The 213,615-nt window shown below is 63.0% G+C and carries 205 protein-coding genes, 3 pseudogenes and 2 riboswitches (1 of these 210 running past the window's edge); of the genes and pseudogenes, 108 read left to right on the top strand and 100 right to left on the bottom strand.

All coding sequences use genetic code 11. From position 1 onward, the window contains the following. Positions 1–145 precede the first annotated feature (145 nt). Positions 146–1,045: a LysR family transcriptional regulator gene (locus tag NKH95_RS03755; RefSeq protein ID WP_127290810.1), complete on the bottom strand. Its 900-nt coding sequence runs from the start codon at positions 1,043–1,045 to the stop codon at positions 146–148. 128 nt (positions 1,046–1,173) lie between these two features. Between NKH95_RS03755 and NKH95_RS03750 the strand changes: the two genes are divergently transcribed. The 6 genes from NKH95_RS03750 to NKH95_RS03725 all read left to right on the top strand — a co-directional run bounded on the left by NKH95_RS03750 (position 1,174) and on the right by NKH95_RS03725 (position 6,242). Further along, positions 1,174–2,811 carry an ABC transporter substrate-binding protein gene (locus NKH95_RS03750; protein WP_352795244.1) on the top strand — a complete coding sequence of 546 codons (1,638 nt, stop codon included), beginning with the start codon at positions 1,174–1,176 and terminating at the stop codon, positions 2,809–2,811. 665 nt (positions 2,812–3,476) lie between these two features. Beyond that, positions 3,477–4,679 carry a polysialyltransferase family glycosyltransferase gene (locus tag NKH95_RS03745; RefSeq protein ID WP_280940275.1) on the top strand — a complete coding sequence of 401 codons (1,203 nt, stop codon included), beginning with the start codon at positions 3,477–3,479 and terminating at the stop codon, positions 4,677–4,679. 310 nt (positions 4,680–4,989) lie between these two features. After that, positions 4,990–5,205, top strand: coding sequence for a hypothetical protein (locus tag NKH95_RS03740; protein WP_196815283.1), 216 nt, complete (start codon positions 4,990–4,992; stop codon positions 5,203–5,205). A 90-nt stretch (positions 5,206–5,295) separates the two neighbouring features. Further along, positions 5,296–5,664: a VanZ family protein gene (locus NKH95_RS03735; protein WP_023808577.1), complete on the top strand. Its 369-nt coding sequence runs from the start codon at positions 5,296–5,298 to the stop codon at positions 5,662–5,664. Between the two features lie 182 nt (positions 5,665–5,846). After that, the gene (locus NKH95_RS03730; RefSeq protein WP_081734726.1) at positions 5,847–6,062 is read left to right on the top strand and encodes a hypothetical protein; all 216 of its coding nucleotides are present in this window, start codon (positions 5,847–5,849) and stop codon (positions 6,060–6,062) included. A 12-nt stretch (positions 6,063–6,074) separates the two neighbouring features. Beyond that, positions 6,075–6,242, top strand: coding sequence for a hypothetical protein (locus NKH95_RS03725; protein WP_196815284.1), 168 nt, complete (start codon positions 6,075–6,077; stop codon positions 6,240–6,242). Between the two features lie 73 nt (positions 6,243–6,315). Here NKH95_RS03725 and smc read toward each other — a convergent pair whose 3' ends face one another. The 3 genes from smc to NKH95_RS03710 all read right to left on the bottom strand — a co-directional run bounded on the left by smc (position 6,316) and on the right by NKH95_RS03710 (position 11,290). Then, positions 6,316–9,777 carry a chromosome segregation protein SMC gene (smc, locus tag NKH95_RS03720; RefSeq protein WP_352721745.1) on the bottom strand — a complete coding sequence of 1,154 codons (3,462 nt, stop codon included), beginning with the start codon at positions 9,775–9,777 and terminating at the stop codon, positions 6,316–6,318. A 105-nt stretch (positions 9,778–9,882) separates the two neighbouring features. Next, the gene (locus tag NKH95_RS03715) at positions 9,883–10,626 is read right to left on the bottom strand and encodes a DsbA family protein (RefSeq protein WP_352442782.1); all 744 of its coding nucleotides are present in this window, start codon (positions 10,624–10,626) and stop codon (positions 9,883–9,885) included. A gap of 163 nt (positions 10,627–10,789) precedes the next feature. Next, positions 10,790–11,290, bottom strand: coding sequence for a DUF721 domain-containing protein (locus tag NKH95_RS03710; protein WP_127290824.1), 501 nt, complete (start codon positions 11,288–11,290; stop codon positions 10,790–10,792). 53 nt (positions 11,291–11,343) lie between these two features. Between NKH95_RS03710 and mutY the strand changes: the two genes are divergently transcribed. From mutY to NKH95_RS03695, 3 genes are read left to right on the top strand one after another with little or no spacing between them, the layout of a single operon-like run. Next, positions 11,344–12,525, top strand: a complete 1,182-nt coding sequence (gene mutY, locus NKH95_RS03705) for an A/G-specific adenine glycosylase (protein ID WP_352628650.1) — start codon at positions 11,344–11,346, stop codon at positions 12,523–12,525. Further along, positions 12,518–13,129 carry an HAD family hydrolase gene (locus NKH95_RS03700; RefSeq protein WP_023808583.1) on the top strand — a complete coding sequence of 204 codons (612 nt, stop codon included), beginning with the start codon at positions 12,518–12,520 and terminating at the stop codon, positions 13,127–13,129. The genes mutY and NKH95_RS03700 overlap by 8 nt, the downstream gene beginning before the upstream one ends. Before the next feature lie 12 nt (positions 13,130–13,141). Further along, on the top strand, positions 13,142–13,525 hold the full coding sequence (locus tag NKH95_RS03695) for a WapI family immunity protein (RefSeq protein WP_023808584.1): 384 nt from the start codon (positions 13,142–13,144) through the stop codon (positions 13,523–13,525). Positions 13,526–13,533: 8 nt separating this feature from the next. Here the strand turns inward: NKH95_RS03695 and NKH95_RS03690 are convergent, their stop codons facing one another. Further along, complete coding sequence (locus NKH95_RS03690) at positions 13,534–14,667, bottom strand: site-specific DNA-methyltransferase (RefSeq protein WP_023808585.1); 1,134 nt, start codon at positions 14,665–14,667, stop codon at positions 13,534–13,536. A 176-nt stretch (positions 14,668–14,843) separates the two neighbouring features. Here NKH95_RS03690 and NKH95_RS03685 point away from each other — a divergent pair, with 176 nt between their 5' ends. The 3 genes from NKH95_RS03685 (at position 14,844) to NKH95_RS03675 (ending at position 16,203) form a co-directional block, all read left to right on the top strand. Next, positions 14,844–15,530, top strand: coding sequence for an HAD family hydrolase (locus NKH95_RS03685; RefSeq protein ID WP_352891096.1), 687 nt, complete (start codon positions 14,844–14,846; stop codon positions 15,528–15,530). Between the two features lie 146 nt (positions 15,531–15,676). Further along, entirely contained in the window at positions 15,677–15,913 is a 237-nt protein-coding gene (locus NKH95_RS03680) for a transcriptional regulator (protein ID WP_023808587.1), read from the top strand. After that, complete coding sequence (locus NKH95_RS03675) at positions 15,913–16,203, top strand: type II toxin-antitoxin system RelE/ParE family toxin (RefSeq protein ID WP_023808588.1); 291 nt, start codon at positions 15,913–15,915, stop codon at positions 16,201–16,203. The genes NKH95_RS03680 and NKH95_RS03675 overlap by 1 nt, the downstream gene beginning before the upstream one ends. A 25-nt stretch (positions 16,204–16,228) precedes the next feature. Here NKH95_RS03675 and NKH95_RS03670 read toward each other — a convergent pair whose 3' ends face one another. Further along, positions 16,229–16,960 (bottom strand): hypothetical protein, encoded by a 732-nt coding sequence (locus NKH95_RS03670; RefSeq protein WP_352891095.1) that lies wholly within the window; start codon positions 16,958–16,960, stop codon positions 16,229–16,231. A 128-nt stretch (positions 16,961–17,088) separates the two neighbouring features. On the opposite strand from NKH95_RS03670, the gene thrC reads away from it, so the two are divergent. Genes thrC through NKH95_RS03650 form a run of 4 tightly spaced genes read left to right on the top strand, consistent with a single transcriptional unit; the run spans position 17,089 to position 23,297 of the window. After that, positions 17,089–18,486, top strand: coding sequence for a threonine synthase (gene thrC / locus NKH95_RS03665; protein ID WP_023808590.1), 1,398 nt, complete (start codon positions 17,089–17,091; stop codon positions 18,484–18,486). 14 nt (positions 18,487–18,500) lie between these two features. Continuing rightward, positions 18,501–19,793, top strand: a complete 1,293-nt coding sequence (locus NKH95_RS03660) for a M16 family metallopeptidase (protein ID WP_352891094.1) — start codon at positions 18,501–18,503, stop codon at positions 19,791–19,793. Positions 19,794–19,808: 15 nt separating this feature from the next. Beyond that, on the top strand, positions 19,809–20,405 hold the full coding sequence (locus NKH95_RS03655) for a GNAT family N-acetyltransferase (protein ID WP_352891093.1): 597 nt from the start codon (positions 19,809–19,811) through the stop codon (positions 20,403–20,405). 3 nt (positions 20,406–20,408) lie between these two features. Then, the gene (locus NKH95_RS03650) at positions 20,409–23,297 is read left to right on the top strand and encodes an EAL domain-containing protein (RefSeq protein WP_352795246.1); all 2,889 of its coding nucleotides are present in this window, start codon (positions 20,409–20,411) and stop codon (positions 23,295–23,297) included. A gap of 298 nt (positions 23,298–23,595) precedes the next feature. Here NKH95_RS03650 and NKH95_RS03645 read toward each other — a convergent pair whose 3' ends face one another. Then, the gene (locus NKH95_RS03645; protein ID WP_023808594.1) at positions 23,596–24,204 is read right to left on the bottom strand and encodes a YqgE/AlgH family protein; all 609 of its coding nucleotides are present in this window, start codon (positions 24,202–24,204) and stop codon (positions 23,596–23,598) included. Positions 24,205–24,374: 170 nt separating this feature from the next. On the opposite strand from NKH95_RS03645, the gene NKH95_RS03640 reads away from it, so the two are divergent. The 3 genes from NKH95_RS03640 (at position 24,375) to NKH95_RS03630 (ending at position 26,311) form a co-directional block, all read left to right on the top strand. Then, positions 24,375–25,181 carry a protein-disulfide reductase DsbD domain-containing protein gene (locus tag NKH95_RS03640; protein WP_352891092.1) on the top strand — a complete coding sequence of 269 codons (807 nt, stop codon included), beginning with the start codon at positions 24,375–24,377 and terminating at the stop codon, positions 25,179–25,181. A gap of 85 nt (positions 25,182–25,266) precedes the next feature. Then, positions 25,267–25,743: a peroxiredoxin gene (locus NKH95_RS03635; RefSeq protein WP_352891091.1), complete on the top strand. Its 477-nt coding sequence runs from the start codon at positions 25,267–25,269 to the stop codon at positions 25,741–25,743. Positions 25,744–25,834: 91 nt separating this feature from the next. Beyond that, positions 25,835–26,311 carry a DUF2938 domain-containing protein gene (locus NKH95_RS03630; protein WP_128302496.1) on the top strand — a complete coding sequence of 159 codons (477 nt, stop codon included), beginning with the start codon at positions 25,835–25,837 and terminating at the stop codon, positions 26,309–26,311. Positions 26,312–26,319: 8 nt separating this feature from the next. Here the strand turns inward: NKH95_RS03630 and NKH95_RS03625 are convergent, their stop codons facing one another. From NKH95_RS03625 to coxB, 14 genes are all read right to left on the bottom strand, one after another. Next, the gene (locus NKH95_RS03625) at positions 26,320–26,631 is read right to left on the bottom strand and encodes a type II toxin-antitoxin system RelE/ParE family toxin (protein ID WP_352891090.1); all 312 of its coding nucleotides are present in this window, start codon (positions 26,629–26,631) and stop codon (positions 26,320–26,322) included. Further along, positions 26,621–26,902, bottom strand: coding sequence for a ribbon-helix-helix domain-containing protein (locus tag NKH95_RS03620; protein ID WP_127290846.1), 282 nt, complete (start codon positions 26,900–26,902; stop codon positions 26,621–26,623). The genes NKH95_RS03625 and NKH95_RS03620 overlap by 11 nt, the downstream gene beginning before the upstream one ends. Before the next feature lie 176 nt (positions 26,903–27,078). Beyond that, the gene (rnhA, locus tag NKH95_RS03615) at positions 27,079–27,609 is read right to left on the bottom strand and encodes a ribonuclease HI (RefSeq protein WP_128302494.1); all 531 of its coding nucleotides are present in this window, start codon (positions 27,607–27,609) and stop codon (positions 27,079–27,081) included. A 10-nt stretch (positions 27,610–27,619) separates the two neighbouring features. Further along, positions 27,620–28,582 carry a homoserine kinase gene (locus NKH95_RS03610; RefSeq protein WP_023808603.1) on the bottom strand — a complete coding sequence of 321 codons (963 nt, stop codon included), beginning with the start codon at positions 28,580–28,582 and terminating at the stop codon, positions 27,620–27,622. Between the two features lie 5 nt (positions 28,583–28,587). Beyond that, the gene (gene ispH / locus NKH95_RS03605; RefSeq protein ID WP_023808604.1) at positions 28,588–29,598 is read right to left on the bottom strand and encodes a 4-hydroxy-3-methylbut-2-enyl diphosphate reductase; all 1,011 of its coding nucleotides are present in this window, start codon (positions 29,596–29,598) and stop codon (positions 28,588–28,590) included. A 71-nt stretch (positions 29,599–29,669) separates the two neighbouring features. After that, a complete protein-coding gene (locus tag NKH95_RS03600) occupies positions 29,670–30,425 on the bottom strand; it encodes an SURF1 family protein (protein ID WP_023808605.1) in 756 nt (251 codons plus the stop codon). Next, positions 30,422–30,808: a DUF983 domain-containing protein gene (locus NKH95_RS03595; RefSeq protein ID WP_352609452.1), complete on the bottom strand. Its 387-nt coding sequence runs from the start codon at positions 30,806–30,808 to the stop codon at positions 30,422–30,424. Before NKH95_RS03595 ends, NKH95_RS03600 begins: the two co-directional genes overlap by 4 nt. A gap of 21 nt (positions 30,809–30,829) precedes the next feature. Then, complete coding sequence (locus tag NKH95_RS03590) at positions 30,830–31,321, bottom strand: L,D-transpeptidase family protein (protein WP_352609450.1); 492 nt, start codon at positions 31,319–31,321, stop codon at positions 30,830–30,832. A gap of 92 nt (positions 31,322–31,413) precedes the next feature. Continuing rightward, a complete protein-coding gene (locus NKH95_RS03585; protein WP_023808608.1) occupies positions 31,414–32,295 on the bottom strand; it encodes a cytochrome c oxidase subunit 3 in 882 nt (293 codons plus the stop codon). A gap of 1 nt (position 32,296) precedes the next feature. After that, positions 32,297–32,929, bottom strand: a complete 633-nt coding sequence (locus tag NKH95_RS03580) for a cytochrome c oxidase assembly protein (protein WP_023808609.1) — start codon at positions 32,927–32,929, stop codon at positions 32,297–32,299. Continuing rightward, a complete protein-coding gene (locus NKH95_RS03575; RefSeq protein ID WP_024503613.1) occupies positions 32,929–33,093 on the bottom strand; it encodes a cytochrome c oxidase system small membrane protein in 165 nt (54 codons plus the stop codon). The genes NKH95_RS03580 and NKH95_RS03575 overlap by 1 nt, the downstream gene beginning before the upstream one ends. Beyond that, positions 33,090–34,034, bottom strand: a complete 945-nt coding sequence (locus tag NKH95_RS03570; RefSeq protein WP_023808610.1) for a heme o synthase — start codon at positions 34,032–34,034, stop codon at positions 33,090–33,092. The genes NKH95_RS03575 and NKH95_RS03570 overlap by 4 nt, the downstream gene beginning before the upstream one ends. 75 nt (positions 34,035–34,109) lie before the next feature. Then, complete coding sequence (gene ctaD, locus NKH95_RS03565; RefSeq protein ID WP_023808611.1) at positions 34,110–35,762, bottom strand: cytochrome c oxidase subunit I; 1,653 nt, start codon at positions 35,760–35,762, stop codon at positions 34,110–34,112. Between the two features lie 38 nt (positions 35,763–35,800). Next, entirely contained in the window at positions 35,801–36,700 is a 900-nt protein-coding gene (gene coxB / locus NKH95_RS03560; protein ID WP_128302491.1) for a cytochrome c oxidase subunit II, read from the bottom strand. 376 nt (positions 36,701–37,076) lie between these two features. Between coxB and NKH95_RS03555 the strand changes: the two genes are divergently transcribed. Together NKH95_RS03555 and tldD are read left to right on the top strand one after the other, a co-directional pair. Then, positions 37,077–37,631, top strand: a complete 555-nt coding sequence (locus NKH95_RS03555) for an invasion associated locus B family protein (protein WP_023808613.1) — start codon at positions 37,077–37,079, stop codon at positions 37,629–37,631. A 157-nt stretch (positions 37,632–37,788) separates the two neighbouring features. Further along, positions 37,789–39,201 (top strand): metalloprotease TldD, encoded by a 1,413-nt coding sequence (gene tldD, locus NKH95_RS03550; protein WP_127811002.1) that lies wholly within the window; start codon positions 37,789–37,791, stop codon positions 39,199–39,201. Positions 39,202–39,398: 197 nt separating this feature from the next. On the opposite strand, the gene NKH95_RS03545 is transcribed toward tldD, so the two are convergent. Then, a complete protein-coding gene (locus NKH95_RS03545; protein WP_352609448.1) occupies positions 39,399–40,640 on the bottom strand; it encodes a class I SAM-dependent RNA methyltransferase in 1,242 nt (413 codons plus the stop codon). Then, entirely contained in the window at positions 40,637–41,401 is a 765-nt protein-coding gene (locus NKH95_RS03540; protein WP_352439982.1) for a TlyA family RNA methyltransferase, read from the bottom strand. The genes NKH95_RS03545 and NKH95_RS03540 overlap by 4 nt, the downstream gene beginning before the upstream one ends. A gap of 326 nt (positions 41,402–41,727) precedes the next feature. Between NKH95_RS03540 and NKH95_RS03535 the strand changes: the two genes are divergently transcribed. Both NKH95_RS03535 and NKH95_RS03530 read left to right on the top strand, forming a co-directional pair. Continuing rightward, on the top strand, positions 41,728–42,723 hold the full coding sequence (locus tag NKH95_RS03535; protein ID WP_352868411.1) for a sterol desaturase family protein: 996 nt from the start codon (positions 41,728–41,730) through the stop codon (positions 42,721–42,723). After that, positions 42,720–43,871 carry a GNAT family N-acetyltransferase gene (locus NKH95_RS03530; protein ID WP_352891089.1) on the top strand — a complete coding sequence of 384 codons (1,152 nt, stop codon included), beginning with the start codon at positions 42,720–42,722 and terminating at the stop codon, positions 43,869–43,871. Before NKH95_RS03535 ends, NKH95_RS03530 begins: the two co-directional genes overlap by 4 nt. Before the next feature lie 89 nt (positions 43,872–43,960). Here NKH95_RS03530 and NKH95_RS03525 read toward each other — a convergent pair whose 3' ends face one another. From NKH95_RS03525 to NKH95_RS03500, 6 genes are all read right to left on the bottom strand, one after another. Continuing rightward, on the bottom strand, positions 43,961–44,254 hold the full coding sequence (locus tag NKH95_RS03525) for a hypothetical protein (RefSeq protein ID WP_352891088.1): 294 nt from the start codon (positions 44,252–44,254) through the stop codon (positions 43,961–43,963). Between the two features lie 148 nt (positions 44,255–44,402). Beyond that, entirely contained in the window at positions 44,403–46,316 is a 1,914-nt protein-coding gene (gene dxs, locus NKH95_RS03520; protein WP_352891087.1) for a 1-deoxy-D-xylulose-5-phosphate synthase, read from the bottom strand. A 130-nt stretch (positions 46,317–46,446) separates the two neighbouring features. Then, a complete protein-coding gene (locus NKH95_RS03515; protein WP_352550848.1) occupies positions 46,447–47,367 on the bottom strand; it encodes a pirin family protein in 921 nt (306 codons plus the stop codon). 39 nt (positions 47,368–47,406) lie between these two features. Continuing rightward, positions 47,407–47,673 (bottom strand): DUF2277 domain-containing protein, encoded by a 267-nt coding sequence (locus NKH95_RS03510; RefSeq protein ID WP_027035955.1) that lies wholly within the window; start codon positions 47,671–47,673, stop codon positions 47,407–47,409. Between the two features lie 111 nt (positions 47,674–47,784). Continuing rightward, entirely contained in the window at positions 47,785–48,036 is a 252-nt protein-coding gene (locus NKH95_RS03505) for an exodeoxyribonuclease VII small subunit (protein WP_023808624.1), read from the bottom strand. Between the two features lie 3 nt (positions 48,037–48,039). Further along, positions 48,040–48,966: a histone deacetylase family protein gene (locus NKH95_RS03500; protein WP_127290880.1), complete on the bottom strand. Its 927-nt coding sequence runs from the start codon at positions 48,964–48,966 to the stop codon at positions 48,040–48,042. Between the two features lie 121 nt (positions 48,967–49,087). After that, positions 49,088–49,267: riboswitch (cobalamin riboswitch) on the top strand. A gap of 15 nt (positions 49,268–49,282) precedes the next feature. Between NKH95_RS03500 and bluB the strand changes: the two are divergent. After that, positions 49,283–49,996 (top strand): annotated as a pseudogene (gene bluB, locus NKH95_RS03495) (5,6-dimethylbenzimidazole synthase); the annotation flags it as partial. Positions 49,997–50,118: 122 nt separating this feature from the next. Here bluB and NKH95_RS03490 read toward each other — a convergent pair. Both NKH95_RS03490 and NKH95_RS03485 read right to left on the bottom strand, forming a co-directional pair. After that, positions 50,119–51,102: a hypothetical protein gene (locus NKH95_RS03490; protein ID WP_352891086.1), complete on the bottom strand. Its 984-nt coding sequence runs from the start codon at positions 51,100–51,102 to the stop codon at positions 50,119–50,121. A gap of 285 nt (positions 51,103–51,387) precedes the next feature. Then, entirely contained in the window at positions 51,388–51,996 is a 609-nt protein-coding gene (locus NKH95_RS03485; protein ID WP_023808628.1) for a TetR/AcrR family transcriptional regulator, read from the bottom strand. 200 nt (positions 51,997–52,196) lie between these two features. On the opposite strand from NKH95_RS03485, the pseudogene NKH95_RS03480 reads away from it, so the two are divergent. Next, positions 52,197–52,601: pseudogene (locus NKH95_RS03480) on the top strand (MFS transporter); the annotation flags it as partial. Between the two features lie 37 nt (positions 52,602–52,638). Here NKH95_RS03480 and ribB read toward each other — a convergent pair. After that, complete coding sequence (gene ribB, locus NKH95_RS03475) at positions 52,639–53,739, bottom strand: 3,4-dihydroxy-2-butanone-4-phosphate synthase (protein ID WP_023808630.1); 1,101 nt, start codon at positions 53,737–53,739, stop codon at positions 52,639–52,641. Positions 53,740–53,842: 103 nt separating this feature from the next. Further along, positions 53,843–54,952 (bottom strand): chorismate synthase, encoded by a 1,110-nt coding sequence (gene aroC, locus NKH95_RS03470; RefSeq protein ID WP_023808631.1) that lies wholly within the window; start codon positions 54,950–54,952, stop codon positions 53,843–53,845. Positions 54,953–55,135: 183 nt separating this feature from the next. On the opposite strand from aroC, the gene NKH95_RS03465 reads away from it, so the two are divergent. Continuing rightward, positions 55,136–55,396 (top strand): DUF1344 domain-containing protein, encoded by a 261-nt coding sequence (locus NKH95_RS03465; RefSeq protein WP_023808632.1) that lies wholly within the window; start codon positions 55,136–55,138, stop codon positions 55,394–55,396. A 45-nt stretch (positions 55,397–55,441) separates the two neighbouring features. On the opposite strand, the gene NKH95_RS03460 is transcribed toward NKH95_RS03465, so the two are convergent. The 4 genes from NKH95_RS03460 to NKH95_RS03445 form a co-directional block, all read right to left on the bottom strand. Continuing rightward, positions 55,442–56,029 carry a histidine phosphatase family protein gene (locus NKH95_RS03460; RefSeq protein ID WP_352891085.1) on the bottom strand — a complete coding sequence of 196 codons (588 nt, stop codon included), beginning with the start codon at positions 56,027–56,029 and terminating at the stop codon, positions 55,442–55,444. A gap of 46 nt (positions 56,030–56,075) precedes the next feature. After that, positions 56,076–56,894 carry an enoyl-ACP reductase FabI gene (fabI, locus tag NKH95_RS03455; protein WP_023808634.1) on the bottom strand — a complete coding sequence of 273 codons (819 nt, stop codon included), beginning with the start codon at positions 56,892–56,894 and terminating at the stop codon, positions 56,076–56,078. A 105-nt stretch (positions 56,895–56,999) separates the two neighbouring features. Next, positions 57,000–57,929, bottom strand: coding sequence for a DnaJ C-terminal domain-containing protein (locus tag NKH95_RS03450; protein ID WP_352439987.1), 930 nt, complete (start codon positions 57,927–57,929; stop codon positions 57,000–57,002). A 132-nt stretch (positions 57,930–58,061) separates the two neighbouring features. Further along, complete coding sequence (locus NKH95_RS03445; protein ID WP_352439988.1) at positions 58,062–58,523, bottom strand: RT0821/Lpp0805 family surface protein; 462 nt, start codon at positions 58,521–58,523, stop codon at positions 58,062–58,064. Between the two features lie 77 nt (positions 58,524–58,600). On the opposite strand from NKH95_RS03445, the gene pdxH reads away from it, so the two are divergent. After that, entirely contained in the window at positions 58,601–59,218 is a 618-nt protein-coding gene (gene pdxH / locus NKH95_RS03440; RefSeq protein ID WP_352439989.1) for a pyridoxamine 5'-phosphate oxidase, read from the top strand. Between the two features lie 9 nt (positions 59,219–59,227). Here pdxH and NKH95_RS03435 read toward each other — a convergent pair whose 3' ends face one another. Both NKH95_RS03435 and NKH95_RS03430 read right to left on the bottom strand, forming a co-directional pair. Then, positions 59,228–59,980: a crotonase/enoyl-CoA hydratase family protein gene (locus NKH95_RS03435; protein WP_352439990.1), complete on the bottom strand. Its 753-nt coding sequence runs from the start codon at positions 59,978–59,980 to the stop codon at positions 59,228–59,230. A 20-nt stretch (positions 59,981–60,000) separates the two neighbouring features. Then, a complete protein-coding gene (locus NKH95_RS03430; RefSeq protein ID WP_352891084.1) occupies positions 60,001–61,770 on the bottom strand; it encodes an acyl-CoA dehydrogenase family protein in 1,770 nt (589 codons plus the stop codon). A gap of 206 nt (positions 61,771–61,976) precedes the next feature. On the opposite strand from NKH95_RS03430, the gene NKH95_RS03425 reads away from it, so the two are divergent. From NKH95_RS03425 to NKH95_RS03415, 3 genes are all read left to right on the top strand, one after another. Beyond that, complete coding sequence (locus NKH95_RS03425) at positions 61,977–62,195, top strand: hypothetical protein (RefSeq protein ID WP_013532811.1); 219 nt, start codon at positions 61,977–61,979, stop codon at positions 62,193–62,195. A gap of 41 nt (positions 62,196–62,236) precedes the next feature. Next, positions 62,237–62,428 carry a type II toxin -antitoxin system TacA 1-like antitoxin gene (locus NKH95_RS03420; protein ID WP_352628619.1) on the top strand — a complete coding sequence of 64 codons (192 nt, stop codon included), beginning with the start codon at positions 62,237–62,239 and terminating at the stop codon, positions 62,426–62,428. Between the two features lie 171 nt (positions 62,429–62,599). After that, the gene (locus tag NKH95_RS03415; RefSeq protein ID WP_352628760.1) at positions 62,600–63,709 is read left to right on the top strand and encodes a glycoside hydrolase family 25 protein; all 1,110 of its coding nucleotides are present in this window, start codon (positions 62,600–62,602) and stop codon (positions 63,707–63,709) included. 14 nt (positions 63,710–63,723) lie between these two features. Here the strand turns inward: NKH95_RS03415 and purD are convergent, their stop codons facing one another. Then, positions 63,724–65,001, bottom strand: a complete 1,278-nt coding sequence (gene purD, locus NKH95_RS03410; RefSeq protein ID WP_352891083.1) for a phosphoribosylamine--glycine ligase — start codon at positions 64,999–65,001, stop codon at positions 63,724–63,726. Between the two features lie 281 nt (positions 65,002–65,282). Next, positions 65,283–66,098 (bottom strand): phytanoyl-CoA dioxygenase family protein, encoded by an 816-nt coding sequence (locus NKH95_RS03405; protein WP_352891082.1) that lies wholly within the window; start codon positions 66,096–66,098, stop codon positions 65,283–65,285. A gap of 89 nt (positions 66,099–66,187) precedes the next feature. Here NKH95_RS03405 and NKH95_RS03400 point away from each other — a divergent pair, with 89 nt between their 5' ends. Together NKH95_RS03400 and ubiA are read left to right on the top strand one after the other, a co-directional pair. Then, positions 66,188–67,099: a LysR family transcriptional regulator gene (locus tag NKH95_RS03400; protein ID WP_352891081.1), complete on the top strand. Its 912-nt coding sequence runs from the start codon at positions 66,188–66,190 to the stop codon at positions 67,097–67,099. Positions 67,100–67,167: 68 nt separating this feature from the next. After that, positions 67,168–68,151 (top strand): 4-hydroxybenzoate octaprenyltransferase, encoded by a 984-nt coding sequence (ubiA, locus tag NKH95_RS03395; protein WP_023808647.1) that lies wholly within the window; start codon positions 67,168–67,170, stop codon positions 68,149–68,151. A gap of 36 nt (positions 68,152–68,187) precedes the next feature. Here ubiA and NKH95_RS03390 read toward each other — a convergent pair whose 3' ends face one another. The 3 genes from NKH95_RS03390 to NKH95_RS03380 all read right to left on the bottom strand — a co-directional run bounded on the left by NKH95_RS03390 (position 68,188) and on the right by NKH95_RS03380 (position 71,354). Then, a complete protein-coding gene (locus NKH95_RS03390; RefSeq protein ID WP_023808648.1) occupies positions 68,188–68,754 on the bottom strand; it encodes a DUF6101 family protein in 567 nt (188 codons plus the stop codon). A gap of 186 nt (positions 68,755–68,940) precedes the next feature. Beyond that, positions 68,941–70,371, bottom strand: coding sequence for an FAD-binding oxidoreductase (locus NKH95_RS03385; RefSeq protein ID WP_352891080.1), 1,431 nt, complete (start codon positions 70,369–70,371; stop codon positions 68,941–68,943). A gap of 23 nt (positions 70,372–70,394) precedes the next feature. After that, the gene (locus tag NKH95_RS03380; RefSeq protein ID WP_352891079.1) at positions 70,395–71,354 is read right to left on the bottom strand and encodes an L-threonylcarbamoyladenylate synthase; all 960 of its coding nucleotides are present in this window, start codon (positions 71,352–71,354) and stop codon (positions 70,395–70,397) included. Between the two features lie 192 nt (positions 71,355–71,546). Between NKH95_RS03380 and NKH95_RS03375 the strand changes: the two genes are divergently transcribed. Further along, positions 71,547–72,029, top strand: a complete 483-nt coding sequence (locus NKH95_RS03375; protein ID WP_352891078.1) for a hypothetical protein — start codon at positions 71,547–71,549, stop codon at positions 72,027–72,029. Between the two features lie 179 nt (positions 72,030–72,208). Then, on the top strand, positions 72,209–72,598 hold the full coding sequence (locus NKH95_RS03370; RefSeq protein WP_023808652.1) for a hypothetical protein: 390 nt from the start codon (positions 72,209–72,211) through the stop codon (positions 72,596–72,598). Positions 72,599–72,705: 107 nt separating this feature from the next. On the opposite strand, the gene NKH95_RS03365 is transcribed toward NKH95_RS03370, so the two are convergent. Next, positions 72,706–73,005 carry an ATPase gene (locus NKH95_RS03365; protein ID WP_352891077.1) on the bottom strand — a complete coding sequence of 100 codons (300 nt, stop codon included), beginning with the start codon at positions 73,003–73,005 and terminating at the stop codon, positions 72,706–72,708. Between the two features lie 109 nt (positions 73,006–73,114). Next, positions 73,115–75,490: a glycine--tRNA ligase subunit beta gene (gene glyS / locus NKH95_RS03360; RefSeq protein WP_352891076.1), complete on the bottom strand. Its 2,376-nt coding sequence runs from the start codon at positions 75,488–75,490 to the stop codon at positions 73,115–73,117. 195 nt (positions 75,491–75,685) lie between these two features. Here glyS and NKH95_RS03355 point away from each other — a divergent pair, with 195 nt between their 5' ends. Further along, complete coding sequence (locus tag NKH95_RS03355) at positions 75,686–75,862, top strand: hypothetical protein (RefSeq protein ID WP_164781615.1); 177 nt, start codon at positions 75,686–75,688, stop codon at positions 75,860–75,862. Positions 75,863–75,865: 3 nt separating this feature from the next. Here NKH95_RS03355 and NKH95_RS03350 read toward each other — a convergent pair whose 3' ends face one another. Beyond that, on the bottom strand, positions 75,866–76,786 hold the full coding sequence (locus NKH95_RS03350) for a glycine--tRNA ligase subunit alpha (protein WP_206637984.1): 921 nt from the start codon (positions 76,784–76,786) through the stop codon (positions 75,866–75,868). A 218-nt stretch (positions 76,787–77,004) separates the two neighbouring features. On the opposite strand from NKH95_RS03350, the gene NKH95_RS03345 reads away from it, so the two are divergent. After that, a complete protein-coding gene (locus NKH95_RS03345) occupies positions 77,005–77,466 on the top strand; it encodes a GNAT family N-acetyltransferase (RefSeq protein WP_023808656.1) in 462 nt (153 codons plus the stop codon). A 78-nt stretch (positions 77,467–77,544) separates the two neighbouring features. Here NKH95_RS03345 and NKH95_RS03340 read toward each other — a convergent pair whose 3' ends face one another. The 5 genes from NKH95_RS03340 to NKH95_RS03320 all read right to left on the bottom strand — a co-directional run bounded on the left by NKH95_RS03340 (position 77,545) and on the right by NKH95_RS03320 (position 82,067). After that, positions 77,545–79,320: a tetratricopeptide repeat protein gene (locus NKH95_RS03340; RefSeq protein WP_023808657.1), complete on the bottom strand. Its 1,776-nt coding sequence runs from the start codon at positions 79,318–79,320 to the stop codon at positions 77,545–77,547. A 257-nt stretch (positions 79,321–79,577) separates the two neighbouring features. Further along, a complete protein-coding gene (locus tag NKH95_RS03335; RefSeq protein ID WP_352891075.1) occupies positions 79,578–80,021 on the bottom strand; it encodes a DUF1284 domain-containing protein in 444 nt (147 codons plus the stop codon). After that, positions 80,018–80,611: a biotin transporter BioY gene (locus tag NKH95_RS03330; protein WP_352761236.1), complete on the bottom strand. Its 594-nt coding sequence runs from the start codon at positions 80,609–80,611 to the stop codon at positions 80,018–80,020. The genes NKH95_RS03335 and NKH95_RS03330 overlap by 4 nt, the downstream gene beginning before the upstream one ends. Positions 80,612–80,718: 107 nt before the next feature. Continuing rightward, complete coding sequence (locus tag NKH95_RS03325) at positions 80,719–81,387, bottom strand: GntR family transcriptional regulator (protein WP_352891074.1); 669 nt, start codon at positions 81,385–81,387, stop codon at positions 80,719–80,721. Positions 81,388–81,464: 77 nt separating this feature from the next. Continuing rightward, complete coding sequence (locus NKH95_RS03320; protein WP_352891073.1) at positions 81,465–82,067, bottom strand: TetR/AcrR family transcriptional regulator; 603 nt, start codon at positions 82,065–82,067, stop codon at positions 81,465–81,467. A gap of 100 nt (positions 82,068–82,167) precedes the next feature. Between NKH95_RS03320 and NKH95_RS03315 the strand changes: the two genes are divergently transcribed. After that, on the top strand, positions 82,168–83,604 hold the full coding sequence (locus tag NKH95_RS03315) for an MFS transporter (RefSeq protein WP_352891072.1): 1,437 nt from the start codon (positions 82,168–82,170) through the stop codon (positions 83,602–83,604). A gap of 21 nt (positions 83,605–83,625) precedes the next feature. Here the strand turns inward: NKH95_RS03315 and NKH95_RS03310 are convergent, their stop codons facing one another. Beyond that, positions 83,626–84,642, bottom strand: a complete 1,017-nt coding sequence (locus NKH95_RS03310) for a polyprenyl synthetase family protein (protein WP_023808663.1) — start codon at positions 84,640–84,642, stop codon at positions 83,626–83,628. A gap of 221 nt (positions 84,643–84,863) precedes the next feature. On the opposite strand from NKH95_RS03310, the gene NKH95_RS03305 reads away from it, so the two are divergent. The 7 genes from NKH95_RS03305 (at position 84,864) to NKH95_RS03275 (ending at position 89,166) form a co-directional block, all read left to right on the top strand. Continuing rightward, positions 84,864–85,088, top strand: a complete 225-nt coding sequence (locus NKH95_RS03305) for a putative signal transducing protein (RefSeq protein WP_063167652.1) — start codon at positions 84,864–84,866, stop codon at positions 85,086–85,088. Then, the gene (locus tag NKH95_RS03300; RefSeq protein ID WP_352772275.1) at positions 85,088–85,888 is read left to right on the top strand and encodes a tRNA1(Val) (adenine(37)-N6)-methyltransferase; all 801 of its coding nucleotides are present in this window, start codon (positions 85,088–85,090) and stop codon (positions 85,886–85,888) included. Before NKH95_RS03305 ends, NKH95_RS03300 begins: the two co-directional genes overlap by 1 nt. A gap of 79 nt (positions 85,889–85,967) precedes the next feature. Beyond that, positions 85,968–86,831: a S49 family peptidase gene (locus NKH95_RS03295; RefSeq protein WP_352891071.1), complete on the top strand. Its 864-nt coding sequence runs from the start codon at positions 85,968–85,970 to the stop codon at positions 86,829–86,831. Positions 86,832–86,959: 128 nt separating this feature from the next. Then, on the top strand, positions 86,960–87,145 hold the full coding sequence (locus NKH95_RS03290) for a membrane protein (RefSeq protein ID WP_023808667.1): 186 nt from the start codon (positions 86,960–86,962) through the stop codon (positions 87,143–87,145). A gap of 20 nt (positions 87,146–87,165) precedes the next feature. Further along, positions 87,166–88,065: a 4-(cytidine 5'-diphospho)-2-C-methyl-D-erythritol kinase gene (locus NKH95_RS03285; protein ID WP_352891070.1), complete on the top strand. Its 900-nt coding sequence runs from the start codon at positions 87,166–87,168 to the stop codon at positions 88,063–88,065. After that, positions 88,052–88,606 (top strand): molybdenum cofactor biosynthesis protein B, encoded by a 555-nt coding sequence (gene moaB, locus NKH95_RS03280; RefSeq protein ID WP_352440004.1) that lies wholly within the window; start codon positions 88,052–88,054, stop codon positions 88,604–88,606. Before NKH95_RS03285 ends, moaB begins: the two co-directional genes overlap by 14 nt. 137 nt (positions 88,607–88,743) lie before the next feature. Further along, a complete protein-coding gene (locus NKH95_RS03275) occupies positions 88,744–89,166 on the top strand; it encodes a GFA family protein (RefSeq protein WP_023808670.1) in 423 nt (140 codons plus the stop codon). 7 nt (positions 89,167–89,173) lie between these two features. Here the strand turns inward: NKH95_RS03275 and NKH95_RS03270 are convergent, their stop codons facing one another. After that, entirely contained in the window at positions 89,174–90,148 is a 975-nt protein-coding gene (locus tag NKH95_RS03270) for a hypothetical protein (RefSeq protein WP_023808671.1), read from the bottom strand. A gap of 143 nt (positions 90,149–90,291) precedes the next feature. Next, a complete protein-coding gene (locus NKH95_RS03265; protein WP_352891069.1) occupies positions 90,292–90,816 on the bottom strand; it encodes a glycosyltransferase in 525 nt (174 codons plus the stop codon). Between the two features lie 149 nt (positions 90,817–90,965). Between NKH95_RS03265 and NKH95_RS03260 the strand changes: the two genes are divergently transcribed. Further along, a complete protein-coding gene (locus tag NKH95_RS03260; RefSeq protein WP_023808673.1) occupies positions 90,966–92,120 on the top strand; it encodes a PA0069 family radical SAM protein in 1,155 nt (384 codons plus the stop codon). A 151-nt stretch (positions 92,121–92,271) separates the two neighbouring features. Then, positions 92,272–92,967 carry a ribonuclease HII gene (gene rnhB, locus NKH95_RS03255; protein WP_127290952.1) on the top strand — a complete coding sequence of 232 codons (696 nt, stop codon included), beginning with the start codon at positions 92,272–92,274 and terminating at the stop codon, positions 92,965–92,967. 131 nt (positions 92,968–93,098) lie between these two features. On the opposite strand, the gene NKH95_RS03250 is transcribed toward rnhB, so the two are convergent. From NKH95_RS03250 to NKH95_RS03220, 7 genes are all read right to left on the bottom strand, one after another. Then, complete coding sequence (locus NKH95_RS03250; RefSeq protein WP_023808675.1) at positions 93,099–93,590, bottom strand: F0F1 ATP synthase subunit B; 492 nt, start codon at positions 93,588–93,590, stop codon at positions 93,099–93,101. Positions 93,591–93,600: 10 nt separating this feature from the next. Further along, on the bottom strand, positions 93,601–94,200 hold the full coding sequence (locus tag NKH95_RS03245) for a F0F1 ATP synthase subunit B (RefSeq protein ID WP_352891068.1): 600 nt from the start codon (positions 94,198–94,200) through the stop codon (positions 93,601–93,603). Positions 94,201–94,263: 63 nt separating this feature from the next. Continuing rightward, the gene (locus NKH95_RS03240) at positions 94,264–94,488 is read right to left on the bottom strand and encodes a F0F1 ATP synthase subunit C (RefSeq protein WP_006206606.1); all 225 of its coding nucleotides are present in this window, start codon (positions 94,486–94,488) and stop codon (positions 94,264–94,266) included. Between the two features lie 85 nt (positions 94,489–94,573). Beyond that, a complete protein-coding gene (locus tag NKH95_RS03235) occupies positions 94,574–95,332 on the bottom strand; it encodes a F0F1 ATP synthase subunit A (protein ID WP_023808677.1) in 759 nt (252 codons plus the stop codon). A gap of 59 nt (positions 95,333–95,391) precedes the next feature. Further along, on the bottom strand, positions 95,392–95,799 hold the full coding sequence (locus NKH95_RS03230) for an AtpZ/AtpI family protein (RefSeq protein ID WP_352761234.1): 408 nt from the start codon (positions 95,797–95,799) through the stop codon (positions 95,392–95,394). Between the two features lie 254 nt (positions 95,800–96,053). Then, entirely contained in the window at positions 96,054–97,238 is a 1,185-nt protein-coding gene (locus NKH95_RS03225) for a cell wall hydrolase (protein WP_352891067.1), read from the bottom strand. 142 nt (positions 97,239–97,380) lie between these two features. After that, positions 97,381–98,673, bottom strand: coding sequence for an MFS transporter (locus NKH95_RS03220; protein WP_352891065.1), 1,293 nt, complete (start codon positions 98,671–98,673; stop codon positions 97,381–97,383). A gap of 120 nt (positions 98,674–98,793) precedes the next feature. On the opposite strand from NKH95_RS03220, the gene NKH95_RS03215 reads away from it, so the two are divergent. Then, positions 98,794–99,714, top strand: coding sequence for a LysR substrate-binding domain-containing protein (locus NKH95_RS03215; protein ID WP_352891063.1), 921 nt, complete (start codon positions 98,794–98,796; stop codon positions 99,712–99,714). A 237-nt stretch (positions 99,715–99,951) separates the two neighbouring features. Here the strand turns inward: NKH95_RS03215 and der are convergent, their stop codons facing one another. Together der and NKH95_RS03205 are read right to left on the bottom strand one after the other, a co-directional pair. After that, a complete protein-coding gene (gene der, locus NKH95_RS03210; protein ID WP_352891061.1) occupies positions 99,952–101,385 on the bottom strand; it encodes a ribosome biogenesis GTPase Der in 1,434 nt (477 codons plus the stop codon). Further along, the gene (locus tag NKH95_RS03205) at positions 101,382–102,047 is read right to left on the bottom strand and encodes a tetratricopeptide repeat protein (RefSeq protein WP_352891059.1); all 666 of its coding nucleotides are present in this window, start codon (positions 102,045–102,047) and stop codon (positions 101,382–101,384) included. Before NKH95_RS03205 ends, der begins: the two co-directional genes overlap by 4 nt. 214 nt (positions 102,048–102,261) lie before the next feature. Between NKH95_RS03205 and NKH95_RS03200 the strand changes: the two genes are divergently transcribed. Then, the gene (locus NKH95_RS03200; RefSeq protein ID WP_352891101.1) at positions 102,262–103,269 is read left to right on the top strand and encodes a polysaccharide deacetylase family protein; all 1,008 of its coding nucleotides are present in this window, start codon (positions 102,262–102,264) and stop codon (positions 103,267–103,269) included. A gap of 36 nt (positions 103,270–103,305) precedes the next feature. Here the strand turns inward: NKH95_RS03200 and sbmA are convergent, their stop codons facing one another. From sbmA to NKH95_RS03185, 3 genes are all read right to left on the bottom strand, one after another. Continuing rightward, the gene (gene sbmA, locus NKH95_RS03195; protein ID WP_352891057.1) at positions 103,306–104,565 is read right to left on the bottom strand and encodes a peptide antibiotic transporter SbmA; all 1,260 of its coding nucleotides are present in this window, start codon (positions 104,563–104,565) and stop codon (positions 103,306–103,308) included. A gap of 113 nt (positions 104,566–104,678) precedes the next feature. Beyond that, positions 104,679–105,839 carry a YbfB/YjiJ family MFS transporter gene (locus NKH95_RS03190; RefSeq protein ID WP_352891055.1) on the bottom strand — a complete coding sequence of 387 codons (1,161 nt, stop codon included), beginning with the start codon at positions 105,837–105,839 and terminating at the stop codon, positions 104,679–104,681. A 115-nt stretch (positions 105,840–105,954) separates the two neighbouring features. Then, positions 105,955–106,179, bottom strand: coding sequence for a hypothetical protein (locus tag NKH95_RS03185; RefSeq protein WP_183444615.1), 225 nt, complete (start codon positions 106,177–106,179; stop codon positions 105,955–105,957). A gap of 95 nt (positions 106,180–106,274) precedes the next feature. Between NKH95_RS03185 and NKH95_RS03180 the strand changes: the two genes are divergently transcribed. From NKH95_RS03180 to NKH95_RS03170, 3 genes are read left to right on the top strand one after another with little or no spacing between them, the layout of a single operon-like run. Then, positions 106,275–107,267, top strand: a complete 993-nt coding sequence (locus tag NKH95_RS03180; RefSeq protein ID WP_352891052.1) for a LysR substrate-binding domain-containing protein — start codon at positions 106,275–106,277, stop codon at positions 107,265–107,267. Beyond that, complete coding sequence (locus tag NKH95_RS03175) at positions 107,264–108,520, top strand: aminopeptidase (protein WP_352891050.1); 1,257 nt, start codon at positions 107,264–107,266, stop codon at positions 108,518–108,520. The genes NKH95_RS03180 and NKH95_RS03175 overlap by 4 nt, the downstream gene beginning before the upstream one ends. A 19-nt stretch (positions 108,521–108,539) precedes the next feature. Then, positions 108,540–108,941, top strand: a complete 402-nt coding sequence (locus tag NKH95_RS03170) for a DUF488 domain-containing protein (protein ID WP_352891048.1) — start codon at positions 108,540–108,542, stop codon at positions 108,939–108,941. Between the two features lie 200 nt (positions 108,942–109,141). On the opposite strand, the gene NKH95_RS03165 is transcribed toward NKH95_RS03170, so the two are convergent. Next, complete coding sequence (locus tag NKH95_RS03165) at positions 109,142–109,489, bottom strand: ArsC family reductase (protein WP_352891046.1); 348 nt, start codon at positions 109,487–109,489, stop codon at positions 109,142–109,144. A gap of 159 nt (positions 109,490–109,648) precedes the next feature. On the opposite strand from NKH95_RS03165, the gene NKH95_RS03160 reads away from it, so the two are divergent. Both NKH95_RS03160 and NKH95_RS03155 read left to right on the top strand, forming a co-directional pair. After that, the gene (locus NKH95_RS03160; RefSeq protein WP_352891044.1) at positions 109,649–110,005 is read left to right on the top strand and encodes an ArsR/SmtB family transcription factor; all 357 of its coding nucleotides are present in this window, start codon (positions 109,649–109,651) and stop codon (positions 110,003–110,005) included. Continuing rightward, positions 110,002–110,481 carry an SRPBCC family protein gene (locus NKH95_RS03155; RefSeq protein ID WP_352891042.1) on the top strand — a complete coding sequence of 160 codons (480 nt, stop codon included), beginning with the start codon at positions 110,002–110,004 and terminating at the stop codon, positions 110,479–110,481. Before NKH95_RS03160 ends, NKH95_RS03155 begins: the two co-directional genes overlap by 4 nt. 94 nt (positions 110,482–110,575) lie before the next feature. On the opposite strand, the gene NKH95_RS03150 is transcribed toward NKH95_RS03155, so the two are convergent. From NKH95_RS03150 to NKH95_RS03115, 8 genes are all read right to left on the bottom strand, one after another. Next, complete coding sequence (locus tag NKH95_RS03150) at positions 110,576–110,929, bottom strand: SnoaL-like domain-containing protein (RefSeq protein ID WP_352891040.1); 354 nt, start codon at positions 110,927–110,929, stop codon at positions 110,576–110,578. 134 nt (positions 110,930–111,063) lie between these two features. Continuing rightward, positions 111,064–111,669, bottom strand: a complete 606-nt coding sequence (locus tag NKH95_RS03145; RefSeq protein WP_352891038.1) for a 2'-5' RNA ligase family protein — start codon at positions 111,667–111,669, stop codon at positions 111,064–111,066. A 227-nt stretch (positions 111,670–111,896) separates the two neighbouring features. Beyond that, complete coding sequence (locus NKH95_RS03140) at positions 111,897–112,982, bottom strand: ABC transporter ATP-binding protein (protein WP_352891036.1); 1,086 nt, start codon at positions 112,980–112,982, stop codon at positions 111,897–111,899. Next, complete coding sequence (locus NKH95_RS03135; RefSeq protein WP_128302457.1) at positions 112,972–113,580, bottom strand: cupin domain-containing protein; 609 nt, start codon at positions 113,578–113,580, stop codon at positions 112,972–112,974. The genes NKH95_RS03140 and NKH95_RS03135 overlap by 11 nt, the downstream gene beginning before the upstream one ends. A gap of 69 nt (positions 113,581–113,649) precedes the next feature. Beyond that, positions 113,650–114,720, bottom strand: coding sequence for an ABC transporter substrate-binding protein (locus NKH95_RS03130; protein ID WP_023808698.1), 1,071 nt, complete (start codon positions 114,718–114,720; stop codon positions 113,650–113,652). Next, positions 114,705–115,574, bottom strand: a complete 870-nt coding sequence (locus NKH95_RS03125) for an ABC transporter permease (protein WP_023808699.1) — start codon at positions 115,572–115,574, stop codon at positions 114,705–114,707. The genes NKH95_RS03130 and NKH95_RS03125 overlap by 16 nt, the downstream gene beginning before the upstream one ends. Then, positions 115,571–116,455 (bottom strand): ABC transporter permease, encoded by an 885-nt coding sequence (locus NKH95_RS03120; RefSeq protein WP_023808700.1) that lies wholly within the window; start codon positions 116,453–116,455, stop codon positions 115,571–115,573. Before NKH95_RS03120 ends, NKH95_RS03125 begins: the two co-directional genes overlap by 4 nt. 102 nt (positions 116,456–116,557) lie before the next feature. Next, positions 116,558–117,838, bottom strand: a complete 1,281-nt coding sequence (locus NKH95_RS03115; protein ID WP_023808701.1) for an NAD(P)/FAD-dependent oxidoreductase — start codon at positions 117,836–117,838, stop codon at positions 116,558–116,560. Positions 117,839–118,074: 236 nt separating this feature from the next. Here NKH95_RS03115 and NKH95_RS03110 point away from each other — a divergent pair, with 236 nt between their 5' ends. The 5 genes from NKH95_RS03110 (at position 118,075) to NKH95_RS03090 (ending at position 123,604) form a co-directional block, all read left to right on the top strand. Continuing rightward, positions 118,075–119,232: a fumarylacetoacetate hydrolase family protein gene (locus NKH95_RS03110; protein WP_352891034.1), complete on the top strand. Its 1,158-nt coding sequence runs from the start codon at positions 118,075–118,077 to the stop codon at positions 119,230–119,232. 328 nt (positions 119,233–119,560) lie between these two features. Next, complete coding sequence (locus NKH95_RS03105) at positions 119,561–120,496, top strand: substrate-binding domain-containing protein (protein ID WP_023808703.1); 936 nt, start codon at positions 119,561–119,563, stop codon at positions 120,494–120,496. Between the two features lie 114 nt (positions 120,497–120,610). Further along, positions 120,611–121,597: an ABC transporter permease gene (locus tag NKH95_RS03100; protein ID WP_128302453.1), complete on the top strand. Its 987-nt coding sequence runs from the start codon at positions 120,611–120,613 to the stop codon at positions 121,595–121,597. Between the two features lie 3 nt (positions 121,598–121,600). After that, a complete protein-coding gene (locus NKH95_RS03095; RefSeq protein WP_023808705.1) occupies positions 121,601–122,392 on the top strand; it encodes an ATP-binding cassette domain-containing protein in 792 nt (263 codons plus the stop codon). Between the two features lie 189 nt (positions 122,393–122,581). Beyond that, positions 122,582–123,604, top strand: a complete 1,023-nt coding sequence (locus tag NKH95_RS03090) for a LacI family DNA-binding transcriptional regulator (protein ID WP_128302452.1) — start codon at positions 122,582–122,584, stop codon at positions 123,602–123,604. A 329-nt stretch (positions 123,605–123,933) separates the two neighbouring features. On the opposite strand, the gene NKH95_RS03085 is transcribed toward NKH95_RS03090, so the two are convergent. Next, the gene (locus tag NKH95_RS03085) at positions 123,934–124,524 is read right to left on the bottom strand and encodes a TetR/AcrR family transcriptional regulator (protein ID WP_023808707.1); all 591 of its coding nucleotides are present in this window, start codon (positions 124,522–124,524) and stop codon (positions 123,934–123,936) included. A gap of 243 nt (positions 124,525–124,767) precedes the next feature. On the opposite strand from NKH95_RS03085, the gene NKH95_RS03080 reads away from it, so the two are divergent. Genes NKH95_RS03080 through NKH95_RS03070 form a run of 3 tightly spaced genes read left to right on the top strand, consistent with a single transcriptional unit; the run spans position 124,768 to position 129,359 of the window. Then, positions 124,768–125,022 (top strand): hypothetical protein, encoded by a 255-nt coding sequence (locus NKH95_RS03080; protein WP_023808708.1) that lies wholly within the window; start codon positions 124,768–124,770, stop codon positions 125,020–125,022. Then, entirely contained in the window at positions 125,016–128,192 is a 3,177-nt protein-coding gene (locus tag NKH95_RS03075) for an efflux RND transporter permease subunit (RefSeq protein WP_352440017.1), read from the top strand. Before NKH95_RS03080 ends, NKH95_RS03075 begins: the two co-directional genes overlap by 7 nt. 15 nt (positions 128,193–128,207) lie before the next feature. After that, complete coding sequence (locus NKH95_RS03070) at positions 128,208–129,359, top strand: efflux RND transporter periplasmic adaptor subunit (RefSeq protein ID WP_352550921.1); 1,152 nt, start codon at positions 128,208–128,210, stop codon at positions 129,357–129,359. A 22-nt stretch (positions 129,360–129,381) separates the two neighbouring features. On the opposite strand, the gene NKH95_RS03065 is transcribed toward NKH95_RS03070, so the two are convergent. Further along, positions 129,382–130,314 carry a LysR substrate-binding domain-containing protein gene (locus NKH95_RS03065; protein ID WP_352891031.1) on the bottom strand — a complete coding sequence of 311 codons (933 nt, stop codon included), beginning with the start codon at positions 130,312–130,314 and terminating at the stop codon, positions 129,382–129,384. Positions 130,315–130,416: 102 nt separating this feature from the next. Here NKH95_RS03065 and NKH95_RS03060 point away from each other — a divergent pair, with 102 nt between their 5' ends. The 8 genes from NKH95_RS03060 to NKH95_RS03025 all read left to right on the top strand — a co-directional run bounded on the left by NKH95_RS03060 (position 130,417) and on the right by NKH95_RS03025 (position 140,169). After that, entirely contained in the window at positions 130,417–131,205 is a 789-nt protein-coding gene (locus NKH95_RS03060) for a HalD/BesD family halogenase (protein ID WP_023808712.1), read from the top strand. A gap of 106 nt (positions 131,206–131,311) precedes the next feature. After that, a complete protein-coding gene (locus NKH95_RS03055) occupies positions 131,312–132,004 on the top strand; it encodes a GntR family transcriptional regulator (protein WP_023808713.1) in 693 nt (230 codons plus the stop codon). A 35-nt stretch (positions 132,005–132,039) separates the two neighbouring features. After that, entirely contained in the window at positions 132,040–133,146 is a 1,107-nt protein-coding gene (locus NKH95_RS03050; RefSeq protein WP_352891029.1) for a mandelate racemase/muconate lactonizing enzyme family protein, read from the top strand. 1 nt (position 133,147) lies between these two features. After that, positions 133,148–134,332: a mandelate racemase/muconate lactonizing enzyme family protein gene (locus NKH95_RS03045; protein ID WP_352891027.1), complete on the top strand. Its 1,185-nt coding sequence runs from the start codon at positions 133,148–133,150 to the stop codon at positions 134,330–134,332. Between the two features lie 237 nt (positions 134,333–134,569). Further along, a complete protein-coding gene (locus NKH95_RS03040) occupies positions 134,570–136,234 on the top strand; it encodes an ABC transporter substrate-binding protein (protein ID WP_352440022.1) in 1,665 nt (554 codons plus the stop codon). A 71-nt stretch (positions 136,235–136,305) separates the two neighbouring features. After that, on the top strand, positions 136,306–137,259 hold the full coding sequence (locus NKH95_RS03035; protein ID WP_352440115.1) for an ABC transporter permease: 954 nt from the start codon (positions 136,306–136,308) through the stop codon (positions 137,257–137,259). Then, complete coding sequence (locus NKH95_RS03030) at positions 137,256–138,134, top strand: ABC transporter permease (protein ID WP_352440023.1); 879 nt, start codon at positions 137,256–137,258, stop codon at positions 138,132–138,134. Before NKH95_RS03035 ends, NKH95_RS03030 begins: the two co-directional genes overlap by 4 nt. Then, positions 138,127–140,169, top strand: a complete 2,043-nt coding sequence (locus NKH95_RS03025) for a dipeptide ABC transporter ATP-binding protein (protein ID WP_352440024.1) — start codon at positions 138,127–138,129, stop codon at positions 140,167–140,169. The genes NKH95_RS03030 and NKH95_RS03025 overlap by 8 nt, the downstream gene beginning before the upstream one ends. Before the next feature lie 26 nt (positions 140,170–140,195). Here NKH95_RS03025 and NKH95_RS03020 read toward each other — a convergent pair whose 3' ends face one another. Further along, on the bottom strand, positions 140,196–141,098 hold the full coding sequence (locus NKH95_RS03020; RefSeq protein WP_023808720.1) for a LysR family transcriptional regulator: 903 nt from the start codon (positions 141,096–141,098) through the stop codon (positions 140,196–140,198). Between the two features lie 113 nt (positions 141,099–141,211). Here NKH95_RS03020 and NKH95_RS03015 point away from each other — a divergent pair, with 113 nt between their 5' ends. From NKH95_RS03015 to NKH95_RS02980, 8 genes are all read left to right on the top strand, one after another. Next, entirely contained in the window at positions 141,212–142,867 is a 1,656-nt protein-coding gene (locus tag NKH95_RS03015; RefSeq protein ID WP_352891025.1) for an ABC transporter substrate-binding protein, read from the top strand. 89 nt (positions 142,868–142,956) lie between these two features. Further along, a complete protein-coding gene (locus tag NKH95_RS03010) occupies positions 142,957–143,754 on the top strand; it encodes a DUF427 domain-containing protein (RefSeq protein ID WP_502895157.1) in 798 nt (265 codons plus the stop codon). Positions 143,755–143,833: 79 nt separating this feature from the next. Continuing rightward, the gene (locus tag NKH95_RS03005; RefSeq protein WP_127291028.1) at positions 143,834–144,598 is read left to right on the top strand and encodes an SDR family oxidoreductase; all 765 of its coding nucleotides are present in this window, start codon (positions 143,834–143,836) and stop codon (positions 144,596–144,598) included. Positions 144,599–145,018: 420 nt separating this feature from the next. Beyond that, entirely contained in the window at positions 145,019–145,993 is a 975-nt protein-coding gene (locus NKH95_RS03000) for an ABC transporter substrate-binding protein (RefSeq protein WP_352891023.1), read from the top strand. A 78-nt stretch (positions 145,994–146,071) separates the two neighbouring features. Beyond that, positions 146,072–147,157, top strand: coding sequence for a quaternary amine ABC transporter ATP-binding protein (locus tag NKH95_RS02995; protein WP_352550932.1), 1,086 nt, complete (start codon positions 146,072–146,074; stop codon positions 147,155–147,157). Beyond that, entirely contained in the window at positions 147,154–149,136 is a 1,983-nt protein-coding gene (locus NKH95_RS02990) for an ABC transporter permease (protein WP_352891021.1), read from the top strand. Before NKH95_RS02995 ends, NKH95_RS02990 begins: the two co-directional genes overlap by 4 nt. A 7-nt stretch (positions 149,137–149,143) precedes the next feature. Then, a complete protein-coding gene (locus NKH95_RS02985) occupies positions 149,144–149,944 on the top strand; it encodes a hypothetical protein (protein ID WP_352440027.1) in 801 nt (266 codons plus the stop codon). Between the two features lie 38 nt (positions 149,945–149,982). Next, positions 149,983–150,360, top strand: a complete 378-nt coding sequence (locus NKH95_RS02980; RefSeq protein WP_352772238.1) for a GFA family protein — start codon at positions 149,983–149,985, stop codon at positions 150,358–150,360. Positions 150,361–150,375: 15 nt separating this feature from the next. On the opposite strand, the gene NKH95_RS02975 is transcribed toward NKH95_RS02980, so the two are convergent. After that, entirely contained in the window at positions 150,376–151,734 is a 1,359-nt protein-coding gene (locus NKH95_RS02975; RefSeq protein ID WP_352440028.1) for a trimethylamine monooxygenase, read from the bottom strand. 254 nt (positions 151,735–151,988) lie between these two features. Between NKH95_RS02975 and NKH95_RS02970 the strand changes: the two genes are divergently transcribed. Then, entirely contained in the window at positions 151,989–152,705 is a 717-nt protein-coding gene (locus NKH95_RS02970; protein ID WP_127270283.1) for a helix-turn-helix domain-containing protein, read from the top strand. Between the two features lie 312 nt (positions 152,706–153,017). Here the strand turns inward: NKH95_RS02970 and NKH95_RS02965 are convergent, their stop codons facing one another. Genes NKH95_RS02965 through NKH95_RS02950 form a run of 4 tightly spaced genes read right to left on the bottom strand, consistent with a single transcriptional unit; the run spans position 153,018 to position 156,801 of the window. After that, positions 153,018–154,058, bottom strand: coding sequence for a heme-dependent oxidative N-demethylase family protein (locus tag NKH95_RS02965; RefSeq protein ID WP_023808729.1), 1,041 nt, complete (start codon positions 154,056–154,058; stop codon positions 153,018–153,020). A gap of 9 nt (positions 154,059–154,067) precedes the next feature. Next, a complete protein-coding gene (locus NKH95_RS02960; RefSeq protein WP_023808730.1) occupies positions 154,068–155,033 on the bottom strand; it encodes a PDR/VanB family oxidoreductase in 966 nt (321 codons plus the stop codon). Beyond that, a complete protein-coding gene (locus tag NKH95_RS02955; protein WP_023808731.1) occupies positions 155,030–155,626 on the bottom strand; it encodes a dimethylamine monooxygenase subunit DmmA family protein in 597 nt (198 codons plus the stop codon). The genes NKH95_RS02960 and NKH95_RS02955 overlap by 4 nt, the downstream gene beginning before the upstream one ends. Positions 155,627–155,667: 41 nt before the next feature. Next, complete coding sequence (locus tag NKH95_RS02950) at positions 155,668–156,801, bottom strand: aminomethyl transferase family protein (RefSeq protein WP_023808732.1); 1,134 nt, start codon at positions 156,799–156,801, stop codon at positions 155,668–155,670. Between the two features lie 286 nt (positions 156,802–157,087). On the opposite strand from NKH95_RS02950, the gene NKH95_RS02945 reads away from it, so the two are divergent. From NKH95_RS02945 to NKH95_RS02870, 16 genes are all read left to right on the top strand, one after another. Further along, the gene (locus NKH95_RS02945; protein ID WP_023808733.1) at positions 157,088–157,375 is read left to right on the top strand and encodes a hypothetical protein; all 288 of its coding nucleotides are present in this window, start codon (positions 157,088–157,090) and stop codon (positions 157,373–157,375) included. Positions 157,376–157,387: 12 nt separating this feature from the next. Then, entirely contained in the window at positions 157,388–157,765 is a 378-nt protein-coding gene (locus NKH95_RS02940) for a hypothetical protein (protein WP_023808734.1), read from the top strand. A 36-nt stretch (positions 157,766–157,801) separates the two neighbouring features. Then, positions 157,802–157,963: a hypothetical protein gene (locus NKH95_RS02935; protein WP_013532900.1), complete on the top strand. Its 162-nt coding sequence runs from the start codon at positions 157,802–157,804 to the stop codon at positions 157,961–157,963. Positions 157,964–157,977: 14 nt separating this feature from the next. Then, positions 157,978–159,381 (top strand): APC family permease, encoded by a 1,404-nt coding sequence (locus tag NKH95_RS02930; protein ID WP_023808735.1) that lies wholly within the window; start codon positions 157,978–157,980, stop codon positions 159,379–159,381. 45 nt (positions 159,382–159,426) lie between these two features. Then, the gene (locus tag NKH95_RS02925) at positions 159,427–160,116 is read left to right on the top strand and encodes a hypothetical protein (RefSeq protein ID WP_023808736.1); all 690 of its coding nucleotides are present in this window, start codon (positions 159,427–159,429) and stop codon (positions 160,114–160,116) included. Then, positions 160,113–160,436 (top strand): hypothetical protein, encoded by a 324-nt coding sequence (locus tag NKH95_RS02920; protein ID WP_352891017.1) that lies wholly within the window; start codon positions 160,113–160,115, stop codon positions 160,434–160,436. The genes NKH95_RS02925 and NKH95_RS02920 overlap by 4 nt, the downstream gene beginning before the upstream one ends. Positions 160,437–160,539: 103 nt before the next feature. Then, positions 160,540–161,436 (top strand): class II glutamine amidotransferase, encoded by an 897-nt coding sequence (locus tag NKH95_RS02915; protein WP_023808738.1) that lies wholly within the window; start codon positions 160,540–160,542, stop codon positions 161,434–161,436. 4 nt (positions 161,437–161,440) lie between these two features. Beyond that, on the top strand, positions 161,441–162,166 hold the full coding sequence (locus NKH95_RS02910) for a GltB/FmdC/FwdC-like GXGXG domain-containing protein (RefSeq protein WP_023808739.1): 726 nt from the start codon (positions 161,441–161,443) through the stop codon (positions 162,164–162,166). A gap of 6 nt (positions 162,167–162,172) precedes the next feature. Then, positions 162,173–163,501, top strand: coding sequence for an FMN-binding glutamate synthase family protein (locus NKH95_RS02905; RefSeq protein ID WP_023808740.1), 1,329 nt, complete (start codon positions 162,173–162,175; stop codon positions 163,499–163,501). A gap of 62 nt (positions 163,502–163,563) precedes the next feature. Next, a complete protein-coding gene (gene glnT, locus NKH95_RS02900; RefSeq protein ID WP_352440034.1) occupies positions 163,564–164,871 on the top strand; it encodes a type III glutamate--ammonia ligase in 1,308 nt (435 codons plus the stop codon). 36 nt (positions 164,872–164,907) lie between these two features. Then, complete coding sequence (locus NKH95_RS02895) at positions 164,908–166,161, top strand: sarcosine oxidase subunit beta family protein (protein ID WP_352891014.1); 1,254 nt, start codon at positions 164,908–164,910, stop codon at positions 166,159–166,161. Positions 166,162–166,178: 17 nt separating this feature from the next. After that, on the top strand, positions 166,179–166,454 hold the full coding sequence (locus tag NKH95_RS02890) for a sarcosine oxidase subunit delta (protein WP_128302428.1): 276 nt from the start codon (positions 166,179–166,181) through the stop codon (positions 166,452–166,454). Further along, positions 166,454–169,435, top strand: a complete 2,982-nt coding sequence (locus tag NKH95_RS02885) for a sarcosine oxidase subunit alpha (RefSeq protein WP_352891012.1) — start codon at positions 166,454–166,456, stop codon at positions 169,433–169,435. The genes NKH95_RS02890 and NKH95_RS02885 overlap by 1 nt, the downstream gene beginning before the upstream one ends. Beyond that, positions 169,428–170,057: a sarcosine oxidase subunit gamma gene (locus NKH95_RS02880; RefSeq protein ID WP_352891010.1), complete on the top strand. Its 630-nt coding sequence runs from the start codon at positions 169,428–169,430 to the stop codon at positions 170,055–170,057. The genes NKH95_RS02885 and NKH95_RS02880 overlap by 8 nt, the downstream gene beginning before the upstream one ends. A 143-nt stretch (positions 170,058–170,200) precedes the next feature. Beyond that, positions 170,201–172,570, top strand: coding sequence for a trimethylamine N-oxide demethylase (locus NKH95_RS02875; protein ID WP_352891008.1), 2,370 nt, complete (start codon positions 170,201–170,203; stop codon positions 172,568–172,570). Between the two features lie 388 nt (positions 172,571–172,958). Beyond that, positions 172,959–174,668: a trimethylamine N-oxide permease gene (locus NKH95_RS02870; protein ID WP_023808746.1), complete on the top strand. Its 1,710-nt coding sequence runs from the start codon at positions 172,959–172,961 to the stop codon at positions 174,666–174,668. A gap of 67 nt (positions 174,669–174,735) precedes the next feature. On the opposite strand, the gene NKH95_RS02865 is transcribed toward NKH95_RS02870, so the two are convergent. From NKH95_RS02865 to NKH95_RS02850, 4 genes are all read right to left on the bottom strand, one after another. Next, complete coding sequence (locus NKH95_RS02865) at positions 174,736–177,882, bottom strand: efflux RND transporter permease subunit (RefSeq protein ID WP_352891006.1); 3,147 nt, start codon at positions 177,880–177,882, stop codon at positions 174,736–174,738. Between the two features lie 199 nt (positions 177,883–178,081). Then, positions 178,082–179,233, bottom strand: coding sequence for an efflux RND transporter periplasmic adaptor subunit (locus NKH95_RS02860; RefSeq protein ID WP_352891004.1), 1,152 nt, complete (start codon positions 179,231–179,233; stop codon positions 178,082–178,084). Positions 179,234–179,288: 55 nt separating this feature from the next. Next, positions 179,289–179,894, bottom strand: coding sequence for a TetR/AcrR family transcriptional regulator (locus NKH95_RS02855; RefSeq protein WP_023808749.1), 606 nt, complete (start codon positions 179,892–179,894; stop codon positions 179,289–179,291). A gap of 365 nt (positions 179,895–180,259) precedes the next feature. Then, entirely contained in the window at positions 180,260–181,912 is a 1,653-nt protein-coding gene (locus NKH95_RS02850) for an acyl-CoA synthetase (RefSeq protein WP_352891002.1), read from the bottom strand. A gap of 191 nt (positions 181,913–182,103) precedes the next feature. On the opposite strand from NKH95_RS02850, the gene NKH95_RS02845 reads away from it, so the two are divergent. The 4 genes and pseudogenes from NKH95_RS02845 to NKH95_RS02830 all read left to right on the top strand — a co-directional run. Beyond that, positions 182,104–183,069: a sugar-binding transcriptional regulator gene (locus tag NKH95_RS02845; protein WP_023808751.1), complete on the top strand. Its 966-nt coding sequence runs from the start codon at positions 182,104–182,106 to the stop codon at positions 183,067–183,069. 89 nt (positions 183,070–183,158) lie between these two features. After that, complete coding sequence (locus tag NKH95_RS02840; RefSeq protein WP_352440040.1) at positions 183,159–185,213, top strand: bifunctional aldolase/short-chain dehydrogenase; 2,055 nt, start codon at positions 183,159–183,161, stop codon at positions 185,211–185,213. Positions 185,214–185,334: 121 nt separating this feature from the next. After that, entirely contained in the window at positions 185,335–185,595 is a 261-nt protein-coding gene (locus tag NKH95_RS02835) for a type II toxin-antitoxin system ParD family antitoxin (protein ID WP_023808753.1), read from the top strand. Between the two features lie 13 nt (positions 185,596–185,608). Beyond that, positions 185,609–185,875: pseudogene (locus tag NKH95_RS02830) on the top strand (type II toxin-antitoxin system RelE/ParE family toxin); the annotation flags it as partial. Between the two features lie 70 nt (positions 185,876–185,945). On the opposite strand, the gene NKH95_RS02825 reads toward NKH95_RS02830, so the two are convergent. From NKH95_RS02825 to NKH95_RS02815, 3 genes are all read right to left on the bottom strand, one after another. Beyond that, positions 185,946–186,998, bottom strand: a complete 1,053-nt coding sequence (locus NKH95_RS02825) for a substrate-binding domain-containing protein (RefSeq protein WP_023808755.1) — start codon at positions 186,996–186,998, stop codon at positions 185,946–185,948. 51 nt (positions 186,999–187,049) lie between these two features. Beyond that, a complete protein-coding gene (locus NKH95_RS02820; RefSeq protein ID WP_127291078.1) occupies positions 187,050–188,045 on the bottom strand; it encodes an ABC transporter permease in 996 nt (331 codons plus the stop codon). A gap of 79 nt (positions 188,046–188,124) precedes the next feature. Next, positions 188,125–189,636, bottom strand: a complete 1,512-nt coding sequence (locus tag NKH95_RS02815; protein WP_352440043.1) for a sugar ABC transporter ATP-binding protein — start codon at positions 189,634–189,636, stop codon at positions 188,125–188,127. Between the two features lie 135 nt (positions 189,637–189,771). Between NKH95_RS02815 and mtnK the strand changes: the two genes are divergently transcribed. Both mtnK and mtnA read left to right on the top strand, forming a co-directional pair. Then, positions 189,772–191,046 (top strand): S-methyl-5-thioribose kinase, encoded by a 1,275-nt coding sequence (gene mtnK / locus NKH95_RS02810; protein WP_023808758.1) that lies wholly within the window; start codon positions 189,772–189,774, stop codon positions 191,044–191,046. Next, complete coding sequence (gene mtnA, locus NKH95_RS02805) at positions 191,043–192,137, top strand: S-methyl-5-thioribose-1-phosphate isomerase (RefSeq protein WP_352440044.1); 1,095 nt, start codon at positions 191,043–191,045, stop codon at positions 192,135–192,137. Before mtnK ends, mtnA begins: the two co-directional genes overlap by 4 nt. 8 nt (positions 192,138–192,145) lie before the next feature. On the opposite strand, the gene NKH95_RS02800 is transcribed toward mtnA, so the two are convergent. Further along, entirely contained in the window at positions 192,146–192,685 is a 540-nt protein-coding gene (locus tag NKH95_RS02800; protein WP_352890998.1) for an Lrp/AsnC family transcriptional regulator, read from the bottom strand. Between the two features lie 49 nt (positions 192,686–192,734). On the opposite strand from NKH95_RS02800, the gene NKH95_RS02795 reads away from it, so the two are divergent. The 3 genes from NKH95_RS02795 (at position 192,735) to fba (ending at position 195,892) form a co-directional block, all read left to right on the top strand. Further along, positions 192,735–193,904, top strand: a complete 1,170-nt coding sequence (locus NKH95_RS02795; protein WP_352440046.1) for an MFS transporter — start codon at positions 192,735–192,737, stop codon at positions 193,902–193,904. A 65-nt stretch (positions 193,905–193,969) separates the two neighbouring features. Further along, positions 193,970–194,114, top strand: a riboswitch (FMN riboswitch). Between the two features lie 77 nt (positions 194,115–194,191). Continuing rightward, positions 194,192–194,665, top strand: coding sequence for a 6,7-dimethyl-8-ribityllumazine synthase (locus tag NKH95_RS02790; protein ID WP_352609359.1), 474 nt, complete (start codon positions 194,192–194,194; stop codon positions 194,663–194,665). Between the two features lie 162 nt (positions 194,666–194,827). Further along, positions 194,828–195,892 (top strand): class II fructose-bisphosphate aldolase, encoded by a 1,065-nt coding sequence (gene fba / locus NKH95_RS02785; RefSeq protein ID WP_013532928.1) that lies wholly within the window; start codon positions 194,828–194,830, stop codon positions 195,890–195,892. A 60-nt stretch (positions 195,893–195,952) separates the two neighbouring features. On the opposite strand, the gene NKH95_RS02780 is transcribed toward fba, so the two are convergent. The 6 genes from NKH95_RS02780 to ftsZ form a co-directional block, all read right to left on the bottom strand. Continuing rightward, positions 195,953–197,179: a VWA domain-containing protein gene (locus NKH95_RS02780; protein WP_352628542.1), complete on the bottom strand. Its 1,227-nt coding sequence runs from the start codon at positions 197,177–197,179 to the stop codon at positions 195,953–195,955. Continuing rightward, entirely contained in the window at positions 197,172–199,421 is a 2,250-nt protein-coding gene (locus tag NKH95_RS02775; protein ID WP_352890995.1) for a DUF5682 family protein, read from the bottom strand. Before NKH95_RS02775 ends, NKH95_RS02780 begins: the two co-directional genes overlap by 8 nt. A 4-nt stretch (positions 199,422–199,425) precedes the next feature. Then, the gene (locus tag NKH95_RS02770) at positions 199,426–200,505 is read right to left on the bottom strand and encodes an ATP-binding protein (protein ID WP_027036087.1); all 1,080 of its coding nucleotides are present in this window, start codon (positions 200,503–200,505) and stop codon (positions 199,426–199,428) included. A 30-nt stretch (positions 200,506–200,535) separates the two neighbouring features. Further along, positions 200,536–201,963, bottom strand: coding sequence for a DUF5691 domain-containing protein (locus NKH95_RS02765; RefSeq protein WP_352890993.1), 1,428 nt, complete (start codon positions 201,961–201,963; stop codon positions 200,536–200,538). After that, the gene (locus tag NKH95_RS02760; RefSeq protein ID WP_352890990.1) at positions 201,960–203,345 is read right to left on the bottom strand and encodes an SWIM zinc finger family protein; all 1,386 of its coding nucleotides are present in this window, start codon (positions 203,343–203,345) and stop codon (positions 201,960–201,962) included. Before NKH95_RS02760 ends, NKH95_RS02765 begins: the two co-directional genes overlap by 4 nt. Positions 203,346–203,564: 219 nt before the next feature. After that, positions 203,565–204,599: a cell division protein FtsZ gene (gene ftsZ / locus NKH95_RS02755; RefSeq protein WP_023808769.1), complete on the bottom strand. Its 1,035-nt coding sequence runs from the start codon at positions 204,597–204,599 to the stop codon at positions 203,565–203,567. Between the two features lie 481 nt (positions 204,600–205,080). On the opposite strand from ftsZ, the gene NKH95_RS02750 reads away from it, so the two are divergent. From NKH95_RS02750 to fhuB, 5 genes are all read left to right on the top strand, one after another. After that, positions 205,081–206,436 carry a glutamine synthetase family protein gene (locus NKH95_RS02750; protein ID WP_352890988.1) on the top strand — a complete coding sequence of 452 codons (1,356 nt, stop codon included), beginning with the start codon at positions 205,081–205,083 and terminating at the stop codon, positions 206,434–206,436. Between the two features lie 128 nt (positions 206,437–206,564). Continuing rightward, entirely contained in the window at positions 206,565–207,449 is an 885-nt protein-coding gene (locus tag NKH95_RS02745) for a helix-turn-helix domain-containing protein (RefSeq protein ID WP_352890986.1), read from the top strand. Positions 207,450–207,585: 136 nt separating this feature from the next. Next, positions 207,586–209,763, top strand: coding sequence for a TonB-dependent siderophore receptor (locus tag NKH95_RS02740; protein WP_352890984.1), 2,178 nt, complete (start codon positions 207,586–207,588; stop codon positions 209,761–209,763). 22 nt (positions 209,764–209,785) lie between these two features. Next, complete coding sequence (locus tag NKH95_RS02735; protein ID WP_023808774.1) at positions 209,786–210,661, top strand: ABC transporter substrate-binding protein; 876 nt, start codon at positions 209,786–209,788, stop codon at positions 210,659–210,661. Further along, entirely contained in the window at positions 210,654–212,660 is a 2,007-nt protein-coding gene (gene fhuB / locus NKH95_RS02730; protein ID WP_352890982.1) for a Fe(3+)-hydroxamate ABC transporter permease FhuB, read from the top strand. Before NKH95_RS02735 ends, fhuB begins: the two co-directional genes overlap by 8 nt. Before the next feature lie 36 nt (positions 212,661–212,696). Here the strand turns inward: fhuB and cuyB are convergent, their stop codons facing one another. Together cuyB and NKH95_RS02720 are read right to left on the bottom strand one after the other, a co-directional pair. Next, positions 212,697–213,494, bottom strand: coding sequence for a cysteate racemase (cuyB, locus tag NKH95_RS02725; RefSeq protein WP_352440056.1), 798 nt, complete (start codon positions 213,492–213,494; stop codon positions 212,697–212,699). Beyond that, on the bottom strand, positions 213,491–213,615 hold the final stretch of the coding sequence (locus NKH95_RS02720; protein ID WP_352792695.1) for a dicarboxylate/amino acid:cation symporter. Its footprint extends 1,237 nt past the window's final position; only the last 125 of its 1,362 coding nucleotides appear in the window; its start codon lies beyond the right edge, outside the window — the gene reads right to left on this strand; it ends in the stop codon at positions 213,491–213,493. Before NKH95_RS02720 ends, cuyB begins: the two co-directional genes overlap by 4 nt.

The raw sequence follows: 213,615 nt of genomic DNA, 5'->3' as shown, positions 1-213,615 counted from the left end.
CCCCAAACTATTTTTTGTTGGTGCTCGGGGTGTGGTTTTTTTTTATTCGCGACTCCGTGGGCGGCTGGGGGCGCGGGGGCGCGTGGGGCCTGGGCGTGGGGGCCTGGCCCCTGACGGCGTTGGCCATGGGCAATCGCGCAGCATTTCAGGCAGTGAAGTCGGCCGACAGTTCGCGGATCAGGAAGTCGACGAACGCGCGCACCTTGGCCGCAATATAGGTGCGGTGCGGATAGAGCGCGTAGATCGGGCTGGAGCCGGGGCGAAACTCATCCAGCTGCACTTCCAGCCGGCCGTCCCTGATCGCAGCGTCGACCAGCAGGCTGGGCAGGTTGCCGATGCCGAAACCGGCGGTGGTCATCTGATAGGCGGCCTCGACGCTGTTGGTCGAGATGCGCCCGCCGACAGCCGCATCGAAAGGGCCGTCGGGTCCGATGAATGGCCACGTGCCAAGGCGCTTGGCGAAATTGCTCAGCACGCAGGAATGGCTTGCCAGCTCATCCGGGTGGACCGGACGGCCGTTTGCATCCCAATAATCGGGCGTGGCGCAGACATAGTTGCGGACTTCACCAAGCCGGCGGGCAATCAGGGCGGAATCCGCCTGACCGCCGAAGCGGATGGCCACATCGTAGCCTTCCTCGACAATGCCGACGACATAACGCGCGGTGAGGTCGAACTCGATCGTGGTGAGCGGGTTTTCTTCGAGGAATTTCGGCACCAGCTTGGTTATGCGCGTGTGGCCCAGAACATTGGAGCAGGAAACCCGGATCAGGCCGCGCGTCTCCTTGTGCAGGCCGCGCGTCGAATCCTGCAGTTCGGAAATGTCGTCGAGCAGGCTGCGCGCACGCGGAGCATAGTCGCGGCCCGCCTCGGTGAGGCTAAGACGCCTTGTGGTGCGATTGATGAGCCGGACGCCGAGGTCGTCTTCCAGTTCCTTGATGGTGCGGCTGACCGCCGTCGTCGACATGTTGAGATCGCGGGCCGCCGCCGACAGGCTGCCCAGCAGGCAGACTCGATCGAACACCCGCATCGCCGTCAGAAGATTCATCTTGCCTTCCCCTCGCCGTCGCGGCCCCGCCGCCATCGGCTGCGTCCTGTAGAAAACAGCGCCCAGCAACGACGCGGCAAGGGCATTCCACCGAATTTGGGCGTAAAATCAACAATGGGAGAACCGATATGACATCCAGACCTCTTCATCCGGCGATCGGCACATTTGCGAAAGGCGCGAAGAGCGGCGCGCTTGGCCGCCGCGAGTTCCTGGCGCTGGCTAGCGCCTTCGGCGCCAGCACCGCGATTGCCTATGGGCTCATCGGTCAGCCGGTCCCGGCGCGGGCCGAGGAAGCCGCCCAACCCAGGAAGGGCGGCGTGCTGCGTGTTGCCATGCAGGTGATGGAGCTGGAAGACCCGCGCAAGTTCAAGGTTTCGCAGATGGGCAACATCGCCATGCAGTTTCTCGAACCGCTGGTGCGCTGGAAGCCGGATTTCACCTTCGAGCCGGTGCTGCTGCAGAGCTGGGAGATCAATGCGGACGCCACGGAATATGTGCTCAAGGTGCGCCCGGGGGTGAAATGGTCGAACGGCGACGATTTCACCGCCACGGATGTCGCCTTCAACATCACGCGCTGGTGCGAGAAGGATGCCGCCGGCAACTCGATGGCCAGGCGCATGACCGCGCTGATCGATCCCGACACCAAGGTGGCGCGCACTGGTGCTATCGAGGTTCGCGACAGCCACACCGTGGTCCTGAAACTGTCCCAGCCCGACATCACCATCATCCCCGCGATGACCGACTACCCGGCATTGATCGTCCACCACACCTTCAATCCGAAGGCTGCGCCACTGTCGGCCAACCCCGTTTCCACGGGCCCGTTCGAACTTAAAAAACTCGATGTCGGCGTTGCTGCCTCGGTGCGCAAGCGGCCGGACGGGTCGTGGTGGGGCGGCGAGGTGTTCCTCGACGGCATCGACTGGACCGACTACGGCACCGACTCGGCCGCCACCGTCTCCGCCTTCGAATCCGGTGAGATCGACCTGAATGGGCAGACGCAGTCCTATGACGTCGCCATGCTCGACAGGCTGGGCCTGAAGAAAAGCGAGATCGTCACTGCCGCCACCCTGGTCTCGCGCTGCAACGTCAACGCCAAACCCTATGACGACAAGCGCGTGCGCAACGCCATACAGCTTGCGGTCGACAACGAAGCGGTGCTGCAACTGGGCGCCGACGGCATGGGTATCGTCGCGCAGAACGATCATGTCGGACCGATGCATCCCGAACACGCCGACCTGCCGCCGATCAAACGTGATCCGGCCCGGGCCAGGGCATTGCTCAAGGAAGCCGGCCAGCTCGATTTCGAGTTCGATCTGATCTCGGTCGAAGCCGATTACCGCAAGGAAAGCTCCGATGCCGTCGCCCAGCAGATGCGCGACGCGGGCTTCAAGGTGAAACGCACCGTCATCCCGGAATCGGCATTCTGGAACGACTGGACGAAGTATCCCTTCGCGACCACCAATTGGAACGCCCGACCGCTCGGCATCCAGACCTATGCGCTTGCCTACCAGACCGGTTCGGCATGGAACGAGACAGGGTTCGCCGATCCCGACTTCGATGCCAAGGTCCACAAGGCCAACGCCATCGCCGATCCGGAGCAGCGCCGTGCGGTGATGAAGGAACTGCAGGTCATGCTGCAGGATTCCGGCATCATCGTTCAGCCCTACTGGCGAAAGCTGTTCTGCCATATGAAACCTGCCTTGATGGGTTACCAGATGCATCAGGCCTATGAGCAGGACTTCACCCGGGCCTGGCTCGCCGCCTGATCGCGGGCGACAGGGCGGCGCATTCTGCAGCGCCGTCTTTACCCTTGGTCACCGGGAAAGTTGCGGCGTGGCGCCGCCATCAAGAACGGTCGTGGAGCAGTGCGGGCTTCGCATCGGACACGATGCACAGATGCGCCCACACATGCCCTGCCATGGCAGGTCAGCAGGGACCTCAGGCCGCCACATCAGACCAGCCGGCACACCAAGCATGCGAAACATTCTGGTTTCTGCGTCTGTCATCGTCACACTCCGGTTCACAACTGGAGCTTACTTTTGCCTGACGGCAGCGAAACCCGCTTTCCCCGACAACGACCTTCCCGAAAACCGGGAGAATTCACGCCTGGATGCCAACCGGAAGACAAGACCCGCGGCGGCAGGATCGAGTCACTTGAGCGATCTTGCCGCCTCCTCCTTGTGATCATACCGGATCTTAACAGGCGTCCGTCGCGCAGTTTAGCGGAAATCGCCCGACTTGTTGTTACGCGGAACTCCGGTCTGCCGCGGACGTTAAGCCCGGCAAGACATTTCTTGCTGAAGCAAGAGCGAGTATTGTGAAGCGGACGCAACCAGTCCCGAGCCACACACGGCCTGTTGGATTTGACGCAATGGCATGTTGAAATGACGGAACAAGCGGAGTTATTCCCATCCGATTTGGAGATTCTAAATTGCCAGTCCGAATATGCTGCGTCTTTGGGACCTGGCAATTGCTCAGCTTGGTTGCCTCACTTCGCCAGTCAATAGCGGATGAAAGCTCGCCGCCGCAACAGGAGCATGAGGACTATCTTGTCCTTTATGAAACGGCCGGCGTTTCCGAGCATTTCAAGACTGATCTTGCTAAGCTTGCGTCTACAGTATGGACCTGGAAACGGATCATATGGGCATACGACCTTCTGACATCCGAGCGTAAATATGGGCAACTGCAAATTTTCCGGATCCATCATCAGATCCGAGCCACGATAGGTCTTGAAGTGAGTTCTGCAGATGAAATCTGGGCCTGCTTCGTTAACCGGCCATCGGAAAAAATACTGCTGGACTCATACCCAAGAGCCAAGATCGTTCTGTATGAGGATGGCTTGACATCATACCTTCCGTTTGAAGTGTCAACCATGGCACGGCCGCCAGGCACCAGGCTTCGAAAGCGCATCACCGGAGCCTTTATTGCAGGCCTCTCTGCAATTTCACCGGCGCTCCGTTTAAGGAAAATGGCTGACAAGATAGAAAGACGCCACCTGAAACGGGTGAGACTCTTTTACTCTTTGCTTAGCGAAATCCCCGTTCCATATGCTCTGGCGGATGTACCGAGATCGCAGGTCGGCGCTTCACTGATGCGCGATTTAATAGATGAGGTCAGCAGGGATGCGCTTTCCGGCGACAATGGAGATTGCCGTGCGTCAACCAACCCGCGGATCCTGCTGCTGGGCCAGGCATTGTCACGAAACGGCATAATGTCGTACGCGCAAGAGGCGGCGATCTATCGGCACATTGCGGAGCAGATCGTCGAGAGGGGATACGATATCGTCTGGAAGGAACATCCTAGAATAAGGGCGCCCTTCTTCCCCGAGTTGCTTGATGCGGTCGGAAATATGACATCCGACCCCAGCACCAGGATCACGGAGGCGAACCTTCCGCACACATACCCGATAGAGCTTATCGTATCCCGGATGAATATCGTTTGCTGCGTCTCCGGCACGTCAGCCGCCCTTCTTTATCTGAAATGGCTTTACGGCATCAAAGCATACACATTTGCAGAAACATTGATCCCGCTCATGACCGGCGCGGACATTTTAATGAGTGACATGGTAAGGACCCATGCGATGCCTTTTTCAGCGCTCCAATCTTCGAATGAGACACAAGCAGGTATCTGTTGAAGGCGGGTGTCCGGTTTAGTGACACGTATGGCACCCATGATATCCTGATGGATGCCATGCTCAGCGGGAACACGCGGTAACCAATGCTGGTTCGGTGCGGACAAGCCACATCGATAATGGCGACAAACTATTTTCTGGCCTGTTTTATATGAGACCGGCAGACTACGACGCCGTTGTGGGACCCGACAATCAGTCGTTTTAATCCAAGTATGTCACGCTCGAGGACAGAGCCGCGCTGTTTAATGATGCCTATGTCGACGACACCCACTTGGAGTGCGTTGAAACCGTCAAGTACGACAGGAATCTGCTGGTGTTGTTCATCAATTCGATTGAATCGGTCCACGGCGTCACAGTCCGCCAGCCCACAGCCAAATGCCGGCTTTTCGTCAATCTGGTTGGAGAAGTCGAAAAGCCGTTTTACATCAAAGGAAAAAAGATACGGCCGCGCTATGTTCCGGTGCACCAAAGCCAGGATGAAGCGGAACAAACCTGGCTAAAGAGGCTCAAGCAAAAATTGCGGCTTTGAGAGACACGCCGTCGATCTGAGTTTCAGCCTGAACCGCCAATACCGAGCCGGATTCGACCTTTGCGGCGGCCAGGCACAGATTGGAACAGAATGAGATTTTATCCAGCCGCCGAACGGATCGCTTTTTTCGGCACGCTTATCGCTGTTCTTGCCCTTGCATTGCTGCCTATACCCCGACTCGAGGAGTATGGGATCGATATCGGTTTCCGGTCCGACAAGCTGAACCACGCCAGCGCCTTTGCCGTCATGACTTTCCTTGGAGGGCTCGGCTGGCCCGATCGCAAGACAAGGCTGATCGTCTTCCTCGCCATGGTTGGAGCGGCGATCGAGGTCCTCCAGGGCACGGCGCTGATACGACGTGATCTGGATGTGTTCGACTGGGTTGCCGATTGCGCCGGCATCGCATGTGGCCTCGTGGCCGTGATCTGTGTGAACTGGATCTTGCGGCGCAGAGGTTGAGCCTGTTGTCAGGCCTTATGTGCACGGCGCCGATAGCCACAGGAGTTCGCCCTCGGCTCCATTGACTCGGCGAAATCGGATTGCAACGATCCGATCCGGGAGTGGCGATTTTTCTACCTTGGCCGGACAGATGAAGCTTCGGGCGCGGCACCCAGGAAGCGCACCATCAGTATTGAGGGACGATGACGATCAAGATCAGGCTTCCGGGTGGTGTGTTGAAGGTCAAGCAACGTCATGAACTGCGGCGGCGGGAGTACAAGGGCGAAGTCCCGGTCTGGCAGTGTGGCAAATATTTCGTCATCTGGTGGCCCAGTACAATTCCTGATCGACCCTCCAAGAGCTCGAATACTGACAAGGAGCTTGAAATGACCCTTCCATCGACTGGAGAAGGCACGTAAGCTCTATGCATCATGGCTTTGCGAATCAGATTGCCGGGGGGCACACTGAAGGTGAAGACCTACCGCGAACTGCGTGATCGCGAGCGGGATCGCAGGGTGCCTGTGCTGAAGCTGGGATCACTCTATTTCGTCTGGGCTTCGGCCAAACTGCATTCGCACAAACACAATCCGACGCTCTGATTTTTTTGCCGGGGTTCACACTTTTCCCTGAAATCGCTCCAGAGCCGCCCATTCGCAGGTAGCGCGACCTGGGTCAGCTTGCCTCGCGCATCGCTTCGGCCGCCTGCAGGTCGACCGACACCAGCTGACTGACGCCCTGCTCGGCCATGGTCACGCCGAACAGCCGGTTCATGCGCGCCATGGTGATGGGATTGTGGGTGATGATGACGAAGCGCGTCTCGGTGGTGGCGGCCATCTCGTCCATCAGGTTGCAGAAGCGTTCGACATTGTGGTCGTCGAGCGGCGCGTCGACTTCATCGAGCACGCAGATCGGCGCCGGATTGGTCAGGAACACAGCGAAGATCAGCGACATCGCCGTCAACGCCTGCTCGCCACCGGACAGCAGCGTCATGGTCTGTGGCTTCTTGCCGGGCGGGCGGGCAAGGATTTCGAGACCGGCCTCGAGCGGATCGTCGGATTCGATCAGCTGCAATTCCGCCGTGCCGCCGCCAAACAGATGCGAGAACAGCCGCTGGAAATGCCCGTTGACGACCTCGAAGGCGGCCAGCAGCCGCTCACGGCCTTCGCGGTTGAGGCTCTGGATCGCCTGCCTGAGCTTGCGGATCGCCTCGATGATGTCCTCGCGCTCCGACACGATCGCCTCCAGCCGGTCGGATAGCTCCTTCTGCTCCTCCTCGGCGCGCAGATTGACGGCGCCGAGCCGTTCGCGCTCGATCTTCAGCCGATCGAGCTGACGCTCGATCTCGGCCATTTCAGGCATCGGGCTGTCAGCCTCAAGACCGGTGTGGCGGATGACCAGATGCGGTGGTGTGTTCAGCGTCTCCTGGATGCGCGCCTCGACCTCCAGCCGGCGTTCGTCGGCTGCGGTCAGCCGCTCTTCGGCGCGAACGCGGGTCTCGCGCGCCTCGGCCAGGAACTGGATGGCGCCGGCGGCGGCCTTGTCCAGTTCGGATTGCCGGTTCTCCGCTTCCTGCAAACGGTCGGCCGCCGCCTTGCGCAAGCTCTCGGCCTCGGTGAGCTGCGACAGCAAGGCACGCCGCTTGGCGTCGATTTCATCGGGAGCATCGGCCAGCCGCTCGCGTTCGGCCTCGGCCTCGGCCTTGCGTTCGCCGAGCGATGCGATCTGCGTCGAGGCGTTTTCGGCCCGCTCCAGCCAGTTGCTGCGCTCGGCGCCAATGGCATCGAGCCGGCGCGCGCGCGCCTCGGCTTCGCGCCGCAGCCCCTCATGCACGGCACGCGCATCGGCAAGCGCGGCGCGGTCGCGGGCGACATTGGCCGAGGACTGTTCGAGCTGCAATTGCAGATCGCCAAGATCGGGCGCGTCCTGCAGCAGCATTTCCGCCTCGGCGAAGGCGGCCGAAATCTCCTCATGGCTGTCGACGATGCGGGCGCGCGCTTCATCGAGCGCGGCGCGCCGGCTCTGCAATTCGCCGCCGGCTCTCTCGGCCTCGGCCAACGCATTGCGGGCAGCGTCCAGCCGATGCTGGGCGTCACGACCGGCCTGGCGCGTGTTGCGCTCGGCCTCGCTTGCCAGGCGCAGCGCCTGTTCAGCCTCTCCCAGCGCCTCCTCGGCCTGGCGCAGGACGAGCGTCGCCTGTATCGCCTCGGCATCGAGCTCAGCCAGCCGGTTCTTCTGCGCCAGCCGTTGTGCTGCGGCGGTCGGCGCATCGGCGCTGGCGGTAAAGCCATCCCAACGCCAGAGCGCGCCTTCACGGCTGACCAGCCTCTGGCCGGGAGCAAGCAGCGATTGCAACCGGCGGCCGTCGCCGGCGGTATCGACGATACCGACCTGCGCCAGGCGGCGGGCGAGCTGTGCCGGCGCGTGAACCACGCTGGCAAGGCTTTTTACGCCTTCGGGCAGGGCCGCGTCGCCGGGCTGGATCCCGCTTTCGCCCCAATGCACCGGAGCGCTGCGGTCGAGCGGCACGTCGAGATCTTCGCCAAGGGCCGCACCCAGCGCCGTTTCGAAACCGCGATCGACGCTGATCTGTTCCAACACGGCCGGGAAGAGATCCCCACTGGCGGCATTCAGGATTTTTGCCAGAGTGCGCGCTTCGGTTTCGATCCGTGCCAGCTCGGCCCTGGCATCCTGAAGCGGTGGCCGGGCGGCGCTTTCGACAGCGCGGGCATCGATGACCGACTGCTCGGCCTCGGACACGGCAGCCTCGGCCTCCTCCAGCAGCGCCATGGCCTGTTCGACCAGCACGCGCTTCTCGGCCGGATCGGGCAGGCCAGCGACCTTGGAGAGTATCTCCGACAATTCCCGGTCGACATCGGCAAGCTGACGCGCGAAGCGGTCGCGGCGCTCGGCGGTGTCGCGCAGCGTCCGTTCGATCTGGTTGCGCGAGGCGGCAGCCTCGGCCCGTTCGGCGGTCAGCGCGGCGAGCTTGGCTTCGCTTTGCGAAAGCGTCGACGCCGCCTGTTCGAACGCCGCACGGGTGGTGGCTTCGCGTTCGGCGGCGCCGGCATTTTCCGAATTGAGTGCTGCCTCTTCGGTGCGAAGGCGCTCGAGAATGTCCGCATTGTCGCGGACCATGCGCTCTTCACGTGCGATATCGCCGTCGAGCTGCTGCAGCCGGCGCTCGAGTTCGCTCTGACGGGCGCGGATGCGACCGGCTTCCTCCTCGATCTGCGACTTGGCGATCGACAGGCGCTGGAAGGCAGCGGCGGCGGCGGCTTCCGCGTCGCGCAGGTCCGGCAGCCTATGAGCGCCGATGCCTTGCTCCCTGGCGGCGGCCATCTGGGCTGCGGCGCGGTCGCCGACCAGTGCTGTCGCAACCGCCAGCGCCGAACGTGCCTCGCCTTCCTGGGTCTTGGCCAGTGTCCAGCGCAAATGCAAAAGCGTCGCTTCTGCCTTGCGGATATCGGCCGACAGGTTCTTGAAGCGGGACGCCTGGCGCGCCTGGCGCTTCAGGCTTTCGATCTGGCTTTCCAGCTCGCCGACGACGTCGTCCAGTCGTTCGAGGTTCTGCTCGGCCGCCTTCAGCCGCAGTTCTGCCTCGTGGCGGCGGGTGTGCAGGCCGGAAATGCCTGCCGCCTCTTCGAGCAGCGCGCGGCGTGCCTGCGGCTTGGCCTGGATCAGTTCGCCAATGCGGCCTTGACCGACCATCGACGGCGAACGCGCGCCGGTTGACTGGTCTGCGAACAGAAGCTGCACGTCCTTGGCACGGGCCTCCTTGCCGTTGATACGGTAAAGCGAGCCGGCCTCGCGCTCGATGCGGCGCGACACCTGCAGTTCGTCGGCATCGTTGAAGGCAGCGGGCGCCGAGCGGTCACTGTTGTCGAGGAAAAGCGTGACTTCGGCGGTGTTGCGTGCGGGCCGAGTGCCCGAGCCGGAAAAGATGACGTCGTCCATGCCGGACGCGCGCATGTTCTTGTAGGAGCTTTCGCCCATCACCCAGCGCAGCGCCTCGACAAGGTTCGACTTGCCGCAGCCATTCGGCCCGACAATGCCGGTCAGGCCGCGTTCGATGACGAACTCGCCGGGCTCGACGAAGGACTTGAAACCGAGGAGGCGAAGGCGCGAAAACTTCATTCGCCCCGCCCACTAAGCGGATTTCCGTGATTTTGCGAAAGGAATTCGCGGCACGACAGGAAGCCGCGCACGCCGAAGCGCCGCCGCCTCAGGGCTGACTGGATGTCAGAGCAGAGGGTCGATGATGGCCGACATTTCCTCAATCGACATCGCCCCTTTGTAGGTCTTACCGTTGATGAAGAAGGTCGGTGTCGAGTCGACCTTGAATTCATTGGCGCCGCGCTTCTGGACCGATCTCACATCGTCCAGAAGTTTCTGGTCCGTCAAGCAGGCCTCGAAGGACTCCTGTGTAAAACCGGCGAGCTTCGAGATTTGCAGCAGCGCATCCTTGGTATTCTGAACGCCAACCCAGTTCGCCTGCTGCCTGAACAGGACGTCGACCATAGGGTAATAGTTATCCTTGGCGCAGCGCGCCAGCATAAAACCGGCTTCGGCGCTCGGATCGAACGGGAATTCGCGCAGGATGTAGCGGACCTTGCCGGTGTCGATGTACTTGGTCTTCAGGTCCGGAAAGGTGGTCTCGGCGAAATGCGCGCAGTGTGGGCAGGTCATCGAGGCGTATTCGACGATGGTGACCTTGGCGTCATCCTTGCCAAGCTGCTTGTCGGGCAGCGCACCCGGCTTCATCAGTTCCGCCACATCCACGGTGCCCTGGGCCTCCGGCGCGGTGGCGGCGGCCGGCGTGGCCGCCTTCGCGGGGGCGGCCGGGGCCGCAGGCTTCACATCCGCGGCCTTCGCCTCCTCGCCAGAGTCGCTGCAGGCGGCGAGCAGGGCCACCGCCGGAATGGCGGCCAGCGAAGACAGGACATTTCTGCGAGACAAGCTTTGACCAAACGGGGGACGGTTCATACGAATCACCTGACAAGGGTTGGATTTTGCAATGCAAAGACACGAAAAGGCGAGAGTTGGCGCGAATTAAGGCATCTCGATCCCCAATCCAATCGCGAAACCTGACAAGGGCGATCACGAATGCGAGATATTGACGACGAATCCATGACTTTCTTCAAGACGCCTATGATTTTCTCTCCCCAATAATGGTCGCGCCAAGTTTCTCCAGCGAGGCGCGCAGTTCATCATTATCGACCAGGCCGACAGTTCCCGACAATTTCGTCTTCTCAGCCGCCGTCAGCGGCCTCAGGGCCGGTTTGCGCTTTCCTTTGTCGGCTGTCACCGGCTTCTGCAGGATCCTGATGCGGTTGATGGCGGTGAAGCCGAGGAAGGCGTTGACCCGGTTGATGATCTCGCCCGTCTCGTGCTGCAGATGAAGTGCCGCCATGCCTTCGCAGGCAATGACCAGCACGGCCGGCTCGAACGGATCGTCCTCATGCATACGGCGCGGCCACTGGATTTTTTCGGGGCGCGAATGGCTGGCCAGCCGCGGGCCGGCGATCTCGTCCCATGACTGGACGAGGCCGATCGAAATGCCGGCCCGCTTGCGCAGCACCGGATCGAGGATCCTGGTCGCGAGATCGCTGACCGGGACGGGATTGCCGTAGGGCGTTCTCCCTGCCATGTACGTCCTCCAGCGACGACCCAGCAGATACCGGCCAGGCCAATACAAGATCAATGGCACCAGCAGACCAGACCCGCAAGACCGCATCCTGGGATAGTGGCAAAGCCACATCCGGAGATAGCAGCACAGCTGCATCCGGTGTCAGCGACGATATCGCATCCCGCCTGCTCAGCTGGTACGATGTGCATCACCGTGAATTGCCGTGGCGCATCACACCAATTGAGCATGCGCGCGGCGTGCGGCCTGATCCCTACCGCATCTGGCTCTCCGAGGTCATGCTGCAGCAGACCACCGTCGAAGCGGTGAAGGCTTATTTCAAGGTATTCGTCGAGAAATGGCCCGATGTCGAAGCGCTGGCCGCGGCGCCCACCGAGGACGTGATGAAGGCCTGGGCCGGGCTCGGCTACTACTCCCGCGCCCGCAATCTCAAGGCCTGTGCCGATCTTGTGGCCGCGCGTGGCGGCCGGTTTCCCGACACGGAGACGGGTTTGAGAGAACTGCCCGGCATCGGCGCCTATACGTCGGCGGCCATCACGGCGATTGCCTTCGATCGCCCCGCCGCCGTTGTCGACGGCAATGTCGAACGTGTCATCTCCCGGCTGTTTTCGATCACAACCCCGCTCAGCGAAGCCAAGCCCGAGATCCGTGCCCATGTCGAGCGCATGGTGCCCGGGACAAGGCCTGGCGACTTCGCCCAAGCGATGATGGATCTCGGCGCCACCATCTGCACGCCACGCCGGCCGCGCTGCATGCTGTGCCCGCTGCGCGAAGACTGCAGCGCGGTCGTTTCAGGCGATCCCGAGCACTTCCCGGTGCGCCTGCCCAAGGCCGACAAGCCGCAGCGGCACGGCGCGGCCTTTGTCGCCGTGCGGGCCGACGGCGCCATCCTTCTGCGCAAACGGGCAGAGAAGGGTTTGCTCGGCGGCATGACCGAGGTGCCGACGACGGGCTGGACCGCGCGGATCGATGGGGCAACCACGGAAGCGGCCGCGCCCTTTCCCGCCGACTGGCGGCATGCGGGCCGCATTGCGCATGTCTTCACGCATTTCGCTCTCGAACTCGAAGTCTTTCACGCTCACATCAAAGGTGATGCGCCAGACGGGCATTTCTGGTCGCTCGCTCACGAGATTTCCGGCGAGGCGCTGCCGACTGTCATGAAAAAGGCAATCGAGGCTGCGATACCCGGCGCGACGAAAAAGCCGTCGCCACACAGTGCAAAGAGGCCCCATGACTGAAATACGCCACATCGTTTTCGACATCGGCAGAGTGCTGATCCACTACGATCCCAACATTCCGTTCAGCCGCCTCATTCCGGATGCCGAAGAGAGAAAGTGGTTTTTCGACAATGTCTGCACGCATGATTGGAACATCGAGCAGGATCGCGGCCGCACCTGGGAAGAGGCCGAGGCGCTGCTGATCGCGGACCATCCCGATCACGCGGAAAACATCCGCGGTTTCCGCCGCCATTGGCACGAGATGGTGCCGCATGCTTATGACGACAGCGTCGCCATCATGGTCGGCCTGATCGAGAGCGGCCACGACGTGACCATGCTGACCAACTTCGCCAGCGACACGCTGGCCGAAGCCCGCGAGCGCTTCGATTTTCTCAATCGTCCGCGCGGCGTCACCATCTCCGGCGAGATCGGCATGATCAAGCCCGATCGCGGCATTTACGATCATCACATCGCCGCCTTCGGCCTCGAACCGGCCGCGACGCTGTTCATCGACGACAGCCAGAAGAATGTCGACGGCGCCAAGGCGGCCGGCTGGCAGTCGGTGCTGTTCACCGATGCAAAGGCGCTTCAAGCAGACCTTGAGCGGCATGGCATCGCGACCTGATCGAGACCGGCAATGGGCAAGCTCGTTCTGACCTTCAACCCGGAATGGTCAATACTTGACGCCAGTGTCGAGCATGGCCACTTTCGAGGACGTGGCGATGCCTATTTCCCGACCGACGAGGTAAGCGAATTTATTGTGTCATTGCAGGCCTATCCGCTTAAACGCGCGGATCTGGTCCTGAGATCGCCCGGCCTGATAAGCATCTCGGTTTTCCCGGCGGATGGCGTCGGTCACCTGTTCGTCCGGATCGAGGTCGCGGAGGAGATCGAAGCCCGTGACTTCGCGCGTGTGCGACTCCGGACGGACTATTCGCGTCTGTCGCGTTTTGCCAGTCAGCTCTCACTGATGGCGAAAGGCGAGGTCAGCGAAATCATCCTGGAGGAAGACAAGGCCTGAGCTGCCGATCAGGCCCCTGCCCGCTCCATGCCGAGCCGCGCGATGCGGCGAAGCTCGTCGATCGGGGTCAGGCCACCGCTGCGCTCATAATGCCAGAAGGTCCAGCCGTTGCAGGCGTCCAGCCCCTGCACTTCGGCACCGATCTTGTGGATCGAGCCGGCGCTGTCGCCGATCGCCACCGTGCCGTCGGCGCGCACCTTGGCCGCCCAGCGCTTCTTGGCATCGTAGAGCGTCGCGCCCGGCATCATCAGGCCGGTGTCGATCAGGCTGACAAAGGCGACGCGCGGCTCGGCGCGCTTGCCCGTGAGAACGGTCAAGTCGGCCTCTTCCAGCGGCCGCACCGCGTCGATGCGCTCGTTGGCGGCGTCGATATAGGCCTGCTCGCGTTCGATGCCGACGAAATGGCGGCCGAGACGCTTGGCCACCGCGCCCGTGGTGCCTGAGCCGAAGAAGGGATCGAGCACGATGTCGCCCGGTTTGGTCGAGGCCATCATGATGCGGGCAAGCAGCGCTTCCGGTTTCTGCGTCGGATGCAGCTTGTCGCCATTGTCGTTCTTCAGCCGCTCGCCGCCGGTGCAGATCGGAAACAGCCAGTCGGAGCGCATCTGGATGTCGTCGTTGGACGCCTTCATCGCTTCGTAGTTGAAGGTATAGCCCTTGCCCTTCTGATCGCGCGTAGCCCAGATCATCGTCTCATGCGCGTTCTGGAAGCGGCGGCCACGGAAATTTGGCATCGGGTTGGTCTTGCGCCAGACGACGTCGTTAAGGATCCAGAAGCCGAGATCCTGCATCTTGGCGCCGACCCGGAAGATGTTGTGATAGGAGCCGATGACCCAGATGGTGCCGTTGGGCTTCAGCACCCGGCGCGCCGCCAGCAGCCAGGCACGCGTGAAAGCGTCATAGGCCTCGAAACTCTCGAACTGGTCCCAGTCGTCGTCGACGGCGTCGACCTTCGACTGATCGGGGCGGTGCAGGTCGCCGTCGAGCTGCAGATTGTAGGGCGGATCGGCGAAGATGACGTCGATCGATTTTTCGGGCAACCGGTCGAGCGCGGCGACGCAGTCGCCCTTGAGGATCGTGTCCAGCCATTCGGATTGCTGGGGAGCGTGGGATAGCTCGTCGAGAAGACGCACGGCAGACATTCTGACACCCAAGGCACGCGTTACTGTTTACTCTCCGTTATGGTTACCGATCAGCGTAAATATTCCGTGAAGGCCAAGGGACGGGTGTGGCGAATTTGCGAAGGCGGCCCTGTTGGTGTATGCCGCGCCGCCTGAGCCTTCCGAGGCCACTTCGCCCTCCTATTGTCCGGATCACCATGCCCCAGCCAGACCTTGTCATCTTCGATTGCGACGGCGTGCTCGTCGATTCCGAGATCATCGCCGCCCGCGTCGACGCCGAGCTTTTGACCTTGGCAGGATACGAGATATCGGCTGAGGAGATTTCGGAGAGCTATGCCGGCCTGACCTTCAAGGACATCATGCTGCGGGTCGAGGAAAAGTCCCGCATCCCCTTCCAGGCCTCTCTGATCGACAGGGAGGAACAATTGGTCGACCGCAAACTGCGCAGCGACGTCCGCGCCATCGATGGCGTGCGCGAGGCCGTTGCCACGGTAAGCGTGCCGCGCTGCGTCTGCTCGAATTCACGCTCCGAGCGGATCGAATTCATGCTGGAAAAGGTGCATCTTCTGCCGTTTTTCACCGACCGGATTTTTTCGGCGATGGAAACACCGACCGGGAAAACGAAACCGGCGCCGGACGTGTTCCTGTTCGCGGCGGAGAAACTCAGCGCCAACCCCACGAACACTTTCGTTATCGAGGATTCCGTGCACGGCGTTCACGGCGCAAGGGCGGCGGGCATGCGGGTGATCGGCTTCACCGGAGCCGCCCACAGCTATCCCGGCCATGCCGACGCGCTCACCGAGGCCGGCGCCGAAACGGTGATCCGCCGCTGGGCAGAGTTGAAAAGCGTAATCGCGGCGCTGTCGGAGTGGTCGGACGCCTGAGGGCGATTGAATTTCGCCCTCGTGGCGGGACTTTTCTCGCCCGGTCGGTCTACCGTTCTCGTGCTTCAGAGTGGTAGGAGGCGATACTGCAATTTTGGGAGCTGGTTTTCATTTCAAAACCCTGATGGCTATGCGATGATTGCGTCATGACGATTGAGCTTGAAATCACGCCAGAGTTACAGGCCCGCATCGATGCTATCGCGGCGCGGTCCAGCCTGTCCGCGTCGGAAGTCGTTGCGGACGCGCTTGAGAACGGCCACTCCCTTGAGTGGCAGGAGCGGTTTTTAGACAAGGTGAACGCAGGAATTGAAGCGGCCGACCGTGGTGAATTTGCCAGCCGTGCCGATATCGAGCGGGTGTTGAACAAGTACCGCCCCACCTGATGCAGGTTTCATGGACGAGCGCCGCTCTCGACGACCTCGACCAGATTCAGGATTTTATCGCGCAGGACAGTCCCGTTGCGGCGTATCGGCTAACAGCCGATCTGATTGGTCGCACCGACGAACTCTTGGCGTCAAATCCCATGGTCGGACGCAAGGGACGAGCGGGCGGAACCCGCGAGCTTGTGATAGCGCGGACATCCTATATCGTTGTTTATCGGGTGCGCGGCAGTGACGTTGAAATCATCGCCGTTGTCCATGGGGCCAGAGAATGGCCGGAGAGCCTCACATAGCCCGCCCATGTCTTGTGTTCGCCGCTTAGTTCGTCGCGGCGGCTCTCTTCCTCTGCTTCTTCTTCGGCTTGTCGGCCGTTGCCTGATGCGCGGTTTCGTCATAGCCGGCAAAGGCCTGATAGTCCTGCGCCGTCGGCTCGGGCACGACAATATTGGAATCGGTGAAGACGAACTGCGTGGCGACCGAAGGATCGGTGACCTGGACCTGATACTGGTGGAGCTGCGAATAGAGGACCTCGGTGCCATGCATCACAGCCGTGCGGATGGGCATGGTGATGGTGCCTGGAGAAAACTTCGGTCCGGGGACAATCTTGCCGGCGACCGCGATCTTCATCGTCAACTGGCCGTTGGCACGGCTGCAGTCGCGTGTCACGTCGCTGACCGATGCCTGGTAGATGATGTTGGCCGATTCGTCGGGCGGAGTTGCAGCAGCGGCGTCAGCCTCGGCCTGGGCCGCGGCATCCTGCGCGGCGTCGCCGGTCTTCTTGATCCTGGGCTTGGGCTTCTGAGCTTCCTTGGAATAGGTGTTGAAGAAAGCCGTGCCGTCCCGCACCGTCACCCTGGGACAATAGGCCTGCAACTGGCTGGCCAGTATCTTGGGATCCTGGGGCGGCGGTGGCGCCGTCGGGTCCTCCTTCTTGCCTATGCCGAGGTTCAGGATGCCATTGTCGCCCGATTGGCAGCCGGCGGCGGCAAGCATAAAGCCGGTGAGCGCAAGACCCGCCAAAAAGCGACCACTGAATGTACGAAACGCCATGAAACTGCACTTCCCTCTCGCAAAGCTGGTGACGTATATCAACCGCGCGGCAAAAATGCGACTGAGCCAGCGCAGAAATTAACCACCTTGCGGTGGATGGAAAAGCCAAGCAGTAACGGAATTGTGACATGCATTATGTGAGTACCCGCGGGGAAGCCCCCGTTCTTGGATTTTCCGACGCCGTGCTGGCCGGGCTGGCGCGCGACGGCGGGCTCTACGTGCCGCGCGAGTGGCCACAGTTTTCCGCCGCCGAGATCCGCGCCATGCGCGGCCTTGCCTATCCCGAACTTGCCATCCGCGTGCTGTCGCCGTTCCTTGGCGACGAGATCCCGGCCTCCGTTTTCGAGCGGCTGGTGCGCGAAGCCTATGCCACCTTCCGCCACGAGGCCGTCTGCCCGCTGGTGCAGACCGGCCCCAACACCTTCATCCTGGAACTCTTCCACGGGCCGACGCTCGCCTTCAAGGACGTGGCGATGCAGCTTCTGGCCCGGCTGATGGACCATGTGCTTGCCGAACGCGACCAGCACGCCACCATCGTCGGCGCCACCTCGGGCGATACCGGCGGGGCGGCCATCGATGCCTTTGCCGGTCGCAGCCGGACCGACATCTTCATCCTTTTCCCGCACGGCCGCGTCTCGCCGGTGCAGCAGCGGCAGATGACGACGTCGACGGCTGCAAACGTCCATGCGCTGGCGATCGAAGGCAATTTCGACGATTGCCAGGGCCTGCTCAAGGACATGTTCAACGATCACGGATTTCGCGACCGGGTGGCGCTTTCGGGCGTCAACTCGATCAACTGGGCCCGGATCATGGCCCAGATCGTCTATTATTTCTCCTCGGCGCTGTCGCTTGGCGCGCCGGACAGGCCGGTCTCCTTCACCGTGCCGACCGGCAATTTCGGCGATATCTTCGCCGGCTACGCGGCCAAGAAGATGGGCTTGCCGATCGAGCGGCTGGTCATCGCCACCAACGACAATGACATCCTGGCGCGGACCTTCGCGACAGGGGAATATCGCACCAAGGGTGTCTTTGCGACCACGTCGCCGTCGATGGATATCCAGGTGTCGTCCAATTTCGAACGCCTGCTGTTCGAGGCCTCCGGCCGTGACGCGGCGACCGTGCGGCGCTACATGGACGGTCTGAAGCAGTCCGGCGCTTTCACCATCGAACCCCAGCAAATCGCCGGGATGCGGTCGGAATTCGACGCCGGCCGGGCTGATATGGACGAGGTCGCCGCCACCATCCGCTCGACGCTCGCGGCCAGCAACTATCTGCTCGATCCGCACACCGCGGCAGCTGTGCATGTCGCTGCGGGCAAGGCGTCAGGCGCCGTGCCGATGGTGGTGCTGGGTACCGCACACCCGGCAAAATTCCCGGCCGCCGTCGAAGCCGCCAGCGGCGTGTCGCCCGCACTGCCCGCATGGCTAGGTGGGTTGATGACATCGGAGGAAAAATACACGGTACTTCCCTCCGACCTGAAAATGGTGGAAGATTATGTCGGCCGCCGCGCGCGGGCGGCGCGTTAAGGAGTACTAGCCATATGGGTGTTGAGGTAAGCCGTCTGTCGAACGGCCTGACAGTCGCCACCGAAACCCTTCAAAGCATCGAATCGGTTGCCCTTGGTGCCTGGGTCAAGTCGGGTGCCCGCAATGAACGTGAGGACGAGCATGGCATGGCCCATCTGCTCGAGCACATGGCGTTCAAGGGCACGAAAAGGCGGAGCGCCTTCGAAATCGCCTCGGAAATCGAGGACGTCGGCGGCGAGATCAACGCCGCCACCAGCGTCGAAACCACTTCCTACTATGCCAGGGTGCTCTCCGACGACGTGCCGCTGGCCGTCGACATTCTTGCCGACATCCTGCAGGAGTCCGAATTCGACCCGCAGGAACTCGAACGCGAACAGCATGTGATCCTGCAGGAGATCGGCGCCGCGCACGACACGCCCGACGACATCGTCTTCGACCGTTTCACCGAGACGGCGTTTCGCCACCAGACCATCGGCCGCTCCATTCTCGGCACGCCCGAAACGGTCAAATCCTTCACCTCCAAGCAACTCCACGACTTCATCGAGCGGCAATATGGCGCCGAGCGCATGGTGATCGTCGCCGCCGGCGACATCAAGCACGACAATTTCGTGCGCGAGGTCGAAAAGCAACTCGGCGGCTTCCGCAGCAAGGCCGACAGCACCATCCCGCAATATGCGCAATATGTCGGCGGCGACTTCCGTGAGGACCGCAACCTGATGGACGCGCAGATCGTGCTGGGGTTCGAAGGCCGGGCCTATCATGTGCGCGACTTCTATGCCTCGCAGGTGCTGTCGATGATCCTCGGCGGTGGCATGTCGTCGCGCCTGTTCCAGGAGGTCCGCGAGAAGCGCGGCCTGTGTTATTCCGTCTATGCTTTCCATTGGGGCTTTTCCGACACCGGCGTCTTCGGCGTCCATGCCGCAACCGGCCAAAGCGACATCGCCGAACTGGTGCCTGTCATCATCGACGAACTGCAGAAGGCCGGCGAGAAAATCCTGCAGGAAGAACTCGACCGGGCGCGCGCCCAATATCGCGCCGGACTGATCATGTCCGCCGAAAGCCCGGCCAGCCGCGCTTCGCAGATCGCACGGCAGCTGCTTCTGTTCGGCCGGCCGATCGCCAAGGAGGAACTGATGGAACGGCTGTCGGCGCTGACGGTCGAGCGGCTGACCGATCTATCGTCGCGCTTGTTCTCGACCAAGCCGACGCTTACCGCTGTCGGGCCTGTGGGCACACTGGCGCCATACGAGGCGATCCTCGAATCGCTCGCAGGCACGCAGACCACGGCCCGTAAGCTCGCCGTCTAAGCCCCTCGAAGCGTCGTGTTCGCGCTCCCTTTCTTTCGCCGCGACCTGCCGGCGCTGAAAGGCGACCGCGTCACGCTGCGCGTGCCGTTCACCAACGACTTCCGCGAGTGGGCGGCGGTGCGCTGCGAAAGCCGCGCCTTCCTCGAACCCTGGGAGCCACGCTGGACTCCCGATGAACTCGACCGCAACGCATGGCGGCTGCGCATCAGCCGCTATCGCGAAGATTATGCGCAGGGAACCGCGATCGCCTTCTTCATCTTCGAGAGGAGCAGCGGCAAGCTGGCGGGCGGCATCACGCTGGGCAACATACGCCATGGCGTCTCGCAAAGCGGCCATGTCGGCTACTGGATCGGCGAGCGCTTCGGCGGCCGCGGCCTGATGACCGACGCGGTCAAGGTGGTGACCCGCTTCGCCTTCGATACGCTGAGGTTGCACCGGATTGAAGCGGCCTGTATTCCCGACAACATCAGGTCGATCCGCGTGCTTGAAAAAGCCGGATTTCGGCGCGAAGGACTGCTGCGATCCTATCTCAGGATCAACGGCATCTGGCAGGACCACTACCTCTACGCCCGGATCGCGGACGATCCGCCGGGCGTTGGAACGAAGGACTGATTTTTGACGAATTTCCTGCGAAACGGGTCGCTGTTCGCCTTTGTCCTCGCGACACTCCTGACGCTGTGGGCGGCATCGTCGGCCTTTGCCGTCGAACCGATCAAGATTGCCCGGGACGACGTCGCGCTCGACCTTTCCGGCGCCGTCGAGATCTACCGGAACCAAGGCGAGAATTTCCAGGTGTCGACCGCGCCGGGTCCGGACGGCATCGTGCGACGCATCGAGGTCGAGGCCAATGATGCCCGTTCCACCGGCGACTGGGCTGTTTTCGCGCTCGCCAACACCACCGACCAGCAACTCGACCGGCTGATCGTCGCACCGCATTTCCGCCTGGTGAATTCCGGCATCTTCTGGCCGGATCTCGGCTCGACCCGCATCGCCGCCATCACGCCCAGCGAAGGCTTCGCGCTCGATCGCCAGACCAGCCCCGACGCCGACGTTTTCCGGGTGACGCTGAACCCCGGCACGGTGATTACCTTCATCGCCGAACTGGCCTCGCCGAAGCTGCCGCAGGTCTACCTCTGGGATCCGGAATCCTACAAGGACTCGGTCAATTCCTACACGCTGTTTCGCGGCATCGTCATCGGCATCGCGGGCCTGCTGGCGCTGTTCCTGACCATCCTTTTCGTGGTCAAGGGAACCTCGATGTTCCCGGCAACCGCGGCACTTGCCTGGGCGGTGCTGGCCTATATCTGCGTCGATTTCGGCTTCCTCAACAAGATCATCGAGATATCGCCCGGCAACGAGCAGATGTGGCGAGCGGGAACGGAGGTGGCGCTGGCGGGAACCTTCGTGGTGTTCCTGTTCGCCTATCTCAACCTCAACCGATGGCACGGCCATTTCAGTTATGGCGCGCTGGTCTGGATCCTCGGACTGGTGCTGATCGCCGGCGTCGCCATTGTCGATCCGGCGGTCGCCGCCGGCATTGCCAGGCTGTCCTTCGCCGCCACCGCACTGACCGGGCTTGGCCTGATCATCTTCCTCGGCATACGCGGCTACGACCGTGCCATCATGCTGGTGCCCAGTTGGGTCATGGTGCTGTTGTGGCTATGCGGATCGTGGATGGCGATCACCGGCATGCTCGACAACGACATTGCCCAGCCGGCCCTGGGCGGCGGGCTGATCCTGATCATCCTTCTGATCGGCTTCACCGTCATGCAGCATGCTTTTGCCGGCGGCGCGCTGCATCAGGGCCTGTTCTCCGACCTCGAGCGGCAGGCGCTGGCGGTCGCCGGTTCGGGCGACACGGTATGGGATTGGGACGTGCTGCGCGACCGCGTCGTCACCAAGCCCGATGTCAGCATCCAGCTCGGCCTGGCGCCGAACAGCCTTGGCGGCGCGGCGCGCAACTGGCTGCCGGTGCTGCATGCCGACGACCGCGACACGTTCCGCACGACGCTCGACGTCGTGCTCGAACACCGGCGCGGCCGGGTGTCGCAGAATTTCCGCCTGCGCGGCGCCGACGGCCACTATCACTGGTTCTCGCTGCGCGCGCGCCCAGTCATCGGATCCGACGGCGAGGTCATCCGCTGCGTCGGTACCATGGTCGACGTGACGGAGCAGAAAAAGTCCGAGGAAAGGCTGCTGCACGATGCCGTGCACGACAACCTGACCGGCCTGCCGAACCGCGAACTTTTGATGAACCGGCTGGAAGCGATCATCTCGATCGCGCGCACCGAAGAAAAGGTGCGCCCGACCGTCTTCGTCATCGACATCGACCGTTTCAAACAGGTCAATGACGGGCTCGGCATCTCGGCCGGCGACACCATCCTTTTGACCATTGCGCGTCGCCTGCACCGGCTGCTCAAGCCGAAGGATTCGCTGTCGCGCTTTGCCGGCGATCAGTTCGCTCTGATGCTATTGTCCGAACAGGATCCGGCCCGCATCGCTGCGGTCGCTGATGCAATCAAGCATGCCATCAACAACCCGATCACCTTTGCCAAGCGCGAGATCGTGCTGACCGCGTCGATCGGACTGATCACCTGGAATTCGCCGCAGATGTCGGCCGAGGACATGGTCAAGGATGCCGAGCTTGCCATGCACCAGGCCAAGCGCTTCGGCGGCGACAGGATCGAGCCGTTCCGTCCGGCTTTCCGCACTGTCGGCACCGACAGGCTGCAGTTCGAATCCGACCTGCGCCGCGCCATCGAGCGACGCGAATTCACGCTTGCCTACCAGCCGATCGTGCGGCTCGAGGATGGCAGCGTCGCCGGCTTCGAAGCGCTGCTGCGCTGGGACCACCCGCGCCGCGGCATGATCCCGCCGGCGGATTTCATCCCGGTCGCCGAAAGCTGCGGGCTGATCGTGCAGCTCGGCCTGTTTGCCATGCAGCAGGCGGCGGAAGACCTCGCCAGCTGGCAAAAGCAGATCGGCGACGCGCCGCTGTCGGTTTCGGTCAATTTGTCCAGCCGCCAGTTGATCCGACGCGACCTGGTCAGCGACGTCCGCTCGGTCATCGCGCGGGCCAATCTGAAGCCGCGCTGCTTCCGGCTGGAGCTCACCGAATCGCTTGTCATGGACAATCCCGAGCAGACCGCCCATGTGCTGACCAAGCTGAAGCAGCTCGGCATCGGCCTGTCGCTGGACGATTTCGGCACCGGTTATTCCTCATTGGCCTATCTGACGCGTTTCCCCTTCGACACCATCAAGATCGACAAGAGCTTCGTTGACGACAACACGCCCAAGCGCGCGGTGCTGCTGAAATCGATGGTCAACATGGCGCATGAACTCGGCCTGTCCGTCGTCGCCGAGGGCATTTCGGACGAGAGCGACGCGCTGGAACTGCGCCAGATGGGCTGCGAATATGTCCAGAGCTTCATGTTCGGCGCACCAATGCCGGGCGACCAGGTGCTGAAGACGCTAAAGGAGCAGTATCCGCTGACGCAAGCGTGATGGGATTCAGGCGCGCGCCGCCCAGGCGCGGACCTCTGCGATTGGCCGAGACGCCTATCGCTTCGTCATCCTAGGGCGAAGCAAGGAGCGCAGCGACGCGGCGCAGACCCTAGGATCCATGCCGTGAGGTTAAAGCGTTGAAAACGGTTCAGATTTCTTCGCCGCTGCATCCTTCGACATAGGTCACGGAATGGATCCCAGGGTCTCCGCGACGGAGCTTCGCTCCTGCTTCGCCCTAGGATGATGAAGGTGTAGGCGGCTTCGGCTAGCCGCGAATGTTGCGCATGACTGTTCGCGATTACGCGTGTCCGGCCGCCAAGCTGAGATGCGCAAGGTCGATACCGATCGAAGCGAGGATCCGGTCGTATTTGCGCTCGATATCGGTGTCGAACAGAAGCTCGGCATTGGCCGGACAGGTCAGCCAGCCATTTTCGGCAATCTCGGTCTCCAGCTGGCCGGCGCCCCAGCCGGAATAGCCGAGCGCCATCAGCGCATGACGGGGCCCGCGGCCGGACGATATTGCGCGCAATATGTCGACGGTCGCCGTCAGGCAGATGTCGTCGGAAACGGTCAGCGACGATTCCACCCGATAGTCTCCCGAATGCAGGACGAAGCCCCGGCTGCGGTCCACGGGGCCGCCATTGCGCACGACGAAATCGCGGGCCTGCGCCGGCAAGCGGATCGCCTCCTGCTCGTTCATGATGCCCAGTTGCACGAGCAGGTCCGGAAACAGCATCTGCTGCGTCTGGTTGATGATCAGGCCCATGGCGCCTTCATCGGAATGTGCGCAGACATAGATGACCGAGCGCGTGAAACGGTCGTCCTTCATGCCGGGCATGGCAATCAGGAACTGATCGTCGAGAAAGCCGCGACTGGCGACCGTCTTCTTGTGGCGCAACAAGTCCATGAAGGGAGCGTAACGCGTTTCCAAAGCGCCGAAAAGATGCGCCGTGCTGGATTCGACCAAAGCCTGTTGCGGCGGCTCGAACATTCTTCTCCCTCGAAGTCACGCAAATATGATACCGGCAAGGCCATGAAATCATTGCGCGGCCACGAACGGACGATCAAATCACCGCCATGCGAAGCTTGAAAATCCTGCTGCTCGGCGCCGCCGTCGGATCGGCAACCGCTCTTCCCGCCGCCGCCTCTTCGTCGGCGTGGTACAACAGTGAAGGCGGCAAGGTTCGGCTGGTGACATCAGGCAAAGCCGACGATGCCGGCCGTATCCAAGGCGTTCTCGATATTGCGCTCAAGCCTGGCTGGAAGACATATTGGCGCGATCCGGGCGACGCGGGCGTGCCGCCGCAACTCGACATTTCAGCCAGCACCAACATCGCCGACGCCACTCTGTCGTTTCCGGCGCCGCAGCGCCATGACGACGGCTATGGCAAATGGGCAGGCTACAACTATCCGGTTTCTCTGCCGGTGACATTCACGCTGGCGACGCCGAACCAGCCGGCGGTGATCGATGCCGACATCTTTCTCGGCATCTGCGAAACGATCTGCATTCCGGTGCAGACGCGGCTGACCGTCGACCCCGCCTCCGATCCGGACAATGCCGAGGACGCGGCGCTGGTGAAGGCGAGTTTTACGGCACTGCCTGGGCCCGCGAGGTCCGATTTCGGCATCAATGTGCTGCCGGGCGACCACGAGACGCTGATTGTCGAGGCGAGCTTTCCCGGCGATCCGGCGGCGGCGGATTTCTTCGTTGCCGGCGAGCGGGACTACATGTTCGGCACCCCGGCCCGCAGCGAAAAGGACGGCAAGCTGATTTTCACCGTGCCGATCCTCGATCGCCCCTCGACGACGCCGACCGATGGCGGGCTTCACTATACGCTGACGAGTGCGGCAGGTGCGGTCGAAGGGGTTCTGCCTTTCCCTTGATCCAGCCCACCGCAACGGTTGCAGGAAGCCGTCGGGTTCGCTAGGCAAAGACACGTCCTTCCCCATTTTCCCAAGCGAGGAATCCATGACCATTTCCGTTGGCGACAAGCTGCCTGACGTGACCTTCAAGACGATGACCGCCGATGGCGCCAAGCCGATCACCGGGGCCGAGATCTTCCCGGGCAAGAAGGTCGTGCTATTTGGGGTTCCCGGCGCCTTCACACCGACCTGCAGCAACAACCATTTGCCGGGTTATCTCGAGAACCACGATGCCATCCTGGCGCGCGGCGTCGACACCATCGCCGTCGTTTCGGTCAATGACGTCCATGTCATGGGCGCCTGGGCGCACTTCACCGGCGGCGAGGGCAAGATCCTGTTCCTCGCCGACGGCAGTGGCGATTTCGCCAAGGCGGTGGGCCTCGATTACATCAGCAACGATATGGGCCTGCGCTCGAGGCGCTTCTCAATGATCATCGACGACGGCAAGGTCACCGCGCTCAATGTCGAGACCAAGCCCGGTGTCGACGAGTCCGGTGCGGCTCATATTCTGGGGCAGCTCTGAACTTCAGCGACAACGTCGGGCTGGACCGCAACGGTTGCCGCCGCCCGACGATCGCCCTTGTATTCCAGGGATTGCCTTTGGGGGGACCTCAATGTTTGACATGTTCTGGCGTGCTATCGCGATCGGCATCGGCGCTACGGTGGCGATGGATCTCTGGGCCATCTTCCTGCACAAGGCGTTCGGGCAGCCACGGCCGAACTGGGGGCCGGTCGGTCGCTGGGTCTGGCATCTCCGCGACAAGGTCTTTCACGATGATATCGGCGGTGCAGCGCCCTACGCGCATGAAAAGGCGCTGGGCTGGGCCTTTCACTATTTTGTCGGCATCGTCTACGGCATCATCCTGGTGGTGTTGGCCGGAGCGGGCTGGCTTGCCGCGCCGACATTCCTGCCGGCCTTCATCCTCGGCATCGTCACCGTTGGCGCCGGCTGGTTCCTGCTGGCACCCGGCATGGGCGCCGGCTGGGCCGCCTCGAAGCGGCCCAACCCGATGCTGATCCGTGCGCTGAACCTGGTGTCGCATACGGTGTTCGCGCTCGGGCTTTGGGGCACAGCGCTGCTGATTCGATAAACAGCTCGCTAGAATAAACGGTTCAGATCCCGCCGGCCGTCCACCACACGGACGATTTCAACCCACTCAACAGGGCCATCATCCGTGTCCGGGATCGTTTCGTAGAGCAGTACAAACGGCGCCTCCACCAGCATCCGTACGGAAGACCTGATATCGGGTCGCCTAACACCCATGCGTGGATGGTCTGCCAGCTGCAAGGCCCGCGCTTCTAGTTGATCATAATAGCGATCGGCCGCTCGTATGTTTTCGCTGCCTATCATCACGTAGACGTCGATGAGGTCCGCCTTGGCCGCGGGTGACCAGACCAGCCTAACGGTCATTCCGCGAGGCTTCCGCCAGCCTTCGCCGAGCTTCCTTTCGCAACGCGTCGAAATCCACAGGCTCCGGCCTCCCACTTGCCTTGCCTTCATCCCACAGGTGCCTTAGCCGGCGGATATCGTCATGCCGAAGTTCACGCTTGGCCAGCCAATCCCGCACCGCTTCACGCACAATCTCGCTTGCGGTGGCATACTCGCCCGCCTCGACAGCCTCACGCATCACAGCTGCTTGTTGCGGGGTCACAGCCACGCTCATTTTTTCTACGTTTGCCACGCCGTTTCCTTATCGCGTTTTGCTCTATGGTAGGAAATATTACTCCCATCCGTATTCTGGAGCAACTGCGACGCCACCAAAGGCCTTACGTCCGCTGGACGCTGGTCAAGGCAGCCTGTCGTCGGTCGTCAACCGTTGATAACGCGATGCGCGCCTAGCCGCGCCGCTCCGGAAATTCAATAGCTCTGGGTAGAGCGCCGCACTTTCGCGATTGCCGGTTGTTTGGCCGGCGCAGCAGGCTTTGGCGCGGCTGCAGGCTTGAACGGACCTTTCTTGAACGGTGCCATGCCTTCGCGCGCGAGTTCGTCGGCGCGCTCGTTCTCGACATGACCGTCATGGCCCTTGACCCAGTTCCAGGTGACCTTGTGGCGCTTGTTGGCCTCGTCCAGCGCCTGCCAGAGTTCACCGTTCTTCACAGGCTTCCTGTCGGCGGTCTTCCAGCCGTTCTTCTTCCAGCCGTGGATCCACTTGGAAATACCGTCCATGACGTACTTGCTGTCGGTGTGAAGGTCGACCGTGCACGGTTCCTTCAGCGCGTTCAGCGCCGAAATGGCGGCCAACAGTTCCATGCGGTTGTTGGTCGTCTCGGCTTCGCCGCCGGAAAGCTCCTTGGTGGTGCCGTTGAAGCGCAGGATCGCGCCCCAGCCGCCGGGGCCGGGATTGCCCGAACAGGCGCCGTCCGTGAATATCTCAACCTGTTTGCTCATGATACCCATATCAGGCCAATCCATATTCCGAAGACGATTTGATCGCCCGGTGGAACCGCATCCTTCTGATGTATTCGGTCGGATCGCGTTTCATCACCAGCCCGCCATCGGGAACGGTCAACCAGTCGTACAGCCGGGTCAGCATGAAGCGCAACGCCGAACCGCGCGCCAGCATCGGCAGCGCAGCCTTTTCCTGGTCGCTCAGGGGCCGGAGGCTCTGGTAGCCGGCGAGCAGCGCCTTGCCCTTGGTGAGATTGAAGGAAAAATCCTTCTCGAAGCACCAGGCGTTGAGACAGGTGGCGACATCGTAGGCGTAGAGGTCGTCGCAGGCGAAATAGAAATCGATCAGGCCGGACAGTTTTTCGCCGAGGAAGAAAACGTTGTCGGGGAAAAGATCGGCATGGATGATGCCTTGCGGCAGGTCTTTGGGCCAGTTGCGCTCGAAATCGGCAAAGTCGGCATCGACCTCGGCGGCCAGACCCGGCTCGACCTCGTCTGCGCGATCGCGCGCTGCATCCCAGAGCTTGCGCCAGCCGTCGATGGCCAGGGCATTCGGACGCGTCATCGAAAAATCGGCGCCGGCCAGATGCAATTGCGCCAGCGCCTTGCCGACCTCGGCGCAATGCGTTGCTGTGGGCCGCCGCAACGAAAGCCCTTCCAGGAAGGTGATGATGACCGCCGGCCGGCCGGCGAGCGTGCCGATGACGCTGCCGTCATGCGCGGTCACCGGCAGCGGGCAGGACACGCCCTTGTTGGCGAGATGGCCCATTAGCCCCAGGAAAAACGGCAAATCCGCCTTTTCGACGCGCTTCTCATAGAGCGTCAGGATGTAGGAGCCGCTGGAGGTGTGCAGCAGGAAGTTCGAGTTCTCGGTACCTTCGGCGATGCCCTTGTAGGACAGGAGATCGCCGACCGGATAGTGCTTCAGGAATGCGCCGAGTTCGCCTTCCGCAACGTCGGTGTAGACCGCCATGTGGCTTACGCGGCTCCATTGACGAAGGCCATGTCGGCCCGCGTCAGTTCGACATCGCGCAATACCCGCATGACCGGAAAATCCTCCGTTTCCGTGGCCGTGATGGCCAGATCGATCGTGACATCGAAGCGCTGCCGGAACGCGTCGATGATCTCGTCGACGATGATTTCGGGCGCCGACGCGCCGGCCGACAGGCCGAGCGTCGAGATGTTGCCGATGTCATTCCACGGAATCTCGGCGGCGCGCTGCACGAGAAGCGACATGGTGGCGCCTGCACGCTCCGCGACTTCGACAAGTCGTCGCGAATTGGAGGAATTCGGCGCGCCGACGATCAGATAGAGATCGGCGCCCGGCGCGGTGTCCTTGACGGCTTCCTGGCGGTTGGTGGTGGCATAGCAGATCGATTCCGCCGCCGGTGCCTGCAGCGCCGGAAAGCGATCCTGCAAGGCGCGGATGATGCCGGCGGTGTCCTCGACCGACAATGTGGTCTGGGTAACGAAGCCGAGCGCCTGCGGATCGGCGGGCGAGAGCTTTGCGGCATCGGCTTCGGTTTCGATCAGCGTCACCGCTCCGTCCGGCAGCTGGCCCATGGTGCCGATCACCTCGGGATGGCCGGCGTGACCAATCAACAGCACATGACGGCCGAGCCGCTGATGGCGCATCGCTTGCTTGTGGACCTTCGACACCAGCGGGCAGGTGGCATCGAGATAGAAGAGATTGCGCGCCTTCGCATCCGCCGGCACCGATTTCGGCACGCCATGCGCCGAGAACACGACGGGCGACTGCCGATGTTCGGCCGGTATCTCGGAGAGTTCCTCGATGAAGACGGCGCCAAGGCTTTGCAGCCCCTCGACGACGTAGCGGTTGTGCACGATCTCATGGCGGACATAGACCGGCGCGCCATATTTCTTCAGCGCCAGCACGACGATCTGGATGGCACGGTCGACACCGGCGCAGAAACCGCGCGGCTGGCAGAGCCGGATCGTCAGAGGTGGTTTGGTGGTTGTCTGAAGCATTAAATCCGGGCCGGTTGATCAAAGCCGAAATGAGGTGCGCACCCCTGCCCTGTCAAGGGCATCAGCCGCGTTCATTCGTCTTTCGCGGGACGGCGAAGCCGCAGGATGAGCACGGCTGCGAGCGCCGCGGCAAGCCCGTACCAAGTCATCGCATATTGCAGATGGCTGTTCGGGAGGTCGATGATGGTGACGCCGCCAACCGGCAAGCCGCCCGGGTTTGGCGTCTTGTCTGCGTCGATGAAGATCGGCACCAGCGCGGCGCCCGCCGGCAGACCGGCGCTCGCAGCCATCACGTCGCGGTCCTTCCAGTAGAAGATGTTCTTCGCCACGTCGTTGTCGGGCAGCATCATCGACGGCTTCGCCGGCAGCGGGTTGCGGGCCAGCCCGGTCACGGTCACTCTGCCAGTCACCTGTCCCTTGGCGCGCTTGGCGGCGTCCTTCAGATCGTAAGGCACGAAGCCGCGATTGATCAGGACGAAGCGGCCGTCGTCGAGCGCCAGCGGCGTGTAGACATTGAAGCCGGCGTCACCTTCCCAGGTTGCGTAGAAATGGCGTTCGCCTTGATGCAGGAACGTGCCGGTGACGGTAACCGGCGTATAGTCGACATCCCCGGTGGCGGCGAACTCTTTCTCGACCGCAACCAACGGCAAGGGCGCCGAATGGGTACGCTGGTCGATGGTCTGCAGAAGGCCTTCCTTCCAATACAGGCGCTGCACTTGCCAGGTGCCGAGCACCAGCAGGATCAGGAACAGCATAAGGCCAAGGCCGAGCAGCAATGCCGATCGCGGTCGCGAACGACCGTCAGTTTTAACGGAAGCCTCGCTCATTCGCCGCGATCCAGCCGGCCCTCGGCCGCTTTGTTGCGGTATTGCAGCGTCAGCAGCACGCCCTTGATCAGCCGCAGCGTCGTCAAGCACAGCACGATAGCCAACGGAATCCAGACCAGCAGATGCAGCCAGAGCGGCGGGCTGAGCGTGACTTCTACCCAGAGCGCCAGGCCGACGATGATAAAGCCGATGATCAGGATCACGAACACCGCCGGCCCGTCGCCGGCATCAGCGTAGGAATAATCGAGGCCGCAATTGACGCATCGCTTGCCGACGGTGAGGAAGCCGGAGAACAACCGCCCCTCGCCGCAACGCGGGCAGCGGCCATGCAGGCCGGCCGAGATCGGATCGATCGGCGGCCAGATCGCCCTGTCTTCACTCATGGGAGCGTCGTCGCTCATTGCCTACCGCTCGATCTCGATCGGTGTGCCATCGGCCACCATCGCCCAGATTTCGTCCATATCGGAGTCCGTAACCGCAATGCAGCCGTCGGTCCAGTCGACCAATTGAAGCAGCCAGCCCCACCAGCCATAACCGTTTGGCTGGCCGTGGATCATGATCATGCCGCCCGCGTCGACATTGCGCGCCTTGGCGGCCGCCAGATCGTCGGTGTTGGGGTACGAAATATGGATCGATCTGTGCGCGATGCTGTTCGGGTTGCGCCAGTCGAGGACATAGTTCCCCTCGGGCGTGCGTTGATCGCCCTCCTGGTGCTTATGCCCGACAGGATCGCCGCCGAGTGCGATGCCGTAGCTGCGCAGGATCTTGCCGTCGCCGATCAGTTCCAGCCGGCGTTCGGCTTTGTGGACACGCACCAAATCCACCTTCTCGCCGGCAAAGGCCGGGAGTGCCGCGATCATCAATGCGCAAATGGCCCGGAAAATTGTCAGCCGCATTGGCTATCGATCAGCGATCATTGCGCCAAAAAGAAGAAGGCGGCCACGTTGCCGCGGCCGCCTTCTCGAAACGGAAATTCCTCAGGCCAGGATCAGTGGCCCTCGATCACCGCGCCGACCGATCCCCAGACGTAGATCGAGGCGAACAGGAAAAGCCAGACCACGTCGACGAAGTGCCAGTACCAGGCGGCCGCCTCGAAGCCGAAATGCTGCTTGGGGGTGAAATCACCCTTCATCGCCCGGATCAGGCAGACCAACAGGAAGATGGTGCCGATGATGACGTGGAAACCGTGGAAGCCGGTCGCCATGAAAAAGGTGGCGCCATAGATGGAATCCTTGAAGGCGAACGGAGCATGCATGTACTCGTAGGCCTGCACCATGGTGAACAGCATGCCGAGGCCAACAGTCAGCACCAGGCCATTGATCAGGCCTTTGCGATCGCCATGGATGAGCGAATGGTGCGCCCAGGTCACCGTGGTGCCGGACAGCAGCAGGATGACGGTGTTGTAGAGCGGCAAATGGAAAGGATCGAGAACTTCCATGCCCTTCGGCGGCCAGACACCGCCGGTAAACGCGGTGCGGGCATATTGCTGGGCTTCGCTCGGAAACAGGCTGGCATCGAAATAGGCCCAGAACCAGGCAACGAAGAACATCACCTCAGAGGCGATGAACATGATCATGCCGTAGCGCAGATGCAGCGACACGACACGCGTGTGATGGCCCTCATGCGCTTCCTTAATGGTGTCCGACCACCAGGCGAACATGGTGTAGAGGATGATCACGAGGCCGATGAAGAACAGCCATGGATTGGCGATGTTGAAGCCGAAGATCGGGAACGAGCCGCCCTTCAGGTACTCCATCAGGCAGACGCCGCCAAAGGCGGTGACAAGTGCGCCTACCGATCCCAGGAAAGGCCACGGGCTCGGGTCGACGAGATGATAGTCATGCTGTGGTTTTGCGTGCGCGTCTGCCATATCAACCCCCGAGATTTGCTTCGGTATTCGAAATTGTCTTGCTGTTGCCCTCGGCCGGCTCCGAGGAGGCGACCGGCTTGGTCTTCTCGACCGGGAACATCGTGTAGGACAGAGTGATCGTCTTCACGTCCTTGAGCTCCGGCACATTGACGATGTCGGGGTCCACGTAGAACAGCACCGGCATGTCCAGCGTCTCCCCGGGCTTCAGCGTCGTGTCGGTGAAGCAGAAGCACTCGACCTTGTTGAAATAGGGACCTGCCAGTTCAGGCTGCACGTTGAAGGTAGCGCGGCCGGTCACGGGACGATCGAACTTGTTGGTCGCCTGATAGTGCGCCTGCACGGTCTCGCCGATCTTCATCGTCATCGAGCGCTGGACCGGCTGGAACTCCCACGGCACGCCAGCGATGTTGGCATCGAAGCGGACAGTGATCTCGCGGTCGAGCACGCGGCCGGCATACTGCTTCTCGGCACGTTGCGTCGTGCCGCCATAGCCGGTGGCCTGGCAAAACATTTTGTAAAGCGGCACCGCGGCATAGGCCATGCCGATCATGCCGGTGAAAAAGGCGAGGCAGACAGCCGCGACGATGACGTTGCCGTTCTTGCCAGCCGTTTTTTTTGAGGTCTCGACGCTCATCACATCGTGCCCAGATTGTGGCCGAACTTCACGATCGTCGCGATGTAGAAAATGACCACCAGCAGCGCCAGCGCCACACCGATGGCGATAGAACGGCTGCGCTGCGCCTTCTTCTGACGCTCGGTCAACGTGACGGTCTCGAGCTTTTCCTCGATCATGGTCATGCTCCACCCATGGCAAGCGCGCGTTCGACAACGCTGTCGGCCAGATAGGCAGCGAAGATGGCGAAGAGGTAAAGCAGCGAATAGGCGAACAGGGCCTTGGCCGGTTTCATGACGCCGTCATCGTCGGCCATGCCAAGCACTTTCCACGCGTACCAGACAAAACCGACTCCCAGAAGCAGGGCGGCCACGCCATAGAACGGCGTGGTGTAGCCAAGCAGCCACGGCAGCACGCCGACCGGGGCCAGCACCAGCGCATAGGCGAAGATCTGGCGGCGGGTCGAAGCGTGGCCGGCGACGTTGGGCATCATCGGAATGCCGGCCTTGGCATAGTCCTCGGACTTGAACAGCGCCAGCGCCCAGAAATGCGGCGGCGTCCACAGGAAGATGATCAGGAACAGGACAATGCTTTCGAGGCTGACTGTCCCGGTCACCGCGGCCCAGCCGATCACAGGCGGAATGGCGCCGGCGGCGCCGCCGATGACGATGTTCTGCGGCGTCCAGCGCTTCAGCCACATCGTGTAGACGACGGCGTAGAAAAAGATGGTGAAGGCAAGCAGCGTCGCCGCCAGCCAGTTGACCAGTACGCCGAGCGTCATCACCGACAGCACCGACAGCACCAGCCCGAAGGTCAGCGCTTCGTGCGGCTGGATGCGACCGGCCGGGACCGGGCGGGTGGCGGTCCTGGTCATCACGGCATCGATGTCGGCATCGTACCACATGTTGAGCGCGCCGGAGGCACCAGCACCTATTGCAATAGCCAGGATGGCGATCACCGCCAGCAGAGGGTTGATGGTCACGGGTGCGGCGACAAGGCCGACAAAGGCGGTGAACACCACCAGCGACATGACGCGCGGCTTCAGCAGCGCGAAGAAATCGCCCGCCGTCGCTTCCGACATGCGAAAGCCCGCTTCGTCAATCAATGGGTCGTCGACAAGGGCCATGCGTACTTAAGTCCATCATCCGTTGGCCAAAACCGCCGGCGGACCGGCGGTTTCGTATTCGAGCGGGCAGCCGCCTTACTTGATTTTCGGCAGCTGTTCCCACTGGTGGAAGGGCGGCGGCGAAGGCAGCTGCCATTCGAGCGTCGTTGCGCCCTCGCCCCATGGGTTGGCGCCGGCGATCCGCTTCTTCTGGAAGGCCTCGAACACGCCATAGAGGAAGATCAGGACGCCGATGGCCGAGATATACGAGCCGATGGACGACACATAATTCCAGCCGGCAAACGCATCGGGGTAGTCGATGGTGCGGCGCGGCATGCCGGCGAGACCGAGGAAGTGCTGCGGGAAGAAGATCAGGTTCACGCCGACGAAGGTGACCCAGAAGTGGGTGTTGGCGATGACGGGCGAATACATGTAGCCGGTCATCTTCGGGAACCAGTAGTACCAGCCGGCGAAGATGGCGAACACCGCGCCCAGTGACAGCACGTAGTGGAAGTGGGCAATGACGAAATAGGTGTCATGCAGCGAGCGGTCGAGGCCGGCATTGGCCAGCTGGACGCCGGTGACGCCGCCGATGGTGAACAGGAAGATGAAGCCCAGCGCCCACAGCATCGGCGTCTTGAACGAAATCGACCCGCCCCACATCGTCGCGATCCAGGAGAAAATCTTCACGCCTGTCGGCACCGCGATGACCATGGTGGCGAAGACGAAATAGCGCTGCGTGTCGAGCGACAGGCCGGTCGTGTACATGTGGTGCGCCCACACGATGAAGCCGACGGCGCCGATCGCCACCATGGCATAGGCCATGCCGAGATAGCCGAACACCGGCTTCCTCGAGAAGGTCGAGATGACGTGACTGATGATGCCGAAGCCCGGCAGGATCAGGATGTACACTTCAGGGTGACCGAAGAACCAGAACAGGTGCTGGAAGAGGATCGGGTCGCCGCCGCCGTCGGGCGCAAAGAAGGTGGTGCCGAAATTGCGGTCGGTAAGCAGCATGGTGATGCCACCGGCCAGAACCGGCAACGACAGCAGGAGCAGGAAGGCGGTGATCAGCACCGACCAGGCAAACAGCGGCATCTTGTGCAGCGTCATGCCAGGCGCGCGCATGTTGAAGATGGTGGTGATGAAGTTGATGGCGCCGAGGATCGACGACGCACCGGCAATGTGGATCGACAGGATCGCCAGATCCATGGCCGGCCCGGGCTGGCCCGAGGTCGAAAGCGGCGGATAGAGCGTCCAGCCGCCACCGACGCCAAAGGCGCCCGGCGCGCTCGGCACGAACATCGAGGTGAGAAGCAGGATGAAGGCCGGCGGCAACAGCCAGAAGGAGATGTTGTTCATGCGCGGGAACGCCATGTCGGGCGCGCCGATCATGATCGGAACCATCCAGTTGGCGAAACCGCCGATCAGCGCCGGCATGACCATGAAGAAGATCATGATCAGGGCGTGCGCGGTGGCGAAGGCATTGTACATGCTCTTGCCGCCGTCGATCGCGGCGTCACCGTTCATGCCATAGACCATCTGCGCCAGGCCGCTGAAGATCTGGATGCCAGGCTCCTGCAGCTCCATGCGGATGGCGACCGACAAGGCACCGCCGATGATGCCGGCCATGATCGCGAAGATCAGGTAGAGCGTGCCGATGTCCTTGTGATTGGTCGAATAAACCCAGCGGACCCAGCCGTGATAAGGCTTGTGGTCATGCCCGTCGTGAGCTGCAGCGTCTGCCATGTTCCGCTCCGTTCCCTAAATCTTGCTAACCCGCGGCATCAGTTGCCGGCGGCCGCTACCTTGTTCTGGCCGTCGACCTCGGCCATCAGCGTCTTGTTGGCGCCGGGCAGATCGGTCTTGGCTGCCGCCAGCCAGGTCTTGAACTGCGCGTCGGAGACGACGCGAATGGCGATCGGCATGAAGGCATGGTCCTTGCCGCAGAGCTGCGAGCACTGGCCGTAAAAAATACCTTCCTTCTCCGCCTTGAACCAGGTCTCGTTGGTGCGGCCCGGAATGGCATCGATCTTGATGCCGAACGACGGCATGGCAAAGGAGTGGATCACGTCGGTCGCGGTCACGAGCACTCGGGTCATGGTGTTGACCGGCACCACCAGTTCATTGTCGACGGCCAGCAGGCGCGGATAAACCTTGCGGTCCTCCTTGCCGGCGCCGGCGCGGTCGGTGTCCTGGAGGATCGCGGAGTTGAAGGAGAGCGTGTTTTCGGTCTGGTACTCGTAGTCCCAGTTCCACTGGTTGCCGGTCGCCTTGACGGTCAGCTTTGCTTCTTCCGGCGGCGTATATTGCGCGGTCAGCAACTGGAACGAGGGAATAGCCAGGCAAAGCAGGATGACGACCGGACCGACAGTCCAGATCACCTCGATCAGCGTGTTGTGGCTGGTCTTGGACGGAACCGGGTTCGCGCTCGCACGGAATCTGACGATGCAATAGGCGAGCAGAAGCAGCACCAGGATGGTGATCGGGACGATGAACCACATGGTGTAGTTCCCGAACCACTCGATCTGCCGCATCATGTCGGTCGCCGGCGCCTGGAAGGTTGTCTCCCAGTTCTTGGGCTGGTCGGCATGGGCGGATGCGCCGGCGAAAAACGTGATAGCGGCACAAGCACTTAGAAACTTGGCACTTGCTGGAACCTTGGCGTTTGCCAGGAAATTTCTCATCGCCCTCATCGTCTCCCAGTTCCTCGCTGCGGTACCCACGAGAATAACGAACAATGCCGGGACGGGAATCCCGACAGTTTCAAGCTGGTTCAAACCATACTCTTTTTCCCTCCGCAAGAAAGGAGCGGACGAAACCGTGCGGCATTTTTGCGCGCAAGCCCGGATGTGCCTTTGGCGGCAGCCGCGGCAGCACCGAATCGCCTACAGTGAGCCCGCAGCAGCATTCCCGCGGGCCGCACGTGCCGAACGTCGCAATTCGGGCGAAATTGGCAGGGAAAAGCGCCCTATTGGCTTTTTCGGGGCAGACCTGGTGCGGTCTCGTCCTTTACTTGGCTTTGGCGCGGCTTAAAGTGCCGTGATTCGCAATGGAGCCGTCATGAATTACTGGCTTTCGAGAAACTCTCGGTTTTCGAGAAACTGGGCGAAGGTCATCTTTCTCGCCGCCCTGTCTGGCATCGGCTTGTCCGCGATCGTGTCCGGCACGGCCAACGCCGCGCAGCCGAGCGGCACCGTGCGCTCGACGCATGGCGCATGGTCGATCATCTGCGACACACCGGCCGGCGCCACCTCGGAACAATGCGTGATGATGCAGAACGTCGTCGCCGAGGACCGTCCCGAGATGGGACTGTCGGTCGTGGTGCTGCGCACCGCTGACAACAAGGCGGAGATCCTGCGCGTGCTGGCGCCGCTCGGCGTGCTTTTGCCCAACGGGCTCGGCCTCAATGTCGACGGCAAGGATATCGGCCGCGCCTATTTCGTGCGCTGCTTCCAGGACGGCTGCTATGCCGAGGTCATTCTCGAAAAGCCGCTTCTCGACACGCTGAAGACCGGCACGTCGGCCACCTTCATCGTCTTCCAGACCCCGGAAGAAGGCATCGGCATCCCGGTCGACCTCAAGGGTTTTGCCGACGGCTTCGCCGCGCTCCCCTGACAGCCCGGCGACATCACCGACTTCATCAACCAGAAGTGACATCGGCCGGCTGCTGGCAAACCGCTTTTGTCTTCACAATGCGGCAGAACGATTGTCTCGGCGCACCTTCGCGCCTACATCGTGGCAAAGACCCATTCCTCCTGTGAACGGACGCGCCATGAACAGCCTGATCGGCCAATTCGACATTTCAGACGATCGCATCAAGCAGATCGTCGCTGAGACCATCAACGGCGCCGATGACGGCGAGCTGTTCCTCGAATACAGCGAGAGCGAAGCGCTGATGTTCGACAACGGCCGGCTGAAGACCGCCAACTTCAACACCGACCAGGGTTTTGGCCTGCGTGCGGTTGCCGGCGAAGCCAGCGGCTATGCGCATTCCAGCGACCTCTCCGAAGCTTCGCTGCTGCGCGCGGCCGATGCCGTTTCAACCGTCAAGGGCGGTTATTCCGGCACGCTTGCCGCGGCACCCGCCCGCACCAACCGCCATCTCTATGGCGAAGAGAACCCGATCCCCTCGCCTTCCTTCGAGGCCAAGGCAAAGCTCTTGCAGGAAATCGACGCCTGGCTGCGCGCCGAGGATCCGCGCGTGCGGCAGGTTTCGGCATCGCTCGCCGCATCCTGGCAGCATGTCGAGATCGTGCGCGCTGATGGCCAAATGGTGCGCGACATCCGCCCGCTGGTCCGCATCAACGTCTCCGTCGTGGTCGGCGATGGCGACCGCCAGGAGAGCGGCTCCTACGGCATGGGCGGCCGCAAGGCGTTTGGCGAATTCCTGGTCGAGGACAGCTGGAAGCACGCCGCCAAGGAGGCGCTCAGGCAAGCTCTGGTCAATCTCGAGGCCATACCGGCCCCGGCCGGCACTTTCGACATCGTCTTGTCCAGCGGCTGGCCGGGCGTCATGCTGCACGAGGCCGTAGGCCATGGGCTGGAAGGCGATTTCAACCGCAAGAAGACCTCGGCCTTCGCCGGCCTGCTGGGCCAGCAGGTCGCCGCCAAGGGGGTCACGGTGGTCGACGACGGCACGATGCCCGAGCGGCGCGGCTCGCTGACCGTCGACGACGAAGGCACGCCTTCGGCCCGCAATGTGCTGATCGAAGACGGCAAGCTGGTCGGCTACATGCAGGATCGCCAGAACGCCCGGCTGATGGGCATGAAGGCAACCGGCAACGGCCGTCGCGAAGGCTACGCCCACCAGCCGATGCCGCGCATGACCAACACCTACATGACATCAGGCGACATGGAGCCGGACGAAATCATCGCCTCGGTCAAGAACGGCATCTATGCTGTCTCCTTCGGTGGCGGCCAGGTCGACATCACCTCTGGCAAATTCGTGTTCGGCTGCACCGAGGCCTACATGATCGAGAACGGCAAGGTGACGCAGCCGATCAAGGGCGCGATGCTGATAGGCAACGGCCCGGACGCCATGCACCGCGTGTCGATGATCGGCAACGACATGAAGCTCGACACCGGCATCGGCATGTGCGGCAAGGCCGGACAGGGCGTGCCCGTCGGCGTCGGCCAGCCGCATCTGCGCATGAATCAGATGACGGTCGGCGGCACGCGGGTCTGATGCGATGGCCACTGGAGAAAAATCCGTTGCCTCCAGTTCAACCGCCGATCAGCTCACACGGCCTGCTCCGGTCTTTCCCCCAACGCGACCCGAGGATGTGTTCGGGTCGCTGCCCAACAGAGGCAAGTCGAAAACATTGAGAGAAATAGAAACGGGCGTGCTCGCGGAAGCACGGCTTCGCCAAACCAGCGAATGATCTACCGCCTCTTCTTCGGCTTCTCCAGCAGCGCGACCGCCTCGACATGCGGCGACCACAGGAACTGGTCGATCGGCGTCACGCTTTTCAAGGTGTAACCGCCGTCGATGAGGATGCGCAGGTCGCGCGCCAGCGTCACTGGATTGCAAGACACGGCAGCAACGAACGGAACATCCGAGCGGGCGATCTGCTTCGACTGATCCTCGGCGCCTGCCCGCGGCGGGTCGAACACCACGCCGTCGAAGGCATTCAATTCCTTGAAGGTGAGCGGCCTGCGGAACAGGTCGCGGCGTTCGCCCGTCACCCGCTTCAGCCCGGTCGCGAAGCGCGATCCCCGGTCGAGCGCAGAAAGAGCCGCCGCATCCCCCTCCACCGCATGGACTTCCGATTTCATTGCCAGCCGCAAGGCAAAGCTGCCGCAACCCGCGAAAAGATCCGCCACCTTCTTGGCGCGCTTCAGATGTCCGCCGACGATATCGGCCATCGCCTGTTCCGCGGCCTCGGTTGCCTGCAGGAAGGCGCCTGGCGGAATGGCAACGGCTACGCCGCCGAACATGACTACCGGCTTTTTGGGTTCGATGATGATCTCGTCGTCGATCGAAAGCCGGGCAAATCCCTGGGCCATGGCGAAGTTGGAGGCGACCCGACGCTGGTTTTCGCCCAGTTTGCCTGACTCATAGACCGCGACATCGAGCCCCGAACCGGTCACGGTGACCGCCAGCCGGAACGATTTGGTGGTTGCGCAGACCAATTCGGCGAGCGCCTTCAACCGATCGAGCGAAGCGACGATCTCCGGCAGCGAGATCGGGCATTCCGATATGGCGATGATCTCTGGCGACAGATGGCGATGGAAGCCGAGCAGCATGCCTGTATCGGTGCGGCGGGCGGCAAGCACGACACGGCGGCGCGTCTGCGGCGCGCAGGCGACCAGGTCACCGATCTCGCAATCGATGCCTTTGCCCTTCAGGATGTGCGCCACCTTTTCGCGTTTCCACTGGCGATAGGCTTCGGCTTCGAAATGCTGGAGCGCGCAACCGCCGCATTCGGTGAAATGGCGGCAGGCGGGATCGATGCGCAGCGGCGATGATTCCAGCACCGCCATCAGCATGGCGCGATCCCTTTCGCGCGCGGCGGTGACCGTTTCACCGGGCAGTGTGAAAGGAATGAACAGATCCCCTGTCTCGGTCTCGGCGACACCGTCGCCCTGAGCGCCAAGTTTCCTGATGCTGAAGCGCGCGCTCATCGGTCCTTGATCCCACCGAGCAGGAATTCGCGATTGCCGTCGCCGCCCTCGATCGGCGACAAATGCAGCCCCAGCGAGCGCCAACCGGGAACGGAGTCCAGCCAATCCTGCAGCAGGCCGGCGACACGAGAGGCGTCGTAGGGGTCTTTCAACAGACCACCCTTGCCGATCGCATCACGGCCCGCCTCGAATTGCGGCTTGACCAGAAACATGGCCTTGGCGCCAGCCTTCGCCAGACCAAGCGCCGGCGGCAGCGCCAGTTTCAGCGAGATGAAGCTGACGTCGGACACGATGAAATCCGGAATACGCCCGCTGAGATCGGCGAGGGCGAGGTCGCGGGCGTTCAGTCCTTCGATCACCGTCACACGCGGGTCGCCGCCGATATCAGGATGCATCTGGCCATGACCGACATCGACCGCGGTGACATGGGCCACGCCGCGCTCGAGCAACACCTGGGTGAAGCCGCCGGTCGAGGCGCCGATGTCGAGCGCTTCACAGCCGGCAGGGTCGAGGCCGAAATGATCGAGCCCACCGATCAGCTTGAGTGCCGCGCGCGACACATAGCCTTGCGCCGGATCATCGATGGTAACAAGGCATTGCGGCAAAACGCTCTGGCCGGGCTTGCGCGCAATGACGCCGTCGACGGTCACCGTGCCGCGCTCGACCGCGTCGCGGGCACGTGAGCGGCTGGCAAACAGCCCGCGCTGGACGAGCAGGTCGTCGAGCCGCTGGCGTGCGCTGGCTGGCAGAGGCGAATTCATCGGCCTTCATGGCGAAAGCCGACGACGATGGCAAGAGCGCCGGCCGGAAGCATCTCGTCTCACGTTCCCGTCATCACGCCCAGCATCTTGGACCGCGACGATGGTGAGGCATTCCGTCCCGTCGACCATCTTTATGAATATCCATGCGTTACGCCCGTTGAGACAGATGACCGCCGTAGCATGAGGTCTCGCCGCCTGCGGATAAATACCAAAAACCTAGAAAGCCTCATGATTTCTTAACCAATTTTCATCGCATTTGCTTGAGGACTTCAATGTTATGACCGCGACGACCGGAAAACCCGGATGGAGAGGCGGCAACCTTGGAAATGGCCAGCGATATCGTCTACAGGGTTCTTGATCGGATTTCCGGCGCCGGCCTGCTGGCGACCGGACTTCTGTTGCTGACTGCTTTGGTCAGCGCCCTGGTCGCCTACTGGCGCACGGTCGAGAAAAAGAGCTGGAAAGAGTTCTTCGAGTTCGCAGTCCCGCATGAGGTCATCACGCACCCTTCGGCGAAAGCCGACCTTTTGTTCTGGGTGACGCGGAAGGCGCTGATGCCATTCCTCATGCTGCCCGCCGGCGTCGTCTTCGTCAGCGCCGTCGGCTATGCGACGAACTGGTTGCTCTCCACGCTGCTGGCAATCCAGCCGCCCCTGATCGAAGGGCCGGCAGGGCCGGTGACGGTGACGATCTTCACCATCACCATGCTGCTTGCCTACGACATCTCGTACTATCTCTATCACGTCGCCCAGCACCGCTATCCGGTGCTCTGGGAACTGCACAAGGTGCACCATTCGGCCGAGGTGATGGTCGGCATCACCAAGGATCGCGTCCACCCGCTCGACGAATTGATGAACCGGGCCTGGGACGGCGTCATTCCCGGCATCTGCTTCGGCATCTGGTCGCTGGTGTCGCTGAACCTCGTCGAGCTGACGGTCTTCGGCGTCAACGTCTACATCATACGCAACATCCTGATGATGGATTTCGTCAGGCACACGCATTTCAAGATCTCGTTTGGACCGTTGAACAATCTGATCCTGTGCCCGCACTGGCATCAGTTGCACCACAGCACCGACCCGCGCCACTACGACAAGAACTTCGGGCTGCTCTTCTCGTTCTGGGATCGGCTCTTCGGAACTCTGTGCGTCCCGAGACCCGACGAGGACTTCAAGTTCGGTTTGATCGAACGCAACGTGCGCGACTACCAGTCGCTCGCAGGCCTCTATGTTCTGCCGCTGAAGCGGATGTGGCGGCAGATCGCCAGACATTTCCGCACCGACAAGCCCGAGCCACAGCAATCGCCGCAAGGGGGCAAGCCATGAACGGACCCGCCGTGTTCCGGATGCCGCGAACGCACCGGATCGAAATTGCAACCTCGCCAGCGCGGCTGGCAGAAATCGCACCCGCCTGGGCAGCGCTCTGGCAACGCGCCGGCGGCCTCGTTTTCCAGCATCCCGACTGGATCTCGGCCTGGTGGCACACCACACCGCATCAGGACCGTCGCGGTCTCAGGATCGGCCTGGTCTGGAGCGGCGAGCGTCTCGAGGCCGTCATTGCGCTCGCGACCTTCTGGCGCTCGGGCATCCGTATGCTGGAGTGGGCGGCGAAGGATCACTGCGACTATGGCGATGTCCTGCTTGCTCCCGATGCCGAGCCACAGATCCTGCCGCAACTCTGGCAACATATCCTCGACGATGGCGGCTTCGATCTTGCCTACCTCAATCGTCTGTTGCCCGATGCCCGATTTCGGACCCTGCTCGGTCCCGCCGCCCCAGGCCAAGACAATATCTTGCAGCCAAGCCACCGCAGCGAGGTCAGCTATCGAGTTTCCGGCGCCGGGCAACGCGGCGCCCAATGGTTTGAAAGCCAGTCGAAGAAAACCCGGCAAAACTATCGCCGTGGCTACAAATTCATGGAGGAAGGCGGCGCGCTGCGTTTCCGCCTGATGGATGCGCACGAAGCCCGCGAGCCGGTGCTGGAGCGCGTCGCGACACTGAAGCGGGTATGGCTTGCAAAACACGGCCGCGTTTCGGACCTCTTCGACGAAGGTTCCCCCGCGCTGGCGGCACTCATATCCGTTCTGGCCAAGCTTGGATTGCTGCGCATCTTCGTGCTCGAACGCGAAGACGAGATCATCGCCATCTCGATCAATTTCGAGCAGCATGGAACGATGATGGCTTTCGTCACCACCTATGATCCGGCCTTCGAACGGGCCTCGCCGGGCATGGTCTTGATGATGGATTACATCCAGTGGTCGTTTGACCGGGGCTTGACCACGATCGATTTTCTCTGCGGCGGCGAGGATTTCAAGCGCCGCTTTGCGACGCATTCGGTGACCTTGTCGTCAGTGGTGGGTGGACGAAACCTGCGCGGACGCCTAGCCGCCCTGGCAGACCGCGCCCGCCATGCGGCGCAATCCTGGCGCCCCGAGAAACCGGCGCAACAAGCGGAGTTGGTGGCGGCGGAGTAGCATTGCCAGCGCCTTCTTAGATCACCCGCACAGCGGCAAGCACGATGAAACGATCGGGCAATCCCGATCAAGGCTTGCTGCTCTCCAGCTCAGAATACGCTTCGGGGAACCGGACGCTCGACGGCTGGAGACAACCCATCCTCACGCCCTCCCGAAGCTTGCTCGCGTGCAGGCTCGATGGCAACCGCAGGCGCGGGAACAGGCGCCGGCAGAACCACCAATTGCGGCACCTGCTTGAATGAAAAGCCGCCGCGGATGTCGCCCATCTTGCCAGCGATGATGTCCATCGCCGCCTTTTCGAGGCTGCGATCATAGCGCGTTTCGGCTGTGGCCGGCGCGACGATGACGGCGCAAAGCGCTGCACCGCACAGAAGCGTTTTCATTGTTGTTGTCTCCCTGCCTGATCACGATCTAGCAGGGCGCCATTGAAAAACGGCCAACAGACACGGTAAGCAAAGCGCCAAACGTCAGCGTAAACAACGCGTTAAGATCGTTGGCCGGCAAACCGATTCAAGTCATTGAGACTTTGATTCAGGCGCGCTGGGCGTGGACTGTGTGCCCGAGTGCCACGAACACGGTGCGCACGATGCCGGCGGCATCGAGCCCGGCATCGGCATACATCTTTTCCGGCTTGGCGTGGTCGGTGAACGCGTCGGGCAGCACCAGCGGACGCACCTTCAGGCCGCTTTCCAGCAGGCCCTCATGGGCAAGGAACTGCAGCACGTGGCTGGCGAAGCCGCCGACGGCGCCCTCCTCCACCGTCACCAGCACCTCATGCGAGCGGGCCAGCCGTCGGATCAGATCCTGGTCGAGCGGCTTGGCGAAACGGGCGTCGGCGACAGTGGTGGACAGCCCGGCAGCCCCTAGCTCCTCGGCGGCGATCAGGCAATCCTGCAGCCGCGTGCCGAAGGACAGCAATGCAACCTTGGTGCCCTCCTTGACGACGCGGCCCTTGCCGATTTCGAGAACCGAGCCGCGCTCCGGCATGTCGACGCCGACGCCGTTGCCACGCGGATAGCGGAAGGCGATCGGACCCTCATCATAGCTCGCCGCAGTGCGTACCATGTGACGCAGCTCCGCCTCGTCGGCGGCCGCCATGACGACGAAACCCGGCAGTGTCGCCAGGAAGGTGGTGTCGAAGGCGCCGCAATGGGTGGCGCCATCGGCGCCGACGAAGCCGGCCCGGTCAATGGGAAAGCGCACCGGCAATTTCTGGATGGCGACGTCGTGGACGACCTGGTCGTAGGCGCGCTGCAGGAAGGTGGAATAGATGGCCGCGAACGGCTTGTAGCCTTCGGTGGCAAGGCCCGCCGCGAAGGTCACCGCATGCTGTTCGGCGATGCCGACATCGAAGGTGCGCGACGGGAACGCTTCACCGAACAAATCGAGGCCGGTACCGCTCGGCATGGCTGCGGTGACGGCGACGATACGGTCGTCCTCGCGGCCCTCCTGGACCAGGCTTTCGGCGAACACCTTGGTGTAGGCCGGTGCGTTGGCTGGCGCCTTGGCCTGCGCGCCGGTGATGACGTCGAACTTGTTGACGCCGTGATATTTGTCGGCAGCGGCTTCGGCCGGCGCATAGCCCTTGCCCTTCTGGGTGACGACATGGATGAGCACCGGGCCTTCGCCATTGTCGCGGACGTTTTTCAGGACCGGGATCAGATGCTCCAGATTGTGGCCGTCTATCGGGCCGATGTGATAGAAGCCGAGTTCCTCGAACAGCGTGCCGCCGGTGACGTAGCCGCGTGCATGCTCGACTGCCCTTGTGATCGCACGATCCGCGCGCTTGCCGAGATAGGACGTCAGTTTCTTGCCGAAATCGCGCAGGCCGATATAGGCCTTGCCGGAGGCCAGCCGCGCCAGATAGGCGCTCATCGCGCCGGTCGGCGGCGCGATCGACATGTCGTTGTCGTTGAGAATGACGATCAGCCGTGCATCGAGCGCGCCGGCATTGTTCATCGCCTCATAGGCCATGCCGGCAGACATGGCGCCGTCGCCGATGACGGCAATGACGTTGTTGCGGCCGCCGGAGAGATCGCGGGCGGCGGCCATGCCGAGGCCGGCCGATATCGACGTCGAGGAGTGGGCGGCGCCAAAGGGATCGTACTCGCTCTCGGCGCGGCGGGTGAAGCCGGACAGACCGCTTTCCTGGCGCAGCGTGCGGATACGGTCGCGGCGGCCGGTCAGGATCTTGTGCGGATAGGCCTGGTGGCCGACATCCCAGATCAGCCGGTCGTCGGGGGTGTTGAAGACATAGTGCAGCGCCACTGTCAGCTCGACCACGCCAAGCCCTGCGCCCAGATGACCACCCGTGCGGGACACGGCGTCGACCAGCTCGGCGCGAAGCTCGGACGCCAATTGCGGCAGTTCACTTTCGGCAAGCGTGCGCAGGTCGGCCGGGATGCGGACCTTGTCGAGAAGCGGCGTATGCGGCGTTGCGTTCACGGTGCTCGGGCTTTCGGTTGATGGGCGAATAGGCCGCCGGCCGGCGAAAGTAAATGTGTGTCAGTGACGCGGATCAGGCCCTAGTCTTTTGTCTATGCATTTCGTTCTGCCACTTTTGGGTGACAGGGCATCAGCTTTCCGGCAGCGGAATAAACTCTTCCTCGTCTCCGGGAACGATGTCGAAGCGGCCCGTCTTCCATTCCTCTTTCGCCTGTTCGATGCGCTCCTTGGACGACGAGACGAAATTCCACCAGATGTAACGCTTCGAACCAAGAGAGGCGCCGCCGAACAGCATGAAATGCGCCCCGGTCTGCGACGACACGACGATCTCGTCACCGGGACGGAACACCAGCAGCCGTTCGGCTGGGAATACATCACCCGAAATTGAGACCTCGCCTTCCAGCGTATAGATGGCGCGTTCTTCCGCATCAGCAGGGATTTTCACGCTGGCGCCGGGCGCCAGGCGCAGGTCGGCGTAGAGCGTCTCCGTGTCGGCCCTGACCGGGGACCGCAGTCCCTGGAAATCGCCGATGATGAGGCGCCCGTTGACGCCTTCGGCTTCGATCTCGGGAAGCCGAAGCGCTGCGGTATTCTCGAAAACCGGAGCCACCTCTTCCTTGTCGTCCGGCAGAGCCAGCCATGTCTGCAGGCCGGATACCGACATCGGCGCGCCACGCAGTTCCTCCGGCGTACGCTCCGAATGGACGATGCCGCGGCCGGCGGTCATCAAATTCACGTCGCCGGGCTGAATGACCATTTCGGTGCCGAGTGAATCGCGGTGCCGGATCTTGCCGTCGAACAGATAGGTGACCGTCGACAGGCCGATATGCGGATGCGGACGGACATCCAGTGCCTGACCGGCGCGCAGGATCGCGGGACCCATGCGGTCGAAGAAGATGAACGGCCCCACCAGCCGCCTTTTTGCCGTCGGCAGGGCACGGCGCACCTGAAAACCGCCGATATCCTTGGCGTTGGGTATGACCATCAATTCGATCTGATCGCTGGCGAAGGCATCGCCTGCCTCAGGGTCTTTCCCGGGGAAGAAGCTCATGGACTCTCCTTGTCGGTGGTCGAAGGCCGCCTGGCCGCATCAGGCAAAGCGGATCGCCGCCTTTGCCCGCAGCTTGGCCGCCACCTCTTCGCGATTACGCGGATGCTGGTGGGTTTCCAGGGAATCGAGCAGTTCGCGCGCCGAGGCGGCGATGGCTTCGACGGCATGGTCGAAGGCGTGCTGGTTCTGCTTCGAGGGCCGCGTCGTTCCGCTCAGCTTGCGGACGAACTGAAGAGCCGCGTCGCGCACCTCGTCATTGGTTGCCGGCGGATCAAAATTGAACAGGGTCTTGATGTTTCTGCACATCGCTTCCGTATCTCCTCTTGTCCTTGAGCTGTTTCAAGCGGAACGAGTTATATCCTCGATCATGATCCTGTCCAAAAACTGGTGAGGCGAGGCCATCGTTCGGACCGGGCCTCAATCCGCGTCGAGTGGCTCCGTTCCGACCGGCTTGCCGTCGCGCGACAGCCTGATCTTCTCGACCTTGTCCTCGGCGGCCTTCAGCAGCCGGTCGCAATGCGCCTTCAGCGCCTCGCCACGTTCATAGATCCTGATCGACTGGTCGAGCGGCACGTCGCCACGCTCCAGATCATCGACGATCTTCTCCAGCGCATCGAGTGCCTGCTCGAAGCTCATCGCCTTGACGTCTTCGTTGGTCTCATCGGCCATCATTCATCCTTTCATCAGTCGCCCGACATGGGCGGCGACCGAAAATGCCAATCCCTGCAGATCGTAGCCGCCCTCGAGCAGGCTGACGAGCCGGTTGCCGCTGTGGCGTGCCGCGCGCTGCATCAGCTGGCCGGTCGCCCAGTCGAAATCATCCTCGGTCAGATTGATCTCGGCCAGCGGATCGCGGTGGTGCGCGTCGAACCCCGCCGAAATGATGATCAGGTCGGGCGCGAAATTGTCGAGCGCGGGCAGGACGCGCGACAGGAAGGCATCGCGAAACACTTCGCTGCCGGTCTGCGGCGCCAGCGGTGCGTTGACGATGTTGCCGGCGCCCGTTTCGGTCTTCGCTCCGGTGCCGGGATAAAGCGGCATCTGGTGTGTCGAGCAATAGAGCACCGACGGATCGTCCCAGAAAATATCCTGCGTGCCATTGCCGTGATGCACGTCCCAGTCGACGACGGCAACGCGCTCGACACCGTGTTTCTTCTGCGCATAACGCGCCGCGATCGCCGCCGTGTTGAACAGGCAAAAGCCCATCGCCGTGGTCTTTTCGGCATGATGGCCGGGCGGCCGGGCGGCGACGAAGACGTTGTCGGCGCGGCCCGAAAAGACATCATCGACGGCGGCGTTGGCGGCGCCGATCGCGGTGATCGCCGCTTGCCAGCTCTTCGGGCTGGCAGTGGTGTCGGCATCGATGCGGGCAATCCCCTCGTCGGGGATGGCGGCGCGAACGCGGGCGACGAAATCGGCGGGATGCGCGTAGAGGATGGTGGCCTCGTCGCCTTCCGGCGCCTGAATACGATCGAGCCCGGCAAAGGCTTCGTCGTCGAGCACGCGCTCGATGGCGCGTAAGCGGTCGGGCCGCTCGGGATGTCCGGGCGGCGTGAGATGCTCGAGGAAGATCGGATGGGTGTAGAGACGGGTGGTCATCGTCCTAATCTAGTGACCCGGATCGACAAAGGCCATGCACGGGCGGCCGATGACTGGGGAAAATCGCGACTGCGTCCATTCGCGTCGCCGCAGGCATTGGCCCCGCGGGCGCTTCGGCGTAAGGTCCCTGGTACTGCCTGGTGCCCGCCGCAAGCGGGAGAATCGGGAACACGGTTGAATTCCGTGGCGTGCCCAACGCTGTGAGGGGGACCGCGCCGGTAAATGCCACTGTCGATGACGGGAAGGCACCGGACGCGGGTTGATCCCGAGCCAGAAGACCGGCCTGGCAGGCATTGTCATCCGCGTGGTCAGGCGGATGGCATCAGAGCGACGTGCGTCTACTTGGACGCACAAAGTACGCTCTGTCAGTTTTGAATCTGCAATCGCAAGGGGACAAGCGATGCCGGAACACATGACCGCTGCCATTGACGATGGATTTGACCAGAATGCGCGCGATGCGGTCTACCGCGCCATGTTCACGCGGCGTGACGTGCGCAGCCATTTCCTGCCCACCGCGATCGATGACGACGTGCTGGCACGGCTGCTGCTTGCCGCCCATCACGCGCCATCGGTCGGCTTCATGCAGCCATGGAATTTCATTGTCATTCGCGATGTCAAACGACGGGCGGAGGTGCGCGACCTGTTCCTGGCCGCGCGAGAACAGGAACTGCCGGCTATCGAGGCGGAAAAACAGGCGCTGTACCGCAAGCTCAAGCTGGAAGGCATCTGCGAGAGCGCGCTCAACATCTGCATCACCTGCGACCGGCAGCGCTCGAAGGGTTCGCCGCTGGGACGTTGGCACAATCCGGAGATGGATCTCTACAGCACCGTCTGCGCGGTGCAGAATTTCTGGCTGGCCGCGCGTGCCGAGGGCGTTGGCGTCGGCTGGGTGAGCATCATCGAGGCTGAGGCGCTGAAGCGGCTGTTGGCCATTCCGGATCACGTAACGCCGGTCGCCTATCTCTGCGTCGGCCGTGTTTCCGAGTTCGCTCCCAAACCGGACCTTGAAACGCATGGCTGGGGACGGCGGCTGCCGCTGCCGGAGCTGATCATGAGCGAGACCTTTTCCGGGCAAGGCGAGACACAGCTCAAATCCACCGTGGCGCGCCTCAACACCGTTCCTGCCTCACCAGACACCATCCGCCCAGCCGATCAGGGTGTGGCGCCGGCCGTAGCCCAGCGCGAACCGCCGAAGGAGGCCAGCGCCTTGTCCTTGAGCTCCCTGAACTTCGACGATGCCTCGGCCAGCCGGGCGTCCCAGGCCGGATCGGGCACCTGGCCCGCGATGGTCTTGAAATAGACCTGCATCAGGCAGGCGATGGCGAAAGGCTCGATGAACGCCGCCTTGAATGCCCAGGCGAAGACGATGGCGAGCACAAAAGCCCAGCCGGCGAGCTGGCCAGGCATCAGGAACAGAATCGCACCGGCAGGTGCCAGCATCATCAGAAAGATGATGAACGACATGCCCCACATGATGACCGCCAGCCAGACGGCGTTCTTGACCATGACCTTGCCGTTCTGAGCATAGAGCACTACGCCTTGGCGCGCCGTCTCGAAGGGCGAGGCTGAATTGATGCGGATGTTGTAGCCGAGGATGATCTCGTCGACATAGGTCAGCGACAGGCGGATCACCGTGTTGATGAAGGAGACCAGGCCGCTCAGGCCTGGTATCGGCAGGAAGGCGGCGATACCGCCGAGCAGGCCGGTGATGGCATGGATGGCACCCTTGACGAGTCGGTCGACGACGAAAAGGATGTTGGCTTCGGCAAAACGCTGGGTGACGACATCCCTGGCGTAGGCGATCTGGTCCTGACCGCCGGGAATGTCGCGGCCGTCGATCAGATGAACCATGACGGCGATGTGGCCGGCCTTGACGACATAGAGGATGTATTCGCGGATCCAGTAGACGGCGATCGAGACGACGCCGAAACCGACCACGCCGCCCCACAGGGCAAACGACAGCGGCCCGTCGGGATCAGTGGAGATATGGCCGACGCCATAGCCGACAGAGGCACCGGTGCCGGTCGCCATGATGTAGGCCAGCGTGATGCCGAAATAGACGATCATGCGAAAAACGATGAACGGCCAGGTCCGCATCATGATGGACACCGACCGGCCGATCTCAAAATCCCACATGTGCCCCGAATCTCCGCCTCAGAGATGGTGGAAGAGGATGGACTCAACCCGGCGATTGTCAATTGCCGGCCCTGACGCCAAAGGGCGACGAATTCGGGGTAACGGGTTGGTTCGGAGCCCGCCAGCGCGTTGGCTGACGGAGCATCAAACGAAAAACCCGCCTGTGCGGCGGGTCACTGGCGCAAATCAGCACCATGGATGAATATATACCTTAGCTGAGGGCACGGTGTCAAGAAAAAATTCCTATCGTGAACAGCTGCCGGCACGAAAGCTCCGGTGAGAACTTCAATTCGACTGCGGATCCGGCTTCCTGAGCAGGCCTTCGAGCAGTTGCTTGAACGCCGTCACCACCTTCTTCGACGTCGTTTCGGGGTCGTTCGAATTGGCGATCCGTTGCGCTGCCTGGCTGCTCGCTCCGATGATCAGTCGCGAGGCGGTCTCGGGGTCGAGGCTGGAGACAACGACCCCCTCCTCCTGCAGCGCGGTCAGATGGTCGGTCATTGAAGCGATGCACGCACTGGCATTCGGCCATTGCGCTGGATCCCCCAGCACGGCCGGGCCATCGCGGAACATGATGCGCTGGATTTCCGGCTCCAGCGCCATCTCGATATAGGTCGAGCACTCGTCGACGAAATGTTGCCAGCGGGTCGGTGCTCTCGACGCGACCTCATTGATGCGCGCCGCCATCTCGCCGTCAATCTGGGCTATGACCGCCTGCAACAGCCCCTTCTTGTCGCCGAAATGATGATAGAGCGCACCGCGCGTCAGCCCGGCCGAAGCGGTGAAATCATCCATCGAGGCTTCCGCATAGCCTGTTGTGCCGAAGGCATGACGGGCCGCCGCAATAAGCTTTGCGCGCGTCTCGGCGATCATCTCCTTGCGGGGTTTGTGCATGTGTCCTGGACCTATTCACATACGCTTCGTATGCTAATTGACATACGCGGCGTATGCTCTATCTAATAATCATACGCTCCGTATGTAATTGTCCAATCGTCCTTTGTCGAGGAACCAACCGATGCAAAATCCCTATGCGGAAATCTTTCGTGCCCCCGGCGCCAAGGGCTTTGCGGCCGCCGGCTTCCTAGCGCGAGGCGCCGCTGCAACGCCAGCTCGCCATCGCAGTCGCCCTCGTCGCGCTCGGCACGCTGTTGCCGCTCGCCGCCGACACCGTGCCGCTGCTGGCGCTGACCGTGTTCATCAGCGGTGTGGCGATCTCGCCGACCTTCATCACGGCCTTCGGCCTGATCGAGCGGCATGTGCCGGAAGCGATGCTGACCGAAGGCATCACCTGGGTCATGACCGGCATCGGCATCGGCATGGCGCTGGGCTCGTTCGCGGCCGGCGCGGTGGTGGATGCGTTCGGTGCACCGAACGGGTTCTGGGTGTCGGTGGCTTCAGGCACGATCGCGCTGGCCACGGTGCTGCTTGGCCAACGCAGCCTTGCCACGACTGAGTGCGAGATGGACGGATGTGAAGCGGCCGCGATTGCCGCGGAATAATCAGATAGCGCCCGGTTTCGAGCCGGGCGCTAGCTGCCTAGAGGATCTCGGTCTTGGCGATGTGGATGCCAAAACCTTCGAGGCCGACATAGTGGCGTTCGCGCGAGGCGATCAGGTTGATCGAGGAGATGCCGAGATCCTTGAGGATCTGCGCGCCGAGCCCGATCTCGCGCCACTCGTTTTCGCGGCGGCGAGCCTCTTCGTGATCCTCGCGGTCGCCGCTGGCCGGCCGTTTGCGTTCCTGATGCGCAACGCCGACGGAGCCTTCTCTGAGATAGACGATGACGCCGCGCCTGCGCTCACCCATCGCCTTCATGATGGCGTCGAGCCGGTGGCTGGTGCCGAAGACATCGGTCACCACATCCTCGGAATGCAGACGCACCGGGACCTCCTCGCCGTCGCGGATGTCGCCGAAGACTATCGCGACGTGATGCATGGAGTCCCACGGCAGCGTGTAGGTGAAGACCTGTGCCTTGCCGCCGAGCGTGTCGATTTCCGAGCACGCGACGCGTTCGACCAGAGTTTCCTTGCGCTGCCGGTAGGCAATGAGGTCGGCGACCGAAACCTGCTTCAGCCCATGCTCCTGGGCGAAAGCCTGCACCTGCGGGCCGCGCTTGACGGTGCCGTCATCATTGACCAGCTCGGAAATGACGCCGACCGGCGGCAGGCCGGCGAGCTTGCACAGATCGACCGCTGCTTCGGTATGACCGGAGCGCATCAGCACGCCGCCTTCGCGCGCAATCAAAGGGAAGATGTGGCCGGGCCGGACGAAATCCGAGCCGCCGACATTGCCGTTGGCAAGATTGCGAACGGTCAAAGTGCGATCTTCGGCCGAGATGCCCGTGGTGGTGCCATGCTTGAAATCGACGCTGACGGTGAAAGCCGTGGTGTGGGCGGAATCGTTGTCGGCGACCATCGGCGCAAGGTTAAGCCGCTTGGCTTCTTCGCGCGGCATCGGCGTGCAGACGATGCCGGACGTGTGGCGAACGATGAACGCCATTTTTTCGGGCGTGCAGTGGACGGCGGCGACGATCAGGTCGCCCTCGTTCTCGCGCCCGTCATCATCCATGACGACGACGATCTCGCCGCGTTCGAAAGCACGCAGGGCTTCGACGATTTTTTTCTGGTCGTAAGGCATGGGTACTCGCTTCGCTCGCAGGGGAATAAGGGAGTAGGGCAGTACGGGAGTAGGGAAAAGCAAAAAGATTTGGCCGGCCGGACTAAGAGCGCAACATATTGCCCTATTCCCCTATTCCCCTCCCCGTCTGTCCCCGATGCCGCAGATAGTGGTCGGCGATCGCACAGGCAACCATTGCTTCGCCGATCGGCACGGCGCGGATGCCGACGCATGGATCGTGGCGGCCCTTGGTCATGATCTCGACGTCCTTGCCGTCCTTGTCGATCGACTTTCGCGGCGTCAGGATCGACGAGGTCGGCTTGACGGCGAAACGGGCGACGATCGCCTGGCCGGTCGAGATGCCGCCGAGGATGCCGCCGGCATTGTTGGACAGGAACACCGGCTTGCCGTCATTGCCGATGCGCATCTCGTCGGCATTCTGTTCACCGGTGATGCGGGCGGCCTCGAAGCCGTTGCCGATCTCGACGCCCTTGACGGCGTTGATCGACATCAAGCCGGAGGCGATGTCTTGGTCAAGCTTGGCATAGATCGGCGCGCCGAGGCCTGGCGGAACGCCGTCGGCGACGATTTCGATCACCGCACCGACCGAGGAGCCCGCCTTGCGGATGCCGTCGAGATATCTGGTGAAGACAGGAACGGACGCCGGATCGGGGGTGAAGAACGGATTTTCGGCATCGCCGATGAAATTCCAGTTCCAGTTGGCGCGGTCGATGGATTTTTCGCCCATCGACACCAGCGCGCCGCGCACCACCACGCCCGGAACCACCTTGCGCGCCAAGGCACCGGCCGCCACCCTGGCTGCCGTCTCGCGGGCCGAGGAGCGGCCGCCGCCGCGATAATCGCGCACGCCGTATTTCACGTCATAAGTGTAGTCGGCATGGCCCGGCCGGTATTGGCGGGCGATCTCGCCATAATCCTTTGAACGCTGGTCGACATTCTCGATCAGCATCGACACCGGCGTGCCGGTGGTGATCATCGTCTCGCCGTCCTCGTCGAAAATGAAGCCAGACAGCACCTTCACTTCATCTGGTTCGCGACGCTGCGTCACGAAACGTGATTGCCCCGGCCGGCGCTTGTCGAGTTCGACCTGGATATCGTCGCGCGTAAAGCGGATGCCAGGCGGGCAGCCGTCGACCACGCAGCCGAGGGCGGCGCCATGGCTTTCCCCCCAGGTGGTGACGCGGAAAAGGTGGCCGAACGTGTTGTGAGACATGGAAAGTGCCCTGCCCGGCAGCGGAGCCGGCTGAAGCCTGCCTTCTATTGGCGTTTTTCGCAGTGGTCAAACTGTCATCCCAGCCGTTTAAGTTTTGACACATTCGGCTGGTTTCTGCTTTCTTCGATCCGCCGTTGAGTATCCGCCGCCGCCGTGCCGGTGCAATGATAAAGAGGAACGATTATGCGTACCCTGATTGGCGCCGTTGCCGCCACGCTGCTGCTTTCCACCGCCGCTTTCGCCGGCCAGACCGAAGGCCTGATCAAGAAGATCGACAAGGACACGGCGACGCTGACGCTGGATGACGGCAAGTCCTACAAGCTGAACGCCGAGACCGACCTCGACGCGCTGAAGCCGGGCATGGACATCGTCATCGCCTACGATGTAACCAATGGTGAAAACATCGTCACCGACATGGAACTGCCGGACAGCTCTGCCAACTAGAGCTTCCAGTAAAAATCGGGCGGTGGCTCGCCCTCAGAGGTGGGCTTACAGCCATTCCAGGCTCTTGCCTTCAAGCTTGAGCAGACGATCCTGCGGTATCTCCAGGTTCGAAGCCTCGGCCTCGGCAATGCCCAGCACAAAGCGAAACAGGGTCCGCATGACGCCGCCATGAGTCACGCAGATCGACTGGCGGTCGATCGCGTCGAAGCATGGCCTCACCCGTTCGAGCAGCATCTGATAGCTCTCGGCGCCTTCGCCGGGGGGCTGAAAGTTCCACTTGTCCAGAGCCCGCGTCATGCTCGCTCCGGGATACCGTGTCTCGAGTTCGGGAAAGGTAAATCCCTGCCAGTCGCCGAAATTGACCTCGACGAGGCGCGGATCGGTTCGATAGGCACCCGGATCGAGCTTCATCGCAGCGCGAATACGCTGCATCGTTTCGCGCGTCCGTTTCATCGGACTGGCGAGGAAATCGAATTCCCAGGGATTTGGGACCAACGCGGCTAGCCGAAGCCCGTTTCCGGTCGCCTGCTCGCGGCCAAGAGCGTTGAGATCGGTGTCGGCCTGCCCCTGAAGCCGCATTTCGGCGTTCCACGCGGTCTGGCCGTGGCGCGCGATATAAACCAGCGGGTACATCAGGTCTTCCGGTGCGGGATCGGGACGGACGACGGTTGGCCGGGTGTTAGTCCTTGACCGTCGAAATATCAGGCGCGTCGACCGCCTTCATGCCGACGACGTGGTAGCCCGAATCGACGTGATGCACTTCACCGGTGACGCCGCGCGACAGGTCGGACAGGAAATAGACGCCGGAATCGCCGACTTCCTCCTGCGTCACCGTCTGCTTCAGCGGCGAATTGTACTCGTTCCACTTCAGGATGTAGCGGAAATCGCCGATGCCAGAGGCCGCAAGCGTCTTGATCGGGCCGGCCGAAATGGCGTTGACGCGGATCTTCTTGGCGCCGAGGTCGACCGCCAGGTAGCGCACGCTGGCCTCGAGCGCCGCCTTGGCGACACCCATGACGTTGTAGTGCGGCATGACCTTTTCGGCACCGTAGTAGGTCAGCGTCAGCAACGAGCCGCCATTGGTCATCAGCGCCTCGGCGCGCTTGGCAATGGTGGTGAAGGAATAGACCGAAATGTCCATGGTGCGCAGGAAATTGTCGCGCGTCGTCTCGACATAGCGGCCGGTCAGCTCGTCCTTGTCGGAGAAGGCAATGGCGTGGACGAGGAAATCAAGCTTGCCCCAATGTTTGGCGACATTGGCGAAAACCTCGTCCAGGCTCGCCGGATCGGTGACGTCGCAATGGCCGGCGACAAAGGCGCCCAGTTCCGCCGCCAGCGGCTCGACGCGCTTCTTGAACGCCTCGCCCTGATAGGTCAGCGCGATCTCGGCGCCATGGTCGACGCACGACTTGGCGATGCCATAGGCGATCGACCTATTGTTGGCGACGCCAAGAATGAGGCCGCGCTTGCCGGCCATTAGGCCCTGTCCACCCGCCATGTCAGCGCTCTCCGCAAGATTCAGCTTTGTGGGTTGCCCTATCGCACAGGCACAGAGCCCCTTCAAGCGCTCAAACCGGACAGTTCAGGGGACAAAAGCCGCCGATCAGCCTTTTTGGCTGCGCAACAGCGCTTCGAGCGCGCTATCACCGTCTTCCGGCAGCATGATGCGCACATGAGCGTAGAGATCGCCGTGGCCGCCGGCCTTTTCCGGCAGGCCCCTGCCCTTCAGCCGCAGGACCTTGTCGGAGCTCGACCAGGCTGGAATGTTGACCGCGAGCCTGCCGGTCGGCGTCTCGACCGGCACCTTGGCGCCGAGCACCGCATCCGCCAGCGCCACCGGCAGATCGGCGTGCAGGTCGCGGCCCTCGATGCGGTAGCGTGGATGTCGGCGCAGATGGATCTTGACCAGCGCGTCGCCTGGCTGGCCCGGCCCCTGCTCGCCTTGGCCTTTGAGGCGGATGGTCTGGCCATCCTCGACATAGGCCGGCAGCTTGACCGCCACTTTGCGGCCGTCGGGGAACATCGCCGTCACCTTTTCGGCGGTCGCCGCTTCCTCGATGGTGACGTCGAGCGTGACGTTCAGATCGGCTGCTGTCGCCTGCTGGCGGCGATCGCCCGTGCCGGGACCGCGCGCGCCCGAAAAAGTGTCGCCAAAAATCTGGCTGAAGATGTCGCTGTTGCCGTCGAACGGATCGCCACCCGGTCGGCCGGAGCGGAATTCGAACCGCGAACCGCCCGGACCCTGTTGCCGGCGAAAGCCGCCAAAGGAATCGCCGCCACCGGCAGCGCCCTCAAAGCCTTGGAATCGCGGCTTGCCGTCGGCGTCGATTTCGCCGCGATCGAAAGCGGCGCGATTCTTTTCGTCGCCGACGATCTCATAGGCCTGGTTGGCCGCGGCAAAACGGTCCTTCGCCTTGGGATCATTCGGGTTCTGATCCGGATGATGCTTCTTGGCGAGTTTCCGGTACGCCGATTTTATATCCTTGGCCGATGCGTTCTTGGCAACGCCCAGCACCTCATAGGGGTCGCGCATGCTTACTGCCCTGGAGAAGAGTTGAGTCTCTGGTTGCCCCCTATATGCGCTCGCATAGGAAGAAATTCCAGTGCTGGAGCCGCATATCAGACGCGGAAATCAGAGCCGGTCCGATCGACTTGCGGATCAGGCTCAGAGTGCCTTGAAGTCCTGCATGCGCCAGCCGCCGGCGCTGGCCAGGCACAGTTCGCCTTCGAACATGGCAACGCCGTCAAAGCTTTCGCGCGAGGCCTTGAAGCGGCGGCAGGTCTGGCCGTTGTCCTTCAATTCCGCCAGATCGGTGATGGTACCGCGCGAGCCGGTGCCGGCATTGGCCCATGGGACGGCCTGCCCGCCGAGCTGCTCGATATCGGCCGAGGAAACCGCATTGCCGATCGTCGTCTGGTCGGAGTCGCGATCCAAATTGGCCGGCGCGGCCGAGGCCGATGTGCTGCTGGTCAGGATCGAGCGGTCGACTTCGGCTTTTTCCAGGCTGAAGCCGCCGGCGCCACACGCGGCAAGCGGCAAGGCGACCGCCACGATCGCGGCTTTCGCGCTGGCCGAAGCGATAACGCTCCATTGCCTGCTGTCAAAAGCTTGCGCGATACGCGACAATCGGCAGCCTCCCCCTTGCTTCGTTAAGAATCTTGGTTTTGTAAGAATCTTGGCTTCGTGACAATTTGAGAAAAACTATGAGTGACACTGAGTTAACAAGCGGTGACTTTACCGAGGCTGCCGAGCCGTTTCGCCTCTTTGCCGCATGGCTGGACGACGCAACGAAAAGCGAGCCGAACGACCCCAACGGCGTGGCTCTGGCGACCGTCGATGCCGACGGCATGCCGGATGTGCGTATGGTGTTGCTCAAGGGATTCGATGAAGGCGGGTTTGTCTTCTACACGAATTTCGAGAGCGCCAAGGGCCAGGAGATTCTTGGCAGCATGAAGGCGGCGATGTGTTTCCATTGGAAGTCGCTGCGCCGCCAGGTGCGCATTCGCGGACCGGTGGAGATCGTCAGCGACGCCGAAGCCGACGCCTATTACGCGACGCGGCCACGCGGCAGCCGCATCGGCGCCTGGGCCTCGAAACAGTCGCGACCACTGGAAAGCCGCTTTGCGCTGGAAAAGGCGGTGGCAGAATACACGGCACGCTATCCGATCGGCGAGATCCCCCGGCCAAAGCACTGGTCCGGCTTCCGAATCGTGCCGAGCACCATCGAGTTCTGGCACGACAGGCCGTTCCGCCTGCACGACCGGCTCGTCTTCAGCCGCGACGCGAAAGGCGCCTGGGATAAGACGAGGCTTTATCCCTGAAGGAGAGGCTCAGGCCTTCTTTCTCGTCATGAACGCGGTGAGCGCGGCGCGGGCCTCATCGGACTTCAGCCGCTCGCGAAAATGCTCGCTTTCCTCGCCGATGCGGGCGACGAGGTCGTCTCGCGAGCCACGCATCAGGTCGCGCGCGATCTTCAGCGCCTGCGGCGGCTTGGCCGCGATCTGCCCGGCCGCCGCCAGCACCGAGGCCTCCAGCGCTGCTTCCTCGACCACCTCGTAGATCAGGCCGGCGGCCTTCGCCCGTTCAGCCGAAAAGCCTTCGCCGAGGCCGAGCAGCGCGAAGGCACCCTGCTGCCCGAGGATGCGCGGCGCCAGAAGGCTCGATCCCGCCTCAGGCACCAGGCCAAGGTCGACGAAAGGCGTCCTGAACACGGTGCGTGGCGTGGCGAAGGTCAAGTCGCAATGCAGGTTGAGCGTGGTTCCGATGCCGACCGCGATGCCGTCGACGCCGGAGACCAAGGGTTTTTCGACCTTGGCCAGGGCCATCAGGAAATCCCAGACTTCGGTGCCGCCGTCGCCGCCGGTGGCGACGACCATGAAGTCGGCAAGGTCGTTGCCGGAGGAGAAAGCGCCGGGCACGCCGAGGAAGACATGGACGCGGATCGCGGGATCGGCGTCGCCTTCAGCCAGGGCTTTTGACATTTTCGCATACATGGCGCGCGTCAGCGCGTTCTTCTTGTCCGGCCGGTTCATGCGGATAATCTGGATGGCGCCCTGGCGCTCGACGAGGATATGGTCTGTCACGGTGTCTTCCTTGTGAAACGTCAGGCGGAGACGAGCGTCTTGCCGGCAGCGGCGAGGCTTTCGGCGCCATCGATGACGCGCGCCCTCAAGGCGCTGACCTCGCCGAGCAGGTTTTCGGCAAAGAAACGGCAAAGCGCTATGCGGTTGTGATCGGCAAGAGCACCGCGCGCCAGATAGGCGCCGCCGGCGGCAAGCGAGATCAGCCTGAGATAGGGCGTGGCGCCTGCCAGCGCCTCTTCCGACCGGCCATCGGCCGTCAGTTTTTGCAGGAAGCGGGTCGCTTCGCTGAGATCGCCAAGTGCCGCGTCGAGAGCGTCGGCGGTGCGGCCGAAACCCTGCATGTTCGAGGTCCGCACCGCTGCGGCCATACCAGCCAGTTCGGCGATGTAACCATGCACATGGTCGCCACCGCCGAGCGGCAGCTTGCGCATCACCAGATCGATCGCCTGGATACCGTTGGTGCCCTCGTAGATCGGCGCGATGCGCGCGTCACGATAGAAGGCGGCCGCTCCCGTCTCCTCGATGAAACCCATGCCGCCATGAACCTGGAGGCCGAGTGAGGCAACTTCGACGCCGATATCGGTCGAGAACGCCTTTGCCAGCGGCGTCAGCAGATTGGCACGGTCGCGCCAGTGTGCCGCCTCGTCACCGGCGGAGACTCGGGCCATGTCGATGGCGTGGGCACAGGAATAGCTGATGGCGCGTGCGGTTTGGGTCAGCGCCTTCATGGTCAGCAGGTTACGCTGGACATCGGGGTGATGGACGATAGGCGCCATACCCGTGCCAGTGTAGCTCGCGGCCTTGCCCTGCCGGCGCTCATTGGCATAGGCGATCGCCCTCTGCGTTGCGGCTTCCGCGACCGCTACCCCCTGCATGCCGACACAAAGCCGCGCATTGTTCATCATGGTGAACATGCAGGCTAGCCCCTTGTTCTCCTCGCCGATCAGCCAGCCGACGGCGCCGGGTTCGGCACCTTCGAAGCCGTCGCCATAGATCATGGTGCAGGTCGGTGAGGCATGGATGCCGAGTTTATGCTCAAGTCCGGAACAGAAGACGTCGTTGCGCGCGCCAAGCGCGCCATCGTCGCCGACCAGGAATTTCGGCACCAGGAACAACGATATGCCGCGCGTGCCGGCCGGCGCGTCGGGCAGCCGCGCCAGCACCAGATGGATGATGTTGTCGGTGAAATCGTGCTCGCCATAGGTGATGAAGATTTTTTGGCCGAAGATGCGGTAGCTGCCGTCACCCGCCGGCTCGGCGCGGGCGCGCAAGGCGGCGAGGTCCGAACCGGCTTGCGGCTCGGTCAGGTTCATCGTGCCCATCCAGTCGCCGGAGACGAGCTTTTCGAGATATTTGGCCTTGAGGTCGTCGGAGGCGTGTTTGTCGAGCGCCTCGACCGCGCCCATGGTCAGCGTCGGGCCGATGCCGAAGGCCATGGCGGCGGAGTTCCACATTTCGAGCGCGGCCACGCCGAGCATGGTCGGCAGCGCCTGGCCGCCATATTCCGCAGGCCCGGAGAGCGCGTTCCAGCCGCCATCGATCCAGCGGCGATAGAGTTCCTTCCAGCCGGGCGGCGTGGTGACGGCGGCGCCCTTCAGCACCGCACCCTGCCGATCGCCGATCGTGTAGAGCGGTGCGACCTCTTCGGTGGCGAAACGGCCGGCCTCACCCAGAACGGCATCGACCAGATCCTCGCCGAGATCGCCGAAGGTGCCGGCATCGAGCGCCGATTTCATGCCGGCCACGTGCTTGAGCGTGAAGGCGATATCCTCGACCGGTGCCCTATACATGCCGCTCACTCCTCCTGATGCATCGGCCCGCCCAACCCTAGAGCCGGTGCCGCTGCAAAACCATCCGCCGTATCAGCGCCCCCATGTTCTTTTTACGTAAACGTCAAATTTTGTCACGCGGATTTTGCAATCGGGGCGGCGCGTATTAAGTTCAAGCCATGCCGGATCGACCGGCGCGAGATCAGAACCAGCAACCGGAACCGCCCATGCTTGCCAGACCCGACGCTTACCGCTGCATCGAATGCGGCCTGCCCTATCGAGCGGAGGGGTTCTGCTACCATGGGGGCAGACTGGACCACGGTGCCGCCTACTGGTCGGATCGCGGCATATTGTGCTCGCCGCAATGTTCGCTCGCCCACCACCGCAAACGCGCCGCCGAAGGCACGCTGCGGCAAGAGCCGGCGCCGGACCCGTTTGAATTCTAGCCATTCAGCCGGCGCTGAACGCTCGACCAAAGGTGATCATAATGCCAAACGAACAGACCGGTATTGCCCACACCGAAGCAGCGCAGCCCTCCATTGACGAGGCTGCCGCCATCCGCCTTTCAATCGAGGACCAGATCGCCTTGGTGGCAGCGATTGTGAACCCGCCGGAGCCGAATGAAGCGCTACGCAAAGCCGCGAATGCTTACAAACGGCTTGTCGTTGAATCCCGGTAAATCTCACCCTGATCGTCGATCCACCAAAGGCCACCTCAGCCGTGTCTCCCGCCGAAGCAAATCCTTAACCATGGCGGTTCAGGATTTGCCTTTGATCAACGGGGATTCCCTGTTTTGAAAAGTACGGTGCGCCTTCTTCGCCGCACAGCGCTCCTCGCTCTTGCGGCGACGATGGCGCTTTCGACGGCGGCAACGGCCTCGGATTTTTCCGAGCCGTGGAAGAACGCCGACCGCGCTCTGGTCGTCGATGCCTACGAATACAATTCCATCGACTGGGCCCAGCTCGCCACCGACAAGCGGGTCGTCGGCTTCATCAACAAAGCCTCCGACGGCATGCCGCCGGCCTATTTCTGCTTGGGCAACGACATCGAGGTGAAGCTTTGCAAGGCGCTGTGGAAACGTCATGCGGTGACGCGCGAACTGTTCCAGACGCGCAGGGTGGTGGCCAAGGCACTCGGCCTGAAATGGGGCGCCTATCACCTTGCCCGCCCCGGCAATCCGGTCGAGCAGGCCAACAATTTCCTCGATTTCGCCGAGCCTGCGCCGGACGATCTCATGGCTCTCGACATCGAGGGCAATGATCCCTCGCAATGGATGTCGCTCGACGACGCCGAGGAGTTCGTACGCCAGGTGCATCGCCGCATCGGCCGTTTCCCGGTGCTGTACACCAACGGCAAGACCGCCCAGTACATTGCCGACAACAGCTACCGATACCGGCTCCTGTCGCGGCTGCCGCTCTGGTATGCGCGCTACACCAACGACATCGACGTGCATTTCCCGATGGGCAACTGGCAAGGCTACGCACTTTGGCAGTTTTCGGCGCAAGCCAATTGCGGCCGTTTCCGCTGCCCTTACAGGGTTGCCGGCACGCCTAACGACATAGACGTCAATGTCGCGCCGACAGACGCCGCCACGCTGCGCGCGCAATGGCCGTTCGGTGGGCTTATCGACGTGCCGCCGGACTATCTCGCCTCGATACCGCTACCGGTCTCACGCGAGGCCGGCCTCGCCGGCAATGTCACCATCACCTATGCGTCTGTGGCCGCGCCGCCGACTTTCGAGGACATGGTTGCAGCGTTGGGCACACGCTGGTCCCGTTTCCGCGACGGCTTCCGCATGCCAGTCGTGAAGACGGTGCCGCGACGACCAGGCTTCGGCATTGTCCAATATGTCGCCTGGAAGCGGACGGAACGGCGTTCACCCGCACAACTCGACGCTGCCTTTGCCGTGTCCGATCCACTCAGCACCGCTTCCACCGAACTCGATCGCGGCCAGCGGTGAGCCAACGCGGAACTTCAGGTTCCCTGTTCGCGCGCCACGGCCTGCCAGCCGATATCGCGGCGGCAGAACCCGTCCGGCCAATCGATGCGGTCGAGGGCAGCATAGGCTCGTTTCTGTGCCTCGCCGACCGTGGCGCCTGATGCCGTCACGTTGAGGACGCGGCCGCCATTGGCAACCAGCGCGCCGCCATTGATGGCGGTACCGGCGTGGAAGATCTGGACGCCGTCGCTCGCCGCGTCTTCGACGCCGCGGATGACCGAGCCTTTTTCCGGCGTGCCGGGATAGCCTCTCGCCGCCATCACCACGGTGAGTGCCGCCTCGTCGCGCCAGCGCACCGAAGTATGCGCAAGCTGGCCGTCGGTCGCCGCGTTGAGCAGCACCAGCAGATCGTCCTTCAGCCGCATCATCAGCACCTGGCATTCCGGGTCGCCGAAACGGGTGTTGTATTCGATCAGCCTCGGTCCCTTGTCGGTGATCATCAGCCCGGCAAACAGCACGCCGGAGAACGGCGCGCCAAGTTCGGCCATGCCGCGCATGGTCGGCTCGATGATCTCGCGCATGGTGCGTTCGACCAGTTCCGGCGTCATCACCGGGGCCGGCGAATAGGCGCCCATGCCGCCTGTGTTGGGGCCAGTGTCGCCATCGCCGACGCGTTTGTGATCCTGCGCGGTGCCGAAGGGCAGCGCGGTGTTACCGTCGCAGAGACAGAAGAAGCTCGCCTCCTCGCCGGTCATGAATTCCTCGACCACAACTTCCGCGCCGGCGGCGCCGAAGGAACCATCGAAGCAGGCATCGAGTGCTGCCTGTGCTTCACTGAGCGTCATGGCGACGGTGACGCCCTTGCCGGCAGCGAGCCCGTCGGCCTTGATGACGATCGGCGCTCCGGTCTTTTCGACATAGGCCTTGGCCGAGGCCAGATCACTGAAACGGCCATAGGCGGCGGTCGGGATGTCGTAGCGGGCACAGAGGTCCTTGGTGAACCCCTTCGAGCCTTCCAGCTGTGCGGCAGCCTTGGAGGGACCGAAGACGCGGATATTTTCGGCGCGCAGATCGTCGGCAATGCCGGCGACCAGCGGCCCCTCCGGACCGACCACCACGAGGTCGATTTTTTTCTCCCGGCAGAACGCGGCCACGGCGGCGTGGTCGGCTAAATCCAGCTTCACCAGCTCAGCCTCGCTGCCGATGCCCGGGTTGCCGGGAGCCGCATAGAGCTTCGTCAGCAGCGGTGATGCGGCAATCTTCCAGGCGAGCGCATGTTCGCGGCCGCCGGAGCCCAGAAGAAGAACGTTCATGGCCACCTCTTGATGCCGAAATTCTGCTCTGGCGGCCATCTGATGGCGTTTTCTGCGCTTCCGTTGCTCACGGACCAAATGTCCGCTCCGCTACGGTTCTCGAAACCACCACCATATGACTCGCCAGCGCGAATTTCGAAACAGTCTCTTGGAGCACCCGCTATTGCTCTCCGGGCGACGGGTCAAGGCATCAGGGTGTTTTGATCGGAATTGCGCACGGGAACGTTACCCCAGCCAGAATATGGGCCTCGAATACCGGCGCTCATATTCTGGCTGCCGCCTCAGCCCTGGTAGACCACCGGAAACCAATCCTCGCGCAATCTCTGTCCCGGCTGCATGCCATGGCCATGATAGGGCGGCGAGGTGCGGCCCGGCCGCTCGACATAGCGCGCATCGTCACCGACCCAGCGCAGCGACAGCGCCCGGCGCCGCGCCGCGGTCATATTGCCACGGGCGCCGTGCGCGGTCCTGAAGTCGAACAGGATGGCGTCGCCCGGCTCCATTTCCCATTCGAGCACCTTCATCGACGGATCCTGGTCGGGATCGGGCACCGGCAGATAGTCGCCCTCGCCGGCATAAAAGTTGCTGTCGTCGAGCCAGCGCACGGGCAGGATCATCTTGTCCCATTTGTGCGAGCCGGCGATCAGGCGCAGCGTCGCTTCCTTCACCGGGTCGATGGGAATCCAGAAGCTCACCGTCTGCCGGCCATCGACGAAATAGTAGGGGATGTCCTGATGCCAGGGCGTCGGCTTCTGCGTGCCGGGTTCCTTGACCAGCACATGATCGTGGAAGAACTGTGCGGTGCGCGACTGCATCACCGCCGCCGCCAGTTCGGCGGCGGGTGAGTCCCGCACCAAGCTGACGAATTCGGGGATGCGCTCCCAGTTGCAGTAGTCATCGAAGAAACTGCCGCGGCCGTTGGCGATGTCGGATGCGGTGGCGCTGCGGTTCTGCATGTTGCGTTCGATGCCGGCGGCAATCGTGTCGACCCAGCCCTTGAAGGCGCCGCGGATGCAGACAGCGCCGTCACGCTGATAGGCGGCAATCGTGGACGCGCCGATCATGGTGACGTCGATGGTGGCAGTCTGGGAAGCCATGGCGTTTTCCTCTTGGAATGAAGCCACTATCGCAACATCTATTCATTCGGTAAAATAATAACTTTCGATCTGACATATAGAGTGCCTCTATGAGTGTGACCCTCACGCAGCTGCGCTACCTGGTTGCCGTGGCGCGTCACGGTAGCGTCACCGGCGCGGCAAAGATGCTGAACGTCTCTCAGCCGTCTATTTCGGTGGCGATCGACGCGGTCGAAAAGAATTTCGGCCAGAAGCTGTTCGTCCGCCAGCGCGGAAGCGGCGTGTCGCCGACATCGTTCGGCCGCGCCGTCGTGGCCAAGGCAAGGCAGGTTCTCACCGAAACGGACGAACTCGTCGGCCTGGGTTCAAGCAAATCGGCTGTCAGCGGTGAGTTGGTGCTGGGATGCTTCGAGGATCTGGCGCCTTTCTTCGCGCCGGCTTTGATCCGCGCCTTCTCCGAACGCTATCCGGCCGTCAAAATCGTCGTTCGCGACGAGACGTTCGAGACCCTGGGACGACGGCTGGGTGATGCGGCCATCGATCTCGGCCTGACTTATGATCTCAGCCTGCCGACGCATTTCGCCCGCATCCTGCTGCGCGAACTTCGCCCGCACGCGCTGTTGCCGGCAGGCCATGCCCTGGCGGACCGGCCAATGGTCAGTCTTGCCGATCTGGCCGCCTATCCGCTGATCACGACGGACCAGCCGCACAGCTGGCAGCACATGCTCGACCTGTTCCGCAGCCGCGGCCTTTCGCCGGTGGCCGATACGACGACAAGCTCGTTCGAACTGCAGCGGAGCATGGTCGCCAACGGATTCGGAGTCGCGGTCAGCTACACCCGCCCGCACGGCGACCGCAGCTATGACGGCCTGCCGCTCATCTGCAAGCCGCTGTCCGATCCGCTGCCCATGCAGCGGATCCTGCTCACCTATGACACGCATCAGCGTGTGTCGAATGCAGCGCTGGCCTTCGTCGAGGTGGCCAGGGACTGGTTCGCCACCCGCGACATCTTTGCCTCGTGAAAGGCTGACGTGCACCACTCTCCCGCTTGCCGCTTGACGGTTTCTGCCGCTGCTGCCACTCCATGGACATGGAAAATATCCAGTCGAAAGCGGCCCAGGGCCGTGTCGCCGATGCGCCGAACGGCCATTGGGTCTACCGCGTGCTGCCGCGCTCGATATGGCCCTATGCGCAGCTTGCCCGATGGGACAGGCCGATAGGCTGGCAGCTGCTGCTGTGGCCGTGCTGGTGGTCGGCGGCCTTGGCGGCAAGCGCCTATCCGCGTCCCGGCGACCCGCTGCTCTCACTGCTGCCGGCACCAGTGTATCTCGTGCTTTTCCTGGTCGGGGCCATCGCCATGCGTGGCGCCGGCTGCACCTACAACGACCTCGTCGACGAGGACATCGACAGCCAGGTGGAGCGCACGCGCTCGCGACCGCTGCCGTCGGGCAAGGCGACCCGCCGGCGGGCATGGCTGTTTCTCGTCCTGCAGGCTCTGGTCGGCCTCGTCGTGCTCATCCAGTTCAACAGCTTCGCCGTCCTGCTCGGCATCTGCTCACTGGCGGTCATCGCCATCTATCCATTCATGAAGCGGATAACCAACTGGCCGCAACTGGTGCTTGGCCTTGCCTTTTCCTGGGGCGCGCTGATGGGATGGGCGGTCGAGTTCGGCGATCTCGATGGGCCTGCCATCATGCTTTATATCGGCTCGATCCTGTGGGTGATCGGCTACGACACGATCTACGCGCATCAGGACAAGGAAGATGACGCCATCGTCGGCGTGCGCTCGACGGCACGCTTGTTCGGCGACAACACCAAGTCGTGGCTGGCAGGGCTTTATGGTGGCGCGCTGATCTGTTTTGCGATCGCCTTCGCGTCGGCGCAGGCGCCGGTGGTGGCGCTGGCCGGGCTGATTGCCGCCGGCGCCCATATGGCGCGGCAGATCGCGGTTCTGGATATCGACAATCCGGACCAATGCCTGCGACTGTTCAGGTCGAACAACCAGGTCGGCTGGCTGATCTTCCTCGGCCTGATCGGCGGCGCTGTGTGGGTGGCGCTGAAGCCGCTGGTTTAGCGGCTTCCCGTTTCAGCATTCCCAGCGGGATCATGCTCAGTCGCGCGAAATAATCTCCTGGCCGTCGATGACCAGCCTGAGACCGAGGGCGCCTGCTCTGCGGCGAGCGAGGAAACGCGGGCGGCGCGTGTTCGAAATCCGCCCCTTGCGCCTATCCTGCGGCGGCAGCGTCTTGATGGCGGCGCCGAGCGATTCTTCCAGGGTGCGGGCGACGCCGTCCGATTCGATCAGCAGCATCGGCAGACGGTAAGCGTCGGCCCAGGCGCGCCAGTCGGCTGCGACATCGTCGAGATCGTCGGCCACCAGCAGCGGCACCGACAGCATCGGGTCGTTGTGCAGGAGTTCCAGGGTCACCGTGACATTGCCGTCCGGGTCTTCCATGGCGCGGGCGGCAACGCCGCGGAACGCATTGGCGGGCAGAACGATGATCGCGGGCAGGCCGCTCATCTCGAGCAAGCGGCGGATCACGGCGCCGCGCTGGTCGATGGTGAAGGTTACATCGCCGTAGTCGTCGCGAGTCGCGTAGCTCACCACTTGCGGCAGGCGGAATGGGTCGAGACGCATGTTGCGTCCCGCCCAGACTGGCTTCAGTCCGGTGTTCATAGAGTGGCCTTCCTGTCTGTCTCCTGAGAGCCGGTGTCCGGTTCTCTCCGGGCCGGTTTTTCCAGCCTCGTTTGTATGGAGACAGTAGCGCGGGCTCCTTACCGCCCCGCTTAAGAAAGTCGGTTAAATTTTGCTGATCTCAGGGATGGTTATCGGAATCCCACCAGCCACAAGATGTCGAAAGGATCAGATAACCTTACCCGGATTCATGATGCCGGCCGGGTCGAAAGCGGCCTTAACCCTTCGCATCAGATCGATCGCCATCGGCGGCGCGGTGGCGATCAGTTCGTCGCGTTTCAACTGGCCGATGCCGTGCTCGGCCGAGATCGAACCGTGCAGGCTGCGCACCACATCGTGCACCGCCTTGTTCATGGGATGATAGAGAGCGAGGAACGCCTTATCGTCGCCGTCGACGGGCCGCGAAATGTTGTAGTGGAGATTGCCGTCGCCCATATGGCCGAAGCAGACCACGCGGGCACCTGCACTTACCGACGCCACGGCGCCGGCAGCCTCCGCGATGAAACGCGGGATCGAGGCAATAGGCACCGAAATGTCGTGCTTGATCGAGGCGCCCTCCGGTTTCTGCGCCTCGGGCAGCAGCTCGCGGAAATTCCAGAAGGCATCGCCCTGCGCGAGACTCGCGGCAATGACGGCGTCGCCGACGAATTCCTGTTCGAGGCCGGCCGAGAGCACATCCTCGATCAACGCTCTCGAATCCTCCGACGAACGGCCTGATGAAATCTGCATCAGCACGTACCACGGCCAGTCCTCGATCAGCGGCCGCACCACGCCCTGGGCATGCGCCAGCGTGAAATCATATGGCCGCCTGCCGATCAGTTCGAAAGCGGTGAGTGCTGCCCCGGCACGATCCATGGCCAGGCTGAACAGCGAAAGTGCTGCCTCTGGCGACGACAGGCCGGCGAAGGCGACTTCGCGCCCCTTCGGCTTCGGGAACAGTTTGAGCACGGCGGCGGTGATGACGCCGAGCGTGCCTTCGGCACCGACGAACAGGTTTTTCAGATCGTAGCCGGTGTTGTCCTTCTTCAGCTTGCGCAGGTCGTCGAACACCTCGCCGGTCGGCAGCACCACCTCGACACCGAGACAGAGTTCGCGCGCATTGCCATAGGCAAGCACGCCGGTGCCGCCGGCATTGGAGGAAAGATTGCCGCCGATCTGGCAGGAGCCTTGCGCGGCCAGCGACAGTGGGAACAGCCGGTCGGCGGCGTCGGCCGCCTCCTGCAGCGTCTGCAGGATGACACCGGCCTCGACCGTCACCGTGTTGGACAAGACATCGATTTCACGAATGCGGTCCAGCCGCGACAGCGACAGGACGATTTCGCGCCCGGATCTGTCCGGCACCTGGGCACCGACCAACCCGGTGTTGCCGCTTTGCGGCACGATCGGCGTTCCCGTCTCCGTCGCCAGCCGCATGACCCGGCTGACTTCGTCGACGCTGCCCGGCCGCAGCACCAGCGATGTCGCGCCGTGCCAGAGCCCGCGCCGTTCAACCAGGTAAGGCGCGATATCCTGCTCTTCACGCAGCGCATATTTGTCGCCGACGATCGCCGCGAAGCGATTGATGAGAGCGGGATCGAGTTTGTCTGAATTTTCGGTCATGGGGAAAACTATGTCGTGGGCTGTTAGATGTCACGAGGGGCGGCGGCACGCGAGAGGCGATCGTTGATCGCCTCGCCCAGGCCGTCGAAGGGAACCGGCTCGACGGCGATGGTCCGCGCGCCGCTGCGGTCAAGCTCCTGCATATAGGCGAACAGATTGCTCGCCGCTTCGCGCAGGTCCCCGGTTTCGGACAAATTGAGGAAGGCTTCGGCGCGGCGCCAGCCTTGCGCCCTCTGGCTGCCGAAGCCGAGCAAAGCCTCGCCCTCGCCGACCGTGCCGGCATGGAGCCGCATCGCAGCACCTGGCGCATAGTGCGAGGCAAGCATGCCCGGCGCCTCGATACCGGCGGTGCCGCCGCGCAACAGCTCCATGCCGATAGCCGCCTCAATCTCCTCGGCGGCGATGCCGCCGGGCCTCAGCAGCCGCAATCTGTTTCCTTCGGCCTTGATGATGGTCGATTCCAGCCCGATCGGGGTCGCGCCTCCATCGACGACCAGCTTGATCCGCGCGCCGAGATCGGCCGCCACCGCTTGCGCGGTCGTCGCGCTGATCCTGCCGGATGAATTGGCGCTGGGCGCGGCAAGCGGGCGGCCGAGCCTGGCGATCAGGTCGCCGCCAAAGCCCCTCGGCATGCGCAAGGCAATCGTATCGAGCCCGGCGGTGACCAGCGGATGGATGCCGTTGCCGGGCCGTTGCGGCAGCACCAGCGTCAGCGGACCTGGCCAGAATGCCAGCGCCAGTTTCCTGGACAGCGGATCGAACATCGCGAGGCGCTCTGCCATCGCCATGTCTGCGACATGGGCAATCAGCGGGTTGAAGCGTGGCCGGCCCTTGGCCTCGAAGATGCGCGCCACGCCGATGCCGTTGGTGGCGTCGCCGGCCAGCCCGTAGACGGTTTCCGTCGGGATGGCGACGACATCGCCCTCCCTGAGCAGCGCCAGCGCCCGCTCCAGCGCCTCGCCCGAGCCAAGTATTTCAGCCACTCTCGTCACCTCACAGATGCGGGGTGCGTAGTACGATGGCGGCCGTTGGGCAAGTCGGCTGTTGGGTAACCGATTGTTGGCGAGCAGGAGCATTGGCGATTTATCAATCCCTAAAATGCTATGTTTCCACGAAAGCCGGCATCAATTCCGGCCTGCTATCGAACAGCTTCTGGGCAAAGGGGAGCGATATCAGTGTCTGCGCGTATCTTGCTGGGTATCATTCTTGCTGCTGCGGCCGGCGAAGCCCAGGCGTCATCCCTGGTTTTTCCAGGCACGCCATCCTCCACACCATCGATCGTCAGGATCGGCGCCCCCAACCAGCCTGGAACCGCCGATGCAGTCAATGCCGGCGATGCGCGGTCGGTGGTGGCAAAAGGGGAAGCGCAGCCCGACGTCACCGATGAAAAGGTGGCGGCGATCCCGGACAAGCCCGCGACCGGGCACGGCTTCCAGCCGGGCCCGATGGTCATTCGTGGCGGCGTTACCGGTCCCGACTTCCCGGCACCGGCGCCAACCGCTGCACCAGCGACAGGTACTGCGCCGGCCGCTGGCACGGCGCCGGCAACGGCCACCGCCTCCGCAGCCCCTTCGGGGACCGAGAACCAACCCACCCCGCCGAGTCCCCCGGCGCCGGCTGCAGGTCAGCGCATGCCTCCCAACGGCTACACCAAATAGTCCCGGCTTGAAGACAGGCTGACATCGATGGCGTGACTTGACGGCGGTCTGGCGACCGGCGCACCATTGCCAAGCAAACCCCGTTTCGGTTTATGTCAGCCGCAGGACGCCATCGCCTGTATTTCGCCAGGCGGTTTTGGCAGACGGGATTTCATCACTAGGGGGTAAAGGGGGGGACCATGAGAAAAGCTGGAATCGTAACCGGGGCTGGCCTTCTGCTGGCGTCACTGCTTGGCGTCGTCGCAGCTCACGCCGACGACATGCTGGGATCCTATGTCGCGCGCATTTCCGATCGCGACCATCAGGCGAGTGACGGCTATGCGCTGGACAATGCCGCGCAGATGGTGCGGCAGGACCGCGCCAACTGGCACAAATTCCACCGCCGTGACAGCGACGACGAGGGTGATGGCTGGTTCAGGACCAACGGCCAGCGCGCCGACCTGCAACGCATGCTGGAACGCGGCGGCGCGATGAGTTCCTCGACCAAGCGCGCCATCGTCAATGGCGAACCGCTGATCCAGGTCGATGTCTACGAAAACAGCGTGCGCGTCAGCATTCTCGAGAACTGACCGGGCCGTCGCCCGGGGCGGCTGACAGTCGGCTTCGGGGACGACTGACAGGAAAAGGCGGCGCCTCAGCACCGCCTTGCCATCGATGGAACCGGCGGCTGAAAAAATCAGGCTTTTTCCTTGTCATCGTCTTCTTCGGACTCGTCGCCTTCAGCCTTCACGCTATCCTCGGCGTCGTCTTCGTCTTCGTCCTCGTCGTCTTCATCTTCGTCGTCATCCGAGAGCGTGGCAGTTTCGGTGGACTCTTCGCTATCTTCATCGTCGCCGTCTTCGTCGTCATCAGACAGGTCAGCGGCTTCGACCGCTGCGGCGGCGGCATGATCGAGGATGGTTTCGGAAGCGGATTCAAGCGCCTCGGCGGAAGCCGGGGTTTCTTCTGTCACTTCGATGTCGTGATCGGAATTCATAGAAGCCTCCGTGGGGTTGGGGAACATGTCCCTTTTGCCACGGAGAGATCATCGCCATATGACTGTAAGCCGGCTCGAACGGCCGGCGGCAAAGAATATTTTCTTCGCCTTAACCTGCGATCTTCGAGAAATCCGCGACCTGGCCGGTGGCCGCGCGGATGCGGGCGAGCAGCGCCAGGCGGTTGGCACGCACCGCCTGATCCTCATCGTTTACAAGAACATGCTCAAAGAATGAATCAACCGGTTCGCGCAACACGCTAAGCGCCAGCAAGGCGGCGGAAAAGTCATCGTTTTGAATCGCTTCGCCGGCTTGCTTCTCAGCCTGATTCACCGCCGCAAACAGCGATTTCTCGGCATCCTCGCGCAAGAGTGCCGACTCAACGGTTTCGGCGACCACCGTTTTCTTCTTCTCCTCGGCGGCCAGAATGTTGGCCGCACGCTTGGTGCCGGCGAGCAGGTTCTTGCCATCCTCGGTGTCGAGGAAGGAGCCCAGCGCCTCGACCCGGCGCACGATCTGCAGCAGGTCGTCATTGGACGATTGGCCAATCTCCCCCCTTGTGGGGGAGATGCCCGGCAGGGCAGAGGGGGGTACTTGGCGCTGAGAGGACGGCGGGACAGCGCCCCCCTCTGTCGGCTTCGCCGACATCTCCCCCTCTAGGGGGGAGATCGGGCGCGAACCTGTCGCCAGCACCGCATCGATCAGGTCGTGCCGAGCGCCTTGATCGCGGAGGTAGACCTTTAGGCGATCGTGGAAGAAGGCCAGGAGGTCGCGATCCCCAGACTTTCCGTCGCCGGCGTGCGCCCGTGCACTCACATAGTCGCCACCCAACTTGACCTGCTCTTCAGCGTGCCGGCGGTCGATCTGGTCTTCAATGATTCTTCGATGTTCAGCTACGATCGAAAGAAGGCTTACCGGCGTCTCGTTATCCAGCACCAGCCTCACCACCCCAAGAGCAGCTCTGCGCAGTGCGTAGGGATCCTTCGACCCGGTCGGCTTTTCATCGATCGCCCAAAAGCCGACCAGCGTATCGAGCTTGTCGGCGAGCGCGACAGCGACCGACACTGGATCGCTCGGTACGCGATCGGACGGGCCCTGCGGCTTGTAGTGTTCCTCCGCTGCAGCGGCGACCGATGCATGCTCGCCCTGAAGCAGCGCATATTTGCGACCCATAGCGCCTTGCAGTTCTGGGAACTCGCCAACGACTTCGGTGGTGAGATCGGCCTTGGCCAAGACGGCAGCGCGCCGCGCCAGTGCCGGATCGGCGCCGATGATCGGCGCCAGTTCCTCGGCAAGCCGCGCAATCCGCTCCACCCGTTCGCCTTGCGTGCCGAGCTTGGCGTGGAAAGTCACGCCGAGATGGTCGAGGCGGGCCATGCGCTGGTCGAGCGGCTTCTTGAGATCAAGCCCGAATTTTTCCGCCGATGCCTCGAGCTCACGCAGGTCAGGCAAGTCGCCCTGGTCGGTCGTCCAGAAATAGAGCGCATCGGACAGGCGGGCGCGCACCACCTTGCCATTGCCGTGGGCGATCTCCTTGCCGCCATCCCTCGCTTCGATATTGGCGGTGAGGATGAAGCGATTGGAAAGCGCGTCGTCGAAACCCTGCGGCCGCGTCACAAAGCATTTCTGGTTGGCGCGAATGGTCAGCCGGATCACTTCGGCTGGAATGGCGAGGAATGCCTCCTCGAACTCGCCCATCAGCACGACCGGCCATTCGACCAGCCCGGACACTTCCTCCAGCAGCCCTTCGTCCTCAACCAGATCAAGCCCGTTGGCGAAGGCGAGATTGCGGGCATCGGCAAGGATGATCTCCTTGCGCCGGTCGGCATCGAGCACGACCTTGGCCGCTTCCAGCTTGGAGACATAGTCGTCGAAGCGGCGCACCGTAATGGCATCAGGCGCATGGAAGCGGTGGCCATAGGTGATGTTGCCGGAGCGGATGCCGTCGATCTCGAAATCGACCACGACAGGCTCCTCTGTTTCCGGGCCGAAGGTGCACAGGATCGATTGCAGCGGCCGTACCCAGCGCAGTGAACCGGGCTTGGCCGAGGCCGGCCCCCAGCGCATCGATTTCGGCCACGGAAAATTGCGGATGATGCCCGGCACCAGTTCGGCGATGATCTCCTCCGCCGCCCTGCCCGGCTTCGAAATGTGGGCGACATAAAAATCGCCTTTCTTCGGATCGGAATGGACATGCGCCTCGGCGATCGAGGAAAGTCCGGCCTTGCGCAGGAAACCCTGGACCGCCTGTTCAGACGCCGATGTCGAAGGCCCCTTGATCTCTTCGCTTATATCCTTCGAGCGTGCGGTGAGACCCCTGATATCGAGCGTCAGCCGGCGTGGCGTCCAGTACTCGCGCGCCGCCTCATAGGTCAGTCCCGCCTCGACCAAACCGTCGGTCAGCATCTTCCTGAGATCACCCGCCGCCTTGCGCTGCATGCGCGCAGGGATTTCCTCGGAGCGAAGTTCTAGAAGCAGGTCAGGCATCGGGGTCAGCTCATGCGGGAGAGTGGTCCGGGCGGGGCATAGCAACTCGGCTGGCTGCTGTCACCCTTTACACAAATTTTGACCGCCCTGTCGGGACGAGACCACGCCACCCGTCCTTGGATCAAAGATTTCCATGAACCGGACGCAGCGCTGAAGCGACCCACGCTCAGGCAGGGAACATTTGGCTCAACGATCATGAAAACGGCATCCAGACTTCTGCAGATCCTCGCACTCGGCGCCTGCTTCACGGCGCAGGCTCACGGCGCCTTCTCGATGCCGGGCGTGCGGCAGGCATTGCGCACCATCGACGGTGCCGGCGGTCAGGCCGTACCGCCGATCAACGTTTCCCTCGAGATGATGAAGCGGGCCTGAAGCTCAGGCCGCCAAGCCACCCGCCTGCGTCTTCAAAAATGCCTCACCGCAAGCCTTGGCCAGATTGCGCACCCGCAGGATGTAGCTCTGCCGCTCAGTGACCGAAATCACGCCGCGTGCGTCGAGCAGGTTGAAGACATGGCTGGCCTTGATGCACTGGTCGTAGGCCGGGAAAACCATGCGGTGCATCGGCAGATTGTCGTTCGATGCCGGCGCGCCGGCGTCGAGCAGCGCCTTGCACTCGGCCTCGGCGTCCTCGAAGTGGCGCAGAAGCATCGCCGTGTCGGCGTATTCGAAATTGTGGCGCGAATATTCCTGCTCGGCCTGCAGGAAGACATCGCCATAGGTGACCTTGTCGGCGCCTTCGCGGCCGTTGAAATTGAGGTCGTAGACATTGTCGACGCCCTGCACATACATGGCCAGCCGCTCCAGCCCGTAGGTGAGTTCGCCGGCCACAGGCGCGCATTCGATGCCGCAGACCTGCTGGAAATAGGTGAACTGCGAGACTTCCATGCCGTCGCACCAGCATTCCCAGCCGAGACCCCAGGCGCCCAGCGTCGGGCTTTCCCAATCATCCTCGACGAAGCGGATGTCGTGCAGCAGCGGATCGACGCCGATCGCCGCCAGCGAGCCGAGATAGAGCTCCTGCAAATTGGGCGGGTTCGGCTTCAGGATCACCTGGTACTGGTAATAATGCTGCAGCCGGTTCGGGTTCTCGCCATAGCGGCCATCCTTGGGACGACGCGAGGGTTGGACATAGGCAGCGTTCCAGCGTTTTGGGCCGAGCGCGCGCAGCGTCGTTGCCGGATGAAAGGTGCCGGCGCCGACTTCCATGTCATAGGGTTGCAGGATGACGCAGCCATAGGCCGCCCAGTAGTTGTGCAAGGTCAGGATCAGCCCCTGGAACGAGCGGCTGGGATGCATATGGGCGGGGATTTCAATTGTCACGGGTGGCCTCGACAGCACAGGCTAGCTTGCCGGCACGTCCTAGAGACACGGCATCGAAGCGTCAAGCAAGGCACGCCGATGCGGTCGCGCCGACATTATGGACAATGTTGAAAGCTTTGCAGGGGCTGGCCCATTGCCCATCTCTCGGGCCTGCGCTCTGTTCGCCTGTGCAGCAACGACAACAGGTTTCAGCCATGCCCAGCCCGATCGTCATCCGCCCTGTCGCGCGACAGGATTTCGAGCAATGGCTGCCGCTGTGGGATGGCTACAATGCATTTTATGGCCGCTCGGGCGAAACGGCCCTGCCGGGTGAGATTACCCAGATGACATGGTCTCGTTTCTTCGATGCCTATGAGCCGGTCCACGCGCTGGTGGCCGAAGGCGAGGGACAGCTTCTCGGCCTCGTGCACTATCTCTTCCATCGCAGCACCACGGCGATCGCACCGAATTGCTATCTGCAGGACCTTTTCACCACGCAGGCATCGCGTGGCAAAGGCATCGGACGGGCGCTGATCGAGGGCGTCTACGAGCGCGCCCAGGCGGCCGGCTCGGGCCGCGTGTACTGGCTGACGCATGAGACCAATCACACGGCGATGAAGCTTTACGACAAGGTCGCCGAACACTCCGGCTTCGTCGTCTATCGCAAGCTCTTCTGAGACAGCCAGCCTAATACGGTTCAAACGAAAACGGGACTCCGAAAGAGCCCCGCTTGCGTTGAATTCAAATGGCTGACTTCATCCCTTCGGGGCGGGCACCGGCTCCGGCTTGACCTTCGGGGTCTCCTGCGCCGTGTTGGATTCGATCGGCGGCAGGCCCTTCATCAGCTTCTGCTGCAAGTTGGCCAGCACATCGGGATCCGGCTTCAGGTCGCGAGCCTGGTTCCACTGGAAGGTGGCTTCCAGCTTGCGGCCGACGCGCCAGTAGGCGTCGCCGAGGTGATCGTTGAGAACCGGATCTTCCGGCTTCAGCGACACGGCGCGTTCCATTTCGCGCACCGCGTCATCGAACCTGCCGAGGCGGAAATAGGCCCAACCCAGCGAATCGACGATGTAACCGTCGCTCGGCCTGAGGTCGACGGCCTTTTGAATCATCGCCAGGCCTTCCTTGAGGTTCATGTTCATGTCGACCCAGGAATAGCCGAGATAGTTCAGCACTTGCGGCTGGTCGGGGAACAGTTCCAGCGCCTTGCGGAAGTTCGGCTCGGCCTTGGGCCATTCCTTCAGGCGCTCATAAGCGATGCCGCGCTGGTAGAAGATGTTCCAGTTGGCCGCGGTCGGCGCCTTCAGCACCTCGACGGCCTTATCGTAGAGAGTGGCGGCCGAACGGAAATCGTCCTTCGAGGAATAGACGCCACCGAGCGCCAGATAGGCGCGCATGTCATTGGGATGGGCGTCGACCAAGGCTTTCAGATGGGTGATCGCTTCTTCGTGACGGTCGAGATCGGCAAGATTGAGGCCGAGTTGCAGGTCCGAAAGCTCCTTCAGCGGCGAAGCGGCGGGAATCCGGCGATAGAGCGCGATGGCACCTTCGCCGTCCTTCAATTGCTCGGACACGGCGGCGAGTTGCACAAGGGCAGCGTCGCTATCTGGCTTCAAAGCAAGCGCATATTGCAGATAGAGGCGGACGAAGGGCTCGCCGCCACCACGGTTGAGCGCGGTGGCGAGGTCGAGCAGGATTTCGGAGGCGCCATCGGATGGACCGGCAACCAGCGGCGCAATCTTGTCGCCTTTTGCAATTCGGTCGCGCAAGGCGACGATTTCCAGCTTGCCCGGCGAAAACGCCTCGGCCTGGTCGAGCACCGACAGCGCCTTGGTCTTGTCGCCCTTGCGGACCAGGAACGAGGCGTAGGCCTGGGCATTGCGCATCCAGGTTTCGGGAGCGGCACCGCCGGCGGCGGTATCCTGCATGGTCGCGGCATAGATCGCCTCGGCCTTTTCGGGCATGCCGGATGCATCAGCGATCAGGGCGCGGTGGAACGACTTGAACAGGCCGAACCAATCCGGCCCCTGCAGCTTGTCGATGGACGCCATCGCATCGGCAGGCTCGCCGGCGCCTTGCTGCGCCCAGCCGGACATCACCCCGGAGATCAACCGGTCGAGATCGGATTCCAGCGACAGCTTGAGCCAGTACTGCGCCTTGGTGAAATCCTTCTTGTGGAAGGAATCGACGGCGAGCGCCAAGCGCGAGAAACGCTCGACGTCAGGCACTTCCTTGAGCTTGTCGGCATAGACCAGGGACTCGTCGAAGCGCCCTTGCGCGATCAGCGACAGCATCAGGCTCTGCTGCAGGCCGGTGTCGCTCGGGTCAAAGGCCAATGCTTGCTTGTAGTAGGCGATGGCGCTGTCGAGGTCGTTATCGCCTTCGGCGATCCGGGCTGCCAGATAGGCGCCCGAAAATGACGTGATCTTGACCGGTTCGCTGGTCTGCTTGGCATAGGCCGGCAAAGCCGAGATCGTCATGCCTGTCACAATTGCCAGCCTTGTCAGCCAGCGCGCACATCCTTGCCGCATCGTATCCCTTTCAGCCAGGCGCCATCTCCGCATCAGCGGGATCGGCGTAGACTCGATCTTTCCAGGCAAAGCATGGCCTTTTTGGGGTCGCGCTTCAATCCGCCTCGAATTCACAATCCGGGCACCCGATTAACAAACCATGGCGACAGGGGGCAGTTTTCCGATTTTGAATTTCGGCCATGGCCCTGCGCAGCGCCGAATATATCACAGCTTCGACCCTTGAGCTCGGCTTCGACCGCTAAGGCTCGGGGCCAATATCAGCCCTCGGCTGGCGAGGCGGACCGCTGCACCAGCGCGTCGCTATATCCACCGGCCGCTATCGTGCTGCACAGTTCGTTCCATTCGCAGCCGCCGCAGGCCTTGCGTACAAGGCCAGCCGAAAACGCCTGCCGCATCCGGGCTAAGGTCCCCGTGTCGAGATCGAGGTGGGTGCCGACACGGATTGGCCGCGCCAGCAATTCCTCTACATCCAGCGCGGCGAGCCGGTCCCGCTCGACGACACTCTCGTTGAGACAATGCGGTTCCGGTTCGTCGAGCAAGGGAGCGCAGACATCGTCGGGGCCGGAAACGAGGAGAATCTCCTCGCCCCGGCTCAGGCGCTCCGCGACGCGATCATAATTGGCGATGAAGGCGGGGCCGTATCCCTTGCCCACATAGGTGAGCAGGCAAAGGAGGTGATGGGCGCGCAGCCTGATCGTCACGGATTGGCCGGCTTCGCCTTGCCGCCGGGAAGGGCCATGAGGGTCGCGGCACCCAGCGCTGACTTGAGCAAGCCGCCAACGATGAACGGCAGGAGGCCGAAGGTAACGGCCTGTTCGGCTCCAATCATGACGGCAAGCCATGCTGTGCCCAGCACAAGGCAGGCAAGGTTGCCAAGCAGCATGGCGACGAAGGCAAGCATCACCCTTTTGCCGTTCCAGCCGCGTTCGGCCAGCCAGCCGACCAGTGCGCCGACAAGCGGGAAGGCGAAGAGATAGCCACCCGTCGGCCCGACGAAATGCGCCGCACCCGCTGCCCCTCCGGACAGAACCGGAAAGCCGACCGCACCCTCGACCAGCCAGGCGGCGATGGTGAGCGCGCCAAGCCGCCAGCCATAGAGGGCGCCGATCAGGGTCACCGCAAAGGTCTGCATGTTTACCGGGACCGGCACCATCGGCACCTCGATATAGGACGCCAGCGCCAGGAACAGCGTGCCAAGCACGACGGCTCCAACCTGCCAGGCAAGAGAACGATCCTGGAGCCGGAGCGGACTGAACGACGGCTTGCCGGGTGAGAATGCGACGTCTGTCATTGGGATTCCTTCGATCGATTGCAAATTATAGATAATTTCTGTTTTCGATCTATTATCGAATCCACACTTCCCCGGGGATTGCAAGCCCTGGCTTTGGCGGAGGCCGTCTAACCCACGATGGCAAAAGCTTCGCGCGTCGTCCCGGAGGCCGTCCTGACCGGCTTGCGGCCAATCCATTGGACGTGCCGCCCCAGTGTGACGGCCGCGGATTCGGTGTTTCCCTGCCGCAAGGCGGAGAGGATCGCGCGATGGTCCTGATCGGTGCGCGTCTCCCACTCCGACCGCCATGCCGCGAACAGGAAACGGGCGCTTGCCGCGTGCAGGTCGTCGATGGTCGCGAGCAGGCGCGGCATGCCGCATGGCGACAGGATCAAGCGGTGGAAGGCGCGGTTGGCCTCTTCCCACGACCTGACATCGCGGGACTTGTCGCCGGCCTTGGTCGCCTCCTCGGCGAGATCGAGAATGGCCGATGTCAGGTGCGGCGCGGCGTGGCGCAGCGCCAACACTTCGAGTGCCGCCCGCATTTCGGCGACTTCCTTGACCTCTCCCAGATCGAAAGACGCCACGCGCACGCCACGACGCGGTTCACTGATGGCCAGGCCTTGCGCCTCGAGGCGGCGGAAGGCCTCGCGCACGGGAACATGACTGGTTTGGAATTCCTCGGCGATATGGTCCTGCCGAAGCCTGGCCCCCGGCTCGATTGCGCCCGAGATGATGCGGTCCGCCAGCACCTTGCTGATGCGCACCGCGATGGTGTCGTCCGTGCCCTTTGCCATGTTTTATAGATAATTTGCGGCGGGGCGGCTTGTCGAGACGATCACACGCAAAATCGCGAATGCTCCCCCGGAGAGACTCAAGGCTGCAAGACGAAACCGTCGAGCGCCGGCATCGCCACGGTGATCAGGTCATGCAGCCGCTTCTTCGCCACCCCGTCGCGCGCCTGCACAGAGAGGCCAAACAACAGTGTGGTGTAGTAGTCGCCAAGCACTTCGGGATCGGTGTCCGGCTTGAGGTCGCCATCGCGAATGCCCTTTTTCAAGCGCTCCACAATCAACGCATTGCGCGCCAGTCGGCGCTCGGCCAGCCAATGCAGCACGCCGTCATTTTCAGTAGCGCAGTTGGTGGCGGCCGAGACAACCATGCAGCCCTTCGGCAGATCCGGCCTTGTGTAGATATCGATCGCATCGCGCAGCAACCGCTCGACAAACCGCCTTGCGGTCGGCTCCTCGGCAAGCGCGCTGGTGGCGAAGCTTCCTTCGCTGGTCTCGTAGAGAACAACGGCTTCGCGAAACAGATCCTCCTTCGAGCCAAAGGCGGCATAGATGCGCGCCGATGCCAGACCAAGCATGGACACGAGGTCGGCCATCGAGGTGCCCTCGTAGCCGCGCATCCAGAAGGCATCGCGCGCTTTCTGCAGAGCCTGGGCTCTGTCGAACTCCCTTGGCCGTCCCGCCATCGCCGTCTCCATTTCTTTATCGATCAACAAATAATCCGCTTGACTCAGGATTGCAAATTCAATTCTTTGTCGATCGATCAAGAATCAAAAGGAGATTTGCATGAGCACACTCGATCAAGGGGTGCCGTTCGGCGCCACCGCGACACAGGGAGGAACGGGCGCGAAGCGCGGCGCCACGCTGGCATTGCTCGCCTTCGCCCAACTTATCATCGCTCTCGACATCAACATCGTCTTCGTGGCGCTGCCCGAAATCGGGGCTGGGCTGGGCTTTTCCGGCCAGACCTTGCAATGGGTGGTGAGCGCCTACACCGTGTTTACCGGCGGCTTTCTATTGTTCGGCGGCCGCGCCGCCGATCTCATCGGCCAGCGCCGCATTTTCATCTTCGCGCTCTGGCTCTATGCGCTGTCATCCCTGCTCGGCGGTCTCGCCTGGTCGCCCGGGATCATCATCGCAGCGCGTGCCGTCCAAGGCATCGGCGCCGCCTTCCTGTTTCCGGCGACATTGTCGCTGGTCAATCGCCTGTTCGCCGAAGGGCCGGAACGCAACCGGGCGCTGGCGGTGTGGGGCGGCGCCGGCGCGAGCGGGCTCACCCTTGGCTCGTTGGCCGGTGGATTCCTGACAGGCGCCTTCGGCTGGTCGTCGGTCTTCTACGTCAATGTGCTGCTGGCTGGCTTCGCCATCATCGCCGCCTTTGCCATCATTCCACGCGACCCCAAGCGGCACCAGCGCCGCAACTTCGATCTGCCTGGCGCGCTGACCGTCACTGCGGGCGCCACATTGCTGGTCTTTACGCTGGTCCAGGGACCTGAATATGGCTGGGGTTCGCCAGCGATCGTCGCCAGCGCCGCGCTGGCAGCGATCTTAATCATCGCCTTCGCGCTGATTGAGGCGAAGAGCGCAGACCCGCTGATGCCGCTGCGGCTGTTCCGCAATCGCAGCCTCGTCGCCGGCATGACGATCACCTTCCTGTTCATGGGAACGTTCGGGGCCCTGCCCTATTTCCTCACCGTCTTGTTGCAGACCGTGCATGGCTTTACCGCGCTGGAAACCGGCCTCGCCTTCCTGGTGCCGTCGATCGCCATCGCCGCCGGCACGCAGCTCGGTGAACGCCTGGCAACGCGCTTTTCAACCCGCTCGACCCTGGTCGGCGGCATGGTCATAGGGGCGGCCGGCACGGCGCTGATGGTCCTTGGAGCATCAGCCAACAGCTTCTATCTGGCTCTCGTTCCAGGGCTGATCATCTCCGGTGTCGGACAGGGCATCGTCTGGACCGCCATGTGGATCGCGGCCGCGTCGGGCGTGGCTCACGACGAACAGGGCGTCGCCTCGGGGATGGCCTGCACGACGCTCAACATCGGCAACGCGATCGGCATGGCGACGTTGATCGCGATCGCCAACAGCCATGTCGGCGGATTGAGCGGCGATGCACTGAAGGCCGCGATAGCCGACGGCATACAGATCGCCTTCTGGCTGGCGGCGGCGGGCATCGTTGTCAGCCTGCTTGCCGCAATCGCTTTGCCGGGAAAGGCGAAGTAGCCGGCAACCGGGTGACGCCGCTCAGTTCACCCGGCTGATGCAGAAATCGATGACGTCGATCAGCGCCGATTTCTGCGGCGTCGCTTCCAGCGGCGCCAGCGCGTCGCGGGCGATCTCGCCGAAATGGCGGGCGCGTCCGATCGTGTCGGCAATGGCGCCATGGCGAGTCATCAGGCCGATCGCCTTTTCCAGACCGGCGTCATCGGTGACATTGTCCTCGATGGCACGCTTCCAGAAAGTGCGCTCGGCCTTCGTGCCCCGCCGATAGGCGAGAATGACCGGCAAGGTCACCTTGCCTTCGCGGAAATCGTCGCCGACATTCTTGCCGAGATCCTTGCTGGTGCCGCCATAGTCCAGCGCGTCATCGATCAGCTGGAAGGCAAGGCCGAGATTCATGCCGTAGGAGCGCAGCGCCGCACGATCGTTGCGGGTCGCCTGGGCAATGACGGGGCCGACCTCGGCAGCAGCCGAAAACAGTGCGGCGGTCTTGGCCTTGATGACGGCGAAATGCTCGTCCTCGGTGGTTTCGAGGTTCTTGGCGGCGGCAAGCTGCATAACCTCGCCCTCGGCGATGATGGAGGCAGCACTCGACAGGATATCGAGCGCTTCGAGCGAGCCGACATCGACCATCATGCGGAAAGCCTGGCCGAGCAGGAAGTCGCCGACCAGCACGCTTGCCTGGTTGCCCCAGATCATGCGGGCGGTCTTCTTGCCGCGCCGCATGCCGCTCTCGTCGACGACATCGTCGTGGAGAAGCGTCGCCGTGTGCATGAATTCGACGGAGGTGGCGAGCTTGACGTGGCCCTCGCCGGCATAGCCGAACATCTGCGCGGCGGCCAGCGTCAGCATCGGCCGCAGCCGTTTGCCGCCGGACGAGATCAAATGGTTGGCGACCTCCGGGATCATCTCGACGTCGGAGCCGGCCTTGGACAGGATCAATTCATTGACGCGCCCCATATCCGCCACTGTCAGATCGATCAGATCCTTGATGGAGGCGGGCTCCCGCTTCCCGTTTTCGATGTTGAGAACGACACCCACAACAATCACTCCCGTCTTGGTATAGAGCGTGCGACGGCACCCTTAGTCCCTGCATGGACTCTAGGGCGGCGGACATGGCCACGGCAAGTGGCGAATTGGCGCGGCGTCGATGACGGAATGTCAACGACCCGAGAGGGAACGGGGACCCGAGAGGGAACGGGGCTCTGCCTCGGAATCCCCTGCCCGTTTACATCAATAGCGCAAACTGCGAGTTTCATACGATGATAGAACTTGTCCGCACCAACGATGCCGTGATCATCTCCTTTGTTGAATCGCTGATGCGCGACGCCGGCATCGCCTGCTTTGTCGCCGATCAGAATATGAGCATTCTAGAAGGGTCGATCGGCCTTTTGCAGAAACGCGTCATGGTCGATGCCGACCAGGCCGACGCGGCACGGCGCATCCTCAGGGATGCCGGCATCGCCAACGAAATCCGCGGAAAATAATGTCCGCCGCGCCCGCCGCCCTTGTCCCGGACACGCCGGCCCATACGGTCGACGCTTTCCATCGCGGCCGATTCTGGCTCGTGCAGCCCAAACATGGCGGTCATCGCGCCGGCATGGATGCGATGATGCTGGCGGCCTCCGTGCCATCGACCTTTAGCGGGCGCCTGGCCGATTTCGGCGCCGGAGCCGGAGCTGCCGGACTGGCGGTGCTGTCACGCTGCCCGGCGGCAGAGGCGGTGCTTGTCGAACGCGCGCCGGAAATGGCGGCCTTCGCGGCGGCGACGCTTGCCCATCCCGGCAATGCCCATCTCAGCGATCGCGCATCCGTGCTGGTCGCCGATGTCACCGTATCGGGCCGGGCGCGGGCGGCCGCCGGCCTCGCCGACAACGACTTCGACTTCGTCATCATGAACCCTCCCTTCAACGCTCCCCGGGACCGCGCCTCCCCCGATCGCCTCAGAAAAGAGGCCCATGTCATGGAGGACGGGGTGTTCGAGAGCTGGATCCGCAGTGCGGCGGCGGTGGTCAGGCCGCGCGGCGGGCTCGCCGTAATCGCCCGGCCCGAACAGCTCGGCGCCATTCTCGATGCAATCGCCGGCCGCTTCGGCGATGCCGAGATGCTCGCCGTCCACCCTCGTCCCGATGCGGCGGCGATCCGCATCGTCGTGCGGGCAGCGCTCGGGACACGGGGAAAGCTTGCCATCCGCCCGCCCCTGATGCTGCACGCGCAATCAGGCAACGGCCCCGACGAGCGCAGCGAAATGATCACCAACGGCCTCGCCTCGCTGTTCGGAGATTGAGCTATTCTGCCCGGCCACATTGCCGTTGGCCGGGAAATCCCTACATGCCTGCAACCTATCGACCGGAGACCGCGCCCTCGTGAAACGACTCATCAACCGCCTGTTGCCGAAATCCTGGCGCTCCACCGTCGTCACCATTCCGGTCATCCGGCTGCACGGCACCATCATGGCAGGCGGTGGCCAGTTTCGGCCGAGCCTGTCGCTGGCCTCCACCGCCGGCCTCATCGAGAAGGCGTTTTCCTACGACGCGCCGGCGGTCGCCATCTCGATCAATTCGCCCGGCGGCTCGCCGGTGCAGTCGCGGCTGATCTTCAAGCGCATCCGTGACCTGGCCACGGAAAAGGACAAAAAGGTGCTGGTCTTCGTCGAGGACGTCGCGGCGTCGGGCGGCTACATGATCGCGGTCGCCGGCGACGAGATCTTCGCCGACCCGTCGTCCATCGTCGGGTCGATCGGTGTGGTCTCGGCTTCGTTTGGCTTCCCGGAACTGATGAAGAAGATCGGCATCGAGCGACGTGTCCACACAGCTGGCCAGAACAAGGCGGTGCTCGATCCGTTCAAGCCCGAGAAGAAGGAAGACGTTGAACGCCTGAAAGCGCTGCAGCTCGAGGTGCACGGCACCTTCATCGACCTCGTCAAGGAGCGGCGCGGCACGAAACTGAAGGACGATCCGGACCTGTTCACCGGCCTGTTCTGGACCGGCATCAAGGGCCTCGAACTCGGGCTGGTCGATGCGCTCGGCGACATGCGCACTGTGCTCAAGACCCGTTTCGGGGCGAAAACCCAGCTCAGGCTGATCACGACACCGCGCGGTTTTCTTAGCCGCTTCGGCCTGTTCGGCTCAAGCAAGGGCTTTTCAGAGCCCGATATCGTAGCCGCTGCCGCCAGCGGCGTGATCGATGCGGCGGAAGAGCGCGCATTGTGGTCTCGCTTCGGGCTTTGAAAACTCGGCAGAACCGTCTAGCATGAGAGCTTGAGTTTCATGCATGTCGTGTTGCCAAAAGCGGGTCGACATGCATCAACCGACCCGACCGGCCGCCTTCGCCGGCCCAGCGTGGGAGGAGTTTTGGCATGCCGCAGATCATTTTCTTCGCCGTCGTTGGCGTTGCCGCCTATTTCGGCTACCGCACCTTCATTAGGGAAGCCGAGCGTGTGACCGCCAAGGTGCGACGCACAGAAAAGCAGACGGCCAACGGCGCGATCGGCACTTTGGTCAAGGATCCGAAGACCGGCGAATACCGGCTGGCCAAGGACTGAGCATCATCCCGCAGACGATTGTGGACACCGACATCGGGTCGCGTAGCTGGCACGCACACGCCAAAATCAATCTTGCGCTGCATGTCACCGGCAGGCGCCCTGATGGCTATCATCTGATCGAAAGCCTGGCGGTGTTCACGCGGTTTGGCGACAGGGTCGAAATCGGGCTCGCCGACAGCGATGAGTTTACCGTGTCCGGCCGTTACGCCCCGGCCGTCCCTCTCGATGCAAGCAATCTGGTGCTCAAAGCGCGCGACGCCCTGCGACAGGCGGTCGGGCAAGAGCGCACACCGCCGGTCGCCATCCGGCTCGAAAAGAACCTGCCGGTCGCCTCCGGCGTCGGCGGCGGTTCGAGCGACGCGGCAGCCGTGCTGCGCGGGCTGGCGCAGACTTGGGCCCTGGACATCGATGGCACCGAGCTGGCACGGATCGGCCTCTCGCTTGGCGCCGATGTGCCGATGTGCTTGGCGGCAAAGCCGCTGGTGGCGCGTGGCATCGGCGATGAACTGTCGATGGTGCCGGATTTTTCGGCGCTTGGCCTGGTGTTGGTCAATCCAGGCACCCCGGTGTCGACGGCGGATGTCTTTGCAGCGCTTTCCCGGCGCGACAATGAGGCCTTGCCGCCGCTGCCGCGCAGCATCGATTTTCACAGCCTGCGCAACTGGCTGGAGATCACCCGCAACGATCTCGAGCCCGCGGCGCTGGAGGTGCAACCCGCAATCGGCAGGGCGCTTTCCTGGCTGAACAAGGCCGGATCGGGGTTCTCGCGGATGTCGGGATCCGGCGCGACATGTTTCGGCCTGTTCGAAACCGGCAATGTCGCCAAGCGCGCCGCCGCCGAAATCCGCGGCCGCCAGCCCGACTGGTTCGTTGCCGCGACGCGCAGCATCGCATCGGAGGGCGCAGATGGCCAGAATTGACGAGAGCCGCTCCTTCATTCCCGTGCGCATCGCGGTGCTGACCGTTTCGGATACGCGCAGCCTCGCCGACGACAAATCCGGCCAGACGCTGGCCGACCGCATCACCGAGGCCGGCCATCTGCTGGCGGCCCGCAATATCGTCACCGACGACCGCGAGAAAATCCGCGACACGGTTCTGGCGTGGTCACAGGACAAGAATATCGATGTCGTCATCACCACCGGCGGCACCGGCTTCACAGGCCGTGACGTGACGCCGGACGCGCTGGAGCCGATCTTCGAAAAGCGCATGGATGGCTTTTCGGAAGTGTTCCACCGGATTTCCTACGACAAGATCGGCACCTCGACGATCCAGAGTCGGGCGACCGGCGGCGTCGTCAACGCCACCTTCGTCTTCGTGCTGCCGGGTTCGCCAGGCGCCTGCAAGGACGCGTGGGACGGCATCCTGAAAGCGCAGCTCGACTACCGGCACATGCCGTGCAACTTCGTCGAGATCATGCCGCGCCTGGACGAGCATTTACGGCGCGGCAAATCGGCTTCGTAAAAGCCAGGCAAAGCGTCGGTTCCACGCCGCTTTTGCAGGCAGAACAGCACCGGTGCCTTCGAAACACCATTCCAAACCGAACCTCGGAAAAGTACCTTGCCTGAAGGCGATCATCGCCATCACGACAAGGCAGAACCATGACCACGCATACCGGCGGATGCCATTGCGGCAACATACGCCTTGCATTTTCAACCGAACTCGACCCATCGCAAATCGAAGTTCGCGCCTGCCAATGCTCGTTCTGTGTCAGACATGGTTCGCGCGCCATTGCCGATCCGGACGGCAGACTGACCATCTCGGTCAAGGATGAGGCGCGATTGCGAAAATATCAGTTCGGGCTGAGGACGGCCGACTATTTGATCTGCCGGGATTGCGGCGTCTATGTCGCCGCAATCGCCGGAGAGGATGACGCAAGGGCGATCGTCATCATCAACGCCCTGGACGACCGAGAGCGGTTCAATCAGGAGCCGGCTCGTGTCGACTTCGATGCCGAAAGCCGGGCACAGCGCCAAGCCAGGCGCCGCGCTCACTGGACGCCTGTCGAGATGAGCTTCGGATAGGCAGCTCTCAGCGGATGACCGGCTCGCCATGAAACCGTCGGCGCGACGGCGGCGATACGCCGAAGCCGACTTCCATCATCAGTCGCGGCGTGCGTGCCGGCACGGTGCCCATATGAAAGCCAAAGGGGTCCTCGACGAAGCCGAGACCGGCCTCGCCGGTCAGCGTAACCGGGCTCTGCTCGCCATAGACATCCAGAACCTGTTGCGCGGGATGGCCGACCAGAAGGGTAAGCTGATGCTTGAGGCTGCGGCGCTTGTGGCTGCCCCTGACATAGACATGCGGACCGGTGTCGGCGTCGACCGGCTTGAGGTAGAAGAAGAATTTCAGCATGCGCCAGTCGTCGAGGTCAAAATGATACTTGCCGAGCGAGGCGAGGTTCTTGTCGGCATCCGAAGCGGCACCTGTGGGAAAACTCCACCAGACCCGCGTCGTGATCAGTTTCGCCTGGCCGCCGAGATAGTGCGCGGCAATATCCAGAAGCAGCGGATCGCGCTGGATGGCAAGCGCCGCCGGGCAGTCGAGGATGCGCTCGAAAAAATGCCCGCTAAGCAGCGAGCGGCCAAGGCGTTTCTCGGCCTCGGCATGTTCCCCCGGCATGAATTCGAGACGGCGGTCGAAATTGCCGAAGCAAGGCGTGCGCCCGGCGAAGTCGGCGATCTCTTCATGGATATCAGGCGGCAGGACCAGGCCTGAGAACAGCCCGTCGGAGCGCAACGCATCGACGACCGCTCCCCGTTCGACACCGGCAAACATCGTATCCCCGGCATTGGCGACCGGGCGGGCGCGCTTTGCGCCGAGCCAATGCATGCGGCGTCCGGGCATGGTGCGCGCCAACACGAACATCGGCAGCCAGGCAGGGTTCTCACGCAGGTCCGTCAGATAGGTTGGAATACGCACGGCGATGCGCCGCAGCAGGCTGCCGTTGCGCGCAATGGCCTCGAGACTGGCCGCGCCGGATGTGTCGGGGGTTGAAAGCTTCATTGGGTCCTCGGCTATGAGAGCACCACCGATGCCGCATCGGTGCTCGCCTCTCGGCATGACCCAAACCCAATTCCCGCTTGAACGGAAGCTAACCCCGCGTCAAACTTTGTGCAATGCACAATGACCTGAGCAACTGCAAAAAATCACGTCGAGGGGCGGCGCTCCTGCTTGGCCGGCGCCATCCAGATTTCGGCGTCGAGCCGCTTCGTCGCGAGGCCGCGGGCGATGGCCTCGGCACTGCCGGCACTCTTGGCCGCGGCCGCCGCCTGACGCTTGCTGATCAGCAATCCGTCGGCCAAGGCGCGGTTTCCCGAAAAGACCCGGGCCAGGAATGGCGTGCGACTGGCTCGCGTGCGCGAAAACCGTGCCGCCATGGTCTGCCTGGCCGTATGGGCGACAACTTCATCGATCCAGCCCTCCACCAGCCGCGCGCCCGGCTCCAGGACCAGCAACCAATCCCCCTTGGCCTGGCGGATGCCGGCAGCGACACCGCCCGTCACGTACTGACAGCCGGCATGCTCGGCCACATGATGCGTCTGGTCGGTAGAGCCTGTGTCGCAGACGATGACTTCACGCACCACGCCTTCGACCGCGCCGCCAATCAGCGAGGCGAGCGTGCGGGCGAGGCCCTCCTCGTCGTTGCGGGTTTCGATGAGAACACTGAGCATCCTTAGCCGAATAGCGGAAAGCGCCCGACAGCGCCAGTTTTGCATCGCACCATAGAAAGTTCTTGCTTTGTTCTTATCAACGAAATAGGAATAGTTTCATGAGCAGAGCGATTCGACACAACATGGACAGTCCCTGGGAGCGGGCGAAAATGGAACAGATCGTGCGCGCCGACATTGCAGCTTTCGGAGCAGGAAGAGCCGAGATGGCCAACGCGATGGTCGAGCAGAGCGGCATGCGTGTCCGCCCGGACCGCAACCGCGGCAGGTCAGCGGGTATCAATCCGTCCGGCCGGTTCGAGCCGGTCAGCCGGCACGTGTTCGACGATGGCTGGAATTCGCTGGAGGAACTGCCGCCCTTCAAGACCGAAGTGCAGGTCGAGAAGCCGCGCACAATCATCACCCGCAACGAATCGCCCGACATTTCCTTCGACCGTTCCATCAACCCCTATCGCGGCTGCGAGCATGGCTGCGTCTATTGCTTTGCCCGCCCGACGCACGCGTTCATGGGCCTGTCGCCGGGTCTGGATTTCGAATCGAAGTTGTTCGCCAAGCCTGATGCGGCGCGCTTGCTTGACAAGGAGCTTTCGAAAGACAGCTACCAGCCGCGCACCATCGCCATCGGCACCAACACCGACCCCTACCAGCCGATCGAGAAGCAATACCGGATCATGCGCGAAATTCTCGAAGTGCTGGAAGCGCGCGGCCATCCAGTCGGCATCGTGACAAAGTCCGCTCTGGTGACGCGCGATATCGATATCCTGTCACGCATGGCCGAACGCGGGCTCGCCAAGGTGGCGCTGTCGGTGACGACGCTCGACCGTATGCTGGCGCGCACCATGGAGCCGCGCGCGTCGACACCGACCAAGCGGCTGGAAGCGATCCGGCAGCTTTCCGATGCCGGCATTCCGGCGTCGGTCATGGTGGCTCCTATCATTCCGGGCCTGACCGATCCGGAGATGGAACGCATCCTCGATTCCGCACGTGCGGCCGGCGCGCGCGAAGCGGGCTACGTGATCCTGCGCCTGCCGCTGGAGGTCAGCCCGATCTTCAAGGATTGGCTGCTGCGCCATTATCCCGACCGCTACCGCCATGTGATGTCGCTGGTCCGCTCGATGCGCGACGGCAAGGACTACGATTCGGAATGGGGCAAGCGCATGAAGGGCGCCGGTCCCTACGCCTGGCAGATCGGCCGGCGCTTCGAGATCACAGCCAAGCGGCTCGGCCTCAATGCCGAACGGCGCACGTTGCGAACCGACCAGTTCGTTGCCGCCGGGAAAGATCAGGTGCAGCTGACGCTGCTTTGAGAGACAATTCGTCGCGATGGTTTGATCCGTCGCGGCACCAGAATCCCGTCCGGCCTGCCCCGGCCTGCAGACGGTGCCCTCCCGGTCCGGCGCCCCACCCGACCCGGAGGGACTTGCGGAGAATCAGAGCCGATGCGAACCTCGCCGCAACATGGCTCGCGCGCGTTCTGATTCTCCGCCTCTCTTTGAGATCATCGAGAAGCCTGACTTCTCCTTCGAGACGAAGGCGATGGCGGAGGGCCTGTGGCCGGTCGCCGGGATGGACGAGGCCGGCCGTGGCCCCCTGGCCGGGCCGGTGGTCGCCGCGGCCGTGGTGCTCGATCCCGCCAACATTCCGGACGGCCTCGACGATTCCAAACGCCTCAGCCATTTGCAGCGTGAGGCCTTGTTCCTGCGAATTCTTGGCTCCGCGCAGGCGGTCTCGATGGCCTCAATCAGTGCCGAGGGCATCGACGGCAGCAACATCCTCAAGGCAAGCCTGGAAGCCATGCGGCGCGCCCTTGTCGGACTGTCGGTCCGACCGAAACTAGCCCTCGCTGATGGACGCGACGTGCCGCCGGGGCTGCCTTGTGAAGGGCGCGCGCTGATCAAGGGCGACCAGCGTTCGCAATCGATCGCTGCCGCCTCGATCGTCGCCAAGGTGATGCGTGACCGCATGATGTGCGGCTGCGGCAATCATCACGACCGCTACGGGTTCGAAGTCCACATGGGCTACGCCACGGTTCGCCATCGCACCGCGATCGAAGCGCATGGCCCGGTGGCGCGGCTGCATCGCGTATCGTTTTCGCCGTTCAGGCTGGGTGGCGCTGAAGTGGTTGAAGAAGAGAGCTTTGCTGGGCTGGATTGAACAACGGCGGCGGCGACAAGCCAATCTCCCCCTTGTGGGGAGATTGACCGCTTCGGCGTCTCACGCACTCTCCAAGCAAAAAAGCCGCCAGGTTGCCCGGGCGGCTTTAATTGTATGAGGGCCGTGAGGGCTCAGTTCAGCTTCGACTTCACGTCCGCGAGCGATGCCTTGAACAGATCGGCACCGGCCTTGGCGTCGATCTTGCCGGCAAGCAGCGCGCGCGCTGCCTCGACGGCGATATCGACGGCGCTGGCGCGGACTTCGCTGATGGCGTCACGCTCGGCCTGGCCGATCTTCTGTTCGGCAAGCGCGGTGCGCCTGACAACATAGTCCTCGGTTTTCTTGTGCGCCTCGGCGGCAAGCATATCGGCTTCGCGCTTGGCGGCGGCGACGATGTCGGCGGCCTCCTGCTCGGCTTCCTTGCGCTTGCGCTGATACTGGCCAAGCAGTTGCTGGGCCTCCTCGCGCAGTCGGCGTGCTTCGTCCAGTTCATTGCTGATCCTGGCGGCGCGGGCGTCGAGCGCCTTGGCGATCAGGCGAGGCACCTTGATGTAGACGGCAATGCCCAGGAAGATGACCAGGGCAACCGTGGCCCAGAGCGTCGCGAGAGATGTGTAATCCATGATGCGCTCCTCACCGGGCCACGGATTTGACCGCGGCCGCGATCTCGGCCTTGCTGGCCTTGCCGCCAACCAGGGCTTCGACGATCGCCGAAGCGGTATCCTCGGCGATGCTGCCGACTTCCTTCATGGCATTGGCCTTGATGGAAGAAATGCGGGCTTCGGCTTCGCCAAGCTTGGCGTCGAGCGCGGCCTCGACCTTCTTGCGCGCGGTATCGGCCTCGGCCTTGGCCGCGTCGCTGGCCTGCTGGCCGATCGCGTTGGCCTTGGTCTTGGCTTCCGCCAGTTCCTGCTCGTAGGCAGCAACGGCGGCGTCGGCCTCGCCCTTCAACTTGGCCGCCTGATCAAGGTCCTGCGTGATGCGATCGTTGCGGACATCGATGATGCCGCCGACGCGCGGCATCACCACCCGCTTCAGGAAGAGATAGAACAGCCCGAAGGTGATCGCCAGCCACAGAAGCTGCGACGGGAACGTCGCCGGATCGAATGGCGGAAACGTGCCATGCGCTTCAGCAGGCACGCTGGTGCCGGAATGCGTTTCGCCTTCCGTCGCAGCGTGGCTGGTATCGGCTGATGGCGCGGACTCTTGCGCAAAGGCAGATGTCACGAACATGGACTATCCCCGAAATTCAGGCCCGCCGCTTGCGCGGCCGGCCTGTCCAATCTTCCCGAGTGCTCAGCCGAACAGGGCCAGAAGCGCGATGAGAAGCGAGAAGATGCCCAGAGCTTCGGTCACGGCGAAGCCGAAGATCAGGCGGCCGAACTGGCCATCGGCAGCCGACGGGTTGCGCAGTGCGCCCGCCAGGTAGCTGCCGAAGATGTTGCCGAGGCCAATGCCCGCGCCACCCATGCCCAGGCAAGCGATGCCGGCGCCGATGTACTTTGCTGCTTCTGCGTCCATTTGTTCAACTCCTTTGGATCTAAAATTCCGTTGCGATTCCATCCGGCGCCTATGTTGGAAATTCCTGGGCCGGAAACTTTTGGACCTAATGCCCGGGGTGCAGGGCGTCGTTGAGATACATGCAGGTCAACACGGCAAAGACGTAGGCCTGCAGGAAGGCGACCAGCAGTTCCAGTGCCGTCAGCGCCACCGCCATCGCCAGAGGCAGGATAGAGCCGGCGACGCCGACCGCGCCGAGCGCGCTCAGGCTGACCACGAAGCCGGAGAACACCTTCAGCGTGATGTGGCCGGCGAGCATGTTGGCGAACAGACGAACCGAGAGGCTGACCGGGCGCGACACGAAGGAGATCACCTCGATCAGCACCACCAGTGGCAGCAGGAAGACCGGCACGCCATGCGGCACGAACAGTTTCAGGAAGCCAAAACCATGCTTCATGAAGCCGTAGACGACCACGGTTGCGATCACCAGCACGGCAAGGCCGAAGGTGACGATGATGTGGCTGGTGACGGTGAAGAAATACGGGAACAGGCCAAGCAGATTGGCGACGAGCACGAACATGAACAGCGAGAACACGAGAGGGAAGAACTTCATGCCTTGCGTGCCGGCGGCATCGCGCAACATGTTGCCGACGAACTCGTAGGCCATCTCGGAGACCGACTGAAGCCGCCCGGGAACCAGGCTGCGGCTCGACGTCGTGAGAAACAGGAATCCAGCCGCGACGATCACGGTTGCGACCATGAACAGCGCCGAATTGGTGAAAGACAGGTCATAGCCGCCGATGTCGATCGGAATCAGCTTGTTGATATGGAACTGGTGGATCGGATCGACCTTGTCAGCTGCCACGTTCAAACCCCGTCAATGCCGCGTACGGCCTCGTTACCATTACCGCACATGAAGCGCGGTCATTTCTTGTCGTCTTGGTCACGGCGCGATTTATCGCCCTGTCCAAATTCTGCCACAACGCCGGCGGAACGCATCACATTGAGCACTCCGGCGCCAAAACCAAGCAGCAGAAACACGATCAGACCCCATGGCGATGTCCCCGCCAGACGGTCGATGATCCAGCCGATGCCGGCACCCACCACCACCCCGGCGATAAACTCGCTGGAGAGTTTGAGCGCCTTACCATAACCGGCCACACTGCCCGCTTTCGCGTCGTCTTTCCCCTCGAGCCGGCCCGGCCGCCTTGTCGCAAGCGAAGCTTCAAGGTCACGGCGGCGGCGCTCAAGATCGTCGTCGCGGATATCGGGTTCATGCTGATTGCCGCGGCCGGTTTTTCCGGTTCCGTCTGGCCCATTCTTGTCGGCCATCGCAACCCCCCTGCCCGGTCAGACCGTCACCGTCCGTCCGCTTCTAAAGTCGCCGGCAACATAGTTAGAGGGTTTGCGCCCGTCAAGCCACGGGCGGAAGTTCATTGCCATGTATTTTAGGCAATAAAATCAATCAATTAGAAAGGTGCGACATCGTGCCCGCCATGATGACGAGGATGCATGGCGCGAATCCCCTGCGCAATGGCTCTTCGATAGGCTGCGCGCCACATCAAAGATCAGCGGCTGCTCTGCACTCAGCTCCAGCCGCCGCCATAGGTCCGATAGAAGATATGCAGGCCGATCTTGGTCATCTTCTGCATCGTGCGCGCCCAGACGGGATGGACATATTGGGCGTAGTAGTGGGTCGACGATCCGACTTCCGGGATGAAGATCTTGCCGGCCGTGACGGCCATGGCGATATCCTGGGCGGTCTTGTAGGCGACAGGGCTGTCGATGCGCTTCTTCCTGCCGTCGCAGGCGAAGGAGAACTGGCAACGATTGAACCAGCTGTCGTTCTGGTAGACGACGCCGCAGATCGAATTCGGATAGGTCGGGTTGCGGACGCGATTGAGGATGACCTGGGCGACGGCGGCCTGGCCGCGCACGGATTCGCTCCTCGCCTCGAAATAGATGCCGTTGGCAAGGCAGGCCTGCTCCTTCTTGGAGAAGACACTGGCGGGCAGCGGGTTCTGGATCCACGAATGATCGCCTTTGGCCATCGGCGGAATGAAGCGGCCATCATTGGGCTGCTCGTCCTGAAGCAGGGCTTCGAAGGGCGATGCCTTGGCATAGTCGGGTTCGGACTGCGCATAGGCGGTCGCCAGCACATCCGGATGGTCATTGTTGACCAGCGAAGCGAGCATGGCCGGCACGCCGGGATCCGGCTTCTTGTCCTCGCGCGCATGGAATGCGGCTGCGATCTGGATTTCCTTTCCTTTGATCTGCGGCTTGGCGAACGCCATCTTCAGGTCGCTGTCCATGCTGGGCCGCAGCAAGGAAGAGGTGCGCTCGAAGATCGAGCCGGCGTTGAAGTTCTTCGGCGGCGCCACGGGAGACATCTGGACGATGCGCCCTTTCTTCTCGGCGCGCACGACGCGATCCTCATCGGGCGTGGCGCTGACCTTGCCGCCCTTGCCGCGAAACGACACGTTGCCGATACCGGCCAGGTGGACGCCCGACCCGGAGATGGAGCCGGTGGCGTCGGAATCGATGAAGGGCATCTCGGCCGCATGGGTCGAGCCAGCGACGGATTTCTCGACATAGGAATTCCAGCGCGTGGTCGATGCTTCGAGGCCGGAGACGAGGCTCGTCATGTCCTGGTAGGCGGCGACGGTCGGAAAGCCGATCCAGATGCCGAGACCGATGACGAATGGCGCCAGAAAGCCACGTTTTCTCTCACCGGCGGCGGCAACCAGCCGCTTCAACACACGTCGATGCACGGAACTCTCTCCAGGAACGCTACAGACCCCACTGGAGAGCAAAATGATGCATTAACCTTGATGGGACGTTAACAGGTTCGATCGGGTTTTCCCGGTCGGCCCGACGTCGTGGTTCCGAAGTCGGGCGGTTTTGCGGCCGAACTCAGGCCGGCCGCAGGAAGATCGGCCAGGCGATCAGGGGGCAGATGGCCGCAGCCAGCCAGACCCCGGACCATGACCAGAGGTGCAAGAGCCCCGGAATGGCGATCGGCACCAGGAAGAAGCCGACGAAAACGAAGCTGTTGGCAAGGCTGAGCGCGGTTCCGACATGGCCGGCGCCGGCAAGCGTGGCAAGCTCGGTATAGGCGACGCCGTGCCATGCGGAGACCGAGATGCCTGCAACGATCAGCACGACGGGAAGGACAGCCGTCAGGAAGAGCTGTCCGCCTGGGATGGCGGGACCGGCCAGAACCAGCAACCAAAGCACCAAGAAGGCGAGTGCGCTGAGCGCACTGCACAAGCGAAGGAATTTGCGGCGGTTGCCATGAAGGTCGGTAAAGCGCCCGCTCCAGATGCGCATGACCATGGCGCCGATCTGCACGGCGGCGAGGCTCGCGCTGATCGCGGCCGTTCCCAGTCCGACAAAATCATGCAGGAACACGGAGGCGAAGGTGAGCACTGCCACTTGCGGAAAGCAGAGCAGGCCGATGGCGGTCGCGATACGCCAGACGTCGCGATTGCGCAGCGGCGCCGGTCCGGCCGCAGTTGCCGAAGCGAGATGGCCTTTGCCCGCCGTCGGCGGCTCGTGCAGCCAGCGCCAGGCGAACAGGGCCGAGAGTGCGGATGCACCCGCCAGAACCCCGAACACCGCGCCAAAGCCGAAAGCCAGGGCAAGCGCAGGCAGCACGAGCGCGCCAAGGCCGCCGCCAAGCGGCACCGCCGTCTGCCTGATGCTCATGGCAAAGCCGCGCTCGTTTTCCCGGAACCAGCCCATGATGGCGCGGCCGCTCGAACCGTTGACGCTGCCGCCGAGCAGTCCGGTGATGAGCAGGCTCGCGGAGAGCAGCGCGACGCCGGGAATACCGGTCCTTGTCGGCACGACCAGCATCGCCATGACCAGGAGCCACGCAGCCGTCGCGCCGAGCCCGATCAAAAGCACGCGACGATCGCCCCAGCGGTCGGTGAGCAAGCCCCAGGGCAGTTCGCTGAGCGCGACCCCCAGCCCGAGAAGGCCGAGTGCCAGGCCGAGCTGCGCATTGCCCAGATGATAGCCCTGACGAAGCACGACTGCCGTTGCCGGTATGCCGGAGAAAGTGGCGGAGAAGCTGGCATTGGCGGCAACGCCGATGCCCAGGACCTTCCAGCGATGGCCGGGCTTGAATGCCCTCGCGGCGGAACCGGTATCTTCCGAGAGTTCCGGCTTCTGTCGGTCGGTGCAATCGGCGATGGCGGACATGATTTCATTCCCGTTTCTTGGCCGGCGGTCTGGCCTTGACGGTCTGTCTCTAGCGCCGTATTTTTGTCCTGAAAATCAGGAGTTTTTAAACTTAGCATCCTGAAAAACAGGACTATCAATATGCGACGCGTGACATTCGACCTCGACGTCCTCCGCAGTTTCGTCACCGGCATGGAACTGGGCAGCTTTGCCAAGGCGGCTGACCGGCTTGGCCGGTCGACGTCGGCGGTCAGCGCGCAGTTGAAGAAACTGGAGGAACAGGCAGCGACGCCGATCTTCCGCAAGTCGGGGCGCGGCCTCGCTCTGACCGAGGCGGGCGAGACCATGCTCGGCTATGCGCGCCGGCTGATCGAGCTGAATGACGAGGCGGCATCCGCCATTCACGATGTCGAGCTGGAAGGCTGGGTAAGGCTCGGCCTGCAGGAGGATTTCGGCGAGGCGGTGCTGCCTGACGTGCTCGGCCGCTTCGCCCGGGCGCACCCCAAGGTCAAGATCGAAGCCAGGATCGCGCGCAGCCACGACCTTGCCGAACGGATCATGTCAGGCAGCCTCGACATCGCGCTCGCCTGGCACAGCGGCGAGACGCTGCCCTACAGCCAGCATGTCGCCGATGTGCAGATGCGCTGGATCGGTCCGGCAAAGCGCATCGAGACCAGCTTGCGCCACGGTGAGCCACTGCCGCTGGTGGCGCTCGAGGCGCCATGCCTTTTGCGCACGGTGGCGACCGAGACGCTCGACAGGGCGGGGCTGTCGTGGCGGATGGCCTTTTCAAGCCCGAGCCTTGGCGGCATCTGGGCGGCGGTTGCGGCGGGGCTGGGGCTGACGATCCGCACCGACATCGGCCTGCCGGCCAGCGTCAGCGCGATGACGCCGGAGATCGCCGGATTGCCGGCGCTGCCCAAGATGTCGTTGTTCCTGCATCGCAAGGACGCTGAGGTCGAGCCGGTGGCGGCCCGCCTCGCCGACATATTGCTGGACGCCGCGCGGCAAGCATTGCCTGAAAATGCGAGGACGGATGAGAGGTTGAGAGAAGTCGCTTAGGTTCTTGCCGAAACGCCCATCACTTCGTCATCCTGGGGCGAAGCAAGGAGCGAAGCGACGCAGCGCAGACCCCGGGATCCATGCCGCGACTTCAAAGCGCTGCCGCGGTGCAGAAATTCTGCTCCGCTGCATTCCTCGCAAAGGTAACGGCATGGATCCTAGGGTCTCCGCGACGGAGCTTCGCTCCTGCTCCGCCCTAGGATGACGAAGCCGAGGGGCGTCGGCCAGCCGCGCCGCTCATTTGCGCTTGTTGGACCTGCCGGCGAAGGGATTGTCCGATGTGCGCAGCGCGATGCGGATCGGCACGCCGGGCATGTCGAAGGCTTCGCGCAGGCTGTTGGAGAGATAGCGCACATAGGATTGCGGCATCGCATCGGGCCGCGAGCACTGGACGACGAAACCCGGCGGCCGGGTCTTGGCCTGGGTGACGTATTTGACCTTCAGCCGGCGCCCGGCCACGGCAGGCGGCGGATGATGCGCCAGGATGCCTTCCAGCCACCGGTTGAGCTTGCCGGTCGAGACGCGGCTGTTCCACACCTTGTGGGTCCTGATGACGGCATCCATCAGCTTGTCGAGGCCGCGCCCGGTCTCGCCGGAGACGGGTACGGCCTGGAGGCCGCGCGCCTGCGGAAGAAGCCGTTCCGTCTTCTCGCGCAGTTCGGCAAGAAGCTCCTGGGGATGGTCGATCAGATCCCATTTGTTGAAGGCGATCACCGGCGCACGACCTTCGCGAATGATCAGGTCAGCGATCTGCAGATCCTGCTTCTCGAAGGGAATGGTGGCGTCGAGCACGATGATGACGATCTCGGCGAAGCGGATGGCACGCAGGCCGTCCTGCACCGACATCACTTCCAGCTTTTCGTGGATCCTGGCCTTGCGGCGCATGCCGGCCGTGTCGAACAGTTTCAGGCGGCGGCCATGCCAATCCCAGTCGACCGAGATCGAATCACGGGTGATGCCGGCTTCCGGTCCGGTGAGCAGCCGTTCTTCGCCGATCAGCGCGTTGATCAGCGTCGACTTGCCGGCATTGGGACGGCCGACGACAGCGATGCGCATCGGCTTGGTGTCGTCATAGGTGTGCTCGGCATCCGGATCGGCGATATCCTCGCCGATCAGAACCTCGCCGGCAGCGACTTCTTCGTCTTCGCTATCTTCATTTTCGCCGAAGGCACGCGCTTCGCCGAGCGCGCCGATCACGGCATCACGCAGGTCGGGCATGCCCTGGCCATGTTCGGCCGAAACCGGGATCGGCTCGCCAAGGCCGAGTTCCCAGGCCTCCAGCATGCCGCCCTGGGCGCCCTTCGCCTCGGCCTTGTTGGCGACCAGCACCACCGGCTTGCCGGACTTGCGCACGATCTCGGCGAAGGTCCTGTCGTCAGGCAACAGCCCGGACTTGGCGTCGATGGTGAAGAAGATCAGGTCGGCTTCGCGGATGGCAATCTCGGTCTGCGCGCGCATCCGGCCGGGCAAGGTGGAGGCGCCCGCGTCCTCGAAGCCGGCGGTGTCGATGACATCGAAATGCAGGTCGTAAAGCTTGGCGGCATGGACGCGACGGTCGCGGGTGACGCCCGGCGTGTCATCGACAAGCGCCAGCTTCCTTCCCACCAGCCGATTGAAAAGAGTCGATTTGCCGACGTTAGGTCTGCCGATGATGGCGACTTTGAAGGTCACGACGCACTGCCCGACCCGCGGATCAGCTCGGACATCAACGTTGCGCGCTCGCGGGTGTTGCGCGGCGCGCCGTCATCGGCGGCGATCTGGTCGAACAGCTTTAGCGCGTCCTGGGTCTTGCCTTCCTTCCAGGCGGAAAGGCCGAGTGCCTCGCGCGCCGTATGGCGCAGCGTGTTGGTGTCGGATGTGAGCGCTTCGACACGGCTGGAGACATCGGCGAAGGAGCCGTGGTCGACAAGCAATAGGGCTGCCCGCAGCCGTGCCATGTCGCGAATGCCCTGGGGAATGGCCGTGTCGGCGGCGACTTCGTCGAAATCCTTGACGGCGGCGTCCACGTCGCCCTTGTTCGCCTTGACGGTCGCGCCGCGCATGCGGGCGAGCAGCGGATAGGCGCCGTAGCCATCCTTCTCCAACTGATCGAGCGCGGTCAGGGCTTCGTCGTCCTTGCCGTCATTGGCCAGCTTCAGCGCCTGCGAGAACGCATCGCCGGAGCGGTTGGCGCGCGTCTCATCCCAATAGCGATAGCCGACGAAGGCGGCGGTGCCGAGCACCACGAGGATCGCGAGGACAAGCAAAGCGGGACCGAAACGGTCCCACAGCTTCTGCGCCTGTTCGCGACGCATCTCGTCGTTGACTTCACGGATAAAACTGTCGTCGGACATCAATCAAACCATTCCTGCCCGGTCGGGCCTTTGTCAGCCCGCGTTTTAGCGAAATTTTGTCGGCATGGAAGGGGTTCAACCGGAAAATCGCCTATTCCCTAGGGCAAACGGATGTTTGCCCCGGGGCAAGCTGCCGAAAAGGCCAATCGCATCCACGCCACATTTAGGCGATAGCCGGCTTGCAAACGTTCCCCGAGTGAAGATCAGATTGCCTATGCTTCGTCCGTTCCGCGTTGTTGCGTTTTCGCTTGCCGCGCTCGCCACTGCCGGTGGGGCTCTGGCCGATCCGCCAGCGCCACCAGCGCCGGCCAAGCCGAAACAGGTCGTCATCATCTCGTTCGACAGCGCCCGCGACATTTCGCAGTGGAAGCGCAGCCGGGCGCTGGCCGAGCGTACCGGGGCGCATTTCACCTACTTTCTCTCCTGCGTCTTCCTGCTGTCGCCGGAAACCCGCAAGGAATACACCGCCCCCGGCAAAAGCGCCGGCAAGTCCAACATCGGTTTTGCCGCCTCGAAGCAGGAAGTCACCGAGAGGCTCGAGCAGATCGGCCTTGCCGCGCATGAAGGCCAAGATATCGCCAGCCATGGCTGCGGCCATTTCGACGGCAAGGACTGGAGCAAGGCCGACTGGCTGAAAGAGTTCAGTTCGTTCGAGCACATTCTCGAGAACGCCTATGCGATCAACGGCATTGCGCCCGAGCCTGAGGGCTGGCGCGATTTCGCGCGGCATGCGGTGGTCGGTTTCCGCGCGCCGTATCTGTCGACAGGCAAAGCGCTCTATGAGGCGCTGCCGGCGGCCGGTTACCAGTTCGACGCGAGCGGCGTCTCGCAGGGTCCTGCCCGGCCGGCGGCCAGCAACGGGATCATGCACTTTTCGCTACCGCAGATTCCTGAGGGACCGAAATCAAGGCCGGTGATCGCCATGGACTACAATCTCTATGTCAGGCATTCCGGCGGCTTCGAGCGGCCGAGCAAGGCGGACGAATTCGCCAACCGGACCTATGACGCCTTCCGCGCCGCCTTCGACAGGCAGTATGCCGGCAAGCGCATTCCGCTGGAACTCGGCTTCCACTTCGCGCTGATGAATGACGGCGCCTACTGGAACGCGCTGGAGCGCTTTGCCGGCGACGTCTGCGTGAAGCAGGATGTCGAATGCATCAGTTTTCGCGACTATGTATCGCGGCGGGATGCCGCCCAGAAGCAGGCTTCGGTCGGCGGCTGAGCCGCCAACCCGATTCGATTTCCAAATCTCGGCTTTTTAGGCCGGATCCTCGGCGCCTTGTCTTGCCAGATAGCGCTGGTCGATATCAGGCAGCGGCTCGCCTTGCAGCGTCGCCTCGAAGGCGCGCAGGCGTTTGTGGACCGATTGCAACTCGACGATGGTCGACCACGAGGTGAGCAGAAACTGCAGCGACCCCGTCACCTTGCCGAACGCGTTCGATATCTGGTTCAGCGCGCCGAACGTTATCTTGTGCGCCACCAGCGAGGGACCCAGGATCAGCAGCGAGAAAATGTTGTCGGCCTGCAGGTAGGTGTAACGGACGACGTTGAAATAGATGTAGTGGAAATAGAGCCTGAAATAATTGTGACGAACATTCTCGAACAGTTCGGCAGTGGTGGCTGGCTGGGCCCGGTCCGCGTGGTCCTCGCCGTAGACGAGTTCCTTGCGATAGGCAGCTTCGACACGCTGGTTGCGGAACTGCAGCCCTGGAAGTTTCAGGCCGGCAACCATGACAGAGATCGTTCCGAACAGACACCAGGCAAGGGCCGCGACCACCAATGGCTGCGGGATCGCGCCGATAATCGGCAACTCGGTGATATGGGCCTGCAACTGGATCATGACCGGCAGGAATGCGATCAAGGTCATGATCGACTGGACAAAGCTGGAGCCGAGGTCTTCCATGATCTGCGAGAACCGCATCGTGTCTTCCTGGATACGCTGCGAGGCACCCTCGATATGGCGTAGCCTGCCCCAGTTCTCGACGAAGTAGTTGTTCATCGCCGTGCGCCAGCGAAAGATCCAGTGGCTGACGATGAAGGCATTGACCACCTGCACGTTCATGCCGACCAGCGCGAGCCACGAAAAATCGGCCAATCCGATATAGAATTCGCCGTTGGTCGACTTTCCAGTCCCCGACATAAGTCCCTGTACGTAGTCGAAGAAGGGTCCGTACCAGGCATTGACGGCGACGCTGACCTGCACATTGAAATAGATGAAGAACAGGATGACCGCGGTCATCAGGATCGACCAGCGCTGCCACGGATGCGGCGAATACCAGCTCCAGAATGCGTAGAAGACGAGCACGCAAAACGCGAAGTAGAGATAGAACCAGAGGAACGGCGGCGATATGAGGATGGCGATGCCGATGATGGGCGGCGCGCCGGCGGCGGCGGGCGGCATCCCGAAGACGGCTCCCAACTGCTCGCCGCCGAAAAACCAGAACAGGATCGCCGCAAGGCTCCAGACGGCGGCCGAAGTGAAGAAGAGCTTCGGCTGCGGGAAAAAGGATACGAACACTGTGGCGAATTCCTCGATCTAGGCGCAAATCAGCAGACTACGGCGGGCATAAAGTCACACATTAGTGGGAAAGAAAATGCCCGTGCCCGATGCCCGGCACAGCAAGCCCACAATCATGGCGATTTTGGCGCAGCCGACCATGTGATGGCGCCGGAGACGACCAGCACGATTGCGGCGGTGATCGAGGCGAGGAAGAAATCGCCGGACATTTGCGCCAGAAACCCGGCTGCGAGCGGACCGATGATCTGGCCAAGGCCGAACGCAGCCGTCATCAGGGCGAAGATCCGCCGCGGCGCGCTTGGCGCCTGCTGCCTGGCGGCCTGCAGGCCAAAGGCGGTGATGGCGATGAAGGTGCCGCCGAGCAAAACGCCGCCAAGCAGCGGCCCGGTGCGCCCGCCGATGGCAACGCTTGCGGTGACGCCGACAACTTCGATGAAGCATGCCAGCGCATAGGCGGCATAGAGCCCGATCCGCGCGGCGATCTTCTGCCAAGCCCAAGTCGAGGGAAAGCCGGCAAGACCGGCGGCCATCCACACCATGGCCTCGAAGACTCGGCTGCCGCCGCCTTGCCGGACGATGGCGACCAGGAATGTCGCCGTCACCACATAGCCAAAGCCGAACAGGCCATAGGCAATGATGACCTTGACCAACGACCGATCCATCCGCAGTGCCGGCTCGCGGGCGACTTCACCATTGCCAAGCGGGCCCTCGTTGACCAACAACGCCACGAGCACGAAACCACAGGCCGAAATTGCCGCCGACCACAGCCAGCCCGCCGCCCAGCCTGCATGTTCGGTGACCAGCACCGCCATCATCGCCGCGGACACCGCGATGCCGAGGCCAACGCCGCCGAAATGCCACGCCTGCAGGTCGCTGCGACCGGCGGCGTTTATATGGCTGAAAACGATGCTGGCCATGAACACCATGACGAAGGCGCTGGCCAGACCGGCCAGAAAGCGGATGACGAGAAAGGCGGCCATCGCATCGGTCAGCCCCATCAGTGCGGCAAGGGTCGCACTGGCGCCAAGCCCCGCCAGCATCAGCAGGCGTTCGCGCCCATGCGCCCAACCGCCCGCCGCCGCCAACGCGCCGATGAGATAGCCGAGATAATTGGCCGACGCGATCCACCCGGCATCGGCCGGCGACAGATGCAGTTCCTCCATCATGCCGGGCAGGATCGGCGTGTAGACGAAGCGGCCGATGCCCATGGCAACAGCCATGGCAATCATGCCGGCGAAAGCGAAACGCAGCGCTGTTGAGGCGACGGATGTCATTGCAGTGCACAATAAGTGCGCGAGCCGGTGAAACAATCCGCCTTTGTTGGGCCAGACCGTCGCGGGCGCCGTGATCGCCTGGACTTGTGCTTAAATCGGAAGGCGTGTCATCCGCTCAGCAGCGCCCGCCGAAACCCGCATGCAATGAAGCCGTCTCGTGCACTGTCCGCCGTGCCGTCAGCCTGAACGGCACGTCGCCAAGCTCGCGCTCCGACATGGTGTTCAGCACCGGATGCGAAAGCGGATCGGTCAGCCATCTCTGCGCCTCGCTCTCCCGGCGCGGCTCATATGGCGTGCTGGCGAAAAAGACCTTCAGCGACGACGACAAAATCCTTAGCATTTCCGGCTCCACAGGTCTGTCTCCCCTGATAAAGTCTGCCGTTTCGACATCTCTTTCAATTGAGATTTCAGCCGGATCGGTTTAGAAAAACTCAAATGGCTATGCTCAACCGCGTCCATCTCAACGGCCTTCGCGCCGTCGAAACCGTCGCCCGGCTCGGATCGCTGGCGGCCGCCGCCGGAGAGCTCAACGTTTCCGTCAGCGCCGTCAGCCAGCAGATCAGCCGCACCGAAAAGCAACTCGGCCAGGCACTGTTCGAGCGAACGGCGAGCGGTCTGGTGTTGACCGAATTCGGCGCCGTTTTCGCGACCCGCCTTGGTGCTGGTTTCCGCGAGCTTGCCCAGGCTGTGGCGCTGGCCGACGAGGCGACGCAATGCACATTGGTGGTTTCGGTGGCGCCGGCGTTTGCCTCGAAGTGGCTTTTGCCGCGACTGTCGCGTCACTTCGACCGGCATCCCAACGTGCTGCTGCGCATCGACGCGTCAGTGCGGCTGGCCAATCTCGATCACTCGGACATCGACATCGCCATCCGGCTCGGCGACGGCAAATGGCCGGGCGGGCGGACGGAACTGCTCTTGGCGCAGGAAGTCTTCCCGGTCTGCGCGCCGGCGATCGCCAAAAAACTGAAGTCGATCGAGGACCTTGCCCAGACCTGCGCGATCACCGATGAGCGGGCGATGATCAACTGGGAAAGCTGGTTCGAGACAGCCGGCGTTCCACCTGTCACCTTCCTGAAGGGTGCGCGTTTCACAGACCCGATGCTGTGCCTGGAATCGGCGATCGCCGGCCACGGCGTGATGCTGGGCTGGCAATTGCTCGCCGCCGATGCGCTGGCCGACGGGCGGCTGGTGGCGCCTTTCGGAATTCGTGCCCAGAGCGGGCTCGGCTATTGGCTGGTGACCTCGTCCGCCAAGACCGAAAGCCGCAAGGTCCGGGATTTCAAGGTCTGGATCAGGGAAGAGATCGAGGCGACCATGGCGCAGTTCGGGTCCGCGACCATGGGAGCCGCTGACTCGATCGCGGTGGAAAGCAGCGTGGCACAGGGCTATGTAGAGTCGGACATCAAACTACGACAGGCAGGATCATGACCACACATTCGCGCGGCGTTTCCGCATCGATCGACCCGGTGAAACTCGACAGGCTGGCGGAAGTCGCCATCAAGGTGGGGCTGCAATTGCAGCCGGGACAGGATCTGGTGCTGACATCCTCCATCGCGGCATTGCCGCTGACCAGGCGGATCGTCGAGCATGCCTACAAGGCCGGCGCCGGCCTGGTGACGCCGATCTTCAACGACGACGAGATGACGCTGGCGCGCTACCGCTTCGGCGCCGATGCCGGTTTCGACCACGCCGCCGGCTGGCTCTATGAGGGCATGGCGAAGGCCTTTTCCAACAATGCGGCCAGGCTGGCCGTGCGCGGCGAGGATCCTTCGCTGCTCTCCGCACAGGACCCGGCGAAAGTGGCGCGCGCCAACAAGGCCAATTCGATGGCGTATCAGCCGGCGCTGGAAAAGATCACCGGCTTCGACATCAACTGGAACATCGTCGCCTATCCGGACCTCGCCTGGGCCAGACAGGTCTTCCCCGGCGATGCCGACGATGTTGCAGTGGTGAAGCTCGCCGACGCCATCTTCGCCGCTTCGCGAGTGGATGTGGAGGATCCGATCGGCAACTGGAAAGCGCACAATGCAGCGCTTCGCAGCCGCACCGAATGGCTCAATGGCCATAATTTCCACGCGCTGCATTTCACCGGGCCAGGCACCGACCTGACCGTTGGGCTGGCGGACGGCCACGAATGGATGGGCGGCGCCTCGACCGCCAAGAACGGCATCACCTGCAATCCCAATATCCCGACCGAAGAGGTCTTCACCACGCCGCATGCAAGGCGGGTCGAGGGTCATGTTTCGTCGACCAAACCGCTGTCCTACCAGGGCACGCTGATCGATGACATCTCGGTTCGTTTCGAAGCGGGCAGGATCGTAGAGGCCAAGGCATCGAAGGGCGAGGACGTGCTGAAGAAAGTGCTCGACACCGATGAGGGCGCGCGCCGCCTCGGCGAGGTGGCGCTGGTGCCGCATTCCTCCCCAATCTCGGCCAGCGGGCTGTTGTTCTTCAACACGCTGTTCGACGAGAACGCCGCCTGCCACATCGCACTTGGCCAGTGCTACTCGAAGTGCTTCGTCGACGGCGCCTCGCTCAGCCAGGACGAGATCGCGGCGCGCGGCGGCAATAAGAGCTTCATCCACATCGACTGGATGATCGGTTCGGACAAGATCGACATTGACGGCGTTCACAAGGACGGCGCCCGCGTGCCTGTCATGCGCAAGGGCGAGTGGGCCTGACCCGCTAACGGAGGGTCCGATGACCTTCGACCTGGCGGTCAAGCGTATCTACGAACCACCGGCCCCCGATGACGGGCAGCGGGTTCTGGTCGACCGCATCTGGCCGCGCGGTGTCAGCAAGAACGACGCCGCGCTGACGCTGTGGTTGAAGGATATCGCGCCGAGCGACGCGCTGCGCAAATGGTTCGGCCACGAGCCGGCGCGCTGGGCGGAGTTTCAGAAGCGGTATCGAGTTGAGCTGGATGGGAATGGCGGGGCGGTGGGTGAATTGCTTGGTCTGCTTCGCCACAGCAAAGTGACGCTGCTCTACGGCGCGCATGACGAAGCGCATAACAATGCGGTGGCGCTGGCGGGATATGTGCGCGGGTTGAGGGGCGCCTCTGCAACGTTAGCCATTGGTGAAAGCCGCAGCGACATCTGATCTCCCCACTTGCGGGGGAGATGCCCGGCAGGGCAGAGGGGGGTGCTGTCCCTCAGGCCTACCAATCAATCGTAGCGACTTGAGATAGGTTTGCGCCGGAACGAATTCGTTAAAGGTTGGCGATCCTTCACACCCCCCTCTGGCCTGCCGGCCATCTCCCCCGCAAGGGGGGAGATTGGCAGCGTCGCCGTCTCGCTACGCTATTTCACCGCCTCTTCATAAACATCCGCCTTGAACCCCACCAGAACCCCGTCGCCGACCTCCAGCACTGGCCGCTTGATCATGGTCGGCTTGGCCAGCATCAGCGCCTTGGCCTTCTTTTCGTCGAGGCCCTGCTTGTCCTTGTCCGCCAGTTCGCGGAACGTCGTGCTCGCCTTGTTGAGCAGCTTTTCCCAGCCGACCTTGCCCGCCCAGCCATCCAGCCGCTTGGCGTCCAGCCCCTCAGCCCTGAAATCGTGAAACCGGTAAGCAACGTCATGGCCCTCCAGCCAGACGCGCGCCTTCCTGACTGTGTCGCAGGTGGTGATGCCGTACATGGTGATCGTCAAAGCGGTGGCCCTTCGAATTTCGAATCTGATCGCAGATTAAGGACGCTCTGCGCGCTTTGCCAGCGCTCTGCGGCGTGCCTTCGGTTTTGCCCTTGCCAATACTAAGGATTTTTCCTAAGTATATATCGAGCCACTTTTAACAGCGCCTCGGGGCCGACCATGACAAGCCTTCAGACCGCAACTCCCAGCCCTCCGCCAATCGACGGCATCTTCCGCGCGCTTGCCGACCCGACGCGGCGACGCGTTGTGGAGCGGCTGAACCGCAGTCCAGCCTCGGTCAGCGAACTCGCAGAGCCTTTCGAGATGGCGCTGCCGTCCTTCATCGAGCATCTCAAGGTGCTTGAGATCTGCGGACTGGTGCGCTCGCAAAAGACCGGCCGGGTCAGGACCTATCAACTGGCACCCGAGCCGCTGAAACTCGCCGAAAACTGGTTGGCCGAACAACGCACGCTGTGGGAACGCCGCCTCGACCAGTTCGACGCCTATGTGATGACCCTCAAGGAGCAGGAAAAATGAGCTATCCCCTCAAGCCGGATCCCAGACTGGACCTGGTGCTGGAGCGCGTCATCGATGCGCCGCGCGAATTGCTGTGGCGCGCCTGGACGACGCCCGAGCATGTCAAGCACTGGTTTACGCCGAAGCCGTGGATGATCACCGACTGCGAGATCGACCTCAGGCCCGGCGGTCAGTTCCGGACGCGCATGCAGTCGCCCGACGGCAAGGAGGTCAACGACCGCCATTGCTGCTATCTCGAAATCGTGCCGAACGAGCGGCTGGTGTGGACGGATGCATTGTTGCCGGGTTACCGGCCGTCAGGGGAACCCTTCATCACCGCTGTCATTTCCTTGCAGCCGGACGGCCAGGGCACGCGCTACACCGCCATCGCCATCCATCGCGACGAGGCGACCCGCAACAACCACGAAGAGATGGGCTTCTTCGATGGCTGGGGCACGGTGGCCGATCAGCTTGCGCAGTATGTGAAGACGATCTGACCTTCTCACATGATGGCCAGGACAACGTCCTGGCCATCATGCTCATTTTTCGACCGGCGGCGACGAGAGCAGGCTCCCTAAAGCCGGTGCGGTCTCAATAGTAGAAGCGCTCTTCGGTGATCTTGCCGTTCTTGACCGTGTACAGGGCAACTTCATCCATGGTGACACGCTCGCCGGTAGCCTTGGGCGTTATGTCGAATTTGAAGCGCACCGCGAACTGGTCGCCGTTGACATAGGGTCCCTCGACCGAGCCGCCATGCACTTCGTTGTTCTCCTGCCACCACTGGCCCTTCTGCCTGAGAGCCTCCTTGCCACGGGCGATGGCCATCGGCCCCTCCATGGCTTCGAGGCTGACGATATCATCGGCATTGTACTTCTCGGCCGCACCGACATGATCGCCCTGCTGGAGCAGTTCGGTGAAATCCTTGGCAATTTCCGCGATGGTCATTTGTGTTCCTCCTGTTCAACGCACTGCAAATAGGGAACCCCTGCTGGCTTGCCATCGTCAATCCGCGCCGTAGCTGACAAGCCATGTCAGGATGATAGATATCGCACGGATTATGTGACGGCGATGTGAGCACATCACATCGCGCTCAGCGGCCAACATTCCGGGAAAACGTACTTCTTCAGTCCGCGCAAGCTGTGCACAAGAACGAACTCTCGTGCAACAAAGCTCATTGGGCCGATAGGCTGTTTGGGGACGAGTTTTCGGTCATAGGCAAGCGTCAGATGCGGAACGAAACCGTCTGATGTCTTGAGGCCTTCGCGCAGCATTTCGACGCCGAGCTTCCTGCTCAACTCACAAACCGGTCCGTCATCGGCGAGAAGTACGAAAGGGTGTTTGGCTGGTTTACCCCTGGTCGCGGGTCGGCCGGGAAAGCTACTGGCATAGCGAAAGGTAATCTCGAACGGTGCCATCGCAATGCGCCGTCCCGATCGGGCGGCCGCAAAGAGAATTTTGGACCGCAGCCTTTTGTAGTCACCGACGTGCTGCAGGCTGACGTGAAAACGCTCCCGTAGCAGTTGGTCGCCGGTTACCCCGCATTGGCCGCATAGCCGGTTTTGACAATCGGCAAACCGCGAATAGTCCTTAGACTGCAAAAACAAACCAAAGAACACACGCTCGGGCCGTTTAGGCCGCCATGGCGGCTCTGGAAGTCCATAGTCGAATTCGCCTTGCAGATACATACGCACACGCTCGGCAAAGAACGCTCCTGTTTTGCTCTACATCTAGAACAAAACAGGAACATTCCCTTGAGTCAAGCGTGGATTTGATCCGAAACCTACGCCCCGTAGCCGACGATGCCCTTGACCTCCAGAAAATCGCGTATCGCCCAATCCACGTAAGCGGGTCGTTGCCTTGTAGCCGCTGAACGGTGCGAACGTGTGCTCCGGCTTTTTGGATATCGATGAAACTAGCCTGGCAGCATGGGGCAATTGGCGCCACGGCGCAGGCTGATATGCGCCACATCGCCGGCGCTGAATTGAAAACCCTCGGCCTGGCGCGGCGCGTCGATGACGACAGGTGCGCCCTCCCCGAGTTCGGCATGCAGGCGCAGCGTGCGGCCGTGAAAGACGATGCTGTTGACGCGCGCCGGTGCGGTGCCGGGCGCGGCTTCGGTTATCGCCAGCAGATCCTCCGGGCGCACGCCGATGGTCCGCATCTCGCCTTGCCCGGGTGACTGGCCGGTTTCAGCGATGGCCTCCAGCGGCAGGGTGCCGGCAGTGAAACGCAAGCGATCGCCATCGCGGCCGATAAACCGTGATTGTAGGAGATTCATGGTGCCGATGAAGCTTGCCACAAACTTCGTGGCGGGCCGGTCGTAAAGGGTGGCCGGCGGCGCGATCTGCTCAATGCGGCCCTTGTTCATGACGACGATGCGGTCGGAGATCGACAAGGCTTCGGTCTGGTCATGGGTGACCATGACGAAGGTGGTGCCGAGCCGCGACTGCAGCCGCTTCAGTTCGACCTGCATCTGCTCGCGCAGATGCGCATCGAGCGCCGACAGCGGTTCGTCAAGCAGCAGCACGCGCGGCTCGCAGACGATGGCACGCGCCAATGCGACGCGCTGGCGCTGGCCGCCAGACAGTTCGGAGACGCGGGCGCGAAGCTTGTCGGCAAGGCCGACCATGTCGAGGGCTTCGCCGGTGCGCTTTGCCTGCTCGGCTCCATTCAGTTTGCGCAGCGACAGGCCGAAGCCGACATTTTCGGCGACATTCATGTGCGGGAACAGCGCGTAGTCCTGGAACACGGTGTTGACCGGCCGGTCGAACGGCCGAAGGGCCGTGATATCGCGTCCGTCGAGCAGCACCTTGCCGCTCGATGGGCTTTCGAAGCCGGCGATGACGCGCAGACTGGTGGTCTTGCCGCAACCCGACGGCCCGAGCAGCGTGATGAACTCGCCGCCGACAATGTCGAGATCGACGGCGTCGAGCCCGACGATGCCGCCAGGAAAAATCTTCGAGACAGCCTGTAGCCGCACAAGTGGATCAGGCGCCATCGCGAACCTCGGATGGCTTCGTGGTGTTGACCCAGAGGATCTGGCAACGCTCGGCGCCTGGATTGCGGAAGGCATGCAAAAGCGTGCTCTTGAACGCAAAACTGTCGCCGGTCTTCAGCACGTAATTTGTCGAATCAACCACCAGTTCGACCTCGCCCGACAGCACGAAGCCGAATTCATGACCGGCATGCGCATAGGCCTCCGCGGTGCCGCCGCCGGCTTCCACCGTCACCAGCATGCCGGTCAGCGTCGCGCCCGGCGGCGACAGCAGCGCCTTGGCAATGCCTTCCGACTTGACCGGGATTTGCCGTCGCTTATCGGCACGCACGCAATAGAGATCGTTGACGGCATCGTTGCCGTCGGCGATCAGCGCCGACGGCTCGATGTCGAGGGCGGCGGCGAGCGGCCAGATCACCTTGACGCGCAGCGAGGACATGCCGCGTTCGATCTGGCTCAACGCACCGATCGACACGCCGGCTTTTGCCGCAAGATCGGCCAGCGACAGGTTGCGCTCCAGCCGCAGCGCCCGCACGCGCCGGCCGACCCGCACATCGGCATCGTCCTTCGGCTTCTCAGCAGCTTCGTCCAGTATGTCCATCAATTCCCGACCTCGTTTGCAGTGTCTCGGGTGACACCGCGTGGCTGACGCCGCGCGGTGCTCTAGGGTTCAGCCGCCTGCCTTGACCTTTTCGAACATCTTGGCGAGGTCGTCATTCTGTTTCATCGGTCCGGTGAAGATGGTGGTCTTCAGCATCACTTCCGGGTCGGATGGCAGCTGCAATTTCTCCAGCTCCTCCTTCGGCACGGTGGCAAAAGCGGAGCTCAGCGAACTGCCATAGCCATAGGCCTCGATCAGGTATTTGCCGGAGTCGGCTTCCAGCCGGCTGTTGATGAAGTCATAGGCGAGGTCGACATTCTTGGCGTCCTTGAGCATGACGAAGCCGCAGGCCCAGGTCAGCATGCCCTCCTTCGGCTTCATGAACTCGACCGGCACGCCCTGCTTCTTCAGCGAGGTGGCCGACGCGTTCCAGGTCATGGCGGCGACCAATTGGCCGCTGGCCAGCGCCTGTTCGACGGAGGTCATGTCGGTGGTGTAATTGGAGAGCAGCGGGCGCTGCTCGCGCAGCTTCTCGGCCACCTTGTCCATTTGCTCCGGCGTCATGTCGAACGGATTAACGCCGGCGAGCAGTGCGGCAACGACCGGCGTGTCGTGCACCGCGTCGATCGTCGCCATGCGACCGGCATACTGCTTGTCCCACAAAAGGTTCCAGCTCGCTTCCGGGTTCTTCACCAGGTCGGTGCGGTAGAGGATCGAGGTGTTGCCCCAGTCCCATGGCACCATCCAGACCTTGCCGTCGCCGGCCTGCAGGTCGGGCAGGTTCTTGAACACCGGGAAGATCGAGTCCCAGTTCTTGATCCGCTTGGTGTCGATCGGCTGCAGCAGGCCTTCCTTGTTCCAGCGCGCCACCTTGTCATAACAGGGATGCGCGATGTCGGGGCGGAAGCCGGCCTTGACCTTGGTGAAGGCGTCATCGTCGTCACCGAAGATCGAGGCCTCGACGCCGTCGGGGTGCGCGGCGAGGAAGCTCTTGTTGAAATCGGGCAGTTCATAGCCCGACCAGGTGAAATATTGCAGCTTGTCGCCGGCGAAAGCGACGGTCGACGACAGCGCCAGCGCGAACGCCGTCAATCCAGCGCAAACAGTCTTTGCAGAGATCGATTTCAGGTCGAATGCCATTGCAGTTCTCCTCTCTTGGTTTGTTTTGGTTGTGACGGATCCGCGGGCTTTGGCGCCGTGGCGGACAAGCCGCGATGGCGCAGGATTTCAGCCGCTGCAGCGATGATGAAGGACACAGCCAGGATCGACGTGCCCAGCGCCATCACCGTCGGCAGCGACTTTGGAAAACGCAGCTGGCTCCAGATGTAGAGCGGCAGCGTCGGCTCGGTGCCGGCCAGGAAGAAGACGACAATGAATTCGTCGAAGGAGATCAGGAAGGCCAGCATGAAGGCCGAAACGATGGCCGGCAGGCTGAGCGGCAGCATGATCCGCCGGAACGTCGTCCAGTCGGAGGCGCCGAGATCGAGCGCCGCCTCGCGAATGGTTTTCGGGATGGCGGCGAAGCGGCTGCGCATGATCACCACGGTCGTCGGCAGCGCCACCAATATGTGACCGAGAACGATGGCGATGCGCGATGGCCCCAGACCAATGAGATTGATGAGGATCAGCAGCGATATGCCGACGATGACGCCGGGGATCAGGATTGGCAGCCGGGCGATGGCGCTGATGGTGGCGGCCAGCGGCGAGCGGCCGTAGAGGTCCATGTAGGATACGGTGATGCCGCACAGCGTCGCACTCGTGGCGGCAATGGCGCCGATGACGAGGCTGTTCAGGAGTGCACCGGTCAGCGCCGAATTGCCGAACAAAGTCGCGTACCATTGCAAGGTGAAGCCTTGCAGCGGAAACGCTGCCTGGATCGAGTTGTTGAAGGAAAACAGCGGGATCAGCAGCACCGGCAGATAGAGAAAGACCAGATAGGCGACGACGTAGACGCCGAGCCAGCGGCCGCCTCCCTGCGTGCGTGCAGCGCTCATGTGCGGCTGCCAAATCTGCGGTCGGCGAAACGCGCGACCAGCACCACGCACAGGATGACCAGCATGACGGCGACGGAGAGTGCGGCGCCAAACGGCCAATCGTTGGCCTTGCCGAATTGCGCCTGGATCAGCGTGCCGATCATGGTGCTGGCCGGGCCGCCGACGAGCGCCGGCGTGACATAGTCACCGACCGTCGGCACGAAGACGACAAGGGCTGCCGCCAGCACGCCCGGCATCGAATTGGGCAGCACGACACGGCGGAAAGAGGTGAAGGGCCGCGCGCCGAGATCGGAAGCGGCCTCGATCAGCGATTTCGGGATGGTGTCCAGCGCCACGTAGATCGGCAGGATGGCAAAAGGCGCGTAGGCGTGCGCCAGCGTGACGACGACGGCGGCCGGCGTGTTGAGAAAGGCCAATGTCGGCTCGGACCAGATGCCGCTTTCGATCAGCGCCGAGTTCAAAACGCCATTGTAGGCGAGCACGATCTTCCAGGCGAAGACGCGCAGGAGATAGCTGGTCCAGAATGGCAGCGTCACCAGAAACAGCAGAAGGCCGCGCCGCCGGCCGGCGTGGAAGGCAAGATAGTAGGCGACGGGATAGGCAGTGACGACGGTCGCCAGCGTGACCAGAGCGGCAATGATCAGCGAACGCAGCGTCACCGTCCAGTACAGCGGATCGGACACCACAGTTGCGAAGTTCGCCAAGCTGAAACCGGCACCGAGCAGCGAACCGTCATTGTTGCGGAAGGCGAGGAAAAGCACGAGGCCGAGGGCAAACAGGATCAGCAGGAAAGTGACCAGAGCGCCCGGGAGCAGCATGGCGACCCGGAAGCCCTGAGAAGACCGGGCCTCTGGCGCTGATGTTGCAACTAGGGTCGACATCGACCTGCCTATCGGAATTTGAAATTGGCTTAGAGTTTTTCATATCCATGAAACTGTCAAGCGGAATCCCAAACGGAAACCCATTGACAGGAATTGCTTTGGTCAGCGCTCCAACGCATCGAGCAGCCGGTACCAGGCGATGGTCGCGGCGACGCCGACTTGGCGGAAGGCGTGAAACGGGATCGGTCGGATCGGCGAGACCGGGAAGGGCAAATGCCTGGCGTCGCCACTTTGGAGATAGCCGGCGATGCGCTCGCCAAGAGCGGTCATCAGGCCGACACCACGACCCTGGCAGCCGACCACGGCGAGCAGGCCCTGCTCCGGCTCGTGGATGTGCGGCAGATGGTCCGGCGTCATCGCCACGCGGCCGAACCAGCGCTTCTCGATGGCGATGCCGGACAGCATGGGATAGAGCCGCCGCAGCGCCCGCTCGAGATGCGCCCAGTCGCTGGCGCTCGTCGGCAGCGCCATGCGACCCCGCCCGCCAAGCACCAGCCGGCCGTCGGCGCTCTTGCGGTAGTAGACGAGGATGCGCCTGGAGTCCGACACCGCCTGCCCTTCCGGCAGGATCGGGGCCGCCTGACCGGACGACAGCGGTGCTGTGGCGATCTGAAAAGAATGCAGCGGCACGATCGTCTGCGCAAGGCCGGGGATCAGACCGTCCGTATGGGCGTTGGTCGCCAGAACGACCGCCTTTGCCTGCAATTCCAGGCCATTTTCGGTCGAAATACGCCAAACGCCGGCGGTCTTGGTGAGCCGCACGACCTTTTCGCGCTCGGCTACCCTCACGCCAGCCGCGGTCGCGACACGGGCGAGTTCAGATGTGTAAGCGAGCGGATCGATAACACCGGCGCGGCGATCGAGCCAGCCGCCGAGATAGCCCTGCGCACCGGTCTTGGCCGCGATCTCCGCTGCGTTCAGCAACTGGACATCCGCGCCCCGTGCGCGCCATTGCCGGTCACGGTTTCCCGCCGCCTTCAGCGCGGCCTCGGTGTGCGCCGCCTGGATCCAGCCATTGCGAACGAACGGCACCGCCAGCTTCTCGTCGCGGATCAGCTCGAACACCGCATCGGCGGTCGACGCCGCAAAATTGACAAGCGCCTCGCCGCGCTCAAGGCCAAAATGCTCCAGCAGCCATTCCGGATCGTATTTCAGGCCGGGAATGACCTGACCGCCATTCAAGCCTGATGCGCCCTGGCCGATCTCGCCGGCGTCCAGCACCTGCACCGACAGGCCAAGCCGGGCGGCATGCAAGGCGGTCGATAAGCCCATGATGCCACCGCCAACAATGGCGAGATCGACACGTTCGCCATTGGGAAGCGATTGAAACGTGGAAGCTGCCTGTGGCTTGAGCCAGATCGGATCGGAGAATGCTGTCGCCAAGGGTCACCTGAATGCGCTGCGATTGGTGAAAATCCTAGTCAGAATTTCACATTTTTGAAAGAGCACTCCGGCTTTCGTCTGTGGACTGCCGCCGAGGCGATCGGAGACCCAGAGTTCCGATCGCCTGCGACGGGATAGACCTTTGACGGGAATCCGGTGAAAGTGCCGCGCCGATCCGGCCGCCCACATTGACGATCACTTCGCCACATTGTCGATCACTCAGAGGACAGAGCGCTATGACGAACCCGACCCACCTGCCCACCGAGGGCCTTTTTGTCGGACGCGCCAGAGGTAGCGATGCCGCATACCCGCTGGTCGTCACGGTGCGCGATGGCACGGTCTTCGACATCACCTCGCGTGCGGCACCAACCATGCGAGACCTTTGCGAGATGGCTGACCCCGCTGGGCATGTCCGCTCGGCCGAGGGCAGACCGATCGGATCGCTCGATGACATCGCCGCCAACAGTTTTGAGACCGGGCGCGATCCAGCAAAACCCTACCTGCTCTCCCCGGTCGACCTGCAGGCGGTCAAGGCATCGGGCGTCACCTTCGTCGTCAGCCTGCTGGAACGGGTGATCGAGGAACAGGCGCGCGGTTCGGCTGAAAAAGCCGACGCCATCCGCGCCGACATCGCAGGACTGATCGGCCACGATCTGTCGAAGCTGAAACCCGGTTCGCCCGAAGCGATGGAGATCAAGGCCAAGCTGATTTCGCGCGGCGCCTGGTCGCAATATCTGGAAGTGGGCATCGGCCCCGACGCCGAGATCTTCACCAAGTGCCAGCCGATGGCCTCGGTGGGCTTCGGCGCCGATGTCGGGCTGCACCCGGTGTCGACCTGGAACAATCCGGAACCCGAGATCGCCATGATCGCCGCCTCCAGCGGCAGGATCGTCGGCGCCACCATCGGCAACGACGTCAATCTGCGCGACGTCGAAGGGCGTTCGGCGCTGCTGCTCGGCAAGGCCAAGGACAACAATGCCTCGGCCTCGCTCGGTCCCTTCATCCGCCTGTTCGACGACAAATTCTCCATCGATGACGTCAAGCGCGCCGTCGTGCGCCTGAAAGTCGAGGGCGAGGACGGGTTCTCGTTGGAGGGCGCAAGCTCGATGGCCGAGATCAGCCGCTCGCCGGAGGAACTGGTCGCCGCGGCCTTGGGGCCGCACCACCAGTATCCGGACGGGCTGGCGCTTTATCTCGGCACCATGTTCGTTCCGTCCAAGGATCGAGGCGAGAAGGGCAAGGGGTTTACTCACAAGGTCGGCGACATCGTCACCATCTCGTCGGAGAAATTCGGTGCGCTGGTCAACCGGGTGCGGCTCTCGCCCGACTGCCCGCACTGGACCTATGGCGCCAGCCATCTGATGCGGGAGCTAGCCAGAGCCGATCTGATCTAGCAACTGGTATCGTCGACGCCCTGCCAGGGCGCTACGGACCTGGTCCCGTGGGCGTAGGATGATCGCCGGCGTGACCCTTGTCGACGCAGGCCGCGTTCGCGCGACCCGAAACAATCCCACCAATTATCCGACAGTCGGAAAATCACCTCAACTGATGCAATCTGATGGGGCAGCTGATGACGACCCGTCAGGCGCCCACTACACCTGCAAATGGAGGCTTGCCATCCGTCGAAAAAGGGGATGCTCTGACGCATTCAACCGGCGCTGGCAAAAGATGCTGAACAAGGGACGGATTTTGAACTGACCATCTACAACGGGAGGAAATCAAATGCTGACACGGCTAAGACTTGTTCTATACGGCCTGTTGGTGGCGCTGATGGTGATACCAGCAGCGGCACAGGCCAAGACGTTCTACTGGATTTCGCATGGCGGCCCGGCCGATCCGGTCTGGACCTACTTCCTGGCCGGCGCCAAGCAATGGGCCAAGGATACCGGCAACACGGTCAACACCTCGTTCCACAATGGCGACGTCGCCTCACAGCAAGAAGCGGTTCGCGCCGCCCTCTCCGCCAAGGCCGATGGTATCGTCACCACGAGCCCTGATCCGGGCAGCCTGATCGAGATCGTCAAGGAAGCGCGGGCGGCGAAAGTGCCGATCATCAATTTCAACACGCCCGACCCGAAAGCCGACTTCAACGCCTATGTCGGCGGCGACAATGTCACCTTCGGCAAACACTGGGCGCAGTATCTGGTCGACAAAGGCCTGGTGAAGAAGGGCGACTTCGTCTGGATGCCGGTCGAGATCCCCGGCGCCACCTATGGCGTGCAGGAAGAGGAAGGCATCAAGAGCGTCTTCGAGCCGCTCGGCATCACCTATGAAATCACCGAAGCGACGCTCGACCAGGCTGAAGTGATCAACCGCATGGTCGACTACCTCACTGCCAACAAAGCCAAGGTCAAGGCGATCATCGGCCTGGGTGATCTCGTCACCGGCTCGATCAAGCGGGTGTTCGACCAGGTCGGCATCAAGCCGGGCGAAATCCCGGTTGTCGGCTGGGGCAACTCGCTCGACACCACCCAGGAAGTGCTGAACGGCTATGTCAATGCCGGCCAGTGGCAGGACCCGCAGGCGACCAGCTATGTCGCGCTTTCGCTGGCCAATATGGCCGCCGGCGGCATTCCTCCGGGCTTCAACGTCATCACCGGCGCGCTCTACGAAAAAGACACCGCGCAGATCTACGACGACATCCTGTCCGGCAAGTAACATCCAATCTCAACAGTCGCGGCCGCCCAACGGTCGCGACTGGCTCTCCATTTCGCCGAGCCCTTCGCACGCGATGTGCAACGCTCAGCCTTCCACTCATGTCGCGGATTGCCTGTGGAAAATCATTCGCTCGTCCAACGCCTGATCGCACGGCCGGAATTCGGCCCTTTCGTGCTGCTCGTCGTCGAGATCGCCGTTTTCTGGAGTTTCAACCACGACTTCCTGTCGCCGCAGAATATCTCCAATACGCTGGCCTTCACGGTCGAGCTCGGCCTGATCGCGCTGGCGATGACGCTGTTGATGACGTCGGGCGAGTTCGACCTCTCGGTCGGTTCCCTGTTCGGCTTCTCGCCGGTCTTGATGTGGACCCTGTTCAACAGCGGGCTGACCTCCCTTGAGGTCGGCTTTGTCGCCGCGCTGCTGGTCGCCGCCATCATCGGGCTGGTCAATGGCTGGTTCGTGACGCAGCTCAAGATCCCATCCTTCCTGGTGACGCTCGGCATGCTGCTTGTGGTGCGCGGCACCGCCCTTTTCGTCACCGACGGTTTTCCGCAGCGCACCTGGAGTGCGGAGGGCAGCTGGCTGGCCGAAGCGCTGGTCGGCGATTTCTTCATCGGACCGTTCCGCATCTACATGTCGCTGTTCTGGTTCATCGCCGCGGCGATCGCGCTCGGCTATGTGCTGACGCAAAGCCGCACCGGCAACTGGATCCAGGCGGCCGGCGGCAACCCGAGTGCTGCAAGGGCGCGCGGCGTCAATGTCAGCGGCGTCAAGATCGGCCTGTTCGTGCTGTCGTCGGTCATGGCTTCGCTTGCCGGCGTCATCTCGTCGCTGCGCACCTCGGCGGCCAACCCCAACAGCGGCACCGGCTATGAACTGGAAGTCATCGCCATGGTGGTGATCGGCGGTACCGCGCTGACCGGCGGGCGCGGCACGATCATCGGCACCGTGCTCGGCATCCTGATCCTGCGCGTGATGCGCAACGGCATCGTGCTGATCGGCGTGCCCGGTCTTGCCTACAACATCTTCATCGGCGCCATCATCCTTGGCATGATGGCGCTGCATTCATGGCTGGAACGCCGGCATCAGGCAGGGACTTGAACCATGGCCGAGCCACTGATCCGCATGACGAACATCCGCAAGTCCTACGGCCGCGTGCAGGCGCTGGAGGATGCCAATTTCCACGTCAATGAACGGGAGATCGTCGGCTTGCTCGGCGACAATGGCGCCGGCAAGTCGACGCTGATCAAGGTGCTCTCGGGTGCCGTTCCGCTGACCAGCGGCGACATCTTCATCCGCGGCAACAAGGTGAGCCTGCGCAGCACCAGCGACGCCATCGCCCACGGCATCGAGACCATCTACCAGGACTCGGCGCTGGTCACGCAACTGTCGATCGCCCGCAATCTGTTCCTCGGACGCGAGCCGATCAAGTCGCCGCGCTTTCTCAACCGGATGGACCAGGACGCGATGAACACGGTTGCCCGCGACTTGCTCAAGCAGGTCGGCATCTCGAAGAACATCCCGCCGACGACGCCGATCGGCTCGCTCTCCGGCGGCGAGCGCCAGGCGGTGGCGATCGCGCGCGCCATGCATTTCGACAGCGACCTGATCATTCTCGACGAGCCGACCAACAATCTCGGCGTCGCCGAAACACAGGGTGTGCTGAGCTTCGTGCGCAGCGCCCGCGATTCCGGCCATTCCTGCATTTTCATCGCCCACAACATCCACCATGTCTTCCAGGTGGTCGACCGCATCGTCGTCATGCGCCGGGGCAAGGTGGTTGCTGACGACATAGACCCCAAGAAGACCAGCGTGGCGGAGGTCGAACGGATCATTACCGGCATGTCGGACAAGGAGATCCGCGATGCCATCGCCGATGGCAAGCCATCGCACTGAGAATGGTGATGGGCGGCAATCACCCGTCACCTCAGATCGCATCGCTTGTCTGACGCGCCATCGCATGGCGAACAGGATTGCAGCATGAAAGCCACAGTCTCGGATACCGCACGCAACTGCGGGTGTGGGTTACGGCATGAAAGCCACTGTCTCCGATATCGCTCGTAGCTGCGGGCTGTGGGTTACGGCATGAAAGCCACTGTCTCCGATATCGCTCGTAGCTGCGGGCTATCGACCGCAACGGTCGACCGGGTGCTCAACAACCGGCCGGGTGCGAGTGCGGCCAACCGCCAGCGCGTCATGGAGGCGGCCAAGCAAGTCGGCTATCTGCCGGTCGCCGATCAGGTGACGCTACCCTCGCGGCCCGCCCACCTTGAATTCCTGCTGCCGATCGGCAGCAATGCCTTCATGCGCGATCTCGCCGGGCACATCGAGGACTACGCCGCGCGCCTGCCGCTTGTTGCCTCGTGCCGGATCCATAACCTCGCCGGTATCTCGCCGAACGCGCTGCAGAGCGCTGTCGAAAACCTTTCGCTCAGGGCCAATGGCGTCGGTGTCATCGCCGTCGATCATCCGCGTACGCGCAACATCCTGCACGACATCGTCGATGCCGGCATGCGCCTGGTGACGCTGGTGTCCGATGTTCCGGCGGCACCGCGCGCGGCCTATGTCGGCATCGACAACCGGGTGGCGGGACGAACGGCGGCGCTGCTGATGGGACGCTTCCTTGGCGGCCGAATCGGTCATCTGGCGATGGTCGTCGGCTCACGTTCCTATCGCGGCCACGAGGAACGCGAAATGGGTTTCCGCTCGGTGCTCAGTGAGGAGTTTCCCAATCTGACCGTCAGCAGCGCCGTCGAGGTCAACGACGAGCCCGATGCCAGCTACACCGAGACCATGAAGGCGCTGCACGACGAGCCGGAGCTGCTCGGCATCTATTGCGTCGGAGCTGGGCATTCGGGCGTTGCAAAGGCGATCCGCGAGGCCAGGCCGAACCGCAAGCCGGTGTTCATCTGCCACGACTTGACCAAGGACACGCGTGGTCATCTCGTCGACGACCTGCTCGATGTCGTCATCGACCAGAATGCCAGGCTGATCGCGGAACAGTCGGTCATTCGCCTGCTCGGCTCGATTGCCTCCTCGGCACCCTATCTGACGCGCAAGTTCATCGAACCGCGCTTGATCTTCAGGGAAAACGTCCCCGTGCAGTAATGCGAAATGGCTTGGCTAAACCGGGTTTCCGGATTTGTACGATAATTGGCACGGCAAATCTGCACAGCAGCTATGCAAGTTTCTTTGTTGCCGAATCGTTGGGCAACTCGTAGGTTCTGGTTGTCGGCCATCTACTCCTCCCAGATGCGATGCCGACGCTGAATGGGGTGCACCTCCTCCCGCGCCACATTCGAAAATCGAGCCCGCTGCCACCTCCTCCCGGCAGCGGGCTTTTTTCGTTTGGCCGGCAGGAATGGCGGTACAGCGACACCAAAGCACGCCCAGTCATCGCAGATGGAATGACGCACGTTGACAGGCCACGGGTCCCGTCAACCGGCGGCGGCGCCCCGGAAAGAAGCGATCAATCCTTCAGCCATGCGCACGAACTGCGTGCTCGGACCTTCCGAACCCACGGTCTGTACACTAACCCGCGCACCCTCGAGCAGAAGCGACAGCGTATCGGCGAGCAGTTCAGCCTGGCCGATGCCCGCGTCCCGACATAGCGTCACAAGGCGCTCGCGCTGGGCTTCTTTGAGTTCCTTGATCACCAGCCTGGCCGGATGGTCCGGCTCGGTCAGTTCAGCGGCGGCGTTGGCCATGTCGCAGCCGCGCCCGTCCGCATTGAGCATGGCAGCCGCCTTGCGAACCCAGGCATGCAGCTGGGCAAGCTTGTCACCAGGAAATTCGGCATCGAACGCATCCCACATAGCGCCGGCCTTGGCCGCATTGGCGCGCAGGCATTCGACGATCAGTTCGTCCTTGGATTCGAAGTGACGATAGAGCGTCATCTTGTTCGTGCCGGCAGCTTCGGTGATGGCGTCGACGCCGACGCCCTTGATGCCATGCTTGTGGAACATGTCGCGTGCCGTCTCCAGGATCCGATCCCGGGGACGAGAGCGCTCCACGATGCCGTCTGTCATCATGATCTCCTTTCGTTTCCAAAAAACCCTCGGCCACCTCTTGACTAGGGTGTTACCGGTCTGTAACTTCCAGAATGTTACTTACTGGTAACACCTATATCGTCCACCGTCAATAACAAGGCCGTGAACGGCCCTGCCAGACGAGAGGGGCGAGAAACTGCCAATCATGCGGCCTCGGCCGGTGAAGAGATTAAAAACGGTTCGCGAGCATGGGCTGCGAATCGACAGACAAGGAGCCGGCCAATGCCACAGCGCCGCGATCTTACCATAGATGAGGCCGTCCGGGATCCGATGATCCGGCTGGTCATGAAAGCCGATGGCGTCGACCCGCGCGCCTTCGAGACGATGCTGCGCTCGCTTGCCGATGCGCAGCGCAACGAGGTGCCGTTGCTGCATTCGCGGGACGACCTCGGTGACAAGCGCGGTCAAAGACTGTCCAGCGTCGCCAGCGCCTTCGGGCGGGCAAGAGCAGCCGGGGAGGCTTGCGTCTCGTGGTAAACTTTTTCATCCACCGTCCGATCTTCGCCTCGGCGATCGCCATCATCATGGTGCTCGCCGGGTCGATTTGTTATTTCCTGCTGCCCGTCTCGCAGTTTCCCGACATCACGCCACCGCAGGTCGTGGTCAGCGCCCACTATCCAGGCGCCAGCGCACAAGTGGTGGCCGATACGGTGACGACGCCGCTGGAGCAGCAGATCAACGGCGTGCAGGGCATGACCTACATGTCGTCGACGAGCTCCAATGACGGCTCCTCGACCATCACCATCACCTTCGATGTCGGCTATTCGCTGAGCACCGCCGCCGTCGACGTGCAGAACCGCGTCTCGCAGGCGGCTTCGTCGCTGCCGGCGATCGTCAACCAGGGCGGCGTGACGATCAAGAAGCAGAATCCGAACTTCGTCCTCATCGTCAACCTGACCTCACCCGACAGTTCGGTCGATCCGGTGGCACTGAGCAACCTTGCCTATCTGCAGGTGGTCGATCCGCTGAAGCGGCTGCCCGGCGTCGGCGATGTGCAGATCTTCGGCGAGCGGCGCTATTCGATGCGCGTCTGGCTCGATCCCGACAAGCTCGCCAATCTCGGCATCACCGCCGTCGATGTGCAGAACGCCATCGCCGAGCAGAATGTCCAGGTGGCGGCCGGCAAGATTGGCCAATCGCCGGCCCCGGCCGGCACCGCCTTCGAGATGCAGGTCAACGCCGTCGGCCGGTTGAGCGATCCAAAGGAATTCGGCGACATCGTCGTGCGCGCCAATACCGACACCGGCTCGCTGGTCAGGCTGCGCGACGTCGCCCGCATCGAGCTCGGCGCGCTGCAATATTCGTCGTCGGCCTTCTTCGGCAAGGACCCGACCGTGGTGCTTGCCGTCTACCAGATGCCCGGCTCCAACGCGCTCGATCTGCAGCAGCGCGTCAAGGACAAGATGCAGGAGCTGTCGGGCCGCTTCCCGAAGGGCGTGTCCTATGCGATGCACTACGACACGACGCGCTTCGTCTCGGCATCGATGCATGACGTGCTGATCACGCTCGGCGAAGCGCTGGTGCTGGTCGTCGCCGTGGTGTTCCTCTTCCTGCAAAGCTGGCGCACGACGATCATCCCGACCATCGCCATTCCGGTGTCGCTGGTGGCGACGCTGGTCGTCATGGAGATGCTCGGCTTCTCGCTCAACATGCTCTCCCTGCTCGGCATGGTGCTGGCGATCGGCCTCGTCGTCGACGACGCCATCGTCGTGGTTGAGAATGTCGAACGACAGCTGGAGGCCGGGCTCAAGCCGCTTGCGGCGACCAAGGCCGCAATGCGCGAGGTCACCGGACCGATCATCGCCACCACCGCGGTGCTGATGGCGGTGTTCGTGCCGGTCGCCTTCATTCCCGGCGTCTCCGGCAAGCTCTACAACCAGTTCGCGCTGACCGTGGCGATCTCCGTCGGCATCTCCGCCTTCAACTCATTGACGCTCAGTCCCGCGCTCAGTGCGGCCTTCCTGCGCCATCGCGGCGAGACGCAGTTCGCCCCGTTCCGCTGGTTCAATGCCGGCTTCGACAGGCTATCGCACGCCTACGCCAATGGCGTACGCATTCTCATCCGCTTGCGCTGGATCATGCTCGGCCTGTTCGCGGCCGGCCTGGTCGCCACCTACTTCGTCTGGCAGCGGCTGCCCTCGACCTTCCTTCCGGTCGAGGACCAGGGCTATTTCTTCGTCGTCATCCAGTTGCCCGACGGCGCGTCGCTGGAACGCACCGACGCGGTGGCGCAGAAGGCGCGCGACATCCTGCAGGCGACGCCCGGCGTCGAGATTGTCGGCTCGATCAGCGGCCTGAATTTCCTGACCAGTGCGGCGCAGTCGAATTCGGCGGTCGAATTCGCCATCCTGAAGCCCTGGGAGGAGCGCGGCCCCGACCAGAGCGCGTCGAAGCTCGTCGCCGATGTGCGCGGCAAGCTGATGCAGATCCCGGAAGCTTTCGCGCTGAGCTTCGATCCGCCGTCTATCCCGGGTATCGGCACCACAGGCGGCTTCGAATTCGTCGTCGAGGATCTGACCGGCCGCGGCAGTTCAGCCCTCAACGATGCGACGCAAGCCGTGATCGCCGAGGCGCGCAAGCAGCCGGAAATCAACCCGCAGCAGCTGTTCTCGCCGTTCTCGACCTCGACGCCGCAGTTCAACTACGACCTCGACCGCAGCAAGGCCAAACTGCTCGGCCTCAACCTGCCCGATGTCTTCAACACGCTGCAGATCTATCTCGGCTCGCTCTACGTCAACGACTTCAACCTGTTCGGCCGCACCTTCCGGGTGACCATCCAGGCCGACAAGGATGCACGTGCGGGTGCCGCCGACATTTCGCGGCTCTATGTACGCAATGCCTCCGGCGGCATGGTGCCGCTCTCGACGCTGGGCAAACTCGTGCCCTTCGTCGGCCCGGAGACCGTGCCGCATTACAACAACAATGCCTCGGCCTCGATCAATGGCGGTGCCGCACCCGGCTTTTCCTCAGGCCAGGCGGTTGCCGCGATGGAACGGGCCGCCGCCATTGCGCTGCCAAGGGATTTCGGTTTCGAATGGACCGGCATCACCTTCCAGGAGCTCAAGGCAGGATCGATCGCGTCCGTCGTCTTCGGCCTCGCCATCGTCTTCGTCTTCCTGATCCTGGCGATGCAGTATGAGAGCTGGGCGATGCCGTTCATGGTGCTGTTGGCGGTGCCACTGGCCCTGTTCGGCGCCTTCGTGGCCTTGTTGCTGCGTGGCATGCAGATTGACGTCTACTCGCAGATCGGCTTCGTCATGCTGATCGGCCTGGCGGCCAAGAACGCGATCCTGATCGTCGAGTTCGCAAGGCGACGGCGCGAAGAAGGCCTCAGCATCGTCGACGCGGCGATGGAGGCGGCACGGCTCAGGCTGCGGCCGATCCTGATGACGGCCTTCGCCTTCATCCTCGGCGTGCTGCCGCTGATGTTTGCGACCGGCGCCGGTGCGGCAAGCCGGCAGTCGATCGGCACCACCGTGTTCGGCGGCATGGTCGCGGCGACCATCCTGTCGCTGGTGTTCGTGCCGGTGTTCTACGCGGTCATCGAGCAGCTGCGCGAACGCCGCGGCAGTGACGAGCCCGCCTCTCAAGACAATGAACCAACGACTGAGCACGCTATCCCGCCCCTGGCGGAAGCGGCCGAATAAGATTGGAGACTGATCATGCGTAAATGGAAAATCGCGTTGGGAACGGCCGTCGCACTGGGAGCGATCTCGGTGGCCAGCGTCCACCTGCTCGACATGGGCAATCTCAGCCTCAATGCCGGCACGGCCGCAGCGACGCCTGCTCCGGCGGCATTCGTCATGCCGGTGCCGGTGGTCAGCGTCGTCAAGAAGACGATCCCGATCTACCTGGACTACGCCGCGCGGACGGAACCGATCCGCAGCATCACCTTGCAGGCCAGGATTCCGGGCTATCTGCAGGAGCAGACCGCAGCCGACGGCGTCGACGTCCGGCAAGGCGACCTTCTCTACAAGATCTCGCCTGACGACTTCCAGGCGGCTCTCGACCAGGCCAAGGCGCAAGTGCAGCGCGACACGGCGACGCTCGACTACGCCCGGTCCAATCTCGGTCGCGGCACCGAGCTCGCCAAGAGCGGCTACCTCGCCAAGGACGGGTTCGACCAGCGCACCAGCACCTTGCGCGAAGCGCAGGCGTCGCTGGCTGTCAACCAGGCGGCGGTCCGCACGGCAGAGCTCAATCTGGGCTATGCCGAAATCCGCGCGCCGTTTGGCGGGCGCCTGGGCCGCAACCAGGCCTCGGTCGGAACGCTGGTCAGCGTTGCCGGTACCGTGCTCAACACGCTGGTGCAGCTCGACCCGATCTACGTCACCTTCAACCCGAGCGAGACGGATCTGGCCGAGATCGAGCAAGCCCGTGCCAACGGCCCGATCGAAGTGGAGGTCCTGCTCCCCGGCCAGACCGAGGCCAGCCAAAAGGGTGAGCTTACCTTCATCGACAATTCGATCGACCGCTCGACCGGCACCATCACCGCGCGCGCGACGATCGGCAATGGCAAGTTCACGCTGCTGCCGGGCCAATATGTTCGTGTCCGGCTGCATGTGAGAGAGCAGGCCGACGCGCTGATGGTGCCGCAGACGGCGCTGGGCTCGAGCCAGCTCGGCAAATATCTCTATGTCGTCGGCAAGGGCAACACCGTCGACCAGCGGCTGGTTTCGCTAGGACCGACGAGCGGCGATCAGGTCGCCATCCTCAGCGGCGTCGCCGAGGGCGACCAGGTGATCACGGGCAATCTGCAGAAGATCGGACCCGGAGCGCCTGTATCGCCGATACCGGAAAAGCCGGCCACCTGAACACCCCCGTCAGGACCCGGCTTCAGCGCGGCGCCCCGCCCTTCCCCCGGGTGGGGGGCGCCGCTCGACTGAGCAGTTCCACCAGACCGGCAACATCGGCGCGGTCGGCCTTGGCCGGCGGCATAAACGCACAGTAGGGATGCCCGAGGCGCACCGAGACGGAGGAGAGCGCAATCAGCCGACCGGCCTCCAGATCGGCGCGCGCCATGACCCGCTGGCCAAGGGCGATGCCCAGACCCAGTCTTGCCGAGGCGATCGCCAGGCTGGACAGGCCGACGCGCCGCCCGTGCGACGGGTCGGGCGAGCGACTGCCGCCGGATGCCGCGAACCAGTCCGCCCAGGTCGGGTGCGAGGCATAGTTCGGCCCCCAATTGGTGTGGATGAACTGGCTCTCGTGCAAATCCGCCAGACTGGGATCGCCATTGCCGTGCCGGTGCCAGAATTCCGGTGCACAGACCGGCAGGACATCGTCATGGACGAGACGAACAAGTTTCAGCCCGGGATAGTGATAGTCGCCATAGCTGATGCGCAGATCGATGTTCTGGCGCATCAGGTCGACCGGATCGTCCTCGACCCGAACGTCGATCGCCATCTGCGGAAAGGCATCGAGAAGTACCGCCAGCCTCGGCGCCAGCCACAGTTCGGCCAACGAGAATGGCACACTGACGACCAGACGCGTCCGCACCCCGCCCTCCAGCATGCGCTGGCCTATGGTGGCGATGTCTCCCAAAGCTTTCGCTGTCTGCGGATAGATGGCGTGGCCGGCGTCGGTGAGCGCGATGCGATTGCCGCTACGCACAAACAGCTGCTTGCCGAACCAGCTCTCGAGGTTGCGGATCTGCTGGCTGACCGCCGCCGACGATACGCCGAGTTCAGAGGCGGCCAAAGTGAAGCTGCCGGCACGCGCCGCAACCTCGAAAGCCTTGATCGCATTCAGCGGCGGCAACCGTTCCACATCGAGTCCGTAAGTTTTTCTTGGCCAATCCTAACTATTTTCGACGTTGAGAGAAAGATTTTTTTGCCATCTCATAAGCTCACAACCTTCGGAGCCATGACGATGAAAGACATCCTCGATCTCAACCGCTATCCGCTCGACCGCGAAGGCAGCGCCGAATGGCAGCGCCTTGTCGAACAATCCGTCGCCGCGCTCGAAGCCGACGGCATGTTCAATCTGGAAGGGTTTTTGCGCCCCGGCGTGGCGGAACAAGCCGTGCGCGAAATCCAGCCGGTGATGGCCGCGCGCTCGCATGCGCACAAGCGCATGCACAACATCTACTTCAAGCCTGACATTCCCGAGCTTGCACCCGACCATCCGGCGCTGCGCAAGGTGGAGACCATCAGTCACACCGTCTGTGCCGACCAGATTCCTGGCAGTGTCGTGCTCGCCATCTACGAATACGAACCGCTACTGCGCTTCCTGGCAGCGACGATGGGCAAGCCCAGATTGCATGTCATGCAGGATCCCCTGGCCCGTACCAACGTCATGGCCTATCGCGCCGGCGAGGCTTTGAACTGGCATTTCGATCGTTCCGAATTCACGACGACGCTGCTGTTGCAGGCAGCGGAGCGTGGCGGCGACCTCGAATACCGCACCGATCTGAGGTCGGACGACAATCCCAACTATGACGGCGTCGCAAGGCTGCTGGAAGGGCGCGACCCCGATTCCAAGATCCTGTGCATGAAACCGGGCACACTCAATGTCTTCCGCGGCAAGAACACCGCGCATCGCGTCACCACCGTCGAAGGCGAGCGAGAGCGCATGATCGCGGTGTTTTCCTACTATGAGAAGCCCGGCGTGATGTTTAGCGCCGAGGAGCGCGTCGGCTTCTACGGCCGCGCCGCCTGAGACCGAAGAGGCAATATGCCAGCGGCCCCAAGAATCCGAAGATGACCTCTTGTTAGATTGTCGACAATCTGCTTGTCTTGCTTTCGATTTCCCTGGGAGCGGCCGAATGGCGAAAGCGGATTTCAGTCCGATTGCGGACACGACGCGACGCGCCGAGATCGTCGCGCTGTTGCGGCGCGCGATCCTGACCGGGCAGCTCGCACCCGGCCAGAAGCTCAACGAGCTGCGGATTTCCGAACAAATGCGGGTCAGCCGCGCGCCGTTGCGCGAGGCAATGCGCGAGCTGGTGCAGGAAGGCATCCTGACCAGCATTCCCTATGCCGGCACCTTTGTCATCGAGGTCACAGCCAAGGACATCGACGATGCCTATTCGTTCAACAAGGTGATGGACGAGCTGGCCATCGAGCGGGCGTGGCCGCTGCGCGACCAGCGCTTCTTCGACGAGCTCGACCGGCGCCACGAAGCCGTGAAGCAGGCGACCCGTGCGTTGGACACGACACGCCAAATCGAAACCGCGCTGCAACTGCATGGCCTGATCTACGAATGGGCCGACAATTCGGTGCTGCTGGAAACCTGGCAACGGCTGACCAGCCGGCTGCAGATGTATTTTGCGCTCCACCAACATGCCCGCAATGAGCCGGTTCCGGCCGAAGACGTTCACGAAACCTATGTGCGGTTGCTGAAGGGCAAGGACATGCGTGCCGCCCAGCGCCATGCCAGGGAGCACATCGATCTCGATTTCGAGGAGTTGCTTGCCTACGCGCGCGGCCTCGAACAACGCCCGTCGAGGGGCGCCTGACCCGTTCCCAACATCACAGACAGCGGACAAGACACGTGCAGATCGAAACCATCAAGGCCTACCATGTCGTGCAGCCCTTCGTGGACGGGCCATACCGCATGTCGAAGGGGCGCGAGGCCAACGCTTTCGACGCGGTGATCGTGTCGATCACCTCCGACAGCGGCCTTACCGGCTGGGGCGAGATGGCGCCGCTCGGCAATTTCTATTCGGCAGCCTTCCCGGCCGGCACCCGCGCCGGCGTGCCCGAAATCGCGCCGCACCTTATCGGCCACGATCCGCGCGGGCTGGCAAGCATCGGGCGGCTGATGGATACGGTGTTCAAGGGCCATTCCTACATCAAGTCGGCGCTCGACATGGCCTGCTGGGATCTGGCGGCACGAGCCGCCGACGTGCCGCTGGTAACGCTGCTGGGCGGCAAGGAGAGCGAGACGGCCGAACTCTACAAGGTCGTCACGCACGGCAGCGTCGACGCCATGGCCGCGCTGGCCAAGCGCATCGTCAAGGATGGTTTCCACCGGCTGCAGGTCAAGGTCGGCGGCAATGTCCATGACGACATCGAACGCGTCGCCGCGGTCGCCGCCTCGGTGCCGAAAGGCACGGTCATCTTCTGCGATGCCAACGCCGGCTGGACCCCCTACCAGGCGCGCCAGTTCGCCGACGCCACGCGCGCCATCGACTACACGTTCGAGCAGCCCTGCACGACAATCGAGGAGAACATGTCGGTGCGCCGCATGCTCGACAAACCGATGGTGCTCGACGAATCCGTCACCTCGCTCGAGGCGATGCTGGAAATCCATCGCCTGGGTGCGGCCGACGGGCTGACCCTGAAGATCTCGCGCCTTGGCGGCGTGACGAAGACGCGCCAGATCCGCGACGTTGCCGTCGACCTCGGCTTCATGATCACGGTCGAGGACACGGGCGGCGCCGAGATCGACACGGCGGCGATGGCGCATCTATCGCTGTCGACGCCGGAAGAGCGGCGGCTGCATGCGATCGCCTTCCATGAATGGGTGACGGTGCGCACGGCGTCGAACATGCCGCCGGTCACCGGCAGCCGCATGGGCGTTCCGGACGGACCGGGCCTCGGTATCGACGTCGTTCCCGATCTGCTGGGCAAGCCTTTCTTCGAAGTCGGCCGCTGAGATGAAAATCCGCAGCATCAAAGCCACGCCGATCAATTTGCGCCTCGAGGCGCCCTATGCCTGGGTGTTCGGCGAACTCGACGGATTTTCGCCGACCATCGTCGAAGTCGAGACGGAGGATGGCTTGATTGGCCTCGGCGAAGCGCCGACGCCGGCGGCGGCCGCGATCATCAACGATGTCCTGGCGCCATGGCTGGTCGGGCGCGATGCCTTCGACATCGCCGGCGCCGAGCATGTCTGCCTGCCCTTCTGGACCGGCGTGCAGTCGATCAACGACCGCACCGGCATCATGGCTTTCGGCGCCATCGAGATGGCTTTGTGGGACCTGCGCGGGAAGGCGTGGAACCAGCCGCTCTACCAGTTGCTCGGCGGCGCCGTGCGCAAGGACATCCCGTTCACCGACTATTTTTCGCTGCGCGGTGACGGGCCAAAGGTGAAGGGCGAGACGACGCCGGAGGAAGTCGCCGACTATTGCGTCGAATTGCACGAGACGCATGGAACGACCTTCTTCGAAGGCAAGTTCTCGACCGAAGATCCGAAAATCTCGCTCAGGATGGTCGAGCTGATCCGCAAGAAACTCGGCGACGATGCGATGATCCGCATCGATTCCAACCAGGCCTATTCGCTCAGCACCGCGCGTCGCCTAGCGCGGCCGCTGGAAGACCTCGGCGTGCGCAACTGGGAGGATCCGGTGGCGACGATCGAGGAGATGCGCGAATTGCGGCGCCATTGCTCGATCCCGTTTTCGACCCACAACATCGACATTGCGCGCGCCATGGAAACCAAGGTGCCGGACGCCTTCGTCGGCAACCCGACGACGCATGGCGGCATAGGCCGGCTGTTGCGCTTCGTCGGCGCCTGCGAGCATGCCGGCATCGATTTCTGGTGCTACAGCGGTGACAGCGGCATCGGCAGTGCCGCCTATCTGCACCTGTGCGCGGCACTAGGCTGGATCAGGGAGCCTAACCAGTCGCTGTTTCGCATGCTGCCGATGGATGTCACCGAGGAAGGGCCGTTTTCGCCGAGAAACAATTTCGTGCGCGTTCCGGAAGGTCCCGGTCTCGGCGTCACCTTATCGCGCGAAAACCTCGCTGCCTGTCACAGAGACTTTACCGAGAAAGGACCGTGCAACAAGTATCATGACCCGGCAAAGCCCGGAACCTATCGCCGTTTGCCGCTGAACTAGATGACGGCAAGACCGACGGCCAGGCACGAGAAGCCAACCACCGCGACTTCGGCCGGGAAGGTTGGACAAAGACGATGGAAGCAGTGCAGCCAGCAATCCGGCGCGTCCGTGCCACGACTAGATACCGGGCAAAACCGCATGCTAAGATTCCGATCGACAGGCCTCTCTGGCGATCCGAAATGGAGCAATCCACGAAATTTCGTCAACCATAAGAAATAGGGGAAAGGGTAAAAACCCATGAGCAAGAACTACACCATTCTCGACCTGATCCGGCGCAATCGCACGCCGCTTGAAAATCACCTGATCGACGGCCTTGTCGACGGTCGTGTCAGCCGCCGCGACTTCGTCCGTCACGGCAGCCTGCTCGGCCTGTCGCTGCCGCTGCTGGGCCGTATCGGCATGGCAGCCGGCCTCAGCGGCATGCCGTCGCTGGCGCGCGCCCAAGGCGCGCCCGGCGCCACCATCCGCGTCGCCAGCAGCGTGCCGGCAGCGACAATCGACCCGGTCACCATCGCTGACGCAGGCGGCCTGCTGGTCATGCAGCAGGTTGCCGAATTCCTTTGCGTCGACGGCCCTGACCTCGTTCTTCAGCCGGCCTTGGCCGAAAGCTGGAAGCCGAACGACAATGGCACCGTTTGGACCTTCAAGCTGCGCAAAGGCGTAAAATTCCACAGCGGCGGCGAGATGAAAGCCGACGATGTCGTGGCCAGCATCGACCGCCTTGCCGATCCGGCCAATTCGTCCAATGCGCTGTCGGTGTTCACCGGCATCCTGCAGAAGGGCGCCTCGAAGAAGGTCGACGACTACACGGTGGAATTCCACCTCGATGCGCCGAACGGCAACTTCCCCTACATGCTGTCGTCCGACAACTATAACGCCGTCATCATCCCGGCGAGCTACAAGGGCGACTATGAAAAGAGCTTCGACGGCACCGGGCCGTTCAGAATAGAGAAATACACGGCAAAGGTCGGTGCGTCCTTCGTCCGCAACGAGGACTATTGGGGGCCGAAGGCGCTGCCGGAACGCACCGAGTTCACCTTCTTCACCGACATGCAGCCGCAGATCCTGGCGCTGCAGGGCGGCCAGGTCGACATCATCAACCAGATGCCGGTGCTGGCCGGCGTCGCTCTGCTCAACGATCCGAACGTCGACATCATCAGCTTGAAGTCGTCAGCCCATCAGCAACTGCACATGCGCTGCGACGAGGGCCCGTTGAAGGATGCGCGCGTGCGCCGTGCCATTGCGCTCTGCCTCGATCGCGACAAGCTGGCCGCCGGCCTCATGAAGGGACGCTCCGCTCTGGGCAATGACAGCCCATTCGCCGCCGTCTATCCTTCGACCGATACGAGCGTGCCGCAACGCAAGCAGGATATCGCCCAGGCCAAGCAGCTCATGGAAGCAGCCGGCTTTGGCCAGGGCTTCAAGATAACCCTGACCACCGAACGCTACCTAGAAATCCCTGAATACGCCCAGCTCATCCAGAACTGGGTCAAGGAGATCGGTGTTCAACTCGACCTCAATATCCTCGACCAGAGCGGCTATTACGGAGACGCGGTGTTCGGCAAGTCGAACTGGCTGGATTCGGTGATGGGCATCACCGACTATGGTCACCGCGGCGTGCCGAATGTCTATCTCGCGGCACCGCTGAAGAGTGAAGGCACCTGGAACGCGGCACACTTCAAGAACAAGGACTATGATGCGCTGGCGACCAGCTACATCGCGGCCCTTGACCTCGAGGCGCAGAAGGCCGACGCCGGCAAGATCCAGAAGCTGCTGCTCGAGGAAACGCCTGTCATCTTCGGCTATTTCTACGACTATCTGACGGCGACGGCGAAGGGCGTGGCCGGCGTACAGCCGACCGCCATGTCGCAGCTGTTCCTCGATAAGGCATCGAAGGCCTGAGCGGAAAGGAAAAGCCAATCCTCTAACAGCCAGCTCCCGCATGGGGGCTGGCTCCACAAGGAGTCCTAGCCATTCTCTCCTTCCTTGTCCGGCGTGTCTCGCTGTCGCTCGTCACGCTGTTCCTGCTCAGCATCATGGTGTTCCTGGGCGGCCAGGTGCTGCCCGGCAATGTCGGGCGCGCAATATTGGGTCCGTTCGCAGACCAGCGCGCGGTCGACACGCTCAATCACACGCTCGGTGTCGATCGTCCGCTGCTGGCGCAGTATTGGAGCTGGATCTCCAATTTCGTCCAGGGCGACATGGGCACGTCCTACATCTTCCGCTCGCCGGTCGCGCCTTTCGTCATCGATGCGCTCGGCAATTCGATGAAGCTGGCGGCGGTCGCCTTCGTTCTGGTGGTGCCGATCGGCATTCTCGGCGGCGTCATTGCAGCGCTCAACCTCAACCGGCCGCTCGATCGCATCATCAGCCTTGGCGGCCTGTCGGTGACGGTGCTGCCGGAATTCGTCACCGGCATCATCCTGATCCTGATCTTCGGCGTGTGGCTGCGCTGGCTGCCGATCTCGGCCGCATGGCCGCGCGATGCCGGCTTCTTCACGCAGCTCTATTACCTGATCCTGCCCTCGCTGCCGCTGTTCCTGGTGCTGTTCGGCTACATCGCCCGCATGGCACGCTCCGGCATGATCGAGGCGCTCGATTCCGACTACACGCGAACGGCCGTGCTGAAGGGCCTGCCCTGGCGCACGGTGATCTGGCGGCATGTGCTGCGCAACGCGCTGCTGCCGACCATCACTGTCATCGCGACGCAGACCGGCTACCTCATCGGCGGCCTTGTCGTCATCGAAACGCTGTTTCGCTATCAGGGAATCGGGTCGCTGATCTTCACCGCCGCGCGCGGCAAGGATTTCCCGATGCTGGAGTCGGGCATCCTCACCATCGGCATTGTCTATGCCGTGGCCACCCTTGTCGCCGACTTCCTCTATTCCGTGCTCAATCCGCGTATCCGTCTGGGGTCAGATCAATGAGCGCCGTCCAAACCAGCTCTCCGACACCAGACGACACGCGCCGGCGCGGCCCGCTGGCGGAGGTCTTTTTCTCGCTGTTGCGCTCCCGAACATTCCTTGTTGGTTTCGCCATCGTGCTGTTCTGGGTTGCCTGTGCGCTGTTCGGCGAGCATTTCGCACCTTATGATCCACTTGCGGACGACATCATCAACGCGCTGGCGCCGCCCTCTTCCGAACACTGGTTCGGCACCGACCAGATCGGCCGCGACGTCTTCTCGCGCGTCATCGTCGGTTCGCGCGACATCCTGACCGTCGCACCGCTGGCAACCTTGCTGGCGACAGTGGCCGGCACGGCGCTCGGCCTCCTTACCGGCTATTTTCGCGGTCTCGTCGACGATGTCGTCAGCCGCATCCTGGAAGCCTTCATGGCGATCCCGGTGGTCATCGTCGCGCTGCTGGCCATCGTTGCGCTCGGCACCTCGAAGACGACCGTCATCGTCGTCATCGGCCTGAGCTTCGCGCCGATCATCGCGCGCACCGTGCGCTCGGCGGTGCTGGCCGAGCGCGAACTCGACTATGTCGCCGCCGCACAGCTTCGGCATGAAAGTGCGCTGCATACAATGTTCGTCGAGATCCTGCCCAACGTCATCCCGCCGATCCTGGTCGAAACCACCGTGCGGCTCGGCTATGCCATTTTCGCCGTCGCCACGCTCTCCTTCATGGGCTTTGGCATCCAGCCGCCCTCGCCCGACTGGGGGCTGTCGATCTCCAACAATTACGGCATGATCGGCGGCGGCTTCTGGTGGACGGTGCTGTTCGATGCGCTCGCCATCGCTTCGCTGGTGATCGGCGTCAATCTGGCGGCCGACGGCGTTCACGGAGCGCTCAATGACTAACTCCGCCAAGGCCGGAAACGCACTCGAACTCACCGATCTTTCGGTTGCCTACCGCGTCGCCGGCCGCAATCGCGCCGTGCTGCGCAACCTCAGCCTCAGCATCGGCCAGGGCGAAGCCTACGGTCTGGTCGGCGAATCCGGTTGCGGCAAGTCGACAGTGGCGCTCACTGTCGTGCGTTATCTTCCTAGAAACGGTTCGATCACCGGCGGCGCCATCTCCCTCGATGGCCAGAATGTGATGAAGCTGGACGCCGAGGCGCTCAGGCGGGCGCGCGCGGAAAGCGTCTCCATGGTCTATCAGGACCCGGGCAAGGCGCTGAATCCGTCGATCCGCGTCGGCCGTCAGCTGACCGAGATTTTTGAACTCGGCGGCATTTCGGGACAAGCGGCCACCGACCGGGCGATTGCGATGCTGAACCGCGTGCGCATCTCCGACCCCGTCAGCGTCATGCAGCGCTACCCGCACCAGCTTTCCGGCGGCATGCAGCAACGCGTGGCGATTGCCATGGCGCTGGCCAACGATCCGTCGATGCTGATCCTCGACGAGCCGACCACCGGCCTCGATGCGACGGTGGAGGCCGAAGTGCTCGACCTGATCGCACAGCTCAGGCAGGAACTGTCGGCCTCTATCCTGTTCATCAGCCACAACCTCGCGGTCGTTTCCAACATGTGCGACCGGGTTGGCGTGCTCTATGCCGGCATGCTGGTCGAGGAAGGGCCGACGGAGGTCGTGTTCAACGATCCGCGCCATCCCTACACGGTGGCGCTGCTGCGCTGCCTGCCGCGCGGTGGCCAGCGCAAGGATCAGGGCCGCCTCGACACCATTCCGGGGTTTCTGCCCGGCATCGGGGCCGACATCAAGGGCTGCGCCTTCGCCGACCGCTGCGCGCTCGCCGACGACCGTTGCCGCACCGAATTGCCGCCGCTCTATGATCTGAGTGACGAACGCGGGAGGCGCTTGTCACGCTGCCACTATCACGACAAGGCGCAAGCGTTGCCGCGTGCGACACCGAGCGATGTGGCGCCGGCGCCAAAGGTGGCAGCAGCACCGGTGCTGCGCGTCGCCGGGCTGAACAAGACCTATGCCAGCCACGGCCATGCACTGCGCGCCGTCAAGGACGTCTCGCTTGATCTCAGACCCGGCGAGACGCTCGGGCTGGTCGGCGAGTCCGGCAGCGGCAAGACGACCTTTGCCAGGCTGCTGCTCGGCCTGGTGCCGCCAGACGCAGGCGGCACCATCGAGCTGGAAGGCAAGGCGCTGGCGCCACGGCTGGAGAACCGCAGCGACGACCAGATCAAGGCGATGCAGATCGTCTTCCAGAATCCGGATTCCGCACTCAACCGCTCGCATTCGATCCGCCACCTGATCGGCCGCGCGCTGAAGCGGCTGGCGGGCCTCTCCGGCAAGGCGCTGGAGGCTCGTCTCAACGACCTCGTCCGCTCGGTGCGGCTCACAGACCGGCATCTTGCCGTCAAGCCACGCCAGCTTTCGGGCGGCCTGAAGCAGCGCGTTGCCATCGCGCGCGCCTTCGCTGGCGATCCGCGCATCGTCGTCTGCGACGAGCCGACCTCGGCGCTCGACGTGTCGGTACAGGCAGCGATCCTCAATCTGCTCGCCGACCTGCAATCCAAGGAAGACGTCAGCTACATCTTCATCTCGCACGACCTTGCCGTGGTGCGTTACCTCTCCGACAAGATCGCCGTACTTTATCTCGGCCGCATCATGGAACTAGGACCGTCGGAAGACGTCTTTTCCGGCCCGCATCATCCCTATACCGAAGCGCTGCTGTCGGCCGTGCCCAAACTCGACCAGACCGAGACGGCGCGTATTCGTCTCGATGGCGAAATCCCCAGCGCCACCAACCCGCCGTCGGGCTGCGTGTTCCACACGCGTTGCCCGCGCAAGATCGGCCCGATCTGCGAACAGCAGGAGCCGCCACTCAGCGAAGCCCAGCCCGGCCATTCGATCCGCTGCCACATTCCTTACGCCGAACTGGCTAGGCTGCAGAGGGCGGTCGCAACCGAGCCGGCATAGCGCTGTCGCTCGCGTGGCTTGGCCGGTCAGATCTGCCCGGCCATGCCGAGGGAACGGTCACCTTCCGAAAAGCCCTGAACTTCAGCCCAGTCCCTGGCCAGCGTACGCAGCCCGGTGAGCGCGACATCCAGGACATCCGAAGACACGGGATTCGAGGGATAGGCGAGGTAGATTGGCCGCTGGAATACCGGTGTGTTGTCGATGCGCCGCATCTCACCGCGCTCGATATGGCCGCTGACGGCGCTGAGCGGCAGATAGGCGGCGGCTTGCTGCGACAGGACATGCTGGAGGCCGATGAAGACCAGCCCGGCCGATATGGCCGGCTTGACCATGCCGGCAAAGGCGCGGTCGTGCTCGATGCGGAATTCCAGTCCCCAGTCCATCAGGATATAGTTTTCGGTCCATGGCTTGGTCTGTGCGGCGTGCTGGACGAGCACGACCTGATCGACGGCCAGCGTCTCGTAGACAATGCCGGGATGCGGTCGCGGAAGATAGAGGATGCAGATGTCGAGCAGGCCTTCTGCCAGCTGGTCGATCGCCAGATCCGGGAAACTGCCTTCAAGCCGCAGCGCCACGTTCGGCCGCCTGGCGCGCATCCACTCGACCCAGGGCGAGGTGATGCGGTCCCAGAGATAGGCCGGCGCGGTCAGCCGCAGCAAGGTTTCGTAGCCATCGGGAACGGCGATATCCTGCCGTGATTGCTCCCAGGTGCGGGTGATGGACGATGCGTGCGGCAGGAATTGCCGGCCGGCCGGCGTCAGCGTGACGCCATCGCGGTCGCGCACGAACAGCCGGCGTCCCAACTGATCCTCCAGTCCCCTGATCCGCGCACTGACCGTGGACTGGGCGAGGTTGAGCCGGCTGGCCGCGACGGTAAAGCTGCCATGGGTGGCGACTTCGAGAAAGCTGCGCAGATTTTCAGTGTCCATACCCACCTCTTGCATCGAAAATTTCGATGACCCCTATCAAAAAATATCGCTTTCCGGCGGCAGTCAACAATGAACTAGATGACTGAATCCCAAGACAAGCGAGGAATCCAGCCATGCCCAAGCATTTCCGGATGATCGACAACGCTCGCAGAACGCTCACTGCAATCGAAAATTCCGCTGTCGACGAATTGCTGGCCGGCAGGATGGGCCGGCGCGACTTCCTGCGCCATGGCAGCGTGCTTGGCCTCTCCCTGCCGTTCCTGGGCAGCCTTGTCGCAGCAGTTGGCTTCGGTACACAGCAGGCACGCGCCGAGGGCAAGCCGGGCGGCACGGTGCGCGCCGGCGTGGCGACGCCGGGCGGCGCCATCGATCCCGTCACCTACTATGACAGCGGCAGCTATCAGCTGGTTTTCCAGACCGCCGAGTTTCTCTGCATCACGCAGCCGGACCTCACCTTGAAGCCGGTGCTGGCGGAAAGCTGGGCGCCGAACGAGGACGGCAGCATCTGGACCTTCAAGCTGCGCAAGGGCGTGAAATTCCACAATGGCGAGGACTTCAAGGCGGACGACGTCGTCGCGACCTTCGACCGGCTGGCTGACCCCAACGGTGCCTCCAACGCGCTGTCGGTGTTCAAGGGGCTGCTGTCTAAGGGCGGCACCCGGAAGGTCGACGACCACACCGTCGCCTTCCATCTCGATGCGCCGAATGGCAGCTTTCCCTATTCAGTGTCGATCGACAATTACAACGCCGTCATCCTGCCGGCGAGCTACAAGGGTGATTACGAAAGGACCTTTGAAGGCACCGGACCGTTCCGGCTGGAAAGCTACACGCCAAAGGTCGGCGCGACCTTCATCCGCAACCCCGACTATTGGGGTGAGAAGGCGCTGCCCGACCGGCTTGAGTTCAAGTTCTACGGCGATGTGCAGCCACGCATCCTGGCGCTGCAGGCCGGCGAGGTCGACATTCTCGATGCTGTTCCGCTCGATGTCAGCCAGGTCGTGCTGAACAGTCCTGATATCACCGTGTTGCGTGTCGCTTCGACCGCGCACCGCCAGCTTCACATGCGCTGCGACACCGGCCCGTTCACCGACAAGCGCGTGCGCCAGGCGCTGGCGCTGTGCATCGACCGCTCCAAGCTGGTCGACGGCTTGTGCCGCCGCATGGCGGCGACCGGGAATGACAGCCCGTTCGCGCCGGCCTTCCCTACGACCGACAAGTCGGTGCCGCAACGCGTCCAGGAGATCGCCAAGGCCAAGCAGTTGCTCGATGCGGCGGGTCTCGCCGAAGGCTTCGACATCACGCTGACCACGCTGCGCTATTCCGACATTCCGGGCTATGCGCAATTGTTCCAGAATTTCGCCAAGGAAATCGGCGCGCGCATCTCGCTCAACATCGAGGACCAGGACAAATATTACGGCAAGGCGGTGTTCGGCCAGTCGGACTGGCTGGACAGCCCGCTGGGGATCACCGACTACGCGCATCGCAGCGTGCCGAACGTGTTTCTCAAGAGCCCGCTGGTCAGCGACGGCCCGTGGAACGCGGCGCATTTCAAGAGCCCGGCCTATGACGGCATGGTCACCAGCTATCTCAAGGCGCTCGATGTCGGCGCGCAGCGCGCCGCCGCCTCCGACATCCAGAAACTGCTGCTCGACGAGACGCCTGTCATCTTCAGCTATTTCCCCGATCTGCTGGTGCCGGTGCGCAAGAATGTCAGCGGCCTGCCGCCGATCGCGGCCGGCCTGCTGCTCGACCGCGTGTCGTTGAGCTGATCGTGCCCCAACGCCCGATGACAAAAGAAACAAAACGGGAGACTACCATTCGCAAGCCTCATTTGCGCGGCCGTGGGCCGCATTTTCCCTTGCTGGACACCCTCGTGCAGTATGAATTCGAGCCGGGCTACATAGCCTTCACCATGCCGACGCAGAAGCGACTGCGTGTGCAGGTGGGGTCGATGACCGTGGCCGATACGACCAATGCCTTGGTGTTCTACGAATCCGATCACCTGCCGGTCTACTATTTCCCGATCGGCGACGTTCGCGAGGAATTCCTGCTGCCGAGCAAGACTACGACAGAGGACCCATTCAAGGGCACAGCCACCCACTACTCGCTCAACACCGGCATCACGCTGGTCGAGGACGCGGCCTGGCGCTATCTCGATCCGGTGAAGGGCTGTCCGCCGATATCGGACTACATGTCGTTCACCTGGAGCAAGATGGGCCACTGGTTCGAGGAGGACGAGGAGATCTTCGTGCACGCGCGCGATCCGTTCCGCCGGGTCGACTGCCTGCCGTCGTCGCGGCGCGTGCAGGTCATCCTCGACGGCGAACAGGTCGCCGATTCACGCCGCGGCGTGTTCCTGTTCGAGACCGGCCATCCGGTGCGCCACTATCTGCCGATCGCCGACACGCGGCTCGATATGTTCGCGCCCAGCCGCTACATTTCGCGCTGCCCCTACAAGGGCATCTCCAACTACTATCACGTGACGACCAAGGCCAAGCGCCACGAGAACCTCGTCTGGTATTATCCGGAACCGGTGCACGAGGCAGAGCGCATCAAGGGGCTGGTCTGCTTCCACCACGAACTGGTCGACAAGATCCTGGTCGACGGCGTTGAAATTCCCAAGGAAGCCACGGCCGCGTCGAGCGGTTATTTCTGAGCATCGAGGCCGCCTGCGCGCGGGCGCTTGATCGAAACACGGCTCAGCCATACCCTCTCCGAGGCAGGGAGGGCACTCGATGGATCTTTTCAAGCTGGATGGCGATGTCGCGCTGGTCACCGGCGCCGGTAGCGGCATCGGCCAGGCAATCGCGATCGGGCTCGCCGAGGCAGGTGCCGACGTCGCCTGTTTCGGCCATACATCGAAGGGTGGGCTGGACGAGACCGCGCACCGAATCGCGGCACTCGGCCGCAAAGCGCTGGTGCTGACCGGTACAGTGACATCGCAGAGCGATCTCGCGGCTGCGATCGATCGCGTTGAGAGCGAACTCGGTGCGCTCACCGTCGCCGTCAACAATGCCGGCATTGCCGGCTCCGAACCCGCCGAGACGATGCCGCTGGAGACATGGCAGAAGGTTCACGACGTCAATGTCGCCGGCGTGTTCCTGTCCTGTCAGGCCGAAGCGCGCAAGATGTTGGTGCGAGGCAAGGGCTCGATCATCAACATCGCCTCGATGTCGGGCACCATCGTCAACCGCGGCCTGACGCAGGCGCACTACAACTCTTCGAAGGCCGCCGTCATCCACATGTCGAAGAGCTTCGCCATGGAGTGGGCCGATCGCGGCCTGCGCGTCAATGTCGTCAGTCCGGGCTACACGCTGACGCCGATGAACAAGCGGCCGGAGGTGGCGGAAGAAGTGAAGATCTTCAAGCGCGACACGCCGATGGGGCGCATGGCGGCGCCGGAGGAAATGGTCGGGCCGACGGTGTTCCTCGCCAGCCGCGCAGCGAGCTTCGTCACCGGCCTCGACCTGATTGTCGATGGCGGCTACGTCTGCTGGTAAGAGCTCAGCTTCGCCTGCAGTCTGAATTTGTACGTCTCGCGAAGCGTTAGTCGTTGCGCGACATGAACCTTGGTATATATAATTTCATCCTATGAAACGGCCTTGGCGAGATGGGGCTTACCAGGCGGGTAGCCGAGATCATAGGACCTTGATGGCTCGCACCTTGCAGGGGCGCCGCAGGACTGGCAATCGATCCGCAGATGACCGCTCCCGCAGCGATCCGTCGGCAGCCATGACGCCGACACTCCAATCCTGTCCCATCATCACCAGAATTGAGCACCATCTTGCCTGCGCTGGCCAAAGCCGGGGCAACAATTTGGCGCCGACGGCCTTGCGCAAAGACCAGCCTTTCCAACACAATCAAGAAAAGCCGCAAGAAGGGAACGAACGATAATTTTCACAGCTTGAAGGAGAACAAGCATGTCACTTCGCAGTGTGATTTCGAACTTAACAATGGGAGCCTTCGCGCTTGCCGCCGCAAGTGCGCTTACATCACCGGCTTACGCAGCCGCGCCGGAATCGAACGACCCGATCAAGATCGCGCTGTTCGACTGGACCAGCGTCAACCTGAACGCCAAGATCCTCGGCGGCATCCTGGAAAAGCTCGGCTACACCGTCGAGTATCCGACCGCCGACTACCTCTCCAGCCTGACCACAGGCCTCACCAATGGCGATCTCGATGTCGGCATGGAATTCTGGGACACGACCGCCGGCGAGGCCATGAAGGCCTCCGATGCGACAGGCCAGACCGAACGGCTGGGCAAGCTCGGCCCGAAGGCCAAGGAAGAATGGTGGTTTCCCGAATACATGAAGGAGAAGTGCCCCGGCCTACCCAATTGGGAAGCGCTGAAGGACCCGAAATGCGCCGAAGCCTTCTCGACGGCCGAGACCGCACCGATGGGGCGCTATCTCGGCGGCCCGGTGACCTGGGAAGGCTTTGACGACGAGCGCGTCGAGGCACTGAAGCTGCCCTTTACCGTCATCCATGCCGGCACCGACGCGGCGATGTTCGCCGAACTGGACTCGGCCTATCAGCGCAAGGCGCCGATCATGCTGTGGATCTATTCGCCGCACTGGGCGCCGGCCAAGTACAAGGGCGAGTGGGTGGAATTCCCCGAATACACGCCCGAGTGCTACAACGACCCGAAATGGGGCACCAATCCCGACGCCAAATATGATTGCGGCAAGCCGCATGGCGAGATCTGGAAGTACTCCTGGTCCGGCATGAAGGACAAATGGCCGGTCGCCTACAAGGTGGCCAAGGCCTACACGGTCGACACCGACGAACTCAACAAGATGAGCGGCGAGATCGATCTCGGCGGCAAGACGCCGGAAGATGTCGCCGCAGCCTGGATCGCCGCCCACGAGGCCGACTGGAAAGCCTGGGCGCAGTGATCGTTCCAACTGGAAAAATGAGACCCGGCTGCTTGATCAGCCGGGTCTCAATTCTTGATGTTCCAGAAGGACGTTTGAATGACGGGCAAGACTGAACGGGAGCCAAACGTGGTGGGCACGCCAAAGGATGCCCGTCCGATAAAGCTCGCCTGCCGCAACGTCTGGAAGCTGTTCGGATCGAACGCGGCCAACTTCATCCGCGAACGCGACGGCAAGGCCAGCATGGCAGACGTCACTGCTGCCGGGCTGGTCGGCGCGGTGCGCGCCGTCGACCTCGAAATCCGCCAGGGCGAGATTTTCATCATCATGGGCCTGTCGGGCTCCGGCAAGTCGACGCTGGTCCGCTGCATGTCGCGGCTGGTCGAGCCGACCCATGGCAAGGTCGAATTCGAAGGCAATGACCTCCTGAAAATCTCCGATGCAGCACTCATCGAATTGCGGCGGCACCGCATGGGCATGGTGTTCCAGAACTTTGCCCTGCTGCCGCATCTCAACGTGCTGGAGAACATCGCCTTCCCGCTCGGCATCCAGGGTCAGGACCGGGCGACACGCGAAGCGCGGGCGCGCGAGGTCATCGAACTTGTCGGCCTGCGTGGCCGCGAGCATTTCTATCCGCGCGAGCTGTCCGGCGGCCAGCAGCAGCGTGTCGGCATCGCCCGGAGCCTGGCGACAAAACCGGAAATCTGGTTCCTCGACGAGCCGTTCTCGGCGCTCGATCCGCTGATCCGCCGCGAAATGCAGGACGAGCTGATGCGGCTGCAGACCATGCTGCACAAGACCATCGTCTTCATCACCCATGATTTCGACGAGGCCATCCGGCTGGCCGACCGCATCGCCATCATGAAGGATGGCGAGGTCATCCAGATCGGCACGCCGGAGGAGCTGGTGGTCAATCCGGCGACCGACTATGTCGCCGAGTTCACCCGGGACGTCGACCGCGCCAAGGTTATTTCAGCACGCAGCCTGATGCGCGCCTGCGACGGCTCGGAACATGGCGGCACCGTTGCCCCGGATGCCAAGATCGCCAGCTTCTCGGCCGGCATCGTTGCCGCCAACAAGCCGTTCGCGGTGGTCAACGGCACCGGCAAGCCGATCGGCGAGGTGACGCCGCAAGCGGTGATCGATCTGTTGGCCGGCATCGATCGCTCAAGGGTCGGCGCATGACGGTGACAGCAAGCGCCAGCGAGACGGGGTCACGACCGATTCAGGTCTGGCTGCTGGTCTGGGCGGCAGCGCTTGGCGCCGTGCTTGTCGTGTTCCTGTTGCAGGACCGCCTGCCCTGGGCCGTCAACTATCCGGCAAGCGCCGTCGTGCCGGTCGCCGATTGGGTCAGCGCGCTGATGCGCTGGATCAAGTCGAACCTGTCCTGGTTGACCCGCTCGATCACCGCGGTGCTCGGCGTTCCCCTCGATTTCGCGCTCAATCTGCTGGCCAAGAATTTCAAGATCGGCCATGGCGCTGACGCCTATGTCCTGCCGCGCCTGTCCTGGGTCGGCGTCTGCGCCGCCGCCTTCCTTGCTGGACATGCCGTTGGCGGCAGAAAGCTCAGCCTGCTGGTCGGCGGCTGCTTCCTCTACATCGCCCTGTTCGGCCAATGGACCAGTGCCATGCTGACGCTGGCGCTGATTTCCATCGCGGTGCCGTTCTGCATCGTCACCGGGCTGTTCGCCGGCATCTGGGCGTGGCGCAAGCCATGGGCAGAAAGGCTCATCGTCTCCCCTGCCCTTGACCTGATGCAGACGATTCCGACCTTCGCCTATCTCATCCCGATGCTGCTGCTGTTCGGCAACAGCCCGGTGTCGGCGATGATTGCGACCGCCATCTTCGCCACGCCGCCGATGGTGCGGGCAACGATGCTCGGCCTGTCGCGGGTGCCGTCGGAGATCGACGATTTCAGCGAGATGGCAGGCTGCACGGCGCGGCAGAAACTGTGGCGAGTGCTGCTGCCCTCGGCACGGCCGACACTGATGGTCGGCGTCAACCAGGTGATCATGCTGGCGCTGAACATGGTGATCATCGCCTCGATGATCGGCGCCGGCGGCCTCGGCTACGACGTGCTCCTGGCGCTGCGCGCACTGAAGGTCGGCGAGGCGATGGAAGCCGGCCTTGCCATCGTGGCACTGGCCATTGCGCTCGACCGTCTGAGCCAGGCCATCGCGCACAGCCAAGCAAAGGGCCATGTCCATCAGGAGGCAAGCCTCGGCCTCTGGCGGCGCTACCCCAATCTGACACTGGCCATCGCCATCCTTGTCATCACCACGCTGCTTGGCCTGTTCGTGCCGGCCTTCGCGGCAGTGCCGAAAGCGATCACCTTCACCACCGCGCCGCTATGGAGGGCAGCGGTGAACTGGGTGACGATCAATTTCTTCGACACGATCGAAGCGTTTCGCGTGGCGCTCATCCTCAATGTGCTGAACCCGCTGCGTGCCTTCTGCGAAGGCTTTCCCTGGCTGGGCGCCGTCTTCCTGCTTGGCCTCGCCGGCTACCAGCTTAGCGGCTTCCGCCTGGCCATATTGGTCGCCGCATTGACCGCCTTCTGTGCCGTCACCGGGCTGTGGGAAAAGACCATGGCGACGGTCTATCTCTGCGGCATCTCGGCCTTCATCGCCTGCCTTATCGGCATCCCCATCGGCCTGATGGCCGCGCGCAGCGACCGCTTCGAAAAGATCGTCACGCCTGTCATCGATACGCTGCAGGTGCTGCCGTCCTTCTGCTTCATCATTCCGGTGGTGATGCTGTTTCGGGTCGGCGACGTCACTGCGATGATCGCCACCGTCGCCTTCGCCGTGGTGCCGGCGATCCGCTACACCAATCACGGCATCAGGCAGGTGCCGCCGGCGCTGATCGAAGCGGCGAAGGTGTCGGGCTGCACGCCGCGCCAGACCTTCTTTCGCGTGCAACTGCCGCTGGCGCTGCCGGAGATCATGCTGGGCGTCAACCAGACGATCCTGATGGCACTGGCGATGATCATCATCTGCGCCATGGTCGGCACGCGCGATCTCGGCCAGGAAGTGTTCATTGCGCTGTCCAAGGCCGATTCCGGTCGTGGTATCGTTGCGGGCTTGGCCATCGCCTTCATCGGCATCGTCGCCGACCGGCTGTTCAATGCCTGGACGGCGAAGGCCAGGGCAAGGCTGGGATAGAAGCCGGATGTCCGAGCCGGGCGAGCCACCCTTCGCCGTCCTCGTTTTCGATATGGCCAGAACCGGCGAGCCGGACGGCGAGCACCTGATATCCGGCTTCGGCACGCTGGAGGCGGCGACGAACTATGCGATCGCGCGGGTCCGCGCCTCGGTGGAGGAACTGCGAAAGCCCGGCATCGCGGCAGCGGAGTTGCGAAAGCTCTGGCACCTCTACGGCGAAGACTGCCCGGTATTGAGCAGCCCGGTGCGCGGCAGCGATCTTCTCGACGAGTTCATCGCGACGCCGGCGACACCTGCCGAATGCGACTGGCCGGCGCTGGCGCCAAGGCTGCGCCGTTTTCGCGCCACTCTGCTGATCTCCAACGACACCAACGAATCCGTCTGGTGCGGCGGCTTCTTCCGCGCGACCTACAGGCTGTCGGGGCAAGGCCTGCTCGAGCGATTCCATGAGGACGCCGTTGCCGCCTTCAAAGCCAAGGGCATCGCGCCTGATGTGCCGACAAAAATTCATGTCGCCAATTACTTCGAGCTTCCCGACCCGCCCTACCCACCACCAGGCGCAACGCTGCGATCCTGGAAGGTCGAGGTCGGTTTCGTCTGCCACCATGTGAAATTCGGCGGCGACGCCGCCGGCGTCTTCGCCTGGCCGGAAGAGCCGACCGACTGGGCGCTCAGAACCATGCAGTTCCTGCTGATGGCCGACACGATGGCGATGCGCGGCGATGGCCCCGACTGGGCCAACGACTGCGACGTGTTGTCGGTCAAGGTGACGGAGACCGATGCTGCTCCCGACTATCCGCTGGATTGAGTAAAGCTGAACCGCCCAACCCTGCAAAGGAGAGAGTGATGACAGGCCGGACAGCTCGCTGCACCTGCGGCCAATTGCAGATCCGATGCCCGCAAGAGTCGGCCAAGGTCTCGCTTTGCCATTGCCTGGACTGTCAGCGACGGACCGGCAGTCCGTTCGGGATCGCCGCCTTCTTCGATGCCGCCGCGATCGAGATCAGCGGCTCATTCCAGACATACCAACGTGATTCCGACAGCGGCTTTCCCGTCACCTTCCATTTCTGCGGAACGTGCGGCTCGACGGTTTTCTGGTATCCATCGCGGAGACCCGCAGCGGTGGCCGTTGCCGTCGGCTGTTTCGGCGACCCGTCATTCCCGGAGCCGACACAGTCTGTCTACGGCAAGAGTCGCCACGGCTGGGTCGCGGTGCCGGCCTGAAGGCAAGCCCACCCGCTATTCCGCCGCGACCCCCTTCACCTCGAGATAGCTCTCCATCGAATCGTCCAGTGCCTGCAGCCAGGGCGTATGATGCAGTGGCGCCATGGTGCCGGTCATCAGCGAGCGATAGGCGTGGTCGCGGAAGCTCATGATGTCTTCGCCCTTGTGGTGCTCCCACTCCATGAAGGTCTGGTTGACCGCCTCGACGTCGAAACCGGGATAGTCGGTCTGATCCATCAATTCCTTGGTGTAGTCGCCCTGGAACCAGATCATCTGCTCGGCGTCTTCGAGCGTTTCCTCACGCGCGCGCCACTTCGCGCCGTGCTCGGTCATCGCCTCGGCGGACGGCAGCTTGATGCGGCCCATGATGACGTCGCGCGCGAACCAGGCCTGCGCGTCGAACATGTTGAAGGTGTAGAACTGGTCCTGCATGCCTATGAAGGACAGTTTCGGGTTCTTCTCCCAGACGACGCCCTCATAGAGCCCGTCCGGCCACATGCGGTTGGCGGTCTTCAGCTTCAGTTCTTCGGTGAGGAACGGGAAGGAGTGCAAATAGCCGGTGCACAGGATGATGGCATCGACATCCCTAGTGGTGCCATCCTTGAAATGCGCGGTCTTGCCCACAACCTTCTGCAGCAGCGGCACCTCTTTCCAATTGTCCGGCCATTTGAAGCCCATCGGCTTCGAGCGGTAGCTGGAGGTGATGGATTTGGCGCCGTATTTGTAGCACTGCGAGCCGATGTCCTCGGCCGAATAGGAGCGGCCGATGATCAGGATATCCTTGCCCTTGAACTCCATCGCGTCGCGAAAATCATGGCTGTGCAGGATGCGGCCGTTGAAGGTGGAAAAGCCTTCGAAATAGGGCACGTTGGGCACCGAGAAATGCCCGGAAGCGACGACGACATTGTCGAACTCTTCGGAGTAGGTGACATCGTTGGTGCGGTCATGCGCGGTGACGGTGAATTTCTTCGTCTCGTCGGAAAACGTCACCATGCGCACCGGGCTGTTAAAGCGCACCCATTTGCGCAGGCCGGATTTTTCGACGCGGCCCTTGATGTAGTCCCACAGCACCGCGCGCGGCGGATAGGAGCCGATCGGCCGGCCGAAATGCTCCTCAAATGTGTAGTCAGCAAATTCCAGGCATTCCTTCGGTCCGTTCGACCAGAGGTAGCGGTACATCGAGCCGTGCACCGGGTCACCATGTTCGTCGAGACCTGTACGCCAGGTGTAATTCCACAGGCCGCCCCAGTCGGACTGCTTTTCGAAGCAGACGATTTCGGGAATGTCGGCGCCTTTGTCGGCCGCCGACTTGAAAGCCCTGAGCTGTGCCAGGCCGGACGGGCCGGCTCCGATGACGGCAACGCGACTTTTCATGGCAGGCCTCCCGATCTGAATTGCTCTTACGAAACAAATTTCACTCACAGTAATTGGCCCTTTCGTGCTGTCAACAGCCCGATGCTGAAACAAGGTTCCGCGCGGGCGGATTTCCCGCGAAAAACCGGACGCTGCCAAACATCATTATCATCCGCATGCGCGTTCACGCGACTTGCCGTCGCAGTTGCGCTCCTGTATCGGCACCTGACATGTTCACCTAGAGTGAAATAAATCCCAGGAGTGCCGGGGGCGACATGGCGAAGAAGGTTTCCGATCCCAAGGCTGGTCTCGCCGGTGCGACGGCCAAGCCGCTGCCAAAGGTTTCGGCCGACGGCAAGACCATCCGCGCGCCGCTGACGCAGAACCCGCATGCCATTCGCGACACGCGCGAAAAAGTGCTGGAGGTGGCGATCGGCCGCGAGGTGCGGGCGTTCCGCAAGAAGCTCGGTATCACCGTCGCCGATCTGGCGGTCGCCACCGACATTTCTCTGGGCATGCTGTCGAAGATCGAGAACGGCATCACCTCGCCGTCGCTGACCACCTTGCAGGCGCTGTCGCGGGCGCTCGGCGTTCCGGTCACCGCCTTTTTCCGCCGCTTTGAGGAAGAGCGCAGCGCCGTCTTCGTCAAGGCCGGCCAAGGCCTCGATGTCGAGCGCCGCGGCACCCGTGCAGGCCATCAGTACAATCTGCTCGGCCATATCGGCTCCAACACCAGCGGCGTCGTCGTCGAACCCTATCTGATCACACTGACCGAGGATTCCGATGTGTTCCCGACCTTCCAGCATGAGGGCATGGAGTTCCTCTACATGCTGGAAGGCGAGGTGGTTTACCGGCACGGCAGCAACCTTTACCCGATGAAGCCCGGCGACAGCCTGTTCTTCGATGCCGACGCACCGCACGGGCCGGAACAGTTGACGAAGCTGCCGATGCGCTATTTGTCGATCATTTGCTATCCGCAGAGCGCGGGGTGAGGTTAGCTGTCCCGCAAAACTCTCTTCCTCTCCCTCCGGAGGGGGAGAGGTGGCGCTGCGAAGCAGCGACGGAGTGGGGGAAGGCGGTCCTCAAACGCCGAACCCGCCGACAAGTGGCACGACCGAGCGGGCCTGAAATCTCGGCAGGCAGCTGAACAATCGGAAGCATCGCCTGGGCGCGAACTCACAACCGCCGAATCAGGTCGACCCCCACTCCGTCGAGCTTCGCTCGACACCTCTCCCCGATCGACGGGGTAGAGGAAGGGAGCGAAACCGTCCCGCCGGGCTCCTTTCTTTCTCTCCCAGCAGGCTCTAATCCGGCCCAAAGCCCGAACTTGTCGCACTCCCATCATCCAGCTTCGACAGCCACTCGACCAACGCCGGACGATAGCGCGTCAGGCCCTTGTAGTTGGCGAGTTCGTCGGGCAGGTCGCGGATGACGCGGTGCAGGCGCCGTGCCCATTTGGGCTGCGTCACCAATTCGTCCATCTTGATCAGATAGCAGCGGATCGGGAAGACGATGCCGTTGGAGCGCGGCAGGCGCCAGAAACTCTGCAGTTCGACACGCAGATGCACCTTGTCGCCGACATTCTCCGGCGTCACCGTCGCCCGGTCCGGACCCCATTTGTGGTAGTTTTCCGGACTGGTGTCGAGGCGCGGATTGATGGTCATCGTCCAATTCAGGCGCCGCGCCGGCTTGCCCTGCTGGATGTTGGTGAGGAATTTCAGCGCCCTGACGAAAATCCCCTTCTCATGCGCCAGCGGCACCGGCGCATGCCATTCGAAGAAGTTCATGCCGATGTCGAAATCGAGCGACCAGTCGGCCTGGGTGGTGACCATGCCGGCATCCATCCACAGATTGCCGTCGCGCTGGTCGAGGATGCAGAAATCGCCCTGGCTCTGCCGGGTGATGTATTCCATCGGGCCGTAAGGCAACGTCGAGGTGTCGCCGAAAGTGAAGGTGTCGTCGATACCGAGCGGCCGGTTGATCCAGCGCCAGCGATCGCCGTCGCGGGTCAGCGTGAAATGCTCGGGATAGCCCAGCGCCTGCTGCTCCATCAGCAATTCGAGCAGGTCCCAGCCGGCCAGCGTCATGTGCGGCAGCGACTGGCAGCGCAGCGGATCCTCAGCCAGGACCAGCGCGCGGTCCTGCATCTCGGCGACATAGTGCTCGTCGACGTCGATCAGGTTTTCCAGCACGCTGCCCCTGGGTCCGACGACATGCGGCTCGATGTTGACCGCATACATGTAGGCGTCTTCGTGGAACGGGAACGGAAACCGCCTTATGTGCTCGGGGCTGTTCTTGAAGGTGAAGTCGTCGCGGAACGTTTCCTTGCGAAAGGTAATGCCCATGATTTTCTCCTACCGTTCCAGGACCAGCGACCGGCCTTCGAAGCGCGACACGCACGGCATGATCTTCTTGCCCGAACGGTGCTCTTCCTCGCTTAGCCAGTGGTCGTTGTGGATGAACTTGCCGTCGCAAGAGATGACGTTGGTTTCGCACTGGCCGCAGACGCCGCCGCGGCAGAGGTAAGGCGGATCGACGCCGGCCGCCTCGATCGCTTCCAAGAGGCTCTGCTGTTCGTCGACGCGGATCGCCTTGCCGCTGACGGCAAGCGTCACGTCGAACGGCAGCCCGGGCTGGGGTGCCGCGAAATGCTCGAAATGCACGGTCTCCGGCGGCCAGCCCAAGGCAGCAGCCCGATCGCGCACCCAGTTGATCATGCCGGCCGGGCCGCAGACATAGAGATGCGTGCCGAGCGGCTGCGTCGACAGCAACCGGTCGAGTCCGATGCGCTCGTCGAGGTCATCATGATAGAGCCTGACCCTGCGGTCGTAGCGCGCGCGCAGCACATCCGCATAGGTGCCGAGCGATGCGGTGCGGACGGTGTAATGCAGTTCGAAATTGCCGCCCTCCGCCGCCAGCTGCGCGGTCTGCGCCATGAACGGCGTGATGCCGATGCCGCCGGCCAGCATCAGATGCTTTTTGGCGCGCAGGTCGAGCGAGAACAGGTTGACCGGATAGCTGACCACCATCTCCATGCCGGGCTTGACGCTCCGGTGCATGAACAGCGAGCCGCCGCGCCCGACATCGTCACGGCGCACCGAGATCGTGTATTCGCGCGTATCGAGTGGCGAGCCCATCAGCGAATAGGGATTGAGCCGGGTCCGTTCGCCATCGCGCATTTCAACGACAACGTGCGCGCCGCCGGAAAATGTCGGCAACAGGTTGCCGTCGCGCCGGCGGAAATGGAAGCGGCTGACCAGGTCGTTGACCGGGACGACATCGCTGACAACGACGTCTAGCTTAGTGGTGCCGGTGCTCATCGGAAAATCTCCTCCATCGGAGGAATTTCGCTGCGATCTTCCGCATTGATGCAGACGCCCTGGAAGGCTGCGATGCGCCTGGAATAATGGTCGCGCACCAGAAGCAGCAGGCCGCAATGCGCGCAGGTCGCCGGCTGCGTCGTGACATTCTCGGTGATGCCCTTGCAGTGGACGCATTGCATGCGCCGCGCCAGCGAGCCGCGGTGCTCGGTCTGGATCGAGGTGTGGTCGATGCCGGCTTCAAGCGCCACCTGCATCGCCTGGCCGATCAGGCCCTCGGTGCCCGAGAGATAGAGGCGCAGGCCCATATGCGCGTTGGCCAGTGTCTGCCGGAGCCGTGGCAACAGGCTGGCAAAGGACGGCGCCTGGTGGAACTGTGCCGGCTTCAACGCTTCGAGCGCGACGGTGTGTTTGCCGTCCGGCCCAGGAATGAAGACGACTTCGGCGTCGTCGAAAAACCTGGGGGGCGCCCTCCCGGCCATCTCCGCTATTGCCAGCGCCCCTTCCGCGTCCGCGATGAAAAGATGATGCTTGCCGGGTTGCGGAGACAAAGTTCCGTAAACCGGCCGGCTGATGATGCTTTTGGCTGCCATTTATGCCTTCGTGCCTCGAACCCCTCGCCGTTGACTATGCCTCAACCTTTCGCGGTGCGCTTGGTCTTCTTGGGATCGTCGAATGGCAGTGGCTGCGCCGTCGCCTTGATGGCACCGCTCTTGTTGCGGATTTCGAGCTTGGTGTCCTTGACCGCGCAGTCGACGTCGAGTCGGGCGATGCCCATCGATTTCTCGACCAGCGGCGAATACATGGCGCAGGTCACCACGCCGACCTTTTTGCCGTCGCGATAGACCGGCGCGCCTTCATCGGCCGGCTCCTTACCGTCGAGCAGGACGCCATAGATCTTGAAGCGCTCCTTGCCCTTCAGACGATAGTGCTCCTCGGCACCGCGAAAGCCGGTCTTGCCAGGGCTGACGGTGAAGTCGAGGCCGAGTTCCCAAAGCGTGTCGCCTGGGCCTTCGTTCTCAAACGGATATTTTTGGGAGTTGTCATAGGGGTAGAAGAGCAGATAACTTTCGACGCGCAGCATGTCGAGCGTGGTGAAGCGGCACGGAATGATGCCGGCGCTCTTGCCCTCGTCGAGGATCCTGTCCCAGATCGTGCCGGCATCCTGGCCGCGGCAGAAGATCTCGTAGCCGCGCTCGCCGGTATAGCCGGTGCGCGAGATCATCACCGGAAGACCGAACAGCTGCGTCTGCATGTGATGGAAATAGTTGAGGTCGCGAATACCCGGCACGTGCTTGGCCAGATAGTCGACCGCTGTCGGACCCTGCAGCGACAGATCGTGCAGATTGTCGTCGAAGCGCAGCGAGACGTCGCGTCCTACCGAAGCACGCTGCAACTCCTCATGGCCGGTGCCCGAACCATGCACGACCATCCATGCATTGGGGCCGGTGCGGTAGAGGATGCAATCGTCGGTGAATTTCCCCGCCTCGTTCAGCATGCAGGCATAGGCCGACTTGCCGGGATAGATCTTTTCGACATCGCGCGTCGTCGCCAGGTCGATCAGGTGTGAGGCATGCGGCCCGGTGATATGGACTTTCTTGAGGCCGGAGACATCCATCAGACCAGCCTTGGTGCGGATGGCGATGTACTCCTCGTCGGCATCCTTGTCGTAGGTCCAGGCGGTTCCCATGCCGCTCCAGTCTTCGAGCTTCGAACCGAGCGCGCGATGGCGATCCGCCAGGGTCGAAAATCTCCAGGATGCCGTCATCCGCTCGTCCTCCGTTTCGATAATGCTCTGCTGTTCCCTGCCCCCTGCGCAGCGGCGGGAGCTTTGGCCGAATATTGATCGCAAACCTCCGGGCGCCGCAATACCCATAAGCAATTAATTTCATTCTCAGGCAAAATCCGTTGCGCCAAGCAAACGGTTAACCCCGCGTAAATCGCGCTTGACAATTGCGGGATTCAGACAGAACTTATGAAAAAAATTTCACTCTGTTGAAAGAGGACGGCGGACGGGAGATTCGGAACCGGACGGCGGAAAAGGGGAGAAACCGATGTCAGACATGCAGCAGCGCATCGAAGCGCTGTACCGTTCCGACCTGCGCGGAGCCGCGCTCCTGATCGTCTGCCTGTGGGCGACGATCCTCTTCGTCCTCCTCATGACATGGCCCTACATCCCGCACAGCGGCATCAAGGCCGTCGTCGCGATCGCCGCCGCCGCCGTGCTGATCTTCAACACCGCGGCCATCCTGGCGATGGTCAAGCACTACAAGGAAGACAAGGAATTCATTTACGGGCTCGACATCAAGAACGCCGACGCGTTCAGCAACCGCAAGTCCTGAGGGGTAGAAGAGATGTCCCGCTACACGCCGCCGGAGCAAAGCAAGGCCGGGCAGGTTTTCGACATCGCCGTCGTCGTCGTCGCCATTTTCGTGGCACTGTGGCTACCGCTCAAGCTGGGCCTCGCCGGCGCGGCGAAATCCATCGACGCGCTCGACGCCAAGACCTGGGAAGCGCTAGGCCAGAACCCGACCATGGCGTCTATCTGGGAAAAGCTCGGCTATACGCCCGAGACCGCGCACGACATCATCCAGAACCGCTTCCACTATGTCATCGACTGGCCGACGCTGATCATCATGGCGGCGGTGCTGATCGGTTATTTCATCTTCCTGTTTCGTGCATCAGACCGCGAATACCGCGACGTCATCAACGAAAAATTCGACGACAAGTAAGAGTTCTGAGGACGATCTAATTCGGGGGACACGATCATGTGGGTGGCACTCTCTTACGCATGCTGGGGCATCTCGATCGTGCTCGCTTTGTGGATGCTCTACGACTGGTTCAAGGTCGACACGACCTTCTCCGAAGAGGTGCTGACCTCCTCGCGCGAAGGCGAACTGGAAGCCACTTCCGAAAAACACCGGATCTGAGTGAGGATTGAACAATGACGATCGCACTTGAACCGGCTGCCCCGGCTGCCCAAGGGGACAGAGTTTCACTCCTGCGCGTGCTCGGACCGGCCCATGTCTGGGCGCTCGGCGTCGGCATCGTCCTGGTCGGCGAATTCACCGGCTGGAATTTCTCGGCCGACAAGGGTGGCGCACTGGCCGCGCTGATCGTCTGCTGGGTCGTGGGATTGCTCTACACCTCGGTCGCCATGATCGATTCCGAGGTGACATCGACCGTGGCCGCCGCCGGCGGCCAGTATGCGCAGGCAAAGCACATCGTCGGACCGCTGATGGCGTTCAACGTCGCGCTGTTCCTGGTCTTTGCCTACACCATGCTCGAAGTGTCCGACGCCATCCTGCTCGGCGACACCATCGTCGCCAAGGCCGGCGTCGAAGGGCTCACCCACAATTCCTTCATCGCCGCGACCATCGTCGTGCTGGCGTGGCTGAACTATCGCGGCGTGCTGATGACGCTCAACGTCAACTTCGTCATCACAGCAGTCGCCTATATCTCGATTGTCATCCTGTTCTTTTCGGTCAGCCCGTGGACGCAAGGCGCCGTGCTGAAGCTGAACGAGTTGGTCACTCCCGGCAATGCGCTCCCCTATGGCTGGATCGGCGTCATCGCCGCCTTCCAGTTCGGCATCTGGTACTATCTCGGCATCGAGGGCACCACACAGGCCGCCGAGGAAGTGCGCTCGCCGGCCCGCTCGCTGCCTTACGGCACCATGGCCGGCATGATCACGCTTTTGATCGCAGCCGCCATGACCTGGTATGTCTGCGCCTCGATGATGCCATGGGAATATCTCGGCATCACCTATTATCCGCTGTGGGACGCCGGCAAACTGACTGGCAGCCCGCTGCTCGAGAACCTGTTGTTCGTCGCCACGCTGCTTGCTGCAATGGCCTCCGCCAATGGCTGCATCAACGATGCGGCGCGCGCCTGGTTCTCGCTCGGCCGCGACCGCTATCTGCCGACATGGTTCTCGGCCGTGCATCCGAGATATCGCACGCCCTATCGTTCGATCCTGTTCCTGCTGCCGATCGCGCTGGCCTTCGCCTTCATCGCCGACCTCAACCAGGCGATCACCTTCTCGATCCTGTCGGGCGTGCTGCAATATACCTTCATGAGCATCAACATCATCATGTTCCGCAAGAAGTGGCCGCTGGGCTCGATCCGGCGCGGCTACACGCACCCCTTCCACCCGATCCCGGCCATCGTGCTGTTTTGCCTGTGCGTGGTGACCTTCTTCGCCATCTTCCTCGGCTTCGGCTCGCAGCTGATCGCCATGGTCGCCTTCTATTTCCTGATCTCGCTGTGGTTCCATTTCTATCGCTACAAATTCGTGCGGCGCGGCGACCAATTCACCATGCCGTGGCCAAAGCCGCAGGGTTATTGATGGGAGTAGGCCCGTCCGGATCCCGGGCGGGCCTGGCATGAGAAAATGTCCGAGGTGACATCAGCACTGCTGGCCGGGGCCATTGTCCTAGCTGTCGTCCTCCACCTTGCCTGGCAGGCGCGTGCCAGCCACAGCAGGGCGTCGATGGCGCTCGCCGTCGAGCAGGGCCGCATCCGCACAGTCATCGCCGACGCTGCCAATGTTTCGGATGGCACCGCCGGCGTCATCACCTGGGAAGGATCCTGGAACGGCAAACGTGTCCAGGTGCGCACCATCGTCGATACGCTGGCGACGCGAAAACTGCCGGCGCGCTGGCTCAGTGTTTCGATCACCGAAGAGGTCGCGGTGCCGGCGACGTTCGACATGATGATGCGGCCGGGATCGCCGACGACCTTCTCCAATTTCGATCATCTCGAGCACACGCTGCCGAAGAGCTCAGCATTTCCGGCTGAGGCCGTGTTGCGGACCGATCGCAGGGGCGTCCACTTCCCACTGGAGACCATCGCCGGCCACCTCGGGATTTTTTCCGAAGGGCGCGCCAAGGAACTGCTGATCACCCCGAAAGGGGTACGCATCGTGTGGCTGCTGGCCGAAGCCGAACGGGCGCGTTATGGCGTCTTTCGGCAGGCCGAATTCGGCGACGCCACACTCGATCCCGCGCTGATCGAAAGACTGCTGGTGTCGGTGTCGGCGCTTCGCGACGCCATCAACAAAAGCGAACGGCAGGCCGCATGACCATTCCCACCACTGCACCCACCAACCCCTATCTGGTTCTCGGCGCCGCAATCTTGTTGCCGGGAAGCGGGCATGTCATTCTCGGCGTGCCGGTGCGCGGCCTGCAGTTCCTTTTCTTCATGGTGATCCTGGCATGGGTGACGGCCAAGATCGCACCGTCGGATGCCAGCTTTGTCGGCCGTCACGCCGGCGGCTTCCTGATCTATGCCTTGTCGATTCTCGACGCCTACAAGATCGCTCGCATCCGCACCGCGAAATGGGTTCACAATGCCCGGCGAGACGGCGACAGTGCGCAGAGCGGCATTGAGCCGCATAGGTAACTAGAGGAATATTTTTTTCATACGATTGAATTTGTGCAACTCATTCGATACATCCTCTCTTAGCTACAAACGATCTCTTAGCTACAAACATCGGGAGGCTGACATGTGTGGAATTGTCGGACTGTTTTTGAAGGACAAGTCGCTGGAGCCCCAGCTTGGCGCGATGCTGTCGCAGATGCTGATCTCGCTCAGCGATCGCGGTCCCGACAGCGCCGGCATTGCCATCTATGGCGCGCCTTCCAAAAATGAGGCCAAGATCACCATTCAGTCGGCCAAGCCGGACCGCGATTTCCGCGGCCTCGAGGCGGAGCTCGCCAAGGCCATCGGCACCCCGGTGACGATCGCGGTGAAATCCACCCATGCGGTCGTCAGGACCACGCCCGCCAAGATCGATGAAGCGCGCGAAACCATCCAGACGCTGCGCCCCGACATCCGCATCATGGGCGCCGGCGACGTTGTCGAGATCTACAAGGAAGTTGGCCTGCCCGAGGCGGTCGTCGATCGCTTCGATGTCCGCAAGATGACCGGCACGCATGGCATTGGCCACACCCGGATGGCGACGGAATCGGCTGTGACGACAATGGGCGCGCATCCGTTCTCGACCGGCGCCGACCAGTGCCTTGTGCACAATGGCTCGCTGTCGAACCACAACAATGTCCGCCGCGAGTTGATCCGCGAAGGCATGAAATTCGAGACCGAGAACGACACTGAAGTGGCCGCCGCCTATCTCTCGTCGCAGATGGCGCATGGCAAGAATCTCGGCGAAGCGCTGGAAGGCACGCTCTCCGACCTCGACGGCTTCTTCACCTTCGTCGTCGGCACCAAGAACGGCTTTGGCGTGGTGCGCGATCCGATCGCCTGCAAGCCCGCCGTGATGGCCGAGACCGACCAGTATGTCGCCTTCGGCTCGGAATATCGCGCGCTGACCAAACTGCCTGGCATAGACAATGCGAGGGTCTGGGAACCCGAACCCGCAACCGTCTATTTCTGGGAGCATTGAATTCATGCCGGCAACCACGCTTTCAAAGACGGCAGCACACGACCCTCGGGTCTTCGATCTCGACCAATTGTCGCTGCGTGAACTCAACCAGGCGCTGCACAATCTGGCTCCCGGCTCGAACGAAACGGCATGGGAAGTGCTGAACCCGAAAGGCAGCCATTCGGTCGCCGTCGGCGTCGACCAGCCTGTTGCCATCGATGTGCGCGGCAGCGTCGGCTATTATTGCGGCGGCATGAATTCCGGCAGCACCATCACCGTGCACGGCTCGGCGGGTCCCGGCGTCGGCGAGAACATGATGTCGGGCTCGATCACCATCAAAGGCGACGCCAGCCAGTATGCCGGCGCCACCGGCAAGGGCGGCCTGCTGGTCATCGAAGGCAATGCGTCGTCGCGCTGCGGCATTTCGATGAAGGGCATCGACATCGTCGTGCACGGCAATATCGGCCACATGTCGGCCTTCATGGCGCAGTCGGGCAATCTGGTGGTGCTGGGCGATGCCGGCGACGCGCTGGGCGATTCCATCTACGAGGCGCGTCTCTTCGTGCGCGGCAAGGTCGACAGCCTGGGTGCCGACTGTATCGCCAAGGAGATGCGGGCCGAGCATCTGGAATTGCTGCAAGGCCTGCTCGACCGTGCCGGCGTCACCGGCGTCAAGCCGTCGGAGTTCAAGCGCTACGGCTCGGCGCGCACGCTCTACAATTTCAATATCGACAACGCCGACGCGTATTGAGGCAGCATGACCTATCGCAACCCGCCGACGACGCCGCGCAAATCCGCGACCTTCGACGACTATACGCTTTCCGAGATCCGCCGTGCGGCGGCGACCGGCATCTATGACATCCGTGGCGCCGGCGCCAAGCGCAAGCTGCCGCATTTCGACGACCTCCTGTTCCTCGGCGCCTCGATCTCGCGTTATCCGCTCGAAGGCTATCGCGAACGCTGCGACACATCGGTCGTGCTGGGTTCACGCCATGCCAAGAAGCCGATCGAGCTGAAGATCCCGATCACCATCGCCGGCATGAGCTTCGGTTCGCTGTCGGGGCCCGCCAAGGAAGCGCTCGGGCGCGGCGCCACACTGTCGGGCACCTCGACCACCACCGGCGATGGCGGCATGACCGAGGAAGAGCGCGGCCATTCCAAGCAGCTGGTCTATCAATACCTGCCGTCGCGCTATGGCATGAACCTGCGCGATCTGCGCCGTGCCGATGCGATCGAAGTCGTCGTCGGCCAGGGCGCCAAGCCGGGTGGCGGCGGCATGCTGCTTGGCCAGAAGATTTCCGACCGCGTCGCCGAAATGCGCACGCTGCCGAAGGGCATCGACCAGCGCTCGGCCTCGCGCCATCCGGACTGGACGGGTCCCGACGATCTCGAGATCAAGATCCTCGAATTGCGCGAAATCACAGACTGGGAAAAGCCGATCTACGTCAAGGTCGGCGGTGCCCGGCCCTACTATGACACGGCGCTTGCCGTGAAGGCCGGCGCCGATGTCGTCGTCGTCGACGGCATGCAGGGCGGCACCGCCGCGACACAGGAGGTGTTCATCGAAAATGTCGGCATGCCGACGCTTGCCTGCATCAGGCCGGCGGTGCAGGCGCTGCAGGATCTCGGCATGCACCGCAAGGTGCAGTTGATCGTCTCCGGCGGCATCCGCAACGGCGCCGATGTCGCCAAGGCGCTGGCGCTCGGCGTCGACGCGGTCTCGATCGGCACGGCCGCCCTTGTCGCGCTCGGCGACAACGATCCCCGCTGGGAGGCGGAGTATAACGAGCTCGGCACCACGGCCGGCGCCTATGACGACTGGCACGAGGGGCGCGACCCCGCAGGCATCACCACGCAGGACCCCGAACTGATGAAGCGGGTCGACCCGGTGGCCGCCGGACGCCGGCTGGCGAACTACCTCAAGGTGATGACGCTGGAAGCGCAGACCATCGCCCGTGCCTGCGGCAAGAACAGCCTGCACAATCTGGAACCCGAGGACCTCGTCGCGCTGACGATCGAGGCAGCCGCCATGGCCGGCGTACCGCTGGCCGGCACCAACTGGATACCGGGGAAGAACGGCTTCTAATCAATGAAGGGCCGAAGCCCACACGCTCTGGGGCCACAATCGACAAAAAATGGGGAACTTCCGTGACAGTTGATCTTGCTGAATTCGCAAGGGCGAAAAACGTCAAATATTTCATGATTTCCTACACTGACCTGTTCAGTGGCCAGCGTGCCAAGCTGGTGCCGGCGCAAGCCATCGCCGACATGCAGAAGGATGGCGCCGGCTTTGCCGGTTTCGCCACCTGGCTTGATCTGACGCCAGCGCATCCCGACATGCTGGCGGTTCCGGATCCGGATTCGGTGATCCAGCTGCCGTGGAAGCCTGAGGTCGCCTGGGTCGCGGCCAACTGCATCATGGACGACAAGGAGGTCGACCAGGCGCCGCGCAACACGCTGAAGCGGCTGATCGCGGAGGCCGCCAGCGACGGCATGCATGTCAAGACCGGCGTCGAGGCCGAGTTCTTCCTGATCTCGCCGGACGGCAAGACGATTTCCGACGAATACGACACGGCCTCAAAGCCCTGCTACGACCAGCAAGCTGTGATGCGCCGCTATGACGTCATCGCCGAGATCTGCGACCACATGCTGGCGCTCGGCTGGGGCGCCTACCAGAACGACCACGAGGATGCCAACGGCCAATTCGAGATGAACTGGGCCTTCGACGACGCGCTGGCGACCGCCGACAAGCACTCGTTCTTCAAATTCATGGTCAAGTCGATCGCCGAGAAGCACGGCCTGCGCGCGACGTTCATGCCCAAACCCTTCCAGGGCCTGACCGGCAATGGCTGCCATGCCCATATCTCGGTCTGGGACAAATCGGGCAAGACCAACGTCTTCGCCGACAATGCGATGGAGCTTGGCCTGTCGGCCAAGGGCCGGAATTTCCTCGGCGGCATCATGAAGCATGCTTCCGCGCTTGCCGCGATCACCAACCCGACGGTCAATTCCTACAAGCGCATCAATGCGCCGCGCACCATTTCGGGCGCCACCTGGGCGCCGAACACGGTGACCTGGACCGGCAACAACCGCACCCACATGGTGCGCGTGCCCGGCCCCGGCCGCTTCGAACTGCGGCTGCCGGATGGTGCTGCCAACCCTTATCTGCTGCAGGCGGTTATCATCGCCGCCGGCCTCGACGGCATCCGCTCGAAGGCAGATCCCGGCAAGCGCTACGACATCGACATGTACCAGCATGGGCACACGGTGAAGGGCGCGCCAAAACTGCCGCTCAATCTGCTCGACGCGCTGCGCGAGTTCGACAAGGACAAATCGCTCAAGGCGGCGCTGGGTGAGGAATTCTCGTCGGCCTACCTAAAGCTGAAGCACCAGGAATGGAATTCCTATGCTTCGCACTTCACGCAATGGGAGCGCGACCACACGCTGGATATCTGACCACCAGCGCGGTGCGAGCGACCTCGGAATGAACGTATGAAATATTCGATCTTTTCGCTCGCCCGTGCTGCCCTGTCCGGCCACAAGAATTGGCAACGCACCTGGCGCGACGCCACGCCGAAGGACCGCTACGATGTGGTGATCATCGGCGGTGGCGGCCATGGCCTTGCCACCGCCTGGTTTCTCGCCAGCGAGTACGGCATCAAGAATGTTGCCGTGCTCGAAAAAGGCTGGATCGGCTCCGGCAATGCCGGCCGCAACACCACCATCATCCGCTCCAATTACGGCCTGCCAGGCAATACCGGCTTTTACGAATTGTCGATGAAGCTGTGGGAGCGGATGGAGCAGGACCTCAACTACAATGCAATGGTCAGCCAGCGCGGCGTCATCAACCTCTACCACTCCGACGCACAGCGCGACGCTTATGCGCGGCGCGGCAACACCATGCGTATCAACGGCATCGACGCCGAACTGCTCGACCTCGCTGCCGTCAAGAAGATGATACCGTTCCTGAACTTCGACAATGCGCGCTTTCCCGTGCAAGGCGGGCTGTTGCAGCGACGCGGCGGCACGGCGCGGCACGATGCTGTTGTCTGGGGCTATGCGCATGCGGCGAGCGAACTCGGCGTCGACATCATCCAGAATTGCGAAGTCACCGGCTTCGTCAGGGACGCCAATGGCAAGGTGACCGGCGTCGAGACGTCGCGCGGCAAGATCGGCGCCGGCAAGGTCGGTATGGCTGTTGCCGGAAGTTCATCGCGCGTCGCGGCGATGGCCGGCCTGCGCCTGCCCATCGAAAGCCATGTGCTGCAGGCCTTCGTCTCCGAGGCGATCAAGCCGCTCATCCCTGGTGTCATGACCTTCGGCGCCGGCCATTTCTACGTCAGCCAGTCCGACAAGGGCGGGCTGGTGTTCGGCGGCGACATAGACGGCTACAATTCCTATGCCCAGCGCGGCAATATGCCTGTCATGGAGGACGTCTGCGAGGGCGGCATGGCGCTGATGCCGATGATCGGCCGCGTGCGCTTGCTGCGCCAGTGGGGCGGCATCATGGACATGTCGATGGACGGTTCGCCGATCATCGACAAGACGCCGGTCGACGGGCTCTATCTCAACGCCGGCTGGTGCTATGGCGGCTTCAAGGCGACGCCGGGCTCCGGCTTCGTCTTTGCCCATCTTCTTGCGCGCGACGAATCGCACGAAGAAGCCGCGCGGTTCCGCCTCAACCGGTTCCGGACTGGCGCCATGATCGACGAAAAGGGCCAGGGCGCCCAACCGAACCTGCATTGAAGGCGGTCTAGAACAGCATGCGCATTGTCTGTCCCTTCTGCGGTGAACGCGAACTCGGCGAGTTTACCTATCTCGGCGACGCCAAGCCTGTGCGGCCCGAAGCCGGCGCCTCGGAAGACGAGGTCTTCGACTATGTCTATCTGCGCGACAATGTCGCCGGACAGACCAGCGAACACTGGTACCATGGCGGCGGCTGCCGGGCCTGGCTGAAAGTCACCCGCAACTCGCTGACGCACGAGATTTCGTCGGTCGAACCAGCGGCGGGTGCCGGCGCCGCGAAAGTCGGTGCGTGATGGCCGGCGCGCAGACACACCGGCTCGGCAATCGCGGTCTCATCGACCGCTCGGCGCCGCTGAACTTCCGTTTCGACGGCAAGGCTTTCTCCGGCTTCCAGGGCGATACGCTCGCCTCGGCGCTGATCGCCAATGGCGTCAAGCTGGTCGGCCGCTCGTTCAAATACCATCGCCCGCGCGGCATTCTCACCGCCGGTTCGGAAGAACCCAACGCGCTGGTCGAGCTGCGCACCGGCGCACGGCGCGAGCCGAACACCAAGGCGACGACAGCCGAACTCTATGAAGGGCTGGAAGCCGCCAGCCAGAACCGCTGGCCATCGCTGCGACACGATGTGATGTCGGTGAACCAGCTGTTCGCGCCGATCTTCGTTGCCGGCTTCTACTACAAGACCTTCATGTGGCCGGCGAAATTCTGGGAAGCGATCTACGAGCCGGCGATCCGTCGCGCCGCCGGCCTTGGCCGCGCCGCAGGCGTCGCCGATCCGGACCACTACGACAAGGCATGGGCGCATTGCGATGTGCTGATCGCCGGCTCCGGCCCGGCCGGTCTGGCCGCGGCATTGGCAGCCGGCCGCGCTGGTGCCCGCGTCATCCTGTGCGAAGAGGATTTTGTCCCCGGCGGCCGCCTGCTGTCGGATGGCGGCACGATCGATGGTGTGCCGGCAGCCGAATGGCTGTCGCGGACGCTGACTGAACTGGCTGATATGCCGGACGTCCGCATCATGACCCGCACGGCACTATTCGGCGTCTACGATGGCGGTACCTATGGCGCGATCGAGCGGGTCAACGACCACCTGCCCTCGCCGCCTCAGCATCAGGTGCGCCAGCGGCTGTGGCGGATCGTGGCCAAGCGTTGCGTTGTCGCGGCCGGCGCCATCGAACGGCCGATCGTGTTTGCCGGCAACGACACGCCCGGTGTGATGATGGCGTCCGCCATGCGCACCTATGTCGCGCGCTATGCGGCGACACCGGCCAAACGCATCGCGCTGTTCACCAACAATGAGGATGGCTGGCGCACGGTCGAGACGGCACTCGGTGCCGGCCTACAGATCGCGGCGGTCATCGATGCACGGTCCGAAGTGTCGCCGGCGCATCGTTCGCTGGCCTCCAAGGGCGGCTTCCCGGTGCTGCATGGTTCCGTCAGTGGCGTCGATGGCGGCAAGGATGGCGTCAGGAAAATCGCGGTGTCGCTCACCGGCGGCGCGCGCGCCGAGGTCGAAGCGGACGGGCTCGCCGTTTCCGGCGGCTGGAACCCGGCGGTCGGGCTGACCTCCTTCCATCGCGGTCGGCCAGCGTGGCGTGACGACATCTCCGCCTTCGTGCCCGACGGCGCGCCTCCCGGCATGGTCGCCGCTGGCGCCGCCAATGGCGATTTCGGCCTCGGCGCCTGCCTGAGCCAGGGATTTGCCGCCGGCGCGGCAGCGGCGCGTGACAGGGGACATGGCGGCACAGTGGGTACCGCGCCTTCCGCCGACGACGAGGCATTCTCGCTGACGCCGCTCTGGCACGTCGCCGGCAAGGGCAAGGCTTTTGTCGATTACCAGCACGACGTCACCGCCTCTGACATCGAACTGGCGCAACGCGAAGGCTTTGAATCCGTCGAACACCTGAAGCGCTACACGACGCTCGGCATGGCCACCGACCAGGGCAAGACCTCGAATGTCGCCGGCCTTGCCATCATGGCCGCGGTCAGCGGCCGTTCGATCCCCGAGACCGGCACGACGATCTACCGGCCGCCTTACGTGCCGGTCGCCATCGGCGCCTTCGCCGGCCATCACCGCGACGAGACGTTCCATGCGACGCGGCTGACGCCGTCGCACCACTGGGCCGTGGAACAAGGTGCTGTCTTCGTCGACACCGGCCTGTGGAAACGCGCGCAATGGTACCCGCGCGCCGGCGAGAAGGACTGGCTGGAATCGGTGACCCGCGAGGTCAAGGCGGTGCGCGGTGGCGTCGGCTTCTGCGATGTCTCGACGCTCGGCAAGATCGACGTGCACGGCCCCGATGCCGGCGCCTTCCTGGATCGCGTCTACATCAACACCTTCTCCAGCCTCGCAGTTGGCAAGGCGCGCTATGGGCTGATGCTGCGCGAGGACGGCATCGTCTATGACGATGGCACGACATCGCGGCTGGCCGAGGACCATTATTTTCTCACCACCACCACGGCCAAGGCCGGGCTGGTGATGCAGCATCTCGAATTCTGCCGCCAGGTGCTGTTCCCGGAGCTCGACGTGCAGCTCACTTCCGTCTCCGACCAGTGGGCGCAATTCTCGATCGCCGGGCCGAAGACACGCGACCTGCTCCAGGAGATCGTCGATCCGTCGGAAGACCTGTCGAACGAAGGCTTTCCGTTCATGGGCGCCCGCGAGGTGACCCTTCGCGGCGGACTCAAGGCGCGGCTGTTCCGCATCTCGTTCTCCGGCGAAATGGCCTTCGAGATCTCCGTGCCGGCACGCTTCGGCGATGCCATGGCACACAATCTGATGCTGGCCGGCGCGCCCTTCGGTGTGACGCCCTACGGCACCGAGGCGCTCGGTGTCATGCGCGTTGAAAAGGGTCACGTCGCCGGACCGGAACTGAGCGGCACGACGACAGCCGCCGATCTTGGCCTCGGCAAAATGATGTCGACCAAGAAGGATTTCATCGGCCGCGTGATGGCCGGACGCGAGGCGCTGGTCGCCCCGGATCGCCAGGTCGTGGTCGGCATCAAGCCGACCGACAGGGGCCGCCGCTTGCGCTCTGGCGCGCACATCATCCCGAAGGGTCAGACGCCCGGCCCCGGCAACGACCAGGGCTATATCACCTCGGTCTGCTTCTCGCCCACGTTGGATCAGTGGATCGGGTTGGCCTTGGTCGAGCGCGGCCGCGAGCGGATCGGCGAAATCGTCCACGCGCATGATCCGTTGCGCGGTGAGGATTATGATGTCGAATTGTGCAATCCCGTCTTCTACGATCCGGATGGAGGGCGCCAGCGTGGCTGAGTTTTCCTGGGCTCCCCGCAGTCCCCTTGAAAAGGCGCTTGTTACCGGCGTGCATGGTGCACGCGGTATCGAGGCCGGCGTCTCGCTGACCGAGGTTCGCAATTTTGACCTGATCCAGGTGATGGCGCGGCGCGGCAAAGGAGCCGAACTGGCAAAGGCGACTAGGACCCGCTTCGGCATCGCGGCACCGGATGCGCCGAAGGCGGTACAAACTCCGGATGCCACGCTGATCTGGTCGGGGCCGGATCAGTTCTTGATCTTGTCGAAAAGTGGCAAGCACACGATGTGGACGCTGGCGCCGGCATTCACCGGTCCCGCTTCGCTATCGGATCAATCACATGCACGCGCGTTGATCAGCGTTTCCGGAATCCAGGCGCGCGCCATGCTCGCCAAGCTGTCGTCGATCGACCTGCATGCCGCCTCGTTTCCGATTGGTGCCGCTGCTGCGACGTCGATGGACCACACCAGCGTCACGCTCTGGCGCGGGAATGATCGGCCGGATGGCCTGGCGGTGTTCAACCTCCTGGTGTTCGCGACCTTTGCCGAAAGCCTTTGGCATACGATGCTCGACTCGGCTGCGGAGTACGGCGTTACGGTCAGCCATTCCGAGGATTTCGAGTAGCGTTTGCGCGCGCCCCACCTTTCTCCCTTGGGGGAGAAGGGAAGAAGTGCGCTTCGCCTTGTCAAACGCACGCGCACTGCTATTCTTACCGCTAAAATAATTTCACACACAGGCAAACTTGTTTCTCGAACCGCAAGGCTGAAATGAGCCAGTCGCCCTACCCCGCAATCGCTGCCGGACCGCCCCGGCCGAGCCTCATCCTGAGGCCCGGCCAGATCGCGCTGCCGCCGGGCATGGAGCGTTATACGATCCAGGGCAATGGCGCGGTGCTGATCGACATCGAGGCTGGTGACACGATCACCGTGCGCAATGTCGAAGGCGGGCAGGCCTGCGAGTTGCTGGCCTGGGACAGGACCGGCGCGACCGATCCCGGCATTTTCGGTGAAGCATCGAACAGCAACGCTGCCGGCATCAAGGCGCTGCTCATAGAGGACGACGACAGCCTCGCATCGCTACGGAGCGTGCTCGCGCGCCGGCAGGTGCAGCTTGACCATGCCAAGGCGGTTCGCGTGTTCGGCGACGCGACGCCCGCCGGCATCGAACAGGCTTTCACCGTCGCGCGCGATGGCGCGATGCTGATTGCGGCCCCCGGCGGGCCGATGCTGGTCGACGGTCACGACACGGCGACGCCGCTGACTGCCATCGTTCGCCGCGCCACGATCCGCGCGGCGGTGAAATCGCTATTGGCCGATCCGCTGGCCGACCCGGTGCTCGATTTGCGCGTCCATTCGGCGACGGCGGAGGCCTATTTCGTCAAGGCCGGCGACTATCTCCAGATCATCGATGTCGACGGGCGCCAGTGCACCGATTTCCAGTGCTTTTCGGCGCGCAAGCTGGACAGGGGACTGGATCATCCGCTCGACGTGACCACGACGCGCACGCTGATGGGTGCGAGCTACCCGATGCCCGGCCTGTATTCCAAATACTATGACCAGGACATGGAGCCGCTGGTCGAGGTGGTGCAGGACACATGCGGCCGGCACGACGCCTTCGCGCTCGCCTGCGCGGCCAAATATTACGACGACATCGGCTATCCCGGCCACACCAACTGCTCGGAGAACTTCAACCGTGCGCTGGCCGGCAAGGGCGTCAATCCCCGCGCGGGCTGGATGGCGATCAACTTCTTCTTCAACACGGCGATCGACGCGCATGGCGTCATGGTGTCCGACGAGCCGTGGTCGCGGGCGGGCGACTACGTGCTGCTGCGGGCGCTCACAGACATTGTCTGCGTTTCCTCCGCCTGCCCCGACGACACGACGCCGGCCAATGGCTGGAACCCGACCGACATCCATGTGCGGACCTATTCCGGCCAGCACAAATTCTCGCGAGCGATCGCCAGACGCATGACGCCCGATTCGGAACCGAAAATGACCCGCGAGACAGCTTTTCATTCGAGCTTTGCCAAGCACACCCGCAACTTTCAGGAGTACAGGGGCTATTGGCTCGCCAATTCCTTCGCCAAGGACGGACCGATCGCCGAATACTGGGCCTGCCGGCAGGACGCGGTGATCATGGACCTGTCGCCGCTGCGCAAGTTCGAGGTCACCGGCCCGGATTCCGAGGCGCTGCTGCAATACACGCTGACCCGCGACGTCAAGAAGCTTGGCGTCGGCCAGGTGGTCTACTCGGCCATGTGCTACGAGCATGGCGGCATGATCGACGACGGCACCCTGCTGCGGCTCGGCAAGGACAATTTCCGCTGGGTCGGCGGCGACGATCTGTCCGGCGAATGGCTGCGCGAGACGGCCGCCAAGCTGGGTCTCAACGTGCTGGTGCGCTCGTCGACCGACCAGATGCATAATATTGCCGTGCAGGGTCCGAAGAGCCGCGACATCCTGCGAGAAGTGATCTGGACTTCGCCATTGCAGCCGTCGATCGACGAGCTCGAATGGTTCCGCTTCGCCGTCGCCCGCATTGGTGGCGGCAACGGCATTCCGGTCGTCGTCTCGCGCACCGGCTATACCGGCGAGCTCGGCTACGAGATCTGGTGCCATCCGCGCGACGCCGGAAAAGTGTTCGACGCCATCTGGGAGGCCGGCCAGCCGCATGGGCTGAAGCCGATGGGGCTGCAGGCGCTGGACATGGTGCGCATCGAAGCCGGGCTGATCTTTGCCGGCTACGAATTCTCCGACCAGACCGACCCGTTCGAGGCCGGCATCGGCTTCACCGTGCCGCTGAAGAGCAAGACCGATGATTTCATCGGCCGCGAAGCGCTGATCCGCCGCAAGCAGCACCCGCAGACGAAGCTGGTCGGCCTCGACATCGACGCCAATGTCGACGTCGGCCATGGCGACTGCGTGCATGTCGGCCGCGCCCAGATCGGCGTGGTCACGTCGGGCATGCGTTCTCCGGTGCTGAACAAGACCATCGCGCTGGCCAGGCTCGATGTCACCCATTCGGCTGTCGGTACCGAGGTCGAGATCGGCAAGCTCGACAGCCATGCCAAGCGGCTGCCGGCGCGCGTCGTCGCCTTCGCCCACTACGATCCGCAAAAGACCAAACCACGCTCCTGACGGCCTTCCTCCCAAGACAGTGAGGCCGTGCTGGCAGTTCGTGATAGGAATTTTTTCTTGACCTGCTGAGGGCAGCTATGCTACATATTCGTCCATGGTGCTGATTTGCGCCGCGACCCGCCTCCGGCGGGTTTTTCGTTTCCAGACCCCTGGTCCTTTTCCGAACAATCCTGCCCGCCAGTGTGAAGCTGACATGTTTCGCAAGCGGGATGTGCACGGCGCGACAATTCGCTTGACCTGAAAGCGCGCCGGATCAATCTTCACTGTTAAGAAAAAAATACGACTGAGTGGAAACACCGGCAGTCGAACAATGCATGCGTCGATGGTGAAGCCTCGCGAAGCCGCGGCGGTCACGAACGGGGAACATCAAAATGGGGAACAAAGACATATGAGCACGATAGTGACTGTCCTGGAGCCGCTTGCCGAAGGCAAATTGCACCGAAATATCGACTGGCGGGGCGCCTTCTGGGTGGCGAGCGGCGTGCCTGCCCTCGTCCTGTTCTCGATCGGCGGCATTGCCGGCACGACCGGCACGCTGGCCTTCGCGATCTGGATCTTCTCCATGATCATGGGCTTCCTGCAATCCTTCACCTATGCCGAAATCGCCGGCCTGTTTCCGAACAAGTCGGGCGGCGCGTCGATCTACGGCGCCACCGCATGGCTGCGCTATTCCAAGTTCATCGCGCCGCTGTCGGTGTGGTGCAACTGGTTCGCCTGGTCGCCGGTGCTGTCGCTCGGCTGCTCGATCGCCGCCGCCTATATCCTCAACGCGTTGGCGCCGGTGCCGCTGTTCACCGATGCCTCGCCCGAAGTCGTCGCCTATATCGCCGCGCATGCCGGGACGAGTGCCGCCGACGCCATCACCGCGGTGACCGCCGCGGCAACGCCGGTGATCCGCAACTGGACGCTCTACAGCCACACGCTGGGGCCGGTCTCGTTCACCCTCAACGCGACCTTCTTCATCGGCGCGGTGCTGATGCTGATCATCTTCGCCATCCAGCATCGCGGCATCCTCGGCACTGCCAACGTGCAAAAATATATCGGCCTGCTGGTCATCATTCCGATGCTGATCGTCGGCGTGGTGCCGATCGTCACCGGCCAGATCAACTGGGCGAATTTCTCGCCGCTGGTGCCGCTGGCGGCCGCCTATGCGCCCGAACCCGGCGCCTGGAACATTGCCGGCTGGACGCTGGTGCTTGGCGGCATGTTCATCGCCGCCTGGTCGACCTACGGTTTCGAGACCGCCGTCTGCTACACCTCGGAGTTCAAGAACCCGGGCACCGACACGTTCAAGGCGATCTTCTATTCCGGCCTTTTGTGCATGCTGCTGTTCATCCTAGTGCCGTTCACCTTCCAGGGTGTGCTTGGCCTCAACGGCATGCTGGCGACACCGATCGTCGACGGCTCCGGTGTCGCCGACGCGCTGGCCGGCATGGTCGGCGGCGGCGCGCTGATCCACAGCCTCCTGGTGATGCTGATGATCCTGGCGCTGGTTCTGTGCATCATGACGGCGATGGCCGGCTCTTCGCGTACGCTCTACCAAGGCTCGGTCGACGGCTGGCTGCCGCGCTATCTCAGCCACGTCAACGAACATGGCGCGCCGACGCGGGCGATGTGGACCGACCTCGTCTTCAACCTGATCGTGCTGGCCATCGCCTCTGCCGACGCGACGAGCTTCTTCTTCATCCTCGCCGTGTCGAACTGCGGCTATATCATCTTCAACTTCCTCAACCTCAACGCCGGCTGGATCCACCGCATCGACAACGGCCATATCGCCCGGCCTTGGAAGGCGCCGAGCTGGTTGCTCGGCGTCGGCGCGATCTTCGCCTATGTCAACATGATCTTCATGGGCGCGGGCGCCAAGGTGTGGAACCCGATGGCGCTGTGGGCCGGCCTGATCACGGCGGCCCTGATCATCCCGGTGTTCTGCTTCCGCCACTATATCCAGGACAAGGGCAAATTCCCCGACCATATGCTGGCCGATCTCGGCATGACGGGGGCCGACCTCTCGGTCAAAAAGGCGGGCATACTGCCCTATCTGACCCTGGTCGCCGGCGTGGTGGTGATGCTGCTCGCCAACTGGTTCTTCGTCATCTGATCTCGTAAAAGTGAAAAGGATCGGGCGCGCTTCGGCGCGCCCGATCCTTTTCGACTGCGTGATCGATCTATTCGGCGGCCAGCGCCAGTTGCGGCTTTTCGGCTTCCTGACTCAGTTCCAGATCGTCCGTCCGTCCCTCCGCGCCGCGCTTCTTCGGCTCCCGGCCGAAGAACAGGGCGTAACCGGCCGGCAGGACCAGGATGGTCAGCACCGTGGCAACCAGGATGCCGCCCATCATGGCGTAGGCGAGCGGACCCCAGAAGACGCCGCGCGAGATCGGGATCAGCGCCAGCACCGCCGTCAGCGCCGTCAGCGTGATCGGCCGGAAACGGCGAACGGCCGAACCGATGACCGCCTCGTAGCGGTCCATGCCCGCGGCGATGTCCTGGTCGATCTGGTCGACCAGGATGATCGAGTTGCGCATAATGATGCCGAGCAGCGCGATGACGCCGAGAATGGCGACGAAGCCGAACGGCGCGCCGCTGATCAAGAGTGCCGCGGCAGCACCGATAATGCCAAGCGGACCGGTCGCCAGCACCAGCATCGCCTTGCCGAAGTTCTGCAGCTGGATCATCAAAAGCACGACGATGACGGCCAGCATGATCGGCGCCTTGGCGGCGATCGAAGCTTGGCTTTCCGCCGAATCCTCCGCACCGCCCTGGATCTCGACCTTGTAGCCGGGCGCCAATCCGTCACGCAGGCCCTGCATATCCTTGTACAGTTTGGTGACGACGTCATTGGACTGCACGCCGTCGGGCAGCGTTGCCCGCACACTGATGGTCGGCAGACGGTCGCGGCGCCACTCGATGCCTTGCTCCAGCACCGGCACCACCTTGGCAACCTGCGACAGCGGCACGAAGCCACCGAAGTCGGTCGGGATATAGACCGAGTCGACCGAGGACAGCAGGCTGCGGCTGGCATCCGGCTCGCGGGCGACGATGGACACCGTCTCCTCGCCGTCGCGGAAGTCGTCGAGCGGCGCGCCGGACATCGCCGCCTGCAGCATCTGGCGGATGCGCTGCGAGGTGACGCCGAGTGCGCGGGCACGATCCTGGTCGATGACCAGCTTCATCGCCGGAACCGGCTCCAGCCAGTCATCATGCACGGCGCCAAGCAGCGGATCCTCGCGGAACTTCGCCTTCACCTGGTCGGCGATGCGGCGCACCTCCTGGCGATCCGGCCCCATGACGCGCATCTGCACCGGCCAGCCGGTCGGCGGGCCGAGGAACAGACGATCGACTTTGGCACGGATGGATGGGAAGTCTTGCGCCAGGACGGTGCGCAACTTGACGATCAGCCGTTCGCGGGCCGGTTCGTCATTAGCCATGACGAGCAGCTGGGCGAAGTTGGGATTGCTCAGTTGCTGGTCGAGCGGCAGGAAGAAGCGTGGCGCGCCTTCGCCGATATAGGTGGCGATGAAACGCTTGTCCTTGTCGTCCATCATCTTGGTTTCGAGCGCCTTGGCCTGCGCCTCGACTTCCTTGATGCTGGTGCCTTCCGGCAGCCAAAGGTCGACAAGGATTTCCGGCCGCGACGATTGCGGGAAGAAGTTCTGCGGAATGAACTGGAAAGCCCACAGGCTGGTGCCGAAGGTGACCAGCGTCATCACCAGGACGATGATGCGATAGCGCACGGCCCAGCTGACGGTAGCACGAAGCCGGCGGTAGAAACGTGTGTCGAAGACATCGTGATGGCCGCCGGCATGCTTGCGCTGCTTGAGGATCATGTTGCCGAGCCATGGCGTGAAATAGACCGCGACGAACCAGGAGACGATCAGCGCGATGCCGACGACATAGAACAGGGTGCGGACATATTCGCCGGCGGTTGAGGCCGCGAAGCCGACCGGAATGAAGCCGGCCGTGGTGATCAGCGTGCCGGTCAGCATCGGGAAGGCGGTCGAGGAATAGGCGAAGCTCGCCGCCTCGACCTTGACCATCCCCTCCTCCAGCTTGCGCTCCATCATCTCGACGACGATCATCGCGTCATCCACCAGAAGACCGAGCGCGATGATCAGCGCGCCGAGCGAGATGCGCTGCAGGTCGATGCCGAGTTCGTACATGATGGCGAAGGTCGCAGCCAGCACCAGCGGGATGGCGATGGCGATGACCAGGCCGGAACGCCAGCCTATCGACAGGAACGAGACGACGAGCACGATCAGCAGCGCTTCGCCAAGCGCATGCATGAACTCGGCCACCGCATCGGTGACGACGCCCGGCTGGTCGGAGATCTGGTCGACCGCAACGCCGTAGGGCAGCGCCTCTTCGAAGCGCTTGTAGGTGGCCTCGACATCCTTGCCGACGTCGGTAACCTTGAAGCCCTTGGCCATGACGACGCCCAACTGCACGCTGTCGTGACCGTTGAAGCGGTATTTGCGCTGGAACGGATCTTCCAGCCCCGAGGTCACCGTGGCGATGTCGCCCAGCCTTGTGACCTGGCCGCCGGCGCGCAGGCGCAGGTTTCGGATATCCTCGACCTTGCCGACGTCGCCCTCGACGGAGATGCGTACCGAGTTGGTGCCGGTATCGACGGAGCCGGCCGGGTCGACATTGTTCTGTCCCTTGATCGCACTCTGCAGATCGGTCAGCGTCAGGCCGCGTTCGGCCAGGGCCTTGGACGAGACGTCGATATAGAGCTTTTCCGGCTGGTCGCCGATGATGACGGCCTTCTCGACGCCGGGCGTCGTCAAAAGCATGTCGCGCGCCTGGATGGCGAACTTCTTCAGTTCGGGATAGCTGAAGCCGTCGCCGCTGATCGAATGCAAGGTGATGAAGGTGTCGCCGAACTCGTCGTTGAAATAGGGGCCGAGCAGACCTTGCGGCAAGTCACCGGCGATGTCACCGACCTTCTTGCGCACCTGGTAGAAGGCGTCGGTCACCTCGGCGGTGTTGGTGTCGCCCTTGATCTGCACAGTGATGATGGCGCTGCCGGCGCGGGTGAAGGAGCGCACGAAATCGAGATGCGGCGTTTCCTGCAGCTTGCGTTCGATCTTGTTGACGACTTGGTCTTCCATCTCCTTGATCGAGGAGCCCGGCCAGATCGCCTGGACGACCATGATCCGGAAGGTGAAATCGGGATCTTCCTTCTGGCCCATGCGCATCAGGCCGAGCGCGCCGGAAATGATGATCAGGCCGAACAGGAACCGCGCAATGGCGGGATGGCCGATTGCCCAGCGCGACAGGTTGAAGGGCCGCTTCTCTTCCGTGGAATTGGTCATCGACGCTGGTCCATCTATCTAGCGCAACAAAATCGAGGGTTCGTAGTGGCTTCCGGGCGGCAAGGCTCTCCGAGAGGAGAAACGCTCATCGCGGTGGGACGCGAAATCGATGTGGGGGTTACATCAATCGAGCGTCTCGGTCGGGCGCCTGCCGCCCGGAAACCAGCGACTGCGGGAACGCGCAGCCGGTTGTCTGTCGTCAGCGCACCTGCTTGGCGTCGCCGTCTGCCGCGGATGCCGATTGCAGCGCCGCATCACCGGCGAGCTTCACCTTCAGGTTTTCGGTCATGAATTGCGTGCCGGCGGCGACCACGACATCGCCGGGTTTCAAACCCTCTGCGACACGCACGCCATCGGCGGCGAACTCGGCAACCTTGATCGGACGGGCATGAACGGTGTCGGCGCCACGATCGACGGTCCAGACGATCGATTGGGTGCCTTGCTCGGCCAGTGCGCTCAGCGGAATCGAGACCAGCTGCCGCTCATTGGCCGCCGAGGCTTCGATGCTGGCGGTCATGCCGAGCAGCACACGCGGATCGTTGGGCAGGCTGACGCGGACGGCAAAGGTGCGTGACTGCGGATCGGCGCTGCCGGCGACTTCGCGGACCTTGCCATCGAGCGCCAGCGCATCGTCGGACCAGAAGCCCGCCTTGACGGCCTTGCCCGGCTTGAATTCGGCGATTTCCATTTCGGGAACGGCGATCAGCACTTCCTTTTCGCCGTCGACAGCGACAGTAACAACCGGCGTGCCGGAACCGACCACCTGGCCGACGTCGGCGCTGACCGTGGTGACGATGCCATCCCTGTCGGCCTTGAGATCGGTATAACCGACCTGGTTCTTCGCCTGAGCAAGTGTCGAAAGGGCGGAATCACGCGTGGCGACCGCTTGGTCATAGGTCAAGGTCGCCTGTTCGAGCTGTGATTTCGGGGCAAAATTCTTGGCAAAAAGCTGCTCGGCACGCTTGCGGGCAAGCTCTACGGTCTCGACCTGCCGCTCGGCGGCATCGAGCGCTGCCTGCGCGCTCTTGACCGAAAGGTCGTAGTCAATGGGATCGATGCGGGCGAGCACATCGCCCGAGGCCACATGCTGGCCGATATCGACGAGGCGCTCGGTGATCTTGCCATTGACGCGGAACGCCAGAGCGCTCTCGGTGCGGGCCCGCACCGACCCGGAATAGGAAAGCATGCGGGTGTCATGCACCTTCGCGATCTCGACAACCTTGACCGGACGGATGATATCCTTGACTTCGGCTTTTTCCTGGCTGCAGCCGGCAAGCCCGAGAGTGGCGGTGACAAGCAGCACCGGGCCCACAGCCGGCAGCCTGCCGATGATTGAACTGAACGAAGACACGCGCGTACTCCCGAAATGGAGATGAATCGTTGAACCGGCGCCCGGCGGGCGGCGGCTACTTCAAAGCCTTGATTGCATAGTCGATGAGGTCGTCAGGCATTGCCCGGTTGGTCTTGGCAAGGCATTGCGCCACCATCTGCGGATGACACAGGATGACGGTCGCGGCGCCGAAACAGCGAGACGCGATCACCGGATCCTGTTTTCTGAACTCACCGGCCTCGATGCCGTCACGAATGATTTCCGCAAACAGGTCGTGAATGCTGTCGACATGCTTGTCGATCACACCCCAATCCCGTTCGAGGGCGACGATGACCATCTCGTGGACCTTTTGGTCGTCGAGCATGACCTCCATCGTCATCTTGTATTGCGCATGCACGTAACGCCGGAGCCGCTCCTCGGCGCTGATCGGCAGGCGCGAAATCTCGTAGGCCATCTTGTAGCTGGCACCGAGCATCCGGCCGCAGACGGCCTGGTGGATTTCGACCTTGGAGGCGAAGAAACGATAGATGTTGGCGGGCGACATGCCGAGTTCACGCGCGATGTCGGCGACATTGGTCTTGCCGTAGCCATAATGCCGGAACAGGCGCTCGGCGCAATCGAGAATGCGCGTTACATTTTCCTGTCGGGCGGCTTCGGCGACTATGGTGGCGGCTTCGGACATGATCCTCTGTCAATTTACGAGTGACGAATTTCGATTTTCGTCACTCGTAAATTGAAAAGAGCGGCCTGTCAACGCGGATTCGATGTACGCGTACGAATGGTGACAGATGGTGACAGTGAGAAGGTGGAATCGACGATCGCTATTAGCGGCTGGCCCTGATGAATTCGTCATCCTAGGGCGAAGCAAGGAGCGAAGCGACGCGGCGCAGACCCTAGGATCCATGCCGCGACGTCTGCTGAAGAGTGTGGCGGATCAAGAAGTTACGCTGGTAAGCGCGCCCTGTCATCCTCGACGTTGGAGCATGGCTGAGAGGTCACGGCATGGATCCTAGGGTTTCCGCGACGTCGCTTCGCGACTGCTCCACCCTAGGATGACGAAGTCAGGTCCTTTGCCATCTCGCGCAACCGGAATTTCTGGATCTTGCCGGTCGAGGTCTTCGGGATTTCGGCGAAGATGACCGCCTTCGGCACCTTGAACCGGGCAAGCAGCGCGCGGCAGTGATCGATGATCTCGGCTTCGGTCGCGATCTTGCCGGGCTTCAGCTCGAGATAGGCGACAGGCACCTCGCCCCATTTGTCGTCGGGCCTGGCGACGACGCCGCAAGAGGCAACCGACGGGTGCTTGTAGAGCGCGTCCTCGACCTCGATAGAGGAAATGTTCTCGCCACCGGAGATGATGATGTCCTTGGAGCGGTCCTTGAGCTGGATGTAGCCATCGGGGTGCATGACGCCGAGATCGCCGGAATGGAACCAGCCGCCGGCGAAGGCTTCGTCGCTCGCCTTGCGGTTTTTCAGGTAGCCCTTCATGACGATGTTGCCGCGGAACATGACCTCGCCGATGGTCTCGCCATCGGCCGGTATCGTCCGCATCGTCTCGGGGTCCATGACTGTCAGGCCTTCGAGCGCTGCATAGCGCACGCCCTGCCGCGCCTTCCTGGCGCTGCGCTCGCCCTTTTCGAGATCATCCCAGGCGCCATGCCATTCGTTGACGACCGCCGGGCCATAGGTCTCGGTCAGGCCGTAGAGATGGGTGACGGCAAATCCGGCATCCGCCATCCCCGATAGCACCGCTTCCGGCGGGGGTGCTGCGGCGGTGTTGAAAGTGACCGTCTGCGGAAATACGCGCTTGTCCTCGTCCCTGGCATTGATCAGCACCGACATGACGACCGGCGCGCCGCACAGATGGGTGACGCCCTGATCGGCGATCGCATCGTAGACCGGCTTCGGCCGCACCCAGCGCAGGCAGACATGGGTGCCGGCCTGGACTGCGAGCGTCCACGGAAAGCACCAGCCATTGCAGTGGAACATCGGCAGCGTCCAGAGATAGACGGCGTGCTTGGCCATGCCGGCATGAATGGTGTTGGTGTAGGCCATCAGGGCAGCACCGCGATGGTGGTAGACGACGCCCTTCGGATTGCCTGTCGTGCCGGAGGTATAGTTCAGCGAGATCGCGTCCCACTCATCGTCGGGCATCGACCAGGCGAAGTCCGCGTCGCCCCCGGCGATGAAGTCCTCATAGTCGAGCGAACCGATGCGCTCACCCTTCGGATACGGCGCGTCGGCGGCGTATTCGGGATCGTCATAGTCGATGACCAGCGGCTTGACCTTGGCCAGTTCCAGGGCCTGTCTGACGACGCCGGAGAATTCGCGGTCGACGATCAGCACCTTGGTCTCGGCATGATCGAGCTGGAAGGCGACGACCGCGGCATCGAGGCGGGTGTTGAGCGAATGCAGCACCGCCTTGGTCATCGGCACACCGAAATGCGCCTCCAGCATCGGCGGCGTGTTTGACAGCATGACGGTGACGGTGTCGCCCTTGCCGATGCCGCGCCTGTCGAGCGCCGAGGCAAGCTTCAGCGACCGCTGCCAGAAGGTGCGATAGTCGATGCGCTGGCGGCCATGGATGATGGCGATATTGTCGGGATAGGTCTTGGCCGCGCGCTCCAGATAGGTGAGCGGCGTCAACGGCTGATGGTTGGCCGCGTTCTTGTCGAGATCCTGTTCGTAAGGACTGCCCATCCCATGCTCCCCCGCGGTTTTCTTTCAGACGTTCTAATCACAGGCTCGGGCCGCGTCACCACAAACGATGCCACGACAGAGCGCATTCGGCGCAATGATGAACCAGATTCGGCGTAAGCGGGAGCATCGCATACCTCTGCCCAGTTTGACTTTTGTCGAGAGCCGTGAATAATGTCAGCCGAGGAGACGGCATGGCGATCCGACCGGCAGAACAACTCATCCACAAGGCCGCCTGGCTCTACTATGCCCATGGCCTGCGGCAGGACCAGGTGGCGAGCCAGCTTAACATTTCCCGTGCCTCAGTCGCCATGTACCTGCGCAAGGCACGCGAGACCGGCATCGTCAACATCTCGACTTCGACCCAGCTTTTCACCGACGACGTGCTGGCGCGCAAGCTCGAGGATGTGTTGAGCCTCGACGCCGTCTGGATCGCACCGGAGAATGATCATATTGCCGACCCGTCGACGGAAATCGCCGTGCTGGCGGCGAGCGTCTTCCTCGAACTGGTCAAGAAGGGCGACCGCATCGGCGTAGCCTGGGGCCGCACCGTCTATATGATCGCCGACGTCATGTCCTATGCCGATCTGCAGGATGTCACGGTGGTGCAGCTCTGCGGCAATCTCGGCGCGCCCTATTCCTATCGGCCCGACCAATGCACCATGGAAATCGCGCGGCGGCTGAATGCCAAGGGCCTCAACTTCTACGCGCCCCTGGTGCTGTCGACGGAAGAGCTGGCGCGGGCGCTGCGTGCCGAGCCGGTGATCCGGGAACAATTGTCGGGTGTCAGCGAATGCGACCTGGCATTATACTCGGTCGGCGCGGTCGACGCCGACAGCCATCTGGTCAAATGCGGCGCGCTGACGCCCAGTGAAATGGCGGATCTGCGCAGCCAAGGCGCTGCCGGCGTGATTGCCGGGCAGATCATAGACGCCGAGGGCAAGGTGCTCGACTGCAGTTATAACAGGCGGGTGATCTCCGCCGAGCTTGCCTCGCTGCGCGCCATCGCCAGGCGGTTGGTGGTGGTGCAGGAGGACAGCAAGTTCGAACCGCTGCTCGCGGCGATCGCCGGCGGCCTTTGCACGCATCTGGTGGTCGGCGCGCACATGGCGCAGCGGCTCCTGGACCATGCGGCTGCCACCATAGAAAAGGCCTCCTAGAACCCCCCTCTCCGCTGCCGGCGCATTGTCATCAAAGCGTCGCGGCAATCCTGTTTCACCAACAAAGACAGCAACCGGACGAAGCGAACATGAAGAATTTGTGGAATGACGAAGCAGCCGAAAAACTCGTCGCCGACTACGCAAAAAAGGGTGTCGGCCGCGACCTGGCGCTGCGCGTCTACACGACCCGGCTGCTCGGCGGCGAACCACGGCTGGTCCTGCATGGCGGCGGCAACACCTCGTGCAAGACGACGGCAACCGACCTCGTCGGCGACCAGTGGGACGTGCTGTGCGTCAAGGGCAGCGGCTGGGACATGGGCGTCATCGAGCCGCAGGGCCTGCCGGCGGTCAAGCTCAAGCCGCTGCTCAAGGCGCGCGCGCTGAACAGGCTGGCCGACGAGGACATGGTTGCCCTGCAACGCGTCAACCTCATCGATCCGTCCTCGCCCAACCCGTCGGTCGAGACGCTGCTGCATGCCTTCCTGCCGCACAAATTCGTCGACCACACGCACTCGACCGCCATCCTCGCCATCGTCGACCAGGAGGACTCCAAGCCGCTGGTGAAGACGGTTTTCGGCAGCAAGATGGGTTACGTGCCTTATATCATGCCCGGCTTCGACCTCGCCAAGGCGGCGGCCGACATCTTCGATGCCGACCCTGATGTCGAAGGGTTGATCCTCGACAAGCACGGCATCTTCACCTTCGGCGACGACGCCAAACAGGCCTACGACCGGATGATCCACTATGTGAATGTCGCCGAGGACTTCATTGCCGCAAGCGGCAAGCCGAAGGCGGCAAAGGCAGTCTTGCCGGCAAAGCTCGCGACACCGGCGTCCATTGCGCCGATGCTGCGCGGAGCGGTGGCGGTAGCGCGCGGCGAAGGCCGCTTCGACCGCATGATCTCTGACTTCCGCACTTCGCCGGCAATCGTCGATTTCATCAATTCATCCGAGATTGCCGATTATGCCGGACGCGGCGTGTCGACACCCGATCTGTCGATCCGCATCAAGACCGGGCCGATGGCGCTGCCGGCGCCCGATGCGGACAAGGCCGGCGACTACAAGGCGGTGATCAAGAGCCATGTCGACGCGTTCGCCAATGATTATCGCGCCTATTTCGAAACCAATGATTCGCTCGACGACGTCAAGCGCACCATGCTCGACCAGATGCCGCGGCTGACGCTGGTGCCCGGCCTGGGCATGTTCGGCCACGGCCGCACGCTGAAGGACGCGAAGATTGCCTCGGATGTCGGCGAGATGTGGATCGAGGCGGTGCGCGGCGCCGAGGCGGTCGGCCGTTTCCACCCGCTCTCCAAGGCCGATCTGTTCCCGCTGGAATACTGGTCGCTGGAACAGGCCAAGCTCGCGTCCAACAAGCCGAAGCCACTGACTGGCCAGGTGGTGCTGATCACCGGCGGCGCCGGCGCGATCGGCGCAGCGACAGCCAAATTGTTCGCCGACAATGGCGCCCATGCCGTCGTCGTCGATCTCGACGCCGAAAAGGCTGCCGACGCGGCGAAGAAGGCCGGCAACAACTCGATCGGCGTCGCAGCCGACATCACCGACCCGGCGCAGGTGCGTGCCGCCTTCGACAGAGCCGTCGCCGTGTTCGGCGGTGTCGACATCATGGTTTCCAATGCCGGCGCGGCCTGGGAAGGCCGCATCGGTGAGCTCGATGACGCACTCCTGCGCAAGAGTTTCGAACTCAATTTCTTCGCCCATCAGTCGGTGGCGCAGAATGCCGTGCGCATCATGCTCGAGCAGGGCACAGGCGGCGTGCTTTTGTTCAACACCTCCAAGCAGGCGGTCAATCCAGGTCCGAAGTTCGGCGCCTATGGCGTGCCGAAAGCAGCGACGCTGTTCCTGTCCCGGCAATACGCGCTCGACTATGGCGCGCATGGCATCCGCTCCAACGCCGTCAACGCCGACCGCATCCGCTCAGGGCTTCTGACCGACGCCATGATTACCAGCCGCTCAGGCGCGCGCGGCGTGTCGGAGAAGGACTACATGTCCGGCAATCTGCTCGGCCAGGAAGTAACGGCGCAGGACGTGGCGCAGGCCTTCCTGCATCACGCGCTGGCCGACCGCACCACCGCCGATGTGACGACGGTCGATGGCGGCAATATCGCGGCAGCGCTGCGGTAGGAATCCTGCCTTGATCACCCTGCTGCCGCCAGGCAGCGGGGGCAAGGCGCGACGTTAACTCCTAACAATAATTGTTAACTCTTGTTAGGTGTGGTACAGGCTGGCAATGAAACCTGAACCAATGCGTACCCTTACCATATCCCTGACCCCTCAGCAGGTTGCTCGCCTGCAAAGCGCCGTCGAAGGCGGCGGATACGCCTCCAACAGCGAGATTGTTCGTGACGCCCTTCGTCTGTGGGAGCAGCGCGAAGAATTGCGAGCCTTGGAACTCGAACATTTGAAACGGGCCTATGCCGATGGCATGGCCAGCGGCAAGCCGGTGGAAGTCGAACCCGCCGAGTTTATACGCGGCCTGAAGGCAGAACGCCGCGCTCGTAGCTAGATATCGGCTCACACCACGCGCCTCGCAGGATTTGCGAGACATCTGGCACACCATAGCAATCGACAATGAAAAAGCGGCGGACAAGCTGCTCATGCGCATTTTTGACAAGCTGGAACTGGCGACCCAGCACCCCAAGATGGGCACGGCCCGACCGGAATTGAGCGTGACGGCCCGCGTGCTCATCGAAGGCCGCTATATCGTCATTTACGAGCCGCAATCGGATGGCGTGCTGGTCGTCGCGATTGTCCACGGAATGCGCGACCCGGAACACTGGCTGTAATCGGGAGAGGTGGAGCATTCACATGGAAAGAGCGGCACGAGCGCCGCCCTTTCTTTGTCAGAGGTCCAACTTACTTCGCGTTCGGGTTCGGCATCCAGGCCGGCATCGCGACATCGGCGTGGGCGAACTGCGGCAGCTTGGCCGACAGGTCCTCCATGTTCTTGATGTCCTTGTCGATGAGGTCCTTCTGGGTGATCAGCGTCGGCGGCACGACGACGTTGTGGCCGGGATCTTCGCCGGCCAGCAGCTGCGCCAGCGCACGCACCGAGACTTGGCCGACGACGGCCGGATTGGTCGCGGCGGTCGCGGCCCAGGCGCTGTCGGGCTCACGCATCGCAGCGATATCGGACGTCGAGATATCGGCCGAATAGATCTTGATGCCCTTGTTCAAGCCTGCTTCATCGACAGCGATTTTCACGCCCTTGGCGAATTCGTCATAGGGAGCGAACATCACCTTGATGTCGGGATGCGCCGTCAGCACCGAACGCGCCTGGTTGGCGACGGAGTTGGCAATCGGATTGTCGAGCGTGCCGAACATCGCGACTTCCTTGATGCCGGCATACTTCTTCTTGACGTCGACCCAGGTCTCGTTGCGGCGGTCGAGCGGCGCGATGCCGGCGACATAGACATAGCCGGCATTCCAGCTTTCGCCATTGTCCTTGACCGCCTGCTCGAGCGCGAGGCGCGCCAGGTCGCGGTCGGACTGTTCGATCTGCGGGATCTTGGGATTTTCGACATTGACGTCGAACGCCACCACCTTGATGCCGGCGTCGACCGCACGCTGGGCGGCGTCCTTCATCGATTCCGTCAGGCCGTGCTGGATGATGATACCCTGCACGCCAAGCGCGATGGCCTGATCGACCATGTCGGACTGAAGGGCGGCATCCTGGCGGCTGTCGAGGACGCGCAGGTCGATGCCGAGCGCCTTCGACTGCGCCTCGACACCCGAGAGATAGGCCTGGAAGAAGTCGCCGGTCGAGAGATAGCGCACCAGCGCGATCTTGACGCCGGGCTTGTCAAAAGGCGCCGGCTTGTCCGCGGCAAAAGCCGGGACCTGCATCAGCATGGTTGCGCCGGCCAATCCGAGCGCCACCTTCCCCAGAAGTCTTCTTGTAATGCTCACTTTGTTTTCCTCCACTCTTGTTGAACTCGAAAATCCTGTTCCGGTCGAAAGCTACCTCCTGCCCCTGCCCGAAAGCGCAAAGGTGAAGACAAGGGCGACGACCAGAACCACGCCCTTGACGAAATCCTGCGTGTAGTAAGGCGCGTTCATCATCGTCAGGCCTTGCAGCAAGATGCCGACGAACAGCGCACCGATGGCAGTGCCGAAAGCGTTCGGCTTGGCGGCGCCAAGCACCGCGTAGCCGATCAGTGCCGCGGCAACCGCATCCAGCAGCAGATTATTACCCGAGGCGATGTCACCGCGTCCAAGCCGGGCAGCGAGCAAAATACCGCCGATCGAGGCAAAAACTCCTGAAATAACGTAGGCCCAGATCTTGTATGCCTTGACAGGCGCACCGGCGAGTTCGGCGGCACGCTCATTGCTGCCTACGGCATACATCATGCGCCCGAAACGTGTGTATTCGAGGAAGAACCAGATCAGTACGGCGAGCACGAGCAGCACGACTACCGACACCGGAATGAGGTTCGGGATGAAGAAATCGAAGCGGTGGCGGCCGAGCGCCAGGAAGGCGTCGGAGAATTTGCCGTTGGCGACCGAACCGTCCGGCATGGTCATGCCGGTGGCGATCGAGCGGCCTTCTGTCGGAATGCGCTGCAGGCCGACCAGCAGGAACATCATGCCGAGCGTCGCCAGCAGATCGGGCACGCGCATGTAGACGATCAGCCAGCCATTGATCAGGCCGACAACGGCGCCGATCAGCAGGCAGACGACGACCGCGACAAGGGCGTTCTGTTCCAGCACCACCATCACATAGGCGGCCGCCATCATGGCTGATGTAGCGACCGATCCGATCGACAGATCAAAGCCGCCGACGACCAGCGTGGCGGTGACGCCGAGCGCCAGCACGCCGGTGATGGCGACTGACTGGAAGATGAAAACGGCACTTTGCGGCGAAACGAAACCGTCGGCGGCGATCGAGAAATAGGCGACGAGCCCGAACAAGAGCACGATGAACCCGTAGCGGATGGCGTGGTCGCGCAATGTCATCCGGCGCTCCCGCGCGCTGCTGCCGTCTTTACCCAACCCGAACCCATGCTCTCTCCATTCCAATTCCTATCGCCCGGGCTCAGGCGGCACTGTGCAGCGGCCCGCCGGCGACCTCGGCCAACAGGCGGTCGAGATCGACATCGGCATTGCGGTGCTCGCCGACGATGGTCTGTTCCGACATGACCAGGATGCGATCAGCGGTCTCCAGCGCCTCATCGAGCTCGGTGACGAACAGCAGCGTGGCGCGGCCGTTGGCACTGGCCCTGAGCTTGGCGGCAATGTCGCGCCGGGCCGAGATATCAACGCCCTGAAACGGCTCATCCAGAATGAACAGTCTTGCCTCCTGCGCCATCCAGCGGGCGACCATCACCTTCTGCTGGTTGCCGCCGGACAGCTCCGACATTTCGTCCTTCTCGGAACGGCAGACGATGCTCAGCTCCTCGATCTGCCGGCGTGCCGTGGTGCGTTCGAGGCGGCGCCTCAGGATGCCGAAGCGCGACATGCGCTTGTGAAACGGCAGGCTGATATTTTCCTGGATGTTGAAGCTTTGGACGATGCCGTTCTCGCCGCGGTCCTTGGCGACGAGGAACACGCCGGCGGCGATCGCCTCGCCGGCTGTTTCAGGCGCATAAGGCCTGCCGTTCAGCGTCATTGTACCGGCGAGCGGCTGGCGCACGCCAAACAGCGTCTCGGCAAGCGCCGTCTTGCCGACGCCGACGAGGCCGGTGATGGCAACGACCTCGCCGTCGCCGAGCGTCAGCGAAATCGGCCGAGCGCCGTGTGCAATGCGCAGACCTTCTATCTTGAGGACGGCCTTGGCCGAATTCCTGACGACGATCTGGTCGAGATGGATCTTGCGGCCGAGCATGGCATTGACCGCGCCCTCATAGTCGAGCGGTTTCTTGTCGAAAATGCCCGAGATGATCCCGTCTCGCATCGAGATGATGCGATCAGCCAACCGCCTGATGTCCGACATGCGATGCGAGATGTAGAGGACCGCCACGCCCTGCTCGCGCAGCCTGTCGATCAGCGCAAACAGCCGATCAGCCTCGGCGCTGGAGAGCGATGAGGTCGGCTCATCGAGGATCAGCACTTTCGGCTGGTGCGCCAGGGCGCGGGCAATCGCCACCATCTGACGATCGGCCAGCGAAAGATCGCTCACCCGCGCCTTCAAATCGATGGTCAGCCCCATGCGCTCGGCAACCGCCTTGGCCTCCCGCCGCACGCGCATTGGATTGAACAGGGTCGGCGCACCGCTGCCGCTCAGTCGGTCGAGGGTCAGGTTGGTGGCGACGTCGAGATCGGCGACGACACCGTCGTTGATATTCTGGTGCACGGTGACGACGCCGGCGCGGATCGCTTCGGCAGGGGTTTTCGGTGCGAAATCCTGGTCGGCGAGCGCCATCGTGCCGCCGCCGCGTTCGTAGACACCGGAGATGATCTTGACGAGGGTGGATTTGCCGGCGCCGTTGGCGCCCATCAGCACGGTGACTTCGCCGGCATGCAATTCGACCGAGACGCCGCCTAGCACCTCGTTATGGCCAAAGGATTTCCTCAGTCCCTCTACGCGGAACACGGCATTACCGACCATGCGTTCCTCCCTGACATGACGCTATGGGCTGCATCGGCAATTGTCAACACGATTGACAATTGCCAGATCGCTTCCTAGCTTGGTCCAGCCGCCATGCGTCCGTTATGTTCGGAGCGCATAAGCGGGAGGATGACGATGACTGAAAAATTGCGGTTCGAAGCACTATCGGTCGAAACCCTGGCTGCACGCCTTGGCGGCAACGAGGCGCTGTGCGCGAAGATCGGCAAGGACACTGGCGCCTGGAAGGTCCGCGAGGTCGGCGACGGTAATCTCAACCTGGTGTTCATCGCCGAGGGCGCCAATGGTGCAGCCGTCGTCAAGCAGGCCCTGCCCTATGTTCGCCTGGTCGGCGACAGCTGGCCGCTGCCGTTGAAGCGCTCCTTCTTCGAATATCACGCGCTGACCAGGCAAGAGGCGCGCGCGCCAGGCTCGGTGCCGGCGATCCATTATTTCGATGAAGGCCAGGCGCTGATCATCATGGAATATCTTGCGCCGCCGCACATCATCCTGCGCCGCGCCCTGATCGACGGCCGCCAGCTGCCGAACATTGCCCGGGACATCGGCCTGTTCATGGCCCGGACGCTGTTTCGCGGCTCCGACCTGCACATGGCCGCCAAGGACCGCAAGGCCGATCTGGCGCTGTTCGCCGACAATGTCGAGCTCTGCGACATCACCGAAAGCCTGGTGTTTTCCGACCCCTATTTCGACGCCAAGATGAACCGGCACACCTCGCCGCAGCTCGACAGCCTGGTCGCCGAACTGCGCGCCGACCGTGACCTGAAGGTCGAGGCGCAGCGGCTGAAGCACATCTTCGCCGCCAATGCCGAAACGCTGCTGCATGGCGATCTGCATTCCGGCTCGATCATGGTCACCGACACGGAAACCCGGATGATCGATCCGGAGTTTGCCTTCTACGGCCCGATGGCCTTCGATGTCGGCATGCTGCTCGCCAATTTCTGGATGTCCTTCTTCTCGCAGCGCGGCCACGAGCAGGAGGGAAAGCGCGACGCCATGCGCGCCTATCTGCTCGGGGTGACGACCGAGACCTGGGCGGTGTTCCGCGCCGAGTTCTCGCATCTATGGCGGACCGAACGCACCGGCATGCTCTACCAGAGGAGCCTGTTCGAGGATCAGGGCGACAGGCTCGGTGCCGAGCAGGCGCTCGACCATGTTCTGCACCAGATGTGGACCGATTTGCTCGGCTTTGCCGGCATCGAGGTGCACAGGCGCATCCTCGGCCTCGCCCACAATGCCGATTTCGAGACCATTGCCGATGAGGATTTGCGCGCCAGTTGTGAGGCAAAGGCGCTGAAATTCGGCCGTCACCTCGCCGTCAACCGGCGCCAGATCCACAGCATCGACGAGGTCAACCAACTGGCCGCGCTGATCGAACAGGAGAGCAGCCTTTGAACGTCGGCGACCGCCACTATCGCACCATCTGGCTGAGCGACGACGGCCGTTCGGTCGAGATCATCGACCAGCGCTGGCTGCCGCATGATTTCCGCATCGAAACGATCGGCACGGTCGACGGCATCGCCACCGCCATCCGCGATATGTGGGTACGCGGCGCGCCGCTGATCGGCGTCACCGCTGCCTACGGCGTCGCCATGCAGATGGCCGACGATCCGTCGGATGAAGCGCTCGACGCCGTGTGGGAGACCCTGCACGAGACGCGGCCGACGGCGATCAATCTGCGCTGGGCGCTGGACGAGATGCGGCGCTTCCTGCGGCCTTTGCCTCCCGAACAACGCGCGGCAGCCGCCTATCGGCGGGCCAGTGAGATCGCCGACGAGGATGTCGGCCTCAACCGCGCCATCGGCGAGAACGGTCTCGCCATCATCAAGGCGATCGCTGCGCGCAAGCAGAAGGGCGAGCCGGTCAACATCCTGACCCACTGCAATGCCGGCTGGCTGGCCACCGTCGACTACGGCACCGCCACGGCGCCGATCTACCTGGCCACGGAAGCCGGCATTCCGGTCCACGTCTATGTCGACGAGACACGGCCGCGCAACCAGGGCGCCCAGCTGACCGCCTGGGAGATGGCCGGCCACGGCGTGCCGCACACGCTGATCGTCGACAATGCCGGCGGCCATCTGATGCAGCGCGGCGAGATCGACATGGTCATCGTCGGCACCGACCGCACCACGGCCGACGGCGATGTCTGCAACAAGATCGGCACCTATCTGAAGGCACTCGCCGCCGCCGACAATGATGTGCCGTTCTATGTCGCGCTGCCGTCGCCGACCATCGACTGGACGGTGCATGACGGACTGGCCGAGATCCCGATCGAGCAGCGCTCGGCCGACGAGGTCTCGCTGGTCTGGGGCAAGACCGCTGCCGGCGAGATTGCCCAGGTGCGCATTTCGCCGGAGACGACGCCTGCGGCCAACCCGGCCTTCGACGTGACGCCGGCGCGGCTGGTCACCGGCCTGATCACCGAGCGCGGCGTTGCCAAGGCATCGCGCGAGGGATTGAAGGCGATGTTCCCCGAGCGGGCGTAGCCACGTCCCTAGTACAGAGGCTCGGCCATATGCTTCGGCGTCGGCCATGTCTCGGTAATGCCCGGCTGCACCGGCCGCTCCAGATAGGTCGATAAAACCACATAGCTGCGCGTCGAGGTGACGCCCGGCGTTTCGTACAGGCGCGCCAGAAGGCCTTCGAGTGCTCTGGTGTCTTCCGTGCGGACCTTCAGCAGCATGCAGGTATCGCCGGCGACGGTATGGATCTCCTCGACCTCGGGATATTGCGAGACCGCCATCAGTTCCGGCGTCTTTCCCCAGCCCCTGGTGTCGATATGGACAAAGGCAAGCAAAGGCTTTTTCACCGCCCGGGGATCGATGATGGCGACCGTGTTGCGGATGGCGCCGCTGCGACGGAGCCGTTTGACCCGCTCATGCGCTGCGGGTGGCGACAAGCCGACGCGATCGCCGAGTTCGGCGTAGCTGATCGTGGCGTCATCGACCAGGACGCCTAATATTCTTCGGTCAATCGCGTCGAGGTCGCGGGCCGTAGCCTTGTTCTGCGGAATACCATCTGTTTCTTCATTCATGGCGAAATTCCTGGTTCTCCACTGAATAGAATACGGCCATTATGCTGATATGTCGAACATTGATCAAGTTGCGCCATTGACTGCCCGAGCCCCGATCCCGGCGCTTGCCTATCTCTTGACGGGCTGCATCGCCGTCATCGGTTCGAACTCGCTAGTGCTGGGTCCGATCGCACCGGCTGTCGCCTCGTCGTTCAGAACCAGCGTGCCTGCCGTGATGATTGCGGCGGCCGCGTTCGGCCTCGGCACCTCGGCCAGCGCCCTGTTCCTGGCCCGCTACATCGACCGGCTCGGCGCACGCCGGATGCTGCAGGGCGCACTGTTGCTGCTGGCACTAGCGCTGGTGGCGAGTGCCGCCGCACCCACGGTGATCATGCTGGTCTCCGCACAGCTGCTGGCCGGCATCGCTGCCGGCATCGCCATGCCCGCGATCTATGCCAGCGCGGCGGCCATCGCCCCACCGGGCAGGGAGAGCGGCACGATCGGCGTCGTGCTGACCGGATGGACGCTCAGCATGGTCGCCGGCGTCTCGCTGTCGGCCGTGCTTGCCGATCTTGTGCATTGGCGCGCCGTTTTCGCAGCGGTCGCGGTGCTTGCGACCCTTGCGTGGATGGGGCTGACAGTGACGTCGCTTAGCGACATCAGGAAGGCCGGACCGGCGCCCGCCCCGCTGGAAGCGCTCGGCATTCCCGGAATCCTGCCGCTGCTGGTCGCGTGCGCGGCCTTCATGACTTCGTTCTACGGCGTCTATGGCTATCTCGGCGACCATCTTCATGTCGGGCTTGGACAGCCGGTTAGCGCCAATGGGCTGGCGGCGCTTGCCTATGGTGTAGGCTTCGGCACCGCTGCTCTTCTTGACGGCGTCATCGACAGACTGGGTGCGCGGCGCGTCATGCCATTCGCCTATCTTCTGGTCGCCGTCGTCTACGTCGCCATGGCTGCGGCAAGCGGCAGTTTCGGGCTGACCTTGACCATGGTGGCAATCTGGGGACTGGCCAATCATTTCGGCCTGAATGTCCTGGTGATGCGCCTGTCTGCACTCGATCCGTCGCGGCGCGGCACGATCATGGGCCTGAACAGCGCGGTGACCTATCTGGCGGTTTTCGTCGGCACCACCAGCTTCGGGCCGCTTTATTCCAACTTCGGCTTTGCTGCCTGCGCGATGGTTGCAGCGCTGCTCATGCTGATCGCCGCATCGGCGGCGGCGTGGCGCACGCGGTAGTCGACGTGCTTGGCCCAACCTTCCCACGGTTGACAGCAGCGCCCTGCCCTTTCATACAAAGCCGTTAATGTTCTCAGGGCGGGGTGAAAGTCCCCACCGGCGGTAAGGGTTTTACCCAAGCCCGCGAGCGCCCTCCGATGGTCGGAGGGGTCAGCAGATCCGGTGTGATTCCGGAGCCGACGGTTACAGTCCGGATGGAAGAGAACGAAACGCAAAACGGACCGCCCCGGCGGGCCGGATTGCGTATCGTGCGTCCTGATTCTGGTTCGAAACGGAAGGATGGACCCATGAATCAGCATTCCCACAAAGACTATGAAACGACCCGCATCGCCGTTATCAGGGCGCGCTGGCATGCCGATATCGTCGACCAGTGCGTACAGGCCTTCGAGGCGGAACTGGCTAACGTCGGAGGCGAGCGCTTCACCGTCGATGTCTTCGACGTGCCGGGCGCCTATGAGATTCCGCTGCATGCCAAGACCCTGGCCGGAACCGGCCGCTATGCCGCGATCCTCGGTACCGCCTTCGTCGTCAATGGCGGCATCTACCGGCATGAGTTCGTCGCCAGCGCGGTGATCGACGGCATGATGAACGTGCAGCTGTCGACCGGTGTACCGGTGCTGTCGGCGGTTCTCACGCCGCTCAACTACCATGACAGCGCCGAGCACCACCGCTTCTTCTTCGAGCACTTCACGGTCAAGGGCAAGGAAGCGGCGAACGCCTGCGTGCAACTCCTGGCGGCGCGGGAGTTGATCGCGGCTTAAGTCACCAAAACGGCCGGATTTCAACCCTGCAACAAGAATTGCGATCGAGAAGAGCTCTGAAGGTTGCGGTTCCGTTGAAATCCCGCCAGAAGCATCAAGGGCCGACCGGCAACCGGCCGGCCCGCGACGTTGCGCTTGAAACCAGATACGGGAGACTATTGGGTGGCTCGCATAACACTGAGACAATTGCTCGACCACGCTGCCGAATACGGCTACGGCGTGCCCGCTTTCAACATGAACAACATGGAACAGGGCCTTGCCATCATGGAGGCCGCCGAGGAGACCAAGTCACCGGTCATCCTGCAGGCAAGCCGCGGCGCCCGCGCCTATGCCAATGACGTGGTGCTGGCCAAGCTGATCGACGCGCTGGTCGAAATCCACCCCGACATTCCGGTCTGCATGCATCTCGACCATGGCAATAACGAAGCCACCTGCGTCACCGCTATCCAGTACGGCTTCACCTCGGTCATGATGGACGGGTCGCTGAAGGAAGACGGCAAGACGCCGGCCGACTACGCCTACAATTCCGGCATCACCAAGCGCGTCGTCGACATGGCGCATTGGGGCGGCGTGTCCGTGGAAGGCGAGATCGGCGTGCTCGGCTCGCTGGAGAGCGGCGGCGGCGAGCAGGAAGACGGCCACGGCGTCGAAGGCGCGATCAGCCACGACCAGCTTTTGACCGATCCCGAACAAGCGGTCGAGTTCGTCAAGGACACCCATGTCGATGCGCTGGCGGTTGCCATGGGCACCAGCCACGGCGCCTACAAATTCTCGCGCAAGCCTGACGGCGCAGTGCTGGCCATGAACGTCATCGAGGAGATCCACCGCCGGCTGCCGAACATGCATCTGGTCATGCACGGCTCGTCCTCGGTGCCCGAGGACCTGCAGGAAATCATCAACAAATATGGCGGCCAGATGAAGCCGACCTGGGGCGTGCCGGTCGAGGAAATCCAGCGCGGCATCAAGCACGGCGTGCGCAAGATCAACATCGACACCGACAACCGCATGGCGCTGACCGGCGCGATCCGCAAGGTGCTGACCGAGAATCCAAGCGAGTTCGATCCGCGCAAATATTTGACACCGGCCATGGCCGCCATGCGCAAGCTCTGCAAAGAGCGCTTCGAACAGTTCGGCACCGCCGGCAACGCGCAGAAGATCAAGCCGCTGCCGGTCGCCGAAATGGCCAAGCGCTATAAGTCGGGCAGCCTCGACCCGAAGTTCGGCTGAGCTCCAGCGATTTATCCCAGAGCTGCCAGAAGCATCCTGGCAGCTCTGGCGACGGCTGTTTTACTCCGGAGTCTCGGCCTCGGCACGAACCAGCTTGATATCTGCGCCAGCCGCCCATGCGCCGATATCTTCCCGACGCAATGCCGCCGCCATCATGTCTGGAAACAGATCCGGCGTGCAGGCAAAGACCGGAATGCCGAGGGCGGCCACCGAGCCTGCCATCTTCGGGTCATAACCCGGCCTGCCCTGGTCGGTCAGCGCCAGGAGCACCACGACGTTGACGCCGGAGCGAACGAGTGCAGCAAGCCGCTGCAGCAATTCCTGCCCGTTGCCGCCCTCATAAAGGTCAGTGATCAGCACCATATGCGACTTGGTCGGCCGTTCGATGCGGTCCGCGCAATAGGCCACGGCCTGGTTGATGTCGGTGCCGCCGCCCAGCTGCACGCCGAACAGGACTTCGACAGGATCGCTAAGCTCCTCGGTCAGATCGACGATTGCCGTGTCGAAGCAGACAAGCTTGGTCCGCACCACCGGCAGGGAGGCCATCACCGCCGCGAATATCGAGGCGTAGATTACCGAGCTTGCCATGGAGCCCGACTGGTCGACGCACAGCACCACCTCATCCAGGTCGACCAGCCTTCGCTGTTTGCGCATGAAGCCGACCAGCTTCTCCGGCACGATGGTCTTGTGCTCGGGCTGGTAATGGCGAAGGTTGGCTGAGATCGTACGCGGCCAGTCGATGTCGCGCTGGCGTGGGCGGTTGGTGCGCTGCGATCGGTCGACCGCGCCGCGTATCGCCTCGGCTGTCTTCTGTTCCAGCCGCTGCATCAGCTTGGCAACGATATCGGCGATGATCGTGCGCGCAATGTCCTTGGTCTTGGCCGGCATGACCGAGCGGAGCGAAATCAGGTCGGCGACGAGATTGACGTCGGCCTCGATCGCTTTGAGGAATTCCGGCTCCATCAGCATCTGCTTCAGGTTGAGCCGTTCGAAGGCATCTTTCTGGACCATCTGGACGACCTGTGCGGGAAAGAACGACCTGATATCGCCCATCCACTGTGCCACCCTTGGCGCCGAGCGGCCGAGGCCGCCGCGCCGCTTGCGCGGATCGGCAGCCGCATCGCCGGCACCATCGCCGTAAAGCGCATCGAGCGCCGCGGAAAGCCGCTTGTCGGTGTCGGACAGCGCTGACGAGGTTTCCTCATCGGCACCGATCGCCATGCGCCAGCGGCGCTCGCGTCCGTCGCCGGCTTGGATTGGCTCGCTGATTTCGGCCTCGTCATCCATTGCCGGCCTCGCTCATCAGCAGGGGTCCAAGCCGTTCCAGGTGCCGGCGCCACGCTTCGCCGCCATCCGGAGTCGGCGTCAGTCCGGCAGGCAGCCGTGCGGTGCGGCCGAGCACCGCTTCGATCAACCGTCGCCGCTCCATCGAGTCCAGATGCGAAAAGACCCGGCGCAGCAACGGCAGATGGGCAATGAAGGCCTCTTCGTCGAGGGATGCGAGCCAGGCATCCACCGCACCGCGCAGGCCCTGGTCGTAGATCAGCCGTTGGCCGGCAGTGCTGAAGAAACCCTCGAAGAACCCTGCAGCCTCGGTGACCGGCGTTCCTGGAGACAGACGTCGTGCGATCAGACCGGTTGCCGCGTCGGCTGACAAATGGCCGGCTTCGTAGAGCAGATGCGCGGCACAGCCTGCCACCAGCGCCGTCGAGCGCGATCCATCGAGCACCGCAGCCAGTCCATTGCGCCAGATGTCCAGCACGTCCTGTTCAGGCTCGACCAGACTGATCGCTTCGTCGGCCTTGCGCATGGCGCCGACCAGCGTCGTGGATGCCTGGGCATCGAGGTCGCGGGCGGCATAGGCAAGTGCGATCCCGCCTTCGACGATCAGCCGCTCCAGGAGGCCGGACAGACGGGCGGTTTCCGTCTTGCGAGCCTCGCCGTAGCGGATGATGTCGGCGAGCGGCGGCACCGATGTCAGGATTTCCAGGCATTCGCTGCTGCGCGCCGCCCGTTCCTCCAATGCCGCGAGACCGGCCGCCGACGCTTCCGACAGGTTTGCCGTGATGGCGCCCTGGACCAGTGCGGCCATCGCATCAAGAGACGTCGCCGCGCCGATCATCTGGATCAGCCGGCCATTGGCCGCCTTTTCGATGGTTGGTCCGTAGACCAGGTTCTCGACCAGTCGAACGGCATATTCAGGTTCCCACGACAGCATCCAGCGCTCGCGAAAGGTGCCGCGGCTGCGGCCGCTGTCGGTCAGCTTGCCCCAATGCACGCCAAGCACGGACAGCCGGTGCAGCAAGGTCGATCGAAACAGCCCGCTTTCGCTGCGCAGGTCGACCGACAATTCACGCTCCAGCGCTTCGGGCTTCAGCCGCGCCGCCTTCTGGCTGCGCTGCAGGTCCTCGATCAGCGGCGCCAGCGGCGTGTCCGGCGGAATTTCACCGACATCGGCGCCCAGCAGCAATTCGGCTTCGACCAGCGCCCACAGCAGCGCTTCCCCGTTGAACAGGGCGGCGATCGCGGCGTCACGCAATTCCTCGAAACCGGGCTTTGGCCGTTCACGGATCACAGCCAGCGTGCGGGCCAGCCGTTCGGCTTCGATCAGCGAGGCGGTCGAGACCATGTGCCCCTTGGCCCTCAGGACCGCCGCGATCTTCGCCAGCCACAGGACCGAGGAGTCGCCTTGCCCGCGCGTCTGCCACAGATGCTTGCACCAGCCGGGCGCGACAACGCCGGCGCCATAACCGAAGCCCAGCGCCAGGCGCGGCCCCGTCCACGGCGCCCAGGTCATCATGCTTTTGCGGCGGGCGAGCCCCTTGAGTAGCGCCTGGTCCTCCTTCAGCGGTCGCGTCGCCTGCAGTGCCGGCACATGGAAGGCACCGCAAACGATAGCGATCGGCCCATCGAATTCCTTTCGCGCGGCGGCGATTTCAAGTCGCATATGCGCTTCGCGCTTTGCCTCGAATTCGGCAAGCGGACCTTCGCCTTCGCGCAACGTCGTCATCGCGTCGGCTATTGCCGCGAAGATCGGGCCGGGCTCAGGGTTCTGCTCGATGATATCAGCCCACCAGCTTTCGCCATCTTCATAGCCGGCAGCTTGTGCCAGCGTTCCGATCGGGTCCCGCAGATGCGGCGCCAAGTCAGCCTCGACGTTGGCTTCCGTTCCATCGCTATCGGTTTCCCCCACGACCTCAATCGGCGCAGTGCGGGCTGAAGACGGCAAATCGATGAAGCGCACTGCCGCATTGTTGGTGACGGCCCAGAGCGTCGCCTGGTACTCCGGCGAGAATTCGGCGAGGGGCCAGAAGCTTGTCGAGGCCGGATCGTCTTCGGGATAGCCGAGCAGCGCCACCGGCGGCTGCATTTCGGGGTGGGCCAGCAACGGCAGCAGCGGGCTGGCGTCGGCCGGTCCTTCGATCAGCACGGCGACCGGTTTCAACTCCTGCAACGCCTGCACCAGGCTGTCGGCGGAGCCTGGCCCGTGATGGCGTATGCCGAAATAGGAAACGTCGCTAAGCGCCATGGCGTCAGATCGCCGCGTTCAAGGCCGCGTAGTAGCCGGCATAGTCTGGCCGCTTCTTGAGCACGGTTTCCAGATACTCCTCCAGCACCAGTTTGTCCTGCACCGGATCCTTCACGATCGCACCGACGAGGCTGGCGGCAAGACCTTCGGCGCCGAGCTTGCCGCTGTCGAACCAGGCCGCCTGGCTGAGGCCGCCGACCATGGTGGCAATGGCTTCGGCCGTGGACAGCGAACCGGACGGCGTCTTCAACGTCACCTTGCCGTCGGCTGTAGCGCCGGAGCGCAACTCGCGAAAAATGGTCAGCACGCGCGCGATCTCCTCACCGACATTCTTCGGCACCGGCAGGTCAAGACCGCCGGCCATCTCGCCGACCCGCTTGGAGACGATCGCCACTTCCTCCGCCATGTCTTCGGGCAAGGGCAGTACGACGACGTTAAAGCGGCGCTTCAACGCCGAGGACAGCTCGTTGACGCCCTTGTCGCGGTTGTTGGCGGTGGCGATGATGTTGAAGCCGCGTTGCGCGTAGATCGAGGTGTTGAGTTCCGGGATCGGCATCATCTTTTCGGACAGCACGGTGATCAGCGTGTCCTGCACGTCGGAGCCCATGCGCGTCAGCTCCTCGAGGCGGCAAAGCTTGCCGTCCTGCATGGCGCGGTAGAGCGGCGTCGGCACCAGCGCGTCCTGGCTTGGGCCCTTTGCCAGAAGCTGTGCGTAGTTCCAGCCATAGCGGATCTGGTTCTCGTCGGTACCAGCCGTGCACTGCACGATCAGGGTCGAATCGCCCATGATGGCGGCGGCGAGATGTTCCGACACCCAGGATTTGGCCGTGCCGGGGACACCCAGCAGCAACAGCGCGCGATCGGTGGCGAGCGTCGCCACCGCGGTTTCCATCAGCCGGCGCCGGCCGACATATTTGGGCGTTATCACTGTCCCGTCGTCAGCCTTTCCGCCGAGCAGGTAGGTAAGGACCGCCTTTGGCGAAAGGCTCCATCCGGCAGGCCTTTGCCGGTCGTCATTGCGCGAGAGCGCCTGCAATTCGGCGGCATAGGCCTGCTCGACCGGAAGACGGATGGCTGCGTTCATTAGCTGTTCTCCGGATTGATCATGTGTCGGTTAAGGTTCGGCCAGCGCTGCGTTGAGGCGCAGAAGACCGAGTGAAGGCGCTGCCGGCGCCATACCGGCCGCAACGACGTCTCCGATCAATTTCTCCGCCGTCGCCGCCGTGGCGAGAAAGCCCATAGTTTCCAGGAGCTGGTCGACGCCTCGCTTCACAGCGTCATCGTTTCCTGCAACAGCGGAGCGAAGCGCCGGGAGCGTCTGGCCGTTTGTCAGGTCGGCCCATTCCAGCCAGCTTGCTTCGAGGCCCTCGGCCAGATTGAGCGCGCCGAGATGTTGCGTGTCCTTCAGGATCGACCTGACCAGGACGCGCTTCCTGCGGCTGTCCAGACGCGCCATGAGGTGGAGGACGAAGAGTGCGGGCTTGCCACCTTCGGCGACAAGCATATCCGCCATGTGCGTCACCGCGGCGTCGCTGCCCGACGCGGCGACCATTCGGGCAACAAGGATATCGGCATTGTTCTCAGCGCCGAATTGCCACGCCCCGATAAACTCGGATTCGGTGGTGCCGAAGCGCGTGGCGAGGTCGACCACGTTGCAGGTCTCGAACAGTTCGGCGCGACGTCTTTCCTGCGCCGGCGATTTGAGTTTTGCCGGCGTGTAGGTGGTGCGGCGGCGGATGAAGCCGGATTTGCCTTCAGCGATGAAGGCAGCGAGTTCGGCCGTCGGATCTTCCGGCCCGCCATCGCCTGGCGAGCCGTGCTCTCCCAATCTTGCCAGCAACCGGCCAGCGAGCTCGCGCAGCTTGCCGGAACGATCGGCGGAGAGGCTCTTCAGGAACGGCACGTCATCGGCGCCCAGACCGAAGCGCAACAGGTCGACGAGTGCAATCCTGATCTCCGCCGGCTCGCCGGATGCCTTGGTTTCGATCAGCTGCCTAGCCGAAGCCGGTGCGGTGCGGCGCATATCGGCGAGCGCGGTGCGGCGTGCGGCGGGATAGAAGTCATCCCAGTTTTCCACCGTCAGATGCTCCTGGCTTGCAGGTTTTTCGCCGTCCGCGCCTGCCTGCCAGTCGATCCAAGGTGCATAGACGTCCGGACTGCTCTGATCCGACGCGGCTGGCATCCAGTCCATCGGATGCAGCACGAAGCCGCGGCCGGCGACGAGCGTGACCACACGCGACTTGCTTCTTGTGTCGGCGGCATGCTTTAGCGCGGCTCGCAATAGCGGCCGCAGCCGTTCCGGCAGCATCGGCGAGGCGAGTTCGGGCAATTGCGGGCGGCGTTTCAGCGTCGTTGGCGCGGCTGGCCGCAAGGCGATGTCGAGAGCTTGTGCGGCGATCGCCAGCAGCCGGCGTTCGCGCTCGTCGGGGCTGGCACCGCCGGCGATCTCCTTCCACGCGCCCGGAGCCAGGTCGAAGGTGGTCCCGCCGGTGATCCAGCAGTCGCGCATGGCCGCCAGGCCGGTCTGCTCGATCTCGTTCACGACAGGTCAAGCCTCCCGAAACCGCTTTGCGCCGCCAGCAGGTCAAGCCGGCTGCCATTCCAAAGTGCTGCCGTTGCCATAAGGTCCAGCCCAAGCAGCGTTGGATTGACGGTGTCGGCAATCGGCAAGGCGATACCATGCGGATCGCCGGCGGCTTGCCACCAGGCGGCACCCCGATCGTCCAGCAGGATCGCGCCGGGCGGCAGCATGACAGGACAATCGGTGAGCCAAGGGGCTGTGTTCTGGTGAGCAGCATGCGCCGCGAGCGGATCGGCTGTGTGAAAGCCGAAATCGGGCCACTCACCTGTCGGGACGTCGCCCTTGCGGTCCGCCACCAAGGCCCGCAGCGGCTGGCGTGCCGGGTAAAAGACCAACCTGGCATCGAACCGGTCGCCCGGTGTGAAGGCGTTCGACCGGCGACCGGCCGAGGCCGGAAAATAGTCGAGCAAGAGAGCAAATTGCGGGCTCGCGCTCTTCAGGTCGAGGAGCCAGGTCGAATGGCTGACGAGACCGTCACGGCGCGACTCGATCTTCTCGCCAAGCACCTCCCAGACGCTTTCGACCTGTTTGGCATCGGGATTGGCCAGAACCTGCTCACGGCTTTCGGACGTCGATACGAGCCGCCTCAGTTCGGCGTCGCCTGGTGTCGATCGCCAGGCCTTGGCCACCAGCACAAGCTTGCCGAGTTCGCGGATCGCCGCGTCCGGGCGCTCCTCGCTGCGCAGCCCCATCAGCCGTGACGGAATCTCGTCGATGCGGCCGGCAAGCGCTGTCGCCTTCATGTCGACCAGCCGTGCCGCAATCCGGCGGCAACGGTCACTGCTGTTGTCGACAAAACCGGCCAGGCCAAGCCGCAACTGGTCAGCGATCCATTGATCCAGCTCATCCAACGCCGCCGACACCGCGGATTGCGTATCCAGCGTCCGCTTGCGCTGCGCTGCCTCGCGGCGCTCGACCGCAGCGGCGTCCTCGATGTCTGCGCTTTCGTCGTCGCGCGAGGCCTCGCCAATGCTCTTGCCTCCCGCACCGGGCGCTGGCGCCGCCGGCTGCGGCGAGGCCTTCCTGCGGCGGCCGAGCCAATCATCCACCCATTCCGGGGTCGAGCCTGCGGCGGTAAAACTGGCCGGCGTGGTGGCTGCAATCCACATCAGCGCCAAAGTGTGCTTGCAGGGAAATTTCCGCGACGGACAGGTGCATTTGTAGCCATGGTCGCCGGTGTCGACGACCACACGATAGGGATTGGAGCCGGAACCCTGGCATTCCCCCCAGAGGAGCCCCAGTTGATCGCTCTTTTCGAGCCGTGGCCAGTTCGATTGCCTGGTCAACCTGGAAGCGGCGCTCAACGACGCCTGATCGGGCGCGAGCGCTTCGATGGTTTTCAAGTCGAATTCCAAGCCGCGCCTCTCGTCGCTCGAACGATACGGGTAGCCAGTATAGATGGCCGTCTATGACGGATTCTTGTAGCAGCAACCGTACAGAGATCGATACAGCTGAACACAATAGTTGCGCCAGTCAATCTGATCCGTCGGCAATGCAATTGCTATTCAGCGATGTCTCCCCCGAGAAATTATCTCTTGGCGAGGATAAACGCGCGATATGACTTATTGAAGCGTCCGCGCCGGCTGACCGGCGTGGTCGCGTGCGATGCCGGCTTCGGCATCCTCGGCGCCAAAAGCACGGTCGAGGCCCGTCGCCACGACCGAGACCCTGAAGCGGCCTTCCATGCCCTTGTCGAAGATGGCGCCAACGATGATGTCGGCATCCTCGTAGACCTCTTCGCGGATGCGGGTGGCGGCCTCGTCGACCTCGAACAGAGTCATGTCCCTGCCGCCCGATATCGAGACCAGCACGCCCTTGGCGCCTTTCATCGACACTTCGTCAAGCAACGGGTTGGCGATCGCGGCTTCCGCCGCCTTCATCGCCCGACCCTCGCCGGAGGCCTCACCGGTGCCCATCATGGCGCGGCCCATGTCGCGCATCACCGATTTGACATCGGCGAAGTCGAGATTGATCAGGCCTTCCTTGACGATGAGGTCGGTGATGCAGCTGACGCCGGCATAGAGCACCCGATCGGCAATGACGAACGCATCGGCGAAGGTGGTCTTGGCATCGGCGATCCGAAACAGGTTCTGGTTCGGGATGACGATCACCGTGTCGGCGCTCTCGCGGAGCCGCTCGATGCCCTCTTCGGCCATCTGCATGCGGCGCCGGCCTTCAAAGGCGAACGGCTTGGTGACGACACCAACCGTCAGGATGCCGGCCTTGCGTGCCGCCTGGGCGATGATTGGAGCCGCACCGGTTCCCGTGCCGCCGCCCATTCCGGCGGTGACGAAACACATATGCGTACCGGCCAGATGGTCCATGATCTCGTCGAGCGATTCCTCGGCCGCGGCGCGGCCGATCTCGGGAAGCGATCCGGCGCCCAATCCTTCGGTGACGTGGGCGCCAAGCTGGATCAGCCTGGACGCCTTCGACATGGTCAGCGCCTGGGCGTCCGTGTTGGCGGCGATGAATTCAGTACCCTGAAGCTGCTCCGCGATCATGTTGTTGACGGCATTGCCACCGCCGCCACCAACGCCGATCACGGTGATCTTGGGTCTCATCTCGGAGATTTCGGGCTTCTTGAACTCGGCCATGCCTGTGTCTCCTTCGCCAATTGCGCGCGCTTCACGACCCACCCGCAGACTGCCTTGAAACCTTGCAATCGAGCGGCATGATGCGAATCACTCCGTTGCGATGGGTAGCCCAAAAAGCCAGACAGCGGCCAGAGGTGCAAGTGCATGCGAGGTCAAGATTTGTGATGACCGTTTTGCACAGCGTGGCTCGGGCGCTGCGCGCGCCAAATCTGACCGCAGCGAACTCGCCGCTCCCGCCGATAGCGGCTGCGCGCTGGTTTACCGGCTCGTGCTTGGCTTTCCGCCCTCCAGCCTCTATGTTGCGACCGCAGATCGCGCAATTGGTTTTGAAATGCCTCCCGACATACCAGCTAGTGACTTGAAAAAATAAGGAAAAGCGCTTGGCGACAGCCAAGTCTGTTTCCTAAAACTCACAAGCTATTTTTACCAGGGACGTGCGGCCGGTCAGGCTGCGGCACCTTCAAAAACCAGAGGTTATAAATTGAGCGATGCAATTGCGGACGTTTTGAACTGGCTTGAAAGCAGGACCGACATCCAGAGCCTGAGGGCGGCGGTGTGCGACCTCAACGGCATCATGCGCGGCAAGCGCATTCCCGTCGAGCAGGCAAGGAAGGCGCTGGAAGGCAAGCTGCGCATGCCTTTTTCGCTGATCGGACTGGACGTCTGGGGCGAAGACATCGAAGGCAATAGCCTGGTTTTCTCGACCGGCGATGCCGACGGACTGTGCCAATGGACGGGGCGCGGCATTCTGCCGGTGGCCTGGACGGCGCATCCGACAGCGCTGGTCCCGCTCTGGCTTGCCGACGAAAGCGGCGCGCCCTATCTCGGCGATCCGCGACGGGCGCTGGCCCGCATCCTCGACCGCTACAAGGCCTTGGGCCTGACCCCGGTCGCGGCAACGGAACTCGAATTTTATCTCGTCGATCCGCAATCGCAGCGGCCGGTCGGACCTGTCTCGCCGGTCACCGGGCGCCGTCTCGATTCCGACGCGGCGCTGTCGATCGACGAGATCGACGACTTCGAATCCTTCATCCATGACGTCTACGAGGCCTGCCGGACGCAAGGCATTCCCGTCGACACCGCCATCGCCGAGAACGGCGTCGGTCAGTTCGAGATCAATCTGAACCATGTCGCGGACGCCTTGCGGGCGGCTGACGATGCGGTGCTGTTCAAGCGCACCGTGAAGGGCATTGCCCGCAAGCACGGCTTTGCCGCCTGTTTCATGGCCAAGCCCTATGGCGACCGGGCCGGCAACGGCTTTCACGTTCATTTCAGCCTGATCGACGGCGAAGGGCGCAACGTCTTCGATGACGGCACCGACCAGGGTTCTGAGACCATGCGCCATGCGGTCGGCGGCCTGCTTGCGGCAATGGCCGAAAGCACGCTGGTGTTCGCGCCGCACTTCAACTCCTACCGCAGGCTGCGCCCGAGATCCTATGCGCCGACCGCAGTCGCCTGGGGTTATGAGAACCGTATGGTCGCGATCCGCATTCCCGGCGGGCCAACCGCTGCGCGCCGCATCGAGCATCGCGTTTCGGGAGCCGACGCCAATCCCTATCTGGTGCTAGCGGCCATATTGGGCGCCGCACTGACGGGCATTGAAAGACAAATATCGCCAGGCGATCCGATCGGCACCGACGGCCAGGGACTTCCGCCGGCAAAGCTGCCGCCGGACTGGGCGTCGGCGATCGCCGCCTTCGAGAGCGGGACGCATGTGGCTGAGATTTTTCCAGCCATCCTGCGCGACTCCTTCGTTGCCTGCAAACGCCAGGAATTGAACACGTTCGCGCTCAATGTCAGCGATTTCGAAATCGAGACATACCTCGAAAGTGTTTGAGGCCAGACGGCCCCAGCGGCATTGGGTTCCGGCCGATTTTCGAGCAGCCGCAAAGCACTTGCGGTGGGGTCGCTAACCGGGCATAAACATGATGGATTTTATCATGATTATGCCCGGGATCACAGGACTTGACCTTCGTTGCGCGCATGGAAAGCCGGATTGAGGGCTTTTCAGTCATTGGCGACCTGAAATGGCATGTCTGGGACGGCGTGGTCGCCGACCTCTGGGATGTCTCATGCGGTGACAAGGCCGAAGGCTATTACGTCTCTCCCGACCCCCGGCTGTTCGTCGCGCTCGATGTGGATGGCGATGGCGCTTTCTTCGTCGAAGACGCCAAGGGCGAATTGCGCCGCCACGACCAGGCTTTTTCCATGGCCTACATACCGGCCCACGTGCCGATCCGCGGCCGGGTCGAGGGGCTTCGGCGGATCCGGCATCTCGACCTGCATTTCGACGCCGCAGTGCTGACGCGCCGCTTCGGCCGCAGCCTTGACCTCGAGGCCTTGCGGATGTCGCGCTTCCAGTTTCGCGACGACCGGATCGCCATGCTTGCCGGCCTGATCGCCGCCGAATGCGGCAGCGACCGGCCCCTGCATGATCTCTATGGCGAGGGTCTGCTCAATGCCTTGTTCGCAAGCCTGTTCCAGATCGACCGGCCTGATAACCTTAGGCGGCGGTCGCCGCTGTCGCGCCGCAAGCTGCGCCTCGTCACCGACTACATCGACGCGCATTGCCTGGAAAGGATCCGGCTTGCCGACCTCGCCGCGCTGACCGGCCTGTCCGAAACCGCGATGAGTCACGCCTTCAAGGCGGCGACGGGCGTGCTGCCGCATCGTTGGCAGATGCAGGCGCGGGTCGACAGGGCCAAGGCCATGATGGCGCGTGGCACCGCTTCACTTGGCGACATCGCCGAGGCAACGGGTTTTTTCGACCAAGCGCATCTGACGCGTGTGTTCAAGTCGATTGTCGGCGTGACACCCGGCGCCTGGATGAGGAGCACCAGTCGCCAGTGACATTTCCGCAACATCACACCGCGATGTCCCTCGTTTGGACAAGAATGGACAAACCGCCCAATTCCGTCCAATGACCAGCAGATAAGTTGAGATAAATAATCAGGTATCTCAATATCGACAGGCGGGGACTTTCCTGATGAGCAGAACTTACCGGATGAAGGCGATTCTGGCGGCCAGCGTCGCCGCGGCCGCGATGATCCCGCCAATGGCCGCGTTCGCGCAGTCGGTGCAAACCAGCACCCAGCTTGAACCGGTGGTGGTCGAGGGCGAGGCCGGCGACGGCGCGACCGGACCGGTTAAAGGCATCGTCGCCAAAAAAAGCAGGACCGGCTCCAAGACGGCGACCGACATCAAGGATATCCCGCAATCCGTCTCGGTGATCGGCCGGCAGGAGATCGACGACCAGGGCGCACAGAAAGTCGACGAGGCCTTGCGCTACACGGCCGGGGTGTTCGCACAGCCCTTCGGCCCGGACAGCGACACCAACTGGCTGTTCATCCGCGGTTTCCAAGCCACGGCTGATGGCACCTACATGGATGGGCTGCAACTGTTCAGCTACGCCTTTGGCGGCTTCTACGTCGACAGCTTCGGCCTCGAGCGAGTCGAAGTGCTGAAAGGGCCGGCCTCCGTACTCTATGGCGGCAGCAATCCCGGCGGCCTCGTCAACTATGTCAGCAAGCGACCGGATGGCAGGCAGCGCTATATCGAGACCGGCGTCAACGATGCCGGCAATGTCTATCTGGGCTTCGACATCGGCGACGTCGACGGCAATGGTGTTGTCAGCTACCGGGTAACGGGCAAAGTCGCCGGCGGCGACACCTACAGCGATTTGCAGAATGGCTGGCGCGGCTTCATTTCGCCCAGCATCACCTGGCAGCCCGACGAGCAGACCAAGCTGACGGTACTGGCCAACTACAGCCACATCGACGAGAACCACAATGGCGGCAGCTTCCTGCCTTACATCGGCACTGTAACGGATCGGATTATCGGCGGCGTGAATTACGGTCGAATCGACCCAGATGCCAATTTTACCGAGCCGAGTGTCGATCTCTACAAGCGCGAGCAAGGTTCGATCGGCTACGAGTTCGAGCACACTTTCGACAACCAATGGACGGTGCGTTCCAACATGCGCCTCAGTGCGGCCTCGATTAATGAAGTCAACGTCTACGCCAACGGGTGGGCGAGCGCGACGCAGCTCAATCGCATCAATTTCGGTCACGATACCGACGCCACGACATTCCTGTCGGACCTGCAGATCGAGGGCAAGGTGGAGACAGGCGCTGTGGAACACACGCTGCTGGCCGGCATCGACTACAAATATTACAACATCGACCAGGTGCAATCGTCGGCGCTCTTCGGCACAACCCCTCCCATTGATGCTTTCGACCCAATCTACGGCGCGCCACTGACGCCACGAGTCAGCTACCTCAATCAGGACTTGACCCAGAAGCAGCTCGGCTTCTACGCGCAGGACCAGTTGCGCTTCGGCGACGGCTGGCTGGTGACGCTGAACGGCCGTTACGACCGTGGCTGGCTCGACGCCGACAATCGGCCGACATATTACTCGGCGAGTTCCAGCACGCAGAACCAGACTGTCGGCGACTTCTCCGGTCGCGCGGGCCTCGCCTATGAGTTTGCCAATGGCGTAACCCCCTATGCCAGCATTGCCACCTTCTTCAACCCGCTCATCGGCACCGACGCCAACGGTAATCTGTTCAAGCCGGAAGAGGGCGTGCAGTACGAAGTCGGCGTCAAATATGTGCCGACCTTTGTCGATGGCCTGTTCACCCTGTCGCTTTTTGACCTGACCCGTCAGAATGTACCGTCGAACGTTACTTTCTTCACGCAGTTGCAAACCGGCGAAGTGCGCTCACGCGGTATAGAACTGGAAGGCAAGGTCAACGTCACCGAGGATTTCCGGCTCACCGGCGCTTTCACCGCCTATGACATCGATATCACCAAGGACGCCAACCCGGCGCTGATTGGCAAGACGCCGTTCATCGTGCCAGAGGTGATGGCCTCCGCCTCAGTCGACTATACTTTTCGTGGCGGCTGGTACGACGGCATCTCGATCGGCGGCGGCCTGCGCTACGTCGGCTCCTCATGGGCAGACAACGCAAACAACAACAAGGTTCCAGCTGTCACGCTGGCCGACTTGAAGCTTGGCTACGACAAGGAGACCTGGGGTGTCGATCTGAACATCACCAATCTGTTCGACAAAACCTATGTCTCGAGTTGTCAGACCACCACTGTCGAAGCCTGTTCTTATGGCGAAGGCCGCTCATTCAAGCTGAAGGCGCATACGACTTGGTAGCCATGTGCCGAATCCGCCAGTGATGATCCATCTGCCCAACAGACGGCAGGTGCTTGCGCTGGCGGCCGCGGCATTGCTGCCACCGGTCGCCGCCAGGGCGGCGGCGATGCGCGTTGCCGCGATCGACTGGGGCATGCTGGAGACGTTGCTGGCGCTCGGCATCGAGCCGGTGGCGGCGACCGAACTGATCCAGTTCCGCAAGATCGCGGTCGAGCCGGCGGTTCCTCAATCGGCAACCGATCTCGGGCTGCGCGGCGCGCCCAATTACGAGCTGCTGCGCATCGTCGCGCCTGATCTCATCGTGATCTCCAATTTCTACGAATACCAGCGCCCGATGCTCGAACGCATCGCGCCGGTGTTTGCGCAAACGGTCTACGAGGCCGGCGTGCCACCTTATGCGCTCGCCGAGGCGGCGACACTGGCCCTGGGCGAAAAGCTGGGACGGCAGACCGAGGCGAAGCGCTACGTCGATGAGACGGCGGTCGAGATCACGCAGCTTGGCGCCACCTTGCCCCCCTCCCCCGCGCGGGTCTTCGTCATCAGTCTCGGCGATAGCAGGCATTTTCGAGCCTTTGGCCGTGATTCCATATTCGGCGATGTGCTGACGCGTCTCGGCCTGGTCAATGCATGGACCGACGAGACGAGCTACAGCGCGGCGGCACCCGTCGGACTGGAGGCGCTAGCGCGCGTGCCCGAGGCGTCGATCCTGATCGTTTCGCCACTGCCGGCAGATGTCGGGCGTTCGCTTCCTACAAATGCCTTGTGGAACGCGCTACCCGCTGTCCGCCAGGGGCGTGTTGCTGTGCTGGATCCGGTCAACCATTTCGGTTGCCTGCCATCGGCACGCCGCTTCGCGCGTCTGGCGACGGCCGCCCTTGCCGGGCAGAGCCATGGCTGAGCGCACCATAAGCGATCGCACCGCGACGAGTGCCGCGCTGTCGCCAATCGCCCTGTGGGACCTCCTGGCGGCGCTGGCTGCGCTCCTCTTCGCATGGCGCGTCGGCATGCAATGGCCGGCCGCACCGCCGGGCGACGGCATTGATCTCGACAGCGTCATCCTGGTCTACAGCACGCTGCCGCGCGCCGCCGTGGCGGTGCTGGCCGGCGCGGTGCTCGGCCTGTCCGGCCTGCTGTTGCAGCATGTGCTGCGCAACCCGCTGGCCGAACCGTCGACGCTCGGTATTTCGGCCGGCGCGCAACTGGCGATGACGATCGCCTCGCTTTACGCACCGCTGCTGATGGAGCGGTCGCAGGGCCTGGTCGCCTTCGCCGGTGGCATCGCCGCGGTGCTGCTGGTGCTGGCATTGACCTGGCGGCGCGGGCTGGAACCGGTCTCCGTCGTGCTCGCCGGGATGATGGTGGCGCTGACCGCCAGTTCCGTCAGCGCAGCACTGATCCTCGCCAATGGCGAGTACCTGTTTTCGCTGTTCATCTGGGGCGGCGGATCGCTGGTCCAGCAGGACTGGGAGCCGACCATCGCGCTGACGATCAGGCTGGCGGCCGGTGTGGTTGCCGCATTGATGCTGCTGCGGCCGCTGACCATTCTTGGTCTCGACGATGCCTCGGCACGCGGCCTGGGCGTCGCCCGTCACTCAAGCCGCTTTCTCATCATCGCGCTTGCCGTGTGGATGGCGACGTCGGTCGCGGCAGAGGTTGGCGTCATCGGGTTCGTCGGTCTTGCAGCGCCGGCGCTGGCCACGCTTTCGGGCGCCCGCACACTGCGCCAAAAACTGATCGCCGCGCCGCTGATCGGCGCCGTGCTGCTGTGGCTGACGGACGGGCTGGTACAGCTGGCCGCCGGTTCCGGTGGCGAACGCATTCCGACCGGTGCCGGCACCGCCCTGCTCGGCGGTCCGCTGCTGCTATGGCTGTTGCCGCGGCTGCGCCTTTTCGAGTGGCCGCATCTCGGTTCGAATGGTACCGCACCGCGCAAGGCCAGCCGGCCCTGGCTCATCATCCTGCTTCTGCTTGCGCTGGCGCTTGTCGCTGCCATCGTGGCGCTTGTCGTCGGGCGTGGCCCGGACGGCTGGTCTATTGCTGGGGGAGACCTGTTAACCGATCTCGCCGCGTGGCGTGCGCCGCGGATCGGCGTGGCGGCCGCCGCCGGCGCCATGCTCGCGGCCGCCGGCGTCGTCATCCAGCGGGTCACCGGCAACCCGCTGGCAAGCCCCGAAGTGCTGGGAGTCGGCACCGGCGCCGGTGCCGGCCTGACAGCCGTGCTGATGGTCAGCGCCACGGCCAGTCTCGGCTGGCAGCTCGCCGGCTCAGCCCTGGGCTCACTGGCGGCCTTGATTGCCATGCTGGCCCTTGCCGCACAAGCAAAGTTCGGTGCCGAGCGGCTGCTGCTTGCCGGTATCGCCATGAGCGCGCTGTGCAGCGCTGCGATCACCGCGACGATCGCGATGGGCCACGCGCAGTCCTACACTCTGTTGCGCTGGCTGAGCGGCTCGACCGGCCAGGCGTCGGCGCTCGATGCAGGGCTAGCACTCGCCTGTCTGTTGCCGCTGACGTTGCCGCTGTTCCTTGCCGCCCGCTGGCTGGATATCCTGCCGCTCGGGTCCGACAGCGCACGCGGGCTGGGCGTGCCGGTTGCCGGCGGACGGCTGATGCTGATCATCGTTGCCGCGCTGCTGACTGCGCTGGCCGCCATGGTCGTCGGGCCATTGAGCTTCGTCGGCCTGATCGCGCCACACCTTGCCCGTCTGGTCGGCTTTTCCCACGCCCGCGTCCATCTCGCCGGAGCGATGCTTCTGGGCGCCCTGCTGATGATCGTTTCGGACTGGCTGTCGCGCATGGCGGCCTTTCCCTACGAACTTCCCGCCGGCCTGTTCGCTTCGCTGCTTGGCGGGCCGTACCTCGTCTACCTGCTTGCCAAGGGCGTGCCGCGCCAAGGCTGACGGGTTCCGAAATGCTATGAGGTTCTATCCATAGGGCTAGGCCAGTGCGGCCAAGCTGGCGCGCATCGATCGGTCATGTTCCGGCAGCCGCGATACGGTCGGCAGGCCGCGGGCTTCCTGGGCACCGAAGCCCAATCGGTTCAGACAGGCTCTTGCCAAGGCCGCATTGCTGTCGATGACGACCAATCCATTGATATCGTTGAGGCTGGCGGCCACCACCGACAGTTCGGTGCAGCCGAGCAGGGCTGCATCGGCGCCGGCCGCTTGCGCGATGTCGAGCGCGCGCTCGGTTTCAACCGCCGCATCCGCGATCGAACCCGCCTTGACGAGGCTGATCGCGCTGTCGACGCAGGCCTGAAACTCGGTGTTCGCGGGAAGGCAGAGCTCAAATCCCGCTGCCGACATCCTGTCCTGGTAGAAGCCGGAGACCAGCGTGCCTTGGGTGGCGAGAACAGCAACCCGGCCCTGATCCAGGCTGCGACGCGTCTCCGTCACCACAGCATCTCCGATATGGATGATTTCCGCGCGCGAATTCGCCGCCAGTTGGCCGTACCAATGGTGGGCGGTGTTGCACGGCATCGCGATGCGGGCGACGCCGAGCGCATTGAGCGTCGCGACCGCGGCTTTCAAAGGCGCCAGCGGCCCGTCATGGCCGGCAAGGATCGCTTCGGTCCTGTCGGGCAGCTGCGGGACACTGAGGATCACGGCAGGCACATGTTCGTTGTCTCTGAGCGCCTGGGTCATCCGGGTCAGCTTGAAGTAGAAATCGGCCGAAGCAAGCGGCCCAAGACCGCCGATAATGCCGAGCTGGGGACGGATGCTGTCGTCGATCATCTGGCAGGCTCGGCTTCGAGCTGTTCCGAGACGGTTTCAGGCTGCGTCGTCTCCCTGTGGCTGGGAGCGATCATTGCCGTGCTCGCCGCGACGGTGCAGACGCTGGCCAGCGTCATGAACG

Source organism: Mesorhizobium sp. M0848 (assembly GCF_040319805.1).
Taxonomy (GTDB): domain Bacteria; phylum Pseudomonadota; class Alphaproteobacteria; order Rhizobiales; family Rhizobiaceae; genus Mesorhizobium.
This window is presented reverse-complemented; position numbering and strand designations above follow the sequence as displayed.

Coding starts and splice junctions, on each gene's coding strand:
- NKH95_RS03755 (WP_127290810.1), bottom strand. CDS start 1,045: ATGAATCTTCTGACGGCGATGCGGGTGTTCGATCGAGTCTGCCTGCTG.
- NKH95_RS03750 (WP_352795244.1), top strand. CDS start 1,174: ATGACATCCAGACCTCTTCATCCGGCGATCGGCACATTTGCGAAAGGC.
- NKH95_RS03735 (WP_023808577.1), top strand. CDS start 5,296: ATGAGATTTTATCCAGCCGCCGAACGGATCGCTTTTTTCGGCACGCTT.
- NKH95_RS03730 (WP_081734726.1), top strand. CDS start 5,847: ATGACGATCAAGATCAGGCTTCCGGGTGGTGTGTTGAAGGTCAAGCAA.
- NKH95_RS03725 (WP_196815284.1), top strand. CDS start 6,075: ATGGCTTTGCGAATCAGATTGCCGGGGGGCACACTGAAGGTGAAGACC.
- smc (WP_352721745.1), bottom strand. CDS start 9,777: ATGAAGTTTTCGCGCCTTCGCCTCCTCGGTTTCAAGTCCTTCGTCGAG.
- NKH95_RS03715 (WP_352442782.1), bottom strand. CDS start 10,626: ATGAACCGTCCCCCGTTTGGTCAAAGCTTGTCTCGCAGAAATGTCCTG.
- NKH95_RS03710 (WP_127290824.1), bottom strand. CDS start 11,290: ATGGCAGGGAGAACGCCCTACGGCAATCCCGTCCCGGTCAGCGATCTC.
- mutY (WP_352628650.1), top strand. CDS start 11,344: ATGGCACCAGCAGACCAGACCCGCAAGACCGCATCCTGGGATAGTGGC.
- NKH95_RS03700 (WP_023808583.1), top strand. CDS start 12,518: ATGACTGAAATACGCCACATCGTTTTCGACATCGGCAGAGTGCTGATC.
- NKH95_RS03695 (WP_023808584.1), top strand. CDS start 13,142: ATGGGCAAGCTCGTTCTGACCTTCAACCCGGAATGGTCAATACTTGAC.
- NKH95_RS03690 (WP_023808585.1), bottom strand. CDS start 14,667: ATGTCTGCCGTGCGTCTTCTCGACGAGCTATCCCACGCTCCCCAGCAA.
- NKH95_RS03685 (WP_352891096.1), top strand. CDS start 14,844: ATGCCCCAGCCAGACCTTGTCATCTTCGATTGCGACGGCGTGCTCGTC.
- NKH95_RS03680 (WP_023808587.1), top strand. CDS start 15,677: ATGACGATTGAGCTTGAAATCACGCCAGAGTTACAGGCCCGCATCGAT.
- NKH95_RS03675 (WP_023808588.1), top strand. CDS start 15,913: ATGCAGGTTTCATGGACGAGCGCCGCTCTCGACGACCTCGACCAGATT.
- NKH95_RS03670 (WP_352891095.1), bottom strand. CDS start 16,960: ATGGCGTTTCGTACATTCAGTGGTCGCTTTTTGGCGGGTCTTGCGCTC.
- thrC (WP_023808590.1), top strand. CDS start 17,089: ATGCATTATGTGAGTACCCGCGGGGAAGCCCCCGTTCTTGGATTTTCC.
- NKH95_RS03660 (WP_352891094.1), top strand. CDS start 18,501: ATGGGTGTTGAGGTAAGCCGTCTGTCGAACGGCCTGACAGTCGCCACC.
- NKH95_RS03645 (WP_023808594.1), bottom strand. CDS start 24,204: ATGGACTTGTTGCGCCACAAGAAGACGGTCGCCAGTCGCGGCTTTCTC.
- NKH95_RS03640 (WP_352891092.1), top strand. CDS start 24,375: ATGCGAAGCTTGAAAATCCTGCTGCTCGGCGCCGCCGTCGGATCGGCA.
- NKH95_RS03635 (WP_352891091.1), top strand. CDS start 25,267: ATGACCATTTCCGTTGGCGACAAGCTGCCTGACGTGACCTTCAAGACG.
- NKH95_RS03630 (WP_128302496.1), top strand. CDS start 25,835: ATGTTTGACATGTTCTGGCGTGCTATCGCGATCGGCATCGGCGCTACG.
- NKH95_RS03625 (WP_352891090.1), bottom strand. CDS start 26,631: ATGACCGTTAGGCTGGTCTGGTCACCCGCGGCCAAGGCGGACCTCATC.
- rnhA (WP_128302494.1), bottom strand. CDS start 27,609: ATGAGCAAACAGGTTGAGATATTCACGGACGGCGCCTGTTCGGGCAAT.
- NKH95_RS03610 (WP_023808603.1), bottom strand. CDS start 28,582: ATGGCGGTCTACACCGACGTTGCGGAAGGCGAACTCGGCGCATTCCTG.
- ispH (WP_023808604.1), bottom strand. CDS start 29,598: ATGCTTCAGACAACCACCAAACCACCTCTGACGATCCGGCTCTGCCAG.
- NKH95_RS03600 (WP_023808605.1), bottom strand. CDS start 30,425: ATGAGCGAGGCTTCCGTTAAAACTGACGGTCGTTCGCGACCGCGATCG.
- NKH95_RS03595 (WP_352609452.1), bottom strand. CDS start 30,808: ATGAGTGAAGACAGGGCGATCTGGCCGCCGATCGATCCGATCTCGGCC.
- NKH95_RS03590 (WP_352609450.1), bottom strand. CDS start 31,321: ATGCGGCTGACAATTTTCCGGGCCATTTGCGCATTGATGATCGCGGCA.
- NKH95_RS03585 (WP_023808608.1), bottom strand. CDS start 32,295: ATGGCAGACGCGCACGCAAAACCACAGCATGACTATCATCTCGTCGAC.
- NKH95_RS03580 (WP_023808609.1), bottom strand. CDS start 32,929: ATGAGCGTCGAGACCTCAAAAAAAACGGCTGGCAAGAACGGCAACGTC.
- NKH95_RS03575 (WP_024503613.1), bottom strand. CDS start 33,093: ATGACCATGATCGAGGAAAAGCTCGAGACCGTCACGTTGACCGAGCGT.
- NKH95_RS03570 (WP_023808610.1), bottom strand. CDS start 34,034: ATGGCCCTTGTCGACGACCCATTGATTGACGAAGCGGGCTTTCGCATG.
- ctaD (WP_023808611.1), bottom strand. CDS start 35,762: ATGGCAGACGCTGCAGCTCACGACGGGCATGACCACAAGCCTTATCAC.
- coxB (WP_128302491.1), bottom strand. CDS start 36,700: ATGAGAAATTTCCTGGCAAACGCCAAGGTTCCAGCAAGTGCCAAGTTT.
- NKH95_RS03555 (WP_023808613.1), top strand. CDS start 37,077: ATGAATTACTGGCTTTCGAGAAACTCTCGGTTTTCGAGAAACTGGGCG.
- tldD (WP_127811002.1), top strand. CDS start 37,789: ATGAACAGCCTGATCGGCCAATTCGACATTTCAGACGATCGCATCAAG.
- NKH95_RS03545 (WP_352609448.1), bottom strand. CDS start 40,640: ATGAGCGCGCGCTTCAGCATCAGGAAACTTGGCGCTCAGGGCGACGGT.
- NKH95_RS03540 (WP_352439982.1), bottom strand. CDS start 41,401: ATGAATTCGCCTCTGCCAGCCAGCGCACGCCAGCGGCTCGACGACCTG.
- NKH95_RS03535 (WP_352868411.1), top strand. CDS start 41,728: ATGGCCAGCGATATCGTCTACAGGGTTCTTGATCGGATTTCCGGCGCC.
- NKH95_RS03530 (WP_352891089.1), top strand. CDS start 42,720: ATGAACGGACCCGCCGTGTTCCGGATGCCGCGAACGCACCGGATCGAA.
- NKH95_RS03525 (WP_352891088.1), bottom strand. CDS start 44,254: ATGAAAACGCTTCTGTGCGGTGCAGCGCTTTGCGCCGTCATCGTCGCG.
- NKH95_RS03515 (WP_352550848.1), bottom strand. CDS start 47,367: ATGAGCTTCTTCCCCGGGAAAGACCCTGAGGCAGGCGATGCCTTCGCC.
- NKH95_RS03510 (WP_027035955.1), bottom strand. CDS start 47,673: ATGTGCAGAAACATCAAGACCCTGTTCAATTTTGATCCGCCGGCAACC.
- NKH95_RS03505 (WP_023808624.1), bottom strand. CDS start 48,036: ATGGCCGATGAGACCAACGAAGACGTCAAGGCGATGAGCTTCGAGCAG.
- NKH95_RS03500 (WP_127290880.1), bottom strand. CDS start 48,966: ATGACCACCCGTCTCTACACCCATCCGATCTTCCTCGAGCATCTCACG.
- NKH95_RS03490 (WP_352891086.1), bottom strand. CDS start 51,102: ATGTGGGATTTTGAGATCGGCCGGTCGGTGTCCATCATGATGCGGACC.
- NKH95_RS03485 (WP_023808628.1), bottom strand. CDS start 51,996: ATGCACAAACCCCGCAAGGAGATGATCGCCGAGACGCGCGCAAAGCTT.
- ribB (WP_023808630.1), bottom strand. CDS start 53,739: ATGCCTTACGACCAGAAAAAAATCGTCGAAGCCCTGCGTGCTTTCGAA.
- aroC (WP_023808631.1), bottom strand. CDS start 54,952: ATGTCTCACAACACGTTCGGCCACCTTTTCCGCGTCACCACCTGGGGG.
- NKH95_RS03465 (WP_023808632.1), top strand. CDS start 55,136: ATGCGTACCCTGATTGGCGCCGTTGCCGCCACGCTGCTGCTTTCCACC.
- NKH95_RS03460 (WP_352891085.1), bottom strand. CDS start 56,029: ATGTACCCGCTGGTTTATATCGCGCGCCACGGCCAGACCGCGTGGAAC.
- fabI (WP_023808634.1), bottom strand. CDS start 56,894: ATGGCGGGTGGACAGGGCCTAATGGCCGGCAAGCGCGGCCTCATTCTT.
- NKH95_RS03450 (WP_352439987.1), bottom strand. CDS start 57,929: ATGCGCGACCCCTATGAGGTGCTGGGCGTTGCCAAGAACGCATCGGCC.
- pdxH (WP_352439989.1), top strand. CDS start 58,601: ATGAGTGACACTGAGTTAACAAGCGGTGACTTTACCGAGGCTGCCGAG.
- NKH95_RS03430 (WP_352891084.1), bottom strand. CDS start 61,770: ATGTATAGGGCACCGGTCGAGGATATCGCCTTCACGCTCAAGCACGTG.
- NKH95_RS03425 (WP_013532811.1), top strand. CDS start 61,977: ATGCTTGCCAGACCCGACGCTTACCGCTGCATCGAATGCGGCCTGCCC.
- NKH95_RS03420 (WP_352628619.1), top strand. CDS start 62,237: ATGCCAAACGAACAGACCGGTATTGCCCACACCGAAGCAGCGCAGCCC.
- NKH95_RS03415 (WP_352628760.1), top strand. CDS start 62,600: ATGGCGCTTTCGACGGCGGCAACGGCCTCGGATTTTTCCGAGCCGTGG.
- purD (WP_352891083.1), bottom strand. CDS start 65,001: ATGAACGTTCTTCTTCTGGGCTCCGGCGGCCGCGAACATGCGCTCGCC.
- NKH95_RS03405 (WP_352891082.1), bottom strand. CDS start 66,098: ATGGCTTCCCAGACTGCCACCATCGACGTCACCATGATCGGCGCGTCC.
- NKH95_RS03400 (WP_352891081.1), top strand. CDS start 66,188: ATGAGTGTGACCCTCACGCAGCTGCGCTACCTGGTTGCCGTGGCGCGT.
- ubiA (WP_023808647.1), top strand. CDS start 67,168: ATGGAAAATATCCAGTCGAAAGCGGCCCAGGGCCGTGTCGCCGATGCG.
- NKH95_RS03390 (WP_023808648.1), bottom strand. CDS start 68,754: ATGAACACCGGACTGAAGCCAGTCTGGGCGGGACGCAACATGCGTCTC.
- NKH95_RS03385 (WP_352891080.1), bottom strand. CDS start 70,371: ATGACCGAAAATTCAGACAAACTCGATCCCGCTCTCATCAATCGCTTC.
- NKH95_RS03370 (WP_023808652.1), top strand. CDS start 72,209: ATGAGAAAAGCTGGAATCGTAACCGGGGCTGGCCTTCTGCTGGCGTCA.
- NKH95_RS03365 (WP_352891077.1), bottom strand. CDS start 73,005: ATGAATTCCGATCACGACATCGAAGTGACAGAAGAAACCCCGGCTTCC.
- glyS (WP_352891076.1), bottom strand. CDS start 75,490: ATGCCTGACCTGCTTCTAGAACTTCGCTCCGAGGAAATCCCTGCGCGC.
- NKH95_RS03355 (WP_164781615.1), top strand. CDS start 75,686: ATGAAAACGGCATCCAGACTTCTGCAGATCCTCGCACTCGGCGCCTGC.
- NKH95_RS03350 (WP_206637984.1), bottom strand. CDS start 76,786: ATGCATCCCAGCCGCTCGTTCCAGGGGCTGATCCTGACCTTGCACAAC.
- NKH95_RS03345 (WP_023808656.1), top strand. CDS start 77,005: ATGCCCAGCCCGATCGTCATCCGCCCTGTCGCGCGACAGGATTTCGAG.
- NKH95_RS03340 (WP_023808657.1), bottom strand. CDS start 79,320: ATGCGGCAAGGATGTGCGCGCTGGCTGACAAGGCTGGCAATTGTGACA.
- NKH95_RS03330 (WP_352761236.1), bottom strand. CDS start 80,611: ATGACAGACGTCGCATTCTCACCCGGCAAGCCGTCGTTCAGTCCGCTC.
- NKH95_RS03325 (WP_352891074.1), bottom strand. CDS start 81,387: ATGGCAAAGGGCACGGACGACACCATCGCGGTGCGCATCAGCAAGGTG.
- NKH95_RS03320 (WP_352891073.1), bottom strand. CDS start 82,067: ATGGCGGGACGGCCAAGGGAGTTCGACAGAGCCCAGGCTCTGCAGAAA.
- NKH95_RS03315 (WP_352891072.1), top strand. CDS start 82,168: ATGAGCACACTCGATCAAGGGGTGCCGTTCGGCGCCACCGCGACACAG.
- NKH95_RS03305 (WP_063167652.1), top strand. CDS start 84,864: ATGATAGAACTTGTCCGCACCAACGATGCCGTGATCATCTCCTTTGTT.
- NKH95_RS03300 (WP_352772275.1), top strand. CDS start 85,088: ATGTCCGCCGCGCCCGCCGCCCTTGTCCCGGACACGCCGGCCCATACG.
- NKH95_RS03290 (WP_023808667.1), top strand. CDS start 86,960: ATGCCGCAGATCATTTTCTTCGCCGTCGTTGGCGTTGCCGCCTATTTC.
- moaB (WP_352440004.1), top strand. CDS start 88,052: ATGGCCAGAATTGACGAGAGCCGCTCCTTCATTCCCGTGCGCATCGCG.
- NKH95_RS03275 (WP_023808670.1), top strand. CDS start 88,744: ATGACCACGCATACCGGCGGATGCCATTGCGGCAACATACGCCTTGCA.
- NKH95_RS03270 (WP_023808671.1), bottom strand. CDS start 90,148: ATGAAGCTTTCAACCCCCGACACATCCGGCGCGGCCAGTCTCGAGGCC.
- NKH95_RS03265 (WP_352891069.1), bottom strand. CDS start 90,816: ATGCTCAGTGTTCTCATCGAAACCCGCAACGACGAGGAGGGCCTCGCC.
- NKH95_RS03260 (WP_023808673.1), top strand. CDS start 90,966: ATGGAACAGATCGTGCGCGCCGACATTGCAGCTTTCGGAGCAGGAAGA.
- rnhB (WP_127290952.1), top strand. CDS start 92,272: ATGGCTCGCGCGCGTTCTGATTCTCCGCCTCTCTTTGAGATCATCGAG.
- NKH95_RS03250 (WP_023808675.1), bottom strand. CDS start 93,590: ATGGATTACACATCTCTCGCGACGCTCTGGGCCACGGTTGCCCTGGTC.
- NKH95_RS03245 (WP_352891068.1), bottom strand. CDS start 94,200: ATGTTCGTGACATCTGCCTTTGCGCAAGAGTCCGCGCCATCAGCCGAT.
- NKH95_RS03240 (WP_006206606.1), bottom strand. CDS start 94,488: ATGGACGCAGAAGCAGCAAAGTACATCGGCGCCGGCATCGCTTGCCTG.
- NKH95_RS03230 (WP_352761234.1), bottom strand. CDS start 95,799: ATGGCCGACAAGAATGGGCCAGACGGAACCGGAAAAACCGGCCGCGGC.
- NKH95_RS03220 (WP_352891065.1), bottom strand. CDS start 98,673: ATGTCCGCCATCGCCGATTGCACCGACCGACAGAAGCCGGAACTCTCG.
- NKH95_RS03215 (WP_352891063.1), top strand. CDS start 98,794: ATGCGACGCGTGACATTCGACCTCGACGTCCTCCGCAGTTTCGTCACC.
- NKH95_RS03205 (WP_352891059.1), bottom strand. CDS start 102,047: ATGTCCGACGACAGTTTTATCCGTGAAGTCAACGACGAGATGCGTCGC.
- NKH95_RS03200 (WP_352891101.1), top strand. CDS start 102,262: ATGCTTCGTCCGTTCCGCGTTGTTGCGTTTTCGCTTGCCGCGCTCGCC.
- NKH95_RS03190 (WP_352891055.1), bottom strand. CDS start 105,839: ATGACATCCGTCGCCTCAACAGCGCTGCGTTTCGCTTTCGCCGGCATG.
- NKH95_RS03185 (WP_183444615.1), bottom strand. CDS start 106,179: ATGCTAAGGATTTTGTCGTCGTCGCTGAAGGTCTTTTTCGCCAGCACG.
- NKH95_RS03180 (WP_352891052.1), top strand. CDS start 106,275: ATGGCTATGCTCAACCGCGTCCATCTCAACGGCCTTCGCGCCGTCGAA.
- NKH95_RS03175 (WP_352891050.1), top strand. CDS start 107,264: ATGACCACACATTCGCGCGGCGTTTCCGCATCGATCGACCCGGTGAAA.
- NKH95_RS03170 (WP_352891048.1), top strand. CDS start 108,540: ATGACCTTCGACCTGGCGGTCAAGCGTATCTACGAACCACCGGCCCCC.
- NKH95_RS03160 (WP_352891044.1), top strand. CDS start 109,649: ATGACAAGCCTTCAGACCGCAACTCCCAGCCCTCCGCCAATCGACGGC.
- NKH95_RS03155 (WP_352891042.1), top strand. CDS start 110,002: ATGAGCTATCCCCTCAAGCCGGATCCCAGACTGGACCTGGTGCTGGAG.
- NKH95_RS03150 (WP_352891040.1), bottom strand. CDS start 110,929: ATGACCATCGCGGAAATTGCCAAGGATTTCACCGAACTGCTCCAGCAG.
- NKH95_RS03145 (WP_352891038.1), bottom strand. CDS start 111,669: ATGTATCTGCAAGGCGAATTCGACTATGGACTTCCAGAGCCGCCATGG.
- NKH95_RS03140 (WP_352891036.1), bottom strand. CDS start 112,982: ATGGCGCCTGATCCACTTGTGCGGCTACAGGCTGTCTCGAAGATTTTT.
- NKH95_RS03135 (WP_128302457.1), bottom strand. CDS start 113,580: ATGGACATACTGGACGAAGCTGCTGAGAAGCCGAAGGACGATGCCGAT.
- NKH95_RS03130 (WP_023808698.1), bottom strand. CDS start 114,720: ATGGCATTCGACCTGAAATCGATCTCTGCAAAGACTGTTTGCGCTGGA.
- NKH95_RS03125 (WP_023808699.1), bottom strand. CDS start 115,574: ATGAGCGCTGCACGCACGCAGGGAGGCGGCCGCTGGCTCGGCGTCTAC.
- NKH95_RS03120 (WP_023808700.1), bottom strand. CDS start 116,455: ATGTCGACCCTAGTTGCAACATCAGCGCCAGAGGCCCGGTCTTCTCAG.
- NKH95_RS03110 (WP_352891034.1), top strand. CDS start 118,075: ATGACGAACCCGACCCACCTGCCCACCGAGGGCCTTTTTGTCGGACGC.
- NKH95_RS03105 (WP_023808703.1), top strand. CDS start 119,561: ATGCTGACACGGCTAAGACTTGTTCTATACGGCCTGTTGGTGGCGCTG.
- NKH95_RS03095 (WP_023808705.1), top strand. CDS start 121,601: ATGGCCGAGCCACTGATCCGCATGACGAACATCCGCAAGTCCTACGGC.
- NKH95_RS03090 (WP_128302452.1), top strand. CDS start 122,582: ATGAAAGCCACTGTCTCCGATATCGCTCGTAGCTGCGGGCTATCGACC.
- NKH95_RS03085 (WP_023808707.1), bottom strand. CDS start 124,524: ATGACAGACGGCATCGTGGAGCGCTCTCGTCCCCGGGATCGGATCCTG.
- NKH95_RS03080 (WP_023808708.1), top strand. CDS start 124,768: ATGCCACAGCGCCGCGATCTTACCATAGATGAGGCCGTCCGGGATCCG.
- NKH95_RS03070 (WP_352550921.1), top strand. CDS start 128,208: ATGCGTAAATGGAAAATCGCGTTGGGAACGGCCGTCGCACTGGGAGCG.
- NKH95_RS03060 (WP_023808712.1), top strand. CDS start 130,417: ATGAAAGACATCCTCGATCTCAACCGCTATCCGCTCGACCGCGAAGGC.
- NKH95_RS03055 (WP_023808713.1), top strand. CDS start 131,312: ATGGCGAAAGCGGATTTCAGTCCGATTGCGGACACGACGCGACGCGCC.
- NKH95_RS03045 (WP_352891027.1), top strand. CDS start 133,148: ATGAAAATCCGCAGCATCAAAGCCACGCCGATCAATTTGCGCCTCGAG.
- NKH95_RS03040 (WP_352440022.1), top strand. CDS start 134,570: ATGAGCAAGAACTACACCATTCTCGACCTGATCCGGCGCAATCGCACG.
- NKH95_RS03030 (WP_352440023.1), top strand. CDS start 137,256: ATGAGCGCCGTCCAAACCAGCTCTCCGACACCAGACGACACGCGCCGG.
- NKH95_RS03025 (WP_352440024.1), top strand. CDS start 138,127: ATGACTAACTCCGCCAAGGCCGGAAACGCACTCGAACTCACCGATCTT.
- NKH95_RS03020 (WP_023808720.1), bottom strand. CDS start 141,098: ATGGACACTGAAAATCTGCGCAGCTTTCTCGAAGTCGCCACCCATGGC.
- NKH95_RS03015 (WP_352891025.1), top strand. CDS start 141,212: ATGCCCAAGCATTTCCGGATGATCGACAACGCTCGCAGAACGCTCACT.
- NKH95_RS03005 (WP_127291028.1), top strand. CDS start 143,834: ATGGATCTTTTCAAGCTGGATGGCGATGTCGCGCTGGTCACCGGCGCC.
- NKH95_RS03000 (WP_352891023.1), top strand. CDS start 145,019: ATGTCACTTCGCAGTGTGATTTCGAACTTAACAATGGGAGCCTTCGCG.
- NKH95_RS02995 (WP_352550932.1), top strand. CDS start 146,072: ATGACGGGCAAGACTGAACGGGAGCCAAACGTGGTGGGCACGCCAAAG.
- NKH95_RS02990 (WP_352891021.1), top strand. CDS start 147,154: ATGACGGTGACAGCAAGCGCCAGCGAGACGGGGTCACGACCGATTCAG.
- NKH95_RS02985 (WP_352440027.1), top strand. CDS start 149,144: ATGTCCGAGCCGGGCGAGCCACCCTTCGCCGTCCTCGTTTTCGATATG.
- NKH95_RS02980 (WP_352772238.1), top strand. CDS start 149,983: ATGACAGGCCGGACAGCTCGCTGCACCTGCGGCCAATTGCAGATCCGA.
- NKH95_RS02975 (WP_352440028.1), bottom strand. CDS start 151,734: ATGAAAAGTCGCGTTGCCGTCATCGGAGCCGGCCCGTCCGGCCTGGCA.
- NKH95_RS02970 (WP_127270283.1), top strand. CDS start 151,989: ATGGCGAAGAAGGTTTCCGATCCCAAGGCTGGTCTCGCCGGTGCGACG.
- NKH95_RS02965 (WP_023808729.1), bottom strand. CDS start 154,058: ATGGGCATTACCTTTCGCAAGGAAACGTTCCGCGACGACTTCACCTTC.
- NKH95_RS02960 (WP_023808730.1), bottom strand. CDS start 155,033: ATGAGCACCGGCACCACTAAGCTAGACGTCGTTGTCAGCGATGTCGTC.
- NKH95_RS02955 (WP_023808731.1), bottom strand. CDS start 155,626: ATGGCAGCCAAAAGCATCATCAGCCGGCCGGTTTACGGAACTTTGTCT.
- NKH95_RS02950 (WP_023808732.1), bottom strand. CDS start 156,801: ATGACGGCATCCTGGAGATTTTCGACCCTGGCGGATCGCCATCGCGCG.
- NKH95_RS02945 (WP_023808733.1), top strand. CDS start 157,088: ATGTCAGACATGCAGCAGCGCATCGAAGCGCTGTACCGTTCCGACCTG.
- NKH95_RS02940 (WP_023808734.1), top strand. CDS start 157,388: ATGTCCCGCTACACGCCGCCGGAGCAAAGCAAGGCCGGGCAGGTTTTC.
- NKH95_RS02935 (WP_013532900.1), top strand. CDS start 157,802: ATGTGGGTGGCACTCTCTTACGCATGCTGGGGCATCTCGATCGTGCTC.
- NKH95_RS02930 (WP_023808735.1), top strand. CDS start 157,978: ATGACGATCGCACTTGAACCGGCTGCCCCGGCTGCCCAAGGGGACAGA.
- NKH95_RS02925 (WP_023808736.1), top strand. CDS start 159,427: ATGTCCGAGGTGACATCAGCACTGCTGGCCGGGGCCATTGTCCTAGCT.
- NKH95_RS02920 (WP_352891017.1), top strand. CDS start 160,113: ATGACCATTCCCACCACTGCACCCACCAACCCCTATCTGGTTCTCGGC.
- NKH95_RS02915 (WP_023808738.1), top strand. CDS start 160,540: ATGTGTGGAATTGTCGGACTGTTTTTGAAGGACAAGTCGCTGGAGCCC.
- NKH95_RS02910 (WP_023808739.1), top strand. CDS start 161,441: ATGCCGGCAACCACGCTTTCAAAGACGGCAGCACACGACCCTCGGGTC.
- NKH95_RS02905 (WP_023808740.1), top strand. CDS start 162,173: ATGACCTATCGCAACCCGCCGACGACGCCGCGCAAATCCGCGACCTTC.
- NKH95_RS02895 (WP_352891014.1), top strand. CDS start 164,908: ATGAAATATTCGATCTTTTCGCTCGCCCGTGCTGCCCTGTCCGGCCAC.
- NKH95_RS02890 (WP_128302428.1), top strand. CDS start 166,179: ATGCGCATTGTCTGTCCCTTCTGCGGTGAACGCGAACTCGGCGAGTTT.
- NKH95_RS02885 (WP_352891012.1), top strand. CDS start 166,454: ATGGCCGGCGCGCAGACACACCGGCTCGGCAATCGCGGTCTCATCGAC.
- NKH95_RS02875 (WP_352891008.1), top strand. CDS start 170,201: ATGAGCCAGTCGCCCTACCCCGCAATCGCTGCCGGACCGCCCCGGCCG.
- NKH95_RS02870 (WP_023808746.1), top strand. CDS start 172,959: ATGAGCACGATAGTGACTGTCCTGGAGCCGCTTGCCGAAGGCAAATTG.
- NKH95_RS02865 (WP_352891006.1), bottom strand. CDS start 177,882: ATGACCAATTCCACGGAAGAGAAGCGGCCCTTCAACCTGTCGCGCTGG.
- NKH95_RS02855 (WP_023808749.1), bottom strand. CDS start 179,894: ATGTCCGAAGCCGCCACCATAGTCGCCGAAGCCGCCCGACAGGAAAAT.
- NKH95_RS02850 (WP_352891002.1), bottom strand. CDS start 181,912: ATGGGCAGTCCTTACGAACAGGATCTCGACAAGAACGCGGCCAACCAT.
- NKH95_RS02845 (WP_023808751.1), top strand. CDS start 182,104: ATGGCGATCCGACCGGCAGAACAACTCATCCACAAGGCCGCCTGGCTC.
- NKH95_RS02840 (WP_352440040.1), top strand. CDS start 183,159: ATGAAGAATTTGTGGAATGACGAAGCAGCCGAAAAACTCGTCGCCGAC.
- NKH95_RS02835 (WP_023808753.1), top strand. CDS start 185,335: ATGCGTACCCTTACCATATCCCTGACCCCTCAGCAGGTTGCTCGCCTG.
- NKH95_RS02820 (WP_127291078.1), bottom strand. CDS start 188,045: ATGACATTGCGCGACCACGCCATCCGCTACGGGTTCATCGTGCTCTTG.
- NKH95_RS02815 (WP_352440043.1), bottom strand. CDS start 189,636: ATGGTCGGTAATGCCGTGTTCCGCGTAGAGGGACTGAGGAAATCCTTT.
- mtnK (WP_023808758.1), top strand. CDS start 189,772: ATGACTGAAAAATTGCGGTTCGAAGCACTATCGGTCGAAACCCTGGCT.
- NKH95_RS02800 (WP_352890998.1), bottom strand. CDS start 192,685: ATGAATGAAGAAACAGATGGTATTCCGCAGAACAAGGCTACGGCCCGC.
- NKH95_RS02795 (WP_352440046.1), top strand. CDS start 192,735: ATGTCGAACATTGATCAAGTTGCGCCATTGACTGCCCGAGCCCCGATC.
- NKH95_RS02790 (WP_352609359.1), top strand. CDS start 194,192: ATGAATCAGCATTCCCACAAAGACTATGAAACGACCCGCATCGCCGTT.
- NKH95_RS02780 (WP_352628542.1), bottom strand. CDS start 197,179: ATGGATGACGAGGCCGAAATCAGCGAGCCAATCCAAGCCGGCGACGGA.
- NKH95_RS02775 (WP_352890995.1), bottom strand. CDS start 199,421: ATGGCGCTTAGCGACGTTTCCTATTTCGGCATACGCCATCACGGGCCA.
- NKH95_RS02770 (WP_027036087.1), bottom strand. CDS start 200,505: ATGAACGCAGCCATCCGTCTTCCGGTCGAGCAGGCCTATGCCGCCGAA.
- ftsZ (WP_023808769.1), bottom strand. CDS start 204,599: ATGGCCGAGTTCAAGAAGCCCGAAATCTCCGAGATGAGACCCAAGATC.
- NKH95_RS02740 (WP_352890984.1), top strand. CDS start 207,586: ATGAGCAGAACTTACCGGATGAAGGCGATTCTGGCGGCCAGCGTCGCC.
- NKH95_RS02735 (WP_023808774.1), top strand. CDS start 209,786: ATGATCCATCTGCCCAACAGACGGCAGGTGCTTGCGCTGGCGGCCGCG.
- fhuB (WP_352890982.1), top strand. CDS start 210,654: ATGGCTGAGCGCACCATAAGCGATCGCACCGCGACGAGTGCCGCGCTG.
- cuyB (WP_352440056.1), bottom strand. CDS start 213,494: ATGATCGACGACAGCATCCGTCCCCAGCTCGGCATTATCGGCGGTCTT.